Annotated in this window: 223 protein-coding genes, 1 tRNA gene, 1 other RNA gene, 3 pseudogenes, 2 riboswitches and 3 other annotated features (1 of these 233 cut by a window edge); of the genes and pseudogenes, 190 read left to right on the forward strand and 38 right to left on the reverse strand. The window is 34.9% G+C overall.

Going from position 1 to position 230,408, the window contains the following annotated elements:
* Positions 1 to 974 carry the final stretch of a RelA/SpoT family protein gene (locus ACWNMZ_RS12435; RefSeq protein WP_449598646.1) on the forward strand. Its footprint begins 1,222 nt before the window's first position, so 974 of the gene's 2,196 nt are visible here — the last part of the coding sequence; the start codon falls outside the window, past its left edge; the stop codon is at positions 972 to 974.
* An 11-nt stretch (positions 975 to 985) separates the two neighbouring features.
* Entirely contained in the window at positions 986 to 1,426 is a 441-nt protein-coding gene (gene dtd, locus ACWNMZ_RS12440; RefSeq protein ID WP_031540609.1) for a D-aminoacyl-tRNA deacylase, read from the forward strand.
* Between the two features lie 97 nt (positions 1,427 to 1,523).
* Here the strand turns inward: dtd and ACWNMZ_RS12445 are convergent, their stop codons facing one another.
* The gene (locus ACWNMZ_RS12445) at positions 1,524 to 3,050 is read right to left on the reverse strand and encodes an N-acetylmuramoyl-L-alanine amidase (RefSeq protein ID WP_349204618.1); all 1,527 of its coding nucleotides are present in this window, start codon (positions 3,048 to 3,050) and stop codon (positions 1,524 to 1,526) included.
* A gap of 213 nt (positions 3,051 to 3,263) precedes the next feature.
* On the opposite strand from ACWNMZ_RS12445, the gene ACWNMZ_RS12450 reads away from it, so the two are divergent.
* The 32 genes from ACWNMZ_RS12450 (at position 3,264) to ACWNMZ_RS12605 (ending at position 38,206) form a co-directional block, all read left to right on the forward strand.
* On the forward strand, positions 3,264 to 3,443 hold the full coding sequence (locus ACWNMZ_RS12450) for a hypothetical protein (RefSeq protein WP_031540607.1): 180 nt from the start codon (positions 3,264 to 3,266) through the stop codon (positions 3,441 to 3,443).
* Positions 3,444 to 3,525: 82 nt separating this feature from the next.
* Positions 3,526 to 3,762 (forward strand) — a binding site (T-box leader).
* 96 nt (positions 3,763 to 3,858) lie between these two features.
* Positions 3,859 to 5,133, forward strand: coding sequence for a histidine--tRNA ligase (gene hisS / locus ACWNMZ_RS12455; RefSeq protein ID WP_031540606.1), 1,275 nt, complete (start codon positions 3,859 to 3,861; stop codon positions 5,131 to 5,133).
* A gap of 113 nt (positions 5,134 to 5,246) precedes the next feature.
* Positions 5,247 to 7,016, forward strand: coding sequence for an aspartate--tRNA ligase (gene aspS / locus ACWNMZ_RS12460; RefSeq protein ID WP_449598647.1), 1,770 nt, complete (start codon positions 5,247 to 5,249; stop codon positions 7,014 to 7,016).
* Between the two features lie 416 nt (positions 7,017 to 7,432).
* Positions 7,433 to 8,548 carry an IS4 family transposase gene (locus tag ACWNMZ_RS12465; RefSeq protein ID WP_235252778.1) on the forward strand — a complete coding sequence of 372 codons (1,116 nt, stop codon included), beginning with the start codon at positions 7,433 to 7,435 and terminating at the stop codon, positions 8,546 to 8,548.
* 252 nt (positions 8,549 to 8,800) lie between these two features.
* Positions 8,801 to 9,568 (forward strand): ThiF family adenylyltransferase, encoded by a 768-nt coding sequence (locus tag ACWNMZ_RS12470; protein WP_441130432.1) that lies wholly within the window; start codon positions 8,801 to 8,803, stop codon positions 9,566 to 9,568.
* A 252-nt stretch (positions 9,569 to 9,820) separates the two neighbouring features.
* Complete coding sequence (locus ACWNMZ_RS12475) at positions 9,821 to 10,735, forward strand: ABC transporter ATP-binding protein (protein WP_284561198.1); 915 nt, start codon at positions 9,821 to 9,823, stop codon at positions 10,733 to 10,735.
* Positions 10,736 to 10,737: 2 nt separating this feature from the next.
* On the forward strand, positions 10,738 to 11,691 hold the full coding sequence (locus tag ACWNMZ_RS12480) for an ABC transporter permease (protein ID WP_235247723.1): 954 nt from the start codon (positions 10,738 to 10,740) through the stop codon (positions 11,689 to 11,691).
* Between the two features lie 97 nt (positions 11,692 to 11,788).
* Entirely contained in the window at positions 11,789 to 13,072 is a 1,284-nt protein-coding gene (locus ACWNMZ_RS12485) for a replication-associated recombination protein A (RefSeq protein WP_031540601.1), read from the forward strand.
* Positions 13,073 to 13,216: 144 nt separating this feature from the next.
* Positions 13,217 to 14,338 (forward strand): o-succinylbenzoate synthase, encoded by a 1,122-nt coding sequence (gene menC, locus ACWNMZ_RS12490; RefSeq protein WP_031540600.1) that lies wholly within the window; start codon positions 13,217 to 13,219, stop codon positions 14,336 to 14,338.
* Positions 14,339 to 14,360: 22 nt separating this feature from the next.
* Positions 14,361 to 15,149, forward strand: a complete 789-nt coding sequence (locus tag ACWNMZ_RS12495; protein ID WP_035416896.1) for a GNAT family N-acetyltransferase — start codon at positions 14,361 to 14,363, stop codon at positions 15,147 to 15,149.
* 66 nt (positions 15,150 to 15,215) lie between these two features.
* Entirely contained in the window at positions 15,216 to 16,358 is a 1,143-nt protein-coding gene (locus ACWNMZ_RS12500) for a M20 peptidase aminoacylase family protein (protein WP_035416894.1), read from the forward strand.
* Between the two features lie 299 nt (positions 16,359 to 16,657).
* Positions 16,658 to 17,341, forward strand: a complete 684-nt coding sequence (locus tag ACWNMZ_RS12505) for a YczE/YyaS/YitT family protein (protein ID WP_031540597.1) — start codon at positions 16,658 to 16,660, stop codon at positions 17,339 to 17,341.
* Positions 17,341 to 17,760 (forward strand): cysteine metabolism transcriptional regulator CymR, encoded by a 420-nt coding sequence (gene cymR / locus ACWNMZ_RS12510; protein ID WP_031540596.1) that lies wholly within the window; start codon positions 17,341 to 17,343, stop codon positions 17,758 to 17,760. Before ACWNMZ_RS12505 ends, cymR begins: the two co-directional genes overlap by 1 nt.
* 138 nt (positions 17,761 to 17,898) lie before the next feature.
* Positions 17,899 to 19,041: a cysteine desulfurase family protein gene (locus ACWNMZ_RS12515; protein ID WP_235247722.1), complete on the forward strand. Its 1,143-nt coding sequence runs from the start codon at positions 17,899 to 17,901 to the stop codon at positions 19,039 to 19,041.
* A 46-nt stretch (positions 19,042 to 19,087) separates the two neighbouring features.
* Complete coding sequence (gene mnmA, locus ACWNMZ_RS12520; protein WP_031540594.1) at positions 19,088 to 20,203, forward strand: tRNA 2-thiouridine(34) synthase MnmA; 1,116 nt, start codon at positions 19,088 to 19,090, stop codon at positions 20,201 to 20,203.
* 168 nt (positions 20,204 to 20,371) lie between these two features.
* Positions 20,372 to 21,022: a tetratricopeptide repeat protein gene (locus tag ACWNMZ_RS12525; protein ID WP_449598648.1), complete on the forward strand. Its 651-nt coding sequence runs from the start codon at positions 20,372 to 20,374 to the stop codon at positions 21,020 to 21,022.
* 33 nt (positions 21,023 to 21,055) lie between these two features.
* Positions 21,056 to 23,473, forward strand: a complete 2,418-nt coding sequence (recD2, locus tag ACWNMZ_RS12530; protein ID WP_251627480.1) for an SF1B family DNA helicase RecD2 — start codon at positions 21,056 to 21,058, stop codon at positions 23,471 to 23,473.
* 259 nt (positions 23,474 to 23,732) lie between these two features.
* Positions 23,733 to 23,921, forward strand: a complete 189-nt coding sequence (locus ACWNMZ_RS12535; RefSeq protein WP_016202904.1) for a hypothetical protein — start codon at positions 23,733 to 23,735, stop codon at positions 23,919 to 23,921.
* A 56-nt stretch (positions 23,922 to 23,977) separates the two neighbouring features.
* The gene (locus ACWNMZ_RS12540; RefSeq protein WP_449598649.1) at positions 23,978 to 24,109 is read left to right on the forward strand and encodes a YrzQ family protein; all 132 of its coding nucleotides are present in this window, start codon (positions 23,978 to 23,980) and stop codon (positions 24,107 to 24,109) included.
* 129 nt (positions 24,110 to 24,238) lie between these two features.
* Complete coding sequence (locus ACWNMZ_RS12545; RefSeq protein ID WP_031538870.1) at positions 24,239 to 25,318, forward strand: AI-2E family transporter; 1,080 nt, start codon at positions 24,239 to 24,241, stop codon at positions 25,316 to 25,318.
* Between the two features lie 59 nt (positions 25,319 to 25,377).
* Positions 25,378 to 25,611 (forward strand) — a binding site (T-box leader).
* A gap of 86 nt (positions 25,612 to 25,697) precedes the next feature.
* Complete coding sequence (alaS, locus tag ACWNMZ_RS12550) at positions 25,698 to 28,325, forward strand: alanine--tRNA ligase (protein ID WP_449598650.1); 2,628 nt, start codon at positions 25,698 to 25,700, stop codon at positions 28,323 to 28,325.
* A 75-nt stretch (positions 28,326 to 28,400) separates the two neighbouring features.
* Entirely contained in the window at positions 28,401 to 28,667 is a 267-nt protein-coding gene (locus tag ACWNMZ_RS12555; RefSeq protein ID WP_031538876.1) for an IreB family regulatory phosphoprotein, read from the forward strand.
* A 4-nt stretch (positions 28,668 to 28,671) separates the two neighbouring features.
* Positions 28,672 to 29,088: a Holliday junction resolvase RuvX gene (ruvX, locus tag ACWNMZ_RS12560; protein ID WP_031538877.1), complete on the forward strand. Its 417-nt coding sequence runs from the start codon at positions 28,672 to 28,674 to the stop codon at positions 29,086 to 29,088.
* A 13-nt stretch (positions 29,089 to 29,101) separates the two neighbouring features.
* Positions 29,102 to 29,389 carry a DUF1292 domain-containing protein gene (locus ACWNMZ_RS12565; protein WP_031538878.1) on the forward strand — a complete coding sequence of 96 codons (288 nt, stop codon included), beginning with the start codon at positions 29,102 to 29,104 and terminating at the stop codon, positions 29,387 to 29,389.
* A 293-nt stretch (positions 29,390 to 29,682) separates the two neighbouring features.
* On the forward strand, positions 29,683 to 30,834 hold the full coding sequence (gene mltG / locus ACWNMZ_RS12570) for an endolytic transglycosylase MltG (protein WP_031538879.1): 1,152 nt from the start codon (positions 29,683 to 29,685) through the stop codon (positions 30,832 to 30,834).
* 307 nt (positions 30,835 to 31,141) lie between these two features.
* Positions 31,142 to 31,783, forward strand: a complete 642-nt coding sequence (locus ACWNMZ_RS12575; protein WP_031538880.1) for an O-methyltransferase — start codon at positions 31,142 to 31,144, stop codon at positions 31,781 to 31,783.
* A 2-nt stretch (positions 31,784 to 31,785) separates the two neighbouring features.
* Positions 31,786 to 32,715, forward strand: a complete 930-nt coding sequence (locus ACWNMZ_RS12580) for a peptidase U32 family protein (RefSeq protein WP_031538881.1) — start codon at positions 31,786 to 31,788, stop codon at positions 32,713 to 32,715.
* Positions 32,716 to 32,734: 19 nt separating this feature from the next.
* Complete coding sequence (locus ACWNMZ_RS12585) at positions 32,735 to 34,003, forward strand: peptidase U32 family protein (RefSeq protein WP_031538882.1); 1,269 nt, start codon at positions 32,735 to 32,737, stop codon at positions 34,001 to 34,003.
* 5 nt (positions 34,004 to 34,008) lie between these two features.
* Positions 34,009 to 34,644: a uridine kinase gene (gene udk, locus ACWNMZ_RS12590; protein WP_031538884.1), complete on the forward strand. Its 636-nt coding sequence runs from the start codon at positions 34,009 to 34,011 to the stop codon at positions 34,642 to 34,644.
* A gap of 453 nt (positions 34,645 to 35,097) precedes the next feature.
* On the forward strand, positions 35,098 to 35,574 hold the full coding sequence (gene greA / locus ACWNMZ_RS12595) for a transcription elongation factor GreA (protein WP_031538886.1): 477 nt from the start codon (positions 35,098 to 35,100) through the stop codon (positions 35,572 to 35,574).
* 94 nt (positions 35,575 to 35,668) lie between these two features.
* Positions 35,669 to 37,417 (forward strand): peptidoglycan D,D-transpeptidase FtsI family protein, encoded by a 1,749-nt coding sequence (locus tag ACWNMZ_RS12600; RefSeq protein ID WP_449598651.1) that lies wholly within the window; start codon positions 35,669 to 35,671, stop codon positions 37,415 to 37,417.
* Between the two features lie 147 nt (positions 37,418 to 37,564).
* Entirely contained in the window at positions 37,565 to 38,206 is a 642-nt protein-coding gene (locus tag ACWNMZ_RS12605) for a DUF1510 family protein (protein WP_235247898.1), read from the forward strand.
* 46 nt (positions 38,207 to 38,252) lie between these two features.
* Here ACWNMZ_RS12605 and ACWNMZ_RS12610 read toward each other — a convergent pair whose 3' ends face one another.
* Positions 38,253 to 38,465, reverse strand: a complete 213-nt coding sequence (locus ACWNMZ_RS12610) for a YrzA family protein (protein ID WP_031538889.1) — start codon at positions 38,463 to 38,465, stop codon at positions 38,253 to 38,255.
* 231 nt (positions 38,466 to 38,696) lie between these two features.
* Between ACWNMZ_RS12610 and ACWNMZ_RS12615 the strand changes: the two genes are divergently transcribed.
* The 7 genes from ACWNMZ_RS12615 to ACWNMZ_RS12645 all read left to right on the forward strand — a co-directional run bounded on the left by ACWNMZ_RS12615 (position 38,697) and on the right by ACWNMZ_RS12645 (position 43,206).
* Entirely contained in the window at positions 38,697 to 39,347 is a 651-nt protein-coding gene (locus tag ACWNMZ_RS12615; protein ID WP_031538890.1) for a class I SAM-dependent methyltransferase, read from the forward strand.
* A 1-nt stretch (position 39,348) separates the two neighbouring features.
* On the forward strand, positions 39,349 to 40,041 hold the full coding sequence (gene mtnN / locus ACWNMZ_RS12620; protein ID WP_031538892.1) for a 5'-methylthioadenosine/S-adenosylhomocysteine nucleosidase: 693 nt from the start codon (positions 39,349 to 39,351) through the stop codon (positions 40,039 to 40,041).
* 142 nt (positions 40,042 to 40,183) lie between these two features.
* Positions 40,184 to 41,107 carry a cysteine synthase A gene (gene cysK, locus ACWNMZ_RS12625; protein WP_449598652.1) on the forward strand — a complete coding sequence of 308 codons (924 nt, stop codon included), beginning with the start codon at positions 40,184 to 40,186 and terminating at the stop codon, positions 41,105 to 41,107.
* Positions 41,108 to 42,241, forward strand: coding sequence for a bifunctional cystathionine gamma-lyase/homocysteine desulfhydrase (locus tag ACWNMZ_RS12630; protein WP_031538895.1), 1,134 nt, complete (start codon positions 41,108 to 41,110; stop codon positions 42,239 to 42,241). It begins immediately after the preceding gene.
* Between the two features lie 472 nt (positions 42,242 to 42,713).
* Positions 42,714 to 42,863 carry a YrzI family small protein gene (locus ACWNMZ_RS12635; RefSeq protein WP_251627491.1) on the forward strand — a complete coding sequence of 50 codons (150 nt, stop codon included), beginning with the start codon at positions 42,714 to 42,716 and terminating at the stop codon, positions 42,861 to 42,863.
* A 26-nt stretch (positions 42,864 to 42,889) separates the two neighbouring features.
* Positions 42,890 to 43,042, forward strand: a complete 153-nt coding sequence (locus ACWNMZ_RS12640; RefSeq protein WP_449598653.1) for a YrzI family small protein — start codon at positions 42,890 to 42,892, stop codon at positions 43,040 to 43,042.
* A gap of 23 nt (positions 43,043 to 43,065) precedes the next feature.
* Positions 43,066 to 43,206 carry a YrzI family small protein gene (locus ACWNMZ_RS12645; protein ID WP_449598654.1) on the forward strand — a complete coding sequence of 47 codons (141 nt, stop codon included), beginning with the start codon at positions 43,066 to 43,068 and terminating at the stop codon, positions 43,204 to 43,206.
* Between the two features lie 201 nt (positions 43,207 to 43,407).
* On the opposite strand, the gene ACWNMZ_RS12650 is transcribed toward ACWNMZ_RS12645, so the two are convergent.
* Entirely contained in the window at positions 43,408 to 45,345 is a 1,938-nt protein-coding gene (locus ACWNMZ_RS12650) for a fructose-bisphosphatase class III (protein ID WP_031538897.1), read from the reverse strand.
* Between the two features lie 307 nt (positions 45,346 to 45,652).
* On the opposite strand from ACWNMZ_RS12650, the gene sigK reads away from it, so the two are divergent.
* On the forward strand, positions 45,653 to 46,372 hold the full coding sequence (gene sigK, locus ACWNMZ_RS12655) for an RNA polymerase sporulation sigma factor SigK (RefSeq protein WP_031538899.1): 720 nt from the start codon (positions 45,653 to 45,655) through the stop codon (positions 46,370 to 46,372).
* Between the two features lie 159 nt (positions 46,373 to 46,531).
* On the opposite strand, the gene ACWNMZ_RS12660 is transcribed toward sigK, so the two are convergent.
* Positions 46,532 to 46,846 carry a hypothetical protein gene (locus ACWNMZ_RS12660; protein WP_031538901.1) on the reverse strand — a complete coding sequence of 105 codons (315 nt, stop codon included), beginning with the start codon at positions 46,844 to 46,846 and terminating at the stop codon, positions 46,532 to 46,534.
* Positions 46,847 to 47,141: 295 nt separating this feature from the next.
* On the opposite strand from ACWNMZ_RS12660, the gene ACWNMZ_RS12665 reads away from it, so the two are divergent.
* The 4 genes from ACWNMZ_RS12665 (at position 47,142) to ACWNMZ_RS12680 (ending at position 50,805) form a co-directional block, all read left to right on the forward strand.
* Positions 47,142 to 47,594: a hypothetical protein gene (locus tag ACWNMZ_RS12665; RefSeq protein ID WP_197030898.1), complete on the forward strand. Its 453-nt coding sequence runs from the start codon at positions 47,142 to 47,144 to the stop codon at positions 47,592 to 47,594.
* A 122-nt stretch (positions 47,595 to 47,716) separates the two neighbouring features.
* Positions 47,717 to 48,478: an N-acetylmuramoyl-L-alanine amidase gene (locus ACWNMZ_RS12670; RefSeq protein WP_235247933.1), complete on the forward strand. Its 762-nt coding sequence runs from the start codon at positions 47,717 to 47,719 to the stop codon at positions 48,476 to 48,478.
* A gap of 126 nt (positions 48,479 to 48,604) precedes the next feature.
* On the forward strand, positions 48,605 to 48,820 hold the full coding sequence (locus ACWNMZ_RS12675) for a hypothetical protein (protein ID WP_031538904.1): 216 nt from the start codon (positions 48,605 to 48,607) through the stop codon (positions 48,818 to 48,820).
* Positions 48,821 to 49,020: 200 nt separating this feature from the next.
* Entirely contained in the window at positions 49,021 to 50,805 is a 1,785-nt protein-coding gene (locus tag ACWNMZ_RS12680) for a M3 family oligoendopeptidase (RefSeq protein WP_031536565.1), read from the forward strand.
* 125 nt (positions 50,806 to 50,930) lie between these two features.
* Here the strand turns inward: ACWNMZ_RS12680 and pssA are convergent, their stop codons facing one another.
* The gene (pssA, locus tag ACWNMZ_RS12685; protein ID WP_235247943.1) at positions 50,931 to 51,470 is read right to left on the reverse strand and encodes a CDP-diacylglycerol--serine O-phosphatidyltransferase; all 540 of its coding nucleotides are present in this window, start codon (positions 51,468 to 51,470) and stop codon (positions 50,931 to 50,933) included.
* Between the two features lie 122 nt (positions 51,471 to 51,592).
* Here pssA and ACWNMZ_RS12690 point away from each other — a divergent pair, with 122 nt between their 5' ends.
* Positions 51,593 to 52,384: a phosphatidylserine decarboxylase gene (locus tag ACWNMZ_RS12690; RefSeq protein WP_031536567.1), complete on the forward strand. Its 792-nt coding sequence runs from the start codon at positions 51,593 to 51,595 to the stop codon at positions 52,382 to 52,384.
* Positions 52,385 to 52,581: 197 nt separating this feature from the next.
* On the opposite strand, the gene ACWNMZ_RS12695 is transcribed toward ACWNMZ_RS12690, so the two are convergent.
* On the reverse strand, positions 52,582 to 52,722 hold the full coding sequence (locus tag ACWNMZ_RS12695; protein WP_048719030.1) for a sporulation histidine kinase inhibitor Sda: 141 nt from the start codon (positions 52,720 to 52,722) through the stop codon (positions 52,582 to 52,584).
* A gap of 601 nt (positions 52,723 to 53,323) precedes the next feature.
* On the opposite strand from ACWNMZ_RS12695, the gene ACWNMZ_RS12700 reads away from it, so the two are divergent.
* From ACWNMZ_RS12700 to ACWNMZ_RS12735, 8 genes are read left to right on the forward strand one after another with little or no spacing between them, the layout of a single operon-like run.
* Positions 53,324 to 53,839, forward strand: a complete 516-nt coding sequence (locus tag ACWNMZ_RS12700; RefSeq protein ID WP_235247945.1) for a YqeG family HAD IIIA-type phosphatase — start codon at positions 53,324 to 53,326, stop codon at positions 53,837 to 53,839.
* A gap of 3 nt (positions 53,840 to 53,842) precedes the next feature.
* Positions 53,843 to 54,946, forward strand: a complete 1,104-nt coding sequence (yqeH, locus tag ACWNMZ_RS12705; RefSeq protein ID WP_235247946.1) for a ribosome biogenesis GTPase YqeH — start codon at positions 53,843 to 53,845, stop codon at positions 54,944 to 54,946.
* Between the two features lie 36 nt (positions 54,947 to 54,982).
* Entirely contained in the window at positions 54,983 to 55,822 is an 840-nt protein-coding gene (gene aroE, locus ACWNMZ_RS12710; protein ID WP_031536570.1) for a shikimate dehydrogenase, read from the forward strand.
* Positions 55,816 to 56,109 carry a ribosome assembly RNA-binding protein YhbY gene (gene yhbY, locus ACWNMZ_RS12715; protein WP_016202941.1) on the forward strand — a complete coding sequence of 98 codons (294 nt, stop codon included), beginning with the start codon at positions 55,816 to 55,818 and terminating at the stop codon, positions 56,107 to 56,109. Before aroE ends, yhbY begins: the two co-directional genes overlap by 7 nt.
* Before the next feature lie 22 nt (positions 56,110 to 56,131).
* Positions 56,132 to 56,701 (forward strand): nicotinate-nucleotide adenylyltransferase, encoded by a 570-nt coding sequence (locus tag ACWNMZ_RS12720; RefSeq protein WP_284561201.1) that lies wholly within the window; start codon positions 56,132 to 56,134, stop codon positions 56,699 to 56,701.
* On the forward strand, positions 56,691 to 57,257 hold the full coding sequence (gene yqeK / locus ACWNMZ_RS12725; RefSeq protein ID WP_449598655.1) for a bis(5'-nucleosyl)-tetraphosphatase (symmetrical) YqeK: 567 nt from the start codon (positions 56,691 to 56,693) through the stop codon (positions 57,255 to 57,257). The genes ACWNMZ_RS12720 and yqeK overlap by 11 nt, the downstream gene beginning before the upstream one ends.
* Positions 57,258 to 57,261: 4 nt before the next feature.
* Complete coding sequence (gene rsfS / locus ACWNMZ_RS12730; protein ID WP_031536573.1) at positions 57,262 to 57,618, forward strand: ribosome silencing factor; 357 nt, start codon at positions 57,262 to 57,264, stop codon at positions 57,616 to 57,618.
* Positions 57,615 to 58,361, forward strand: a complete 747-nt coding sequence (locus ACWNMZ_RS12735) for a class I SAM-dependent methyltransferase (protein WP_031536574.1) — start codon at positions 57,615 to 57,617, stop codon at positions 58,359 to 58,361. Before rsfS ends, ACWNMZ_RS12735 begins: the two co-directional genes overlap by 4 nt.
* Positions 58,362 to 58,520: 159 nt before the next feature.
* Here ACWNMZ_RS12735 and comER read toward each other — a convergent pair whose 3' ends face one another.
* Positions 58,521 to 59,354 carry a late competence protein ComER gene (gene comER / locus ACWNMZ_RS12740; RefSeq protein ID WP_031536575.1) on the reverse strand — a complete coding sequence of 278 codons (834 nt, stop codon included), beginning with the start codon at positions 59,352 to 59,354 and terminating at the stop codon, positions 58,521 to 58,523.
* 178 nt (positions 59,355 to 59,532) lie between these two features.
* Here comER and ACWNMZ_RS12745 point away from each other — a divergent pair, with 178 nt between their 5' ends.
* Together ACWNMZ_RS12745 and ACWNMZ_RS12750 are read left to right on the forward strand one after the other, a co-directional pair.
* Positions 59,533 to 60,081 carry a helix-hairpin-helix domain-containing protein gene (locus tag ACWNMZ_RS12745; RefSeq protein ID WP_449598656.1) on the forward strand — a complete coding sequence of 183 codons (549 nt, stop codon included), beginning with the start codon at positions 59,533 to 59,535 and terminating at the stop codon, positions 60,079 to 60,081.
* Between the two features lie 152 nt (positions 60,082 to 60,233).
* On the forward strand, positions 60,234 to 60,812 hold the full coding sequence (locus ACWNMZ_RS12750) for a ComE operon protein 2 (RefSeq protein WP_031536578.1): 579 nt from the start codon (positions 60,234 to 60,236) through the stop codon (positions 60,810 to 60,812).
* Between the two features lie 284 nt (positions 60,813 to 61,096).
* On the opposite strand, the gene ACWNMZ_RS12755 is transcribed toward ACWNMZ_RS12750, so the two are convergent.
* Positions 61,097 to 62,212 carry an IS4 family transposase gene (locus ACWNMZ_RS12755; protein ID WP_016201461.1) on the reverse strand — a complete coding sequence of 372 codons (1,116 nt, stop codon included), beginning with the start codon at positions 62,210 to 62,212 and terminating at the stop codon, positions 61,097 to 61,099.
* 160 nt (positions 62,213 to 62,372) lie between these two features.
* Here ACWNMZ_RS12755 and ACWNMZ_RS12760 point away from each other — a divergent pair, with 160 nt between their 5' ends.
* A complete protein-coding gene (locus tag ACWNMZ_RS12760; protein WP_449598661.1) occupies positions 62,373 to 64,601 on the forward strand; it encodes a DNA internalization-related competence protein ComEC/Rec2 in 2,229 nt (742 codons plus the stop codon).
* Positions 64,602 to 65,233: 632 nt separating this feature from the next.
* Positions 65,234 to 66,256 (forward strand): DNA polymerase III subunit delta, encoded by a 1,023-nt coding sequence (gene holA, locus ACWNMZ_RS12765; RefSeq protein ID WP_031536580.1) that lies wholly within the window; start codon positions 65,234 to 65,236, stop codon positions 66,254 to 66,256.
* 149 nt (positions 66,257 to 66,405) lie between these two features.
* Here the strand turns inward: holA and rpsT are convergent, their stop codons facing one another.
* Positions 66,406 to 66,672 (reverse strand): 30S ribosomal protein S20, encoded by a 267-nt coding sequence (gene rpsT / locus ACWNMZ_RS12770; RefSeq protein WP_031536581.1) that lies wholly within the window; start codon positions 66,670 to 66,672, stop codon positions 66,406 to 66,408.
* Between the two features lie 207 nt (positions 66,673 to 66,879).
* On the opposite strand from rpsT, the gene gpr reads away from it, so the two are divergent.
* The 12 genes from gpr (at position 66,880) to deoC (ending at position 80,907) form a co-directional block, all read left to right on the forward strand.
* Complete coding sequence (gene gpr / locus ACWNMZ_RS12775) at positions 66,880 to 68,001, forward strand: GPR endopeptidase (protein ID WP_031536582.1); 1,122 nt, start codon at positions 66,880 to 66,882, stop codon at positions 67,999 to 68,001.
* 174 nt (positions 68,002 to 68,175) lie between these two features.
* Positions 68,176 to 68,523 (forward strand): YqxA family protein, encoded by a 348-nt coding sequence (locus tag ACWNMZ_RS12780; protein ID WP_031536583.1) that lies wholly within the window; start codon positions 68,176 to 68,178, stop codon positions 68,521 to 68,523.
* A 102-nt stretch (positions 68,524 to 68,625) separates the two neighbouring features.
* A complete protein-coding gene (gene lepA, locus ACWNMZ_RS12785) occupies positions 68,626 to 70,461 on the forward strand; it encodes a translation elongation factor 4 (protein ID WP_235247966.1) in 1,836 nt (611 codons plus the stop codon).
* A 196-nt stretch (positions 70,462 to 70,657) separates the two neighbouring features.
* The gene (hemW, locus tag ACWNMZ_RS12790; RefSeq protein ID WP_031536585.1) at positions 70,658 to 71,797 is read left to right on the forward strand and encodes a radical SAM family heme chaperone HemW; all 1,140 of its coding nucleotides are present in this window, start codon (positions 70,658 to 70,660) and stop codon (positions 71,795 to 71,797) included.
* 203 nt (positions 71,798 to 72,000) lie between these two features.
* Entirely contained in the window at positions 72,001 to 73,029 is a 1,029-nt protein-coding gene (hrcA, locus tag ACWNMZ_RS12795) for a heat-inducible transcriptional repressor HrcA (protein ID WP_031536586.1), read from the forward strand.
* 120 nt (positions 73,030 to 73,149) lie between these two features.
* On the forward strand, positions 73,150 to 73,746 hold the full coding sequence (gene grpE, locus ACWNMZ_RS12800; protein WP_031536587.1) for a nucleotide exchange factor GrpE: 597 nt from the start codon (positions 73,150 to 73,152) through the stop codon (positions 73,744 to 73,746).
* 35 nt (positions 73,747 to 73,781) lie between these two features.
* Entirely contained in the window at positions 73,782 to 75,611 is a 1,830-nt protein-coding gene (gene dnaK / locus ACWNMZ_RS12805) for a molecular chaperone DnaK (protein ID WP_031536588.1), read from the forward strand.
* Between the two features lie 180 nt (positions 75,612 to 75,791).
* Positions 75,792 to 76,919 carry a molecular chaperone DnaJ gene (dnaJ, locus tag ACWNMZ_RS12810; protein WP_031536589.1) on the forward strand — a complete coding sequence of 376 codons (1,128 nt, stop codon included), beginning with the start codon at positions 75,792 to 75,794 and terminating at the stop codon, positions 76,917 to 76,919.
* A gap of 20 nt (positions 76,920 to 76,939) precedes the next feature.
* Positions 76,940 to 77,887 (forward strand): 50S ribosomal protein L11 methyltransferase, encoded by a 948-nt coding sequence (gene prmA, locus ACWNMZ_RS12815; RefSeq protein ID WP_031536590.1) that lies wholly within the window; start codon positions 76,940 to 76,942, stop codon positions 77,885 to 77,887.
* 124 nt (positions 77,888 to 78,011) lie between these two features.
* A complete protein-coding gene (locus tag ACWNMZ_RS12820; protein ID WP_284561204.1) occupies positions 78,012 to 78,755 on the forward strand; it encodes a 16S rRNA (uracil(1498)-N(3))-methyltransferase in 744 nt (247 codons plus the stop codon).
* Positions 78,756 to 78,760: 5 nt separating this feature from the next.
* The gene (gene mtaB, locus ACWNMZ_RS12825) at positions 78,761 to 80,113 is read left to right on the forward strand and encodes a tRNA (N(6)-L-threonylcarbamoyladenosine(37)-C(2))-methylthiotransferase MtaB (RefSeq protein ID WP_251627500.1); all 1,353 of its coding nucleotides are present in this window, start codon (positions 78,761 to 78,763) and stop codon (positions 80,111 to 80,113) included.
* Positions 80,114 to 80,241: 128 nt separating this feature from the next.
* Positions 80,242 to 80,907, forward strand: coding sequence for a deoxyribose-phosphate aldolase (deoC, locus tag ACWNMZ_RS12830; RefSeq protein ID WP_031536593.1), 666 nt, complete (start codon positions 80,242 to 80,244; stop codon positions 80,905 to 80,907).
* Between the two features lie 80 nt (positions 80,908 to 80,987).
* On the opposite strand, the gene ACWNMZ_RS12835 is transcribed toward deoC, so the two are convergent.
* On the reverse strand, positions 80,988 to 81,773 hold the full coding sequence (locus ACWNMZ_RS12835) for an AraC family transcriptional regulator (RefSeq protein WP_031536594.1): 786 nt from the start codon (positions 81,771 to 81,773) through the stop codon (positions 80,988 to 80,990).
* Positions 81,774 to 82,220: 447 nt separating this feature from the next.
* On the opposite strand from ACWNMZ_RS12835, the gene ACWNMZ_RS12840 reads away from it, so the two are divergent.
* Both ACWNMZ_RS12840 and ACWNMZ_RS12845 read left to right on the forward strand, forming a co-directional pair.
* Positions 82,221 to 83,981, forward strand: coding sequence for an ABC transporter transmembrane domain-containing protein (locus ACWNMZ_RS12840; RefSeq protein WP_441130462.1), 1,761 nt, complete (start codon positions 82,221 to 82,223; stop codon positions 83,979 to 83,981).
* Positions 83,971 to 85,752 carry an ABC transporter ATP-binding protein gene (locus tag ACWNMZ_RS12845; protein ID WP_031536596.1) on the forward strand — a complete coding sequence of 594 codons (1,782 nt, stop codon included), beginning with the start codon at positions 83,971 to 83,973 and terminating at the stop codon, positions 85,750 to 85,752. The genes ACWNMZ_RS12840 and ACWNMZ_RS12845 overlap by 11 nt, the downstream gene beginning before the upstream one ends.
* A gap of 395 nt (positions 85,753 to 86,147) precedes the next feature.
* On the opposite strand, the gene ACWNMZ_RS12850 is transcribed toward ACWNMZ_RS12845, so the two are convergent.
* Positions 86,148 to 87,065, reverse strand: coding sequence for a Na/Pi symporter (locus ACWNMZ_RS12850; RefSeq protein WP_284561206.1), 918 nt, complete (start codon positions 87,063 to 87,065; stop codon positions 86,148 to 86,150).
* A gap of 343 nt (positions 87,066 to 87,408) precedes the next feature.
* On the opposite strand from ACWNMZ_RS12850, the gene rpsU reads away from it, so the two are divergent.
* The 25 genes from rpsU (at position 87,409) to ACWNMZ_RS12975 (ending at position 111,708) form a co-directional block, all read left to right on the forward strand.
* Positions 87,409 to 87,582: a 30S ribosomal protein S21 gene (rpsU, locus tag ACWNMZ_RS12855; protein WP_003152957.1), complete on the forward strand. Its 174-nt coding sequence runs from the start codon at positions 87,409 to 87,411 to the stop codon at positions 87,580 to 87,582.
* 17 nt (positions 87,583 to 87,599) lie between these two features.
* The gene (locus tag ACWNMZ_RS12860) at positions 87,600 to 88,043 is read left to right on the forward strand and encodes a GatB/YqeY domain-containing protein (RefSeq protein WP_235247986.1); all 444 of its coding nucleotides are present in this window, start codon (positions 87,600 to 87,602) and stop codon (positions 88,041 to 88,043) included.
* Positions 88,044 to 88,423: 380 nt separating this feature from the next.
* Positions 88,424 to 89,764, forward strand: a complete 1,341-nt coding sequence (locus ACWNMZ_RS12865) for an NfeD family protein (protein WP_446715447.1) — start codon at positions 88,424 to 88,426, stop codon at positions 89,762 to 89,764.
* Positions 89,764 to 90,765, forward strand: a complete 1,002-nt coding sequence (gene floA, locus ACWNMZ_RS12870) for a flotillin-like protein FloA (RefSeq protein ID WP_031536601.1) — start codon at positions 89,764 to 89,766, stop codon at positions 90,763 to 90,765. The genes ACWNMZ_RS12865 and floA overlap by 1 nt, the downstream gene beginning before the upstream one ends.
* A 24-nt stretch (positions 90,766 to 90,789) precedes the next feature.
* Positions 90,790 to 91,242 carry a hypothetical protein gene (locus ACWNMZ_RS12875; protein WP_031536602.1) on the forward strand — a complete coding sequence of 151 codons (453 nt, stop codon included), beginning with the start codon at positions 90,790 to 90,792 and terminating at the stop codon, positions 91,240 to 91,242.
* 225 nt (positions 91,243 to 91,467) lie between these two features.
* The gene (gene yqfC / locus ACWNMZ_RS12880) at positions 91,468 to 91,752 is read left to right on the forward strand and encodes a sporulation protein YqfC (RefSeq protein ID WP_016202973.1); all 285 of its coding nucleotides are present in this window, start codon (positions 91,468 to 91,470) and stop codon (positions 91,750 to 91,752) included.
* Between the two features lie 14 nt (positions 91,753 to 91,766).
* Complete coding sequence (yqfD, locus tag ACWNMZ_RS12885; RefSeq protein WP_284561208.1) at positions 91,767 to 92,960, forward strand: sporulation protein YqfD; 1,194 nt, start codon at positions 91,767 to 91,769, stop codon at positions 92,958 to 92,960.
* Positions 92,957 to 93,922 (forward strand): PhoH family protein, encoded by a 966-nt coding sequence (locus ACWNMZ_RS12890; RefSeq protein ID WP_031536604.1) that lies wholly within the window; start codon positions 92,957 to 92,959, stop codon positions 93,920 to 93,922. The genes yqfD and ACWNMZ_RS12890 overlap by 4 nt, the downstream gene beginning before the upstream one ends.
* A 302-nt stretch (positions 93,923 to 94,224) precedes the next feature.
* Positions 94,225 to 96,396: an HD family phosphohydrolase gene (locus tag ACWNMZ_RS12895; RefSeq protein ID WP_235247998.1), complete on the forward strand. Its 2,172-nt coding sequence runs from the start codon at positions 94,225 to 94,227 to the stop codon at positions 96,394 to 96,396.
* 12 nt (positions 96,397 to 96,408) lie between these two features.
* Positions 96,409 to 96,879 carry an rRNA maturation RNase YbeY gene (gene ybeY, locus ACWNMZ_RS12900; RefSeq protein WP_031536606.1) on the forward strand — a complete coding sequence of 157 codons (471 nt, stop codon included), beginning with the start codon at positions 96,409 to 96,411 and terminating at the stop codon, positions 96,877 to 96,879.
* Positions 96,857 to 97,255: a diacylglycerol kinase family protein gene (locus ACWNMZ_RS12905; RefSeq protein WP_031536607.1), complete on the forward strand. Its 399-nt coding sequence runs from the start codon at positions 96,857 to 96,859 to the stop codon at positions 97,253 to 97,255. The genes ybeY and ACWNMZ_RS12905 overlap by 23 nt, the downstream gene beginning before the upstream one ends.
* Positions 97,256 to 97,761: 506 nt before the next feature.
* Positions 97,762 to 98,163 carry a cytidine deaminase gene (gene cdd / locus ACWNMZ_RS12910; protein ID WP_031536608.1) on the forward strand — a complete coding sequence of 134 codons (402 nt, stop codon included), beginning with the start codon at positions 97,762 to 97,764 and terminating at the stop codon, positions 98,161 to 98,163.
* The gene (gene era / locus ACWNMZ_RS12915) at positions 98,153 to 99,067 is read left to right on the forward strand and encodes a GTPase Era (protein ID WP_031536609.1); all 915 of its coding nucleotides are present in this window, start codon (positions 98,153 to 98,155) and stop codon (positions 99,065 to 99,067) included. Before cdd ends, era begins: the two co-directional genes overlap by 11 nt.
* 191 nt (positions 99,068 to 99,258) lie before the next feature.
* Positions 99,259 to 99,402: a YqzL family protein gene (locus ACWNMZ_RS12920; protein WP_065429142.1), complete on the forward strand. Its 144-nt coding sequence runs from the start codon at positions 99,259 to 99,261 to the stop codon at positions 99,400 to 99,402.
* Between the two features lie 33 nt (positions 99,403 to 99,435).
* Positions 99,436 to 100,191 carry a DNA repair protein RecO gene (gene recO, locus ACWNMZ_RS12925; RefSeq protein WP_235248001.1) on the forward strand — a complete coding sequence of 252 codons (756 nt, stop codon included), beginning with the start codon at positions 99,436 to 99,438 and terminating at the stop codon, positions 100,189 to 100,191.
* 74 nt (positions 100,192 to 100,265) lie between these two features.
* Positions 100,266 to 100,440, forward strand: a binding site (T-box leader).
* Positions 100,441 to 100,553: 113 nt separating this feature from the next.
* Positions 100,554 to 101,444 carry a glycine--tRNA ligase subunit alpha gene (gene glyQ, locus ACWNMZ_RS12930; protein WP_031536611.1) on the forward strand — a complete coding sequence of 297 codons (891 nt, stop codon included), beginning with the start codon at positions 100,554 to 100,556 and terminating at the stop codon, positions 101,442 to 101,444.
* Positions 101,437 to 103,503, forward strand: coding sequence for a glycine--tRNA ligase subunit beta (gene glyS / locus ACWNMZ_RS12935; RefSeq protein ID WP_235248003.1), 2,067 nt, complete (start codon positions 101,437 to 101,439; stop codon positions 103,501 to 103,503). The genes glyQ and glyS overlap by 8 nt, the downstream gene beginning before the upstream one ends.
* Before the next feature lie 213 nt (positions 103,504 to 103,716).
* Positions 103,717 to 104,367: a helix-turn-helix transcriptional regulator gene (locus ACWNMZ_RS12940; RefSeq protein WP_035416268.1), complete on the forward strand. Its 651-nt coding sequence runs from the start codon at positions 103,717 to 103,719 to the stop codon at positions 104,365 to 104,367.
* The gene (locus ACWNMZ_RS12945; protein ID WP_235248010.1) at positions 104,360 to 105,190 is read left to right on the forward strand and encodes a pyruvate, water dikinase regulatory protein; all 831 of its coding nucleotides are present in this window, start codon (positions 104,360 to 104,362) and stop codon (positions 105,188 to 105,190) included. The genes ACWNMZ_RS12940 and ACWNMZ_RS12945 overlap by 8 nt, the downstream gene beginning before the upstream one ends.
* A 493-nt stretch (positions 105,191 to 105,683) precedes the next feature.
* Positions 105,684 to 106,145, forward strand: a complete 462-nt coding sequence (locus ACWNMZ_RS12950; RefSeq protein ID WP_235248012.1) for a YaiI/YqxD family protein — start codon at positions 105,684 to 105,686, stop codon at positions 106,143 to 106,145.
* A 39-nt stretch (positions 106,146 to 106,184) separates the two neighbouring features.
* Positions 106,185 to 107,999 (forward strand): DNA primase, encoded by a 1,815-nt coding sequence (gene dnaG, locus ACWNMZ_RS12955; RefSeq protein WP_235248013.1) that lies wholly within the window; start codon positions 106,185 to 106,187, stop codon positions 107,997 to 107,999.
* Positions 108,000 to 108,037: 38 nt separating this feature from the next.
* Positions 108,038 to 109,162: an RNA polymerase sigma factor RpoD gene (gene rpoD / locus ACWNMZ_RS12960; protein WP_016202990.1), complete on the forward strand. Its 1,125-nt coding sequence runs from the start codon at positions 108,038 to 108,040 to the stop codon at positions 109,160 to 109,162.
* A gap of 170 nt (positions 109,163 to 109,332) precedes the next feature.
* A complete protein-coding gene (locus ACWNMZ_RS12965; protein WP_284561209.1) occupies positions 109,333 to 109,857 on the forward strand; it encodes a hypothetical protein in 525 nt (174 codons plus the stop codon).
* Between the two features lie 26 nt (positions 109,858 to 109,883).
* Positions 109,884 to 110,606 carry a tRNA (adenine(22)-N(1))-methyltransferase gene (locus tag ACWNMZ_RS12970; protein WP_235248017.1) on the forward strand — a complete coding sequence of 241 codons (723 nt, stop codon included), beginning with the start codon at positions 109,884 to 109,886 and terminating at the stop codon, positions 110,604 to 110,606.
* Positions 110,593 to 111,708, forward strand: coding sequence for a Nif3-like dinuclear metal center hexameric protein (locus ACWNMZ_RS12975; RefSeq protein ID WP_235248019.1), 1,116 nt, complete (start codon positions 110,593 to 110,595; stop codon positions 111,706 to 111,708). The genes ACWNMZ_RS12970 and ACWNMZ_RS12975 overlap by 14 nt, the downstream gene beginning before the upstream one ends.
* Positions 111,709 to 112,040: 332 nt before the next feature.
* On the opposite strand, the gene ACWNMZ_RS12980 is transcribed toward ACWNMZ_RS12975, so the two are convergent.
* Together ACWNMZ_RS12980 and ACWNMZ_RS12985 are read right to left on the reverse strand one after the other, a co-directional pair.
* Positions 112,041 to 112,982 (reverse strand): 4-hydroxy-3-methylbut-2-enyl diphosphate reductase, encoded by a 942-nt coding sequence (locus ACWNMZ_RS12980; protein ID WP_235248021.1) that lies wholly within the window; start codon positions 112,980 to 112,982, stop codon positions 112,041 to 112,043.
* Between the two features lie 230 nt (positions 112,983 to 113,212).
* Complete coding sequence (locus tag ACWNMZ_RS12985; RefSeq protein ID WP_235248023.1) at positions 113,213 to 113,770, reverse strand: YqfQ family protein; 558 nt, start codon at positions 113,768 to 113,770, stop codon at positions 113,213 to 113,215.
* 282 nt (positions 113,771 to 114,052) lie between these two features.
* Here ACWNMZ_RS12985 and ACWNMZ_RS12990 point away from each other — a divergent pair, with 282 nt between their 5' ends.
* Positions 114,053 to 115,363: a DEAD/DEAH box helicase gene (locus ACWNMZ_RS12990; protein ID WP_235248030.1), complete on the forward strand. Its 1,311-nt coding sequence runs from the start codon at positions 114,053 to 114,055 to the stop codon at positions 115,361 to 115,363.
* 21 nt (positions 115,364 to 115,384) lie between these two features.
* Entirely contained in the window at positions 115,385 to 116,278 is an 894-nt protein-coding gene (locus ACWNMZ_RS12995) for a deoxyribonuclease IV (RefSeq protein WP_235248032.1), read from the forward strand.
* 56 nt (positions 116,279 to 116,334) lie between these two features.
* Here ACWNMZ_RS12995 and ACWNMZ_RS13000 read toward each other — a convergent pair whose 3' ends face one another.
* Positions 116,335 to 116,607: a DUF2624 family protein gene (locus tag ACWNMZ_RS13000; protein ID WP_311296502.1), complete on the reverse strand. Its 273-nt coding sequence runs from the start codon at positions 116,605 to 116,607 to the stop codon at positions 116,335 to 116,337.
* A gap of 204 nt (positions 116,608 to 116,811) precedes the next feature.
* Between ACWNMZ_RS13000 and ACWNMZ_RS13005 the strand changes: the two genes are divergently transcribed.
* Complete coding sequence (locus ACWNMZ_RS13005; RefSeq protein WP_031535403.1) at positions 116,812 to 117,225, forward strand: Fur family transcriptional regulator; 414 nt, start codon at positions 116,812 to 116,814, stop codon at positions 117,223 to 117,225.
* A gap of 144 nt (positions 117,226 to 117,369) precedes the next feature.
* On the opposite strand, the gene ACWNMZ_RS13010 is transcribed toward ACWNMZ_RS13005, so the two are convergent.
* Positions 117,370 to 117,951 carry a 5' nucleotidase, NT5C type gene (locus ACWNMZ_RS13010; RefSeq protein WP_235248034.1) on the reverse strand — a complete coding sequence of 194 codons (582 nt, stop codon included), beginning with the start codon at positions 117,949 to 117,951 and terminating at the stop codon, positions 117,370 to 117,372.
* A gap of 161 nt (positions 117,952 to 118,112) precedes the next feature.
* Between ACWNMZ_RS13010 and ACWNMZ_RS13015 the strand changes: the two genes are divergently transcribed.
* Positions 118,113 to 118,481 (forward strand): DUF4190 domain-containing protein, encoded by a 369-nt coding sequence (locus ACWNMZ_RS13015; RefSeq protein ID WP_031535399.1) that lies wholly within the window; start codon positions 118,113 to 118,115, stop codon positions 118,479 to 118,481.
* A 61-nt stretch (positions 118,482 to 118,542) separates the two neighbouring features.
* Here the strand turns inward: ACWNMZ_RS13015 and ispG are convergent, their stop codons facing one another.
* Entirely contained in the window at positions 118,543 to 119,661 is a 1,119-nt protein-coding gene (gene ispG / locus ACWNMZ_RS13020) for a flavodoxin-dependent (E)-4-hydroxy-3-methylbut-2-enyl-diphosphate synthase (RefSeq protein WP_192840925.1), read from the reverse strand.
* 237 nt (positions 119,662 to 119,898) lie between these two features.
* Complete coding sequence (locus tag ACWNMZ_RS13025; RefSeq protein ID WP_235248036.1) at positions 119,899 to 120,219, reverse strand: LysM peptidoglycan-binding domain-containing protein; 321 nt, start codon at positions 120,217 to 120,219, stop codon at positions 119,899 to 119,901.
* A 179-nt stretch (positions 120,220 to 120,398) separates the two neighbouring features.
* On the opposite strand from ACWNMZ_RS13025, the gene ACWNMZ_RS13030 reads away from it, so the two are divergent.
* Complete coding sequence (locus ACWNMZ_RS13030; RefSeq protein ID WP_235248039.1) at positions 120,399 to 122,087, forward strand: methyl-accepting chemotaxis protein; 1,689 nt, start codon at positions 120,399 to 120,401, stop codon at positions 122,085 to 122,087.
* A 59-nt stretch (positions 122,088 to 122,146) separates the two neighbouring features.
* Here the strand turns inward: ACWNMZ_RS13030 and ACWNMZ_RS13035 are convergent, their stop codons facing one another.
* Entirely contained in the window at positions 122,147 to 122,926 is a 780-nt protein-coding gene (locus ACWNMZ_RS13035) for a DUF1189 domain-containing protein (RefSeq protein WP_031535390.1), read from the reverse strand.
* A 145-nt stretch (positions 122,927 to 123,071) separates the two neighbouring features.
* Here ACWNMZ_RS13035 and ACWNMZ_RS13040 point away from each other — a divergent pair, with 145 nt between their 5' ends.
* On the forward strand, positions 123,072 to 123,551 hold the full coding sequence (locus ACWNMZ_RS13040) for a DUF456 domain-containing protein (protein ID WP_031535389.1): 480 nt from the start codon (positions 123,072 to 123,074) through the stop codon (positions 123,549 to 123,551).
* A 48-nt stretch (positions 123,552 to 123,599) separates the two neighbouring features.
* Here the strand turns inward: ACWNMZ_RS13040 and ACWNMZ_RS13045 are convergent, their stop codons facing one another.
* Positions 123,600 to 124,295: a Crp/Fnr family transcriptional regulator gene (locus ACWNMZ_RS13045; protein ID WP_031535386.1), complete on the reverse strand. Its 696-nt coding sequence runs from the start codon at positions 124,293 to 124,295 to the stop codon at positions 123,600 to 123,602.
* A 572-nt stretch (positions 124,296 to 124,867) separates the two neighbouring features.
* Between ACWNMZ_RS13045 and ACWNMZ_RS13050 the strand changes: the two genes are divergently transcribed.
* The 9 genes from ACWNMZ_RS13050 to phoU all read left to right on the forward strand — a co-directional run bounded on the left by ACWNMZ_RS13050 (position 124,868) and on the right by phoU (position 136,439).
* Positions 124,868 to 125,476, forward strand: coding sequence for a superoxide dismutase (locus ACWNMZ_RS13050; protein ID WP_031535384.1), 609 nt, complete (start codon positions 124,868 to 124,870; stop codon positions 125,474 to 125,476).
* Between the two features lie 163 nt (positions 125,477 to 125,639).
* Positions 125,640 to 126,857 (forward strand): MFS transporter, encoded by a 1,218-nt coding sequence (locus tag ACWNMZ_RS13055; RefSeq protein WP_031535383.1) that lies wholly within the window; start codon positions 125,640 to 125,642, stop codon positions 126,855 to 126,857.
* Positions 126,858 to 127,091: 234 nt separating this feature from the next.
* Entirely contained in the window at positions 127,092 to 129,134 is a 2,043-nt protein-coding gene (locus tag ACWNMZ_RS13060; RefSeq protein WP_048717107.1) for a peptidoglycan D,D-transpeptidase FtsI family protein, read from the forward strand.
* A gap of 573 nt (positions 129,135 to 129,707) precedes the next feature.
* A complete protein-coding gene (locus tag ACWNMZ_RS13065) occupies positions 129,708 to 131,813 on the forward strand; it encodes a peptidoglycan D,D-transpeptidase FtsI family protein (protein WP_031535378.1) in 2,106 nt (701 codons plus the stop codon).
* A 236-nt stretch (positions 131,814 to 132,049) separates the two neighbouring features.
* Positions 132,050 to 133,003 (forward strand): PstS family phosphate ABC transporter substrate-binding protein, encoded by a 954-nt coding sequence (locus tag ACWNMZ_RS13070; RefSeq protein WP_031535376.1) that lies wholly within the window; start codon positions 132,050 to 132,052, stop codon positions 133,001 to 133,003.
* 71 nt (positions 133,004 to 133,074) lie between these two features.
* The gene (gene pstC, locus ACWNMZ_RS13075; protein WP_031535374.1) at positions 133,075 to 134,025 is read left to right on the forward strand and encodes a phosphate ABC transporter permease subunit PstC; all 951 of its coding nucleotides are present in this window, start codon (positions 133,075 to 133,077) and stop codon (positions 134,023 to 134,025) included.
* A 1-nt stretch (position 134,026) separates the two neighbouring features.
* The gene (pstA, locus tag ACWNMZ_RS13080; protein ID WP_031535372.1) at positions 134,027 to 134,905 is read left to right on the forward strand and encodes a phosphate ABC transporter permease PstA; all 879 of its coding nucleotides are present in this window, start codon (positions 134,027 to 134,029) and stop codon (positions 134,903 to 134,905) included.
* 20 nt (positions 134,906 to 134,925) lie between these two features.
* Positions 134,926 to 135,747 (forward strand): phosphate ABC transporter ATP-binding protein PstB, encoded by an 822-nt coding sequence (pstB, locus tag ACWNMZ_RS13085; RefSeq protein WP_031535370.1) that lies wholly within the window; start codon positions 134,926 to 134,928, stop codon positions 135,745 to 135,747.
* Between the two features lie 38 nt (positions 135,748 to 135,785).
* Positions 135,786 to 136,439: a phosphate signaling complex protein PhoU gene (phoU, locus tag ACWNMZ_RS13090; RefSeq protein WP_031535368.1), complete on the forward strand. Its 654-nt coding sequence runs from the start codon at positions 135,786 to 135,788 to the stop codon at positions 136,437 to 136,439.
* A gap of 156 nt (positions 136,440 to 136,595) precedes the next feature.
* On the opposite strand, the gene ACWNMZ_RS13095 is transcribed toward phoU, so the two are convergent.
* From ACWNMZ_RS13095 to ACWNMZ_RS13105, 3 genes are all read right to left on the reverse strand, one after another.
* Positions 136,596 to 137,084: an endolytic transglycosylase MltG gene (locus ACWNMZ_RS13095; protein WP_031535366.1), complete on the reverse strand. Its 489-nt coding sequence runs from the start codon at positions 137,082 to 137,084 to the stop codon at positions 136,596 to 136,598.
* A 4-nt stretch (positions 137,085 to 137,088) separates the two neighbouring features.
* Positions 137,089 to 137,478: a hypothetical protein gene (locus tag ACWNMZ_RS13100; protein ID WP_031535364.1), complete on the reverse strand. Its 390-nt coding sequence runs from the start codon at positions 137,476 to 137,478 to the stop codon at positions 137,089 to 137,091.
* 271 nt (positions 137,479 to 137,749) lie between these two features.
* Positions 137,750 to 137,899 carry a hypothetical protein gene (locus ACWNMZ_RS13105; protein WP_155986733.1) on the reverse strand — a complete coding sequence of 50 codons (150 nt, stop codon included), beginning with the start codon at positions 137,897 to 137,899 and terminating at the stop codon, positions 137,750 to 137,752.
* Between the two features lie 147 nt (positions 137,900 to 138,046).
* Between ACWNMZ_RS13105 and ACWNMZ_RS13110 the strand changes: the two genes are divergently transcribed.
* The 8 genes from ACWNMZ_RS13110 to ACWNMZ_RS13145 all read left to right on the forward strand — a co-directional run bounded on the left by ACWNMZ_RS13110 (position 138,047) and on the right by ACWNMZ_RS13145 (position 145,651).
* Positions 138,047 to 138,745 carry a DUF4912 domain-containing protein gene (locus tag ACWNMZ_RS13110; RefSeq protein ID WP_031535362.1) on the forward strand — a complete coding sequence of 233 codons (699 nt, stop codon included), beginning with the start codon at positions 138,047 to 138,049 and terminating at the stop codon, positions 138,743 to 138,745.
* A complete protein-coding gene (locus tag ACWNMZ_RS13115) occupies positions 138,742 to 141,195 on the forward strand; it encodes a glycosyltransferase (RefSeq protein ID WP_048717682.1) in 2,454 nt (817 codons plus the stop codon). Before ACWNMZ_RS13110 ends, ACWNMZ_RS13115 begins: the two co-directional genes overlap by 4 nt.
* Positions 141,196 to 141,220: 25 nt before the next feature.
* Positions 141,221 to 141,847 (forward strand): hypothetical protein, encoded by a 627-nt coding sequence (locus ACWNMZ_RS13120; protein ID WP_048717683.1) that lies wholly within the window; start codon positions 141,221 to 141,223, stop codon positions 141,845 to 141,847.
* 67 nt (positions 141,848 to 141,914) lie between these two features.
* Entirely contained in the window at positions 141,915 to 142,064 is a 150-nt protein-coding gene (rpmG, locus tag ACWNMZ_RS13125) for a 50S ribosomal protein L33 (RefSeq protein WP_016204868.1), read from the forward strand.
* Positions 142,065 to 142,133: 69 nt separating this feature from the next.
* The gene (locus ACWNMZ_RS13130; RefSeq protein ID WP_031535356.1) at positions 142,134 to 142,703 is read left to right on the forward strand and encodes a 5-formyltetrahydrofolate cyclo-ligase; all 570 of its coding nucleotides are present in this window, start codon (positions 142,134 to 142,136) and stop codon (positions 142,701 to 142,703) included.
* Positions 142,696 to 143,472 (forward strand): DUF92 domain-containing protein, encoded by a 777-nt coding sequence (locus ACWNMZ_RS13135; RefSeq protein ID WP_284561212.1) that lies wholly within the window; start codon positions 142,696 to 142,698, stop codon positions 143,470 to 143,472. Before ACWNMZ_RS13130 ends, ACWNMZ_RS13135 begins: the two co-directional genes overlap by 8 nt.
* 109 nt (positions 143,473 to 143,581) lie before the next feature.
* Positions 143,582 to 143,782 carry a hypothetical protein gene (locus tag ACWNMZ_RS13140; protein ID WP_031535352.1) on the forward strand — a complete coding sequence of 67 codons (201 nt, stop codon included), beginning with the start codon at positions 143,582 to 143,584 and terminating at the stop codon, positions 143,780 to 143,782.
* 351 nt (positions 143,783 to 144,133) lie between these two features.
* Entirely contained in the window at positions 144,134 to 145,651 is a 1,518-nt protein-coding gene (locus tag ACWNMZ_RS13145) for a rhomboid family protein (protein ID WP_031535350.1), read from the forward strand.
* Here the strand turns inward: ACWNMZ_RS13145 and ACWNMZ_RS13150 are convergent.
* Entirely contained in the window at positions 145,641 to 146,513 is an 873-nt protein-coding gene (locus ACWNMZ_RS13150) for a hypothetical protein (protein WP_031535348.1), read from the reverse strand. The genes ACWNMZ_RS13145 and ACWNMZ_RS13150 overlap by 11 nt on opposite strands.
* A 301-nt stretch (positions 146,514 to 146,814) precedes the next feature.
* Between ACWNMZ_RS13150 and ACWNMZ_RS13155 the strand changes: the two genes are divergently transcribed.
* From ACWNMZ_RS13155 to ACWNMZ_RS13185, 7 genes are all read left to right on the forward strand, one after another.
* Positions 146,815 to 147,027, forward strand: coding sequence for a YqgQ family protein (locus tag ACWNMZ_RS13155; protein WP_031535346.1), 213 nt, complete (start codon positions 146,815 to 146,817; stop codon positions 147,025 to 147,027).
* A gap of 2 nt (positions 147,028 to 147,029) precedes the next feature.
* Entirely contained in the window at positions 147,030 to 147,992 is a 963-nt protein-coding gene (locus ACWNMZ_RS13160) for an ROK family glucokinase (RefSeq protein ID WP_031535344.1), read from the forward strand.
* 312 nt (positions 147,993 to 148,304) lie between these two features.
* Positions 148,305 to 150,194: an LTA synthase family protein gene (locus tag ACWNMZ_RS13165; RefSeq protein WP_048717685.1), complete on the forward strand. Its 1,890-nt coding sequence runs from the start codon at positions 148,305 to 148,307 to the stop codon at positions 150,192 to 150,194.
* A 222-nt stretch (positions 150,195 to 150,416) separates the two neighbouring features.
* Complete coding sequence (locus ACWNMZ_RS13170; protein ID WP_031535341.1) at positions 150,417 to 151,604, forward strand: M14 family metallopeptidase; 1,188 nt, start codon at positions 150,417 to 150,419, stop codon at positions 151,602 to 151,604.
* 236 nt (positions 151,605 to 151,840) lie between these two features.
* Entirely contained in the window at positions 151,841 to 152,968 is a 1,128-nt protein-coding gene (locus ACWNMZ_RS13175) for a YqgU-like beta propeller domain-containing protein (protein ID WP_031535339.1), read from the forward strand.
* 102 nt (positions 152,969 to 153,070) lie between these two features.
* A complete protein-coding gene (locus ACWNMZ_RS13180; RefSeq protein ID WP_031535336.1) occupies positions 153,071 to 153,388 on the forward strand; it encodes an MTH1187 family thiamine-binding protein in 318 nt (105 codons plus the stop codon).
* Between the two features lie 11 nt (positions 153,389 to 153,399).
* The gene (locus tag ACWNMZ_RS13185; RefSeq protein ID WP_031535334.1) at positions 153,400 to 154,035 is read left to right on the forward strand and encodes an MBL fold metallo-hydrolase; all 636 of its coding nucleotides are present in this window, start codon (positions 153,400 to 153,402) and stop codon (positions 154,033 to 154,035) included.
* Positions 154,036 to 154,366: 331 nt separating this feature from the next.
* Here ACWNMZ_RS13185 and ACWNMZ_RS13190 read toward each other — a convergent pair whose 3' ends face one another.
* On the reverse strand, positions 154,367 to 154,927 hold the full coding sequence (locus ACWNMZ_RS13190; RefSeq protein ID WP_449598657.1) for an ArsR/SmtB family transcription factor: 561 nt from the start codon (positions 154,925 to 154,927) through the stop codon (positions 154,367 to 154,369).
* Between the two features lie 161 nt (positions 154,928 to 155,088).
* Complete coding sequence (locus ACWNMZ_RS13195; RefSeq protein WP_449598658.1) at positions 155,089 to 155,442, reverse strand: hypothetical protein; 354 nt, start codon at positions 155,440 to 155,442, stop codon at positions 155,089 to 155,091.
* Between the two features lie 205 nt (positions 155,443 to 155,647).
* Between ACWNMZ_RS13195 and ACWNMZ_RS13200 the strand changes: the two genes are divergently transcribed.
* Positions 155,648 to 157,138 carry a S8 family serine peptidase gene (locus tag ACWNMZ_RS13200; protein WP_235248043.1) on the forward strand — a complete coding sequence of 497 codons (1,491 nt, stop codon included), beginning with the start codon at positions 155,648 to 155,650 and terminating at the stop codon, positions 157,136 to 157,138.
* On the forward strand, positions 157,086 to 160,997 hold the full coding sequence (locus tag ACWNMZ_RS13205; protein ID WP_235248056.1) for a leucine-rich repeat protein: 3,912 nt from the start codon (positions 157,086 to 157,088) through the stop codon (positions 160,995 to 160,997). Before ACWNMZ_RS13200 ends, ACWNMZ_RS13205 begins: the two co-directional genes overlap by 53 nt.
* 265 nt (positions 160,998 to 161,262) lie before the next feature.
* Here the strand turns inward: ACWNMZ_RS13205 and ACWNMZ_RS13210 are convergent, their stop codons facing one another.
* Positions 161,263 to 161,961: a helix-turn-helix transcriptional regulator gene (locus ACWNMZ_RS13210; protein WP_031535326.1), complete on the reverse strand. Its 699-nt coding sequence runs from the start codon at positions 161,959 to 161,961 to the stop codon at positions 161,263 to 161,265.
* A 390-nt stretch (positions 161,962 to 162,351) separates the two neighbouring features.
* Here ACWNMZ_RS13210 and ACWNMZ_RS13215 point away from each other — a divergent pair, with 390 nt between their 5' ends.
* Positions 162,352 to 162,546: a hypothetical protein gene (locus ACWNMZ_RS13215; protein ID WP_152910811.1), complete on the forward strand. Its 195-nt coding sequence runs from the start codon at positions 162,352 to 162,354 to the stop codon at positions 162,544 to 162,546.
* 31 nt (positions 162,547 to 162,577) lie between these two features.
* Complete coding sequence (locus ACWNMZ_RS13220; RefSeq protein WP_031535323.1) at positions 162,578 to 163,519, forward strand: cation diffusion facilitator family transporter; 942 nt, start codon at positions 162,578 to 162,580, stop codon at positions 163,517 to 163,519.
* A 261-nt stretch (positions 163,520 to 163,780) separates the two neighbouring features.
* On the opposite strand, the gene ACWNMZ_RS13225 is transcribed toward ACWNMZ_RS13220, so the two are convergent.
* Positions 163,781 to 163,852, reverse strand: a tRNA-Gln gene (locus tag ACWNMZ_RS13225).
* Positions 163,853 to 164,082: 230 nt separating this feature from the next.
* On the opposite strand from ACWNMZ_RS13225, the gene comGA reads away from it, so the two are divergent.
* From comGA to ACWNMZ_RS13270, 9 genes and pseudogenes are all read left to right on the forward strand, one after another.
* The gene (gene comGA / locus ACWNMZ_RS13230; RefSeq protein WP_031535321.1) at positions 164,083 to 165,150 is read left to right on the forward strand and encodes a competence type IV pilus ATPase ComGA; all 1,068 of its coding nucleotides are present in this window, start codon (positions 164,083 to 164,085) and stop codon (positions 165,148 to 165,150) included.
* On the forward strand, positions 165,119 to 166,171 hold the full coding sequence (comGB, locus tag ACWNMZ_RS13235) for a competence type IV pilus assembly protein ComGB (RefSeq protein ID WP_235248058.1): 1,053 nt from the start codon (positions 165,119 to 165,121) through the stop codon (positions 166,169 to 166,171). Before comGA ends, comGB begins: the two co-directional genes overlap by 32 nt.
* Before the next feature lie 12 nt (positions 166,172 to 166,183).
* A complete protein-coding gene (gene comGC / locus ACWNMZ_RS13240) occupies positions 166,184 to 166,498 on the forward strand; it encodes a competence type IV pilus major pilin ComGC (RefSeq protein ID WP_031535316.1) in 315 nt (104 codons plus the stop codon).
* Positions 166,495 to 166,932 carry a competence type IV pilus minor pilin ComGD gene (comGD, locus tag ACWNMZ_RS13245; protein ID WP_031535315.1) on the forward strand — a complete coding sequence of 146 codons (438 nt, stop codon included), beginning with the start codon at positions 166,495 to 166,497 and terminating at the stop codon, positions 166,930 to 166,932. The genes comGC and comGD overlap by 4 nt, the downstream gene beginning before the upstream one ends.
* A 25-nt stretch (positions 166,933 to 166,957) precedes the next feature.
* Positions 166,958 to 167,239, forward strand: coding sequence for a hypothetical protein (locus tag ACWNMZ_RS13250; protein WP_449598659.1), 282 nt, complete (start codon positions 166,958 to 166,960; stop codon positions 167,237 to 167,239).
* A 143-nt stretch (positions 167,240 to 167,382) separates the two neighbouring features.
* A protein-coding gene (locus tag ACWNMZ_RS13255) for an IS3 family transposase (RefSeq protein WP_109769520.1) occupies positions 167,383 to 168,548 on the forward strand; the annotation gives its coding sequence in 2 pieces (ribosomal slippage) (positions 167,383 to 167,698 and positions 167,698 to 168,548; 1,167 coding nt in all).
* A gap of 273 nt (positions 168,549 to 168,821) precedes the next feature.
* Positions 168,822 to 169,223 (forward strand): annotated as a pseudogene (gene comGF / locus ACWNMZ_RS13260) (competence type IV pilus minor pilin ComGF); the annotation flags it as partial.
* Positions 169,220 to 169,594 carry a competence type IV pilus minor pilin ComGG gene (comGG, locus tag ACWNMZ_RS13265; RefSeq protein WP_031535309.1) on the forward strand — a complete coding sequence of 125 codons (375 nt, stop codon included), beginning with the start codon at positions 169,220 to 169,222 and terminating at the stop codon, positions 169,592 to 169,594. The pseudogene comGF and the gene comGG, both read left to right, overlap by 4 nt.
* A gap of 54 nt (positions 169,595 to 169,648) precedes the next feature.
* Positions 169,649 to 169,837 (forward strand): YqzE family protein, encoded by a 189-nt coding sequence (locus tag ACWNMZ_RS13270; RefSeq protein ID WP_031535307.1) that lies wholly within the window; start codon positions 169,649 to 169,651, stop codon positions 169,835 to 169,837.
* A gap of 65 nt (positions 169,838 to 169,902) precedes the next feature.
* Here ACWNMZ_RS13270 and ACWNMZ_RS13275 read toward each other — a convergent pair whose 3' ends face one another.
* Together ACWNMZ_RS13275 and ACWNMZ_RS13280 are read right to left on the reverse strand one after the other, a co-directional pair.
* On the reverse strand, positions 169,903 to 170,709 hold the full coding sequence (locus ACWNMZ_RS13275) for a YqhG family protein (RefSeq protein ID WP_031535306.1): 807 nt from the start codon (positions 170,707 to 170,709) through the stop codon (positions 169,903 to 169,905).
* Positions 170,678 to 172,390, reverse strand: coding sequence for a DEAD/DEAH box helicase (locus ACWNMZ_RS13280; protein ID WP_031535303.1), 1,713 nt, complete (start codon positions 172,388 to 172,390; stop codon positions 170,678 to 170,680). Before ACWNMZ_RS13280 ends, ACWNMZ_RS13275 begins: the two co-directional genes overlap by 32 nt.
* A 434-nt stretch (positions 172,391 to 172,824) precedes the next feature.
* Positions 172,825 to 172,916: riboswitch (glycine riboswitch) on the forward strand.
* Positions 172,917 to 172,919: 3 nt separating this feature from the next.
* A riboswitch (glycine riboswitch) is annotated at positions 172,920 to 173,000 on the forward strand.
* A 103-nt stretch (positions 173,001 to 173,103) separates the two neighbouring features.
* On the opposite strand from ACWNMZ_RS13280, the gene gcvT reads away from it, so the two are divergent.
* Genes gcvT through gcvPB form a run of 3 tightly spaced genes read left to right on the forward strand, consistent with a single transcriptional unit; the run spans position 173,104 to position 177,072 of the window.
* Positions 173,104 to 174,204, forward strand: a complete 1,101-nt coding sequence (gene gcvT, locus ACWNMZ_RS13285; RefSeq protein ID WP_031535301.1) for a glycine cleavage system aminomethyltransferase GcvT — start codon at positions 173,104 to 173,106, stop codon at positions 174,202 to 174,204.
* A 53-nt stretch (positions 174,205 to 174,257) separates the two neighbouring features.
* On the forward strand, positions 174,258 to 175,604 hold the full coding sequence (gene gcvPA, locus ACWNMZ_RS13290) for an aminomethyl-transferring glycine dehydrogenase subunit GcvPA (protein WP_031535299.1): 1,347 nt from the start codon (positions 174,258 to 174,260) through the stop codon (positions 175,602 to 175,604).
* A complete protein-coding gene (gene gcvPB / locus ACWNMZ_RS13295) occupies positions 175,597 to 177,072 on the forward strand; it encodes an aminomethyl-transferring glycine dehydrogenase subunit GcvPB (RefSeq protein ID WP_031535296.1) in 1,476 nt (491 codons plus the stop codon). The genes gcvPA and gcvPB overlap by 8 nt, the downstream gene beginning before the upstream one ends.
* A 74-nt stretch (positions 177,073 to 177,146) precedes the next feature.
* Here gcvPB and ACWNMZ_RS13300 read toward each other — a convergent pair whose 3' ends face one another.
* Positions 177,147 to 177,524 carry a rhodanese-like domain-containing protein gene (locus ACWNMZ_RS13300; RefSeq protein WP_031535294.1) on the reverse strand — a complete coding sequence of 126 codons (378 nt, stop codon included), beginning with the start codon at positions 177,522 to 177,524 and terminating at the stop codon, positions 177,147 to 177,149.
* Between the two features lie 207 nt (positions 177,525 to 177,731).
* Between ACWNMZ_RS13300 and ACWNMZ_RS13305 the strand changes: the two genes are divergently transcribed.
* The 5 genes and pseudogenes from ACWNMZ_RS13305 to ACWNMZ_RS13325 all read left to right on the forward strand — a co-directional run.
* Complete coding sequence (locus tag ACWNMZ_RS13305) at positions 177,732 to 178,568, forward strand: lipoate--protein ligase family protein (RefSeq protein ID WP_031535292.1); 837 nt, start codon at positions 177,732 to 177,734, stop codon at positions 178,566 to 178,568.
* Between the two features lie 492 nt (positions 178,569 to 179,060).
* A pseudogene (locus ACWNMZ_RS13310) lies at positions 179,061 to 180,434 on the forward strand (vitamin B12-dependent ribonucleotide reductase); the annotation flags it as partial.
* Between the two features lie 759 nt (positions 180,435 to 181,193).
* Entirely contained in the window at positions 181,194 to 182,981 is a 1,788-nt protein-coding gene (ltrA, locus tag ACWNMZ_RS13315; protein ID WP_251629795.1) for a group II intron reverse transcriptase/maturase, read from the forward strand.
* A gap of 55 nt (positions 182,982 to 183,036) precedes the next feature.
* Positions 183,037 to 183,162: a hypothetical protein gene (locus ACWNMZ_RS13320; RefSeq protein WP_449598662.1), complete on the forward strand. Its 126-nt coding sequence runs from the start codon at positions 183,037 to 183,039 to the stop codon at positions 183,160 to 183,162.
* Positions 183,153 to 184,328: pseudogene (locus tag ACWNMZ_RS13325) on the forward strand (hypothetical protein); the annotation flags it as partial. The gene ACWNMZ_RS13320 and the pseudogene ACWNMZ_RS13325, both read left to right, overlap by 10 nt.
* Positions 184,329 to 184,512: 184 nt before the next feature.
* Here the strand turns inward: ACWNMZ_RS13325 and ACWNMZ_RS13330 are convergent.
* Complete coding sequence (locus ACWNMZ_RS13330) at positions 184,513 to 184,767, reverse strand: spore coat protein (protein WP_235248066.1); 255 nt, start codon at positions 184,765 to 184,767, stop codon at positions 184,513 to 184,515.
* Positions 184,768 to 185,094: 327 nt separating this feature from the next.
* On the opposite strand from ACWNMZ_RS13330, the gene ACWNMZ_RS13335 reads away from it, so the two are divergent.
* Entirely contained in the window at positions 185,095 to 185,979 is an 885-nt protein-coding gene (locus ACWNMZ_RS13335) for a patatin-like phospholipase family protein (protein ID WP_235248068.1), read from the forward strand.
* A 59-nt stretch (positions 185,980 to 186,038) separates the two neighbouring features.
* Here the strand turns inward: ACWNMZ_RS13335 and ACWNMZ_RS13340 are convergent, their stop codons facing one another.
* Positions 186,039 to 186,422 carry an SA1362 family protein gene (locus tag ACWNMZ_RS13340; protein ID WP_031535279.1) on the reverse strand — a complete coding sequence of 128 codons (384 nt, stop codon included), beginning with the start codon at positions 186,420 to 186,422 and terminating at the stop codon, positions 186,039 to 186,041.
* A gap of 165 nt (positions 186,423 to 186,587) precedes the next feature.
* Positions 186,588 to 187,532, reverse strand: coding sequence for a DUF1385 domain-containing protein (locus tag ACWNMZ_RS13345; RefSeq protein WP_031535278.1), 945 nt, complete (start codon positions 187,530 to 187,532; stop codon positions 186,588 to 186,590).
* Between the two features lie 224 nt (positions 187,533 to 187,756).
* On the opposite strand from ACWNMZ_RS13345, the gene ACWNMZ_RS13350 reads away from it, so the two are divergent.
* From ACWNMZ_RS13350 to ssrS, 4 genes are all read left to right on the forward strand, one after another.
* The gene (locus ACWNMZ_RS13350; RefSeq protein WP_235248070.1) at positions 187,757 to 188,287 is read left to right on the forward strand and encodes a YqhR family membrane protein; all 531 of its coding nucleotides are present in this window, start codon (positions 187,757 to 187,759) and stop codon (positions 188,285 to 188,287) included.
* 246 nt (positions 188,288 to 188,533) lie between these two features.
* On the forward strand, positions 188,534 to 189,595 hold the full coding sequence (locus ACWNMZ_RS13355) for a M24 family metallopeptidase (RefSeq protein WP_235248072.1): 1,062 nt from the start codon (positions 188,534 to 188,536) through the stop codon (positions 189,593 to 189,595).
* A 12-nt stretch (positions 189,596 to 189,607) separates the two neighbouring features.
* On the forward strand, positions 189,608 to 190,165 hold the full coding sequence (efp, locus tag ACWNMZ_RS13360; RefSeq protein WP_031535275.1) for an elongation factor P: 558 nt from the start codon (positions 189,608 to 189,610) through the stop codon (positions 190,163 to 190,165).
* A 66-nt stretch (positions 190,166 to 190,231) separates the two neighbouring features.
* A non-coding RNA gene (gene ssrS, locus ACWNMZ_RS13365) (6S RNA) lies at positions 190,232 to 190,423 on the forward strand.
* Between the two features lie 286 nt (positions 190,424 to 190,709).
* On the opposite strand, the gene ACWNMZ_RS13370 is transcribed toward ssrS, so the two are convergent.
* Entirely contained in the window at positions 190,710 to 191,021 is a 312-nt protein-coding gene (locus ACWNMZ_RS13370) for a LysM peptidoglycan-binding domain-containing protein (protein ID WP_284561214.1), read from the reverse strand.
* Between the two features lie 373 nt (positions 191,022 to 191,394).
* Here ACWNMZ_RS13370 and ACWNMZ_RS13375 point away from each other — a divergent pair, with 373 nt between their 5' ends.
* Positions 191,395 to 192,624, forward strand: coding sequence for an IS110 family RNA-guided transposase (locus ACWNMZ_RS13375; RefSeq protein ID WP_031540352.1), 1,230 nt, complete (start codon positions 191,395 to 191,397; stop codon positions 192,622 to 192,624).
* 135 nt (positions 192,625 to 192,759) lie between these two features.
* Here the strand turns inward: ACWNMZ_RS13375 and ACWNMZ_RS13380 are convergent, their stop codons facing one another.
* Both ACWNMZ_RS13380 and ACWNMZ_RS13385 read right to left on the reverse strand, forming a co-directional pair.
* Positions 192,760 to 193,218 carry a M23 family metallopeptidase gene (locus ACWNMZ_RS13380; protein WP_284561215.1) on the reverse strand — a complete coding sequence of 153 codons (459 nt, stop codon included), beginning with the start codon at positions 193,216 to 193,218 and terminating at the stop codon, positions 192,760 to 192,762.
* Between the two features lie 61 nt (positions 193,219 to 193,279).
* Positions 193,280 to 194,671 (reverse strand): alkaline phosphatase, encoded by a 1,392-nt coding sequence (locus tag ACWNMZ_RS13385; protein ID WP_235248081.1) that lies wholly within the window; start codon positions 194,669 to 194,671, stop codon positions 193,280 to 193,282.
* A gap of 323 nt (positions 194,672 to 194,994) precedes the next feature.
* Here ACWNMZ_RS13385 and spoIIIAA point away from each other — a divergent pair, with 323 nt between their 5' ends.
* The 21 genes from spoIIIAA to spoIVB all read left to right on the forward strand — a co-directional run bounded on the left by spoIIIAA (position 194,995) and on the right by spoIVB (position 214,145).
* The gene (spoIIIAA, locus tag ACWNMZ_RS13390; RefSeq protein ID WP_235248082.1) at positions 194,995 to 195,921 is read left to right on the forward strand and encodes a stage III sporulation protein AA; all 927 of its coding nucleotides are present in this window, start codon (positions 194,995 to 194,997) and stop codon (positions 195,919 to 195,921) included.
* The gene (gene spoIIIAB / locus ACWNMZ_RS13395; RefSeq protein ID WP_031535267.1) at positions 195,922 to 196,437 is read left to right on the forward strand and encodes a stage III sporulation protein SpoIIIAB; all 516 of its coding nucleotides are present in this window, start codon (positions 195,922 to 195,924) and stop codon (positions 196,435 to 196,437) included.
* Positions 196,438 to 196,456: 19 nt separating this feature from the next.
* Positions 196,457 to 196,663, forward strand: coding sequence for a stage III sporulation protein AC (gene spoIIIAC, locus ACWNMZ_RS13400; protein WP_016204918.1), 207 nt, complete (start codon positions 196,457 to 196,459; stop codon positions 196,661 to 196,663).
* 8 nt (positions 196,664 to 196,671) lie between these two features.
* On the forward strand, positions 196,672 to 197,067 hold the full coding sequence (gene spoIIIAD, locus ACWNMZ_RS13405; protein WP_031535265.1) for a stage III sporulation protein AD: 396 nt from the start codon (positions 196,672 to 196,674) through the stop codon (positions 197,065 to 197,067).
* Positions 197,068 to 197,098: 31 nt separating this feature from the next.
* Positions 197,099 to 198,331 carry a stage III sporulation protein AE gene (spoIIIAE, locus tag ACWNMZ_RS13410; protein ID WP_235248084.1) on the forward strand — a complete coding sequence of 411 codons (1,233 nt, stop codon included), beginning with the start codon at positions 197,099 to 197,101 and terminating at the stop codon, positions 198,329 to 198,331.
* Between the two features lie 15 nt (positions 198,332 to 198,346).
* Entirely contained in the window at positions 198,347 to 198,979 is a 633-nt protein-coding gene (spoIIIAF, locus tag ACWNMZ_RS13415) for a stage III sporulation protein AF (protein ID WP_031535260.1), read from the forward strand.
* Complete coding sequence (spoIIIAG, locus tag ACWNMZ_RS13420; protein WP_031535258.1) at positions 198,972 to 199,625, forward strand: stage III sporulation protein AG; 654 nt, start codon at positions 198,972 to 198,974, stop codon at positions 199,623 to 199,625. Before spoIIIAF ends, spoIIIAG begins: the two co-directional genes overlap by 8 nt.
* A gap of 13 nt (positions 199,626 to 199,638) precedes the next feature.
* The gene (locus ACWNMZ_RS13425; protein ID WP_235248086.1) at positions 199,639 to 200,199 is read left to right on the forward strand and encodes a SpoIIIAH-like family protein; all 561 of its coding nucleotides are present in this window, start codon (positions 199,639 to 199,641) and stop codon (positions 200,197 to 200,199) included.
* A 484-nt stretch (positions 200,200 to 200,683) separates the two neighbouring features.
* Positions 200,684 to 201,154, forward strand: a complete 471-nt coding sequence (accB, locus tag ACWNMZ_RS13430) for an acetyl-CoA carboxylase biotin carboxyl carrier protein (protein ID WP_235252678.1) — start codon at positions 200,684 to 200,686, stop codon at positions 201,152 to 201,154.
* A gap of 18 nt (positions 201,155 to 201,172) precedes the next feature.
* Positions 201,173 to 202,531, forward strand: coding sequence for an acetyl-CoA carboxylase biotin carboxylase subunit (gene accC / locus ACWNMZ_RS13435; RefSeq protein WP_031535252.1), 1,359 nt, complete (start codon positions 201,173 to 201,175; stop codon positions 202,529 to 202,531).
* Positions 202,532 to 202,546: 15 nt separating this feature from the next.
* Positions 202,547 to 202,954, forward strand: coding sequence for an Asp23/Gls24 family envelope stress response protein (locus ACWNMZ_RS13440; RefSeq protein ID WP_031535250.1), 408 nt, complete (start codon positions 202,547 to 202,549; stop codon positions 202,952 to 202,954).
* Positions 202,955 to 203,227: 273 nt separating this feature from the next.
* Positions 203,228 to 203,623, forward strand: coding sequence for a transcription antitermination factor NusB (gene nusB, locus ACWNMZ_RS13445; RefSeq protein ID WP_031535248.1), 396 nt, complete (start codon positions 203,228 to 203,230; stop codon positions 203,621 to 203,623).
* A gap of 187 nt (positions 203,624 to 203,810) precedes the next feature.
* The gene (gene xseA, locus ACWNMZ_RS13450; RefSeq protein ID WP_031535246.1) at positions 203,811 to 205,157 is read left to right on the forward strand and encodes an exodeoxyribonuclease VII large subunit; all 1,347 of its coding nucleotides are present in this window, start codon (positions 203,811 to 203,813) and stop codon (positions 205,155 to 205,157) included.
* 3 nt (positions 205,158 to 205,160) lie between these two features.
* A complete protein-coding gene (gene xseB, locus ACWNMZ_RS13455) occupies positions 205,161 to 205,400 on the forward strand; it encodes an exodeoxyribonuclease VII small subunit (RefSeq protein WP_031535244.1) in 240 nt (79 codons plus the stop codon).
* 3 nt (positions 205,401 to 205,403) lie between these two features.
* On the forward strand, positions 205,404 to 206,297 hold the full coding sequence (locus tag ACWNMZ_RS13460) for a polyprenyl synthetase family protein (protein WP_031535242.1): 894 nt from the start codon (positions 205,404 to 205,406) through the stop codon (positions 206,295 to 206,297).
* A gap of 422 nt (positions 206,298 to 206,719) precedes the next feature.
* Positions 206,720 to 208,612, forward strand: coding sequence for a 1-deoxy-D-xylulose-5-phosphate synthase (gene dxs / locus ACWNMZ_RS13465; RefSeq protein ID WP_031535240.1), 1,893 nt, complete (start codon positions 206,720 to 206,722; stop codon positions 208,610 to 208,612).
* Between the two features lie 7 nt (positions 208,613 to 208,619).
* A complete protein-coding gene (locus ACWNMZ_RS13470) occupies positions 208,620 to 209,450 on the forward strand; it encodes a TlyA family RNA methyltransferase (RefSeq protein WP_031535238.1) in 831 nt (276 codons plus the stop codon).
* Between the two features lie 284 nt (positions 209,451 to 209,734).
* Positions 209,735 to 210,184: a transcriptional regulator AhrC/ArgR gene (gene ahrC, locus ACWNMZ_RS13475; protein ID WP_031535236.1), complete on the forward strand. Its 450-nt coding sequence runs from the start codon at positions 209,735 to 209,737 to the stop codon at positions 210,182 to 210,184.
* 16 nt (positions 210,185 to 210,200) lie between these two features.
* Positions 210,201 to 211,889: a DNA repair protein RecN gene (gene recN, locus ACWNMZ_RS13480; RefSeq protein ID WP_031535234.1), complete on the forward strand. Its 1,689-nt coding sequence runs from the start codon at positions 210,201 to 210,203 to the stop codon at positions 211,887 to 211,889.
* Positions 211,890 to 212,062: 173 nt separating this feature from the next.
* Positions 212,063 to 212,548 (forward strand): IS200/IS605 family transposase, encoded by a 486-nt coding sequence (tnpA, locus tag ACWNMZ_RS13485; RefSeq protein ID WP_235252072.1) that lies wholly within the window; start codon positions 212,063 to 212,065, stop codon positions 212,546 to 212,548.
* Positions 212,549 to 212,852: 304 nt separating this feature from the next.
* Positions 212,853 to 214,145 carry a SpoIVB peptidase gene (spoIVB, locus tag ACWNMZ_RS13490; protein ID WP_031535232.1) on the forward strand — a complete coding sequence of 431 codons (1,293 nt, stop codon included), beginning with the start codon at positions 212,853 to 212,855 and terminating at the stop codon, positions 214,143 to 214,145.
* 77 nt (positions 214,146 to 214,222) lie between these two features.
* Here the strand turns inward: spoIVB and ACWNMZ_RS13495 are convergent, their stop codons facing one another.
* Positions 214,223 to 215,140 carry a 1,4-dihydroxy-2-naphthoate polyprenyltransferase gene (locus tag ACWNMZ_RS13495; RefSeq protein WP_031535230.1) on the reverse strand — a complete coding sequence of 306 codons (918 nt, stop codon included), beginning with the start codon at positions 215,138 to 215,140 and terminating at the stop codon, positions 214,223 to 214,225.
* Between the two features lie 474 nt (positions 215,141 to 215,614).
* On the opposite strand from ACWNMZ_RS13495, the gene spo0A reads away from it, so the two are divergent.
* From spo0A to ACWNMZ_RS13565, 14 genes are all read left to right on the forward strand, one after another.
* On the forward strand, positions 215,615 to 216,400 hold the full coding sequence (gene spo0A, locus ACWNMZ_RS13500) for a sporulation transcription factor Spo0A (protein ID WP_031535228.1): 786 nt from the start codon (positions 215,615 to 215,617) through the stop codon (positions 216,398 to 216,400).
* 601 nt (positions 216,401 to 217,001) lie between these two features.
* Complete coding sequence (locus tag ACWNMZ_RS13505) at positions 217,002 to 217,202, forward strand: cold-shock protein (RefSeq protein WP_016203255.1); 201 nt, start codon at positions 217,002 to 217,004, stop codon at positions 217,200 to 217,202.
* 100 nt (positions 217,203 to 217,302) lie between these two features.
* Positions 217,303 to 218,025, forward strand: a complete 723-nt coding sequence (locus ACWNMZ_RS13510) for a glycerophosphodiester phosphodiesterase (RefSeq protein ID WP_235252243.1) — start codon at positions 217,303 to 217,305, stop codon at positions 218,023 to 218,025.
* Positions 218,026 to 218,299: 274 nt separating this feature from the next.
* Positions 218,300 to 219,910, forward strand: coding sequence for a sigma 54-interacting transcriptional regulator (locus ACWNMZ_RS13515; protein ID WP_235252242.1), 1,611 nt, complete (start codon positions 218,300 to 218,302; stop codon positions 219,908 to 219,910).
* A 22-nt stretch (positions 219,911 to 219,932) separates the two neighbouring features.
* Positions 219,933 to 221,024 carry a butyrate kinase gene (gene buk, locus ACWNMZ_RS13520; RefSeq protein WP_235252241.1) on the forward strand — a complete coding sequence of 364 codons (1,092 nt, stop codon included), beginning with the start codon at positions 219,933 to 219,935 and terminating at the stop codon, positions 221,022 to 221,024.
* A gap of 4 nt (positions 221,025 to 221,028) precedes the next feature.
* Positions 221,029 to 222,453: a dihydrolipoyl dehydrogenase gene (gene lpdA / locus ACWNMZ_RS13525; RefSeq protein ID WP_235252240.1), complete on the forward strand. Its 1,425-nt coding sequence runs from the start codon at positions 221,029 to 221,031 to the stop codon at positions 222,451 to 222,453.
* A 78-nt stretch (positions 222,454 to 222,531) separates the two neighbouring features.
* Entirely contained in the window at positions 222,532 to 223,524 is a 993-nt protein-coding gene (locus ACWNMZ_RS13530) for a thiamine pyrophosphate-dependent dehydrogenase E1 component subunit alpha (protein ID WP_235252244.1), read from the forward strand.
* A gap of 13 nt (positions 223,525 to 223,537) precedes the next feature.
* A complete protein-coding gene (locus ACWNMZ_RS13535; RefSeq protein WP_235252239.1) occupies positions 223,538 to 224,521 on the forward strand; it encodes an alpha-ketoacid dehydrogenase subunit beta in 984 nt (327 codons plus the stop codon).
* A gap of 25 nt (positions 224,522 to 224,546) precedes the next feature.
* Entirely contained in the window at positions 224,547 to 225,797 is a 1,251-nt protein-coding gene (locus ACWNMZ_RS13540; protein WP_235252238.1) for a dihydrolipoamide acetyltransferase family protein, read from the forward strand.
* 123 nt (positions 225,798 to 225,920) lie between these two features.
* The gene (locus ACWNMZ_RS13545) at positions 225,921 to 226,361 is read left to right on the forward strand and encodes a BrxA/BrxB family bacilliredoxin (protein ID WP_031535210.1); all 441 of its coding nucleotides are present in this window, start codon (positions 225,921 to 225,923) and stop codon (positions 226,359 to 226,361) included.
* Between the two features lie 365 nt (positions 226,362 to 226,726).
* A complete protein-coding gene (locus tag ACWNMZ_RS13550) occupies positions 226,727 to 227,512 on the forward strand; it encodes a transporter substrate-binding domain-containing protein (RefSeq protein ID WP_031535207.1) in 786 nt (261 codons plus the stop codon).
* Positions 227,513 to 227,625: 113 nt separating this feature from the next.
* Positions 227,626 to 228,285: an amino acid ABC transporter permease gene (locus tag ACWNMZ_RS13555; protein ID WP_235252237.1), complete on the forward strand. Its 660-nt coding sequence runs from the start codon at positions 227,626 to 227,628 to the stop codon at positions 228,283 to 228,285.
* The gene (locus tag ACWNMZ_RS13560; RefSeq protein ID WP_031535204.1) at positions 228,278 to 229,000 is read left to right on the forward strand and encodes an amino acid ABC transporter ATP-binding protein; all 723 of its coding nucleotides are present in this window, start codon (positions 228,278 to 228,280) and stop codon (positions 228,998 to 229,000) included. The genes ACWNMZ_RS13555 and ACWNMZ_RS13560 overlap by 8 nt, the downstream gene beginning before the upstream one ends.
* A 150-nt stretch (positions 229,001 to 229,150) precedes the next feature.
* Positions 229,151 to 229,660, forward strand: a complete 510-nt coding sequence (locus tag ACWNMZ_RS13565; RefSeq protein ID WP_031535202.1) for a L,D-transpeptidase — start codon at positions 229,151 to 229,153, stop codon at positions 229,658 to 229,660.
* A 236-nt stretch (positions 229,661 to 229,896) separates the two neighbouring features.
* Here the strand turns inward: ACWNMZ_RS13565 and prli42 are convergent, their stop codons facing one another.
* A complete protein-coding gene (gene prli42, locus ACWNMZ_RS13570; RefSeq protein WP_152910842.1) occupies positions 229,897 to 229,998 on the reverse strand; it encodes a stressosome-associated protein Prli42 in 102 nt (33 codons plus the stop codon).
* Positions 229,999 to 230,408: the final 410 nt, after the last annotated feature.

Genomic DNA, 230,408 nt, shown 5'->3' on the forward strand with positions numbered 1-230,408 from the left:
CTGGTTCTGTACCTATTGACTTTGCATACCGAATCCATTCAGAGATAGGGAATAAAACCATTGGTGCTAAAGTGAACGGAAAGATGGTAACCCTCGATTATAAGTTGAAAACAGGCGATATAATTGAAATTCATACAAGTAAACATTCTTATGGACCAAGTCAGGATTGGTTAAAAATAGCCCAGACTTCCCAAGCAAAGAATAAAATTAGACAATTTTTCAAAAAACAACGGCGCGAAGAGAATATTGAAAAAGGCAAGGAACAAGTTGAAAAAGAAATCCGTAATATGGGGTTTGATATTAAGGAAATTCTTACACCAGAAAATGTAAAGATTGTTATTGAGAAATTTAATTTTATGACGGAAGATGATATGTATGCAGCTGTTGGCTATAATGGAATAACTGCACTCCAAGTAGCAAATAGATTAACAGAAAAATGGCGTAAAAAGAGAGATGCAGAACAAATATCTACCATTACAAATGCTGTTGCGGAATTGAAGTCATTCCCTAATAATAAAAAAAGCGCTTCAGGTGTTCGAGTTACTGGAATTGATAATTTATTAATCCGTCTATCTCGCTGCTGTAACCCAGTTCCTGGTGATGAAATAGTTGGATTCATTACAAAAGGACGAGGAGTTTCAGTCCATCGAGCGGATTGTACGAATATTGATACAGAGGATGCAAAAGCTCGATTAATCCCAGTTGAATGGGAAACGAATTTAAATAATCGAAAAGAATATAATGTCGAAATTGAAATAAGCGGCTATGATCGAAGAGGTTTATTAAACGAAGTTCTACAGGCAGTAAATGAATCAAAAACTAATATATCGGCAGTATCTGGCAAATCTGACCGTAACAAAGTCGCTACGATTAATATGAGCATAATGATTTTAAATGTTAATCATCTTCATAAAGTAGTGGATCGTATCAAACAAATTCCAGATGTCTATTCTGTTCGAAGAATAATGAACTAAGGAGTAATGATATGCGTGTCGTATTGCAAAGGTCAAAAGAAGCAATGGTAGAAGTAGATGGAAAAGTAGTTGGATCTATAGAGAAAGGCTTTGTTCTTCTAGTTGGCATAACACATAGCGATGTGCTAGAGGATGCGAAATATCTTGCAGATAAAATTGCCCATCTTCGCGTATTTGAGGATGAAAACGAGAAGATGAATGAAAGTATTTTGGATAGACAAGGCTCGATTCTTTCGATTTCTCAGTTTACCCTTTATGGAGATACTCGTAAAGGGAGAAGGCCCAATTTTATGAATGCAGCAAAACCAGATCAGGCAAAAGAGCTATATGACCAATTTAATATGCTTTTACGTAATCACGGCCTAACCGTCGAAACAGGCATATTTGGTGCCATGATGGATGTACATCTAGTCAATGACGGACCTGTAACACTGATATTGGATAGTAAATAATCCTACTACTAAAAAAGAAAATAAAAAAGAACTTTCAAAGAATTTGATCCTTTGAAAGTTCTTTTTTGCTTATGTTAAGTTTTTTCCTTTTCATAACTTAATAACTAAAATAATTCTCCAAACCATGATAAATAGCCGTAGAAATGGTTTCTTGATATTTGCTAGAAAGCATAGTTTGTTCCTCAGCAGGATTACTTAAATAGCCTAATTCTAATAGAGATGCTGCTTGTCTATTTTGCTTTAGAACAACATACTCATTTTTTCTAACTCCTCTGTCCTTTCGATTTGTTGCATCAATAATACTTTTATGTAAGCTAGTAGCAAGTTTTTTCTGATTAGATGTATAGTAATAGCTAGTGACACCATTAACAGAGCTATCATTAATACTATCATAATGAAGGCTGATAAAAGCATCGGCATGATAGAAATGACTAATATCGACCCTGCTTTGCAGTGATATAAATATATCATCTTTTCTGGTAAGGATTACGTTTGCGCCAGAAGCTTCTAGTTTATTGGCAAGCAATTTAGCTGTACGAAGATTTAAATCCTTTTCTAATGTACCTATTACCCCAATTGTGCCGCTATCTTTTCCTCCATGACCAGGGTCTAAAACAATGGTCTTTCCTTTTAAATCAGTAGAATTTCCTTCATTAGCATCTTCGCTTTCTGTTGCGATGTCTTCTACAATCCATTCTGCAATATATCCGAATTCACCGTTTGAAAGCTTAATTTTATACCAATCATCCAGTACTTCTACGGTTTGAAAGGTTGCACCGCTATCTGCAATAAGTAAAACCTTTGAATTTACGGTTGCATCACTTCTAATATTTGTTCTGTCATAAAGAAGCTTAATCGTTTTATCTGTTTTTTGTCCTTTTCTGCTTTCGATATCACCACTTTCTAACAGGTCTTTATGTACCCAGCCAATATTACCAGAGTATTGAATTTTTGCCCATTCCGTTTCTTCTTCTATAATGGTAATTACAGTGTCTATACTGATTTTGCCAATGATATCAGCGTTTGTAGATGGATTACTGCGAAGATTAACTTGATCCTCTATAACAGTCGCTGATTGCAGATTAGAATCTTCCGTCTCCTCAATTGTACTTGATTGGCTTTCGGACTTTCCAAATTGAAGATAATCATTATGTACCCAGCCAGATCCTAAACTTGTTTTGATTTGATACCAATCTCCACTAGTGGAAAGAACAGTAACCTCAATCCCTTTTCCTAAAGTTGTAATGACTTGGTAATTCGTACCAGGTCCTTTTCGTAAGCGGAGACCATTTTCTGTGATGGTCGCTTTCGTTGAAATAGAAGTGGACTGTTCCGTTTCTATTGTTCCATTATCAGTGTTCTGACCATTTTTTGTTACTAAATAAGCAGCAACCCATCCAGTAGAACTAGAAGTATATTGAATTTCTATCCAATCCTTTTCTTCTTTTAATAAGGGATACGCTTTTCCTATCTCCATTTTTCCAATTACGGTTTGATCAAGCCCGGGATTTTCTCTAACATTTACCACCGTATTCGCTTGAACGGTTAATTGATTTTCTGCTGATACAAGTTGATGTGTAGGAATGAAGAAGATGCTGACTAAAAGGAATAGCATCCATTTCATATTCTTCAAACAAGCTGCACTCCTTCCATAAATCGTCTAATGATGACTAGAATAAATTTGCACTTAAATAGGATTCTTCATTTAGAATATAGATTCCTTTAAGATATTCTTCTTTTTTCTAATCAAATTTAGACAAGAAACTTATTTTTGATGATATTTTTTAGCTACTCATGGTAATACTATAAAAAAATAACAGAAAAAAGGGTGAAATGCATGAGATTTGGCGAAAAAAGTTTATCAGTTAGTGAAATTGATTCCAAATTACTAGGTGTAGATTTTCACGATTTCATAAAAAGAGAAGGAAATTCTTCTAATGCAGTTGAACTTGCATCTGAATTTGGTCTTTCATTAGGTGAAGTAAAAAAACTAAAGAAACAATTAGGGAAATTATAAACTGTAGGAAAATCATGTTTGTACCCTATTGACAATATAATCGTTCCTATTTATTATTAATGAGATAATAATAAATAATCTAGTAAAGCCATTGATCGAGAAAAGTATCTATGAAACACATGAACAGAGAGGAAATGTCCATTAGGCTGCAAGCATTTCTACATGATGCCATAGAGAAAGAACACTCTGGGAGGCTTTCTTCTGAAAATATTTTGCTTCATAAAGTAGGTAGAAACGTGAGCAGGCGTTAACTGCAAAGTGGAAGATTTAAGAAAATCTTCAATTAGGGTGGTACCACGGGAAAAATCTCGTCCCTTGTATTCAGATGGATGCAAGGGACGAGATTTTTTTATTTGAAATTATACGAATACAGCGCAGACATAGGCGCTTTTTAATAGCAGGGAGGATACATAAAATGCATATTAATATTCCAAGAGGAACCCAAGATATTTTGCCAGGTACTGTAGAAAAGTGGCAATATGTTGAAGAAAAAATTAAACAGCTTTGTGATCGATATCAATACAGTGAAATCCGTACTCCTATATTTGAACATACAGAGTTATTTTTACGAAGCGTTGGGGACACAACAGATATTGTTACAAAGGAAATGTATACGTTTGAGGATCGAGGAAAAAGAAGCCTAACATTAAGACCTGAAGGAACAGCAGCGGTTGTTCGTTCATTTGTTGAGAATAAAATGCATGGATATGCTTCCCAGCCAATTAAGCTTTTTTATTTAGGACAAATGTTCCGTTATGAAAGACCACAAGCTGGACGCTTTCGTCAATTTGTTCAATTTGGTGTGGAGGCAATTGGAAGTAAAGATCCTGCAATTGACGCAGAAGTTATAGCACTTGCTTTTTCCGTTTATCAAACAATGGGGTTATCGAAGCTAAAAGTTGTTGTTAACAGCTTAGGTGATAAAGAAAGCAGACAAGCTCATCGTGAAGCATTAATGGCCCACTTTAAACCGAGCATTGAGGAATTCTGTCATGATTGTCAAACAAGATTAGAAAAAAACCCAATGAGAATCTTAGATTGCAAAAAAGATCATACCCATCCGTTAATGCAATCTGCTCCTTCGATATTAGATTATTTAAATGAAGAATCAAAGGCATATTTTGAAAAAGTGCAAAAATATTTAGCAGCTTTAAATATTCCTTTTGTAGTAGATTCAAACCTTGTAAGAGGTCTAGACTATTACAACCATACTGCTTTTGAAATAATGAGTGAAGCAGAAGGATTCGGGGCGATTACTACGTTATGTGGTGGCGGCAGATACAATGGCTTAACACAAGAGCTAGGCGGTCCAGAAGCTCCTGGTATTGGCTTTGCAATGAGCTTAGAAAGACTACTTGCAGCTCTTGAAGCTGAAAAAATTAAATTACCTATTGAAAAGAAAGTGGATTGCTATTTAGTTTCATTAGGTGAAGAAGCAATGGATTATACGGTAGGATTAGTAAATGAGCTTAGACAAGCTGGCTTCTCTGCTGAAAGAGATTATCTTGACAGGAAAGTAAAAGCTCAATTTAAAGCTGCTGATCGTCTCCATGCTAAATATGTAGCTGTTTTAGGAGAAAATGAACTACAAAACAACAAAATTAACCTAAAGCAGTTAGAAACAGGAAAACAAAAGGAAATAGATTTAACGGAGCTTGTAAATGCATTAAAGGATTTTGAAGCATTTTAAGCATATCTTAGGGCTGTTTTGAATGGAAAACAGTTAAAAATAAAACATATGAATGACTCAGTAGGAATATAAAAAAGGGAATATACAAATGTTGACAATAGGGAGGATGCTTCATGTTTGGAAGAACATATTTTTGTGGAGAAGTAACAGAAAAATCGATTGGTGAAAGTATTGTTTTAAAGGGTTGGGTACAAAAAAGACGAGACCTTGGCGGACTAATATTTATTGATTTACGTGATCGTACTGGTATTGTACAGGTAGTGTTTAATCCAGAAATTAATAAAGCTGCAATCGAAATCGCTGATAAGGTAAGAAATGAATTTGTTCTTGATATAAAAGGTAAAGTAGTTGCACGTCAAGAAGGTACAGTTAATGAAAACATTCAAACAGGAAAAATCGAAATAATTGCAGATGAAATTAAAATCATAAATGAAGCGAAAACTCCTCCTTTTGTTATTTCTGATCAAACAGATGTTGCAGAAGATGTACGCTTAAAATATCGTTATTTAGATGTTAGAAGACCTGTTATGTTTGAAACATTAAAAATGCGTCATCAAGTAACAAAAGTGATGAGAGACTATCTTGATAGTGAAGGATTCCTAGATATCGAAACACCAATTTTAACGAAAAGCACGCCTGAAGGGGCAAGGGATTATTTGGTACCAAGCCGTGTGCATCCAGGTGAATTTTACGCACTACCTCAGTCACCGCAAATTTTCAAGCAATTATTAATGGTTGGTGGCGTAGAGAGATACTATCAAATCGCTCGTTGTTTCCGCGATGAAGACCTTCGTGCAGATCGACAACCGGAATTTACACAGCTTGATATCGAAACAAGCTTTATGAGTCAAGAGGACATCACGAGCATGATGGAAAAAATGATGGCAAAAATCATGAAAGAAGTAAAAGGAATAGACGTTCCTTTACCAATGCCAAGAATGCCATATGATGAAGCAATGAGTAGATATGGATCAGACAAACCAGATACTCGTTTCGAAATGGAATTAGTAGATCTTTCTGAAATTGTAAAAGACTCAAGCTTTAAGGTTTTTGCTTCAGCAGTTGAAACAGGTGGCCAAGTAAAGGCAATTAATGTAAAAAATGCTGGCAGTAAGTATTCTCGTAAAGATATTGATGCATTAACAGAGTTTGTAAAAGTATATGGAGCAAAAGGTCTTGCTTGGTTAAAAGTAGAAGAAGATGGCTTAAAAGGACCTATCTCTAAGTTTATTTCCGAAACAGAGCAAAAAGGATTAGAGCAAGCTTTATCAATAGAAGCTGGTGACCTATTATTATTCGTTGCTGATAAAAAGAACGTTGTTGCCGATGCATTAGGAGCGTTACGTTTAAAATTAGCGAAAGAGCTAGATTTAATTGATCAGAGCAAGTTTAACTTCCTTTGGGTTACAGATTGGCCATTATTTGAATATGACGAAGAAGAAGGCCGTTTTTATGCAGCACATCATCCATTTACAATGCCCCAAAGAACTGATTTAGAATTGCTGGAGACGAATCCTAAAGCGGTGAAAGCACAAGCATATGATATTGTGCTGAATGGCTATGAGCTTGGGGGAGGCTCCTTGCGTATATTTGAAAAAGACATTCAAGAGAAAATGTTTAGCTTATTAGGATTTACGAAGGAAGAGGCGTATACACAATTCGGTTTCTTGTTAGAAGCTTTTGAATATGGCACACCACCACATGGCGGAATTGCAATCGGATTAGATCGCTTAATTATGTTGTTATCTGGTCGCACCAATCTTCGTGATACAATTGCATTCCCTAAAACAGCGAGTGCGAGCTGTCTTATGACAAATGCTCCAAGTGAAGTAAGTGAAAATCAATTAACTGATTTACATTTACAGTTAAAACTAGATAAATAATCGGAAGAAAGATACTGAGACAAAAGTATTCCAAATATAAACCCAAACAATTATGCGAAGATAATACTTCATATAATTGTTTGGGATTTTTTATGAATGTTGAAAAAGACGGTTGTGGTAATTAACCGCAGACTGAATGATATATTTTGTTCCATTCCTGTTTTAAGAAAACGCTCATTATTAACAGCTATCATAAAAGGAGAGTAATAAAATTTAATTCTTATCGGGAAACAAGGAAAGGGTAGTGGTAGCTGATAAAAATTTATGATATATTTCCACTAGTGTTGCATTAATTTAAATTCACTATTAAAAATACTCAAAATGTTCAATATTATTATTTTGTGCAAAGAAAAAGTCCTTTATAATGGATTAGTCAGGTGGTAACCCGTCCAAATCCACTAAAAAAGGACCAACACATGGACAAGATTACACGAAAAACTTCATTTGGACAATGGTTTTCACCTATAAATCTTCAATTATTTGAAGAAAACGTGAAAACGATGAAATTAGATTACTATACGAAAAAATTAACGACAGAGTCATTTCTAAAATTACTACTTTTTGCGCAGCTACAAGAAATTGAAAGTCTGCATGCGCTGGGTGATTGTCTTTTCGATAACCAGCTTCAAAAAGGGATAGACCTTGATTCTATTAGTATTTCTCAGTTGTCACGGCGGTTAAACGGCATAAACCCTGACCTATTTCAAAGGCTTTTCCTTGATTTAGTGTCACAAATTCATGCCAAAACGCATTACACGAAACTCGTGATGCCGTTAAAAATCATTGATTCAAGCACATTGCCACTTAATTTGACCAATCATAAATGGGCTAAATTCCGCAAAACAAAAGCAGGTGTAAAGTTACATTTGCGCCTTGTGTTTATGGAAAAGGGTATATCCTATCCTGAAAAGGTCGTTATGACAACGGCAAAAGAACATGACCGTGGTCAGCTTGAAATCATGGTGGATGACAAGGAATGCATGTATGTGTTTGACCGTGGTTATCTAGACTACGAGCGCTTTGATCGCATGACTGATGATGGCTACTTCTTTCTTTCACGGCTACGCAAAAATGCAGTCATACGGAACGTTTACGATTTTAAGCTACCCAAGGATACAGCTGTTTTATCAGACCAAATGGTGTTGATAGGTACGACTCAAAACCGTGCTGAAAATTACTTTCGGCTTCTAAAAGTAATTGACTCAAAAGGAAATGAACTTCATTTAATTACAAATCGTTTTGATTTAAGCGCCGAAGAAATTTCAGAAATGTATAAATCACGGTGGGCAATTGAGCTGTTTTTTAAATGGATCAAACAACATCTCAGCATCAAAAAGTTCTACGGTCAAAGCGAATGGGCGATTCAAAATCAAGTATTTATCGCACTAATTGTTTTTTGCCTACATGTTCTCGTACAAATCGAGACCAGAAGCAAGCGAAAAACCTTACAGATTAGCCGTTATCTAAGGGCTGCATTGTGGAAACCAGCGAATGTTTGGCTTCGAAAGATTGAAGGAAAAGCCATCCCTTAAATATGCAAATTGTCGTCGTTGCAAAAGTCTAATTGTAAATAAATTTCCAAATGGATGGGGCCACCTTTGATTGGGTATTTACTTTTTTGCCTCTAAACAGGGAAGGTGAGTAAACTGAAAATTATGACACTATTTATGCAACACTAGTGATATATTTCATAAGTAATAATTTATTCTTTCTGAATGAAAGTTCCTGATAAGGGAATATGTAAACATAATTGCTTAGGAAAAATTAAATGGAGTTGAAAACGAATGTTACACCAATTTTCGAGAAATGAGTTAGCAATTGGGAAAGAAGGGCTAGAGACGATGAAAAACAGCACTGTGGCTGTTCTAGGAATCGGGGGCGTAGGTTCATTTGCTGCAGAAGCGTTAGCTCGTTCAGGCGTAGGAAGATTAATCTTAATCGATAAAGATGATGTAGATATTACGAATGTCAACAGACAGGTAATTGCATTATTATCCACTGTTGGTCGTCCTAAAGTAGATATTATGAAAGAACGTATCGCAGATATTAACCCAGACTGTGAAGTAATTGCGTTGAAAATGTTCTATACAGAAGAAACGTATGAAGAAATTTTTGCATATGGCTTGGATTTTGTAATGGATGCTTCCGATACAATCTCTTATAAAATACATTTAATGAAAGAATGTTTACAAAGAAATATCCCAATTATTTCAAGTATGGGAGCTGCAAATAAAATGGATCCAACTCGTTTCCAAATTGCAGATATCAGTAAAACACATACAGATCCAATTGCAAAGGTAATTCGAACAAGACTTCGTAAAGAAGGAATTAGAAAAGGGATTAATGTCGTATTCTCTGATGAAAGTCCAATAGTCATTCGCGAAGATGTTCGTAAAGTGGTCGGAAAAGATAATGCGCCAATTCGAAAGGCGAAAATGCCGCCTTCTTCTAATGCTTTTGTTCCTTCTGTAGCTGGTTTAATAATGGCGAGTCATGTTGTTAAAGAGCTATTAACGGATATAAAAATTACACGTGTTAAGGATGAAAAATAAGCTTTTATTTTGGCCATTCTTTAAATAATAGTTAAAATTAAAAAAGGATGATCTCATAAACAATAGAGGTCATCCTTTTGTTTTAATAGAGAAACTGTCCATTAGCAATGAACATAGCCTATTGTATCAGTGTAATCCAAATAGTAAACTAATACAATGAGTTAGATTCCAAGTTTTCTTTAATAAGGCTAATAAAAAATAGATAGTTGAGTGATGAAGAAAATATAAAATAACGAAAGGTAGGTAGTGATATTGTCTTCCGTTGTAGAACTAAAAAATGTTTCTAAAGTAATAAAGGGTAGAAAAATAATTGATTCTTTAAGTTTCCAGGTAGAAGCGGGAGAAGTATTTGGCTTTCTTGGTCCAAATGGTGCAGGTAAAACGACAACAATACGTATGATTGTTGGATTAATAAATATGAGTGATGGAGATATTTATATTTGTAACGAGAGTGTCCGCGATCAATTTGAGAAAGCAATAAAGCATGTAGGAGCAATTGTAGAGAATCCAGAGATGTATAAATTTTTAAGTGGGTATGAGAATCTCATACATTATGCAAGAATGATGAAGGGGATATCTAAAGAGAAAATAATGGAAACTGTTGAATTAGTTGGATTAACAGACCGAATCCATGACAAAGTGCGTACATATTCACTCGGAATGAGACAACGATTAGGTCTTGCTCAAAGCCTCTTGCATGATCCGAAGGTATTGATTTTAGATGAACCAACAAATGGTTTAGACCCAGCCGGGATTCGAGAAATTAGGGATCATTTAAGAATGCTAGCAAGAGAAAGAAATATGGCAGTAATTGTTTCAAGCCACTTATTATCTGAAATGGAAATGATGTGTGACCGAATTGGCATAATTCAAGATGGGAGACTAGTTGATGTACAATTAGTCAAGGACTTTGTTGCCGTTGAGCAAGTGTTTGAAATAGAGCTAAATCCTATTGATGAAGCGATAAATCACTTACAAGAAATTTCACCTGATGTGCTATGTATTAAAAGGGGACAAGGACTTTTAATAACTGTAACGAAGGAAAAAATACCAGAAATAATTAAAACCCTTGTTATACACAATATTGATATTTTTGGAATAAGAGAAGTTTCAAAAACATTAGAGGATCGATTCTTGGAATTGACTAATCAAAAGGAGGGAGAATAATTTTGATTCAGTTAATAAGGAATGAATGGATGAAAATTTGGAAACGTCCAGCAACACTAGTGATGATTGGTATCTTATTACTTGCTGTTCTACTATTTGGAGCATTTAATAAATATCAATCTAGCGGATTTTCTGTTCCAGATAATGAAAACTGGAAGCATGGTCTTGAATTGGAAAATAAACGCTACCAAGAAATGCTTGAGGATGAACATCTTCCAACCGAAATGAGAGAATATTATACAAAGGAAATGACGATAAATGAGTATCGAATAAAGCATGATTATAGTACAAATGTAGAGTATTCTGCATGGGATTTTGTTTCTGATTGTATCCAGTTAATTAGTATCGCCGGTTTATTTATGATTATTATAGCTGCTGGAATAGTCGCAAATGAGTTTAATTGGGGGACAGTAAAGCTTCTGCTTATCCGACCTTTGAAGAGAACGAAGATATTACTATCCAAATATTTAACGGTATTGCTATTCGGTTTGTTATCCATACTTGTCGTGTTTGCCTTTTCGTTTATTCTAGGAGCTATTTTATTTGGTCTTCCAGATGATGCATATCCGTATTTACATTACTCTAATGGGATAGTGAAGGAACAAAGCATGCTCCTTCATTTAATTAGTTTTTATGGGCTAAATTCAATTAGTCTCCTTATGCTTACTACGATGGCGTTTATGATATCGTCAGTTTTCCGGAACAGTTCTCTTGCAATCGGTATTTCCATTTTCTTAATGTTTATGGGGAGTACAGTAACCGTATTGTTAGCCAATTGGTTTGATTGGGCTAAATTTTTATTGTTTGCTAATACAGATTTGACACAGTATTTTGAAGGAACACCATTGATAAGCGGTATGACGTTGACTTTCTCCATTATTATGCTATCCGTTTACTTTATTGTGTTCATTGGTTTAGCCTTTTGGGTATTTAAGAAGAGAGATGTGGCAGCATAATTTTTTGAATGAAGGTTCTTTTGGCTTTCATTCTTTTTTCTTCTATTCTTCTTTTACGATATAATAAATGAAAGAAGTTAAACAAGAAGGTGTATAAATGAACGGGGAACCACTTGCATATCGAATGCGCCCTACTAATCTTGATGAAGTAGTTGGTCAAAAAGAAATTATTGGTAAAACAACAAGTGTATATAAAATGATTAAAAATGGACATGTTCCATCTATGCTTCTATATGGTGAACCTGGAATTGGCAAAACCTCGATTGCTTTTGCCATTGCTGGTACAACAAAGCTTCCCTTTATTGCACTAAATGCGACTACATCAGGAAAAAAAGATGTAGAAGCTGTAGTGGATGAAGCAAGATTGACAGGTAAAGTCATTCTTTTTTTAGATGAAATTCATCGTTTTAATAAAGCCCAGCAGGATTATTTATTACCTCATGTAGAAAGAGGGGATATTGTTCTAATAGGTGCAACAACAGAAAATCCCTATCATGATGTGAACCCTGCGATCAGAAGCAGATGTGGACAAATTAAACAGTTAAAAAGATTAACAGATAGCGATATAGAAGAATTATTGCATCGAGCTTTAAAAGAAGAAAGAGGGCTAGGAAATCTTTCCATTCAAATTAGTGAGGAGCAAATTAAGCGAATATCAAAAGGTACAAATGGGGATGCAAGAAAATCATTAACTCTTCTAGAGTCTATTGTCTATTCATCAGATAAAGAGGACGGCATTTTTACTATCAAGGATGAAACAATTGACCAAATGATAGAAAAGGTTGGCGTTTTTGGCGATAAAAAAGGTTCGCATTTCTATAACCTTTTATCTAGTCTTCAAAAAAGCATCCGTGGTAGTGATGTCGACGCAGCCCTTTACTATCTGGCCCATTTACTTGAAACAGGAGATTTGGTGGCAGTAAATAGAAGATTACTCGTAATTGCCTATGAAGATATTGGCCTTGCGAAAACATCTGTCGGGAATAATGTATTAGCGGCTGTAACAGCGAGTGAAAGATTAGGGCTTCCAGAAGCGCGAATTCCTCTATCTGTAGCAGTGGTTGAGATGTGTTTATCTTCTAAATCCAATGCTGCCTATAAAGCATTAGATGCAGCAATAGCAGATGTCCGCAGTGGCAGAGTTGGAGATATTCCCATGCATTTAAGAGATGGACATTATGAAGGAAGCAAAAAGCTAGGACATGTTGGCTATATTTACCCACATGACCATCCCATTGGAACATTTGGTGGTTGGGTCGATCAAGAATATTTACCAGAGAAGCTCAAAGGAACACAGTATTATCATCCAACAGAAGCAGGAGAAGAGAAGAAACTTGGCGCAATTTATGAAAAATTAGCTGGTTTTAAAAAGGATAGATAAGATTTTCTATCCTTTTTTGACTTGTCTGAAATGTTAACGTCCTTTTTACTAGAAAAAATTTCGAAAATCGAATGAAAAGTGTACACAAAATTCAAATAACTATTAAAATAGAAGAAAGAGAATAGAAGAGAAGGTCGTGAAAAGGTGAAAATCGATAAAATAGAAGTTCAACATGTAAAAATGCCATTGGTGAGTCCCTTTGAGACAAGCTTTGGGAAACTCTTAGAGAAGGACTTTCTCATTATAAAAATATTTAGTGGCGAGCACATTGGGTATGGGGAGTCTGTTGCTTTGCCAGATCCAACCTATAGTGAAGAAACAACAGGAACTGTTTCCTATATGCTAGATGCATTTCTAATTCCACTATTGTTAAAAGAGGAAATTAATCATCCAGATGATGTTACTAAAAGATTTGCGCCTATTAGACGAAATAATATGGCAAAAGCAGCATTAGAAGGAGCTGTGTGGGATTTATATAGTAAGAAAAAGGGGATTTCTCTTTCAAAAGCACTGGGTGGAGTAAGCTCATCCATTGCTGTAGGAGTAAGTATAGGTATCGAAGAGACGACAGACAAGCTCCTATCAAAAGTGGATCGATTCCTATCGGAAGGCTATAAAAAGATCAAAGTAAAAATTAAGCCAGGATATGACTTAGAGCCATTGACTAAAATTCGGGAAACATTTGGCTACGATATTCCTTTAATGGCTGATGCTAACTCTGCATATACGCTAGCAGATATTGAGCGACTGAAAGAAATGGATCCACTTAAATTAATGATGATTGAACAGCCGTTAGCCTATGATGATATTATTGATCATTCGATATTACAGAGTGAGCTTGCAACCCCTATATGTTTAGATGAAAGTATTCATTCGGTAGAAGATGCACGCAAAGCGATTGAACTAGGAAGCTGTAGAATTATTAACATTAAAATTGGTCGTGTTGGGGGACTGACAGAAGCCAAAAAAATACATGATTTATGTGAAAAACATAGCATTCCAGTTTGGTGTGGAGGGATGCTGGAAGGTGGAATTGGAAGAGCCCACAATATTGCCATTACAACCCTACCTTCTTTCACAATCGCTGGAGACACATCTGCATCTAATCGATATTGGAAAGAAGATATTATTTTTCCAGAGGTTACTTTGTCTAGGCCAGGAGAGATTGATGTTCCGACTGGTGATGGTATTGGTTTTAAGTTGAATAAGGAAGTCATTAATAAATACTTGTTAACTACGAAAGTTTATGAAAGTAAAACCGTATGAGAGATTGGGAGGGAAATGATGGATGCATCCCTATATAATAAGAGAGGTCACCGATAAAAAAGACATACAAAAGGTCGTAGAATTTCAAGATGACATTTGGAACAAAAAGAATACAACGCCTTATCCATTTTTAGTCGCTTCTCTTCATAACGGCGGAATCATCATTGGAGTGTTTTTGAAGGAAGAATTAGTTGGCTTTTGTTATGGGTTTCCTGGATTTTATCAAAATGAAGCCTATCTAGTGTCACATATGATGGCTGTTAAGCAACAAATTCGAGATGGTGGATTAGGCTATAAGATGAAAGTAAAGCAAAAAGAACTAGCATTAAGACAGGGATACAAAAAAATCATATGGACTTTTGATCCATTAGAATCAAGGAATGCCTATCTTAATATTGCAAAACTTGGCGGGATAGTAAAAACCTATTATCCTAATCATTACGGAATAATGAATGATGAATTAAATGGTGGCTTACCTTCTGACAGATTTGTATTAGAATGGGATCTTAAAAAAAGTTCTGTTGATTATGTTCCACTAGAAGAGCAAATTCAATCTTGTGTTTCATGGAAGATGGTTGAAGATATACCTAGCCCCTCCTCGTTAGAAACAATTTCTGAACAAGTTGATTATTATAAGATTCCTGTTCCAAACAATATACATATGATAAAAGAAAGAAACTTTATGATAGCAGAAAAGTGGCGTTTCATACTAAGAGATGCATTTATGCTTCTGTTTAAAAAGGGGTATAAGGTGAAATCATTTCAAACAACAAATAAGTTAGTGAACTATTATATTGTTAGCTCTGTTTAACAAAAAACTTTCATAATTAAGGAATCAATAATAATTGTGTAGTGGAATAACAATAGGAGGGTGAAAATGCGGGAAGAAATAGACCATTGGGTAGACCAACAAAGAGAGAATATATTGGGAATGTATCACTATCTTCATGAAAATGCTGAAATAAGTTGGGAAGAAATAGAAACCACAAAATTTATAAAGGGTGAATTAGAGAAGCTATCGATTCCTTATGAAATATTTGATGATCAGACAGGAATAGTAGGTTCTTTTGGGGATGGAAACGGACCTGTCATAGGTCTTCGCGCAGATATGGATGCTTTATGGCAGCAAGTGAACGGAGAATGGAAAGCAAATCATTCCTGTGGTCATGATGCACACACGACTATTTTAATTTTTACATTAAAATGTTTAAAGGCATTAGGCGTAGAACCAACAGCTAGCATTAAATGCTTTTTTCAGCCAGCAGAAGAGACTGGTGGTGGCGCGATTTCTTTTATCAATAAAGGACTTTTAGAAGATGTGGATTATTTATTAGGGCTACATGTACGACCAATTCAGGAAATGAGATTTGGCGAATGCTCTCCAGCTATTTATCATGGAGCAGCAGCAAGCATTAAAGGGAAAATTTATGGAATGCAGGCACATGCAGCAAGACCTCATTTAGGAATAAATGTGATTGATAGCCTAACAGCAATTAATTTAGCTATTCGTTCCATCCCGTTAAATCCGGTTATTCCGGCATCGGCAAAATTAACATTTGCTCAAGCGGGAGGAAAGAATTTTAATATTATTCCAGATTATGCGGAGTTTGGACTAGATGTTCGAGCACAAACGAATGAGGCAATGGAGGAACTTATTGCTAAACTAGAAAGCGAAATAAGATTAGCTGGAGAAGTAAATGGTGCAAAAGTAGAATTAGAATTATTATCAGAAATGCCTGCAGCAAATCCTAATAAATGGATGGAAGGGATAGTAGCTAAGAGCATTAAAGAGATCCTTGGCGAGAAAGGGTTAGTTAAACCACCGGTGACACCTGGTGGGGAAGATTTTCATTATTATTCGAAAGCAAATAGCCATCTTCAAACAACAATGATTGGCTTAGGAACTGATTTAGAGCCAGGTCTCCATCATCCAGACATGCATTTTCAGTTAAATAGCTTGCTTCATGGAATAAAAATTATGGTTTTATCAGCAATTAGGATAATGGAAGAAAAACAATAACCATTAAGAATTTCTTCTTTTTCAGAGAAGAAATTCTTTCTTTTTCCATGGATGAGGAGATGCCATAACTAAAAATAATAGTAAAGCAGGTTAAATAGAAATACAATAATCCGCTGATTAGATAGAAACGGAAAAAATATGATACCCTATTGAATAGATAGGAAATAAAATAATTATACTGGATATTGAACGGAGACTAGGTTTTCTTCTCAACAATTCATTAGTAAATATGCTATAATGCTTAATGGTAATTAGACAGATAGAAACACATAATATAGGAAAAGTAAAAGGGGCAGCAAATGAAATCTTTAATAAGACAGGATAAACCAGTTGAAAGACTAATCATTTTTATTTTAGGGCTTTTGATTATGTCATTAGGTATTGTTTTAGTTATTACAGCAAATTTAGGATCAGCCCCTTGGGACATTTTAAATATTGGATTGCATATTCAATTTGGCTTAACTATTGGTAGCTGGGCAATTATAGTCGGATTTTTTATATTATTAATTGCAGCCATTCTTTCTAAAAAGTTCCCGCCATTTGGAGCACTATTAAATATGGTGCTAGTAGGAATATTTATTGATTTCTTTTTGCTTCTTCCTATTATGATTACTCCATCGGCACTATTTAACAGATGGATCATGTTTTTAATAGGATTAATCATAATGGGATATGGAATGGGAATCTATATCTCTGCAAAACTTGGGGCAGGCCCAAGAGATAGTTTAATGATTGTCTTGTCTGAAAAATTTGGTGGAAGCATTGCGAAGACTAGATTATTTATGGAAGCCATGGTTTTAATAATAGGATGGATCTTAGGTGGACCGGTTTCATGGGGAACCATTATTTATGCTATCTTAATAGGGAGAATTGCCGGGTGGAGTATTCCACAGTGTACAAAATGGACGGCCTATATATTGAATCGAAACGTGAGAACAGGGAAAAACATTCAACAACCGAAAATGGAGCGGGAGGCAAAATAATGAAGATATCGACTAAAGGAAGATATGGATTAACGATTATGATGGAATTAGCAAAGAAACATGGAGAAGGACCGATTTCTTTAAAGTCCATTGCACAAGCAAATAATCTTTCGGAACATTATTTGGAGCAATTAGTTGCACCATTGCGTAACGCAGGATATGTACGCAGTATTCGCGGAGCTTATGGCGGCTATGTTTTAGGAGATGATCCAAATAAAATAACAGCTGGAGATATTATCCGCATATTAGAAGGACCTATTAGCCCAGTAGAAGGAATTGAAGATGAGGAACCAGCCAAAAAAGCATTATGGATGAAAATCAGAGATGCGGTAAAGGATGTGCTGGATTCAACAACAATTGAAGACCTCGCTAATCACAAAGAAGATGGCAGTACGGATGGTTATATGTTTTATATATAAAAATTTTTTGAAATTATTTTATTTCGATAGTATTTGAAACGTATGGCACGGACTGGTTTTTACATGAACCTGTAAAAACAACAAAATATGTGTAAATAGTGATTACAAAAGATAACTAACTAAATGAAGGTGAATAACTTGGAACATATTTATGTGGATCATGCGGCGACTTCGCCCATGCATCCAAAAGTAATTGACAGAATGTATGAAATCATGAAAGACCAATTTGGAAATCCCTCTAGTATTCACTCTTATGGAAGACAGGCGCGAAATATTTTAGATAATGCAAGAGCAGTAATTGCTTCTAGCATTGGTGCACATGAAAATGAAATTATTTTCACAAGTGGTGGCACAGAGGCTGATAATTACGCAATCTTTGGAATTGCAGAGAGCAAAGAAGCTACAGGAAAACATATTATTACGACAGAAATCGAGCATCACGCTGTATTGCATGCCTGCCAGGAATTAGAGAAAAAAGGCTATGAAATTACTTATCTTCCTGTAAACGAAAATGGAGTAATTGATTTAAATGAATTTCAAAAGGTATTAAGAGAAGATACCATTCTTGTTACTATTATGTATGGCAATAATGAAGTAGGCTCCATTCAGCCAATTAAGGAAATTGGTTTAATGTTAAAAGATCATCCAGCTGTATTTCATACAGATGCTGTACAAGCCTATAGTTTAGAAGAAATTGATGTGAAAGAACAGCATATCGATCTTTTATCTGTATCTTCTCATAAGATTAACGGACCTAAAGGAATAGGGTTTTTATATGTAAGAAACGGTATAAAGCTTAATCCCCAACTATTTGGTGGAGAGCAAGAGAAAAAAAGAAGAGCTGGGACAGAAAATGTACCTTCTGTAGCTGGCTTTCAGCTTGCGGTAGAAATTGCTGAACAGGATAGAGTACAGAAGAGAGAGCAATATAAAAAATATAAGGAAATGCTGATTGAAATCTTAAAGGAAAATAATATTTCGTTTGAGCAAAACGGATTAGTTGATAATACCCTACCACATGTTTTAAACTTAAGCTTTCCTGGTACAAATGTTGAAGCGATGTTAGTTAATCTAGACTTAGCTGGTGTTGCTGCCTCTAGTGGTTCAGCATGTACGGCTGGATCAATTGAACCATCCCATGTTTTAGTGAGTATGTTTGGAAAAGAATCGGAAAGAACAAAAAATTCGATTCGATTTAGCTTTGGTTTAAATAATACAGAACAACAAATAAAAAAGGTCGGTCATGAGTTAGTTAAAATCATTAACCGTCTGACAAAATAATAACCTTCCCTTCCATGAAAAGGGAAGGGCTGAAGGGGAAATAGAAATGGAAAAAGCACCAAAAGATACACGTGTTGTAGTAGGGATGTCCGGTGGAGTTGACTCGTCTGTTGCAGCACTTCTTTTAAAAGAACAAGGATATGATGTAATCGGAATTTTCATGAAAAACTGGGATGATACAGATGAATTTGGTGTCTGTACAGCTACAGAAGATTACGAAGATGTTATCCGCGTCTGCAATCAACTAGGAATTCCTTATTATGCAGTAAACTTTGAAAAACAATACTGGGATAAAGTATTTACTTATTTCCTAGAAGAGTATAAAGCAGGTAGAACGCCTAACCCTGATGTTATGTGTAATAAAGAAATTAAGTTTAAAGCTTTCTTAGAGCATGCGATGAGTCTTGGGGCAGATTATTTAGCAACAGGACATTACGCACAAGTTGTTAGAGAAGATGGACAAGTGCGCATGCTTAGAGGGAAAGATGATAATAAAGACCAAACGTACTTTTTAAATCAATTAACAGAAGAACAATTAAGCAAAGTAATGTTTCCTATTGGTGGAATGGAAAAATCAAAGGTTCGCGAACTTGCTGCTAAAGCAAATCTTGCAACTGCTACGAAAAAAGACAGTACAGGTATTTGCTTTATCGGAGAACGTAATTTTAAAGAATTCTTAAGTGGATATCTTCCTGCTCAAAAAGGGAATATGGAAACAATGGATGGAGAAATAGTTGGCCGCCATGATGGACTTATGTATTATACAATTGGGCAAAGACATGGTTTAGGCATTGGTGGAAGTGGAGATCCTTGGTTTGTAATCGGCAAGGATTTACAACGAAATGTCCTATATGTTGGACAAGGATTCCATCATGAATTACTTTATTCTGACAGCATTATTGCAACGAATGTTAGCTGGGTATCGAACGATAGAATTGGTACATCTTTTGAATGTACAGCTAAATTCCGTTACCGTCAGCCAGACAATAAAGTGACGGTTGAGGTTATCGATGAAAAAACGGTGAAAGTTATTTTCCATGAACCAATTCGTGCTGTAACTCCAGGACAAGCAGTCGTATTCTATCAAGGAGAAGAATGCTTAGGTGGCGGAACGATTGATAAAGTGTTCCGAGATAGTGAAAGATTAACATATGTTGGGTAATAATAGGTGTCGGCTAATAATAGTTAGTCGGCAGTTATTTTAGAAAAGTCAAAGGAAGCTAGCAATATCCACTGCTTTAAGGATATTTGCTAGTTTCTTTTGGCTGTTGTTTAACCGAATTTTATTTAAAAATATGCTATACTACCAATAAGAAATGGAGTGTTTAAGATGGATAATAGTCAATTAGGAATACAATATATGCAAGAGGGAAAATGGGAGGAAGCAGCAAAGTTTTTTATGGACGAAATAGAGAAAAATCCCCAAAATGCTGTTTCTTATGTGAATTTTGGAAATGTCTTATCAGCTTTAGGAGATGACACAATAGCATTGTCCTTTTATCAAAAGGCGATTGAAATAGATGATACTACTGCTGCAGCTTATTATAGTGCAGGCGCAGTTTACTATGAGAAAGAAGATTTGGAATCTGCTAAAACAATGTTTGAACAAGCACTAGCAAAGGGATTAGAAACAAGTGATAATTTCTTTATGCTAGGATTAACATATGTTGGTTTAGAAAAGGGGAAGCTTGCTATTCCTTATTTTCAACGTGCAGTTGAATTAAATAATCAAGATGCTGAGGCTTATTTCCAATTAGGTCTTTGCCTAGCACAAAGTGAATATATCGATGAGGCAATCACGCAATTTCAAGCATGTATTTCATTAGATGCTACTCACGCTGATGCATACTATAATTTAGGGGTTGCATATGGTTTTAAAGAAGAGTCAGAGAAAGCAAAAGAAATGTTTGATAAGGCTCTAGAAATTCAGCCAGATCATCTTCTTGCTGGCTATGGGAAGCAAATAATAGAAGGAAAATAATTTTCAAAGTAAAAAGTGAAAGGGGGATGACAGTTGAACGAGCAAAATTCTTTGGATCTTTTTGAAAAAGAAAAAAAGTACATAAAGGGACGTCACCTTGTTACTATTTTTCATAATGAACAAAATCTCTATTCTGTTATAAGAATAAGAGTAGACGAAACCAATCATGATTACGATGATAAAGAAGCAGTTATTACAGGCTATTTGCCAAAGATGAATGAGGAAGAAACTTATACATTCTATGGTGATTTTAAAGAGCATCCAAGATTTGGGCTACAGCTGCAAGCAACTTCCTTTCGAAAAGAGATGCCACAGACAAAGCAAGGAATCATCGCATATTTATCCAGCAATCTGTTTAAGGGGATTGGGGAAAAAACTGCTGAAAATATTGTAGAAACATTGGGAGAAGAAGCAATTTCTAAAATTATGAATCAGCCGTCCATTTTGGATACGGTGCCTAAACTTGCTCCAGATAAGGCAAAGGTATTATATGATACGCTAATGAAAAACCAGGGCTTAGAACAAGCAATGGTTTCGCTCAATCAATTTGGATTTGGTCCACAATTATCAATGAAAATTTATCAAGTATATAAAGAAAATACAATAGAAACTGTGCAGACCAATCCTTATAAATTGGTGGAAGATATAGAAGGGATAGGATTTGGTAAAGCGGATGATTTAGGGGCACAAATAGGGATTATAGGAAATCACCCTGACCGATTAAAAGCAGGGTGTTTATATATTTTAGAGTTAAGCAGTAATCAAGAGGGACATGTTTACCTTCATGCTGAACATTTGCTAGAAAAAGTGAAAACACTACTGGAAGAAAATCAAAAAGAGGAGATTGAATTTTCGCAAATAGCAGATCAAATTATCCAGTTGGAAGAAGAAGGGAAAATTATAGTCGAAAATAAGAAAATATATTTGCCTTCCTTATTTTTCTCAGAAAAAGGACTTGTAAGAAATATTAAGCGAGTAATGGAACAGTCGGAGTACAAAGACCAATTTCCAGAGTCGGAATTTCTTCTAGCATTAGGAAATTTGGAGGATCGTATTGGTGTCCAGTATGCCCCATCCCAACGAGAAGCAATTCAAACGGCGTTGATGTCTCCGATGCTTATATTAACAGGGGGTCCTGGTACAGGAAAAACGACAGTAATAAAAGGAATTGTTGAATTGTATGGAGAATTGCATGGCTGTTCTTTGGATCCGAAAGATTATAAAAATGATGAGCCTTATCCTTTTATTCTTGCTGCACCTACCGGTAGAGCAGCAAAGCGGATGGCAGAGTCTACAGGTTTACCGGCAGTTACCATTCATCGCTTATTAGGGTGGAATGGTACAGGTACATTTGAGCGAGATGAGGATCATCCTCTTGAGGGAAAGATTCTCATTGTGGATGAAACGTCGATGGTTGATATATGGTTAGCTCATCAATTATTTAAAGCTTTACCAGAACATATTCAAGTGATAATAGTAGGGGATGAAGACCAGCTTCCATCCGTAGGGCCTGGACAAGTACTAAAGGATTTACTTGATTCAGCTTGCATCCCAACTGTTAAATTGAAAGATATCTATCGCCAAGCAGAAGGCTCTTCGATTATCGAACTGGCTCATGAAATGAAAAAAGGACAGCTGCCAGCCAATTTACTTACACCACAGGGAGATCGCTCCTTTATAAAATGCTCTTCCAATCAGATTCCGCAAGCGATTGAAAAAATTGTTCTAAATGCCAAAAATAAAGGGTTTGCCCCTATGGATATACAAGTATTGGCTCCGATGTATAGAGGACCAGCGGGGATCGATCGATTGAATGCCATATTACAGGAGATATTAAATCCTAATCCTGATGGCACCAGGAAAGAGCTGAAATTTGGAGAGGTTACATACCGAATTGGTGATAAAGTACTTCAGCTTGTCAATCAACCAGAAAGCAATGTTTTTAATGGTGATATGGGGGAAATTGTATCGATTTTTTATGCGAAGGAAAATACAGAAAAACAAGATATGGTTATTGTCTCTTTTGATGGCATAGAAGCGACGTATACGAGACAGGATTTGAATCAAATAACGCTTGCTTACTGTTGTTCTGTCCATAAATCACAAGGAAGCGAGTTTCCAATCGTCATTATGCCAATAGTTAAAAGCTATTATCGGATGTTAAGACGAAATCTCATTTATACGGGCATCACAAGAAGTAAACAATTCTTAATTCTTTGCGGTGAAATAGAAGCGATGGAACTAGGCGTCAGCAGAAATGACGAATTAAATCGTCAAACGACCTTAAAAGAAAAAATCAAAGAAATGTTTGCAGATGTCTACAAACCAGATGAAAAGGCAGAGCTGTCCACAGAGAATTCTTTTGATTTATTGTACGAAGGCAAAATCAATGAGATTGACCCAATGATCGGCATGGATAATATAACTCCATATGACTTTATGGAAGTATAATGCGGTAAAATGAAATTCCCTCTTTAGGGGATTTTTTTTTGCCAAAGTTTGCCCTACATGTTTTTAACTCGTAAGCGAAAAATAGTAATGTTATTCTTCTTCGAATATTCCAGAACGATTCTAAATTTCCATGAAATAATCGCCAACTCCTAAGAAATTCTGGTATAAATGGATGCTGTTTTGAGCATAATGGGAATGCTTACCTGGAAATTCCTGTGTTTCGGAATTTCATGAAACGAATATAATGAGGTGTTTTCCTATGCTCAAATGTCCAAATTGCCAGAGCAAAGATATTGGAAAAATTGGAATCAATCAATACTACTGCTGGAATTGCTTTATTGAATTATCGCTAACAAAAGGGATTATTCATACACATCAAGTTGAAGAAGATGGTAGTTTAAGTTCTTTAGACGATCTATTTGAAGAAGAAGAGCGTCGATTAAGCTAGGTTCTTCTCAAATTTAGGATTGGCGCTCTCTTCTATTAAAAGGGGTGCATAGTAAAATGGGTAAAGCGATAAACACAGCTCTAGCTATTGGCGCTGGAGTAGCAGCGATAAGCTATATGCAAAAAAAAAATATGCTAAGTCAGAAGCAAGTAAAAAGAATGCAAAAAAAAGTAATGAAAATGTTCTAATGTATAGGAGGAAGACTGTAGAGTTGTTCGAAAATCTACAGTCTTTTTTATTGAACGGAAGGATATGGATTAGAAAGTGTATAAAAATTCCTTCTATCTCTCACAATAGTTTAGGAGGGAGGCAAGGAAATGGACATAAGAATAAAATGGTATTACCGATTAGGATTTACATTATTGCTTTTTATTGTGTTATTTGTGTTCATAAAATTATCACCATTATGGTTACCCATTTTAAGTCTTATCACAAAAGTAATTACTCCTTTTATCATTGGAGCATTTATTACCTATTTATTGCATCCTATTGTAGAGATACTTCATAAAAAAGGTTTACATAGAGGATTATCTGTTGCACTTATCTATATGCTTTTTTTCGGTGGAATTGGATATGCCTTGTATAAAGGAATCCCCATTCTTATACAGCAGCTGGAAGAACTGACAGAAAGTGCTCCCAAGCTTGCAGAACAATATAAAGATCTCATTGACTCGATTCAAGATAAAATGGAATCTTGGCCATTTAATATTCAGGAAAGAGTTGACCGAGGAATCAGCATATTTGAAACAAAGATGGAATCCCTTGTGAATAAGGTAATTAATGGGGCGATGGCAATGATCAATTATTCGATTGTCATTATGCTTATTCCATTTATCTCTTTTTACATGCTTAAAGATATTGATGCGGTAAGAAAAGCTTTTAATGGATTAATCCCCAAAAAATGGCGCAATAGTGCTCATGTCTTTTTGGAGGATGTCAACGAATCATTAGGTAGCTATATAAGAGGACAATTATTAGTTTGTACAATTATTGGTGTCATTTCCATGGTACTATTTTGGTTTTTTCATATGAAGTTTGCACTAGTACTAGGAATCATTGTAGGAGTGACAAATGTTATTCCGTATTTTGGACCTATTATTGGTGCGATACCTGCTTTAATTGTAGCAAGTACTGTTTCGGTTAAAATGCTGATTATTGTGGTCATCATCATTATTATTCTGCAGTTTCTTGAAGGAAATATTTTATCCCCTTACATTGTGGGAAAAAGCACCCATATGCATCCACTATTTATTATGTTTGCTCTTCTTTTAGGGGAGGAAATAGGAGGATTGATTGGCATGATTGTTGCTGTTCCGCTATTATCTATAGCTAAAGTAGCAATTATCCATATGAGAAAACACTTTGGGAAAAAAGAGGCGGAAATAAAACGTATATAAATAGACCGATATTGACAATACTGCCTAATAATCAGTATAATTCGAATGAAGCATATATGGATAAAATGATGAAAGAAAAAAGTAGATTATAGACCACTTGTAAAGAGAGGAATTCCCTTTGGCTGAAAGGAGTTCTCAGTGAAGGATAATTGAAAGCTAGTTCTTGAATGCAGCTAATCCCTGCCGTGTTCCGCGTTAAGGACAATTGAGAGATGGATAATATATTTATAGTATCTTCGTATACTTTTATCCATAATCAGGGTGGTACCGCGAGCAATACTTTCGTCCCTGTCCAGGGATGGAAGTTTTTTTTATGCCGAAAAAAGGTTAAACTCTATATTTGCAAAAAAATACATACAGAGAAATAGGAGGAAATGTGATGAAGAATTTAACTGGTGCAGAAATCAGAAGTAAATTTTTGGAATTTTTCCAAAGCAAAGGACATGCAATTGAACCAAGCGCGTCTTTAGTTCCCCATGAAGATCCATCTTTATTATGGATTAATAGTGGAGTTGCTACATTGAAAAAATATTTTGATGGTCGGGTAATTCCAGAAAATCCAAGAATAACAAATGCACAAAAGTCTATCCGAACAAATGATATTGAAAACGTAGGGAAAACAGCTCGTCATCATACATTCTTTGAAATGCTAGGTAATTTTTCGATTGGTGATTATTTTAAAGAAGAAGCAATTGAATGGGCTTGGGAGTTTTTGACTGATGAGAAGTGGATTGGCTTTGACAAAGAAAAATTATCTGTAACCATTCATCCCGAAGATGAAGAAGCATATCTCTTATGGAGAGATAAGATTGGTGTACCAGAAAACCGAATTATTCGTTTAGAAGGGAATTTCTGGGATATTGGAGAAGGTCCAAGTGGCCCTAATACAGAAATTTTCTATGATCGTGGTCCTGAATATGGCGACGATATTAATGATCCAGAATTATACCCAGGTGGAGAGAATGACCGTTATCTAGAGGTTTGGAATCTTGTGTTCTCTGAATTTAACCATAATCCAGATGGCACTTATACTCCACTTCCAAAGAAGAATATAGATACTGGAATGGGCTTGGAGCGTATGGCATCTGTTGTTCAAAACGTTCCTACAAACTTCGATACAGATTTATTTATGCCAATTATACAAGCTACAGAACAATTGGCAAACGCTAAGTATGGAGAGAATGCTTCAAGTGATGAAGCATTTAAAGTAATCGCAGACCATATACGTACGGTTGCTTTTGCGATTGGAGACGGAGCACTTCCATCAAATGAAGGAAGAGGCTATGTTTTAAGAAGATTATTGCGTAGAGCAGTACGTTATGCAAAGAAAATTAACATTAATCGTCCATTTATGTTTGAATTAGTTCCAGTGGTTGCAGAAATCATGGTTGATTATTATCCAACTGTAAAGGAAAAAACACCGTTCATTCAAAAAGTAATGAAAAGTGAAGAAGAACGTTTCCATGAAACATTAAATGAAGGCCTTGCAATCCTTTCTGAAGTAATGGAGAAAGCAAAGGAAAAGGGCGTAATAGCAGGAGAAGATATTTTCCGCTTATATGATACCTATGGTTTCCCAGTTGAACTAACAGAGGAATATGCGGAAGAACAAGGTCTTGGCATTGATCATGAAGGTTTTGAAAGGGAAATGGAAAGTCAGCGTAATCGCGCAAGAAAAGCTCGTCAAGAAGTAGACAGTATGCAAGTTCAAAGTGGTGTTTTAGGGAATATCAAGGTAGAAAGTCAATTTGTTGGCTACGAACAGTGGGAAACAGAAGCAAAAATAGTTGCCTTATTAAAGGATGGAGAAGAAGTGGAGTCAGCAGAAGCTGGTGACGAAATTCAATTTATTTTAGATAAGACTCCATTCTATGCTGAGAGCGGCGGTCAAATTGCTGACAAGGGAATTGTGAAATCAACACTTGTAACCATACGGGTAGAAGATGTTCAAAAAGCACCTAATGGTCAAAACTTGCATAGAGGAACGATTGAATCAGGAGCCATTATGGTTAAAGATGAATTAAAGGCTACGGTAGATCGCCAAAATCGTTCCAAAATTGTTAAAAACCATACAGCTACTCATTTATTGCATCAGGCACTAAAGGATGTTTTAGGAACACATGTCAATCAAGCAGGTTCCCTTGTACAACCAGATCGTTTACGTTTTGATTTCTCTCATTTTGGACAAATTACAGCTGAGGAATTAGATGAAATAGAAAAAATCGTTAACGAAAAAATTTGGGAAAGCATCGCGGTACAAATTGATTATAAAAATATTGATGAAGCAAAAGCGATGGGTGCGATGGCTCTATTTGGTGAAAAATATGGTAAAATCGTCCGTGTTGTTCAAGTGGGCTCATATAGCTTAGAACTATGTGGTGGCTGTCATGTAGACAATACTTCAGCAATCGGTTTATTTAAAATTGTATCAGAAGCAGGAATCGGTGCAGGAACTAGACGTATAGAAGCAGTAACTGGACAAGCTGCATATCAACAATTAACAGATCAAATTCATTTATTAAAAGATGCTGCAAATAAATTAAAAACAAGTCCAAAGGATGTTGCTACACGAATTGAAAGTCTTCTTACTGAAGTAAAGCAGTTACAACGTGAAAATGAATCGCTTGCTGCAAAACTAAGTAATATAGAAGCAGGAAATCTTGTAGAAAAAGTAAAAATGGTAAATGGGGTGCCGGTGTTAGCAGCATCAATACCAAATGTTGATATGAATAATTTACGTACAATGGCAGATGAATTAAAACAAAAAATTGGCTCTGTTGTATTAGTTCTTGGAAGTGCTAATGAAGGAAAAGTAAATATCATCGCTGGTGTTACGAAAGATTTAATGGATAAAGGCTATCATGCAGGGAAGATTGTTAAAGAAGTGGCTTCTATTTGCGGCGGCGGCGGTGGCGGTCGTCCAGATATGGCTCAAGCAGGCGGGAAGGATCCATCTAAATTAAAGGATGCCCTAGATTTTGTAGAAGATTATGTGAAATCCGTTTGATATTAGGGACAAGTAGTGTAAAATGTAGATAACTCTTAACAGAAATTGTTCGAAAAGGAAATGGGGTGTTTCAAAATGAGCTCATTCGATAAAACAATGAGATTCAATTTTCCAGAAGAACCATATGAACATGATGTAAAAGAAGTACTTTATCAAGTATATGAAGCACTTCAAGAAAAAGGGTATAATCCGATTAATCAAATAGTTGGTTATCTGCTTTCCGGGGATCCTGCTTATATTCCCCGCCATATGGATGCGCGGAATATCATCAGAAAATTAGAGCGTGATGAAATCATTGAGGAACTTGTGAAGTTTTATTTAAAACAGCAACGAGAGGAATAAACATATGCGAGTAATGGGCTTGGATGTTGGCTCAAAAACAGTTGGAGTAGCTGTTAGTGATGCTTTAGGATGGACAGCACAAGGAATTGAAACGATTCAAATCGATGAAGAAAAAGAACGATTTGGTCTAGAACGCATTGGATCCTTGATTGTTGAGTATGATGTAGGTAAAATAGTGGTTGGACTTCCCAAAAATATGAATGGTAGTATAGGCTTTCGTGGTGAAGCTAGCCAATTGTACGGTAAGCTTTTAGAAGAGCGATTTGAATTGCCAGTTATTTTTTGGGATGAACGACTAACAACAATGGCTGCTGAGAGAATCCTTTTAGAAGCAGATGTTAGTAGGAAAAAACGCAAAAAAGTTATTGATAAAATGGCTGCATCCTTGATCTTGCAAGGGTATTTAGACAGCCAAAAATAATGAGGTGGAAATAATGGAACACGGTGAAACTAATACAATTACAGTTGTAGACGAGCAAGGTAATGAACAATTATGTGAGATTCTGTTTACATTTGAATCGGATGAATTCGGAAAATCATATGTATTATACTATCCTATGGGCGAAGGAGATGACGATGAAGAAATCGATATCCACGCATCTTCTTTCATTCCGAACGAGGAAACAGGAGACGGTGAGCTTTCTCCAATTGAAACTGAAGAAGAATGGGATCTTGTTGAAGAAATGCTTAACACATTCCTTGCAGAACAAGAAGAAGAATAATTTACGGTTAAAAAGAGTCCATTTAGGGCTCTTTTTTTGCTTTGTTCTAAATAAATTGTTACATTTTTGACTATCAGTCTATGTAAATAAATAGAGCGATCCTTCGATTTCAAATCAGCATAATAAACGCCATAGTATCGGAAAATATCTGATGTTAAGTTACTATCCAGCTATGTTAGCCTCCCATCGACAGGTAAATTTTGATAAAAGCTACAAATTTCTTTGCAAAATATAGTATAATAGGTCGAGATATGTAAAAAAGTTTGATTGGTGTGTGTCAAGGAGGGAAAAGGTTGACTAAAAATAAAGACGAAAAGAATGCTTCAAAGAGTAAGAAAGAGTTATTTTTAGCTAATTTAAATCAGAGACAACAAGAAGCGAAATTAGTAAGAAGAATAGTGGCGATCGTTGCCCTTATATTGATTATAATTGTAGCAGTTGTAGGGACTTCTGGTTATTTCTATATAAAATCAGCACTTCAGCCTGTTAGTTCTGACAGTGATAAAGAAATTATTATTGATATTCCAATTGGTTCTGGTGTAAGCACTATTTCTCAATTGCTGGAAGATAATGGACTCGTAAAAAATGCGAAGGTGTTTAAATATTATGTAAAATTTAAGAATGAGTCGAATTTTATGGCAGGGGAGTATCACATGAATCCTTCCATGACGATTCAGGAAATCATTGAAAGCTTAAAAACAGGCAAGATTATGCAGGAGCCAATTTTTACTATGACAATACCTGAAGGCAAACAGCTCAAGGAAATAGCTGCTATTATTGCAGAAAAAACAAATCAAAAAGAAGAAGAAATTTGGAAGCAATTAAATGATGAGACATTTATCAAGGGGTTAATGGCACAGTATCCTGATATTCTGACAACAGAAATTTGGGCGAAAAATATTAAGTATCCACTTGAGGGATATTTATTCCCCGCCACATATTCTTATTATGAAGAAAAACCAACACTAGAATCAATCATCTCTGTCATGCTTGATAAAACAGAAAGTGTCGTAAATGCATATGAAACGGAGATTGCAAGAGATGATTTAACTGTTCATCAATTCTTGACAATGTCCTCTTTAATAGAAGAAGAGGCTACAAAAAATGTGGATCGAAAAAAAATTGCAAGTGTCTTCTATAACCGGATTGAAGAAGGCATGCCTCTGCAAACAGATCCTACTGTCCTCTATGCATTAGGTGAACATAAGGATAGAGTGCTTTATGAAGACCTAGAGGTAGATTCTCCATATAATACCTATCAAAATGTAGGCTTACCGCCTGGCCCAATTGCGAATGCTGGAACGATTTCCATGGAAGCTGCATTACATCCGGAAGAAACCGATTATTTATATTTTCTAGCTTCGAAAGATGGGAAAGTATACTTCTCTAAATCGCTTAATGAGCATAATGAATTGAAAGCTAAATATATTACAGAGAATAATTAAAAAAGAGACTGCAGGCAAAAAAATTGCTGCAGTCTTTTTGTCTAGTTTAATCTATTTTGATTTCCATCCTAGATTGTTCGAAAATTCGTCAAAATTATACGGTGTTTACATTTGATAACCGAAGATTTATTAGCATTCAACAATATTTTATGATAAAATAGTACAAGTGTTTTTGAGTATATATTAGTCAATTACCCGAATTTCATACACATTTAATGAGTTGTTAGGTTCTTATTCAGAAGCTAACTATTTTTAGGTAGAAGACAAAAAAGGATAGGGCTTTAAGGAAAATAGGAGGGACTCATCCTTGCAAAATAAACAAATCCTGGATTACATTGAACAATTAATTCCAGAAAGAAATGAGCAATTGCGAGAAATAGAAGAGTATGCTCGACAAAATGAAGTTCCAATCATGGAGTTAGTAGGAATAGAAGCATTATTACAATTATTGCGTATTCAACAGCCTAAAAAAATCTTGGAGGTTGGTACAGCAATTGGCTATTCCGCATTAAGAATGGCAGAGGTACTCCCGTTTTCTCAAATATTAACGATTGAAAGAGACGAACACCGGTATTTAGTAGCGAAAGAAAATGTAAAAAAGCTTAAAAAGGAATCACAAATAATCTTATTGCAAGGTGATGCCCTTGAACTCGATTCCGCTGTAGAACATTATGGACCGTTTGATGCCATTTTCATTGATGCAGCAAAAGGACAGTATCAAAAGTTTTTTAATCTATATAGCCAATTTTTATCAGCTGACGGAATCGTATATACAGATAATATACTATTTCATGGCTTAGTTGCAGAAAGGGAGATAGAGAGTAGAAACCTTCGCCAATTAGTACGTAAAATAAGAAATTACAATCAATGGCTAATGGAAAATCAGGAATACCACACAGCGATTTTGCCTGTCGGAGACGGTATTGCAATTAGTAAAAAGAGGGGATAATCATGAAAAAACCGGAATTACTAGTAACGCCAACCAGCATAAATGATATTGAGCCACTTATTGATAATGGAGCAGATGCATTTGTGATTGGTGAGCAAAAATTTGGTTTGAGATTAGCTGGTGAATTTGATCGTGAGGCAACAAAAAAGACGATTGAAATAGCTCACCAAAGAGGAAAAAAGGTTTATGTAGCTGTAAATGCTATTTTTCATAATGATAAAATAGAGGATGTAACAGAATATCTTCGTTTTTTAAATGATGTGAAAGCAGATGCTGTTATCTATGGAGATCCAGCTGTTTTAATGATTGCTAGAGAAGTAGCTCCAAGCTTGAAATTACACTGGAGTACAGAAACGACAGGAACGAACTGGTATACGTGTAATTACTGGGGGCGAAAAGGAGCGAAAAGAGCAGTTCTGGCGAGAGAAATTAGCATGGATGCTATTATTGAAACAAAAGAGAACGCAGAAGTAGAAATAGAAATTCAGGTTCATGGAATGGCAACAATGTTTCAATCAAAACGTACTTTGCTAGAACACTATTTCCAATATCAAGGGAAAGAAGTGGAATTGGAAGCGAGCAAAACGGATAAGAATTTATTTCTTCATGATAAAGAAAGAGCAAATAAATACCCTATTTTTCAGGACGAAAATGGTACGCATATTATGAGTCCAAATGATATTTGTATTATTGATGAGCTTCAAGACCTTATAGAAGCTGGCGTTGACTCTTTTAAAATTGATGGTCTTCTAAAAGATTCAGCATATATTATTGCAGTTACTGGTTTTTATCATAAAGCAATATCCATGTACTTAAATAATCCAGGTCAATATGACGAAGAAAAAGATAATTTACTTGCTGAAATAGAAAAAATTCAACCACCTAATAGACCATTAGATACAGGATTTTTCTTTAAAGAAACGGTTTACTAAAAAATGGAGGAGAAGGGAAATGACAATAGTTAAAGATCCTATTTCTGAAATAAGAGATGGAAAAAGAGTAATTATAAAGAAACCGGAACTATTAGCACCAGCTGGTAATCTAGAAAAATTAAAGATCGCTGTTGCTTACGGGGCAGATGCTGTATTTATTGGTGGGCAAGAGTATGGACTTCGTTCGAATGCTGGAAACTTCACTTTTGAAGAAATGAAAGAAGGAGTGGAGTTTGCGAAGAAATATCAGGCGAAAGTATATGTAACAACTAATATTTTTGCACATAACGAAAATATCGATGGATTGGAAGATTACTTATTAGGTTTACAGGCAGCAGGTGTTCACGGAATAATAGTTGCCGATCCTCTAATCATTGAAACTTGTCGACGAGTAGCACCGGAAATTGAGGTCCATTTAAGTACACAGCAATCTCTTTCAAATTGGAAGGCTGTTCAATATTGGAAGGAAGAAGGATTAGAACGTGTTGTGCTTGCTCGTGAAACAAGTGCTGATGAAATAAAAGAAATGAAAGAAAAAGTAGATATTGAAATTGAAACCTTTATCCATGGTGCGATGTGCATCGCTTATTCAGGCCGTTGTACATTAAGTAATCATATGACTGCTAGAGATTCAAATCGTGGTGGTTGCTGTCAATCCTGTCGTTGGGACTATGATTTATACAAGCTAGAGGGAGAAGAAGAACAGGCTTTATTTACGGATGGGGATGCCCCTTTTGCAATGAGCCCGAAAGACTTAAAACTAGTTGAATCGATTCCTCGTATGATTGAACTAGGTATTGATAGTTTGAAAATTGAAGGTAGAATGAAATCTATTCATTATATAGCAACAGTTGTTAGTGTATATCGTAAAGTTATTGATGCTTATTGTGCTGATCCAGACAACTTTATCATTCAAGAGGAGTGGCTAAAAGAACTGGATAAATGTGCAAATCGAGAGACAGCACCTGCTTTCTTTGAGGGACAGCCAGGGTATAAAGAGCAAATGTTTGGAAATCATAGCAAAAAGACTACATTTGACTTTGCTGGTTTAGTGCTGGATTATCAAGAAGATACAAAAATGGTAACATTACAACAAAGAAACTTCTTTAAACAGGGGCAGGAAGTCGAATTTTTCGGTCCAGAAATCGATAATTTTACAATGGTTGTTGAAAAAATTTGGGATGCAGATGGCAACGAAATCGATGCAGCAAGACATCCGTTACAGATTGTTAAATTCAAGGTGGATCACCCTGTTTATCCAAATAATATGATGCGAAAGGAGCTTTAATTAGCATGCAGCCGAAACCAGTAGTAATAGGTGTCGCAGGTGGCTCCGGTTCTGGAAAAACAAGTGTGACAAAAGCTATATTTGACCATTTTAAAGGACATTCCATTTTGATGCTCGAACAAGATTATTATTATAAAGATCAATCTCATTTACCTTTTGAGGAGAGATTGAAAACAAATTATGATCATCCTCTCGCATTTGATACGGAGTTATTAATAAGCCACATTCAAAAATTATTAAATTATGAGTCAGTGGAAAAGCCTGTATATAATTATGCCATGCATACCCGTTCAGAGGAAACGATACTAGTTGAGCCAAAGGATGTAATTATTGTTGAAGGTATTTTAATTTTAGAAGATGAAGGTCTAAGAAATTTAATGGATATGAAGCTGTTTGTGGATACAGACGCTGATTTGCGTATTATCAGAAGATTGATGAGAGATATCAAAGAAAGAGGAAGATCCATTGACTCCGTGATTGAACAATATGTAAATGTAGTTCGCCCGATGCATAATCAATTTATAGAACCAACGAAAAGATATGCAGATGTTATCATTCCAGAAGGCGGCCATAATCATGTAGCAATTGACTTGATGGTTACAAAAATTCAAACAATTCTTGAACAAAAATCGCTTTTATGAAACAATAGATAGTATTCATTAAAAAGTACTTAGATAAATTTAGGCTGGGACAAAAACATTTAGAGAGTCCGACTTTATAGATTTACTATTTAGTTTGATCCCAGCTTCATTTTTCCCAATAATGATTATGTAAGTACCAATAAGTTAAGATAACAGGAAGAAGAGGAATAGAGTGTTAGAAGGCAATGGAGGAAACAAAGTGAACTTCATTAAAGGGAATCAATTTTCAACAAAAACCACTAATCAGTAAAAAAATGTTTAAACAGAACGGTTAATCTGGTAGAAAATGCTTTCTTTTTTCCTCAATCCGTATTAAACTCATTCTATTAGAAAAAAAGCGCGTCTATCCAAAGTTGTCGTGCTAGTATCTTTAATACATAATTTATTAGGGGCTTTTAGAAGAGCATATATGTTATTTTTTCTATTAATCCCATACTTGAAGGAGTGAAGATTTTGGCAATTGAAAAAGAATTTCCAATGACATTAGCAGGTAAAGAAAAATTAGAACAGGAATTAGAGCAATTAAAAACGGTAAAACGTAAAGAAGTAGTAGAACGTATTAAAATTGCACGTAGTTTCGGAGATTTATCTGAGAACTCAGAGTATGATTCAGCGAAAGAAGAGCAAGCATTTGTCGAAGGTCGTATTACGACAATTGAAAATATGATTCGTAATGCAAAAATAATCTCTGAAGACGAACTTGATCGTGACACAGTTTCTCTTGGAAGCTCTGTAACCTTTATCGAGCTTCCAGATGGAGAGGAAGAAACATATACCATCGTTGGTAGTGCGGAGGCAGATCCGTTTGAAGGGAAAATTTCTAACGATTCTCCAATTGCCAAAAGCTTATTCGGCAAAAAAGTTGGAGATAAGGTAATTGTACAAACTCCAGGTGGAGAAATGAATGTACAAATCGTTACAATTAAATAAGTATGATTTAAATAAGTTGGTAATTATATAAAAAGTTATCATGACTTGTTTATAAAGGAGACACCTAGTCAACACTCTTGATGAGGTGTTTTTTATGTGGAGAAAAAGAATAGTTGGCATTGGCATTGTTTTTTTATTTGCCCTTTGTGTTTTGCTTGGTCGGTTAATACAAGTTCAGTTAGTAGAGACAAACCATTTTACTAAGCATAATATTAATTTGGTGGAAGCAAGTGTAAAGCAAAGATCTCAGGAAATGGAATTAGACAATGGTCGGGGAACCTTTCTTGATAAAAATGGGGATGCTCTAACACATCAGACAAAAGCGGTTTTAATATTATTTCCATTTTTAAATAAAATGGATTGGGATAGCAAAAAAGTAGTGGATATTATTGGGACAAGTGAATACAATGTAAAGAAAAGTATAGAAGATGCCGAAGATCCAGTAGTATTTGGAGGTAAGGAACCTTTAGAATTAACAAGCAGTCAAATGTCTGCTATCAATAAGCTAAAAATACCAGGTGTATTTGCTGCGGAGAAAAAATTTCATATCAATAACAATATGGCTGAACAATTGCTTGGTATTACTGGACAAAACTACGAAGAACTTCAAAAGCGTTATCCAGATAGAGAACTATCAAGTAATACATTAATTGGCTTAACCGGATTGGAAAGAAGTTTTGATGAATTTCTGTTGCCAGATGGGGAATCAAAGCTTGTTTACCATGTAGATGCAAAAGGAGGACCGCTATTTGGCTTAAATGTTAAATATGTAGAACCAGCGAATCCTTTTTACCCTGTCAATGTTCGAACTACGATAGATACGGAATTACAAGAGATGGCTGAAAGATTAGTGGATGAACAAGGCATAAAGAAGGGTGGACTTGTTCTGTTGGATCTCGAGGATAATTCTGTTGCAGCCATGGTGTCAAGACCAAAGATAAATAAAACAAATCCATATCAGACAGACGGAGTAAATAACTATATGCTGAAACAGCAAATTGTTGGATCTGTTTTTAAAACCGTCATCGCAGCTGCCGCAATTGATAACAAATTGGATGACCCTAATAGGCAATTTAATTGTAGTAAAAAGATTAACGGTGACCCAGACCCAAATTATCAGCATGGGATGCTAAATTTTACAGAAAGTTTTGCTGTTAGCTGTAACAATACATTTGGAACATTAGCAAAAGAATTAAAAGACATAGATGAGAACTTAATCGAAGAATATGCCGAGAAATTATCCTTAACTAGTTTAGTTGGCTGGGAAGGAAGTGTTTTTCATTCAGCAGATTTTCAGCAGTTTAGTGGAGAAGAAAAGGGGAGAGTGTTTCTTAATGCGGAAGCAAAACAGGACAAAAACTTTGTTGCATTAACAGGTATCGGCCAACATGAAGTTCGAGTTACACCACTAGCTGTTGCCAATATGATGGCTACCATTGCTAAAGGAGGGACGAAGGAAAGTGTACAAATCGTATCAGATATTCAATACAAAAATGGAACGACCTTTTACTCTTTTGATAAACAAGAGCTAGACGGGGAAAGTTTATCTCCTTATACTGCATCAAGACTGCAACAGCTATTAAGAGAAGTTGTTAGAAAAGAGAAAGGGACCGGGAGATGGTTTCAGGATCTTCCTTACACGGTTGCGGGTAAATCAGGAACGGCGGAAACAGGCGTATTTCAGGATGGTAAGCAGCTTCATAATAAATGGTTTGCAGGTTACTTTCCATTTGATAAACCTAAGTATGCTTTAGTAGCGGTAAATTTAGATGTCTTTTCAGATGAAGGGGGAGTAAATCAACTTTTTGCCGATGTAGTAAAGGGGATATATGAAAAGCAGTAAGCTCAGGGACCGATAAAGGAAAATACATAGGGTTCCTACTTTTCTAAAAGCGTACTAACATGTTAAAATATGAACAGTGAAAAAAATGGAATGGGAAGCCGTGCTTATATAGATAGAATGGAAGAAGTCAATAGGAGGAGAAACACCTTGAGTAAAGAAATAAATAATGAAAATAGCACAAGATATCAACAGAGATCCAAGAGAAAGAAAACGAATCTTATTTTGAATGGGTTAATTATCGCCGTAATTTTATTAATCGGATTCGTATCTTATTCTATTTTTCATACGAACGATGAAAATAATGCAGATAAAAAACAATCGAGCGGTACGAATACAGGTCAGGAAGCAACAAATGACGAAACAGCTAAAACAACTGAATCTGACGAAGCAACGAATGAGGAAGATACACAAGTAGATGAAGAAGCAGCGGAATCGGAAAATGGAGAAATGGTAACAGAAGGGGGAAGTGATTCCAATGTAGTCAAGACAATAGAGAATTCTTCCTGGGAGCCAGTAGGAACAACACAAACTGGTGAGCATGTTGCATCATATTCAGAAGGTGTGGATTGGAAGGAGCAAGTAAAAGCCTTGTCCTATGCGACTGGATTAGATAGTAATAATATGACGGTGTGGTTCCTTGGCAATAACAACAAAGATCCACAGAAATCAATAGGGACCGTTTCTTCGAAAGACCAATCTGAAAAATATAGAGTGTATATTGAATGGGTTGACGGAAGCGGTTGGAAACCGACAAAAGTAGAGGAAATAAAAGATTTAAATATTCGTTAAGAGTGAAACTGGAGGAAAGACTCTCCAGTTCTTTTTTTGGTTTGTATTAAAAATTCTTTTTCAGTTTGAAATGCACAACAGCTGTATAATAAGGCCGCCCATTATCTAGTAAAGTAACCTGATGAGAAACTGAGTGCACTGAGAGTAGAATGGATTTATTTACTTCAATCTGTTCATTTATTTTTTTCTCGATTGTTTTCAAACTCTCGCCTTCAAAAAATTCTACTTTATCTTCGATTAATTCTAATTGAATATTCATGTATAACTCCCTTTCTACTACTAGTAAAAATATCATAACATAAGCAAACGATGGAAGAATAATAAAATAATGAAACACGCAAAAGAGAGTTATTAAAAAATAGGGAAATAACTTACTATTATAAGTTTGTTGATAACAGGAAGAAAGATATGATAAATTAAGAACAAGAAATATTTTAAACCATAGTATACTTATAGGAATTTAATATTATAACAACAGGGGTGCAGAGCTATGGGAAAAGAGTTCCTAGAAATCTTTGAACAATGGGCTGAATCTTATGATGATAGCCTCACTAATGATATTGAATATGAAGAAGTATTTTGTCATTATGACCATATATTAAACAATGTTGCTAAGCGTTCCACTGGCCATGTTGTAGAATTTGGACCGGGAACTGGGAATCTAACACTTCAATTGATTAAAAAAGGATTTAAGGTTACAGCGATTGAACCATCAGCTGCTATGCGAAAAATTGCAAAGGAGAAAATTGGTGCAAGAGCACAGCTAATAGAAGGAGATTTTCTCGAATTCAAGTTAGATTTTATACCAAATACATTTGTAAGTACTTATGCATTTCATCACTTAACCGATCAAGAAAAAGAGGAAGCGATTAAACAGTATAGTAATTTCCTGCCTATAGGTGGTAAAATAGTGTTTGCTGATACAATGTTTGTCACGAAAGAAGCATACGATGAAGCAATAAAGGTAGCGACCGAAAAGGGACAGCAGCATTTAGCAGAAGACTTACAAAGAGAATACTATACAACAATCCCTTTTCTAACGGAAATCTTAGAGAAAAATGGCTTTTCTGCTCATTTCGAGAAGATGAATGATTTTGTTTGGATTATGGAAGGGGAAAAAATAGACGAAAGAGGTAAATGAATTGAAAATCGCAATTATCGGGGCAATGGAAGAAGAAGTAATTTTATTACGTGAACGAATAACAAACAAGAAAGAACACACAATCGTTGGATTTCAATTTGTTGAAGGGCAATTATACGGTAAAGAGGTTATCCTACTTCGATCAGGTATAGGAAAAGTAAATGCGGCAATGAGCACAACAATCCTCCTTCAGACATTTAAACCAGATTATCTTATTAATACTGGATCAGCAGGGGGACTAAATCCTGAATTAGAAGTAGGAGATGTGGTTATTTCTAACGACGTGCGCCATCATGATGTTGATGCCACAATTTTTGGTTATGAATATGGGCAAGTTCCACAAATGCCTGCAAGTTTTAAGGCAAATGAAAGGTTAATTGATATAGCTGAACAGAGTGCCAAGGAAATTGGAAATCATGCTGTAGTAACAGGTTTGATTACAACAGGTGATTCGTTTATTAATCAACCTGAAAAAGCAGCATTTATTAAATCAAAATTTAATCAACTACAAGCAGTTGAAATGGAAGCAGCGGCTATTGCTCAAGTAGCATATCAATATAACATTCCATTTGTTATTATTCGTTCCTTATCTGATATTGCTGGTAAAGAATCCCACTTATCCTTTGACCAGTATTTAGAAAAGGCAGCTGTACATTCAGCAAATCTAGTTATGGGAATCGTTAGCAGAATCTAAAAGTGGCGGAGGGTTAAAAACCCTTCACCTTTCTTTTTCTATAAAGTCGAGTAATCCAATAAGAATAATAAGAAGTAATTATATTATGGATACCACGAAATTTTCAACAAAAAGGGTAAGAATAAAATAGGGGGTGTAGAGTTTGAATGTTTATCAAAATGTACATCAATTAATTGGCCATACACCTATTGTGGAGCTGACAAATTTTCCATTACCTAAAAGTGTTCGGTTATTTGCGAAGTTAGAATATTATAATCCTGGTGGAAGTATTAAAGATCGATTAGGCTATGAATTAATTCAAGAAGCATTACAAAGTGGAAAGCTAACTAAAGGTGGAACGATTATTGAACCTACTGCAGGGAATACAGGAATTGGGCTGGCACTAGCATCCTTAAATACAGGAGTAAAAGTAATGGTTTGCGTACCAGAAAAATTTAGTATGGAAAAACAAGCAATTATGAAGGCATTGGGAGCAGAAATTATTCATACACCAACCTCATTAGGAATGAGTGGTGCAATAGAAAAGGCAAAGGAATTGCATCAAGAAATTCCTAATTCTTATATCCCAGGACAATTCGAAAATGAAGTGAATCCAAATACGTATTATAAAACGCTAGGGCCAGAAATTTGGGAGCAATTAAATCATCAAGTCGATATATTTGTCGCCGGAGCCGGAACGGGTGGTACCTTTATGGGAACGGCTCGATATTTAAAAGACCAAAATCCAGCTGTTAAGTCAGTAATAGTAGAACCAGAAGGCTCTATTTTAAATGGTGGACAAAGTGGCCCCCATAAAACAGAAGGAATTGGAATGGAATTTCTGCCAGATTTTATCGATCGAAAATTTTTTGACCAAATCTATACGGTTTCAGATTCAGATGCTTTTCATTATGTAAAGCTTGCTGCCGAAAAGGAAGGTTTACTTGTCGGTAGTTCTTCAGGCGCAGCTCTTTATGCAGCTGTTCAAGTAGCGAAGAAAGCAAGAAGTGGTAGCAATATCGTGGTGATTTTTCCAGATTCTAGTGATCGTTATATAAGCAAAAAAATATTTGAGGGAGGAATTTAAATGAAAAGAAAAACAAAATTAATACATGGTGGAGTTCCAAGTGATCCACATACTGGCGCAGTAAATGTTCCTATCTATCAAGTGAGTACTTATAAACAGGACGGTATTGGAAACCATAAAGGATTTGAATATTCCAGAACTGGTAATCCAACTCGTCATGCATTAGAAGAACTCATTAAGGATTTAGAAGAAGGAACAAGAGGTTTTGCTTTTAGTTCCGGTATGGCAGCTATTACTGCGGTCATGATGCTATTTAAAAAGGGTGACCATATATTATTTACAGACGATGTTTATGGTGGAACTTTCCGAGTAATGACAAAGGTATTAAATAAGTTTGGTATCGAGGCAAGTTTTGTCGATACCAGTGATATTAGCAATATAAAAGAAGCAATAAAAGAAAATACAGTTGCTTTGTATATCGAAACCCCAACCAATCCGTTATTAAAAATAACAGACATCGAGGCAGCTTCTCATGTTGCGAAAGAAAATGGCTTATTTACGATTGTAGATAATACATTCTCTACGCCATATTGGCAAACACCATTAACACTAGGGGCGGATATCGTGCTTCATAGTGCAACAAAGTATTTAGGTGGGCACAGTGATGTCGTCTCTGGATTGGTAGTCGTTAAAGATGAAAAATTAGGAGAAGATCTTCATTTTGTTCAAAATTCAACAGGCGGTGTATTAGGACCAAATGATTCTTGGCTTCTTATCAGAGGGATGAAAACACTTGGAATACGTATGGAGGAACATGAAAGCAATACAAAGCAAATTGTCTCATTTTTAGAAGAACATCCTGCCATTTCAAAGGTATATTATCCAGGTTTAAGCACACATCCAAATCATGAAATAAGCAAGAAGCAAGCACTAGGTTTTGGAGGCATGGTTAGCTTTGATGTTGGAAGTGCAGAAAACGCTGATAAGCTTTTAAAGAAAGTCAAGTTCTTCACCCTAGCAGAAAGCTTAGGGGCTGTAGAAAGTTTAATCTCTGTTCCGGCAAGGATGACACATGCTTCAATCCCAGCAGAAAGAAGAGCAGAGCTTGGGATAACTGATGGTCTTGTAAGAATTTCTGTTGGACTAGAGGATGTAGAAGATTTAATCGAGGATTTAAAGCAAGCACTACAATAATTTAAAAATAAACAGGGATATCAAATAGTATGGCTATTTGATATCCCTTTTTATCTTGACTCCTTGTCTGTTTGAAAAGATTAAACAAAAATAGGAGAAATCACTAAATAACTGTGGGTAGCCGTCTAAATTTTAAAAAAAGGTTTACAAAGCTGGCATTGGAGGATATAATTACCAATGTGAGATAAAAAAATTCTAAGGAGGTTGAATAAAATGGAAAGATTTTTACCAGAATTAAACAGTGTACTAGTAATTGAATATGCAATATACACGAATTCAACCACTTCGGAATGGGAAATTTTATCTTAGTTTAGTCTAACTAGAAAATATCCAACCGCAGGGTAGTCGTGTCCTGCGGTTTTATTATGTCTATTTTTAAACCGCAGATAGGTCTATTTGCGGTTTTTTTGTGCGCTCACGAGAAAAAAATTACATTTATGGTAATAATTGATTAAAGAGAGGTGTAAAGGAAATGACATTAAATCTAATTTTTCTAACGGTTACGATTAAGAAAAAGCAGTATACAGATGCTGATTGGATGCAAGAAATGGAAATGAAAAAAAGAATCGAGGAAAATCGTAGAAAACTCGACGAAGTAGGCTATTTAAGAAATGGGTTATAAAAAGTGCTCTCTTAGGAGGTGAAGAAATGAACTTAAGTATATTCTTTATAACAATAACGATTCACTTTAAAAAGATGACAAACGAAGAACATGCTCATTTACAGGAAATTGAGCAAATGTATGAAGAAACAAAAACAAAACAGATTCGTTCTGGGTACTTTTCCCATAACAATTACTAAAAATGTATAAGGAGTGAAAGGAAATGACGTTAAATATGCTATTTTTTACAATTACTGTTCATCAAAAACAGATGACAGAAGAAGAAATACGACATCAACAAATTATTGAGGAAATAATGGAAGAGAATAGAAGAAAGCAATTGTCTGCAGTACGCTTTTTATAAAAATTAAGATAAGAACGAGAGGTGGAAGAAAAATGTTTTTAATTATCCTGCAGTGTCGACAATCAATCTTATGGGCAGATAAAGATACTGACTAACGAGGGAACTTATAGAGAAAACATAGTAGGCCAAACTGTGCAACAATTTCTGTTAAAACAACAAACAATCAGTGAATAAGGAAATCCACTGATTGTTTGTGTCTTTTTATTTTTTTATATAGCGATATTCCAATAACTGATTTAAATCGTTCATTTGCTCCAATAACTTTTCTCCAACATTGGTTTCTAATACCTTTTTCCGTTGAAGCTCCCTATCAACAACTCTTTTTACAGATAATACATCTGTACCATTTTCGAGTACATCCTCTTTGGAAGTAAACCGTTTATGTGCAACTAATTGCATTCCGTAAGAATTGTATAATAAGGTATACCCCGCAATTCCTGTTTTTGATTGATATGCTTTGGAGAACCCGCCATCAATAACAATCATTTTTCCATTTGCCTTAATTGGATTTTCCCCATTTATTTCAGCAACAGGAGTATGTCCGTTTATGATATGCCCCTGGTCAGGATTTAATCCGAACTCCTGCAATATATTGCGGCAAATATCTTCTTGTTCTCGCAAAAAATAATAGGCATTCTTTTTTTCTTTATGTGTCTCTTTCTCATTTATAAAATATCGCTCAAACGTAGTCATATCTTTTTTGCCAAATAAGGAGGAATTCTCGCCAGTCCATAAATACCAAACTAAATCTGTAGCAAAGTCATCAGTTATTTCTGGATGATTGAAGCTATAGCGTAAATAGGATTCAAATAAATCAAACAATTCTTTTCCTCTATACTCTTTCCCATCTATTTGCATCGTTTTCATTGAACCGTCCTCATTTAAAGGAATACATCCATGGATTAATAAATTACTATTGTATTTTAAATAAAGACTTCCTTTGTTCATTAAAAAGTGTATATGTCTCGCGAGCTTTTCTGAATGCTGTATCGAAAAAAGCAGTTTATTTATGACTTGTTCTTCTTCTTTTAAAAGAAGAGAGGGATCTTCTGGATTGATTGTATTAAAGCAAGTATTTTCTAATGAGAAAATTTTTTCATTAAAATTAATTGTGTTCGTTTCATAATCAATTTTTTCTAGAAGAAGACGATGATGCATTTGAAAATCAGGGCGTCTTTTAATAATAGGCATTTCCAATTTAAATTGAATGATAGATATAGCTTGATGAATTTTGGTAATTTGTAATATATTTTCTTCTGTATTCTCTTCTTTTTTTGCATTCATTTTTGGGCGGAAAGCTTTATTATCTTTATAATATTTATTTGCTAAGTTTAAGAGAGGGCGCAAATTGATTCCATATGCATCCTCGATAATATCTAAATTATCGTATCTCGCACATATTCGAATAATATTAGCAAGACATACTTTTGATCCAGCAAATGCACCGATCCATAATACGTCATGATTTCCCCATTGAATATCAACTGAATGGTAGTCCATTAATGTTTCCATTATTTTGTCAGGATAGGGACCCCGGTCATATATATCGCCTACTACATGTAAATGATCGACAACGAGTCTTTGTATGGTATAAGCTAGTCCAATAATTAATTTATTTGCTTGTCCTAATGAAATGATTCTGTTAATGATGCTTGAATAATAATCCGTTTTATTATTCAATTCATTTTTTTCATACAATAATTCTTCAATAATATAAACAAATTGTGGTGGTAATGCTTTTCGAACTTTTGAATTTGTATATTTGGAAGATGCATATGATACTAATCGAATCATTCTTTCGATTGTATCTGCATACCAGGCATCCAGTTCATATGTATGTATAAATGAATTAACTACTCTTTTTAGTTTTTCTTCTGGATAATAAACCAATGTGGCAAATTCATCGATTTCGGCTTTGGAAAGCTCTTCTTTAAATAAATCACGAATTTTTTCTTTCACATTTCCTGAACCATTTCTTAAAACATGTTGAAAGGCATGATACTCACCATGCAGGTCACTGACAAAATGCTCTGTCCCTTTCGGAAGGTTTAGTATGGCGTCAAGGTTTATTATTTCAGTTACCACTTTCTCTTCTGAATCATACTTTTCTGTAAGTAAATCTAAATATTTCGTATCCATCTTGGCTCACCCCCATGTAATAGAAAAAGCTATCAATATATATATTATACAAGGAATAAGCGAGAATTTAGTAATTAATTTAAAATATTTGGAAAATAATTCTAATGTCCCTTTTGTTTTGGAAATAAAGATTTAGGTATTTGTCTTCTTTGATGAGATGCTCCAGATAATACCCATAATAGCTTAGAAATAAACTAAAATAAAATAGATTTTCCTAAGTTTATTGTCACTTGGACATGCAAGACCTACTCCCTATTTACATAGTAATGAAGTATAGGCAAATGTCCTTGAATGTGGAGGTGGAAAGATGTCCGGAATCTTATTGTCGCTTGGAGCTTTATTAAAAGAATTAGTATTCCTTGTTTCCTATGTAAAAAATAACGCATTTCCCCAACCATTATCAGCGAGTGATGAAAAAAAATATTTAAGGTTGATGGCTGAAGGAGATTCCCATGCAAGAAATATGTTAATAGAGCATAACTTGCGCTTAGTTGCCCATATTGTGAAAAAATTTGAAAATACAGGTGAAGATTCAGAGGATCTAATTTCGATTGGAACCATCGGTCTTATAAAAGGGATAGAAAGCTTTTCAGAGGGAAAAGGGACGAAATTGGCTACTTATGCGGCTCGGTGTATAGAAAATGAAATCCTAATGCATTTAAGAGCACTGAAAAAAACAAAAAAGGATGTATCCCTGCATGACCCCATTGGTCAGGATAAAGAAGGAAACGAGATTAGCCTCATTGATGTTTTGAAATCAGAATCAGAAGATGTTGTAAATACTATTCAGTTGAATATGGAGCTTGAAAAAGTGAAAGAATATATTGATGTGTTAGATGAAAGAGAGAAAGAAGTAATCATTGGAAGATTTGGACTCGATTTAAAGAAGGAAAAAACACAACGAGAAATTGCGAAAGAACTAGGAATTTCAAGAAGCTATGTTTCTCGGATTGAAAAAAGAGCTTTGATGAAAATGTTTCATGAGTTTTACCGAGCAGAAAAGGAAAAAAAGCGCAAAAATGATTAGCGTTTATACATAAGGATGTTATAAAAAGGTGCATTCTTATGAGGGTAAAATTTTTTCATTAGCTTGAAATTGTAAAAAGAAAGTAATAGGAAAATAGAAGGCTAGAAGAAGCATCTAAAGTCATTGGATAAATCTATGACTAGGTGCTTTTTCTAATCCTTAATATTTCACATAGTGGATAAACTCTGTATTATCTGTAGCTACGGTTTTTACTATATCGCCCTGCCGATTTTTATAAATCTCATATTCACGATAAACCTCTACAATAAAGCCATCCTCTTCTTTCGTCTCTTCTAATTTGTATTCCAGTTCGGGTGCACCGAATATTTCATCTGTATTACTTGAAACCTCTTGATCTTCATTTGTTGGACTATAAAAGAGAACCTGATTTTTATTGATGCTGGCCGTTGGGGTTTCTATGTATGCAATAAAAGCAAGAAGTACAATAACCAATATAAAAGAGATTTTTTTCACAATTAATCTCCTCCTTCCATTTCATTGTATGCATGTCCTTTAGAAGTATGCGAACAAGAAACGAAGGAGTTTTTTAGAACTGGAAAATTTAATCATTTTTATCTATAAAATATCATATCGTAAAAAGTACATGCCTTACTATTATTGAAAGACTGGAGGCTAAGCATCTAGCGTGAAAAGAAGAATAAACAAATAATCTTCAAATCGTGTAAATATTTTATAATAATTGTAATATAAATGAAATATAAATGTTTCTTTCAAAAGGGTTAGAGCTAACGGAAGGGGTTGAAGATTGGTGTTTAGGAGGCTGCTGCTAGTTATCTCACTATTGCTATCTATCCTTACTAATGGACCGAATCATGAAAAAAATGAACTTATAGCAAGTAATCAGCAAGATCAAACGATTGTAACTATTTCTGAGATAAAAGATATGGTTAGAAATATGCAAACAAAAGCAGACGTCAACTCCATTCTAGGTAGGAACTATCAAGAAATAAGAGGAGAATTGTACAATAATACTGTATGGAGATTTGATTTGTATCCCGTCTCAAACTATCAATATATGTCAAAATTTGACACGGTAGATTCTGAAGGTTTACAGGAAGGATTAGTGAAATATATTATTTTTATCAGTTTTGGTGAAGAGGATAATATTATCAGTAAATCTATTTATTATTGCGATATAAAAGGAAATATTTATGAAGTAAAATATATTGAGAATACAGAAAAAGAAGTTATACTATTTTAATCATACATTCGATGAAGTCATCTTGATTATGTTACTAACTATCTACTTTTTCATAATACTTAGGCTTTCAAACAAGCGATTTTTCACCACCTTTCTATACTATTAGAAAGGTGGTGAAAAGTATGGTAAAAATTTTTATCGATCCAGGTCATGGTGGCTCTGATTCTGGTGCAGTAGGAAATGGATTACTAGAAAAAAATATCACATTAATGGTTGCACAAGAAATCAATCTTATACTTCAAAACGAATATGAAGATATTGCTATTCGAATGAGTCGTACGGGAGATGCTACAGTGAGCTTGTCAGAAAGAACAGAGGCGGCTAATAACTGGAATGCTGATTTTTATCTTTCTATTCATATAAATGCTGGTGGTGGAACAGGCTTTGAAAGCTATATATATCCAGGGATTGGTGAACCTACAACAACTTATCAAGAATTAATTCATGAGCAAGTAGTTGCTGATACAGGCTTTATTGATAGAGGAAGGAAGCGTGCAAATTTCTATGTGTTAAGAGAAACACGTATGCCTGCATTATTAACAGAAAATGGTTTTATCGATACAACGTCAGATGCTAACCGCCTAAAAGAAAGCAATTTTATTGTGAAAATTGCTAGAGGTCATGTCCTTGGTTTAGAAAAAGCATTTTCATTAACAAAAAAGCAATCTAAGCCAATATACCGTGTGCAAATTGGTGCATTTTCAGAAAAAGTAAATGCGGATAACCTAGCAGCACAAGCAAGTGAAAAAGGATTTGAAACAGCCGTTCTATTTCGAAATAACCTCTATATTGTACAAATTGGAGCCTTTAGCAGTAGAAATAATGCCGAGCAATTGGCTGCAAAGGCAGAAGATGCAGGTTTTTCGACTTATCTTTCTAATTAGTATAGGAGAATTAGTGAATATATAAAGCAATTTTTGTGATAGAGGAAAATCATTAGAAAATAGGACAATTGCCTAAAACATTGGGTACAAATAAAGAATATTTTATAGAAGAGAGGAGGAATATTAATGGTTGGTTATGGATACCCGAATCAAATACCACCAGCTGTTCCACTTGGAGGAGTAGGACCAACTCCAGTTGGATATGGATTTGGAGCACCTTATGCTGCATACGGAGGCGTATATGGAGGTTCCAGTGGTGTCTGGTATGCATTCTTAATTATTCTGTTTATTGTTATAATTCTTTTTTGGGGTGTTTGGGTATTTGGTGGCTACTTTCGTTAATTAGCATGAAGGATAAGAGAAAATGGAAAGAGCCCCGAAAATCTTCGGAAACAGTCATCGTATTAACCATCAATGGGGAAGAAAGAAATTCCCATTGATGGAAATTTTACTTTATTTACGATTCTTAAGAAAGAATGGAAATATTCCGATATTCGAACTATAATAGCATAGTAGTTACTAAGAAAGGAGCTAATAGAATAATGAGTAGAATAGCCTATCAAGAAACATGGGATTTAGATGGATTATTTCCTGGAGGAAGCCATTCTCCCAAGTTTAGAGAGCACTTAGCGATATCAATGGATGAAATAGCTAAATTATCATCATATGTACATAAATTTGAGCCATTGAAAGAAGCGATGGACGGCGATGCTTTGCAACAAATTGTGGAACAATTTGAAATTGTTGTAAAAAAAGTAAGACAGGCAGGTGCCTTCGTAAGTTGTTTAGAGGCACAAAATATGGAGGATAAAGAGGCGAGCGCATTAAGAGGGAGAGTAACCGAATTAAGTGCAACCTTTCAAAATGTATTAACTATTCTGGACGGGAAATTATCCTTATATAGTGACATGGAATGGGATTCCTTATTCAAAGGAAATGAATTAGAACAACTTTATTTTGTCCTGTCAGAAAGAAGAACTGCAGCTAATGAGAAATTATCTGAAGCAGAAGAAACGCTTATAAATAAACTAAGTGTTGATGGATATTATGGTTGGGGCCAAATGTATGATACGATTGTTGGAAAAATCCAGATTCCTTTTCAAGAGGAAAAACTATCTATTGGACAAGCTGCAAATAAATTTTCTAGTCCAGATCGTTCGGTTCGTAAAAGGGTGTTTTCAGAATGGGAAAAGGCATGGGATGCTCATGGAGAAGTTCTCGCTAAAACATTAAACCATTTAGCTGGATTTCGATTAAATGTTTATGGAATGAGAGGGTGGAATAACTTTCTAAAAGAACCGTTAGACATGAATCGCATGCAAGAAAAAACACTGCAAGCAATGTGGAGTGCCATTTCTAAAAAGAAACAGCCTTTTGTGCAGTTCTTGGAAAGAAAAGCAAAACTGTTAGGGTTAGAAAAGCTGAGTTGGTATGATCTGGATGCACCGCTAGGTAAGGTAGAAACAAAAATGTCTTATCAGGAGGGTGCTGACTTTATTATTAAGCACTTTGAACAATTCGGAACAGAGATGGCTATTTTTGCAAAAAAGGCATTTGAAGATAGATGGATTGAAGCAGAAGATCGAAAAGGAAAACGACCTGGAGGATTCCATACTTATTTTCCAGAAAGTGCCCAATCACGCATCTTTATGACATATTCTGGTACTCCATCAAATGTCTCAACCTTAGCCCATGAGCTAGGTCATGGTTTTCATACTTTTGCGATGAGAGATATGCATACATTAAATAGGAATTATGCAATGAATGTTGCAGAAACAGCCTCTACATTTGCAGAGATGATTGTTTCAGATGCGGCTGTGAAAGCTGCGTCCACGGAAGAAGAAAAGCTAGTATTACTTGAAGATAAAATACAGCGTTCTATTGCATTATTAATGAATATTCATGCTCGTTTTCTATTCGAAACAAAATATTATGAAGAAAGACAAAACGGACAAGTTTCTAAGGAGCAACTAAACACACTAATGTTGGCTGCGCAAAAAGAAGCATATGGAGATGCTCTATCCGAATATCATCCTTCTTTCTGGGCTTCAAAATTACACTTCTTTATAACAGGGGTACCTTTTTATAATTTTCCTTATACATTTGGTTTTCTATTTTCTCTTGGGATCTATGCAAAAGCATTAGAGGAAGGAAAAGGTTATGAGGATAAGTATATTTCACTATTAAGGGATACAGCAAGTATGACAGTAGAAGAACTGGCTTATAAACATTTACAAGTTGATTTAACAAAAGAAGATTTTTGGAACAGTGCTATTCAGCTTTGTATAAATGATGTAGAAGAATTTTTGGAGCTAACAAATGAATGAATTTGATCTAAGCAAATCAGAATAAGCATTTTCAAAATAAAGAGACCTCATAAATCTAGCTTGGTTATAGCTACTTTATGAGGTCCTAGTTTTTTTTAAAATAAAATAATGCGTTGTAAGTGTAGTTAAATTTTTCTCCATCTAAAATTTCCAATCATTAATACAGAAAGGATTAGCATGAGGAATAAATAAATATGAAGTGGCAGATATGCGAGCCATAGACAGCTAAAGGTCAGGATACAACCAGCAGCTGTTATTGGTAAGCCTGTAAAATAACCATGACTTTCTGTTATATTAAATCTAGCTAAGCGAAAAGCTCCACACACAATATAAAGGACTGTAAAAAATGATCCTGGTGCTCCAAATTCAAATAGAACTCCTTGATATACTAATAGTGCTGGCGCTACTCCAAATGAAATAATATCACTCATCGAATCAAGCTGTTTGCCTAGTTCTGATTCAATATTAAATTTTCTTGCTGTCATTCCATCCAGGCGATCTGCTAATGCTGCAATAAAAATTAATAATAGACTTAATTGTAGATGTCCCTTTAAACTATAAATAATTGCCAAAGCACCTAAAGAAATATTTGTTAAAGTTAATACATTAGCTAATTGTGTTTTAATCTTCTTCATCGTTTGTTCTAAGACTTCATGTAAAAACATTTATATTCACTCCCAGTATGAAATGAATTTCATACAACTATTTTTAATATAATCATATATAATTTTAATGTAGTATATGAATATTCGTAAAGAAAAATTTTATTTATTGGAGGATTGCTTCGTTGAAAGAAAGAGTATATCGCCATTGTATCGAACTAACGAATGGAAGATGGAGTTCCGCTTTAATTAAGAAATTTGCCTATTCTAAATGGAGCCGTTATATGATTCCTTCCTTTGCAAAGGTATATCAAATAAATATAGGTGAAATGGAAAAACAGTTAAATGAATACCGTTCATTACATGAATTCTTTATTAGAAAATTAAAAGCTAATAGTCGAAAAATAGATGCCGTTGCAGGAGAGATCATTAGTCCTGTTGATGCAGTGATTGAAGATATTGGAAAAGTAAAGAGCGATCAATCCATTATCGTGAAAGGAAAAACGTATTCTATTTATGATATGCTTGGAGACGAAAAAATAGTTAAAAAATATGTTGGAGGAACTTATCTTATTTTTTATTTAAGTCCAAGTCATTATCATCGAATTCATTGTCCTGCAACAGGTATAGTGATAAAACGTTGGACTCTTGGAAATAAATCGTATCCTGTTAATAAATATGGCTTAAAGTGGGGGAAATCAACTCTATCTCGGAATTATCGGTCTATAACTGAAATTAAGACCGAAGAAGGAACTGGCATTTGTATGGTAAAAGTTGGAGCGATGTTTATTAACTCGATTATACTAAGTCATCATAAAGAGCACTTAGTACAAGGAGAGGAAATGGCTTATTTTTCTTTCGGTTCTACAGTTGTTTTACTATTTGAAAAAAATACTTTTATACAGAAAGACTTTCCTTCTATGCCATATCCGGTTAAAATAGGAGAGGTTATTGGCGAAATGAGAAAAAAAGTATAGACTAATCTTTCAAAATTAATGGCTAAGTATGAGTCACTTTGCTTTTTCTTTGTTACCAAAGCAAGGTGTTTTCTGCTGCCATTTTGTATTTTATATAGATATAGTAACTTTTATGTAGCAAAAATAAAAAAACAGCCTAATTGCAAGGGCTGCTTTAAAGTGTATATATAGTTTTATCATTATTCTTTGTCACATAATCAAGAGGAAACTTTTATCTTGTTGTTTAAAGAACGTCGGTGAATTTCAGTTTCGATGAGACGAATAAATTCAGGGCTTAAATTAAGTTCCCTAGCTTTATGGTAAGACTCGATCAATAATTCATCTGACAATTTACGCATGCCAGAAACACCTCCATTCAAATCAAAAATAAGTACTTCTTTCTAGTAACATATAAATATGTATTACCTGTGATGCCGAAAAAAATTTTTTTGTTATTCTATTAAGATGAAAGTAGTGCTTTGAAAATGGGCACCATACATACTGTGCGTATAAATTTGACATAGTTTTTTTGATAGTAATAATTGCTTGTCCAACAATAGTCATTTAAGATACATTTTGTCATTTCCGGGAAGTTAGCCTTGGAAGTTTACTGGATATTATTCTGTATCCTTACTTTAACAAAAATAAACATAGAGAACAACTGTTCGGTTATCCACAATCATAAGTGGATAACCTGTGATTAATTTGTTGAGAAGTATGTAGACGGCGTGTAAATCAATGGGTATTATGTGCATAATGTTATCCACATATGTTGAAAAATGCGATTTTTGTCGAAAATTATTTTGTTTTTAACAAAAAAAGAATAGATATTGTATCTTCTTTAAGAAGAAAAACGGTATAATATTACTTTCTTCTACCGTAAAAAATGGTTACCATAAAAAGAGAAGCATATATATTGGTAAAAACATAGATATAAAAGAGACAAGAGGTGTATTTTAAGTGTTTAATCAATTTTTACCTGATCAGTTTGTAAAAAATATATTTGAGATTTCACCAGAAAGCTTAAAAGAAAAAGGAATTAAAGGGATTATCACTGATTTAGATAATACGTTAGTAGAATGGGATCGTCCGCTTGCAACACCGCAAATTATTGAATGGTTTGCAGAAATGAAAAGAAATAATATTAAAGTAACAATTGTTTCTAATAATAAGGAGACGAGGGTTAAGTCATTTTCAGATCCATTGCATATTCCTTTTATTTTTGCTGCGCGCAAACCACTTGGTCGAGCATTTAAAAGAGCAGTAATGCAAATGAATGTAAAAAAAGAAGAGACAGTAGTAATCGGAGACCAATTATTAACAGATGTTCTTGGTGGAAATAGAAGTGGGTTTCATACTATTTTAGTAGTTCCTGTTGCACAAACAGATGGTTTTATGACAAGAATCAATCGGAAAATTGAAAGAAGAATTTTAAATTGGTTTCGTAGAAACGGAAAATTGACTTGGGAGGATTAATAAGTGACAGAAAGAATACATTGTATTGGCTGTGGAGTTGCCATTCAAACGGATAATAAAAATGAATTAGGATATGCCCCTTCTTCTTCACTGGAGAAAGAAGAGGTAATTTGCCAAAGATGTTTCCGTTTAAAACATTATAATGAAGTACAGGATGTTTCATTAACAGATGATGACTTTTTAAAGATATTAAATGAGATTGGCAAAAGCGATAGCCTGATTGTTAAATTAGTAGATATATTTGATTTTAATGGAAGCTGGCTACCTGGTCTGCATCGTTTTACCGGGAAAAATAAGGTTTTATTAATTGGAAATAAAGTCGATCTTCTACCTAAATCAGTGAAACAGCAGAAAGTCGTTAATTGGATGAAAAAAGAAGCGAAAGATTTAGGATTAAGACCTGAAGATGTGTATCTTGTTAGTGCTGAAAGAGGGAAGAATGTAAAGGAAGTCTTAGAAGCAATTGATTATCACCGTAATGGAAAAAATGTTTACGTAGTTGGCTGTACAAACGTAGGGAAATCAACATTTATTAATCGAATTCTTAAAGAGGTTTCAGGAGAAGAAAATGTAATCACTACTTCCCATTTTCCAGGTACAACACTAGATATCATTGAGATACCTTTATCAGATGGGAAATTTTTAGTGGATACTCCGGGAATCATCAATCATCATCAAATGGCCCATTTTGTTGACAAAAAGGATTTAAAAGTTATAACTCCAAAGAAGGAAATCAAAGCGAGAATATTTCAATTAAACGACAGACAAACACTTTACTTTGGTGGACTAGCTCGATTTGATTTTGTTAAAGGGGATCGTAATAGCTTTGTTTGTTATTTTTCTAACGAGATAATGATTCATCGAACAAAATTGGAGAATGCAGATGAATTATATAAAAAGCATGCTGGTGAGTTATTAACTCCTCCAAACAGAGAACAGATGGATGAATTTCCCGAATTAGTAAGACACGATTTCTCCATAAAAGAGCCAAAGACGGATATTGTATTTTCGGGCTTAGGCTGGATTACAGTTAATGAACCAAATATTCAAGTATCTGTTTACGTTCCAAAAGGGGTTCATGCCATGCTTCGTAAATCATTGATATAAGGATTAGAAATGTCATAAGGGAAAAGGGAGAGCGGTATGAGGAAGAATTTTGCAGTAATTGGCGATCCAATCGAACATTCCATGTCACCTATTATGCACAATGATCTTTTTCAGTTTTATGGATTAGATGCTGAGATGAAAAAGATACATATAAAAAAGGATTTCCTGCAAAGTGGTTTAAGTGAATTAAGGGACATGAACATGGCAGGCTTTAATGTTACCGTACCACATAAACAAGCTATTATTCCCTTTTTGGATGAACTGGATCCGTTGAGTAAAGCTATTGGTGCTGTAAATACTGTAGTTTGTGAAAATGGTCGATGGATTGGGTATAATACAGATGGAGAAGGATATCTAAAAGGTCTTTTAAAGCAGCTTCCTGATATAAAACAGCGAAGAACCTTAATTATTGGAAGTGGTGGGGCTGCAAGGGGTATTTATTTTACTCTTGCTCATTATGGAGTAGAACAAGTCGATATTTGCAATCGTACCATTTCAAAGGCAAAAGCCTTAAAAGAGGCATGTCCTTATCCAGTAAAAACAAATATAATGGAAATTGCGCTAGCGGAAAAAACGCTTGGAGAATATGGTCTTATTATACAAACAACTTCTATCGGAATGTCACCAAAAATAGATGCTTCTCCCATTCAAATGAGCAATGTGATGGAGGGTGCGTTTGTAAGTGATATAATCTATAATCCATTGGAAACAAAAATATTAAAGGATGCCAAAGCCAAAGGCGCAATAACTCAAAACGGGATTGATATGTTTGTATATCAAGGAGCCCTAGCTTTTGAAAAATGGCAAGGGGTATTTCCAGATACAACTAGAATGAGGCAAAATGTTTTGACACAATTAGGAGGATTAACATGTTAAGAGGTAAGCAGAAAAGATTTTTACGAGCAAAGGCACACCATTTAAGCCCTATATTCCAAGTAGGAAAAGGTGGCGTAAATGATAATATGATTAAGCAAATAAGTGAAGCATTAGAAGTAAGAGAATTATTGAAAATAAGCATTTTACAAAATTGCGATGAAGATAAAGATACCGTTGCAAGTGAATTAGTGAATGGCACGAAAAGTGAGCTAGTTCAAATTATTGGCAATACAATCGTGTTATATAAAGAGTCTAAAGAAAATAAAACGATTAATTTACCATCTTAATTCCGCAGAAGAGGCGATATTTTTGAAAAAAGTAGGGATATTAGGAGGAACGTTTGATCCCCCTCATATTGGTCATCTAATCATTGCGAATGAAGTGCTACATGCAAAAAAATTAGATGAAATATGGTTTATGCCAAACCAAGAACCTCCACATAAAATGAAATCAGGGGACGTAACGAATGCTCATCGAGTGGACATGGTACAGTTATCGATAGAGGCACACACTTCTTTTCGAATCCAAACAATTGAAATGGATAGAGAAGGAAAATCATATACCTTCGATACAATGAAGCTATTAGAAGAAGCTTATCCAGATATTGATTTCTATTTTATAATTGGAGCAGATATGGTAGAATATCTGCCTAAATGGTATAAAGTTCAAGAGCTTATGAAAATGGTACAATTCATTAGTGTAAACCGTCCTAAATATGAACTTGGAACAGATTATCCTGTTCAGTATGTAAAGGTTCCTGATATTAATATTTCCTCTAGCTTAATTCGTGAAAGGGTTAAAGCTGGAGAAACCATTTCATTTTTAGTAAGAGATGAAGTAAAGAGATATATTGAGGAGAATCGATTATATGAAGCGTGAGGAAGCATTACAAATAGTGAAAGAGCAGATAACGGAAAAACGTTATATTCACACAATTGGTGTAATGGAAACAGCTATTAAGTTAGCGACTAAATATGGCGGAAATGTCGAAAAGGCAGAAATGGCAGCGATTTTTCACGATTACGCTAAATTCCGACCGAAGGATGAAATGAAACAGATTATCCTAGAGCAAAATATGAATCCTAATCTTTTATTGTTTCATTCTGAACTTTGGCATGCTCCAGTTGGCGCTTTTCTAATAGAGAAAGAAGTAGGAATTAACGATAGGGAAATACTAGATGCTATTAGATACCATACTTCGGGGAGACCAGAAATGAGTATGCTAGAAAAAATAGTATACTTGGCTGATTATATGGAACCAGGTAGAGCTTTTCCTGGTGTTGATGAAGTAAGAGAATTAGCAGAACTGGATTTTGAACGTGCATTTTTACAAGCAGTAAAAAACACGATCATGTTTCTCATCCGGAATAATAGAGCAGTATTTCCTTTGAGTTTTGAAACATATAATAGTTATTGTATAAAACATGGAGGTTGATTGAATGGATGAACGTACGTTATTATGGACGGCAGTAAAAGCAGCAGATGCGAAAAGAGCAGAAAATATTGTTGCACTAAATATGAAAGGTATTTCTCTAGTCGCAGATTATTTTGTTATTTGTCATGGTAATTCAGACAAGCAAGTACAAGCAATTGCAAATGAAATTAAAGATAAAGCTAGCGAGCTTGGCATCACGGTTAAACGATTTGAAGGGTATAATGAAGCAAAGTGGATTTTAGTTGACTTAGGTGATATTATCGTTCATGTTTTCCACCGGGATGAAAGAACTTATTATAATTTAGAACGCCTTTGGGGAGACGCGCCAGTTGAAAACATTGAAAGCGTGATTAGTCAATGAGTTATGAGCAGTTTGCCTATCTTTATGATCGACTGATGAATGATGTTCCATACGATAAGTGGATTGAGCTTATAAAAAAAGCAGCAAGCGATTATAAAGTTGATGGAGCAAACCTTCTAGATTTAGCATGTGGAACAGGCGAATTAGCGATTAGATTATCACAGGCTGGTTTTCAAGTAACTGGTGTTGATTTATCAGAGGATATGCTGAGTGTTGCCCAGGCAAAAACGATGGAAGCAGGAGAATCGATTTTTTATCTTGAACAAGATATGTCTCAGTTAGAAGGTTTACCTGTTTTTGATCTTGTTTGTATATGCTGTGATTCCATCAATTATTTACAAACAGAAGAAGAAGTGGTTAATACATTTAACAGTGTTTATGAACATTTGGATGAAAGAGGTCTATTTATATTCGATGTTCATTCTTTGTATAAAATGAATCATTTATTTATTAATCAAACCTATGCTGTCAACGATGAGGACGTAAGCCTTATTTGGCAGTGCTACGAAGGTGACTATCCAAATAGTGTTGAGCATGATTTAAGCTTTTTTCAACTTGACGAAAAAACAGATATGTATTTTCGCTACGATGAACTCCATCTTCAACGAACCTATTCGGTTGAACAGTATAGAGAATGGCTTGAGCAAACTGGTTTTGCTATTCTAAAAGTAGAAGCAGATTTTTCTGATGGTCCAATAGAGGATCATGCAGAAAGAATTTTCTTTTATTGTAAGAAAAAGTGAGAGAGTATCTAAGTTGAAATAATTATTAGAAAATGGAAATGTTCCATAGAGGGATCATTTCCATTTTCTTATGTCCGATTGGAAAATCTTAAAGGCGGATAAAAAAATTTAAATGGAAAGAAGGAATTTACGTTAGTCTTATAGAATGTTTTATTAGCATTAACTATTTTTATGCCCTGAAACAAGATTTTTAAGGGATAGCTGATCATCCTCATATTTTGCATGTGTTGCCTGAAATAACTGGTTAAAAGTATCTCCTAGTTGACGTTCTAATACGTTTATTCCTTCGCCAGTGATACCACCCTTTACACTTACTTTTTCCTGTAAGGTAGGTAAAGTATAATAACCTTTCTTTAATAATTCTCCCAACCCAATAAGCATTTCACTAGCTAATTTAGTTGCTGTTTCTAAATCAATTTCCGTTTCATCCACCGCACCTTCGATAAACTTCCTAGTAAGATAACAAAAAAATGCTGGTCCGCAACTTACTATATCAGAGGCTACCCTCGTAATATTATCTTCAATTTCTAACGGAGTCGAAAACTTTTTATAGAAATTCTCCAGCTGATTTTTCCAAGCTTCTGTACAATTCCTTCCAAAAGAGAACAAAGATACGCCTGCTAATGCTCTATTTGTTATGCTTGGAATTATCCGCGCAACAGAGCAATTAAAGAAAGTTTCAAGCTGGTCAGGGCTAATTGGACTTGTAATGGAAACGACACATTTATCCTTTGTTAAAACAGGAGAAATGTTTTTAGAGACACCATACATATCATGAGGCTTTACACATAAAAAAATAAGATCTGCTTCTTTTGCTATTTCAATAGCATTAGAGCATATATTTATGTTTGGATAATTTTCCTTAATTTCTAATGCTTTGGAAAGTGTTCGATTAAAAATAAATACGTCTTCGGGGGAAATAGCATTTCCATCAATCATCGCTTCTATTAATATTTTCCCCATATTACCTGTACCAATCATTCCAATTTTCATTTTTCCTTCCCCCCCTATAATGAGCGGTTTCTCATATAACGATATGAAGCAAAGATAAAAAATATACCTGAAAGGATGATTAGTTATCATGGACTGGCTTCGAAAAAATAGAAAATTCATTTTTATTGTTTTAGGTTGTTTACTCTTTCTTGTGCTTTATCATTATTCTCCTATCCTTATGCAACCTAATGAGGAAGAAGACTATATTCAGCAAGATGATTTATTTGCAGGTAGCAGTGTGGAGGAAACAGCGATAGATGGTAATAGTGTGGAAGAGGGATTACAAGATAAATTGCTGATTGTAGATGTAAAAGGCGCAGTTAAAAACCCGGGAGTTTATGAAGCAACGGAAGGAGACCGAGTGAATGATATCATAAAAAAAGCAGGAGGGATGTTGGATAAAGGAGAAAAAAATGGGGTGAATTTAGCGATGAAGGTGACAGATGAGATGATTATCTATGTTCCATATATAGGGGAAGAAGATTCTATTATTAGCGAATCTGGAAACCAGACGAGCTTATCCTCAGATGAGGAATTAATAAATATAAATAAGGCTAGTGAAACAGAATTAACTGAATTGCCAGGGGTGGGACCTTCCAAAGCAGCTGCAATCATTGAATATCGTGAACAAAATGGAGGTTTCTCTACAAAAGAGGATATCAAAAACATAAGTGGAATTGGCGAGAAAACATATGAGAAATTAGAAGCATTCATTACCATAAAGTGAAAGACAAATGTTTTACAGAAAATTTAGGTGAGTTATGTCCATGGCTTAGCTTCCTTTTCATAATTGACTCACAACATACTTCTCGATAAACTAAATGAAGAATTAGATTATTGCATTGCATAACTTTGATAATTAATGGGAGTGAATGGGAATTGGATAGAATTTCATGGGATGAGTATTTTATGGCACAAAGTGAATTATTAGCATTAAGAAGCACATGTACAAGATTAGCAGTTGGAGCGACTATCGTACGAGATAAGCGTATTATTGCTGGTGGATATAATGGTAGCATAGCTGGTGGAGTTCATTGTATAGACGAAGGTTGCTATGTCATTGATAATCATTGTGTACGAACCATTCATGCAGAGATGAATGCGATTTTACAATGTGCAAAATTTGGTGTTCCTACAGATGGGGCAGATATATATGTCACTCATTTTCCTTGTCTCCAATGCTGCAAGGCGATTGTACAAGCAGGGATTAAGACAGTGTATTATGCAATAGATTATAAAAATCATCCGTATGCACTTGAGCTGTTTGAACAGGCTAATATTGCAACAGTACAAGTGGAGAGAAATGATTTTGATAAAAAAGAAGAGAAAAAGGCTTTAGTGGAAGCACTTGTTAAGCAATTAAAGGAAAATAATACGGATACTGTTAATGTGGAAACGTTGGAAAAAAGAGCAGAAGAATTATTTTCTATTATCCCTACAGCAAAGACGTCTATTTGATAATTCTTTTCCTTTTCCGATCTACAGCAGTAGATAGGAGCGATTTATGTTTCAAACTAGATTTCTATTCTTCGCCATTTCGGCATTTTTTGGTATTTTATGCTCTTTTTCTCAAACATTATTTTTTTATCTATTATCACTAGTGTTGCATAAATATTGTCGCAATTTTCAGTCTGATTATCCTCCTTGTTTAGAGCCAAAAAGGTAAATACCTATTCAAAGGTGGCTCCATCCATTTGGTTTTTTTTTACAATTAGACTTGTGCGACAACAACAATTTGCTTATTAAGGGATGGCTTTCCCTTCAATCTTTCGAAGCCAGATATGAGCTGGTTTCCACAATGCAGCCCTTAAATAACGGCTAATTTGTAAGGTTTTTCGCTTACTTCTTGTTTCAAGTTGTACGAGAACATGTAGGCAAAAAACAATCAGTGCGATAAACACTTGGTTTTGAATCGCCCATTCACTTTGACCGTAGAACTTTTTGATGCTGAGATGCTGTTTGATCCATTTAAAGAACAACTCAATTGCCCACCGTGATTTGTACATCTCTGAAATTTCTTCGGCACTCAAATCAAAACGATTGGTAATTAAATGCAGTTCATTTCCTTTTGAATCCATCACTTTTAGAAGACGAAAGTAATTTTCAGCACGGTTTTGAGTCGTACCAATCAACACCATTTGATCTGACAAAACAGCTGAATTCTCGGGTAGTTTAAAATTATAAACTTCCCGTATGACTGCGTTTTTCCGTAGCCTTGAAAGAAAAAAGTAACCATCATCTGTCATTCGGTCAAAGCGCTCGTAATCTAGGTAGCCACGGTCAAACACATACATGCATTCTTTATCATCAACCATGATTTCAAGCTGACCACGATCATGTTCTTTTGCCGTTGTTAAAACAGCCTTTTCAGGATAGGAACTCCCTTTTTCCATAAACACAAGTCTCAAATGCAACTTGACACCCGCTTTTGTTTTGCGGAACTTTGCCCATTTATGATTGGTCAAATTAAGTGGCAATGTGCTTGAATCAATGATTTTTAACGGCATAATAAGCTTTGTATAATGTGTTTTTGCATGAATTTGTGCGACTAAATCAAGGAAAAGCCTTTGAAATAAATCTGGATTTATACCGTTTAATCGGCGTGAGAGCTGAGAAATACTGATTGAATCAAGATCAATGCCTTTTTGTAGTTGGTCGTCGAAAAGACAATCGCTTAGCTCATGCAAACTTTCGACTTCTTGTAGCTGTGCAAAAAGGAGTAATTTTAGAAATGAGTCTGTTTTTAGTTTTTTCGTATAGTAATCTAATTTCAACGTTTTCACGGTTTCTTCAAAAAGTTGAAGATTTATTGGTGAAAACCATTGTCCAAATGAAGTTTTTCGTGTAATCTTGTCCATGAGTTGGTCCTTTTTTAGTGGATTTGGACGGGTTACCACCTGACTTATCCATTATAAAGGACTTTTTCTTTGCACAAAATAATAAAATTGAACATTTTGAGTATTTTTAATAGTGAAAATAAATTAATGCAACACTAGTGATCTATTATATATTCTTTTTATCCTATGGCTTTATTTGGCTAAAAAAATCACATTAGGATTAAGTGGTTTTCTCATTTGTTTCTTTCTCCTTTTTCTTGTGAGGGGTAGTTATGACAATATAGGAAACCACTCGGAGATAAGCGAAGATGATTCTTCTTTTATCATTACTTTCCTAGAGTCAGCTGATATAGACGGGGATAGGTGGAGGACCGTTGGGCGTGATAAACAAACGAAAGAAAAATTAATCGTTTCCTACAAAATGAATACAGAAAAAGAAAAAAATTTTTTAGAAAGTGAGCGAGTGATTGGGAAAACTTGTATGCTACAGGGGTCATTATCGCTTCCCGCTTCGCAAAGAAACGAGAATGGGTTTGATTATAGACAGTTTCTTAAAAATGATTCAATTTATTGGTTACTTGCAACACAGGATTTAAATTTAACAAACTGTAAGGAAGAAAGTAATCTCCTCTTTTCATTAAAGCAGCTGAGAGAAAAAGGGACTATCTGGATTGCTGAACATTTTTCAGAAACAACCGTACCTATTGCAGAAGCGCTTATTTTTGGCGAACGAGGAATGATGGACGAAAACCTCCAAATTGCGTATCAGCGTTTAGGAATTATCCATCTACTAGCTATTTCTGGCTCCCATGTTGTCGTATTAATAGGGATACTTTATTTTGTGATGATCCGAGCTGGAATTACGAAAGAAAGGGCTAGCACAATTCTTTTACTACTCTTGCCCGTTTATGCTGTATTGACAGGAATAAGTCCATCGGTAGTTAGAGCTGTTTTGACCTCCATGGTACTATTGGCCAAAAATAAATTTCGAATTTTTTCTGGCTTGCCGATGATTGATATAATCAGTGTAGTCTTTTGTTTATGCTTAATTATCGACCCACGGAATCTTTTTAATATTGGTTTTTTGTTATCCTTTATTGTTTGTTTTTTCCTCATCCTTTCTTCCACTCTAATTAGGTCTTATCATACCTCAACCGTCAAAATGTATTTCTTTACTACTTTTATTTCCGAATATGCAGTAATTCCTGTTATATTGTATTATTTTTATGAAATTCCTACTCTATCTTTAGTAGCGAATCTTATTTATATCCCCTTTTATACAATTATTGTTTTGCCGTATTTAATTAGCCTTTATATTCTCTCTTTTCTATTTCCACAAATATTATCCTTTTTTTCTTTTCCTTTGGATCTTATGTTAATGTTTTCAGATAAACTGGTATTAAAGCTTGCTAGCTATCCTTTTAGTACGCTTGTTCTCGGAAGACCATCTTCTGTTTTGCTTGGCGCTTATATTGTCAGTTTACCGATTTTCTTTTTTTTGTATGAAATTATGCCAAAGAAATCGAGGAATTGGCTCTATATTATCCCTATATTGATTATTAGTTTTCAATACATTGACAATGTTTATTCAGCAAAAGGCGAAATTACTTTTATTGATGTAGGCCAAGGTGACAGTATTCTCATTCAATTGCCATATAATAAGGGGACTTATTTAATTGATACTGGTGGGACGGTAACTTTTCCTATGGAGGAATGGCAAAAACGAAAAGATCCTTTTGAAGTAGGTGCAAAAACAGTAGTTCCTTTTTTGAAAAGTAAAGGGATATCTACGATTGATAAACTAATATTGACACACGGTGATTTAGACCATATTGGAGGAAGTACAGCTGTAATAGAGCAATTAAATGTAAAAGAAATAATGTATCCAAATGTAACGGAAGAATCTTCGATAGAAAAAGAAAGACTATTATCGTTAGCAAAGCAGAAAAAAATTCCGATTCACTTTATTCAAGCAGGGAAAAAATGGACTACTGGGAAGGATGCTTTTTTAGTTTTAGCTCCTTTTGAGACAGAGGATTTAACGAAGAATAATGGTTCGATTGTAATTTATGCAAAGGTTGCCAATAGAACATGGTTATTTACAGGTGATCTAGAAAAGGAAGGAGAAGAAGCGTTAATGCTTAACTATCCGCTTTTAAAGGATATAGATATTTTAAAGGTGGGCCATCATGGAAGCAAAACTTCTTCTACTAGTGAATTTATTGAGCAGCTTAAACCGAAAATTGCTATTATATCAGTTGGGGAAAATAATAGTTATAACCATCCAAGTCAAGAAGTGCTTTCTACTTTAAAAGAAAGTAAAGTCAAAGTATTTAGAACAGATGAAAATGGGGGAATTTCTTTTTATTTTTCCGAAAAAGGTGGAACGTTTCAATTGCAAATTCCATAGAATATAGCAAATGAGAATGGCTAAATCAATAAACAATGTCACTCTAATACCTATCCCACTGTAAGATATGCTTAAGCTCTTTGCACATCGCCAAAACACCTAAGCGCTGCGACTAGATTAAGGAAACACAAAGTGCGATAGCTTTTTTGTGTCTGCTTACGCAAAAGGAGACCTGAAATTTGTTAGCCAGCATATGCTAGATAGCAAATGGACTTTAGAACGTTTCTACTTTCTTACCTGTGAACAAAAAATACTTATAAAAAATGACTTGTTTTGCATTTCCTAAGCTGTCAAGACTTGACACAAATAGATTAAAGCCATTCGAGCACACTAGTAATAATACAAGTGCACCGTTACATATGAAGTATCCTAGGCCTTGATATGTAACGTTCATTATAGATTGAAGGAAGGTTTCTCTGATTCCCTTTTTTTGCTACTAGTACTCTTTGGAAAAGCAAGCAAGCTTTTTTGAAGAAATTTCTTAAGCAAGAGAGGAGTTTTCTCGAGGACCTTCTTTCTGTTAATAAATGAGCTAATTTTTGAAAAAGAGGACAACAAATAGGAGTTTCGTATATAATAATGGTTTAGTAATGGTTTATGCTAAAGAGTTATTTAGGGAATGGGGAGAAGAAATGATCGAAGAATTATGGAAAAAAATTAAACGCAAAGATTTTTCTTTTGTCTATTTATTATACGGACTAGAGTCTTTTCTAATAAACGAAACGAAATATTTATTGTTGCAATCTTTATTAAATGAGGAAGATGAGGATTTTAATTTATCTACATATGATTTGGAGGAAACTCCGGTAGAATTAGCGATAGAGGATGCAGAAACAATTCCTTTTTTTGGCGATAGAAAAGTGATTGTTTTAAATAATCCATTCTTCCTTACGGCTGAAAAAACAAAGTCAAAGGTAGAGCATAATGTAAAGAAATTGGAGGAATATTTGAAACAGCCTTCACCGTTTACTACAATGATATTTATCGCTAGTTACGAAAAGTTAGATGAACGGAAAAAAATAACAAAACAGTTAAAAACAGCAGCGTCTATTTTGGAAGCCAAAAAATTAAATGAGCAAGAATTGAAGAAATGGCTCAAGCAGCGTGCAGCATATAATCAGGTTGAAATAAATGAAGATGGATTGGATATGATCCTAAGTCTTGCGGGAACAAATTTATCCCTTTTAACATCTGAGATTGATAAAATGGCTTTATATGTACAAGATTCAAAATTAATAACGAAGGAAATTGTCGAGGAATTAGTGGCGAAATCATTGGAGCAAAATATCTTTAGCCTTGTCGATAAAGTAATCTCTAAAAAAATGGATGAAGCCTTACGGATTTATTATGATTTATTAAAGCAAAATGAAGAGCCATTAAAAATACTTTCGATTATAGCAAATCAATTTCGCTTAATCTATCAAGTAAAAGCACTAGCTCAAAAAGGATATGGGCAACAGCAAATTGCCTCTGTTTTAAAAGTCCATCCATTCCGAGTGAAACTAGCCGCAGGACAAGCTCAGCGTTTTACAGAAGAGGAATTAACAAAATGCATCCAACTATTTGCAGAAGGCGATTATCAGTTAAAAACAGGATCCATGCCAAAAAATATGGTGATAGAAATGATTTTATTTCAATTAGGACATGGAATGTAGGAGAGCGGAATTTATAGTGACAAAAACAGTAGGATGAAAAACCCCTCTTACTGTTTTTGTTTATATTTTGATTTACGGGGTTAATATTATAGCTGAATAAATAAAAAGACATAAAAAAGACTATCTAATTGATAGTCTTTTTTTACTCATTATGCGTTTGAAGCATTTTTTCTTTTCGCTAAACGAGATTTTTTACGAGCAGCAGCATTTTTATGAATAAGACCTTTAGCAGCAGCTTTGTCTAATTTACTAGCAGCTTCTACAAAACTTTCATTTGCAGCAGTTGTATCATTAAGAGCAATAGCAGCTTCAGTCTTTTTAACAGCAGTACGCATTGCAGATTTAACTGTAGTGTTTTGAGCATTACGAGCTTCACTAGTTTTTACACGTTTAATAGCAGATTTAATATTTGGCATTTACGTTCACCTCCTAAAAAGAAGCATCAAGTTCATTATTTAAACTCGATATATACATTCCTAAAAAACTTAAAGAACAAGTGATATTTTATCAAACGAGGACTAATAATGCAAGACTTCCTTCTAATTTGGACAATATGAATTTTTTTGGGGAGAAAGGCAATGCTAATAATATTCTTATATTAATTTAATTGGAAGGGGATAACGATGGAGGAAAAACTAGATTTAAGCATGTATTCTATACGGACTGATTTAGCTATTGAGGCAAAGGATTTAGCTTTACATAAACAAGGGCTTGTTCAAAATGAACAGGATCAATCACAGCTTGAAGGGGTTATCATCAAGGAAAAAGAGGAAAATGGCATTAAAATGTCCTATGTGGAAGTAACAGAAAAGGGCGAAGAAATAATAGGGAAAAAACAAGGTAAATATTTAACAATAGAAGTATTAGGAATAAGACAGCAGGATACGAAATTGCAAGAGAAAGTAGAGAAAGTTTTTGCAAGTGAGTTTTCGCAATTTTTAAAGCAGAGCAATATTAAAGAAAATGCATCCTGCTTAGTAGTTGGGCTAGGGAACTGGAATGTTACCCCAGATGCGTTAGGACCTCAGGTTTGTGAAAATATACTTGTAACGAGGCATTTATACGAATTGCAGCCAGAAAGCGTGGAAGAGGGATATCGGCCAGTATCAAGTTTAGCCCCAGGAGTAATGGGTCTTACTGGAATTGAAACGAGCGATATCATTAAAGGAGTAGTAGAGAAAACGAATCCTGATTTTGTTATCGTAATTGATGCACTCGCATCACGTTCAATAGACCGTGTAAATTCTACTATCCAAGTTTCAGATACAGGGATCCATCCAGGGTCTGGCGTAGGAAATAAACGGAAGGAACTGAGTGAAGAAACACTAGGAAGACCAGTGATTGCAATAGGAGTACCGACGGTGGTGGATGCTGTATCTATTACGAGCGATACGATAGATTACATCTTGAAGCATTTTGGAAAAGAACTAAAAGAAGGGAATAGGCCATCAAGAGCGTTAGCACCGGCAGGATTAAGCTTTGGAGAAAAAAGAAAATTAACGGAGGAGGATTTGCCAGAAGAACAGCATCGGAAGACTTTTCTCGGTATTATTGGTACATTGCCTGAAGAGGAAAAGAGAAAGTTAATTTATGAAGTGCTATCGCCAATAGGTCATAATTTAATGGTTACGCCAAAAGAAGTGGATGTCTTTATTGAGGATATGGCTAACTTACTTGCAAATGGATTAAATGCTGCCCTTCATTCAGCCATTAATCAAGAAAATGTTGGTTATAATACTCACTAGTTGACAATAATAGTTCTATCTTTCCTAGTATTTTCATACATTTTAATAGAGTTGCTAGGAAATGATTGCTATTTTTCCATGGAACGAAAGGATGTATCTCTAGGGATGCTCCCTTTCTTTTTAATATATGGAGAATTGCAGACTTGATAATTAGATTAAAGGAGATTGATCAAGTTGAAACTATATACATTAGGTGCTGTCGGAATCGTTTTGTTAATGTTTATATGTGTCTTATTCGGAATGCAGCAAGCAAATAGCGGGATTCACAAAATGAGAGGCTATGATGATCAAGGGCTTCAAAGTGCAGTCTCCGTAAAAAATGAGGATGGAAATGTAGAGGCTTCCGTCCTAGGACAAAACGTTACAAGTCATGATTTAGAACAAAAGAAACAGCAATTAGAAGAAATGAGGGCTTTTAATTTATTGTCAAGTATCGGTAAAGGAGTAGCTGATACCATTTCTTCATTGGCAGAAAAAGGCGTAAGTCTGGTTGGAGATATAATTGAAGAAAAAGAAAACTAGAAAACTGTTTAGTAATTCATTTTACTTTTCGTTGAATCTTATTCTTCACACTGCTATAATCAAAAATAGTGTACATGCGCGATTATTGTAGGAGTGAACTAAATGAACAGAGAAGAGATGCTAAAAAAACAATCAAAAATTAGAAATTTTTCTATTATTGCACATATAGATCATGGGAAATCCACCCTAGCTGATAGAATATTAGAAAAAACAAACGCACTCACTGCACGTGAGATGAAAGATCAGCTATTAGATTCAATGGATTTAGAAAGAGAACGTGGAATCACGATTAAATTAAACTCAGTCCAGCTTAAATATAAGGCAAATGATGGAGAAATCTATACACTTCATTTAATTGATACACCAGGTCACGTGGATTTTACATATGAAGTATCACGTAGTTTGGCTGCATGTGAAGGAGCAGTACTAGTAGTTGATGCTGCACAAGGAATTGAAGCACAAACATTAGCAAATGTTTATTTAGCAATTGATAATGATTTGGAAATTGTTCCGGTTATTAATAAAATTGACCTTCCAAGTGCTGATCCTGAAAGGGTTAGAAATGAAATTGAAGAGGTAATTGGATTAGATGCTTCTGAGGCTGTACTAGCTTCTGCCAAAGCTGGAATAGGGATAGAGGAAATACTAGAACAAGTTGTTGAGAAAGTTCCTGCTCCTGAAGGGGATCCAGAAGCGCCATTAAAAGCACTTATTTTTGACAGCCTATATGATGCATATCGTGGGGTTGTGACGTATATCCGTGTTGTTGATGGTACGGTAAAACCTGGTGACAAAATTAAAATGATGGCAACAGGCAAAGAATTTGAAGTTATTGAGGTGGGAGTATTTACACCGAAAGCTACTCCTACAGATCACTTATCTGTTGGGGATGTAGGTTTCTTAACAGCGGCAATTAAAAATGTTGGGGATACTCGAGTAGGGGATACCATAACTAATGCAAAGAATGGCGCAACAGAAGCATTACCAGGATACCGTAAGTTAAATCCAATGGTTTATTGTGGGTTGTATCCAATAGACAGTGCGAAATTTAATGATTTACGGGAAGCATTAGAAAAATTGGAACTAAATGATTCTGCGTTGCAATTTGAGCCAGAGACATCTCAAGCATTAGGATTTGGTTTCCGTTGTGGTTTCCTTGGCCTTCTTCATATGGAGATTATCCAAGAACGGATTGAGCGAGAATTTAAAATTGACTTGATTACAACAGCACCAAGTGTTATCTACGATGTTATTTTGACAGATGGAACTGAAATCAAGGTAGACAATCCGTCGGCAATGCCAGATCCTCAAAAAATCGAACGCATTGAAGAACCTTTTGTTAAAGCAACAATGATGGCTCCTAATGAATATGTCGGTGCGATCATGGAATTATGTCAACTAAAACGTGGTGTATTCATTGATATGCAATATATGGATGAAACTCGTGTCAAAATTACGTATGAAATCCCATTGTCGGAAATTGTGTATGATTTCTTTGACCAATTGAAATCAAACACAAGAGGTTATGCATCCTTTGATTATGAGTTGATTGGATACAAAACTTCTACACTTGTGAAGATGGATATTTTATTAAATGCAGAACAAGTGGATGCCCTCAGTTTTATTGTTCATAAAGATTTTGCCTATGAAAGAGGGAAAGTAATTGTAGAGAAATTAAAGGAACTTATTCCACGCCAGCAGTTTGAGGTTCCGATCCAAGCGGCAATTGGTCAAAAGATAGTTGCCCGTTCTACCATTAAAGCGATGCGGAAAAACGTATTGGCTAAATGTTACGGTGGCGATATTTCTCGTAAACGTAAATTGCTAGAGAAGCAAAAGGAAGGGAAAAAACGAATGAAGCAAGTTGGTTCCGTTGAAGTACCTCAAGAAGCATTTATGGCCGTATTACGGATGGATGATAATAATACAAAAAAATAAAATACAGTTGATGAGCCGAAAGTAGCATGGATGACAGCTAGTGCAGGAAACTTGCTATTAAGTGCATTGACTGCTATAAGTAAAGGGGGTAGGTGCTAAAGATAGCATCAACCTCTTTTCTTATTTTACCAATGAAACAGGGATTGTGGTTTCCCTGTTTAGTAATAGAGTTGATTAAATTAAAGGTTGTGAAAAATTGATACAAGCAGCATATATTCATATTCCATTTTGTGAGCATATTTGTCACTACTGTGATTTTAATAAAGTATTTTTAAAAGGACAGCCGGTAGATGAATACTTAGATTCATTGGAGAAAGAAATAAAGTTAACCATTGATAAGTATGGGGAACAAACGCTTTCTACCATTTTTGTTGGGGGAGGTACACCGACAAGCTTATCTGCCTCGCAGCTAGAAAGACTTTGTGGAATCATTAATACAGAACTACAGCAGCATCAGGGGATCGAATATACTTTTGAAGCGAATCCTGGTGATTTAACAGAAGATAAATTAAAAGCTCTTTATGAAGGGGGTGTCAATCGTCTAAGCTTTGGTGTTCAGTCTTTTAATAATGAGCTACTACAAAGGATTGGCAGAACACATAAGGCGGAAGACGTTTTTTCATCCATTGAGGCTGCCAAAAAGATTGGATTTAACAATATTAGTGTGGATTTAATTTATAGTTTGCCAGGACAAACACTGGAGGATTTCAAAGATACATTAAAGACTGCATTTTCATTGGATATCCAGCATTATTCAGGCTACTCTCTTATTATAGAGCCAAAAACCGTTTTTTATAACCTGATGAGAAAGGGTAAACTACCAACACCTGGTGAAGATGTGGAAGCAAGCATGTATGGGGTGTTAATGGAAGAGATGACAAGTCATGGTTTTCAGCAATATGAAATTAGTAATTTTGCCAAGCCTGGGTTTAAAAGTAGACATAATCTAACCTACTGGAATAATGAGCAATACTTTGGGTTTGGAGCTGGCTCACATGGGTATATTGCTGGAAACCGCTACTCTAATTATGGTCCTTTGAAAAAATATATGCAGCCATTAGAACAAGGGGAATTTCCTATTATGCATGAACAGAAGGTATCCCTTGTTGAACAAATGGAGGAAGAATTATTTCTCGGATTAAGAAAAAACCAAGGGGTAAGTTTAACATCCTTTGAAAAAAAATATAATAATACTGTCTTACAACTTTTTGAGAAAGAAATAAAGGGGCTATTGGATCGAGGACTAATCAAAATTCAGGGCGAATATTTGAAATTGACCGATAAAGGAAGATTCTTAGGTAATGAAGTGTTTCAATCGTTTATTGGAGTTCTCTAATAACAGGAGAAGTATTCGCTTCTTTTAAACATTTTAAAGGCTAAGAAAGAAAACTTTTCTTCTGTTGTGATTAGTTGGAAGGGAAAAGGGAAAAATTTCTTGTAGAAATCAGAAGCAAATTATTGACACAGCCCCTTTGTTTTTGCTACTTTATATATAGATTTAGCACTCGCTAACAAAGAGTGCTAACAGAGGTGATTAATGTGTTAACTGATCGTCAATTATTAATATTACAGGTGATTATTGATGATTTTATTTCAACAGCACAACCTGTGGGTTCACGGAGTTTATCAAAGAAAGAAAATATTACGTTTAGCTCCGCTACCATTCGTAATGAAATGGCAGATTTAGAAGAATCCGGGTTTATCGAAAAAACGCACTCTTCTTCTGGTCGAGTACCTTCAGAAAAGGGATATCGTTTTTATGTTGATCATCTTTTATCGCCACAGAAATTAAAGCGTTCAGAAATTTTGAGAATTAACTCACTTTTTGCAGAAAAAATATACGAATTAGAAAATATTGTACAAAAATCCGCAAAAATATTGTCTGATTTAACAAATTATACTACTATTGTCCTTGGGCCTGCCGTTAAGGAAAACAAATTGAAGAAAATTCAAATTGTTCCTTTAAATACGAATACGGCCATTGCCATTATTGTGACAGACTCAGGACATGTAGAAAACAGAATGTTTCATTTACCTGAATCTATCCATGCTGGTGAAATTGAGAAGCTGGTAAATATCTTGAATGAACGTTTAACGGGCGTATCTATTGATAAGCTTCATAACAAGATTTATAAAGAAGTTGCTTCCTTGTTGAAACAGCATATTAGCAATTATGAGTATTTAATCAACTCACTTTCAGAAACGGTAAAAATTGAAACACATGAAAAATTGTTTTTTGGCGGAAAAACCAATATTTTAAGTCAACCAGAATTTCATGATATTGCTAAGATAAGAAATTTGTTGAATATGATTGAAAAAGAGGATGGAATCCCAGAGCTTATTCGCAATAATTCCTCTGATATAAGCATTAAAATTGGTAGAGAAAATAATAATATCGCTATGGAAAACTGCAGTATTATCTCTGCTTCTTACAGTATAGGGAATGAGCAAATTGGATCAATCGCCATTCTTGGTCCTACAAGAATGGAATATTCAAGAGTTGTTAGCTTATTAAATATTTTATCGAATGACCTGACAAAAGTACTTACTAATTTGTATCAAAAATAACTACTGTGGAATATTTAAAGTGTAGAAATTAGGATTAACTAACCTATTAACTTATTGGCAACTCTGCCAATCTGTACGGGTTTCATTTGAATAATTATTCCTTTAAGGGAGGTGAACAAGTTGGCAGATGAAAAAACAACAAATAGTGCAGAGATGGAACAACAAGAAAATGTCCAAGTAGAAGAAACTGTTGAAGAAGTATTTGAAGAGGCTGAAGCAACTCCTTCCAATGAGGAAAATGCAGTTGAGGAAGAACTAAAGGCAGCAAATGAAAAAATTGCTGTGCTAGAAGCTAAGTTAGAAGAAGAAACTAATCGCTATCTTCGCCTGCAGGCTGATTTTGATAATTCACGTCGCAGATCAAGGCTTGACATGGAAGCGGCTCAAACATATAGAGCACAAAGTCTAGTAATGGACTTATTACCAAGCATCGATAATTTGGAAAGAGCATTGAAAATTGAAGCCGTTGATGAACAAACACAGAGTTTATATACTGGTGTGGAGATGGTTTATCGTGGAATTATTGAGGCTCTTAAAAAAGAAGGTGTAGAAGCTATTGAAGCGGTTGGAACAGAATTTGATCCCCACCTTCATCAAGCAGTTATGCAAGAGGAAGTAGAGGGAACGGAATCTAATATCGTGGTAGAAGAGTTTCAAAAAGGGTATAAGTTAAAAGACAGAGTGATTCGTCCTGCAATGGTTAAAGTAAGTCAATAAGCATTACATATTAAAATAATAGGAGGGAAATTTCCATGAGTAAAATTATTGGAATTGATTTAGGTACAACAAACTCTTGTGTTGCTGTACTTGAAGGTGGAGAACCAAAAGTTATCCCAAATCCAGAAGGTAATAGAACATCTCCTTCTGTAGTAGCATTCAAAAATGGAGAACGTCAAGTAGGGGAAGTTGCAAAACGTCAATCTATCACAAACCCAAACACGATTATGTCAATTAAACGTCATATGGGTACAGATTATAAAGTGGAAGTTGAAGGCAAGAACTACTCTCCTCAAGAAGTTTCTGCTATTATTCTTCAATACTTAAAAGGTTATGCAGAAGAGTATCTTGGAGAGAAAGTAACAAAGGCTGTTATTACAGTACCTGCTTACTTCAATGATGCAGAACGTCAAGCAACAAAAGATGCTGGTAAAATTGCTGGATTAGAAGTTGAGCGTATTATCAACGAACCAACTGCTGCTGCTTTAGCTTATGGTCTTGATAAAACAGAGGAAGACCAAACTATTTTAGTTTATGACCTTGGGGGAGGTACTTTTGACGTATCTATCCTTGAGCTTGGCGATGGCGTATTTGAAGTTAAGTCAACTGCTGGTGACAATCGTCTTGGTGGAGATGACTTTGACCAAGTTATTATCGATTATTTAGTAGAACAATTCAAAAAAGAAAATGGCATTGATCTAAGCAAAGATAAAATGGCTTTACAACGTTTGAAAGACGCAGCAGAGAAAGCGAAAAAAGATCTTTCTGGTGTAGCTTCTACACAAATTTCTTTACCATTTATCACAGCTGGAGAAGCTGGGCCACTTCACTTAGAAGTAACTTTATCTCGTGCTAAATTCGAAGAAATTTCTGCTTCATTAGTAGAACGTACAATGGGACCAACTCGTCAAGCACTTAAAGATGCTAATCTTAACGCTTCTGAAATTGATAAAGTTATCCTTGTAGGTGGTTCAACACGTATCCCTGCAGTTCAAGAAGCAATCAAAAAAGAAATCGGCAAAGAGCCACATAAAGGGGTAAACCCTGATGAAGTAGTTGCAATGGGTGCAGCTATCCAAGGTGGAGTAATTACTGGTGATGTTAAAGATGTTGTTCTTTTAGATGTCACACCACTTTCATTAGGTATCGAAACTATGGGTGGAGTATTTACGAAGCTAATCGATCGTAATACAACAATCCCAACGTCTAAGTCCCAAGTATTCTCAACTGCTGCAGATAACCAAACAGCTGTTGATATCCACGTGCTTCAAGGGGAGCGCCCAATGGCTGCAGATAATAAAACATTAGGCCGTTTCCAATTAGCTGATATTCCACCAGCACCACGTGGAATTCCGCAAATTGAAGTATCATTTGATATCGATAAAAACGGTATTGTAAATGTTCGTGCGAAAGATCTTGGCACAAACAAAGAACAAACTATTACAATTAAATCTTCTACAGGCTTGTCAGATGAAGAAATCGACAAAATGGTAAGAGAAGCAGAAGAAAATGCTGAAGCAGATAAAAAGCGTAAAGAAGAAGTGGAACTACGTAATGAAGCAGATCAATTAGTATTCACTACTGAAAAAACATTGAAAGATTTAGAAGGAAAAGTGGACGAAAGCGAAGTTGCCAAAGCGAATGAGGCAAAAGACGCTTTAAAAGCTGCTATTGAGAAAAACGAATTAGAAGATATTCGTGCGAAAAAAGAAGCTCTTCAAGAAATCGTTCAAGCTCTTTCTATGAAATTATATGAAGAGGCTGCTCAAGCTGCACAAGCTGCACAAGGAGCAGAGGGCGGAGCATCTGATAAAGATGACAACGTAGTCGATGCAGAATTTGAAGAAGTAAAAGACGATAAATAAACGAATGAAAACAATATATAATTAGAAAAAAAGTCAAAGTCAGGTTATCTTGACTTTGGCTTTTCTTTTAGATGTTTTTTGGCGATATTTAAGAAAGTTAGGAAGAAACTATTGTACTTTGGAAATGCAAAATGATACAATAGCATCTATGTGAAAAGAATCGGGGAGTGGTAATCAATTATGGACAAACGAGATTACTATGAAGTCCTTGGAGTTAGCAAAGGAGCTTCTAAGGATGAAATAAAAAAGGCTTATCGAAAGCTTTCAAAAAAGTATCATCCGGATATTAATAAAGAACAAGATGCAGATGAAAAGTTTAAAGAAGTGAAAGAGGCCTATGAAGTACTAAGTGATGACCAAAAACGAGCTCATTATGATCAATTTGGACATACAGATCCTAACCAAGGCTTTGGTGGCGGCTCAGATTTCGGTGGCTTTGGCGGTTTTGAAGATATTTTCAGCACTTTCTTTGGTGGTGGTGGAGGATCCAGAAGAAGAGATCCAAATGCACCGCGTCAAGGAGCTGATTTACAGTATACGATGACCCTTTCGTTTGAAGAAGCGGCATTTGGTAAAGAAACTGAAATTGAAATACCAAGAGAAGAAAATTGTGAAACATGTAATGGAACAGGAGCAAAGCCAGGCACTAAGCCAGTTACATGTAAGCATTGTAGCGGTACAGGTCAACTGAATGTGGAGCAAAACACACCATTCGGTCGTATTGTGAATAGAAGAACATGTAATTACTGTAATGGAACTGGTAAAGAGATTAAACATAAATGTTCTACTTGTGGCGGAACAGGTAAAGTGAAAAAACGCCGCAAAATCAGTGTTAAAATTCCAGCCGGTATTGATGATGGTCAGCAATTAAGAGTCACAGGCCAAGGAGAACCTGGCACAAACGGGGGACCAGCAGGAGATTTATATGTCGTATTCCACATAAGAAGACATGAGTTCTTCGAACGTGATGGAGAAGATGTATATTGTGAAATGCCAATCACGTTTGTTCAGGCTGCGCTTGGAGATGAAGTGGAAGTACCAACCATCCATGGAAAAGTGAAGCTAAAAGTGCCTGCAGGGACACAAACTGGAACGAAATTCCGACTTAAAGGCAAAGGTATTCCGAATGTACGTGGATATGGCCAAGGTGACCAGCATGTTATCATTCGTTTAGTCACACCTACAAAGTTATCAGATAAGCAAAAGCAACTATTACAAGAATTTGCTGATGTATCTGGAGTTTCCCCTCAAGGAGAAGAAGAGGACAGCTTTTTCTCTAAAGTAAAAAAAGCGTTTAAAGGTGAATAATCAAAAAGGAGTTGGTAGAGATGAAATGGTCAGAAATCACAATTCATACGACAAATGAAGCGATTGAACCTATTTCAAATATTTTGCATGAAGCAGGTGCTAGTGGGGTAGTGATTGAAGATCCCTTTGAATTAATTAAAGAAAGAGAAGACCAATTCGGCGAAATCTACCAACTAAATCCTGATGATTATCCTGAAGAAGGCGTCCTAGTTAAAGCATATTTACCAATCAATAGTTTTCTTGGAGAAACAGTAGAGGCAATTAAAGAAAACATCAATAATTTAGTACTATTTAATATTGATATTGGTTTAAACAAAGTTTCCATCATGGAAGTTAATGAAGAAGAATGGGCTACTGCTTGGAAAAAATATTATCATCCTGTAAAAATATCAGAGAAATTTACCATTGTACCAACATGGGAGAATTATACACCTGTTCATACGGATGAATTAATAATTGAATTAGATCCAGGCATGGCTTTCGGTACAGGTACCCACCCAACAACTGTATTATGTATCCAAGCTTTGGAAAGAATAGTTAAAAAAGAGGATATAGTTATTGATGTTGGGACTGGTTCTGGTGTATTAAGCATTGCTGCGGCAATGTTAGGAGCTAAATCTGTGCTTGCCCTAGATTTGGATGAAGTTGCGGTGCGTTCTGCAAAACTAAATATTAAATTAAACAAGGTTCATGAAACGACAACGGTCTGTCAAAATAATTTATTGAGTGGAATAAATGAACAGGCAGATGTGATTGTTGCAAATATATTGGCAGAGGTTATTGTGCGTTTTACAGATGATGTGTACCGTTTACTTCATAAAGACGGCTACTTTATTGCTTCTGGTATAATTCTTCAGAAAAAAGAAGAAGTAAAGGATGCTATTATTGCATCTGGACTAGAAATAATAGAAACGGTTCAAATGGAAGATTGGGTTAGTATTACTGCTCAAAAAAGAATGAGTGAGTAACTATAAACTTATATCTTTTTACGGTTAAAGCTAAAAAAGGGTAAGCGTATAGACTAAAGGAAAAAGGAAGTTTCGTTTTACGATTCTTCCTTATCTATTGGGTAAAGGAAAGTAGGTATTTCGATTGCAGCGTTATTTTGCTAAAAATGAAGAAGATACATTTATTATCCAAGAAGATGATTATCATCATATCGTTCGTGTTATGCGAATGAATATGGAAGATGAAATATACTGTGTAAATGATAAACAACAGGTAGCACGTTGTAAGATAGCAAATATTTCCGAAAACGAAGTGACGGCAAAGGTGGTACAATGGTTAGAAGGAGAAATAGAGCTTCCTGTTTCTGTTTCCATTGTGAGCGGAATGCCAAAAGGGGATAAGCTAGAATGGATTATTCAAAAAGGGACAGAATTAGGTGCTTTTAAGTTTATCCCTTTTATAGCAGCTCGCTCTGTCGTTAAGTGGGATGAGAAAAAAGGTGGGAAAAAGCTTGTTCGCTGGAATAAGATTGCGAAAGAAGCAGCAGAACAATCTCATCGGACGATGATTCCTAAAGTAAATACCCCAATTGATATAAAAGAATTGATTAAACTTTCAGAAGGCTTTCATGTAAAGTTAGTAGCATACGAAGAAAAGGCAAGACAAGGCGAATCGTCTATTTTAACGAAGAAACTTAAGTCAATGGCAAAGGGACAATCAATACTTGCTGTATTTGGACCAGAAGGTGGTCTAACAGAAGCAGAAGTTACGTTATTAAAAGATCATGGTTTTGAATTATGTGGACTTGGTCCAAGAATATTAAGAACAGAGACAGCTCCATTGTATCTGTTGTCTGCTGTATCTTATCATTTTGAATTGATGGAGTGATAAAAATGCCAACAGTTGCTTTTCACACATTAGGATGTAAAGTAAACCATTATGAAACAGAAGCGATCTGGCAGTTGTTTAAACAACAGGGCTATGAACGTGTAGAATATGAAAATATGTCTGATGTATATGTTATTAACACATGTACAGTTACAAATACAGGCGATAAGAAGAGCCGACAAGTTATTCGTCGTGCAGTGCGGAAAAATCCTGACGCAGTTATTTGTGTTACAGGTTGTTATGCACAAACGTCACCAGCAGAAATTATGGCTATTCCTGGTGTTGATATTGTAGTGGGTACACAGGATCGCGTAAAAATGCTAGAGTATATTGCACAGTACAAAGAAGAAAGACAACCAATTAATGCGGTTGGAAACATTATGAAAAACCGCGTATATGAGGAAATGGATGTACCTGCATTTACAGATAGAACAAGAGCTTCATTAAAAATTCAAGAAGGCTGTAATAATTTTTGTACATTTTGTATTATTCCATGGGCAAGAGGTTTAATGCGTTCTCGGGATCCACAAGATGTCATTAAACAAGCACAACAATTAGTGGATGCTGGCTATAAAGAGATTGTCTTAACAGGGATTCATACAGGTGGATATGGTTCAGATATGAAGGATTATAATCTTGCAAACTTACTTCGAGACTTAGAAGCAGAAGTAAAGGGCTTGAAAAGACTACGTATTTCTTCCATTGAAGCTAGTCAAATAACAGATGAAGTTATTGAAGTATTGGATAAATCCAAAATTGTCGTAAACCATCTTCATATTCCTATTCAATCAGGTTCTGACACTGTTTTAAAAAGAATGAGAAGAAAATATACGATGGAATTTTTTGCAGAAAGAATTACAAAATTAAAAGAAGCTCTACCAGGACTTGCTATCACATCTGATGTTATCGTTGGCTTCCCAGGCGAAACAGAAGAAGAGTTCATGGAAACATATAATTTTATAAAAGACCATAAATTTTCTGAATTACATGTGTTCCCATATTCTAAGAGAACTGGAACTCCTGCCGCACGTATGGACAACCAAATTGACGAAGAAGTAAAAAATGAACGTGTTCATCGATTGATTTCTCTTTCTGATCAACTTGCAAAAGAATATGCGTCTAACTATGAAGGGGAAGTAGTAGAAGTCATTCCGGAAGAAGTATACAAAGAGGATGGCAATGGAAAACTCTTTGTTGGCTATACAGATAACTATTTAAAAGTTGTGTTCCCTGCTACAGAAGAAATGATAGGGAAAATTGTTAAAGTAAAAATAACAAAAGCTGGTTATCCTGTAAATGAAGGGCAATTTGTCCGCATATTAGAGGAAATGGAAGATCAGGCTGCGATAGTATCTTAACCATAGCATTTCTTATTTTGTTGATTTACATTTAATATATAATAAGTTACTCAAGCTCTTTTGAATTAGTATTCTAAAGAGCTTGAATATATATTTTTCAAGAGTACATATATCAAAGGAGAATCATAATGAACATTGCTAAAATGATTGATCACACTTTATTGAAAGCTGAAGCAACGAAAGAACAAATTGTTACTCTTTGTGAAGAAGCAAAGCAATATACATTTGCTTCCGTTTGTGTTAATCCAACATGGGTGAAAGTTGCTAGTGAATTACTTGATGGAACAGAAGTAAAAGTATGTACAGTGATCGGTTTCCCTTTAGGTGCAACCACTTCTGCAACGAAAGCATTTGAAACAGAGGATGCCATTAAAAACGGTGCTACAGAAGTAGACATGGTTATTAATATTGGTGCATTAAAGGATAAAAATTATGATTTAGTAAAAGAAGATATAAAAGCAGTAGTGAATGCTGCAAAAGGCAAGGCGTTATCAAAAGTTATTATTGAAACAAGCTTATTAACTAATGAGGAAAAAGAGATTGCTTGTAAACTAGCAGTAGAAGCTGGCGCTGATTTTGTTAAAACATCTACTGGTTTCTCCACAGGTGGAGCAACAGTTGAGGACATTGCATTAATGAGAAAAACTGTCGGACCGAGTGTAGGTGTAAAGGCATCTGGAGGGGTACGCAGTAGCGAAGATACAGCGAAAATGATTGAAGCTGGAGCAACTAGAATTGGAGCAAGCTCTGGTGTTGCAATCGTTAATGGTTTAACGAGCACCAGTGATTATTAATATTCCTTTTTTTTAAAAACCTTAGAGAAAACGTAGAATTGTTTTCTCTAAGGTTTTTTTCATTCAAACGGCATGTAATACTAATAATTTTCCAAATAAATTTTTCGATAATTACTCGGAGTTGTATTCATAAGTTTTTCGAAATTACGATTAAAGCTACGAATATTTCGATATCCGACTATATCGGCAATTTCTGTAATTTTGCTATCCGTAGTTTTTAATAATTGAGATGCCAATGTGACACGATGTCCATTAAGAAAATCAACGAACGGAACTTTCAGTATCTTTGTGAAAAATCTAGATAGGTAGGAATAGTCATAGCCAAATTTTTGTGATAAATCTTTTAATGAAAGCTCCTCGGTAAAATGATTTTGGATATAATTCAGTAAATCATGTAATAAATATTCATCTCTTCTTGCTTCCTCTTTAAAGGTTGTTTGATTTAACAATTCAGCACAAATCAAATAAAGGACACCTTTTTTGGCTATCATCGAGCTTTTATTAGTCATTAATATCTCCTTAATCATCTCACTAATACCGGGCTGTAAGCGGAATATAGGTTCGATTAAATCTTTATTTTTGCTTAATTGAAAAAATTGATTAACAAACTCTGGAGAAAAGACATAAATCCAGGCATGGTTTTTATTTTTACTTTGCATACTATGTATTTGATTCGAAAGAACGAAAGCGCTTTCTCCTTTGTGAAGGGTATAGGTTTTATTTTGGATTGTAAGATTCAGTGTCCCTTCATCGACCATTACAAGCTCCATACTTCGATGAAAATGTGGAAGGATATTGGGATTGGTTGCCGAAATACGATCAAAATCTCCATTTTGTCCAAAATAATTAGATTGATAATATAACATTCAATATGCTCCTTTCAAGTCAAATTTTGTCCATAATTATACAATTTAAGTACTAGTTACGTCAATCAGTGATGACTAAAATTAATCTGTAATAAGAAAGGAATCTTTATTTCTTATTGCCCTATAAGTAGTCTTACTATACTAATAATGAGACTGCACATTTTTTATTCAAATGGCGTATGAGGATTTGTTAGCTAACAAAATGGCAAAAAGGATATGAAAGATAAATAGCCTATGCATAACAATGGACTCAGCAATGCTATAAAAAGATGGGAGAGATGAGAAAGACATGAAAACGAATTCAAGTTTTGTATACCCCCTTATATTTGTTTTGAGAGATATTATTGATTTTACGTAGTGAATTTCGTTTTATACGAATATTAAGATGTCTTTGCAAATATCATTTTTGAAGTAAACAAATTAAAAAAGAAAGAGTGTAGATTCCTATTGAATAATTATCAATGGATTTGGAGTTATGTAAAGAAGAATAAGAAAAAAGTAATTACCGCAACATTGATTTTATTGGCAAATTCCTTTTTTGTAGTGATTATTCCTATATTAAGTGGAAGGCTAATTGATGAAGTCATTGAGAATAATCAAGTACAACTTTTAGTTCCAATTCTGTTAGCGATGGTAGGAGCAACACTTATTAGAACCGTTACCCGTTACATATACCAATTATTATATGAAAAAGTTGGTCAGGATGCACAGTTTGATATCAGGCAAGACATGTATAAGAAGCTTCAAGAGCTTGATTTTGATTTCTTTAATCATAATAGAGTGGGAGATATTATGGCGAGAATGACGGGGGATATGGACGCCATACGTCATTTCGTTTCATGGGTATGCTATAACATAGCCGAATGTGTCGTTTGGTTTGTTGTAGCTATTATCGTAATGATGAATATTGATTGGAAATTAACTTTAGGATTAGTTGCAGTCACGCCAATTATTTTTATTTTTACACAAAAAATGTCCAGGGCAGCACACCCAGTATTTTTAGAAATTAGAGAAAGTTTTTCAAGGCTGAATTCAATGGTAGAAGAAAATATTAGTGGGAACAGAGTAGTCAAAGCATTTTCGCGGGAAGAATACGAAATTGAAAAGTTCAATCATTTCAATAATGATTATCAAAAGCGTAATCTGGATTCTGCCAATGTGTCAAAAAAATACTTACCATGGTTAGATGGCTTTGCAGGTATGCTCGCTGTTATCACATTATTGCTAGGCGGATTATTTGTTATTCAAGGAAGCATGACAATTGGGGATTTAGTTGCTTTTAATGGATTCATGTGGTTATTAAATATGCCAATGCGAATGAGCGGATGGTTAATAAATGATGTACAGCGTTTTAATGCATCTTGTGTAAAAATAAGAAATTTATTAAAAACAGAACCACAGATTAGAGTGGAAGAAAGAAAGCAAACGAAGAAAATTTCCGGCTACGTAACGTTTAAAAATGTCTCCTTTGCGTTTTCTGATGATCCAGAAACGCAAATATTAAAAAATGTGTCCTTTGCAGTCCGACCAGGACAAACGGTTGGAATATTAGGGGAAACAGGGTCAGGTAAATCTACACTAGTTAACTTGATTGCCAGATTCTATGATCCGACTGAAGGGGAAGTATTAATTGATCACGTAAATGCAAAAGAATGGCCTGTACGAAAGCTCCGTGATCAGATTTCCATGGTTATGCAAGATATCTTCTTATTCTCAAATACAATTGAAGAAAACATTTCTTTTGGAAAGCCATTTTTGAATATAGAACAGATACAGCGAGTTGCTGCTATAGCAGATGCTCATAATTTTATCGTCAGAATGCCCGAGGGCTACAATACCATTGTGGGAGAGCGTGGAGTTGGTCTATCAGGCGGACAAAAGCAAAGGATTTCCTTAGCAAGAGCATTAGCAAAAGATCCATCCATCTTAATCTTGGACGATACAACCTCTGCGGTAGATATGGAAACAGAAAGTAAAATCCAAAAGGAATTAAATCAGCTAACCGAAGATAAAACAACCTTCATTATTGCACACCGAATTTCTTCTGTAAGAGATGCGGATTTTATTTTAGTTCTCGACAAAGGGGAAGTGAAAGAGCAGGGTACGCATATGGAGCTTGTAGCGAAAAAAGGGCTGTATTACGATGTTTATAAAAGGCAGCTAGGACTAGTTGAGCAGGAAGAAGGGGGAGCAACCATTGGCCCGTAATAAATTTAATGTTGATGAAGAATTAGAAACCGAATTTAACTGGAGTCACTATAAACGTATCGGTGCATATATTAAACCTTATAAAAAGGCATTGTTTATTACATTGCTGATCATATTAACTGCCAATGTTGCAGGGATGCTCGGTCCATTTTTTACGAAAATAGCAATCGATGAAATTATCCCAGATAAAAATATTCCGCTATTAATTGGACTTAGTATACTATTTTTGTTATCCCTTATCGTTATTGGAATATGTATGCGTTATAGAATTCAATGGATTACACGTATCGGTCAAAATATTTTAAAGGATATGCGTTTGGATATTTTTCAGCATTTGCAAAAGTTACCTTTTTCTTATTTTGATAATCGTCCACATGGAAAAATATTAATAAGAGTAGTTAACTATATTAATACACTTAGTGATTTATTAAGCAACGGATTAATTAATCTAATCTCAGATATTATCAGTGTTATTATTACTTTGATTTTTATGTTTGCGATTGATGCTAAATTAACATTATACAGTTTAGCTCTGCTCCCTATTTTAGGAATATTGGTATGGGTTATTAAAAATATGCAAAGAAAAGCATATCAAGTGTTAAGTAACAAACAATCCAACATGAATGCATATATTCATGAAAGTATTGCAGGGATTAAGATTACACAATCATTTGCAAGAGAAGATGAGAATTATGAAATATTTGATGAAGTGAGCAATGAAACCCGAACCTCTTGGATGAAGGCTGTTTCCATTCAGTTTCTACTCTGGCCAGGTGTACAAAACATCTCTGTGTTGACAACAAGTTTAATTTACTTTGTAGGAATCCGTCAGATTGGGGTGGATGTTAGTACAGGTACACTTGTTGCTTTTATTGGCTATGTAAATAACTTTTGGAATCCAGTAATTAATATGGGGAACTTTTATAATGCGCTTATTACAGCGTCTGCTTATTTAGAACGAATTTTTGAAACGCTAGATGTAGAGCCAGATATTAAAGATAATCCTAAAGCCATTCAAATGCCGACTATTAAAGGAAACGTAACATTTGATCATGTATCTTTCCGTTATGAAGAAGGGAAAAACATTCTAAACGATGTCAGTTTCCATATTAATGCGGGAGAAAGCATTGCTTTAGTAGGACCAACTGGTGCAGGAAAGTCAACCATTATAAATTTACTTAGCAGGTTCTATGATGTTAATGAAGGAAGCGTAAAAATTGATGATATCGATGTACGAGATGTCACATTGAAATCACTGCGTTCTCAAATGGGGGTAATGCTTCAAGACACTTTTGTATTTTCAGGAACAATCCTTGATAATATTCGTTATGGAAAATTGGATGCAACAGAAGATGAAATAATCACAGCGGCTAAAATTGTCAGGGCAGATGACTTCATTAAAGATCTAAAGGATGGATATCATACGGTTGTTGAAGAACGAGGCAGTACTTTATCAGCAGGACAAAGACAATTAATATCCTTTGCAAGGGCACTTTTAGCAAATCCCAAAATATTGATCTTAGATGAAGCGACTAGTAGTATTGATACCAAAACAGAGGAGCTTCTACAAGAAGGGATAACGGAATTACTAAAGGGAAGAACTTCTTTTATTATCGCTCATCGCTTATCGACCATTAAAAATAGCAGTCAAATATTCTATATAGATGGAGGAAGAATTGCGGAAAAAGGTACCCATGACGAGCTAATGGCTTTAAAAGGATTATATTATCATTTATATCAATCACAATATGATTTACTTAAAGTTATGTGAAAAAGAGACTGGGACATAAGTATTTCGGTCATAAATAAACCCGCCCCCCAACCATACAAGCGTTTCGTATGGTTGGGGGGCGGGTTTTTAATCAGTTTATAAAAGGCTGTTTCAGTAAAGTTGGGATAGTAATATCAACAGCCTAAAATACACTTCGCTTTCCAAAGGAGTGCTATCTCCTCGGAAAACATATGAAAATACCCAATTTAAAAGTGGGCTACCAATAATTATGGTTAAATTGCTGTTTCAGTATTCTCCATTAGTTAAGTCAAAATGCCTCGTTCATCGCGCGACGTATCGCAATGGAATGAATTGGTTTCGCCGATTGATTATTTACAGATAGACAATTTAGTTTTGTCTAAGCCTCCTCTATTATCAAGAAAATAAGCAAAATTTCAGCTATGTATACGCATTATTAATTTGCCAAAACGCTCGGCAAAGGGTAGAACAAGTAGGGAAGATAGGACATTAAATAAAAGGCTTGCATGGGCAAGTTGAACATCGATGTCAGCAGTCATATTTTTAACGGTAGCTGCTAATATGTCAATGAAAGGATAGAATAGAATAACTCCTCCTATATTTAGCCAAATATGAGCATATGCACATAGCTTTGAGCTTTTTTCTGTTCCTATTGATGCTAAATAAGAAGTAATACATGTGCCGATATTAGAGCCAAGCATAATGGCTATAGCAATTTCTATTGGAAGCATGCCGGCCACTAAAAAACCCATCATAATCCCAATTGTTGCCGTGCTCGATTGAATCAAGGCAGTAACGCCAATGCCAACTAAAAGAGCAATAATAGGTTGATCAGCTAATTGTAGAAAAAAAGTGTTTAAAAGGGGATGGTCTTCAATCATCCCTGCAAAATATTTAAATCCACGCATCGTTGTAAATACAGTAGCAATTCCGAATAATATGAATCCAATACTTCTTAATTGGGATTTGTTAATTATCATAAATAGGACACCGATGATAGCAAGCGGAAGTAAATAATCATTGATGTTGAAAGTGATGAATTCAGTTGTTAATGTGGTCCCAATATTGGTTCCTAAAATAATGCCAATGGATTGAGGAAAGGATAAAACTCTGGCGGAAATCAGCCCAATCGTAAGCACCATTACGGCAGCACTGCTTTGGAGTAATGCTGTAATTAAAATCGAGATAATTAACCCTTTCCAAGGTTTATCTGTTAATTTTTCGAGCAAGCCTTTAAGAGATTTGGAAGATAAATTAAATAAACCTGTCCGTAAAAGGGTCATCCCAAAAATAAATAATAGGATAAGAACGATAAAAAGTATAAGATAAATCATTATATATTTCCTCCTCTATGAAAACTATATGAAGAAAAGGCTGTGGACATGTCATCTGCGGCTAAATAAATGATGGAGAAGGTAGCATAAGTTACTTATATAAGTTCTTGTCATGACATATGTTTATAATGACCTATAGAGGGAAAAATAAAGGACGAGAAAGGAATGGAGGGAGAAAAGGGCTGATTATTGTATAAAACACCCTTTTTTTACGTTTTTTTTAAAACAATTTGTCTAACTAGGTCAAATACGGTTGACCTTGTCACTTTGATATATTATAATGTCAAGGTACATGGAAACCATGTTGATGTTAGTGTGTTGTGTTCGGAGGGAGGGAAAGAGAATGTCTAAAACCGTCGTTCGTAAAAACGAATCGCTTGAAGATGCTCTTCGTCGCTTCAAACGTTCAGTATCAAAAACTGGTACTTTGCAGGAAGCTAGAAAGCGCGAATTCTACGAGAAACCAAGTGTGAAACGTAAGAAAAAATCAGAAGCAGCAAGAAAACGTAAGTTCTAAGAGAGGGTGTAGCAAAATTGAGTCTTCTCGAACGTTTAAACAATGATATGAAGCAAGCGATGAAAAACAAAGAAAAAGATAAACTAGTTGTGATTCGAATGATTAAGGCTGCCATTCAGAATGAAAGCATTAAGCTTGGTAGAGATCTTTCTGAAGAAGACGAGTTATCTGTCCTTTCTCGCGAAGTAAAACAACGCAAAGACTCCCTCCATGAGTTTGAGAAAGCAGGTCGTGAAGATCTTGTTGACAAAATACGTGCGGAGTTAAAACATGTTGAAATATATATGCCTGAACAACTTTCAGAAGAGGAACTATCTGAAATTGTGAAACAAGCAATTGATGAAACAGGTGCTTCTTCAAAGAAAGAAATGGGAAAAGTGATGGCTGCTTTAATGCCTAAGGTAAAAGGAAAAGCAGACGGTTCACTAGTAAATAAACTTGTACAACAACACCTTTCATAAATAAGTTTATGTTTTAAAGGCTGCAGACTATGTCTGCAGCCTTTTTACATCTACTTTCCCTGCTCTCAGTAGAATAAGAATCAATTGTAATCTGATGAACATTCTCGGAAGATGGGTGTGTCAAAAGCCCTTAAGGCAAAGTAGTTCATCTAACTCAGTGGAGGACAAAGAAAAAACCCCCTTTTATTTATTTGAACGAAGTGCTTTCTTTTAATGTTGAAGTAATTTTAGAAGATTACTGTTTTATCTTAAACTAAAAAACATATAATGAAGATAGTCTTTAAAAAAATATAAATTAAAATGAAACTTTTTTTAAAATGAAACGTATACATAGCCATAGTGTTTTAAATACTAAAACGTTTGGGGAAGGAGGGAGAATTCTGAGAAGACATAAGAAACGATTATTGCTTTCTCTTCTTTTTATCTTTTTACTATCAATAATACCTAGTGTAATCAGTGCGAATAACGAAGAAGTCGTGTATGTTGTGCCGATTAAAAACACTGTTGAAAAAGGTTTAAGTGAGTTTATAAATCGAGCCATAACGGAAGCTGAAGAAAATCAAGCTAGTGCGATTATTTTTGATATGAATACACCTGGCGGAGATGTTTCGGCTGCTATTGAAATAGGAAAAAGAATTTCTGAAACGGATGTTAAAACCATAACCTATATTAATCAAGATGCTATTTCAGCAGGTTCCTATATTGCATTAAATACCGATAAAATCTATATGGTGGAGGGAAGCAGGATAGGATCGTCTGGCGTTATTGACGGACAAGGAAATGCAGCAGATGAAAAAGCGCAATCTTACTGGATATCCGCAATGAAGGGAGCAGCAGAGAAGAAAGGAAGAGATCCAATTTATGCAATGGCGATGGCTGATAAATCTATAGCCATTCCTGGAATGAAAGAAGAAGGGACCTTTTTAACCTTAACTTCAACAGAAGCAGAAGAGGTAAACTATTCGGATGGTACAGTCGATAATTTAGATAAACTACTTGAAGAACTTGGTTTACAGAATGCGAAGGTAGAAAGAGTAGATGAAAGCTTTGCAGATAAAATTGCAAGATTTGTAACAAATCCAATTATTATTCCTATTTTATTGTCAATTGGGAGTCTAGGGTTAATAATTGAGTTATATTCACCTGGTTTTGGCTTACCCGGAATTGCGGGGCTTTCTGCATTGTTATTATTTTTCTATGGGCATCTAGTTGCAGGCCTTGCTGGATATGAAAGTCTTATTCTCTTTGTTATAGGTATACTCTTGATAATACTGGAATTCTTTGTTGTTGGAGGAATAGCAGGAGCGATAGGGATTATTGCTGTAATTGCAAGTATGTTTCTTGCGAGTGGAGATATTGCAGTAATCGGGATAAGTCTTTTAATCGCAATAGGAGTTTCCATTATTGCGTCTATCTTATTAGTAAAGGTGTTTGGTAGAAAAATGAAATTCTTTAGAAAAATTATATTAACCGACTCAACCAACACGGAAAGTGGGTATGTTTCCAATCAAAATCGCAAGGAATTGATTGGAAAAATAGGTACGACCCTAACTGCATTACGTCCTGCTGGAGTGGTCCTTGTTGACGATGAAAGAATCGATGTAGTAAGTGAGGGAAGTTTTATTGATAAAGAGAAGAAAGTAAAAATTGTAAAAGCAGAAGGTTCAAGAATTGTAGTTAGAGAAATACTACCGATAGATATACTTAAGGAGGATGAGTAATGTTAGTAGGCGGATTTGAAATTTTTTGGATTATTGTAGTAGTATTAGCAATTATTTTGTTAGGGGTGCTATTAACATTTGTGCCTGTAATGCTATGGATTTCTGCTTTAGCAGCAGGAGTGAGAATTAGCATTTTCACGTTAATAGGGATGCGTTTAAGAAGGGTTATTCCTAGTCGAGTTGTTAATCCGTTGATTAAAGCACATAAAGCTGGCTTAAATGTAACGATTAATCAATTAGAAAGCCACTATCTTGCTGGCGGGAATGTAGATAGAGTTGTAAATGCATTAATCGCTGCACATCGAGCGAACATTGAACTATCATTTGAACGATGTGCTGCTATTGATTTGGCAGGACGTGATGTATTAGAAGCTGTTCAAATGAGTGTTAATCCAAAAGTAATTGAAACACCATTTATTGCTGGTGTAGCGATGGATGGTATTGAGGTAAAAGCAAAAGCAAGAATTACAGTTCGTGCTAATATTGAAAGACTAGTAGGGGGAGCTGGTGAAGAAACAATTGTAGCCAGAGTTGGCGAAGGTATTGTTTCTACGATCGGTTCTTCAAGTAATCATAAAAAAGTTCTGGAAAATCCAGATATGATTTCTCAAACTGTTTTATCAAAAGGCCTAGATGCCGGGACTGCCTTTGAAATTCTGTCGATTGATATTGCGGATGTGGATATCGGCAAAAACATCGGAGCTGAATTACAAACAGAGCAAGCAGAAGCAGATAAGAAAATCGCGCAAGCAAAAGCGGAAGAGCGCAGAGCGATGGCTGTTGCCCAAGAACAAGAGATGAAAGCAAAAGTACAAGAAATGCGTGCGAAGGTTGTGGAGGCAGAAGCAGAAGTACCAATGGCTATGTCTGATGCATTGCGTTCAGGAAATATCGGCGTAATGGATTATATGAATTTACAAAATATTACTGCTGATACGGAAATGAGAGGCTCCATTGGCAAATTGTCAGATGATCAAAAAAATAAAGATGATAATGAGTAACTTTAAAAAAGGGAGGGAGAAAATTTGGAATTTATCGGAATAATCATAGCGATTGCAGCTTTTCTCTTCTCTTCTTTATTTGATAATAGTAAAAAACAGGCTCCTAAGCCAAAAAGACCACAGATACCTAAGCCTGTAAAGACGGAAAGGAACAGAGAATCAACCGTTCTGAGGGTCCCTGAAAAGGCGAAAAAAGCAGTGGAGAAAGCAGTGGAGAAAGAGAATCCCCTTTCTGAGTTAGAAAGGCTACATCGAGAAAATGCAAGCTTACAGAAGAAGATTAAGATGATGGAAAAGCAAAGGAGTAGAGGGGTTCAATCACCTCTCCCAAAAAAGGAAGACAGTGCTGATGCTGAAGGGCTGTTTACGAAGGATAATGTTATTCAAGCGGTAGTGTTTTCTGAAGTTCTAAGTGCTCCTAGAGCAAGAAACCCGCATAGAGCATCCATGCACCGTAAAGGAAAGAATAGGGTCTAAAAAAATGAAGAGTTATTACCATGCAGTCTTTTTTCTGCGTGGTAATAACTCTTTTTTAGTTTAATAAATAGATGAGATGAAAATATCCTCTAAAAAAGCGTAGAGGTATCTCTGTTTTTCTTAGCATAATGTAAATCTCCCTGAATATGATGATAGTAAGTGTAAGAAAGTGTACCGTCTACCTAGAGAATCTCATAAAAGAGAGGAAAGGGGGGTTCTTTTTTTATGGCTAAAAAGTGGGGACACAACTTGCGGAACTGGATGATTAAAAATTTAGAACTTCCTCAAGATGTCATGATGGACTTACCTAGAATCACAATGATTGGACAAATACATATTTATGTAGAGAACCACCGTGGATTAATAACCTTTTCAGATAAAGAATTGCGTCTGCTTCTAAAACAAGGTCAACTCCTTATTAAAGGAAAAGGATTTGTTATTAAAACAATATTACCAGAAGAAATATTATTAGAAGGAAAAATTGATCAAGTTTTATACATAAATGAATGATTTGGGAGGAAAATATGAAAAATCATTGGCTAGAATATATATCAGGGATAATTACAGTGAAAGCTACAGGCAAAGGATTGGAACGCTTTTTAAATAGGCTATTAAAAAATGATATTTCTGTCTGGAACGTAAAGAAACATGGACCGCATGCTGTAACTTTTCAAATTAGTTTGAAAAAAGTTCACCGACTTCGTCATTTAGTGAGAGGCAGCGGAATAAAAATAGAGTTTCAGCGCAGAGCTGGAGCTCCATTTCTATATAAAAGATTGTGGAAGAACAGTGGGTTTGTTATTGGGATTTTCCTCTTTCTTGGATTAGTTATTGCCTTATCAAATATGGTTTGGGGAATCGAAATTAAAGGAGCGAATCCAGCAACAGAATATCAGATACGTAAGCAGCTTGATAAGATGGATATTAAAATTGGGAAGTCTCAATTTTTTGCAAAAGAATTAGATGAAATCCAAGCGGAATTAACGAATAATATTGATGCAATTACATGGATTGGTGTGGAGCTAAAAGGGACAACTTATCATTTTCAAGTTGTGGAAAAAAATGAACCCGAGAAAAAAGAAGAAGTGGGACCACAAAACTTAGTGGCAACGAAAAAAGCGACAATCGTAACAGATTTTGTGGAATCTGGTACGAAACAATATACACTTAATGAAGTGGTAAGAAAAGGACAATTATTAGTTGCTGGCACAATAGGAAAGGAAGATCATACCAAAAATGTTTCTGCTAAAGGGAAAGTATGGGGCGAAGTATGGTATACGACAGAAGTAACAGTTCCTTTAGAAACAACGTTCCAAGTATTTAATGGAGAAGAAAAGCAAAAATTTTATATAAAGCTTGGTAAGTGGAATATCCCAATATGGGGTTTTGGGAAAATGGAGTATAAGGAGTATGAAAAAGAGGAGAATGAAACGAACGTTAAGTTTTTTAAATGGGAGTTACCAATTAAGGTTGTCGATAAAACGTATCGAGAAAAGGAAATCGTAAAAAGAGGATATAGTGAGAAAGAAGCTGTAAAGAAAGGAAAGGAAGATGCGAGGAAGGATATATTGAAACGAATTGGTGAAGATGGGAAAATTAAGGAAGAAAAAATTTTACAACGCGATATAAAGAATGGTAAAGTAAAACTAAATATAGCTTTTACAACAATAGAAAACATTGCGAAAGCACAACCTCTAACTCAAGGAGATACAGAATGACAGAAGATTTAAAAACGATGAATGTTAAATTGAAAGATCCAAACGAAGCTATTGCTTTACTTGGTAATGGAGATAGCAATCTGCAAGTACTTGAAAAAGAATTAGATTGTAACATCGTAACAAGAGGAGAAACGCTGCTTGTTTCTTCTGAAAGTCCTGATTCGATAGAGCTTGTTGGAGAAATTGTTGAGAAACTTTTACAAGTCATCCGAAAGGGTGTGTCAATTAGTCAACGAGACGTGATATATGCGATTTCTTTGGCAAAGAAAGGGACACTCGAATACTTCGGGTCATTATACGATGAAGAAATAGCCAAAACGGTTAAAGGAAAATCCATTAGAGTAAAAACGATTGGTCAAAGTGAGTATATCCGATCTATTAGACGAAATGATTTAGTGTTTGGTATTGGTCCTGCAGGTACTGGGAAGACGTATTTAGCCGTTGTAATGGCAGTAAATGCTTTAAAGAGCGGTAAAGTGAATAGAATCATATTAACCAGACCTGCTGTTGAGGCTGGCGAAAGCTTAGGGTTCTTGCCGGGAGATCTTAAAGAAAAAGTGGATCCGTATTTACGTCCGTTATATGATGCACTGCACGATGTCCTTGGTATGGAGCATACAACACGTTTAATTGAACGAAACACGATTGAAGTAGCCCCACTCGCATATATGCGTGGTAGAACATTGGATGATGCATTTGTTATATTGGATGAAGCCCAGAATACAACCAATGCACAAATGAAAATGTTTCTAACAAGACTTGGATTTGGTTCCAAGATGGTGATTACTGGTGATAAAACACAAATAGATTTGCCAAAAGGTGTCAAATCAGGTTTAGTGGTTGCAGAACAAATTTTGCAAAAAGTGAACGGAATAGGTTTAGTACAATTAGAAGAGAGCGATGTTGTAAGACATCCGCTAGTTGGAAAAATTATCAATGCATATGGAAAGCAGGAAAATTAACATTCAAAGGGGCAATCTCATTACTTAGGGGATTGTTCTTTTTTTATTTGTTTAAGTTTTAAGAAACATGAATTATTTCGAAAAAGGGTGAAAACAATCGAAAAAACTGTTATCATTTTACATATCATAAGTTTTTTTCTAATGCGATAGCGGCTTTACTTATCTATATAGAAAGTGCAGGTTAAGCCTCAAACCAACTGCATAGTAAGAAGTTACAACTAGATAGGTTAAGGATGAAGAAATAGGTTCAAGATGAGAATATGAAAGCAAATCAACCTATTTTTTAACGATAGGAGGTAAATATGAACATTTGGCAGAGAATAAGTAATAATTTAATCAAACTAATGAATATCACTTTTTTTAAAATAACTCTTTTTGTTCTTATTGGTGTCATTTTATTCTTTACCCTCTATGGAAACGTAAAGCCAGAAAAATTAAATGTGCAGCTTTTTTCTGTAGCAGATCAAACGATTCGTTCACCAATAACGGTAGAAGATAAGGAAAGTACGGAGAAAAAGAAAGAAGAAGCGAAAAACCAGGTACAGGATGTATATGTTGTAAATAAGGAAATTGCACAAAATCGTGTCGATTTAATATCTTCCATATTTGATTCTGTTACAGAAGTAAATAATGAAGTAGAGAAAGAATTAGAAGAAAAACGAAAAAAAGCGGAAGAAGACGATAAAGATAAGGAGTCAATAAAAGAACCAACTGTTGATGAAAAGCTCGAGTTGCTAAAAGGAAAGCTAACAAATGAAGTAACGAACGAAATTATGGATCGATCTTTAAAATCCCTTATTCCTTATTCAGAAGATCAATTAGAAATAGCAAAAGATATTACAGTTACAGCAATACATACAGTGATGAACGGAAAGATTCCGTCAGATGAAGTAGAAAATGCTAAAAAAAGAGTAGAGGATATTTTAAAAGTCAATGATGGTTTGACATCTGATTTGAAGAGCGCAAGTATTGATCTAGGTAGGTTTGCAATCATTCAAAATGAGTTCTATGATCCGACAGCAACAGAGGAAATGCGTCAACAAGCAGTGGATAATGTAGAGTCGATAAGGGTCCTTCAAGGGCAGGTTTTGGTGGAAGAGGGACAATTGATCAGCAGAGAAATTCAAAGACAGCTTGAACTTGTTGGTTTGTTAGATAGTGATAATTCGATTCAACCATTTATCGGTCTATGTATCATTATTTTAGCAATACTTTCGTTGTTATATTTTTATATATTTAAAAGAACAACAAAGGAAACGGAGAAAAATATTCTATTCTATTTAATGTTCTTTATCATATTAAGTGTAACCATCGTACTGATGAAAACAATAAGTGTATTTCAGCAGTTTGAATATACGGAAATCGGGTATATTTTTCCGGCGGCGATGGCGGTTATGCTAATAAAAATATTAATGGAAGAAAAATCAGCCATTTTGGTAACGATTATCCTTGCGATATGTGGAATGATTATGTTTAATGAAGGGGTCGCTGGAACTTTTAATGTAGGCATGGGTATTTACATTATCGCAAGTGGTTTAGCAGGAATACTCTTTCTAAACAAAAGAAATCAACGTACCAATATTCTTTATGCAGGATTCTTTATTTCTTTCATCAATATTGTTACCATATTAGCGATATTGTATTTGCAAAATGGTCATTATGGTGCAAAGGAATATGGTGTTTTTATATTGCTGGCAATAATTTCAGGGATAAGTTCCGCTGTTTTAACAATTGGATTTCTTCCTTTCCTTGAAACAGGATTCGGTGTTCTTTCTACAATCAAGTTAATTGAGCTATCAAATCCAAATCATCCGCTTTTACGTAAAATTTTAACAGAAGCGCCTGGCACCTATCATCACAGTGTTATGGTTGCCAATTTAGCGGAATCTGCCTGTGAAGCAATTGGAGCTAATGGTTTACTAGCAAGGGTGGGCTGTTATTATCATGATATAGGTAAAACAAAAAGACCACACTTCTTTATTGAAAATCAAATGAATATGGGAAATCCCCATGATCGTATTCCACCACAGGCAAGTAAAAATATTATTATTGCCCATGCCACAGATGGCGCTGAATTGTTAAGAAAATACAAGCTTCCGAAGGAAATAGTCGATATTGCGGAACAGCATCATGGAACTTCGTTATTAAAATATTTTTATTTTAAAGCAAAAGAAAAGGGTGGAGAGGTAAATGAAAGTGATTACCGTTACCCTGGCCCAAAGGCACAGACAAGAGAAGTAGCCATTATTGGGATTGCAGATAGTGTGGAAGCCGCAGTTAGAAGCATGAATGCTCCTACAACAGACCAAATTGATTCTTTAATTAAAAACATTATCTCTGACCGTTTGCAAGATGGACAATTAGACGAATGTGATTTAACATTGAAGGAATTAGATATTGTTCGAAATACATTGAGCGAAACACTAAAAGGGATTTTTCATTCACGAATCGAATATCCTGAAATGAAAAAGTAAAGGAAGTAGAATATGAATTTAGAGATTGATTTTATTGATGAAACGGAAAAAATAAAGGAAAGTGAAATAACCAAAATTCATGAACTTCTTCAATTTGCAGCGAAAAAACAAAATCTGCAGGGAGAGATTGAGTTGTCAATCACTTTTGTCCATAATGATCAAATTCAAGAAATAAATAAGGAATATAGAGAAAAAGACCAACCAACAGATGTTATTTCTTTTGCACTTGAGGAATTAGGAGAAGGGGAGACACCATTAGTTGGCGAAGGACTTCCTAGAATGTTAGGAGATATTGTCATTTCCATTGATAAAGCGGAGGAGCAGGCAAAAGAATATGGTCATTCTTATATGCGAGAACTTGGATTTTTATCTGTTCATGGATTTTTGCATTTATTGGGATATGACCATATGACAAAGGAAGAAGAAGAAGTAATGTTTACTCTTCAAAAGGATATTTTAGATGAATTCGGATTACAAAGATAAAAGAATTCGCAAAAACAGTCAATTATCCTCCTTTCGCTTAGCTATATCAGGAATATTAACCGCTATTAAACAAGAAAGAAATGTAAAGATTCATTTGGTTATTTCGATTTTTGTCATTGTATTAGGGATTATAAATGATCTCTCAAAACAAGAGTGGCTGTTTATTGCTTTTTGTATTGGCTTAGTAATAAGTTTAGAACTAATAAATACAGCCATTGAACGCGTGGTAGATCTTGTTACCGATAAATACCATCCATTGGCAAAAGAGGCTAAGGATATAGCTGCAGGTGCTGTATTTGTAGCAGCGATTCTTTCTGTTATAGTCGGTGGAATCATTTTTATTCCAAAAATAGTGGAAGCTATTACGGGCGGCTAAAAAAATAAAAACAGAGTGGTTATCTAGTAAAACTAGACGAAAAATAGCTAAAGAATGCATTTGGCTTTTGGTCTAGTTTTTTTGATAGCCTTTTTGTTTTAGGCTTTTAATAAAGATATTGCTATAGACAAATACAGGCAGTAAAATTCTAATACTTGGCCATCTAGCCAAAACAAACAATAAGCGACAAACTCCTTACTTCTGCCCCTTTATTGTAAATACAAATTAGTATATAATTTTAAGACAGTACATAGTAAATAGGGTCAATTGATACGAAAGTTTGTAAACGTTGATACTTTTCTTTAAAATAATTTGAAGGCTAATATATTCCTTCTTACAAAGGGATAACTAAATGTAAGATATTATTTTAAGATAAAGCTTTACTAAAAAAATGGTAAGTGAGTCGAGACAATTGACAACTCGCCGCCATTTAAGCGTCTATTTATACACCCAAATGTTAACTGCAAAATGGAAATAAAAAACTGCAAAGGAAAAGAGGGGTTTACATGAAAAAAGAACTTCTAATAGAAGAAGCTAAGCTTGCTCGTGAGAAAGCATACGTTCCCTACTCGAAATTCAAGGTAGGTGCGGCGCTTCTTTCCGAAAATGGAACCGTTTATCATGGTTGTAATATTGAAAATGCAGCCTATAGTATGACAAACTGTGCGGAAAGAACAGCCTTGTTTAAAGCGGTATCAGAAGGTGATACTAGCTTTAAGAAGCTTGTCGTTATTGCTGATACAGAGGGACCTGTTTCTCCTTGTGGGGCTTGCAGACAAGTAATTTCTGAGCTGTGTCCTAAAGACATGGAAGTAGTATTGACAAATTTAAAAGGCGACATACAAACATTAACTGTGGCAGAATTATTGCCAGGAGCATTTTCACCGGAGGATTTACATGAACATTAATAACCAATCAGAGCATAAATCAGGATTTATATCCATTATCGGAAGACCAAATGTAGGAAAATCTACGTTTTTAAATCGCGTAATTGGCCAAAAGATTGCCATAATGAGCGACAAGCCACAAACGACGAGAAATAAAGTTCAAGGTGTATTAACAACAGATGATTCCCAGCTCATATTTATTGATACACCTGGAATTCATAAGCCAAAGCATCGACTTGGTGATTTTATGATGAAGGTAGCCCAAAATACGTTGAAAGAAGTGGATCTAATCCTCTTCATGGTTAATGCGGAAGAAGGATTTGGAAAAGGCGAAGAATTTATTCTTGAAAAATTCCAGACAGTTAAGACGCCGATATTTTTAGTGATTAATAAAATTGATACAATTCATCCAGATCAATTATTTTCGATTATTGAATCATATAAAGAAAAATATCCATTTAAAGAGATTATTCCTATCTCTGCTTTAGAGGGAAATAATGTGGAAACATTATTAACGCAAATAAAAAAATATTTGCCAGAAGGACCACAGTTTTATCCGGCTGATCAAGTAACCGATCATCCAGAACGCTTTATTGTTTCAGAATTAATAAGAGAAAAAGCACTTCATTTAACAAGAGAGGAAATTCCTCACTCCCTTGCAGTCGTCATTGAGAAAATGGAGAGAAAACCAAACGATGTTATTAATGTAATGGCAACAATCATCGTTGAGCGTGATTCTCAAAAAGGGATTATTATTGGTAAACAAGGAAGCATGCTGAAAGAGATTGGAAAAAGAGCGAGAACAGATATCGAAAATCTTCTCGGAAATAAGGTTTACTTAGAGTTATGGGTAAAGGTGCAAAAAGATTGGCGTAATAAAATGACACAGCTCCGTGACTTCGGCTTTAGAGAAGACGAATATTAATTAGTTGTTTTTTTAGCGAATAGATATATTTTACTCGACCTGCAAAAACCGTCATGGTTTGAATTCATAGGTATTAAAAAATTATACATGCGATCAATTAACAATATTTTCGTCTCATGATTTTATAAAGACAGGCTATGATAAGATTAAAGTTATAAACAGCTAGTTAAAATCGAAAGGTGGGGTTTTACATGTTAGACTTTACCTGGAAAGTTTTTTCCAAAACAGGTAACATTGATACTTATCTACTCTTTAAAGAATTAGAAAAGACTAATCATGAAATACCAGGAATGCAAGAAGAGGAACTAGCAGAACTTGATTATCCCATCTCATAGCGCTGTCCTTATAGTAAGGGATGGTGAATGGTGATGCTGGAAAAGTGTGAAGGAATTGTTATTAGATCAATTGACTACGGTGAATCAAATAAAATTGTTACTCTCTTTACAAGAGAATGGGGAAAGGTTGGGGTTATGGCAAGAGGTGCAAAAAAGCCAAACAGCAGACTTTCTGCTGTAACCCAACCTTTTGTCTATGGCTATTTTCTCGTTCAGCGTAGTAGTGGATTAGGTCTTTTGCAGCAGGGCGATATTATTTCTAGCATGCGTGGATTAAAAGAGGATATTTTTCTTACCGCATATGCAAGCTACATAGTAGAGCTTACTGACAAATGTACAGATGAAAAAAAGCCAAATCCTTTTCATTTCGAATTATTATTTCAAACTTTGAATTATATGAATGAAGAATTTGACCCGGAAATTCTAGTGAACATTTATGAATTAAAAATGTTAAACGGTTTGGGATTATATCCAACATTAGATCGTTGTGTTTTTTGTGGAGCAACAGAAGGCCATTTTTCTTTTTCCATACGAGAAGGAGGATTGGTCTGTCATCAATGCTTGGAAAAAGATCCATATCATTATAAAATTTCTCAGGCTACTGTGAAGCTTCTCCGGATTTTTTATTTTATGGATATATCACGACTAGGAAGTATTTCAGTAAAAGATACGACAAAGAAAGAACTTAGTATGATTATTGATGCTTATTATGAAGAATATTCAGGGTTATATTTGAAATCTAAAAAATTTATCCAATCCATGAAAAAATTGGGAGATGCTTTTACATAAGAACTAAATTTTGATTCCAATTGGTTGCAAGGTTGACAATCAAAAAAAATTTCGCTATTATTCATGTAAATAAGAGTGTTGCGTTGAAAAGAAAGTAGTACTTATTTCTCCTCATGAAAAGCGAGCTTGGGATAGTGAAAGCCAAGTGCATGAGTATTAAGGAAGGCGTTCTTGGAGCAACTGCGTATGAAAGTGGCTGTATGTATACAGCAAATAGGGTGGAACCGCGGGTTAACTCTCGTCCCTATGTCAAAAATTTGGCATAGAGACGAGAGTTTTTTTGTGTTTCTAAATTTAAAAGGTCTCGGCTAAAGTTTCTATGCTAAATAATGATTTATCAATTTCGGAGGTGTATTTAAGCAATGAATATTCAAAACATGATTTTAACATTGCAGAAACATTGGTCAGATTATGGTTGTATTTTGATGCAGGCATATGATGTGGAAAAAGGTGCAGGAACAATGAGTCCTTACACTTTTTTAAGAGCGATAGGTCCTGAGCCTTGGAATGTGGCTTATGTAGAGCCATCGAGAAGACCTGCTGATGGAAGATATGGTGAAAATCCCAATCGCCTATATCAGCATCATCAATTTCAAGTTATCATGAAGCCATCGCCAGATAATATTCAAGAACTATACTTAGATTCTTTAAAGGCACTAGGCATTAATCCACTTGAGCATGATATCCGTTTTGTAGAGGATAACTGGGAGAATCCTTCTCTAGGCTGTGCTGGTCTCGGATGGGAAGTATGGCTTGATGGCATGGAAATCACACAATTTACTTATTTTCAACAAGTTGGCGGTATTGAATGTAAGCCAGTATCTGTTGAGATAACATACGGGATTGAACGATTGGCATCATACATTCAGGATAAAGAGAATGTTTTTGATTTAGAGTGGACAGATGGGTTTACAATCAAAGATATTTTTTATCAACCAGAATTTGAACATAGTAAATACACATTTGAAACATCTGATACAGAAATGCTATTTAATTTATTTTCCATTTATGAAAAAGAAGCACATAGACAAATGGACGAGGGTCTAGTACATCCTGCTTATGATTATGTATTAAAATGCTCTCATGTTTTCAATCTATTGGATGCTAAAGGGGCTATTTCTGTTACGGAAAGAACGGGATATATTGGAAGATGTAGAAATTTAGCACGTAAGATTGCCAAAACATTCTACGAAGAAAGAGAAAAATTAGGATTCCCAATTTTAAAAAGCAAGGAGGGAGAAAGTCATGAATAAAAGAGACTTGTTATTGGAAATTGGTTTAGAAGAAATGCCCGCTCGCTTCATCCCTGCTAGCATAGAGGCATTGAAGGGAAAAATGGAGTCATGGCTTAGTGAAAAGCAATTAGGCTATACTTCTGTTTATGCATTTTCTTCTCCTCGTAGATTGGCACTAGTTGTTGCTGGTTTAGATGAATCACAGCAAGATAGGGAAGAAGAAGCAAAAGGTCCTGCCAAACGAATTGCGCAAAGTGATAACGGAGAATGGTCTAAGGCAGCTGCTGGTTTTACTAGAGGACAAGGTTTAACAGTAGAAGATATATATTTTAAAGAAATAAATGGTGTAGAGTACGCTCACGTTAAAAAGTTCATAAAAGGACAACAAACGAGTATGTTATTGCCTGAATTAAAAGAATTGATTTTAAGCTTAACTTTTCCAAAAAATATGCGTTGGGCAAATAATGACTTACGTTACATACGCCCAATAAAATGGCTAATCGCATTATTCGGCGAGGAAGTAATACCTTTTTCTATCGCCAATGTAGAAACTTCCAATAAATCTCTCGGTCATCGCTTCCTTGGTGGAGAAATTGTTTTCAACAATCCATCTGATTATGAGAAAAAAATGTTAGCTCAGTATGTAATGGTTAATGCTGACGAACGTAAAGAGGCTATTGTTTCTCAAATTAAAAAATTAGAGGAAGAAAATAATTGGGTGATTCCAATCGATGCAGATTTATTAGATGAAGTAACCAATTTAGTTGAATATCCAACTACATTATTTGGTACTTTTGAAGAGTCGTTTTTAGAATTGCCTACAGAGGTATTAATCACTAGTATGAAGGAACACCAACGCTATTTCCCAGTGAAATCAAAGGAAGGAAAGCTGTTGCCATACTTTGTCACTGTTCGTAACGGTGATCATCAACATTTAGAAAAAGTTGCAAAAGGAAATGAGAAAGTTCTTAGAGCAAGACTTGCTGATGCAGCATTCTTCTATAAAGAAGATCAAAAACTAGTAATTGATGATCTTCTTAAAAAGTTGGAAACGATTGTTTATCACGAGGAAATCGGCACTTTAGCAGAAAAAGTTGCTCGAGTGCGAGCAATTGCCGCTTCCTTATCTGAAAAGCTAAATTTAACAAAAGAAGAACAACAGGATGTTGATAGAGCAGCACAAATTGCAAAGTTTGACCTTGTTACCAATATGGTTTATGAATTCCCAGAACTGCAAGGATTAATGGGAGAACGGTATGCTTTGCAAAAGGGAGAGAAAAAAGTAGTAGCTGCTGCTATAAACGAACATTATATGCCGCGCCATGCGGAGGATGAAACAGCTAAGAGTAATGTAGGGGCAGTCCTGGCACTTGCTGAAAAACTAGATACGATTGTCTCATTCTTTAGTATTGGCATGGTTCCGACAGGATCACAAGACCCTTACGCTTTAAGAAGACAGGCAACAGGAATTGTGCAGACGCTCATTGATAAAAACTGGAGTATATCCATTGAGAGCTTAGTCGATCTCACCATAAATGCAATGTCACATTCTTTAAAAGTAGCTGGTGAAGAACTAGTTGATTCCGTTCTTTCATTCTTTAAATTGCGTGTGAAGCATATTTTACAAGAAAAAGGCATTCGTTATGATATGATTGATGCCATATTAGCAGAAAAAATTGGTGGAGCAGCAAGTGTGTTAAGAAAAGCAAGCGTTCTTGAGCTTCGCAAGGGAGCTGCCGATTTTAAAGAAGGAATTGAAGCCCTAAGCAGAATCATCAATATTTCTAATAAGGTAACAACAATTTCCCCGGTTGATCCAAGTTTATTTGAAAACGAATATGAACATGAACTTTATAATCGTTTTCAAGATGTAATGGAAAAAATAAATTCAGAGGTAAATGAAGAAGAATATTTTAATTTATTATTCTCCTTAAAAGATGCTATTTCAGCATACTTTGATCATACTATGGTTATGGCTGATGAAGAAAAAGTGAAAGAAAATCGATTAAATCTGATGGTGGAAATAGCTTCCTATATTAAAGGATTTGCAAGTGTAAACGAAATAATTGTAAAGTAAGAATTAAATTGTTTTAAAAAGAGCTAGGCAGGGCCACCCCTACCTAGTTTCGTTTTGTAAGAATTTAATGGCGTGATAAGGAAAAGAACGAGCAAATGTTTTAAATATTATAGATAAAATAGATAACTTTGGATTCTTTTTCTTTTGATTCCGCCTATTTCGTATATAATAGTTAGTAGATATCGTTACCTAAATGAAGGTGGTGAATAGGAGATCGAACTGAACAAACGGCAAGAAAGAATAATTGAAATAGTAAAAGAGAGTGGCCCAATTACAGGTGAGCATATTGCAGATAAATTAAACTTGACAAGGGCAACCCTTCGACCTGATTTAGCGATATTGACAATGGCGGGCTTTTTAGATGCCAGACCTCGAGTAGGATACTTCTATACGGGAAAAAACTCGGAAAGACAAGTAATCGATAATATACGCAATATATTAGTGAAGGATTATTATTCACATCCAGTTGTGGTTCATGAAAATTCCTCTGTATATGATGCAATCGTAATTATGTTTACAGAAGATGTTGGAACCATTTTTGTCGTTGATGAGAACTCCACATTAACAGGAGTTGTTTCTCGTAAAGATCTATTGCGAGCAAGTATTGGTAAACAAGAGTTAAATTCGTTGCCAGTTGCGATTATTATGACAAGGATGCCGAATGTCACGTATTGTTTTGAAGAGGAAATATTAGTAGATGTTGGCTGTAAATTAATGAATCGAGAAATTGATGCACTCCCAGTTGTAGAAAAAACGGAGAATGGTCTTCTTGTAATAGGAAGAGTTTCGAAAACTAATATTACTAGAGCGTTTGTAGACTTGTCTAATAATCGTGATGGAATTGTGGAGGAACAAAATGACTGAAAGACAAATTATATATGTTGTATCTGATTCGGTTGGTGAAACAGCTGAACTTGTAACAAAAGCAGCAATCAGCCAATTTTCCGGCCACAATGTTAATGTGCTTATAAAAAGATTTCCTTTTGTAGAGGATAAATCAAACATTCATGAAGTAGTAATGCAAGCAAAAGAAGAGCATGGAATGATTGCCTATACACTTGTTAAACCAGAAATCCGTAATTATATGAGTGAGCTAGCTCGGCAAGAAGGAGTATATGCATGCGATATAATTGGACCAATTATTGATCAGTTTCAAGTGTTATGGGGAAAGACTCCACTTTATGAACCAGGACTTGTTCGGAAATTAGATGAAGACTATTTTAAAAAAGTGGAGGCAATAGAATTTGCTGTGAAATATGATGATGGCAGGGATCCGAGAGGTTTAGAGAAGGCTGATATCATATTAATTGGTGTTTCGAGGACTTCTAAAACACCACTTTCCCAATTTTTAGCCCATAAAAGAGTCAAAGTAGCAAATGTACCGATTGTGCCAGAGGTAGACCCGCCAAAAGAGTTATTTGAAGTACCGGCGAGTAAATGTTTTGGTTTAAAAATAAGTCCGACAAAATTAAACAATATTAGAAAAGAGCGCCTTATTTCTCTTGGATTAAGTGACAAAGCGAGTTATGCGCAAATTGAAAGAATAAAAGAAGAGCTAACTTATTTTGAGGACATTGTGAATCGACTTGGCTGTCCAGTTATTGATGTTACAAATAAAGCAGTGGAAGAAACAGCAAATATTATTCACAGTTTGTATTATAGATCTAAGTATAGCGCAGACAGATAACTGCTTGATATTAGTGAGATTAATTGGTAAAAGCTTGATTCTCATAGTGGAGAATCAAGTTTTTAATTATGAAAAACTTGTGTTTCAATAATTTTCAAGTGAACTATTTCTCGTCCTATTTAAATGGCCGTTTCTAAAAATGGTTGTGTTCATAAAATAAATTAGCAAAGATAATTTCTATTTAATAAAATTAATTTAATGACCTATCTTAATTTATTTTTTGTATGTATTTTGGTTCTAGTATGGCATAAAAGGAATAATTATAGATAAAAAAAGATGGAATTTCAAGTGAATTTATACTATAATAAAAAATTGTGATAAAAAAGTATCATGTTTTAGGTTTAGACTTGGCTTTTTACGAATAAACTATTTATTGTGAGAAGTCAAGGAAAGGGATAAAAAAATTTTCGACATTACTTCTTTCGTGAAAAAATTATTTAGGAAGAAGGAATATGTGGAGTGATGTAGAATTAATAGTACATTAGGGAAACATATGGTATATGTTGATGCTGATTCCTGTCCTGTAAAAGAAGATATTGTCGAAATAGCTTCTTATTATCATTATGAATTGCTATTCGTTGCATCCTATGCACATATGATGAAAGAAAATGACGAACAAAAGTGGAAGTATGTGGATAGCGATAAAGAAGCTGTAGATTTATTTATTATGAATGCTACCAAAAAACAGGATATTGTCGTCACTCAAGATATTGGCCTTGCCTCTACGTTATTGTTAAAGCAAGTTACTGTCCTCTCCCCTAGGGGCGTAATATTTGAGGAGAAAACTATAAATACTGCACTTGATATGCGATATTTATCTGCTAAGGCAAGACGAAAAGGGGTATATGGGAAAGGGCCCAAACCTTATACAGAAGAGGATTGCCAAAAATTCAGAAGAAATTTTATAAGGATTTTGTCGAAAGTTGAAGGAGAATCGATTGGTTACGTCGAATAATTCTTTAAAGTAGGCAATAAGTAGGGAGATGTGTAGATAATGGTGGCGCGCATTCCTGAAGATAAACTCAATGAAATCAAACAGGCTACTGACATTGTTGAAATCATTGGAGAACATGTATCCCTTACAAGACAAGGGCGCAATTTTATCGGTCTTTGTCCTTTTCACGGCGAAAAAACACCTTCTTTTACTGTATCGCCAGATAAACAGATATTCCATTGCTTCGGCTGTCATGCAGGTGGAAATGTATTTACTTTCCTTATGGACTTAGAAGGCTCTTCTTTTGTAGAAGTTGCATCAAGTTTAGCTGACCGTGCGAATATTGAATTAGGTATCGAAGTGTCTGAGCTGGAAAGAAAACCAGCCATTCCAGAAAATTTACAGCAAATGATTGATGCACATGATTTATTATCTAAATTCTACCATCATTTGCTCGTAAACACAAAGGATGGTCAGCATGCATTAGAATATTTGTCTAATAGGGGCTTTACTTTACCTATCATTGAAAAGTTCCAAATAGGCTATACACTTAATTCCTGGGATTTAGCTGTGAAGTTTTTAGGGAAACGTAAATTTGATGTTTCGCTATTAGAAAAAGCTGGTTTGATTGTAAAAAGTGAAAGGGATGAGAAATATTTTGATCGTTTTCGCGATCGAATAATATTCCCTATCTATGATCGAAATGGTAACACAATTGCGTTTTCTGGACGTGCTTTAGGGGATAATAATCCCAAATACCTTAACAGTCCAGAAACTCCAATTTTTAATAAAAGCAATACACTTTACAATTTTCATAAAGCAAGGCCTATAATACGAAAGCTTCAACATACCGTTCTTTTCGAAGGATTTGCAGATGTTATAGCTGCAACAAGAGCGGGAGTTGAAAACAGTGTTGCGACAATGGGGACCTCCTTAACGGAGGAGCATATCACAATTCTAAAAAGAAACGCACGAAATGTAACGATTTGTTATGATTCTGATTCAGCTGGGATAGAAGCAGCCTTTCGTGCAGGACAGCTTCTTACAAAGGCTAATTGTGTTGTAAAAGTAGTGATGTTACCAGATGGAATGGACCCAGATGATTATGTGAACAAATTTGGGGAAGATAAATTGCAACAGGAAATACTTCATGGAAGCATACCTTTCATGGGATTTAAAATGCTTTACTATCGAAGAGGGAAAAATCTTCAAAATGAAGGAGATAAACTCGCTTATATAGAAGAAGTAATAGGAGAAATTGCTAAACTGGAGAAGGCGGTAGAAAAAGACCTTTATTTACGACAGGTAGCAGATGAGTTTTCTCTCTCTTTAGAGGCATTAAAGCAGCAAGAGATGCAGATGGAACAATCAGTTCCAAATGAAAATGCTGTTGAAAAAAGTGTAGTTCCTGTCAAACAATACACGGTTAAAAAACGGGCAACTGGATTATTACCAGCATATCATACTGCGGAAAAAAGACTGCTTGCACATATGTTTAAAAGTGAGGATATTGCCTACAAAGTGCAAGACTCTTTACAGGGAAAAGCATTTAATATTGATGAACACCAAGCGATCTTTACTTATCTTCTTGCTTATTATGAAAAGGGTTTTGGTAACGATACAAGTTCATTTATGAATTTTATTGACGATCCAGACTTACAACGGATCGTAGCTGAAATCGAAATGATGGAAGTGAATGAAGAGGTAAGTGAAGTAGAAATTAGTGATTATATGAAACAAATCATTAATTATGAGAAATTGCTTGAAATAAAGGAAAAGAAGCAAATGCTGAAAGATGCAGAACGTCAAAATGACTATATAAAAGCTGCTCAAATTGGCATGGAAGTCCTTTTATTAGAAAAAACGTTAAAATAGTATATTATTGTCTTGATTTTTTGGAAGGAGGGGGACATATGGCTGAGAAGTCTGCCCGTTCAAAAGAGATTGAAACGGAATTAACCCTTGATCAGGTAAAGGAACAATTAACAGAAGTAGGTAAAAAAACGGGTGTGCTCGCATATGATGATATTGCTGAGAAGTTATCCAGTTTTGAATTAGATTCTCACCAAATGGATGAGTTTTATGAATTTTTAGGTGATCAGGGAGTCGAATTAATCGGTGATGGTGAAGAAGAAGCACCGAATGTCCAAGAGCTTGCAAAAGGGGAGGAAGAATTCGATTTAAATGACCTAAGTGTTCCCCCAGGTGTAAAAATTAATGATCCAGTTCGTATGTATTTAAAAGAAATTGGAAGAGTAGATTTACTTTCAGCAGAAGAAGAAATTAATTTAGCAAAACGTATATTACAAGGCGATGAAGAAGCGAAACGCCGTCTTGCAGAAGCTAACTTGCGCTTAGTTGTAAGTATTGCTAAACGTTATGTTGGACGTGGAATGCAGTTCCTTGATTTAATCCAAGAAGGAAATATGGGTTTAATTAAAGCTGTTGAAAAGTTTGATTATGAAAAGGGATTTAAATTTAGTACGTACGCAACATGGTGGATTCGTCAAGCAATAACTCGTGCAATTGCGGACCAAGCGAGAACAATTCGTATACCTGTTCATATGGTTGAAACCATAAATAAATTAATTCGTGTGCAACGTCAATTACTACAGGATCTTGGCCGCGAACCAACTCCTGAAGAAATTGGAGAAGACATGGATTTATCACCAGACAAAGTAAGAGAAATTTTAAAAATAGCGCAAGAGCCTGTTTCTTTAGAAACACCGATTGGTGAAGAAGATGATTCTCACTTAGGCGATTTTATTGAGGACCAAGATGCTACTTCTCCTTCAGAGCATGCTGCCTATGAATTACTTAAAGAGCAATTAGAAGACGTATTAGATACATTAACAGATAGAGAAGAAAATGTTTTAAGATTGCGCTTTGGGCTTGACGATGGCCGTACACGTACACTTGAAGAAGTAGGAAAAGTATTTGGTGTAACACGTGAAAGAATTCGTCAAATTGAAGCAAAAGCTTTAAGAAAGTTAAGACATCCAAGCAGAAGCAAACGATTGAAAGATTTCTTAGAGTAAGTAGCTTACGGCTTAGTAATCTTCAATATGATTCCATAAAGAAATAGTTTACTTCCTGTATGAAGTGGCTATTTCTTTTTTTTCAGTTTTAGAAATGTTAATGCGCTTTTTTCACTTAGTTATTACTTAAATAAAAGGAAGTGATGCTAAAGATGCAAGACCAGAGAAAAATGATTATTGTAAAGGAAATAGCTTATTGGAAAGAAAATAAAATGCTTCCAGAACATTATTGTGATTATTTACTCACATTGTATACAGAAGGAAATGGTGTGGAAGAAAGTCAGGTAAAGAAAGAAGGCAAAAGCATCTTATTCATTTTTTCCCTTTTATACTTTTCTTTCATTCCAATAACTATATTTTTATTATATTTTACTGAATTGTCTTTCATTTTGCAAATGGCTATTTCACTAATTTTTCTGATTTTTTGTTTTGTCGGTATTTTTTTGTATAATAAAAATGAGTGGAATGTAGATATACCAGCCACTGTTGCAGCAATTATCATTCTTTTGTGTAGTGTAGTTTTTGGTTTGAAATTTTTTACTAATGAAATAATATTTTTATATATCATTTTATTCCTTAATTGCTTATTTTGGTATTTATGTGGAAAGAAATATAAATTATTATATTTTACGATTTCCGCATTTATTGGGACCTTTCTCCTGGTGATACTTCTTGTATCAAAGTATTTGCTTTAACTAGAATTTGAAATGTGGTGTTAGTAATGAATACAGATAAATTATCCAAACGATTAGAAACCGTTGCAAAATACATACCTAAAAATGCAAAATTTGCAGATATTGGATCTGATCATGCGTATTTGCCATGCTATATGGTGAAAAGAAATAATGTTCGTTTTGTCATTGCAGGAGAAGTGGTTGATGGTCCTTACCAATCTGCTGTTAAACAAGTAAAACAGGAAGGATTGTCTTCAAATATTTCTGTAAGAAAAGGAAATGGCTTAGAAGTAATCGAACCAAATGAAGTGGATTGTGTAACGATTGCTGGCATGGGTGGAACATTAATCGCAACAATTTTAGAGAACGGCAAGAATAAACTAAAAGATTCTGTTCAAAGACTGATCTTACAGCCTAATGTTAGTGCATCTTCCATTCGAGAGTGGCTATTGAAAAATGATTGGATTTTAATAGATGAAGAAATTTTGGAGGAAGATGGAAAAATATACGAGGTTTTGGTAGCTGAAAAAGGGGATTCCCGCCCATTGTATGAATTAAATAAAGAGAAAGCATTATTATTTGGACCATTTTTAATGAAAGAAAAAAATGCTGCCTTCGTTAAAAAATGGACACATGAGAAAAAAAATTGGCAGAGAATACTTACAAATTTGAAGTCTGCACCTGAATCAGAAGAAAATACGCAAAAAAGTAAAGAGCTAGAGAGGAAGATTAAATTAGTGGATGAGGTGATAACGAATGAAGACAATTAATGGTTATGAAATAATTTCATTGTTTGAACAATTCTCCCCTAAAGCATATGCAATGGAAGGCGATAAAATAGGGTTACAAGTAGGAGATCTAAGCAGACCTGTTAAGCGTGTTATGGTAGCATTGGATGTTCTTGATGAGGTAGTGGAGGAAGCAATTTCAAAAGGAGTGGATTTAATAATTGCTCATCATCCACCCATTTTTCGTTCTTTATCTAAAATAACGATGGATAATCCATCTGGAAGATTAATGCATAAATTAATTAGACATGATATTACAGTCTATGCTGCTCATACAAATCTTGATGTCGCAAAAGGTGGGGTAAATGACCTTTTAAGTGAGGCTTTAGGATTACAAGATGCTGAAGTATTAGTTCCAACCTATGAGGATAAATTAAAGAAATTAGCTGTTTATGTACCTAAAAATTATGCTGAACAGGTGAAAAAAGCTATAGGTGATGCAGGTGCTGGTACACTCGGAAATTATAGTCATTGTATTTTTTCGACGGACGGTATTGGTGAATTTCAACCGTTAGAAGGAGCAGACCCATACATTGGCAAGGTAAATAAATTAGAGCATGTAGAAGAAGCAAAAATAGAATCAGTTTACTTAGCTTCCAAAGAAAAGAATATAGTAAAAGCGATGATTAAAGCCCATCCCTATGAAGAGGTTGCTTATGATATCTATGATTTACAAATAGAAGGGGAGCAATTAGGCTTAGGTAGAATAGGTAAAGTGAATGAGATGACATTATTAGAATTTGCTAATCATGTCAAAGAAGTTCTTGAAGTTGACCGGGTACGCGTAGTCGGAAATTTAGATGCGAAGGTCAAAAAAGTGGCAGTCCTAGGCGGAGACGGTAATAAATATTATTCCCATGCTTTAAGGAAAGGCGCCGATGTTTATATTACAGGAGATATGTATTATCATATTGCTCATGATGCTGACGCTTTAGGATTAAATATTATTGATCCAGGACACAATGTAGAAAAAGTGATGAAGGCAGGAGTGGCAAAGGTTTTAACGGAAATGTGTAAAGACAAAGGCTATGAGGTGGAGATTTTTCCTTCCGTTATTCATACAGATCCGTTTACTTTTATATAAGGAAGATTTTAGAGATATAAAAGCAGGCAAACTTTAATGGAGTTTGTCTGCTTTCTTTGTTCAATTGGAAAATGAATGATTATGAATTTAAAATTTAATAACCGAAAAAGCTCACACACTTAGTCAAAGAAATATGTTGTGGGAAGAGTTGTGTTTATCTAGTAAATGAAAACCAAAAGCAGAAGCTTGGATGAGAAAAGTGGACATCATCAAGGGAATGAAAACCAAAAGCAGTAATTAAGAAGAGAAAAATGGCGTTCATCAACCAAAGGAATAATAGCAAAAATTAGAAAAACAAGCGTCCCACTTTATAGTGAACGCTTGTTTCAATATTATTTCACCTTTACTTTTGGCAAGATTTTATTTAAAGGAACTTTCTTTTCCAATTGCCATGTGCTTTCATCTGCAGGATCATATTGATCTAGAAAATTAATAACCTCTTTCGTAATCGGGGTTGGTGTCGATGCTCCTGCTGTAACGGCAACACTGTTTGCATCTTTTAGCCACTCAAGCTTTAGTTCCGAAATGTCTGATATACGATATGACTTTGTATCGGCAATTTCTTCAGAAACTTGGGCTAAACGATTGGAGTTATTGCTTTTGGGATCTCCTACAACAATTAATACGTCTGCTTCTCCAGCTTGTTTAGCAACTGCTTCTTGTCTTACTTGTGTAGCTAGGCAGATTTCTTTATGAAATTCAGCATGTGGAAATTTATCTTTAATGCTTTCCATTAAATCAGCTACATCCCATTGACTCATCGTTGTCTGGTTTGTAACAAGAATTTTCTCCCTATTAATCTCTAATCTGCTAATATCATCCTGCGTTTCTACTAATGAGACAGCATGTGGAGCCACACCAACGGCTCCCTCTGGCTCAGGATGACCTTTTTTTCCTATATAAATAATATAGTAACCTTCTTTTTCCTTTTCTCTAATTAAATCATGGGTTTTAGTTACATCTGGACAAGTTGCATCCAATGTAACTAATCCCTTATCTTCCGCTATTTTACGTACCTCTGGTGATACACCATGTGCAGTAAAAATTACTGTACCCGAGTTTACTTTTTCCAATATTTCTTTTCGATTTTTTCCATCTAATGTGATAATGCCTTCTTCTTCAAATGCATCTGTAACATGTTTATTGTGAACAATCATTCCAAGAATATAGATGGGACGAGGCAGTGTTTTATCTAAAGCAGCATTTCTGGCAATTACCATTGCATCAACAACACCGTAGCAATAACCTCGAGGTGCGATTTTTATGACTTTCATTCTCCGATTCCTCCTGCAAGATACTTCTACTAACAATATATTAAGTAATAGGTACGATTATTTCCACCAATAATATAACATGTTTATTATATAAAACATAAGAGCTGTTTACAAAGTATAACTGTCTGGAAAAAGGAAGATTCATAAAAGACGATAAAAAAAGACCAAATAAAGCAATAGCCAATTTGGAATGAACCGTTTTGTGGGTATTGCCTGTTAGGTCTGGGGATTTATATATATAATTTTGGTTTTGGAGCACCTGTAGGTTTTTCGGATACTGATTCCATTTCAAAATCATCGATAACATCATCGACTTTTTTAGTTTGTCGTTTTTTAACTGTTTTCTTTGTATCTTCGCTTTTTCCTTTCTCTGTTGCTTGATCTGCAACGTTTACTTCCTCTGGTTCTTTGCTGGAGCTCGTTAATCCTCTGTACATTTTCCAAATAGCTGGGATATTTTTAACCATTGGTCCATATTGGTTTACCATAGGCCCAATTTGGCTTGCTGTATTAAGGAATTTTTGAGAATTTGCTAAAAATCCATTAATAGAAGAAGGATTAGTCAATGTTTTTAGCAACCCGCCTCCTCCAGATGCAGCACTTCTAGCTCCTGCAGCATTATTACCGCCTCCAAGAAGTTTGGATAATAAACCGCCGCCACTTCCTCTGCTAGGTACTCCACCTCGGCCCATTGCTCCTCCAGGGAAGCTAGTTGGTCCTCTCATTCCTGGCATTCTTCCGCCCATTGGTGGTCCTTGGAATGGGCCACGTGGTCTTGGTGGCATCATATAAAACGCCTCCTTTCACTTATACTACTTTATAGAATATGCAAAGACTTACAAGATGTTTAGGTTTTACGAAGAAATAATGGATAGTGTCATATGTAATGTAAAATGCTAGGATTAGGGATAAAAAATATATTTGATTTATGGTATTGGAAAAAATAAAAAGGGCACACATTATAGCCTTTTAGGTAAATTTTTATTATAATAAAATGATGGACAAAAGAGCTATAGATAAATGCCAAATCTGCGCACGCTCATTTATCTGGCTATTAAGGAGTTTTTTATATGAGTAATAATCAATTTAAACAATACGAGTTTAAACCATTTATTATAGATGCAATTGACGAATTAGGTTTTTACGAACCGACAGAAATTCAACAGAAAGTAATTCCTCTTGTTTTAAAAGGGGAAAGTGCAATTGGGCAATCGCAAACTGGAACAGGTAAAACGCATTCATACGTTTTACCGATTATTCAAAGAATAGTTGCTGAAAAACAAGCAGTACAAGCTGTTATTACAGCACCTACTAGAGAATTAGCGAATCAAATTAATCAAGAAATTTTGAAAATAATTAAGCATTCCGAACAACCAATAACAACTCGCCTATTTATTGGAGGTACGGATAAACAACGTTCGATTGAAAAGCTTAAAACACAGCCACAAATTGTTGTAGGTACGCCTGGAAGAATTAATGATCTTGTTAAAGAACAAGCATTATTTGTGCATACTGCAAAAATTCTAATCGTTGATGAAGCAGATCTTATGCTAGATATGGGCTTTATTGAAGATGTTGATCAAATTGCGTCAAAAATGCCAAAGGATTTAAGCATGTTTGTATTCTCTGCGACAATCCCTGAGAAATTAAAGCCATTTTTAAAGAAGTATTTAGAAAATCCAACATATGTTCATATCGAACCAAAGCAATTAACAGCCGCAAAAATAGAACATGTGCTAATTCCTTCCAGACATCGTGATAAAATTACAACAGTATATGAAGCGTTAGTAAGCTTTAATCCTTATCTTGCGATTGTATTTACAAATACAAAGCAAATGTGTGATGAAGTTGCAAATGGCTTATCAAACAAAGGTCTTAAAGTTGCAAGAATACATGGTGGTTTGACACCTCGTGAGCGTAAAAAAGTAATGAAACAAATCCTAGATCTAGAATTCCAATACATTATAGCTACTGATTTAGCAGCAAGAGGAATTGATATTAAAGGGATCAGTCATGTTATTAATTATGAGTTACCAACAGATTTAGATTTTTATGTGCATCGTGTTGGAAGAACTGCAAGAGCAGGTTATTCCGGTATTGCCTTAACAATATATGAGACATCAGACGAAGATAAGTTAAATCAATTGGAAAAACTAGGCGTAGAATTTAAGCATATGGATCTTAAAAAAGGCGAATGGGTAGAATTAGATGATCGTAATCGCCGCAAAAACCGCAAGAAGCAAGTGGATGAAATTGATGTAAAGGCTAAGTCTCTTGTTAAAAAGCCTAAAAAGGTGAAACCTGGCTATAAGAAAAAAATGCAACAACAAGTAGAAACAATTAAAAAGAGAGAAAAGAGAATTAAGAGTAGAAAAAAATAGGGGAATAGAGGAGTGTTTGAATTGTTGAAAATTGGTTCACATGTATCAATGAGCGGGAAAAAGATGTTACTTGGAGCTAGTGAAGAAGCAGTCTCCTATGGTGCTAATACTTTTATGATTTATACTGGTGCACCCCAAAATACAAGAAGAAAGAAAATAGAAGACTTAAATATTGCAGCTGGCCAGCTTCATATGGAGCAAAATGGCATAGAAGATATTATCGTGCATGCACCATATATTATTAATATTGCCAATACTACGAACCCAGCTACTTTTGAATTGGGCGTTAACTTCTTACGTAGTGAAATAGAAAGAACAGAAGCACTAGGAGCCAAACAAATTGTTTTACATCCAGGCGCACATGTAGGAGCAGGTGCTGAAGTTGGTATAAAAAAGATTATCGAGGGCTTAAATGAAGTGCTTACTGGGAACGAAAACTTGCAAATAGCGCTAGAAACAATGGCTGGAAAAGGATCTGAATGTGGTCGTACCTTTGAAGAATTAGCAATGATTATGGAAGGTGTTACCTATAATGATAAATTATCGGTATGCTTTGATACATGTCATACACATGATGCTGGATACAATATTGTAGAAGATTTTGATGGAGTATTAGAAGAATTCGATCGTATCGTGGGAATTGATAAATTAAAGGTATTGCATATAAATGATAGTAAAAATATTCTTGGAGCTCGAAAAGATAGACATGAAAATATCGGTTATGGGCAAATCGGTTTTGATGCATTGGTGAAAATAGTTCATCATCCCGAGCTAGAAAATGTTCCGAAAATATTGGAAACACCATATGTTGGGATAGATAAAACGAATAAGAAAGCACCTTATAAGCATGAAATCGAAATGATTAAAAATAAGGCATTTAATGCAAATCTATTGGAAGAAATTTTACAAAGTTAAAAAAAACGCTCTTCCGGAGCGTTTTTTATTTCTTTGTGAAGCTTAAGTATGGTAGATTACTGCTCTGCAAATAAGTTAAATAACTCGTTTAGTTCCTTTGCTGTAGCAGGACTTGTTAATTTAGCGACCTCTCTGATTAATTGTGCACGTTCATTAGGCTTGAAAATATTGATTTTTCGGCCATTAAGATGATTAGCAAGCTTTACGGCTTCTTCGTTTGTGATTTTAATTTTGAACTGTTTACTGTATTTCATTAGTTCAGTAGAGGTTATGTTGTTAATTTTATGATTGATTATGTTTTCAAAAATTTTCATGTCATCACTCCCCATTCTAACATATGAGGGGAAAGACAAAAATGTGCTAATTTTTTTTGATTTCTCTCATTTAGTATACAGAAAGTGATATCTTTACAACAATCATTCGTTCTTGTATACTGATTTTGATACTATTAAATGTTATATAAATCGTAATGATTACTATAGAATTTTCGTTTTATTTGATAAAAATGGATAGGGAGAAATGAGGTGGAGAAAATGAATGTGCAAACTGCACTTGATATCCTAAAGGAAAAAGGATATAAACATACAGACAAGAGAGAAGATATCTTAGCATTATTTTCTAATGAAAATAAATATTTAACCGCTAAAGATGTATTAGAGTCATTAAAGGATGATTATCCAGGTTTGAGTTTTGACACGATATACCGAAACTTATCATTATTTGCAGAATTGGATATTTTTGAAATGACAGAATTAAATGGAGAAAAACATTTTCGCTTTACTTGTTCTCACCATCACCACCACCATCATTTCATTTGCTTGGATTGTGGGAAAACGAAAGAAATTATTACATGTCCAATGGAAGAACTTACTGAAAGTTTAAAAGGCTACGATGTTTCTGGTCATAAGTTTGAAATTTATGGAAAATGTCCTGAATGTCAAAATTAAAAAACGAAGCATATCTATTCTGATATCGCTTCGTTTTTTCTTAATAGGTTGTTTTTGTAAAAGGAAGCAGGACATATTAACTTTAATTTTTTTAACAATAATTCATAAAAAGTCTTTATAAATGTTATGTAGGGGTAAAGGAGTTTATTGATTCACTTGAGTTTTAACCCATTCTTCCACCCACTCATACGCTTCATTCCACGTAGTTACCCGTTTAACCCCTTTAGGAATTGGTTTCCTATTATATGGTGTATCAAAGAGTATAACTGGGATTCCTAATTCTTCATGAAGCATTACGGCATTATCATGCTTATCTTCAAAGAAAATATCCACCATGTTTCTTTTGGCAGCCGCAATTTTATGATGAGAACCAATTAATTCAATATGATCAAAGCTAATCCCATTACTTTCAAACCATTGTTTTGTTAGTTCAAGCATGCCTTCGCCTCTTGCGCTAATAAATATGAGTTCATGTTGCTTTGCCCATTTTTGTAATACAACACTTGCGCCTTCAGCTAGGGGAGAGGACGAGTAAATTCTTGCCTCATTTTCCAAAAACCACTTGTCAAACTCTTCGTTAGTAACATTGACTAAAGGATAAAATTCATATTGAACAACATCCTCTAATGTAATATTCAATTGAAAGCTTTCATTTAAAAAGGGAACAAACGTAGCAGGGCTAGTTACTGTCCCATCAATATCGATTCCAAAACGCATTTTTTTCATTTTATGCTCCTTTATTCAAAGTTGTTCTTATCTAGCTTAACAAATAAACTCGACAAGGAAAAGGGAAGAACTAAAAAGTTATGTAAATCATTTACAGACATAGGGACACAGAATTTGGTGATGATAATAAATGCTCCTATTAAAGAAAGCGAGGGATCATCATGGCAGATCAAAACAGCAATGAAGGATACAGTCACGATTTTCAAGATAGAGAGCGAACTGGATCACCTGTTGATTATTTGGAAGAAACATCAGCAGAGATAACACCTCCAATGACTTTTAATGATACACGTCCAGTGACCTCCGATGTTGAGCGAGACAGGAATATAGTAGGTGGAAAAGGAATTGGTATTACAGCTTTAGTCATATCAATCCTGTCCTTATTTGTAATGCCTATTATATTAGGGGTTGTTGGGATAGTATTAGGATTCATCGCAAGAAAAAAGGGAGCATCAGCACTTGGAACTTGGGCTATCTCTCTTGGTGCCATCTCCATTATCATTGGAATTTTTATTGCCCCGTTCTTTTAACTTAAAAATGGGGAATTAAAAAAATCTAACCTCTATCACGAGGTTAGATTTTCCTTACTTTTTATTGAATATTAATTGTATCTTTATTTTCAGCTTCTTCAGCTGCTTTTTTCGCAAAATACTCTTCAGCTATTGCATCGATTTCTTTCTTAAGTTCCTCTACCATTATGTCCTCTGGTACCTTGCGGACAATTTTTCCTTTACGGAATAGTAGGCCTTCGCCACGGGCACCAGCAATACCAATGTCCGCTTCTCTTGCTTCTCCTGGTCCATTAACTGCACAGCCTAGAACTGCAACCTTAATTGGTGCTTTAATCGTAGAGATGTAGTCTTCCACTTCGTTGGCAATACTAATCAAGTCGATTTCAATTCTGCCACAAGTGGGACAGGAAATTAATGTTGCAGCATTGGAAGAAAGACCAAATGACTTCAACAATTCTCGAGCAACTTTTATCTCCTCAACGGGATCTGCACTTAAGGATATACGTAAAGTATTTCCGATGCCTTTACTTAAAATAGCACCTAGACCAGCAGCGCTTTTTACTGTTCCCGCAAATAATGTACCGGATTCAGTGATGCCTAGATGTAAAGGATAGTCAAATGCTTTTGCTGCTTTTTCATATGCTTCAATTGCTAAGTTAACATCAGAAGCTTTCATGGATACAATGATATCATGAAAATCAAGGTCTTCTAATATTTTGATATGGTGCAAGGCACTCTCGACCATTCCATCTGCAGTTGGATAACCGTATTTCTCTAGAATCTTTTTCTCTAAAGAACCAGCGTTAACACCAATACGTATCGGAATCCCTTTTGCTTTTGCAGCTTTTACAACCGCTTCAACTTTTTCTCTTTTCCCAATATTCCCTGGGTTGATTCGGATTTTATCTGCTCCACCTTCAATTGCTTTTAATGCTAAACGGTAATCGAAATGGATATCTACTACTAATGGTATGTTTATTTGTTTTTTAATCTCGCTAATGGCATTTGCAGCACGTTCATCTGGACATGCAACACGAACAACCTGACAGCCAGCTTCTTCTAAGCGTTTAATTTGGGCAACTGTTGCTTCAACATCATGGGTTTTGGTAGTGGTCATGCTTTGAATAAATAATTCATTACTTCCCCCAATGGTTAAGTTACCGACTTTAATTGGTCGGGTTTTTGTACGATGAATAATTTCACTCAATGGTGATTCGCTCCTTTTATATTGGACAAGCCAAAATAATTTAGCTTTTTATATTTCTTTGTAACCTTACCTATTGTATCAATGAAACATTCATATTGACAAGAATCTTGCTAAAAATCACTTTGCATTTTTACTGGGAATCCCTAATTTGACGGGGAAAAAGTTTCATTAGGTGAGAAAAACAATAAAAACTTCCACCATTATCATTTCTGCGGAAGCTAAAGTTTATTATTTATATATCGGAAAAGAATATGATTTTCCGATTTGAATATCTTCAGGTTTTAAACCACCATTTAGTTTTTGAAAGTCATTTACAACAGTCTCCAAGCTAACCGATAAGGCGCCAGTAGAATATTCTTCTACAATAGAAAGAACGGTATCACCAGATTGGACTTGTTGTTCAAAAAATAATGGCGCTTCTTCTGGGGATGCCTGGACTTCTATTGAGGGTTCTTGTTTTTGAGTAGAGGAAAGCGTACCTTCATTTAAATCGATATAAATAACATATATTGTCACTAAAATTACAAAGGTAATAAAAAACCTTTTCATCCTACATCCCCCTAAACTAATTTATAGACAAACTATATGCTTGTCCACTATGAATTAGAACGAAAAAAGTATTCAGGCAAAGGGGGATAGGGAAAAAGTCGTGAATTTAAAAATTAAATTACTTTATCTTTACATGCCCTTAATAAATTTCTGTGAAAATAGTCATAGGGGGCGAGCAAATGACAAAAGTCATAAAGAAGCAAAGGATAAAGGAAAGGCTTTCTATACAAAATCGGTTATTTCTGTTTGTTTTGCCATTATTTATTATTACGATTTTGATGTTAGCGTTTATTTCCATTAATAGCTCTACAAAAATGACAGTTAAAATGATGAAGGAGAGACTAGAGAAAGAAACAAGCACTATTTACGTTATGGCTCAAAATACAATGCTAATGTACGTAGGTCAGGAAGAGAAGTTTCAAACGAAAATGGAACAAATAATAAGAGATCAAGATGCTAGCTTTGCCAAAGAAGGGTTAAACGCTTCTTTCTTTTTGCTATCGGAAAAGGAAGTAAAACCATTTAAAGTGAGTCAAAACTCCCGATTTAAGTTGGATGATTCTTTTATTCAGAAACTAGAGGAATTAGAATCAGGCGTATTGGATACAAAATGGAATGGAGAAACGTATACCGTTGCCTTTCAACAAATTCAAGAACTAAGAGGGATTTATTTGTTAGTAATTCCCCAATCTGAATATTTACATAATGTCAATCAATTAAAAAATAGTTTGTTGCTTTTTTCGGTATTAAGTATACTGATTATTGCTGTCGTTATTCGATATTTTGTCAAAACAATGGTAAGCCCATTACTAACGTTACGAGAAATTATGCGAATAGCAAGGAATGGTCATTTAGAAGAGGTTTCTACCATTAAAACTGGGATTCCTGAAATCAACTCGTTAATTAACAGCTATAATTTATTAATACAAAGATTAAAGCTTGTACTATCGGAAATGCATGCAACTAGTGATCATTTATCCAAAACAAATGATATTTTACAAACAGAGGCATTGCAAATGATAGAAAGTGGAGAGGCGCTTTCGGAAATGATTGTTACGGTGAAAAATGGCGCTGAGCAAACGGCAATTAGTTCAGAGCATAATATAACCGTTTTCCAAGAATTGAAAGGCTTAAGCGATCAAATCGACCAAAGTAGTCAAAAAATTAAGGAACATACAGACGAAATGAATGATTCTGCCATACTAGGCGAAGAGAATATAAATAATTTATTTGCAAGTCAACATATGCTACAAGATAAAGTAACCGTCATTTATCGTAATAATGATTTACTTAATAACCATGCTTTATCAATAAAAAAGGTTGTCGAAGATATTAAAGAACTTGCAGAACAAACCAAGCTATTAGCTTTAAATGCTACACTTGAAGCAGCTCGAGCTGGTATCCAGGGAAAGGGATTTGCTGTGGTAGCAAATGAGGTGAAGAAATTAGCTGTTTTGTCTTCTAAATCAGCAGAGGATATAAGAAAGTTTACACTTGATATGGATCAAATCATTCAAAAGTCATCAAGTGATTTAAAAGATATACAAAACAATTTTACGAAAAGTGATGACTTAGTGCAAAAAGCGACTGTCTCTTTTAATCAACTATTGAAGGGAATTTCTTTAGTAAGTGAAGGGCTAAAAGATAATCACCATTTATTAAATGAGCTACAGGCGTTTTTTCCTAAGATGGAGTATAGCACGCTACATGTTACTTCCATTAGTCAACAAACACTCGCAAGTTCAGATGAGATGAAAAAAATAGGTGAAATACAGCAGGATAGTATCAAGGTTAATGCTGAGATAAGTTCTAGACTATCGATGTTAGTGGCAAAACTAGAGGAAAATATAAGGATGGAAGAAAAGTAAATCTCTTAAGAAATAAAAAAGCAAAAACCAATGTGTAAGGTTTTTGCTTTTTTACTGTGTTATGGTTGTAGTGGTTTTTCCGGCTTGACCTCTTTAATTGCTAAACAAACAAGGAATAAACTAATGAACCAATTTAATAGATAGCCACTTGGAACAATGGTTTGTAAACAGTCCATAATAGTAAAGAAAATAACGGGAATGGTTGTACTATATACGGTGATTTTCCAGCATTGTGCATATGTTAATGCTCTGCCGAAAATTTTCGAGAAAAAGTTTCCAAACATAGCAAGTACGATTGTTTGAAGAACTTTATAAATTAGCATAAATAAGATATAGGTTACAACTAAAATGATGATAAAAACATATGCTAAAGAATCCATTGTTTGGATAAAATCAATTAGCTCTTCCTTTGTAAGGGTGATATTTCCAAATGAGGAATATTCAAAACTCTGCGCCTGTCCTGCTGTTACGATTACAAATTCATTTTTTAAGAGCGCTACAGTATTTCCATAAGTACTAATTTTTGTATGGTCATAGGTTCCAGAAGCATCTAGAATGATTGTTAAATCAGGCTTTTCAATGATAGTTGGTTCATCTTGATTTTTGGCATTTAATGTATTGTCGCTTATTGTAAAAGAAGGTACTTCTTCTTCCATTGTTATACTAAAAGTATGTATTGCTTCATTTATTCCCTTACTTAAATAATACAAATTAGGTATAGCTGCAATAATAGTCAAAAGCAACAAATAAATAATGGTTTTTCCTATGCCTTGAAAACGGAAGCTTGCTATATCTTTTGGAGAATAGAGGCTTCGATAAAACTGCTTAAAAATATTCATTCTGACACATCCTTCAAAAGTTTCATTCCTATTGTATCTTTTTCATGCTAATAGATACAAGTCTCAGCATTTGATTTGCATAAAAAAGTATGGTAAAAGTTTTAAAAGGATACACCTATACTAATTAGAAGGAAAGGGAGATGTAATGGATATTATTTATTGGATTATTATCAGTATTTTATTTATTATTGCTTTTGCTGGCCTGATTTATCCTATCATCCCAAGTGTACTATTTATTTTAGCAGGGTATCTATTATATGGTGTCTTCTTTTCGTTTGAAGAACTTAGTGTCTTTTTTTGGATTATCCAAGGGATGTTTGTTGCCTTATTATTCTTTGCTGATTCTGTATCTAACTGGATCGGTGTAAAGAAGTTTGGCGGTACAAAGGCTGGGATTTGGGGAAGTACAATAGGATTGCTTGTTGGACCTTTTGTCATTCCTGTAATTGGCATCCTACTAGGTCCATTTCTAGGAGCCGTACTAGCAGAGCTTATCGTTAGTAGGACCGATTGGAAAAATGCGCTTAAAATAGGAGTAGGCTCACTAATAGGCTTTCTCAGCAGTATAGTTACGAAAGCTATTATTCAGGGGATAATGATTGTGTATTTCTTTTTGAAAATATAAATTAATGGAAGAAAAGGTAAGGGTAAGCTTTTACCTTTTCTTCTATTATTAATTAAGTCCGCAAATATCCACAGGACAGTTTTGACAATCGACTGCTCTTTTTAAATAGGCAAGATTTTTTACAGTAATTTTTTGGTTGCTGTATTCAATGACTTCTCTTTCTCTTAAATCTTTTAATATGCGTTGAATAACTTCTCTTGTCCCGAAGGTTAAGTTCGCTAATTCTTGATGTGTGATGGGAATATCAATCAAGATCCCTTCTTTATTTTTTATTCCAAATGAATGACATAGCCTGATTAATATGCTGTATAGGCCGCCCTTTTTTCCATTCATTATAAGATCTTGGCATTTCATATGTGCTTTTAGATATCCCGTGCTTAACCAACTAGTAACAGAAATAAGGAGCATTGGATCTTTTAAAGCTAAATCTTCAAATTCACTGCGGTTAATCGCAAGAACATCACAATCTGTAAGACTTTTGGCAAAAAAATAATACTTTGGGGAATGTTTAAATAATTGGTATTCTAACAGCAATTCCTCATCATGGAGTATCTTAATGACGAATTCTTTTCCTTTCTCATGGACTCTCCCAAGAGAAATAGTTCCATTTAATAAAATATAAATTTTTTGAACAGGGTCTTTTTCTTGAAATAATAAAGTTCCCTTTTTTATATGTTCTATTTTGTCAGTCTCAAAGAAATGTTGTATCAATAAACTATATAATGATAGTTGTACTTCATTCATAAGAAAGCACTCCTTAAAAAGTTCCTCTTTTCTTGATTAAAAAACATTGTGAAATATTTGTCAATCTTGATTTGGAATAAAATGGTTATCGTGTGAATGGTGTGAATTCTATTCTACTCTAAAACGTTGATTCGTAAGGAAGAAACACAAAAATGACAATTTATCGAACTTATTTCAAGTTGAGTTCTAATAGAAGCGGTAATAAACAAATTAGTATAAATACTGGAGTGATGTTAATCACTAGAGGATGGTGGAAATTAAAAACTTTATTTTTAAGTAGAAATATAAAGTGATGATTGTTATTTTCTAACTAATAAAGTGAAAGTGGTTTCATCAAATTTAAGAATAAGGAGACAAGAACAATCCGTCCTATAAACAACTAGGCATTTGCCTGTTTAAAAGTAATTTTAGATGGGTATTTTAAAGAGGGAATCTTTTCAAGCAAATAGATTGAAAGTAAGTTCTTTATTTGATAATGTATTGTTAAAGAGCTTCTCTTATATAAATTGTCGAAATAGGACAAAACAATATAAGGAAGAAAATAATACATATAATATTAGGAGGAATTAGACATGGCTTATTCATTACCACAATTACCTTACGCTTATGATGCATTAGAACCTCACATTGATAAAGAAACGATGAACATTCATCATACGAAACATCATAATACTTATGTAACAAATTTAAACAACGCACTAGAAGGAAATGGCGAATTACTTTCTAAAACAGTGGAAGAACTTGTATCTAATCTTGATGCAGTGCCAGAAGCTGCTCGTACTGCAGTTCGTAACAATGGTGGCGGTCACGCAAACCATTCCTTATTCTGGGAAGTAATTTCTCCAAACGGTGGCGGTCAACCAACTGGTGATTTAGCTGCTGCTATTGACAGCAAATTTGGTAGCTTTGAAAACTTCAAAGAAGAATTCTCAAAAGCTGCTACAACTCGTTTTGGTTCAGGTTGGGCTTGGCTAGTTGTGAACAACGGTGAGTTAGAGGTAACAAGCACACCAAACCAAGACAATCCTTTAATGGAAGGTAAGACACCTGTTTTAGGATTAGACGTTTGGGAGCATGCATACTACTTAAATTACCAAAACCGTCGTCCTGAATACATTAGTGCATTCTTTAATGTAATTAACTGGGATGAAGTAGCTAAACGTTATTCAGCTGCTAAATAATAATAGGTTAGCAAAACCTGTGGGCATTATGCTCACAGGTTTTTTTGTCTTATTATGGAAAAGATAGTAATTATAGCTTATTTTCATAATTGTTAGTTTTTATATATAATGCATAACGATATTCATTTTGTTAGAAACTACTCTAGAACAAAGGGGAGTTTCTATGATGAAAATAGGAAAAATTTTAGGTGATGTAGAGCTTACAAAAGATTTAAAAATATTGTTGCTCACCGGTGGATTGTACGCATTAAGTGTAGCACTTTCTAATACTTTCGTTAACGTATTCTTATGGAAGCAGTCAGGAGAATTTAGAGATTTAGGATTGTATAACCTTGCTATTATCTTGCTGCAATTACTTACCTTTACACTTGCTGGCAGATGGGCAAAGAAAATTGATCGTGTCATTGTATTTCGAATTGGTGTTGCCTTCCTTACCATTTTCTATTTGACAGTACTATTAATTGGAGACAAAGCATCTACATTTCTCCTAGTGTTAGGGGCAATACTTGGTATTGGCAACGGATTCTATTGGCTAGCGTACAATGTTTTGACATTTGAAGTTACCGAACCGGAAACTAGAGATTTCTTTAATGGCTTCTTAGGACTATTAAATTCTGTTGCTGGGATGATTGGACCGATGATTGCGGGATATATTATCTCACAGCTAACAAAGTCAACAGGTTATATGATTGTTTTTGGAATGTCTCTTGCACTCTTTCTTCTAGCGGTTATTTCTAGTTTTTTTCTCAAAAGAAGGCCGGCAGAAGGCAAATATTATTTTAAAAGAATTTTGGAAGAGCGAAAAAATAATTATAACTGGAAACTTATAACGAATGCTCATTTTTTTCAAGGCTTACGAGAAGGCGTCTTTGCGTTTATGATAACTGTCTATGTTTATATAGCGACAGACAGTGAGTTGGCTTTGGGTAAATTTGGGTTAATCAATTCGGGAATTTCATTTGTTGCCTATTATATTGTTTCGAGGACAATCAAAAATGAGAATCGGAATAAGTCCATTTTAGTTGGAGGGATTATGCTATTCCTTTCGATGTTTATTATCGTTTTTGATTTTTCTTACACGAAATTATTGATTTATGCGAGTACTATAGCTATCGCTTATCCATTAATCCTTGTTCCTTATACTAGTTTAACTTTTGACGTAATCGGAAAAGGATGGAAGGCAGGAGAAATGAGAATTGAATATATAGTCGTAAGAGAATTGTTTCTCAATCTAGGAAGGCTTTTATCCGTTCTCATTTTTATAATTGGTGTAAGCATGTTCAATCCAAATAAAGTAATCCCTGTCTTGTTGTTTATCCTAGGAAGTGGACACTCGGTGATTTATTTTTTTGCTAGAAGAATCAGATGGAAGACAGCTTAACTATGTAAAAGAAGATCTGTTATAGAGTTAACAGATCTTCTTCTTCTTGTGAAAAGGTGAATGAGAAAGAGAGAATTCCTTTAAAAATCCTTTAATCATATAGAAATTTCTGTAATCTTCCTTTAAAATAGAAAATAGGAGAGTTTTGGAGGAAATGGTGGGGTTTTAAAAGTGGGAGAAAAAAAGAAAAAAAAGAGAAATCCAATACCTTTAAGAGTTAACCTTATATTCTTTATGGTATTTTTATTGTTTTCAGCACTTATTTTAAGATTAGGATTTGTACAGATTGTGTATGGAGACGATTATAAAAATGAAGTAGAAAAGAAAGAGGATGTCGTAATTAGCACTTCTGTTCCAAGGGGAGAAATGTATGACAGAACAGGTAAAAGTATTGTAAGCAATGTAGGCAAGAATGCCATTACATATACTAATTGGAAGAAGTATACAGCAGAAGAAATGCGGGATACGGCTGAAGAATTAGCAAAAATTATTAAAATGGACAGCGATAAAGATCTTAAAAAGATTTCAGAAAGAGACAAGAAAGATTATTGGATTTTAATCAATCCAGATGAAGCAAAGACAAAGATATCAGAAGAAGATCAGAAACAGCTTGCGTCAAAGTATAAAGACGACAAAAAGGAATATCAAAAAGCGTATGATGAGCTATTGCGTAATAGCATATCTGAAACAGATTTAAACAAACTAACCGATTTAGATATGGAAACATTAGCGATATATCGAGAGTTTCAAAGCGGTTATTTTTATACTCCCCATATTGTAAAAAATGAAGGGGTTACCGATAAAGAAATTGCCATTATTAGTGAAAACTTAGAAAGATTACCTGGAGTAGACACCCTTCGAGATTGGGATAGAGAGTATGAATTTGGCTCCACTTTAAAAACTGTCTTGGGAAATGTGAGCACCTCTCAAAGAGGAGTCCCAGCTGAAGAAAAAGACAGCTATTTAGCTAAAGGATACAGCATGAACGATCGAGTTGGACTAAGCTATCTAGAAAAGCAATATGAAGATGTTTTAAAAGGGCAAAAGAAAAAGGTTAAATATATTAAAGATAAAACAGATGACATTGTAGGCTCGGAAATTTTATCGAATGGATCTGCAGGAAATGATTTAGTATTAACCATCGATATGGATTTGCAGCTGGAAGTGGAGAAAATCATTGAGGAAGAATTAAAAAAAACGAAATACGGTTATGCTGGTACCAAGTATTTAGATCGAGCATTTGTTGTATTAATGGACCCTCATACAGGGGAAATATTAACAATGGCTGGTAAACAATTAGGAACAGATGATGATTCAGGAAAACAAATTGTTAATGATTTTGCGTTAGGGAATATTACAACTTCCTATAACGTGGGTTCAGTCGTAAAAGGTGCTATGGTAATCACAGGCTATAAAGAAGGGGTTCTAAGTCCTGGTACGACATATATTAATGATTCAACGATGCAAATTAAGGGTTCTAACCCTTTTAAGTCCTGGAAGACAATGGGGAATATTAATGACTTAATTGCTTTAAAGCAATCATCCAATGTTTTTATGGCTAAAACGGCTATTATGATAGGAAAGGGAAAATATGCTTATATGCAGCCATTAAACATTGATTTGGATGCATACCCAAAGATAAGAAATTCTTTTTCTGAATTTGGATTAGGTGTGCGAACAGGAATTGATTTGCCAAATGAAATGGCTGGTTTTAAAGGAGCAATTGATCCAAATCAGCCAGCAAATTTAATGTTCTTATCCATTGGACAATATGATACCTATACAAATATGCAATTAGCACAATACATTTCAACAATCGCAAATGGTGGTTATCGCATTCAGCCACACTTAGTGAAAGAAATAAGAGAGACATCCAGCGAAGAGGGGCAATTAGGACCGATTGTTCAGGAAATTCAACCCAAGGTATTAAATAAGTTAGATTTGGAACCTGGTTGGATGGAGCAAATTCAAAAAGGTTTTCGAATGGTAATGCAGCCAGGAGGGACAGGAAGTGTCTTTGCAGGTGCTTCCTATAGTCCGGCTGGAAAAACTGGGACCGCAGAAGCTTTTTATTATGATCCATTAAATAAGCAAGAAGAACCACCACAAGTTATGAATGTAAGTTTAATAACATATGCCCCGTCCGATAATCCAGAAGTAGCAATGGCAGTAATGGTTCCGTGGGTTTATACAACAAATAATGGTCCTTCCCCGAACTTAACAATCGGAAAACGTGTAATGGATAAATACTTTGAATTAAAGAAAGAAAAAGACTAGATTAATAGACTTACGATAAAAGAGGCTGGGACATAAGCATTTCAACCAATAATAAACGCGAATATTTATGCGGTTAATCCGCATAAATATTCGCGTTTATTATTTTGGAAAAAGGTTTAAAAAACGAAGTGTAATGGAGCGGAGGACGCTCGACTCCTGCGGGAAATAGAGGAAAGGCTGAGACCCCGCAGCGCATGCGAGGAGGCTCAGCTTCCTCCCCGCGGAAAGCGAGCGTCCGTAGCGCAATGGAACGACTTAGTTTTTACACTTGACTAGTTTTAAAAACTTAGATCCATGAGAAAGTAGCTTTATTTAAGAGCTAAATTAGAGATTGTTCGTCTTTAAAAGTTAGTTATTTAGTTTTGTCCCAGCCCCTTTTGGTGTTTTTTGGATGAAAGAAACGTGGATACATAGGCGTTTTTTCTCTCATATTAATAAATAATATAGTAGGAAAAATGCAAATAGCACAACTTAGTCGATTCTAGCATATTATTCCAATTAGTTATTAATAGAATAATCTCCTGTTTTCTATTACAATAGAAAAAGAATATTCAAGGAAAGTGTGATTATACGGTGGGAAAAAAGAAAAAGAAAAAAACGATACCTGTACGTCTTAATATTATTTTCTTTTTAGTGTTTTTATTATTCTCCGCCTTAATTCTGCGACTAGGTTTTGTGCAGATTGTTTACGGAGAGGATTATAAAAGAGAGCTAGAGAAAACAGAAGATGTTACAGTAAATACCTCTGTGCCCCGTGGGAAAATGTATGATACTACTGGAAAAGTAATTGTGGATAATGTTGCACAAAAAGCGATTACATATACGAATTCAGGTGCAAAGCAAGAAAAGATGCTCGAAACAGCTGAGTTGCTTTCCCAGTATATTATTAAAGATACAAAAAAGGTAACAGAACGTGAAAAAAAGGATTACTGGATCATAAAAAATGAAGAGAAGGCAAGTAAGAAGGTGTCTGATACAGAAAAAAAAGCTTTAGCAGAGAAGTATCCAGATCAAGACGAATATAATACAGAAGTATATCAATTGCAGCTGGATCGAATTACGGAGGAGGATTTAAAAACACTTTCTAATCATGATTTAGAGGTTTTAGCAATCTATCGCGAATTTATTAGTGGCTACAAACTAACACCGCAAATGGTGAAAAATAAAGACGTCAGTGACAAAGAGTTTGCAGTAGTAAGCGAGAATTTAGAATCCTTACCTGGTGTAGATACAACAACTGACTGGGAAAGATCGTATGCATTCGGTGATACGTTAAAATCTGTTTTAGGGAGTGTTAGTTCCGCAGAGAAAGGATTACCGGCAGAGAAATTAGATTATTATCTTTCACGAGGATACAGCCGAAATGATCGAGTAGGAACAAGTTACTTAGAACTCCAATACGAAGATGTTCTTAAAGGACAAAAAGAGAAAATTCGCAATAAAACAGATAAAAATGGCAATATCGTAAGTACCGAGGTCATATCAGAAGGAAAACGAGGAAATGATCTAGTTCTCTCCATTGATATGGAACTTCAATTAGAAGTAGAAAAAATAATCGAGGAAGAATTAAAAACAGCCAAGACATTTTCTGGAACAAAATTGCTTGATAGGGCTTATGTGGTTTTAATGGATCCAAATACAGGAGATGTTCTGTCCATGGCCGGAAAACGACTAGAAAAAAATGAAAAAACAGGAAAATTGGAAGTTCAAGATGATGCACTTGGTAATATTACAACCACGTACAACGTAGGATCTGTTGTAAAAGGTGCAACTGTATTAACTGGGTATAAAACGGGAGCAATTTCTCCTGGAACAGTGTGGAATGATACACCTGTAAAAATCGGAAACACAATTAAGAAATCTTGGACAACAATGGGACCAATTAATGACCTGACTGCATTGCAACGCTCTTCTAACGTTTATATGTTCCGTACAGTAATGAAGATGGCTGGTGCAAATTATGTATATGGTCAACCGTTATCTGTACAGCTGAGCGACTTTTCATTAGTTAGAAACGAATTTGCGCAGTACGGATTAGGAATTCGCACCGGAATTGATTTGCCAAACGAACAAGTTGGGTTTAAAGGACAAGATACATTGCCAGGTTTCCTACTAGATTTATCGATTGGGCAATATGATACGTATTCAAATATGCAGCTCGCGCAATATGTTTCCACAATCGCGAATGGCGGGAAAAGGATGGAACCACATATTGTAAAAGAAATTCGTGAACCTGTAGCAGATGATAGCACACTAGGACCAGTTGTAGAAACCGTAAAACCAAAGGTATTAAATACAGTAGATGTTAAACCAGAATGGATTGAACGAGTTCAGCAAGGATTTGAGATGGTAGCTCAAACTCCAAAGGGTACCGCTTATTCTAACTTAGGTGGAAAAGATTATTCTCCTGCAGCAAAAACAGGTACTGCGGAGGCGTTTTATGATGGACCATCAAGAAGTGATTATGGGGAAATACCTCCTCAAGTCATGAATTTAAGCTTAATTAGCTATGCTCCTTCTGATAATCCAGAAGTTGCGATGGCAGTAATGGTTCCATGGGCATACCAAGGAAGTGTTGATAATGGGGCAAATAAAAAAATCGGTGAACGTGTATTGGATGCATATTTCGATTTGAAAAAAGAAAGACAAAAAGACGAGGAAAAAGAAGAAAAAGAATAATAGAAAAAGGGCAAACTATTTTCCATTAGTTTTGCCCTTTTTTGCATTTTGTTAAAGAAAAAGCCTTTTAATAATGGTAGACCCAATTGTTAAGCAATTTCAAAAAAATGTAAGGCAACCCCCTAAATTTACATAGCGTTTACATTGATTTACAAACAGTTAAAACCAAATTAATACTAAAGACTTATAGTTAACTTGTAAGACAAAACAACCATCCTTAGGGGGTAAAGAGAAAAATGAAGAGCCTTAAAACAGTAGGATTAACAGCAATGATTGGAACAATGTTAGCATTAGCAGCATGTGGCGGAAATAATGATGCTAATTCATCAAATGATAATGATGCTGGTGAACAATTAACAGGACAAATTAAATTAGACGGTTCATCAACTGTTTATCCAATTATGGAAGCAATCGTTGAAGAATATCAAGCAGAGCAACCAAATGTAAAAGTTTCTGTTGCATCATCTGGTACAGGTGGAGGCTTTAAAGCGTTTATCGCAGGTGAGACTGATTTTAGTAATGCATCTCGCCCAATTAAAGAGGAAGAGAAAACAGAATTAGAAGCAAAAGGAATTGATTATACTGAATTACGATTAGCATATGATGGACTCTCCGTTGTAGTGAATAAAGACAATACGTGGGTAGACCATTTAACAGTAGATGAATTAAAGAAAATTTGGCTAGAAGATGGCACAACGAAAAAATGGTCTGATATACGTGAAGGATGGCCAGAGGAAGAAATCAAATTCTATTCACCAGGAACAGATTCTGGAACATTCGATTACTTTGATGAAGTAATTCTAGAAGAACAACCAATAGTTAAAGCAGCGACATTATCAGAAGACGATAATATTTTAGTACAAGGTGTAACAGGGGATAAAAACGCAATTGGATACTTTGGATATGCTTATTATGCAGAAAACAAAGATAACTTAAAAGTAGTACCGATTGACGGTGGTAACGGTCCAGTTGAACCAACAAATGAAACAGTTGAAAGCGGAGAATACTCTCCATTATCAAGACCATTATTCACTTATGTGAAAAATGAATCTGTAGAAAAAGAAGAAGTAGCTGATTTCGTTGAATTTATGATTGAAAATGCAGCAGTGCTTTCAGAAGATGTAGGCTATGTAAAATTACCAGATGAAGAATATGAAAAAGATTTAGAGTTAATTAAAGGACTGAAGTAATAAGTTTTGATGGAAAGCTTTGTACTTGGCTTTCCATCTTGGTGTTTGGATTTAAGGGGGGCTTGAAAAACATGATGAAACAAGAAGTAAACAGAAATACACCATCTATTCAGGAATTAATTGCAGAAAAAAAACAAAAAAATAATTTAAGTAAAATGCTAGAGAAAATAATGCCTAAAGTATTATTAATTACTGCTATATTATCGATTTTAACAACGCTTGGTATTTTATTTACATTACTCATTGAAACATTCACTTTTTTTGAAAGAGTGAATATGAAAGAATTTTTAACAAGTAAATCATGGTATCCATTTTCCGAACCAGGAACATTTGGAATTATGCCACTTGTCTCTGGGACATTAAAAGTAACCATTATTGCAGGTATTGTTGCTGTGCCTATAGGGCTGGCATCGGCCATTTTTTTAAGTGAGTACGCGAGTGATAGAACAAGAAGAATAATTAAGCCAATCTTAGAAGTGCTAGCAGGTATTCCTACGATTGTTTATGGGTTTTTCGCTTTAACCTTTATAACACCATTGCTTAGATCAATTATTCCTTCTTTAGAAATGTTCAATGCATTAAGTCCAGGAATTGTGATCGGCATTATGATTACACCTATGATTGCTTCTTTATCAGAAGATGCCATGAGTGCAGTTCCACGATCAATGCGTGAAGGGGCTTTAGCGATGGGTTCTACAAAATTTGAAGTAGCAATTAAGGTTGTCTTGCCAGCTGCCGTTTCTGGTATCGTTTCTTCTATTGTTTTAGCGTTATCAAGAGCAATTGGAGAAACAATGATTGTAGCAGTTGCTGGTGGAAGTACACCTAATCTTAGCTTCAATGTAACAGAATCAATTCAAACTATGACAGCCTATATTGTTCAAGTTAGCCAAGGAGATGCAGGATATGGGACAACAATCTATTACAGTATTTATGCAGTTGGATTTACACTATTTCTGTTTACCTTCTTAATGAACCTGCTTGCCCAATACATTTCTCGTCGTTTTAGGGAGGAATATTAAGATGAAGTTGATAAATCATTCAAATGTTATAAAAAAAATGAAACCGAGATTAATGAAAAATGTCATAATGAGAGGATTATTTTTTAGCGCGACTTTATTTGGTTTAGTTATTCTCGCTATCCTTTTTTATCGAGTATTGACTCAAGGAATTGGCTATTTGGATTTTCAATTTTTAACAAGCTTGCCATCCCGTAAACCTGAAAATGCAGGGGTTTATACTGCTTTAATAGGAACTGTGTGGCTTATGGCAGTAGTTGCACCTGTCTCCCTTTTGATTGGAGTGGGGACTGCAATATATTTAGAAGAATATGCGAATAAAAATAAGTTTACGAATTTTATCCAAATCAATATATCAAACCTTGCTGGTGTACCATCAATTGTCTTTGGTTTATTAGGACTAACCTTATTTGTTCGTGCCATGTCACTTGGAACAAGTGTGCTTGCTGCAGGTTTAACAATGAGCTTATTGGTTCTGCCAATTATTATTGTAGCTGCTCAAGAGGCAATCCGATCTGTACCTAGTGAATTAAGAGAAGCATCTCTCGGTATGGGTGCAACAAAATGGCAGACAATCGTTAGAGTGGTAATGCCGGCAGCTATCCCTGGCATTTTAACAGGTGGGATATTGGCACTTTCACGTGCAATAGGAGAAACAGCACCATTAGTTGTATTGGGTCTTCCTTTATTCCTTGCATTCTTGCCGAGAACAGTTTTTGATATGTTTACAGTATTACCAATGCAAATTTATAACTGGACGGGAAGACCACAAGAAGAATTTCAGAGTCTTGCAGCAGCAGGAATAATTGTTCTTTTAGTGCTATTAATCTTAATGAACTCTATTGCAGTATTGATTAGAAATAAATTTCAAAAGCGTTATTAAACGTATAGGGGGAACTTCAAATGAGTACAGTCTTTGTAGATAAAGTGAAGAAAGCAGTAGAAAGTAATGATTTAGATGGTAAGGTAAAAAATTCTGTTTATAAAACAAATCAGCTTAATTTATGGTACGGGGATAACCATGCGCTGAAAAATATAGATTTAGATATTATTGAAAATGAAGTAACTTCTATTATTGGGCCATCTGGATGTGGGAAATCGACATATATAAAAACATTAAATCGTATGATTGAATTAGTGCCAGGTGTAAAAACATCTGGTGAAATTAATTACCGTGGTAGAAATATTTTTGACAAAGACTATGGAGTGGAAGAATTAAGAACAAAAGTAGGAATGGTCTTTCAAAAACCGAATCCATTTCCAAAGTCAATTTATGAAAATGTGGCATACGGTCCTAAAATTCATGGCATTCGTGATAAGAAAATATTAAATGAAATTGTGGAAAAAAGTCTAAGAGGTGCAGCAATTTGGGATGAAGTAAAAGATAGATTAAATCAGAATGCATATGGACTATCTGGCGGACAGCAGCAGCGTCTATGTATTGCTAGATGTCTAGCTATAGAACCAGATGTTATTCTTATGGATGAGCCAACCTCTGCACTTGATCCAATTTCGACATTAAAAGTAGAAGAGCTAGTTCAAGAACTAAAGGTAAATTATAGCATCATTATTGTTACACATAATATGCAGCAAGCTGCTCGTATCTCTGATAAAACAGCTTTCTTCTTAAATGGAGAAGTTGTTGAGTTTGATGTAACAGATAAAATATTCTCAAATCCAAAGGATAAAAGAACCGAAGATTATATTACAGGAAGATTTGGATAATAAATTCAGTTCAACACCCGAAAAAGGAGACTCTTATCATGCCAGTTAGAGAGAAGTTTGAAGCAGGGCTTAAGGAACTACAAGGAAAATTGACAGAGCTTGGAGAATTTTCTATTCAAGCTCTCCAAAGATCACTAGCTGCACTTGAGACACAAAACATCGAGATGGCTCTAGAAATAATTGATGATGATGCAAAGGCAGATAGGTTGTATGAAGAAATAAATGATTTTGCAATTCTTCTTATTGCAAAACAGGCACCTGTTGCTATTGATTTAAGAAGAATTATTGTTGGAATAAAGATTGCGACAGATATCGAAAGAATTGCAGATTTTGCAGTGAATATAGCAAAGGCTACTATTAGAATAGGTAATCAGGATTTAGTAAAACCGATGGTACATGTCAAAAAAATGCTGGAAATCACGAATGAAATGTTACGGTTATCTTTAAATGCATATAATGAAGAGGACACAAGGTTAGCTCGGAAAATTGCTGAGATGGATGATGAGGTAGATAGTTTAAACAAACAAGCGTTTATGGAGCTGTTTGAAATCAGTAAAAATAAACCTGAATATTTACATCAAATTTCTCAACTAACATTTGTTTGTCGCTATTTAGAAAGAGCAGCCGACCACACTACTAATATAGCTGAAAATATTTTTTATTTAGTTAAAGGCAGACAATACGATTGGTAAAAAAATAAGGCAACAGGCATAAACAACAAATTTTTACTATAAACGTCATTTAAAAAACTAATATAAAAAACCAAACAATCTTAGAAACTATTGTCTGATTGTTTGGTTTTTTCGTCCTGACAAGAATGCTTTTATACCATCCTAAAGAAGCGCTATTTACTTAGTAAGAGTCACAGCGATTTTCTTATGACTCATCTCACTCGTTAAACGAAAGCTGCCAACTTGAATTTTTGTGTGGTAATCGTTATCGATTAAGTATGTTTCGAATTCTTCTTGATCTTTAACGATCTTATTTTTATATAATAATTCAGCAATTGTGGAAATACTCATACCGCTTTTAACTTTTAGCGTATAGGAATATGTCTCTTGTGCTTCTTTTTCAGCTTCCTCTTGTTTATTATTTGCCTCTGTATCAGACTTTGCTTGTTCTTGTTTATTTTCCTCTATGCTTTTGTTCAGTTCCTCATATTCTACATTACTTAAAACGATAAAACCCTGTTTTTTAAGGTATGTAGTCGCATCATTTGTGTTTAGGAAGTTTTCATCTTGGTGAGTGTTTTTTTCCATATAGAAATAATAACTACCGATCACACTAGCTGAAAGGAGCATTCCTATAGCGAATGAACGTAAACTTTGTTTCTTCATTTCATTATTGTCCTTCCCGTTCGTTAATAATATGTTGAACTTGAGAAATGGATAGGGATGATTGATTGGCAATCTGATCAATTGGAACTCCACTTGCTGCAAGTGTCCAAACTTGGTTTTTAATGATGGCATGAATAGATGGAGTATTTTCATTTTGGATTGGCTTTATTTCTTTTACAGAAGAAGGAGATTTAAAAGAAAAATCTTCCTCACCAATCATTAATTCCTCTTCTAACACTTTTAATTTCTTTTTCATTTTATATAGTTCCTGTACTTGCTGAATCGATAGCTGATCTATTTCCTCGCGTAAGTCTTTTATAGGATCACGAAGAAAAAAAGATAGTAGAAGAAGCAATAAAGAAATCCCTAATAATACTAGCGTTACAATTAACATAATTCACCTCATGTCACAAATTAATAGTATTAGACTATTTAAAAAAAGCTGTTTTCTAAAAGATTGTTGTTCAATAGGAAAAAAGAAATCATCTTTATCTTTGCAGTAAAACAGTCCAGTCTAAGATATTTTATCATTATCAATCAATAATTCCTATTTAATCAAAGTAACTTATGGAAGGAATGAATGAAAATTGCTATAAGATAACAAAAAATATTCATCAGCCATTTTTCTCAACCGGGAGACAATACTCGATTTTTTTGCGAAACATTTAGGAATATGTCGTAATACTACTTGCATTTAAGCAGGCATATGTCGAATTTCGGTTACTAGAGGAAGCAGATACAAGGTAGAAAAATTTTTTTGCACCTTCAAGATGAACGTACATAAGTTTAAGCGCAATCCGACAAAATCTGTTCATTGTGGCATCCCCCATTCAGTGGTAACATAATAGTATAAATAGGAACTAAAAAGTATCTTGTAGACATATACTAGTAATTTGCGATACATACACCCAAGATTGTCAGAAAGAGGGAAATCAAAAATCTAGAAAGAGGTGCTATTTCTATTGATTGAACAAATTGTAAGTTTAAGACGTAAAGGGCTTTCTTTCCGTAAAATTGCCATGGAACTAAATTCAACTGTAGGTAAAGTTCAATACCAATGGAAAAAGTACGTGAAAGAAAAAGAGAAGAATGAACAAGAAGAAGAGAAACAAATAACCACAAAAACAGAGCCAAAGATTCCCTTTGTCTCAGAACATTTTTGGACAAGCGTTGATTTATTAACCAAGAAAAATGGCATGGAAGCTTGGTTAACAAGTGAAAATACTGCATTAGTATTTTGGCGAATACCTGAAGGGAAATGGCAGCTAATCTCTACTTATTATGATATTGACCCAGAAACCTGCTCTTTGGCAGTGAAGATTAATGATATAACAAGTATTATTTATAATGGAAGAAATGCACATAGCTATCGCCTTCTTCCGGTCGAGAATGGACAGGAATCGATAATATTACAAGACTTGTCTCCAAACAGAAGCCTTTGTTTTGAAATAGGAGTCTTGGATGTTTACCAATCCTTTTTACCGATATTACAGTCTAATCCATTACATACTCCGAGAATCTCACAAGATCAAGTTGGTACTATGGAAAAAGAGATACAAAATTGGGAAAAAGGGGACAATCCTATACCGAATTGGATTGAGCATGTAAGTACCTATAGCTATTATGAATTAGAAGAGCAAGAGGATGTGAAAAAGAAATGAATGGTTCGTATTTTCAATTGATTGTTATAAATAACATTCCTTTTATGAATTATTTTTCGGAAGATAAGAATAAAAAAAGGGAATTTTATGAACACACAATTCAATATATTAACTTTCTTTTCCTTACTGAAAAAAATAATTCTCCATATATCATTCAGCTTGTTGTACCACCAATATATATGGAAATATTAGATTTGCAGTCATTTCGGGAAGAAATGACAGAATTTTTAGAAAAAGAGAACTGCAACGTTGAATTACTAACATATTGGCAACAAAAAGATAAAAATTTATTAAAGATAATGAAATCACTCATTCAAGATAATAGAATAGAACTCCTTGCAAGCCCTGCTTCCTTTTCACAAGTTTCGAATGCTTCAACTAGTACAGGTGTTCAATTGCAAATGGAAATGGGTTTATCGATTATTGATGACTATATAGAGTACCGTCCAAAAGGCTTTTGGTTTCCTGAAGGATATTTCTCGCCTGGATTAGATTTATATTTGCAAAAAGAGAAATTGACATATAGTTATCTAAACAGTGCAACTATAAATCATAGTGATCCATTGCCAAGCGATGTAGGATTAGCTGTTGAATCTCCCCATCATGTTGTTTTTTTTCCTGTTGAAGAAAGTTTATATCAGATTTTTCAAGAAAAAAATCCCCAAAAGCAAATGTGGGATAAAGCGATTATGGAGGTACTTGAATCGTATAATCATTACACGAATGAGTCAATATTATCACTACCTATTGATTTAGAGAGCTATGTAAAAATAGGAGAGGAATTAAATAAAAGTATTCGTTATTTATGTGATGAAGGCTATATGGTTCATATTACTCCTGAAACATATTTGAATCAATTTAGTCAAGGGATGGATCATGTACATCTTTGTTCTTCTTTTTTGGATCAACATAGAGAAAGCCAAATCAAGAATCAAAGTGATATATATGCTTCTTTGGCTTTTGTAGAAAAAGAACTACATCAATGGAGACAAGTTCTGTTATCAAATGAAGCGAAAAGTGTTCAGAAACAGTTGGAAAAAGAATGGCTATTGTTAAGCGCTTTGCTCTACCAAGATAATTGGACGGCTGAAGAAGCTTCATCCTATCTGGAAGCAGCAAATCAATTAAGTATATTTATGAAAGGACCGATTGATAAGGAATGGATGTCTTTGAGAGAAAAGGTGCATCCAATATTAAATACTACCATACAAATGAATAACCCGAAAATAAATGAAATAATTCCATCAAATAAGAAGAAGGCACTTATTTTATCATGGGAATATCCCCCGAATATAGTCGGCGGTCTTGGTACTCATGTGGTTGGTTTAACGAACAGTTTAATAAAAAATGGATATGAAGTACATCTTATTACAGCCCAAGATATGCAGAAAAAGGCAGAAGATGTAGAAGAAAAAAATGGTTTATTCGTTTATCGTGTTAAACCAATTTATAGTATAGAGCAAAATTTTATCCATTGGATCGGCGGACTAAATCTTGCCATGTGGGATAAAGCGATAGAGTTAGGAAAGAAAACGACATTTGATCTAATTCAGGCACATGATTGGCTTGTAGGGGCTGCTGCAATTTCGTTAAAGGACCAATTAAATATTCCATTAATAGCAACCATTCATGCGACAGAACATGGAAGAAATGGTGGCATTTATACGGAAATGCAAAAATTTATTCATGGGAAAGAAAGACAACTAATTCATGCAGCGGATTCTTTAATTGTTTGCAGTGAATATATGCAGGATGAGGTAATGTCCATTTTTGAAGTAGAGCAATCAAAAATTAACATTATTCCAAATGGAATAGAATCTATGCAAATTGAAAATGCTTCCTTTCCATCTGTCGAATCCCTTCATTTAGACAAAAATAAAAAAATTATTTTTGCGATGGGCAGAATGGTAAAAGAAAAGGGTTTTGGTACTTTATTGGAAGCAGCGAGAAAATTGCATAAAAAGCGATCAGATTTATATTTTGTTATTGCTGGAGTAGGGCCAATGTACGAAGAATATCAAAGATTTATCGAGAGAAATGGATTATCGGAATGTGTTCAATTAATAGGATATTTGCACGGAGAACAAAAAAATGCATTTTATGCTCACGCTAATATCGTTGTGATTCCGAGTTCGTATGAACCATTTGGAATTGTAGCATTAGAGTCCCTTATATTTGCAGTTCCCACGATTGTTTCCCATACTGGTGGCTTAAAAGGTATTATAAAGAATGGAGAAACAGGTTTATTTATGGAACCAAATAATGCAGATAACTTAGTTGAAAATATCGAGTATTTATTGGAAAATCCAACAGAAGGCAAAACGATTGGCAAAAATGGTCAAAAATTAGTAAGCCAACTATTCAGCTGGAATCGAATTGGGGAAGAAACAAAAAGAGTTTTCGATGAACTACTAGTAAATACAAAGGTAAACGAATCCATATCTAATTAAAAATAGTAGAGTAGGTGAAAGTAGAGTGAAGATTGAGGCTAATTTACAAAAAGATTATCAAAGTGCTCAAAGAAAGCTACTTATGAAAAAAATAACTACTACCCCTGGAATTTGGATTGAAGGAAAAACTTACTGGATTCAAAATGGCTATGAGAAATTGATACCAGAACATTCGATATCTGTACATGTAAAGCAAATACACAAGCATTCTAAAATTCAATATAACGAGATTTATGTGAGAAATCATTCTCAACAAGCGAAGACATTAAAGATTTTAGTGTTAAATTATTTTCCAAAAGCATACCAAGAGCATCTTTCTTTCGTTTCTCCGACGGAAAATGTCATCTATCATTCTATTGATGACCAGCTCTATTTGGTAAACGGAGAATATAATACAAACCGTATTGAACAGAGAACGGTACAACCTATTTGGAATGTACACACTGAGCATATTTGGACGAATAATCAAAAGGGGATACTTAAATATCAGCCATTGGCAAAAGGATCAAGTGTAAGCATTTTTTCCTTAAGCATGGAGATTATGCCTCAATCAACTGGAATCAGCCGAGCTTGGTCTATTACTGGTACTGAAAAAAAAGAGGTTTTAGAGCTGAATCACATTCTAATGAAAACAAGTACTAGCATTTCCTAACAAAAGATGTTATCATATAAAAGTCGTATGCACGAACTAGCAACCTATAGTTTGGAGGGAAATAAACATGCGTGTAAACATTACGTTAGCTTGCACTGAATGTGGTGATCGTAACTACATTTCTAAAAAAAATAAACGAAATAATCCAGATCGTCTTGAGCTAAAAAAATATTGCTCAAGAGAAAAACGTACTACCGTTCACCGTGAAACAAAATAAGCAGAAGGGATATCTCCCTTCTGTTTTTTCATATTAAAAAACAAATGGTAAGGATGGTGTATACATAATATGCTGGAAAAGAAACAGTTCCGAACAAATATGATCAAACAACTACAAGCAATCAGTAAACCCCATTATGAGCATATGTCTTATCAGATAGCTCTTCAACTATATAACAATACTTCCTTTTCTTCTGCTTCTCATATAGGAATTACCATTTCCAAATTTCCAGAGGTTGATACATATCAAATCATTCGTATGTGTTGGCAATTAGGAAAGGAGGTAAGTGTGCCGAAGTGTATTCCTGAAACTAGACAAATGCTTTTTCGTAAATTAGAGAGTTTCAATCAGCTTGAATCGGTTTACAGCAATTTATTTGAACCTATAATGGAAAAAACAGAACGAACAAATCCAGAAGAAATCGATTTACTCCTTGTTCCAGGATTAGCCTTTTCGAGGAATGGATACAGAATAGGTTTTGGAGGAGGATATTACGACCGATTTTTAGAAAGCTATAAAGGTGAAACCATTTCGTTAGCATTTTCTATGCAGGTAAAAGAAAGAATACCACTTCAGAAACATGATTTAGCTGTACAGAAAATAATCACGAATGAAGGGATATTATGTACAAATGAGTAGTATAATGTATTCTTTAGTAATTTTATTTGTCTCCTATTACGCATACAAACGGAGGTCTTTAACAAAAAGCGGTGCAATTGCAGCTTTTTTTGTCGGCAGTGGAATTGCTTTAGGTTTTGGCTATAAGGGACTAATTATTTTAGGAGCTTTTTTTGTGTCTTCTAGCATGCTTTCTACGTACAAAAGTAAAACAAAAAAATCAATGGAGAAAAAAACACAAAAAGGTTCTAGGAGAGATTGGCTACAAGTAATGGCAAATGGAGGATTTGCTGCTATTGTAGGTATTATTTATTTTATTACAGAAGAGTCTGTTTGGATTACGGTTTTCGCTATTTTGCTTGCAGCTGCTAATTCAGACACTTGGGCTTCCGAAATTGGATCATTAAGTAAAAGAAGACCATTATCTATTCGAACCTTTAAGGAGACGGAAACAGGAACATCAGGAGCTGTTAGCATATTAGGGACATTGGCAGGATTAGCAGGTTCATTTTTAATTGCTATTATAGCTACATTATTATTTCCTCTTCAGCTGTGGGGATTTTTTCTCGTTTTTCTTTTTGGTTTTCTAGGGAATGTATTGGATACCCTTTTAGGGGCATTTATACAGGTTGAGTATCAATGTCCAATTTGTGGTCAAATGGTGGAAACAAGAATGGTATGTCATCAGACTGTAGTAAAGAAGAAAGGCTTCACCCTTTTTAACAATGATATGGTGAATGTTCTATCAGGTTTTCTTGCGGCATTGAGCTATCTTTTTTTTCATTTATAATCATTGATCATTTTATTTTACAAGCGATAAAAAACGAGAATATTTTCACTACTCTATGCGGATAAAAAATAATATATTCACCAAACTAATCATTAGGAGGGATGGAAAAATGTCACGAGTATTCTCCATTTTACTAATTGCTTTAGGTGGATATTATTTATTTCAGAAACGGTATCGTGTCATAAATACTATTTTGAGAAATCCATTTATTCGGAAGTATGCAGTAAGGATATTGATGAATATTCCTAGTGTAAAAAGAACGATGATGAATTCCGTTTTTGGTCGTTCTAAAGATACAATCTATCAATAATCTCTCTAAATACCTTGTGAAAACATAATTCACAGGGTATTTAGTTCATCTGTTTCCTTTTATTCTTGATTGGGTATAATTTTTAGAATGGCTCCCCTTAGCAACCAATCTTATATGAAAAAGATATGGTGAAGCATTTGCTTCTATTAAAGTTATTTACATATTTCTACATAATGAAAGAATTAATATTTTTGTGACGTTCAAGCGATAAAAAAAGGAAAAAAACAACCATTTATAGTATTGTAAAGGGAAAGGTGATTTCCTAAAAAGAGAAAATGTCTTATTTAATGAATGGACAAATGAAATAGAGAAGATATAGCTTTCAGCGTTTGGAGAGTAGGGAGAAAACAGATGGTGATTGAACCGTACAAGTATTGGAGAATAGTCTATTTTTTAATAGTGGAATGCCGTTATAAAGTAATCTATCTAGCAGAAAATCAACAAGAAATTTGGCTGGAGAGCAAAAAGAACAGAGGAAACACACCGATTATTCGGTTGTTCCAAATGGATCTTGATTGGAGTAATTGGTTAAGTAGGGATATGGAAAGAACAGCATTAAATGCAGAGAGGATAAGACGCACATTGCGTAAACGCTCACTTAAGGTAGAGAGCGTGTATATAACTGCCTTTCCTCCTGTAGATGCTTATGACCATTTAGTAAATCACTTGTTTAATAGTCCTGATAAAAAAGTGCAAATTAATACTATTCTTCTTGATCGGTCAGTAGACGAGTGGGAAATAGCAGGCGGAAAAATAACAAACTTAAATGACATACCAGGTACATCAGAAGAACGCGACGATCAAATGGAGCGCTATAAAGAAAATATCCTTGAGCTAATAAAACAAAATGAAAAAGAAGAAAGGCAGTTACTTAACTTTGGCAAACCGTTTATTTCCTATTTATTTATTGTCGTTCAAGTAATAATATTTCTTCTAATGGAAGGGGGCGGAGGAAGTAACAATAGCGAAACATTGGTTCAATGGGGAGCGAAAGTAAATTATTTAATCGCTATGGGGGAATGGTGGCGTTTAATAACACCTATTTTTTTACATATTGGTTTTTTGCACTTAGCCATGAATTCATTTGCTCTCTATTATGTTGGTCCATTAATAGAAAGAATTTTTGGGAATGGTAGATTTTTCATCATTTATCTTTTTGCTGGATTTAGTGGGGTGTTTGCAAGTTATTTAATAAGTCCATCTTTATCAGCTGGCGCAAGTGGCGCGATTTTTGGATGCTTCGGTGCACTTCTTTATTTTGCCTGGCAATTTCCAAAGCTGTTTTTTCGAGTGATGGGTTGGAATGTCATTATTATTATCATTATTAATCTTATATTTGGCTTTACTATACAAGGAATCGATAATGCGGGACATATTGGTGGATTAGTAGGTGGTTTTCTAGCAACAGCTATCGTCCATTTTCCAAAGAAAAAAAGCTGGAAAGTCCAGCTTGGGGCGCTACTTATTACTCTATTGCTAATAGGTATTGGCATTGCCTATTCATCGAGTTCAGGGGTTTCACAAAATCGGGACAAATCTGCATTTATTATGGTCAACAATTATGTAAATGATGAAAAATATGATGATGCAGAAGATGTTTTAGTAACAATTGAAACTAAAAATAATGAGAACTATTATTTTTTACTTTCTTATATCCAGCTTAAGAAAAAGGAATTTGCAGCAGCTGAAAAAAATCTGCAAAAAACAATCCATTTAAATCCACAGTTTCATGAAGCGTATTATAATTTAGCAGTTGTCAGTCTTTATGATAAGAATCTAGAAGAAGCAAGAGAATATTTACAAAAAGCTTTAGAATTGGATGAAAACAATCCAAAATATCTTTTATTATGGGATAAAATTAAAGAGTAGAAATTTGCTGTCTTAAAACAATCGCTTCACCGTCCTTTGTTGTAAATAAGATAAGAAGATGATTGTCATTAATTAATATCACCGGGATAGAACTGCCGATGGGATCAGCAATGGTTCCGTCTTCTTTCATAATTCCCAGGAAATAGTTTTTATAAAGACCTTCAGTCAATTGTCCAAGAATTTTTGCACTTTGTTCCTTTGAAAAATCTGGGAGTGGTGTATCGTTAAATTTACTTAATTCTGTGAGTAAAAGTTTTGTATCATATTGTTCAGCTGAAATATGAAATTTCTTTAATACTTGGCGATAAGAGTATTCAATATAATCTAATGCTTGTTTATCTAATGTTCTTGCCCAATCTTTTTCGACTAAGTTATTTGGAGAATGAAAAGATAGTGGTGCACTCTCAAACTTCGAATTAATGATATATAAATTGTCTGCTGAAATTTTTTGAGAACTGAAAATTCTTTCATTGGCATCATGTATTTCAGCATAATGAAAAGTAATTGCTTGTAAATAGTTGCTTTCTCTTTCCACAACGGTCTTTTCTTCTGAAAGTTCTAATGTATTTTGTCGCCATTCTCCCATCGTGCTTATCAGCTTCCCATTTCCATAAAGTAAGCTCATATCTTGACGTAAATACGCTCGCTTGTTAATAGAAGAATTGCTTTTCCAGAGAATGCTATACTCATCGAATCTTTTTTTATGAAATGTAAGGGTAGTATTTGCTTTTGGGAAAGTAACAGTAGGATCAATTGGAAAATAAGTTATACTTTCCTTTGCAATTTGCTTTTGCTGAAAAATATAAAAAATAGCAACAAGGATAATAAGAGAGAGACTTAATCGAATAAAATCTTTTTTCATTTTTTTCACCGCTCCATCTAATGGGAAATCATTTTACTTTAAAAGCCTGTCTTAGAGGTACTTTTTTTAATATATGAGAAAAGAAGAGAAATATGATAAATGGAGTAGTTTAGGCTTTAATTTGGTATGAAAATATTTCGCGTAAAAGTCATTATCTTGCTTATTACTATTCTAATGGGAGAAATGAATCTGCTGTTGAGGAAACGATTCATTTCCGATATACTTAATTTGAAAACGATTAATTTATCACTTTATGCAAACCTTTGCAGTGAGTCGAATATGTATGAAATCGAGGGGTACCATGGAAACCATTTATGATGTGCAACAGTTTTTAAAAAAATATGGAACGATTATTTATGTTGGCGATCGTGTAGGCGATTTACAATTAATGAAATCTGAAATAAAAGAATTGTATCAATCTCAATTAATTAAAGAGCAAGATTTTGACTCTGCTATGCGATTACTTAATCAAGAAATACAGCTATTATCGGAACAGAAAAATAGGGGGAATTAATGATGCAGGAAAAATGGGTAGCAGGAATTGACTTAGGTGGAACAACGGTAAAAATCGCTTTTTTATCATTAAAGGGAGATTTAATCGATCATTGGGAAATCCCAACAGATAATTCGGAAGATGGAAAAAATATTACATCCGACATTGCTAAATCTATCGATGCTAAATTGCAAGAATTAGGACACTCGAAGGAAGATGTTTTAGGTGCTGGGATGGGCGCACCTGGACCATTTGATTATAAAACAGGTGTTATTTTCAATACAGTGAACTTAGGTTGGCCAGATAACTTCCCATTAAAAGCGCGCCTTGAAGCAGATTTAGGTTTGCCGGTAACAATTGACAATGATGCCAATTGTGCAGCACTAGGTGAGATGTGGAAAGGTGCTGGAGAAGGATCCAAAGATTTAGTTTGTGTTACTCTTGGCACAGGTGTTGGTGGCGGAGTTATTATAAACGGTGATATTGTGCAAGGAGTGAAGGGGGCTGCTGGTGAAATAGGTCATTTGACGGCTATTGTAGAAAACGGAGCTCCTTGTAATTGTGGAAAAACAGGCTGTTTAGAAACGATTGCTTCTGCAACTGGAATAGTTCGATTGACAAAAGAAAGATTGGCTGAAAGACATACGTTGAGTGTACTTCATTCTGTGTTAGATCAAGACGGCGCTATTACGGCAAAGGATGTATTTGATGCAGCGAAAAAAGGGGACGAATTAGCTAATGAAATTGTCCAATTCGTAGCTTTCCATTTAGGATTGGTACTAGCTAATATTGCTAATACTTTAAATCCAGAGAAAATTGTCATCGGTGGTGGCGTTTCAAAAGCTGGTGATGTGCTATTAAATCCAGTAAAAGAAAACTTCTTGAAGTTCTCTTTTAAAAGTGTAGCAGAATCAACTGTAATTGATGTTGCGACATTGGGGAATACAGCGGGAGTAATTGGTGCTGCGTGGCTTGCAAAAAATTAATCAAATGATGAGAGTATCAGACATATTTTAAATCAAATATTTCACAAAATCTTCTTCTGAATCGGGAGAAGATTTTTTACTAGATTAATAGATGGAATATTCATAAAAAGGACACTTTAAAAAAAGCAAAAGTTTTTGAAACTTTTCTTTTAGTTGCACGTCTAAAAAAGTGTAATATACTATATTAATACGCAAAGATGAAAATTAGATTAAAATTTCATAAAGATTGTCTTTATATAATAAAATTATTGTAAAATGTGTAAAGTGATTATGTCGAGATTTTGTTTGATCAATAGTAAGGAGGATACATCATTGTTTAAGAATAAATTTGAATGGTCAAAGCTATCACTTATAGCGGTTGCAACAGTTTTATTGTGGATTAAAACGAATATTGCATATATGACTAGCTTTGATATCAAAATTGAAAATTCGATTCAACAATTTATATTAATTATTAATCCATTAAGCTCCCTGTTATTTATTTTGGGTATTTCCATGTTTCTTTCGGAGAAAAATCAAAAAAGATATGTGCTCATCTCCAGTTTGACACTTTCGATTGTTTTATATGCAAATGTTGTCTTTTACCGTGTATATACCGATTTTTTAACCCTGCCACTCTTATTTCAGACGAGTAATATGAGTGATTTAGGAAGTAGTGTTAGAGAGCTGGTTCATCTCACAGATATTCTTTTCTTTGTAGATATTATTCTACTTGCGCTTATTATGAAAAAGAAGCCAGCATTCTTAAAAATTCCTAAATATACTAGGATGCAGCAAAGTATTTTCTATTTATTTACGATAAGCTTAGCTTTTTTCAATTTAAGCTTAGCTGAAACTCAGAGAACGCAATTACTAACTAGGACATTTGACAGAGAGCTATTAGTGAAAAATATTGGGACGTATAATTACCAACTTTATGATGTTTTTCTTCAAACAAAGACTACTGCGCAAAGAGCTTTTGCGGATGGTAGTGAGTTAACAGATATGGTTAATTACAATCAGGCGAATTATACAGAACCAAATAAGGATATGTTTGGAATAGCTAAGGGGAAAAATGTAATAATGGTAAGCTTAGAATCCACACAGGCTTTTACTGTAAACCGGGAAGTGGATGGGGAAGAAATCACCCCATTTTTAAATGATTTTATTAAAGAAAGCTTTTATTTTGATAATTTTTATCACCAAACTGGACAAGGTAAAACATCAGATTCTGAGTTTATTGTCGAAAATTCCTTGTATCCATTAAGCAGAGGGGCCGTTTTCTTTACCCATTCTGGAAATGAATTTCAAGCATCACCAGAAATTTTGAAAGAAAATGGTTATTTTACAGCTTCCCTTCATGCAAATAATAAAAGTTTCTGGAATCGGGATATTATGTACCAAAGCTTGGGATATGACCGATTTTATGAAATTAATGATTACGAGGTAAACGAGGACAATTCTGTTGGTTGGGGATTGAAGGATATTGACTTTTTTGAACAATCGATTGCTCATTTAAAAGAAATGCCAGAGCCGTTCTACAGTAAATTTATCACGTTGACAAATCATTTTCCTTTTGAACTGGAAGAAGAGGATAAATTAATTGAACCTTTAACAACTGGAAGTAGAACGTTAAATAACTTTATACCGACTGTTCGATATCAGGATGAAGCGTTGAAAATTTTTATCGAGAGATTAAAAGAGGAAGGTCTCTATGAAAATAGTATTATCATCTTGTATGGAGATCATAATGGAATTTCTGAAAATCATAATAAAGCAATGGCTGAATTATTAGGGGAAGAAGTTACTCCTTTTGTCAGTACGCAATTACAAAGAGTTCCTTTTGTTATCCATATTCCAGGGATGAAGGGGAAAACACTCTCAACTGTTTCGGGGCAAATGGATATCAAGCCTACTCTTCTACATTTGCTTGGTATTGAAACGAAAAATGATATCCAATTTGGTTCAGATCTATTCTCAGAAAAAAACAATCAATTTGTTGTTTTAAGAGATGGTAGCTTTATTACAGAAGAGTATGTATATACTAAAGAGGTTTGTTATGAGCGCGCGACAGGAGAAGTAGCTGACGGTAATGCATGTGAACCCTATATAGAACAGGCTAATTTAGAATTACAGTATTCTGATAGCATTATTTATGGAGACCTACTACGTTTTTATGATAAAGAAAACGGAATGCTTGATGTAAGGGAAGATACTAATTGATGTTTAGTTAATAGATTAGCAATAAACTGCTTTGTGACTATATTAGTCATGAAGCTTTTTTATATATTTTAAATGATTAAATCCGTTAGTGCTGCTTATAGGTCAAATTATGTAAGAAAACAGCACCTTCATAAAAAAATTATAATATGCAATTGCTATATCGCTGCTAAGCATGTTTTTTATCAGGGATTCATATATATAAATAGAGAGAGGAGTGATCATATGGAGATTAAATTGAGACCAGGAGATACACTTTGGTACTATAGTCAACTATTTATGGTTCCCCTAAATCTTATTTTAGATAGTAATCCTAGCGTAAATCCAAATAAATTAGCAGTTTCTGAAACTATCCAAATTCCTGGATTTGAATCACAAGTCCATCAAATAAAGCAAGGGGATACTCTGTGGAAAATTGCAGGAGCAAGAAATATTTCGGTTGATAGCATATTATTATTAAATCAACAATTAAATCCTAATAAACTTAAAGTCGGAGAGGAGATTTTAATCCCAAACCGTATTGTGGGACGATTTGTGCAGGGAAAGAAAAAGTATGACTATACATCCCTACAGTCAGATATGAATCGTTTAATAAAGGCCTTCCCATTCATTAAAAAGGAAACAATAGGAAAAAGTGTATTAGGAAAAAATCTCGATGAAATCAGAATAGGAAAGGGAAAGAAAAAGGTTCATATAAATGCTTCCTTCCATGCAAATGAATGGATTACGACAGGAATTTTAATGACGTTTTTAAATGACTTTTTATTATCATTAACAAACGGAACTACTATGCGCAATGTTCGAACAATGCCACTGTATCAGGGTACTGATTTATCACTTGTACCAATGGTTAATCCTGACGGAGTTGATTTGGTTTTAAACGGTCCTTTAGAGAAAGAAAAAGAAAAAATCATTTCCATAAATGCAGGTAGCAGCGATTTTACTGGCTGGAAAGCAAATATCCGTGGTGTAGATTTAAATAATCAATTTCCATCTAATTGGGAAATAGAAAAGGAACGAAAAGAACCGAAAGCGCCTGCTCCAAGAGACTATCCTGGAGATAGCCCTTTGTCAGAACCAGAGTCTCAGGTGATGGCAAATTTAGTTGAAAAAGAAAAATTTGATCGATTAGTAGCTTTACATACACAGGGAAAAGAATTGTATTGGGGATATGAAGGAATGGAACCAGAAGAATCGAGAGCAATTGCAGAAGAATTTTCGAGAGTGAGTGGATATAAAGCGATCCAAAATGTAGATAGTCATGCAGGATATAAAGATTGGTTTATTCAAGAATTAAGAAAGCCGGGATTCACAATTGAGTTAGGAAAAGGGATAAATCCACTCCCTCTCTCTCAATTTAATGAAATTTATCATGAAACAACTGGACTTTTCTTGGCTTCCTTATATATGTAGGGCTACACATCATTCTATAGAAAAGTTTAGGCAAATTGAAAAAAGAGAAGTATTCCATTTTTAAGAGATATTAAATAACTATATAGTTGTAACAAATGACCTATATTTGATTGGAAATATTACTTTTAATAAAAAATCTACAAGTGGATTTGAAAAAAGCCGAAAAAAGTCGGCTTTTTTGTGTTACTATTCTATAGAGTGAACAAAACTTGAATAGTATTATAGGGGTGTGAAAAATGTTTTCATTAGGTAAGAGAAACACGCTAGGAATAGTTCTTCTCTTCACTTTTTTCACACTAATTCTGTCTAGCTGTGCTCCTAGACATGATGATTCAGCCAGTGAAAATGAAGCGAAGGACAATGATGTTGATAACAACGCGATGCTTCCTCCTATAAGTCCAATTGAAGGAGAATTTGAGCAAGTATATGGCTGGATAAAGAAAGATACGATTTGTTATTCTTCTATCTATGAAGGGGTATATGAAATTTATGCTTATAATATTTATACAGGAAAGCATATCCCTCTATATAAGTCGGAAGAAGAATTATCTAATGTTCTTTTAAATGAAAATCAACTGTTAATTTATACGGCTCTTTCTGAGGAAGAAGGAGAAATTCATATAATTGATTATAAAGGAAATGAAATACTTTCTAGAAAGCTACAAAGCTATGAAACAGACTTTTCATGGAATTCTCATAATGAAAATGAATTGCTCATTACAACTTTAACCAAGGAATGGGAAAGTAAAGTATTCACATTGGATATTCAGGAAAATGTATTAAGTGATTTTCCTGTCTCTACTCCTTTTCCACAATGGTTAACGAAGGAAAAGGTAATGTATCTTGACTGGGATCAAAGCAATCCGTCATTATATGCCCCGCTGAAAATATTTAATTTGGAAACGGAAGAAGAAAACGAAATAGATTTGGCTAATATTTACTTTGTTGACCAGAAAAATGAATTTCTACTTACTATATCAAGTAAGGGGGAAGAAGAAGAAGAGGCAGTTTATACTTTTTATGATGCAAATATTAAGAAGCAAGGGAGTATTTCTGTTCCTCGATTATCAAAATTTGCAAATTGGTTAGTTCCGAACTATACCATTTATAAAAATAGCTTTCTTACCTTTACTCCCGAAAGAAATGGCAATGCAGAAACGTATCAGGAGGGTTTTGAACTTATTGAAGTAGATATGGAAACAGGTCTGAGTAAAAAGTTATTTGCCGATAAAGATTTAGAAGATCAGCCAATTCAAATTTCAAGCGATGGAAAGTACTGTCTTTATGGCTATTATCTTGAAAATATGCTGAATATGGAGACTGGAGATATTACACCATTGTTTACGTCCAATATTGCTCAATAGTTGAAGTTGGTATAAAAATATGCCATCATAGGAATGAACTCAAATCGAATAATAATAGATGAAATCCATTGGCTGATAGAAGAGAAAGGAGAATAATAAATTATGGCAATCGTTGATGTAACAGTTATACCAGTTGGCACACAAACTCCAAGTGTAAGTGCGTATGTAGCAGACATTCAAAAAGTTTTAATGAACTATGAGGAAAAAGGCCAAATTCGCTTCCAATTAACACCAATGAACACGATTATTGAAGGAGAACTTCCAACATTATTTGAAGTGATTCAGGCAATGCATGAAGTTCCATTTGAAAAAGGTCTTGTGCGTGTTTGCACAAACATCAGAATTGATGACAGAAGAGACATCACTAGAAAAATGGAAGAGAAAGTGGAACGGGTAGTAAGTCAATTAGAGAATAAATAGGAGGGGATTTTGTGGAGTATAAGCAAATTCCTTTAGGGCCAATCCAGACCAATTGTTATTTAGTATGGAATGAAAAGAAGGATTGTTTAGTAATAGATCCAGGTGCAAATGGAGTAAAATTGAATAAGATGATTCAGGAGTTAGAATTATCCCCTATTGCAATTCTTTTAACCCATGCACATTTTGATCATATTGGTGCAGTGGAGGAAGTTAGAACAGATTATAGCATTCCCGTTTATGTACATAGCAAAGAAGAAGAGTGGTTGATTGATCCGAAATTAAATGGGAGTGAGGCATTTAGACTTCCCAATCCTGTAGTTACCAGACCAGCAGAGCACTTCTTGGATGAGAATCCTAAGATGACAATTGGAGATTTTACCTTTCAAGTGATGGAGACACCAGGGCATTCTCCAGGAAGTGTCACATTTTATTTTAAAAAAGAGAATTGGGCATTTGTTGGCGATGCTCTTTTCTATGAAAGTATTGGACGAACTGATTTAATTGGTGGTAACCAACGTACATTAATAAATAGCATTCACGAGAAGCTTTTAAATTTACCTGAAGAGACGATTGTACTGTCTGGTCATGGGAGAAAAACAACAATCGAACATGAAATGGATCATAATCCGTATATTAACGGCTTTTAAGTTAGTATGTAAGTGATACCGAAGAAAAGAGAGAGGAAAGAAGTCTTAATGGGTTAATATAGGGATTTAGAGCAAATAATCCTCTCATTAATCTATTGGTGCTTTCTTAAAGTAATTCCAGCTGCCATTTGGTGGCTTTTTTTTGCGAAAAATAATTCTGAAACAGCAAGTATTGGTAGGATGGGCTTTTTGTTATTGGATTCACCTTACAAATATAGAAGAACTTAAAAGTGTTACAATTAGGAGGGAAAACCTCCTATGAATTTAAAGTATTTAATAGTATCAATCTTAATAAAAAAGCCTAATAATTTTGATTAGAACCAAATTAAACTTATAGCAGAACATTATTTAGGCTTTTCATGAAGAGATTCATTTCATTTGGTACATAGTAATAGTCAATTCGCACACCGGTTTTTTGCACCCGAACAAATCCCTCATTTACTAAGAAATTCATATGATGAGAAACAGTTGCAGGCGTAAGTGAGAGTAATTGAGAAATATCTTGTCCGCACAAGGGACCGTTTTTTAGTGCTTTCAAGATTTCTAGTCTTCTTTTATCACTTAAAAGCTTAAGGCGATTTAATAGGGTTTCTTCATTGTGATTGTATTTTTGAATAAGTGAGCCAATTTTATGGTACATAATTCCAGCATATAAATATTCCGGACCATCTGTATCCATATGGTTCCATTTTAATGTATTAAACCCCATTGCACTCGGAATGATAATTAATTCTCTTGAGTTTAACTGTAAATTATATTGTTTCATTATGTTAGATTCAGGATTCTTCAAGAAATATTCCTTCAGAAAGATAGCAGAGGCGTCAATATAAGATTGCAGAATGTTCGCTTTTTGATTAAATAGATCAGAAACTTCTTCCAATATTTCAAGCAATTCCTTCTGAAATTTACCAGCATTATAGAATACTTGAGTATATAACCATTTGTCCTCTATTGTACACTGATAATCTCTTAAGAAATCATTTAAATCTTTTTCTGTTTTAATTTCTTTTCCTTCAAGATTATAATTAAGAACTAGTCCAATAAGTTGTATTCTTAAATCAAATTCATGGGGATTCTCATAATCATTATCATTAAAAATAATTTGTTTACGTATTGTATAATATAATGCCCATGCAAGTGAATAGTCCGATTGTGATTCAATGCCAAAATAGAAAAGTAGTTTTTTTCTTCGATTTCTAGATTGTCCATAATAAAATTTTCTACTTCTGCTAAAATATAAATTTCATCCGAAAATTCTTCAAAAGGGATATTGTACTTTTCACATATCTTTTGTATAACATCATAGATTGTTTTAGGAAACTCATCCCCTTCTGGTAAATTTCTCCTCTCCAATAAGAAAATACATTCTGTAAAAACATCATATTTAGATGTTATTGATATATCCATTAGGTAGCTCCTTTACTATTTATGCAATTTTTTATAAGGGTACTTACAACTACGCTTACTTTAATGTAATAGTATCACAGCGATATAATAAAAGACAAACTAAATTAGATTGTTATCTAAAATATAGTTTGAAACATATCTAACTACATGATATTATATTAAAGTAATTGAATTTTCTAAATAAATAGTTTAGGGGGAAGGGGAAATGAGTATATTAAAGAGTGGCAAAAAAGTTACTACTCTACTAACTCTATTGGTTGTATTATTTAGTACAATCACACCATTTAGTAATAACTATGTAAGTGCAAAAGAGAATACTAGTTATATAACTATGGAAAAAGCCGAGGGTGAATTAAATATTTCTCAAAAAGAAAATATTAGTGAGGAATTTGGTTATGATCCACAAGAAAAGGTTCGTGTAATAGTAGAATTAGAGGAAGGACCAGTATTAGACTATTACAGTACAAAAAGTAAACAAGAACCATCTGAGTTTATTAATTCTAATAAGGGAAAGGAAATTGCAAATAATATTATGGGGGAACAAGACTCCGTAATGAAAAAGATCTCTGAAAAGGTAGATGCTAGTTTTAAAGATAACTATCGATACACAGTAGTTATGAATGGTTTTTCGTTAGAGACAAAACGGGAAAACATTGAAAAAATAGAGAAAATATCTGGTGTAAAAAGAATTTTTGAGGCTGTGAAATATGAACTTCCAGCTGAAGCAAATAATGATATACAAATGAAAAATAGTAGTGTAATGATTGGGGCAGATCAAGCGCAAGCGCTTGGATATGAAGGAGAGAAAACGATTGTAGCTATTCTTGATACGGGACTAGATACAAATCATGAAGCATTTCAAAAAGACCCACAAAATTCAAAATATTCAAAAAGTGATATTTCGTCACTTATATCTTCCGTTAGTTTAAATGCTGGAGATTTATCGTCAGATGATGTGTTTGCAAGTCAAAAGGTTCCTTTTGGATATGATTATGCAGATAAAGACCCGAATGTCATTGGTGATATAGACCATGGAACGCATGTAGCAGGAACTATTGCAGCAAATAGTGATAAAATTAAAGGTATTGCTCCAGAAGCTCAATTAATGATTATGAAGGTGTTTTCAGATGGGACTGGATCAGCCTATGATGATGATATTTTGGCTGCATTAGATGACTCTGTTTCATTAGGTGCAGATTCCATTAATATGAGCTTAGGATCAGGTGCTGGCTTCACAAAAATAGGGGAAGAAGCAGTAAAAGAAGCGTATACAAGGGTATCGGAATCAGGCGTTAATTTATTGATGGCTGCTGGTAATGATGATAATGCTGTAGTTAATAATACATATGGAACTAACATGCCATTAGCGTCAAATCCAGATAATGCGGTTGTGTCTTCACCATCAACTTTTGCAGCAGGTTTATCTGTAGCAAGTGTGGAAAATACTGTTTATAATTCTCCATATTTTAAAGTAGGGGATGAAAATATTCCTTATAAAAATGCTTCTAACACAGATGGAGACACCTATGATGTATTGGAGACACTTGATAACAAGGAATATGCTTATGTAATGGTACCAGGAATTGGGGAAGAAAAGGATTATAGTGAGTTAGATGTTAAAGATAAGATTGCGGTAGTTCAACGTGGGACGATCACTTTTACAGAAAAAGCGCGAAGGTTACACAAGCTTATATGATGAAAAAGGCGATCATGCAACACTTTCTCTTCCATTCTTAGGATACTATGGTAATTGGACAGATCCTTCCATTTTTGATAACACAGTATATGATAAAATCCAGCCTACTACACAAACATCAACGATAATGATTAATTCGAACGCTGCAGGAAGCGGATATTATTTAGGAAGAAATGCTATCACAGGTAAATATGATAAAGAAAAAATTGCTTTTTCTCCTTCATTAAATGGGGATAACTCAAGAATATTTACTTCTATAACAAGCTTATTAAGAAATGCAGAAAATTTATCCTTTAAAATCAAAGATGCAAATGATAAGGATGTTTGGTCCTATGTATATGGTGATGCCCGTAAAACCTTCTTTAGTTCCACTCAAGGTGCATATATACCGATTCTGAATATGCAAGGTTGGAATGGAAAGGATGAAAAAGGACAGCAAGTACCAAGTGGTACGGAGTTGATTTATGAAGTAAGTGGTAAAATTGCAGGAACTGATACAGAAAAAACGCTCGATCTTCCTTTTACTGTAGATACAGAAGCACCAACAGTAGAAAATGTCGACATTGTTAAAGAGGATAGCAAAGTATACCTAACATTTGATGTAAAAGACGATAACTATATTCAACAGATACTTGTTGGGGACGTCGCTGGACATGTACTTTTATTTGAACTTGGAATAGACTATGTGGAGAAAAAAGGAGAAACGAGCACAGTTCGTGCAGATATAACAAATCTTGGAGAAGAACTTGCGAACCAGTCATTAAATCCAGGTAGATTAAGTATCTTTGGGTTCGATTATGCTTATAACATTAGTACAAATTATGTGGATATCGGCCCACAAGCAATTGTATTAGACAAGTACTTAGATTTGACAATAGGCGAATCGAAAAAAGTGAATGCAACAGTTAAACCAGAAAATTTAGCTGATAAATCGTTAACTTGGACAAGCTCTGATGACAAAATAGCAACTGTTGATGCTGATGGTGTTGTAACTGGGATAGCTAAAGGTGAAGTAACCATTACTGCAACTGCCGTTACAGGACTAACTTCCTCTATCAAGGTTTACGTTGATACGGACGTGCCAGGGGAAGGTGAAACAGAGGATCCTGATGAAGAAAATCCTGAACAACCAGACGAAGATGATGCAATAGGATATAGTGATATGTCAATAGATGCAGACCATTCTATTATCAGTAAAGATTTAAATGACACTTTCCAATATGAAAACTTTTATTATAAAGTGACTAGTAATGACGAAGTACAATTAATAGGTGAGCCAGATAAACTATTCTCTAGCTATGATACTATCAAAGGAAATGTCTATATACCATCCGAAGTAGAAAATAACGGAAAAAAATATAAAGTAACCTCTATTGGAGCTAAAGCATTTTATTTTAATAATTCCATAACTTCGATAGAATTTTCCGAAGGATTAAAAGTTATTGGGCAAAGTGCATTTTTCTATGCATCTGCACTATCTAATGTAAAAATGCCAGACAGTGTGGAGAGAATTGATGACAATGCCTTTAATGGAGCAAGTATTACAAAAATTAATATACCTAAGAACATCAAATCAATAGGTTCTTTTGCATTTCTCTTTATAGATGCATTTGAAGAATTGACTTTACCAGAAGGGTTAGAAAGTATTGGAGAACAAAGTTTTGGTTTTGTTAGTTCAATGAAAAAACTTATCTTACCTGACACACTAAAGTATATCGGAGAAGCTGCATTTACGGATAGTGCAAGTTTAGAAACAGTCAAATTACCAGAGAAGATGAAAGCAGTTCCTAAGTTTATGTTTTTTAAAGCATCTTCACTTAAAGAAATTGAATTTCCTACATCAGTTACATCAATTGGGTACGGATCTTTTCAATCAAGTGGATTAACTACTATAGATATCCCTGAAAATGTAACTAAAGTGGAGAAATTTGCATTTGCTGACATATCTAGTCTTGAAAAAATTATTATTCCAAACTCTGTGAAGGAAATTGGAACATACGCTTTTGCACAAAGTACGAAAGCGAATGAAGTGAAAATTGGTAAAAACGTCAAGACAATTGGAAAGGATGCCTTTAAAGGAATTTCAAGAGAAGCTACAGTAAATGTTGCGAATGATCAAGTTGCTTTCGAATTAAGACGAAGTGGATTCACCAATCCATTAAAGTCTGGTGGGGTAAGCTTTACTGACTATGTCAGTGGACAATTTATGGTAGGTTCATTGATTTATAGACCAACTAGTGCAACAACAGTTGAAGTAACTCAATTTGAAAATAATAAGAAACTACAAGAACTTGTTATTCCTGAAACAGTTACAAATGAAGGAGATAATATTACTTATACAGTGACAAGTGTTTATGATTATGTTTTCCAAGGAAATCAGGATCTTAAGAAAATTACGTTGCCTGATACAATTACAAAAATTGGTGAAAGAGCGTTTGATCAAATTAACGGACTAGACACAATGAATATTCCTGAAAACTTACAATTAGTTGAAGAATATGGATTAAACTATTTAGGATGGGATCCGTTGTTAGCAAGTGAATGGACAGAAAAAGAGCTTACTATACCAGATGGGTTAACTCATTTAAAGGCAGTTTCTTTTTCTGGAAATAAATATGAATCAATTAATATAGCAAACGGAACAAAGAAAATACCTGCATACACATTTTATGGAAATAAGAAAGCGGAGAAGCTAGAAATACCTAATTCCGTAGAAATGATAGAATCTAATGCATTTGCAGATTTAGAATCATTAAAAGAACTAAATCTCCCAGATAATTTAAAATATATTGGGGGCAATGCATTTTCTGGTTTAAATAGCATAGATAAAGTGGCTCTCCCAAATAGTGTAGAATATATTGGGGATTATGCGTTTAATTCAATGGTTGGATCAAGCATAAAGGATGTTAGTCTAGGTAATGGTGTAAATGCTTATGGTTGGAATTCCTTTAATGAAGAAGCGAACGTAACTGTTTCGTTAAATTCTCAAAGAGAGGATATAGTGAAGTTTAATAATCTGAAGCAAACACCAGAACTTATTTGGGACGGAGAAGTGGATATTTCAACAACAGATGCTTCTGTTATCCCAGAAGGTAAAAAAGTATCAGTAATTGGTGATCGTACAATTGACGGTAATTTAACCATTAATGGAACTTTAGAGATTGCTAAAGATGCTTCCTTAACTATTAATGGTACATTAAAAATAAACGGCAAAATAACTGGTAAAGGTACTTTGATTATTAGTGAAGAAGCCCAAATTGGAGATATTGACCCAGAGGTATTTATTCCGGTAACGAGCATTAAAATAACAAAATCTATCGCAATTACAGAAGATAAAGGAACAGCACAAATTGAGGCAGAAGTATATCCTACCTTTGCAACCAATAAGAATTTAAATTATGACTTAATAAGTGGTGACGAATTTGCATCTGTAAACGAAAAGGGAGTCATAACTGCAAAAGGAAACGGTCAAATAGTTGTAAGAGTTTCGGCGGCAGATCAATTTGGAACGTATGTAGATCTGAATGTTACTATCTCCGGACAAAGTGAAGTAATTGATGATGAACAAGACCCAGAAAATCCAGATGACGGAACAGAGGATGAACAAGACTCAGAAAATCCTGGAAAAGGAATAGATAATGATAATACCAACACGGTAAATCAAGAAAATAACAAAAATAGTCAGAATGTATCTAATATAGGAAATGGAAGTGGAAAAGAAAGTAACGGAACCCACCAACGCCCTGAAACAGGCACACATTCTTATAATTATCTGTTAATCGGATTTATATTGATTTTTGCTAGCATATTGTTCCTTTATATTGCTAGAAGAAAAAAACAAGTAAACCAAGTTAAATAGAAACAATAAAAAAACTCCTTAATTGCTTGAAATTTGAGCAATAAGGAGTTTTTTTAGCTACACTTTACGTGGCAAATAGATTGACATTTGTGTATTCCACATGCTGTCATATATTAAATATGGAATCCTAATGCAAGATAAAATAAATAGTTCATTTTTAAATAAGTAGACTCGTTAAAAGGATAAGTAACAATTATATAGAAATGGATAACCTGAATAAAAGTTGTATTTCTGCAGATAATTACAGGAAACTCTCTTTTCTTTCCTATTGAACTTGTGTTTTATAGGCACATTGATCGCAGCCTGAAATAATATTCTGTTTTTCGATTAACTGAACATCCTTAAATAATGCTTCAAACATACCAGTAAAGAAAGATTGATGCATTGTACATACTTTATCTTTATGCTCCATTGCAACTTCTTTAAATGGACAATTATATATTTCAAAATATAAGGAAGTTTCATCATCATTCCATTCTAATGCTGGCAGTTGCCCTGTCATTAAACTGGCATTTTGTAATAGCCGTAGTTTATCTCCATTGGATAATGATGCGGTATTATTTGTATAACGGGCAATTTCTTGTTCCATCATCTCTTTGCCAAATGTTTTTCCTGTTTCATATAGTGCTTTACTTCCTTCTGCACCGAGGCTTTCAAGGGATCTTAATAAAATACTGCTTAATAATTGATAATTTCTAAATGGAAAGCTAAATTGTATGACCTCATCTGATAAACGATATAGTCTACTTGGACGGCCACCCTTTCCTGTTTTTTTTGTTTCAGAATAGAGCATTCTTACATCTTCTAATTTAGATAAATGTAAGCGGGCTACGTTTGGATGGATAGAAAATTCGTCTGCTATTTCTTGAACGGTTACATCTTGATGACGTTTAGTAATGTATTGATAAATATAGAAACGAGTTGGGTCAGACAATACATTTGTAACTTTTAGTGTATTTTCCATAACAATTGTTTCCTCCTGGGAACTAATTTTCTTTATTATAATATAGCAATCTACCATAAACATGGTTAAAACGATAAGTTTATAAAATGTTCACAACTTCACAAGATTTTGTTCATAAATTGTACATATTCACCATTTGAAGCTTGGCCATCTTTATAATGTTTTTTTTATGTTTTTTCCGTTCACATATTGTTATTATTCAAATGTAAAATTGACATTTATTAATAGGAGATATAAAATTAATATATGAGCATATATTCATATAAAAGAAGATAATTTGGAGATAATAGCTGTTTCCATTATTGATGGAGGGGCAAGCTGCTCTAATTACAACAGAAGCTAATCAACATCATCTATTCTTCATTTTACACTGCTTTATCTTCTTGTGTAATGCAGCCTTCTCTTCATCTAGAATATTCAAGAGCTGTTGTAGTAGTGGTGGCTGGAATTTTTGGATATAACTTCAGCTGGCGTTTTAATAGACGAGAGGTTCCTTTATCAGTTGGTCATAAAATTAGTTTTTTACCACAAAATATAGGGAAAAGAGTATTTTCTGTTGGTTTGATAAATCCGCAAGGTAAGTAATTTTATTTAAAAAATAGAAGGAGGAAAAAATATGGGGAATTTTCATGAGCATAATCATAGTCAGTATGGACATCACCATCATCACCATGGCTTCGAATCAACAAGAGAGGGTAATAAAAAAGGGTTAATTTTCGCTTTACTAATTACCTGTGGAATTATGCTATTGGAGTTTTTTGGAGGACTTCTTACAAATAGTCTTGCTTTATTATCAGATGCAGGTCATATGTTAAGTGATGCTGGTTCTCTTTTCTTAAGTTTTCTTGCAATCCGGTTTGCGTCCCGTAAAACATCGCCTAGTAAAACGTATGGATACTATCGTTTTGAAATTTTAGCGGCCCTATTTAATGGCGCCACATTGTTTGTTATCGCTTTTTTTATCATTTGGGAAGCTATAAAACGGTTCGCCGAGCCTCCGACGGTTGCTAGTGGAACAATGATGACCATTGCAGCAATTGGATTGTTAGCAAATATCGTTAGCGCGGTGGGATTAATGCAGAAAGGGGATGTGCATAACAATGTAAATTTACGAAGTGCTTACTTACATATACTGGGTGATGCATTAGGTTCCGTTGGTGCAATTATTGCTGGAGTACTCATGTTATTCTTTGATTGGTATGTTGCAGATCCTATAATATCTGTAGTAGTTGCTTTATTAATTTTAAAAAGCGGTTGGGGAGTAATAAAAAATTCTACTCATATATTAATGGAAGGAACTCCGGAAACAATAAACCAAGAAGATGTGAAAATGGTGTTAGAAGAAATCGAAGGAGTAATCGATGTTCATGATCTGCATATATGGACCATAACTTCCGGGCTTGATACATTAAGCTGCCATATGTTAATTGATGATAAAAAAGACAGTCAAGCTATTCTTCAGCAAGCGATTGTTCGAATAAAAGATAAGTTTAAAATAGACCATGCAACTATTCAAATCGAAAAGTCACAGATTCAACATGATGATATGAATGTGTAAAAGAAATCAAGACAGACTGGGGTAGTTTTTATTGACTCTTGTTTAACTAAATGTATATACGTCTGTGTTTAAAATAAACGGCAAGATTTCATATAAATGAACAATTTTTTAAAAAGGAGTTAATATCTCAACTTATATCTGCTATTTAAGCTTAGAAGGGAATTTTTTTCTATGATGTCTCTCATTTTCGGAAAAAAATTAACAAAGAATAATAGCGAATTCATATGTATAAAAAAAAGACCCATGTAAATTGGGTCTTTACTGGGCTAGCTGGATTCGAACCAACGAGTGACGGAGTCAAAGTCCGTTGCCTTACCACTTGGCTATAGCCCAATATAATTGATATATATAGTATGGCTTGTTCGGTGTTTTTTATTCAAAATCAGAAGTTTTTTTAAAAGAACAATGGAAATTAATCGGAAATATTAGTCTAGAAATAATCTGCATTATATTTAAAAATAACTAATTGAATAAAAGTAAAAAAATAATGAAAATTGAAGGAATTTCTTTTTTTATGTCGAAATATTAATACGAATAAATAAAAAGGTGGTGTTTTATGAAAAGTGTTATCTATTGAAGCTTTAGCCAATCGTATTATTCGTGATGCAGTGGAGCAAAATGCTACTGATATTCACATAACCCCGAGACAAAAGGAATCGGTCCTTCAATTGCGGATTGCTAATCATTTGCTTACTAGATTAGTAATAACTGCGGAGGAATGTGACAAGTTAATCTCTCATTTTAAGTTTACGGCATCCATGGATATTGGAGAACGAAGAAAACCGCAAAATGGCTCTATTTCTACAAACATCAATGGTCAACATATTGGCTTACGTTTATCAACCTTGCCTTCTTCCCCTCACGAAAGTTTAGTTATTCGCCTTCTTTACGACAAAAATATGCTTCCAATCTACCATATCTCCTTATTTCCAAATGTTTCTCGAAAATTAATCTCTTTATTAAAGCACGCTCATGGGTTAATTATCCTCACAGGTCCGACTGGATCTGGCAAAACGACAACACTCTATTCCCTCTTAAATGAAAATGCTCACCTCTACCAAAGAAATGTTATTAGCTTAGAAGATCCGATTGAAAAGCCCCAAGAAAATGTACTGCAGATTCAGGTTAATGAGAAGGCTGGTATTACGTATTCAACAGGACTAAAAGCGATTCTTCGCCATGATCCCGATATTATCATGGTTGGAGAAATCCGAGACAGGGAAACTGCTCATATTGCAATAAGAGCGAGTTTAACAGGGCATTTGGTATTAACTACCATGCATACTAGGGATGCGAAAGGTGCGATTCATCGATTGCTCGAATTTGGCATAAAGGAGACAGAAATTGAACAAACCTTAATTGCTGTTACCGCACAAAGACTAGTAGAAATGGTATGTCCATTTTGTGATGATGGCTGTTCACCTTTCTGTTACCGTTTAGATGATCGATTAAAAAGATCTACTGTATTTGAAATGATAACTGGAAGGATGATTGCTAACATTCTTAATAACAGGACAGATGATTGGAGTTATAAGTATAAAACATTAGGGGACATCATTTGTAAAGGGATAGCATTAGGATATATAAAGGAGGGGGAATATGAACGATGGATTTATGATGAAAAAAAATAAGGCGTGGACTAATTTAGAGCAAGCTAGATTTTTAAAATGTATTGGGGAGTTGCTTGATAGGGGCTATTCCATGGCAGAAGCGGTTCAATCTTCGCGTTATTACATGCCGGAATGTCGATTGGAAGATATAAATGCTTGTTATGGTTCGTTAAAAGGAGGAGATACGTTTTTTGAAAACCTTGTAAGGTTAAATTTTGATCGCCAAGTTATTAGTTTTGTGTATTTTGCTGAAAAGCATGGAGGATTTGCAACTGCGTTTCAGGATGCAAGTAAAATGATTCAGAATAAACAAGATACAATCAAAAAATTAAGGAAGATTCTATCTTATCCTCTTTTTCTTCTATTATTTACTTTTATTCTGTTTTTCTTTGTTCAAAGTATCCTCATTCCTAAGTTTAATTCCATTTTTCTAACGATGAATATAAATAAGAATTTCTTTCTGCTCTTTGTCCAAATAATCGGTAAGGTTATTCCCTCTCTCTTCGCTTTTCTATTACTTCTTCTTATTGCTTGTTACGTCTCTTATTATGTATATTTCCGCAAACTGGATATTATAGTTCAAATGAATTTACTAGCGCGAATCCCATTCATAGGAAAAATTGTCAGGCATTATTTTTCCTACCTTTTATCTTTGCAATTAAGTTATCTATTATCTAGTGGCTTTTCGATTTATGAATGTTTGCAATTTTTTGAAGAAAACAAAGAGCAAAAGCTGTATTCTCGAATAGGTATACTTGCTATTTCGCAGTTGAAAAAAGGCGATCGTCTTGATCAAGCCTTTATGTTATTTACTTTTTTAGATAAGGAACTGTTTCAAATTATTCAGCATGGTCAAGAAAATGGAAAGCTGGATCAAGAATTCTATTACTATGGCAATCATTGCCTTATGCAAATAGAAGAGAATATACAAAAAACAATGAAGGTCTTTCAACCTACACTGTATTCCGTTGTGGGAATTTTAATTGTTTCCATTTACTTATCTGTATTAATGCCAATGTTTCAGCTTTTAGATGGATTTTGAAAGGAGAACAAAATGAATAATGAAAAGGGTTTTACACTAATAGAAATGATGATAGTTTTGGTGGTTATTTCCATATTATTAATTGTGACAATTCCCAATATTACAAAGCATAATTCAAAGATAAATGACACAGGTTGTGAAGCATTAACAAAGATGGTACAAGCAGAGGTTCAGTCCTATTATATGGAGCATAAAGAATATCCTGCGAGTATCTCTGCGCTGAAAGAGGATAATTATATCACAGAAGAGCAAGAGCAATGTACGAATGGCAAGGAATTAATTATTACAGATGGCGTAGTTACTACTGCTAGTACGGAAAATCCATGATAGAAAATCAAAGAGGATTTACACTAATAGAAATGGTTTTTGCAATGTCATTATTGGTGATTCTCTCCTCCTTATCTGTGTTCATAGTCACCTCCCAGCAAACTACACTTAATGAGAACCAGTTTATTACTCAATTAGAGGCAGATCTTTATTATGCCCAGGCATTTGCTATCGCAAATCAATCGCTTCTTCAAGTAAAAATATATCCGAATTTAAATCGTTACAGCATCCGTGGAGATGAATATGTGGGTAGTATTGTGGATCGTTATTACAATGAAGATATTGTTTTTGTAAATGAAAACACGATCTCTTTTACCATCAATACGAGAGGGAACGTTTCTAAATTTGGGACATATGAATTCCGAATTGGAGAGCAGCCATATAAATTAACGATTTTAATTGGCAAAGGGCGATTTTATGCAACTAAATTGTAAAGGTTTTATGTTACCGGAATATTTATTGGCTTATACAATATGGCTTCTTATTGCTTTGACTTGGATGCCGATTTATGTGCATGTGTTAAAGCAATTGGAAGATTCGGAAGAAGGGAAGATGGTAAATGACCTATTTTATCACTATTTAATGGAAGTTAAATTAGGAGAAGGAGAAAAAGGAAATACATCTATTGAAAAAGAGGGGAATGTCTACACAATCCTTTGGAAAATAGATAATACAGTTTGTATCCAATATAATAATATATTTCAGAAGAAGAAAGAAATATGCGATGTGTTCATCGAATGAAAAAAGGGTTGATATTGAATAATAAAGGTTATATTTTATTGGAAATGCTTTGGACTAACCTAAAATAGTGAGACAATATAAAACACCTCCAAAATGGCAATACTTGAGATAAGTATTGTGACATTATTCGGAGGTGTTTTTGCGTGGGCAAAAAAACTGTATATACAAAAGAGATTAAATGGGCGGTAGTAAGAGATAAGCTTGAAGGAAAATTAACAACACGGGAAATTATGAACAAATACAAAATCAAAAATAAAACTCAAATTGAAACTTGGATGAGATGGTACAAAAATGGAGAAATGTATCGGTTTGATCAGCCAATTGGTAAACAATATACATTTGGGCATGGGCCCGATTCTTTAAGTAAGGACGAGCGAATAAGTAATCAACTAACTCACCTAAAAATGGAGAATGAAATTCTAAAAAAGTATATGGCGATGAGAAAGGAGTCGATAAAGGGCTAGTAGTACAATTGGTTGAACAATTTCGTGAAAAATATACCGTTACTTCCATTTTAAAAGTTTTAGGGATTCCACGTGCTAGCTATTATCGTTGGACTAAAGGGTTTGGTGAATATCGGAATGAACATGAAGATTTAATTATTGAAATCTGTAAGGCTACTAAATATAGAAATGGTCATAGGAAAATTAGAGCTATTCTAAAGCGAGAACATCATATTCATCTTAATAGGAACACAGTTCAAAACATTATGCAGAAGCATCATTTGCAGTGTAAGGTGAAACCAAAACGCAAGTGGAAATCGCAGGGAGAAAGTGAAGTCATTGTACCTAATATTCTTAATCGTGATTTTAGTGCAAGTAAACCAAATGAGAAGTGGGTAACGGACATTACGTATATCCAGTATGGCAGCGAAACATTATATCTGTCTACGATTATGGATTTGTATAATAATGAAATCGTAGCTTATAAGATTTATAATCATCAACAAACGACATTAGTAATTGATACACTGCAGGATGCTTTGGATAAACGCAATCAGCCAGAAGGAGTTATTATACACTCCGATCAGGGGAGTGTGTATACATCGTATACTTTTCAAAATTATTTGAAGGAACATCATTTAGTAGGTAGTATGTCCAGACGAGGGAACTGTTGGGACAATGCGGTGATTGAATCATTTCATTCAAATTTAAAGACAGAGGAATTCCAATATTGTAAGTTTAATACCCTAGCTAATTTAGAAGTTATTTCTAGAATAGATGGGTACATTCATCATTACAACGAGGGTAGGATTCAAGCAAAATTAGGCTACTTAACTCCAATAGAATTTGGATTAAAGGCAGCTTAAAGGATTTCGGGGTTATCCACTTTGCATGTAGAAAAGACATGCACTTTATTTGGAGATGCGGGCATGATAGCCTATTATGGCTAAGCCAGATTCTCTTTGAGATATCTGGCTTCCTGGCTAAAGAATCTATGCCCGCAGAGGCTCCAAGTAAAGTGACAAAGTGCCTGAACTATTTCCAGTAAAGAACCAATATCAAATTAATGAAAAAGTGTTAAATTTAATATGGATAGGTGTTTTATATATGTCTCATTTGGCTAGGTCAGTTCACTTCTTTGCTTTTTTATTTTTTCTATTATTCTTTCTTTACTAAGCATTCCTTTGAAACATATCGTTAACCGTCAAATTTCCGAGATAGAGTTACAGGATATGGAATGGGAAGTGTTCATCCTAGAATTAAAAAAAGAAGTGAAGATTGCACAGAATATGGATGTTTCCAACAACAAATTACTGCTTTATGTGGATAGCAGAGTGGTTATTTATGAAAAATATGAAAGCAGTATAAGAAGGCGGGTAGATTCGACAGGGCATGAGGTCGCATTACAAGGTGTTAAAGATGTAGAGTTTAAAAGGAATAAGAATGGTTTTAGAATAGAGGTAATTAACCGATTTGATAAGAAAAAAGATGCAAGTATAATATCTTATCTCCGCATGGAAAGTGATGTGAATGGAAAATGAATAACAAAGGGTTTATTTATCCATTATCGCTCTGTGTGTATATTCTTTTTATTTCCTTCTTATTTATTTTATATGGTCTTTATGAAAAGAAAAAAGGGATAGAAATAAGTGTGAGAAATAGCAATATGCAAGAATATTATTTCCTGTCTTCCCTAAAAGAAATTGAATATGAACTTTCTACAGAAGAACATCCTGAACTTGCTGGTACAAAAACTTTTTTACATGGTAATGTTTTTTATACAATCGAAAAAAATTCGAGTACTACTTTTAAAATCGATTATCAATTAAATATGCAAGCGGGGATAAAGCCGATTTATGCCGTAAGCTACTTTGATATGGAGCAAAATAAAATGACGAAATGGATAGAATGAATAAAAACCAAACGATAGGGCTATCCTAGTACAAATGCTATAGTAGGTGATTAAATGAATACCAACGATTATGTGAAGTATTTAACCCAAACATTTGTCCAGTACATGGATCAGCCTAAAGAAGAAAGGCAAAAGTTAAGAGCGGAAAGAAAAGGGCTGAAAGAACCATTTATGCTGAGGTGGTTTGGAGTTTTACCTTATTTAATTATGTTTAGCTTTAAGCGTAGAAATGTAAGAAGATAGGTTATGAAAAGGAGTGGACTTAGCTTATTAAAGCATAAATCTACTCCTTTTTTCATGATTATGGTTTAGGAGACAGCTTCTGAAGCTAAATAGAATAGCCCGCCATTAATAATCGAAATATTAATCTTTGGTTCGTACTGTTCCTGTAGAGCTAATTTTTCCGTTTCCAAGGTTTCTTGTTCTTCCTCCATGTCTTCCATATCTTCATAAAAATGCTCTAGCAATTCTAAATCCTTTTTCCACCTTTCCTTCGCTTCTTCTGCCCATGTATGATCTTCTAATAATAAAGATTGTTTTATCATGTTTTCAATTCTTGTTATCCCGCTTTTCGGCATGATTAAGGGAGAAAGAGTAAACGCATAATCAGGAATTTTGGCAGAAAGGTTCATTTTCTCTACTTTTGCCTGGAAATCTGTTGCTATTTGGCCATTGATTAGCTGCAGACCAATCGATTGAAACACATCCCGTTTTCTGTCACATTGATAGGAGATTTTTACATTAAGAGCAAGCCATGGCTTTAATGCTGTTTGTTGCTGGCCTTGTGCTATTTTATATTCATATAAACGAATATACTTTGATAAATTTTTTGCAGAAGCAAAAAGTTGATGAAGACGTGGAGACCCAAAGTGTATCTGTTCGCCCTTCAAATCCTCTGGTGCAAGCTTTGGATCAGTAATGAGGGTTAGACTGGCGGGGTTTGGGACGCCACCAGTCTTTTCAAGATAATGCCAATAAAAAGGTCGATTCATTAACTCTTTGTCCATTTCAATTGTTAATTGGACAGTTAGGTAACCAGGTTTATTCTCTACTATCTCACAATCATTTGCGACAAAAAATCGTTCAAGAAATTGATGAATTTCCTGCTGCTTCATATGGCTCACCTTCCTTCATACTTTGTGCGAATTCAATCATGCTTGTTAAATTATCCATTTTGATTTTCATTTCTCCTTCTGATTTTGAGTGGGAGAAAATATCAACCATATAATCATCCATATTGCCAAAGTCCAATTTCGTCAAAATATCATCTAGCTCCCCAATTACTTTTTCGAAAAGATGGATTTTTTCATATAATAATTTTAAAATATGATCTTCCACAGTATCTTTAACGGCAAAGTTATAAATCTTTACATCTTCTTTTTGACCAAGTCGATGAATTCGTCCTATTCTTTGCTCTAGTCTCATTGGATTCCATGGTAAATCAAAGTTAATAATATGGTGGCAAAATTGAAGGTTAATCCCTTCTCCGCCAGCCTCTGTTGCTATTAATACTTGCGCATGATTTTGGAAGAGATCTCGCATCCAATCCTTTTTGCCTCGTTTAAATCCACCGCGAAATGGAACGGATGTAATACCGTGCTGTTTCAAAAACCATTGTAAATAAAGTTGCGTAGCTCTATATTCAGTAAAAATGATTACTTTATCATTAATCTTCTTAATAAGCTCAAGTGCTTTGTTTGCCTTTGAATTTTGCTGAATCGCTTCTACTTTTTTTACCAGTTCTTGTATTCTTTGTTGGAATTGTGGTGTTGGATTTTCCACTTTCTTCGCCATGTTTTGCAGAGTATAATACACTGCTTCCCTGCTGGAACACGCCTCTCTTTGTAATGTAATCATCGAAAAAGGACTGCGGGAATTTTCACTATTGCTAGAAAGATTGGGTTCTGTTTTTAAATCTACTAGTCCTTCATACAATGCTCTTTCTTCTCTTGTAAATTCAATTGGGACAGCTTCAACAATTCTTTTTGTCCATTCAATCCCTGTATCATGGCGTCTGTTTCTGATCATTACTTTATTGACCAAAGCTTTTAGATTCTCATCATCATCAATGGAGCGGGCATCTTTTTTATATTTTTCATAGAAGGATGATTCGCTACCAAGATGTCCGGGCTTTAATAAAGATACTAAATTAAAGATTTCACTAATTCTATTTTGAATAGGAGTAGCTGTTAATAGTAAACAAAATTTCTTTTTTAAATTTTGAACAAACTCATAGTTTTTTGTTTTATTATTTTTCAGCTTATGGGCCTCGTCAATTATCACCAAATCATAGTCCAGATTGTTTATGATATCACGATGTGGCTGTCTTTTTGCTGTATCAATAGAAGATACGACAATGTCACATTGCTCCCAAACATAGCTTTTGCGCTGAACCATAGCGGGAATGTAGAATTTACTATTTAATTCATAAGCCCACTGTGTGACAAGAGAGGCAGGAACTAAAATCAGCACTTTTTTTACTAATCCGCGAATCATATATTCTTTTAGTATCAATCCTGCTTCAATCGTTTTTCCAAGACCAACTTCATCTGCCAAAATAGCTTTTCCATTCATATCTTCGATTACCTTTTTTGCAACTTCAAGTTGGTGGGGCAAAGGAGAAAGCTCTGATAAGTACTTAGGGGCTTTTAGACCCTCGAAGTCTGGTATGATATTATGTTGTTCTACTTCTACTGCTAGTTTATATAATTCCCAATTGGCCCATGGACCATCATCTGAAATTCGCTTTAGTAGCTGATCATTCCATGAATCATCAAAATGGATTTGAACGGTCATATATTATTCGTCCTTTCTTACTTTATTTAGTAAAGCTAAAAAGTTATGTATGTATAAAAAGGATTGAAAAAAGAATGCTAGTAAAACAAAAAATATATTGCCACCTTTTCGTTCGGATGTTAGGATAAAAGGGTAAAAAAGTTTTTAATTTTGTCACAATTTATTTATATTTGGACAGAACATGAACATTAAATTCAAAATGACCAATAAATAATCGGTTTTTACTTTTTAAAATTAGAGAAACTTTCATCAGTGGCGTTTTCCTTCAACACTCCTGATGGTTAGTTGAACCAATCGCACTATACGGAAAGTACCTCCCACCTATCTTTCACGAATTTTCATAAGGCTTTAAGTGGAAGGCAACTGTCAGGTGGGAAAACATTTTTTCAGGTAGTATTTAGTATGACCAATTAAGAAAATTTTATGAATCGCGGATGAGAAATAGGGGAGAGACTACATTCGTAGCGCCGAAGGAGCAAGCAAAGTATTTTGTGAATCTCTCAGGCAAAAGAACTCTATTTGGACGCAGCTCTGGAGAGTGCTTACATATAGGTAAGCCACCAAAGGGGACAGCCGATTAATCGGTAAACTTTCAGGTGCAAGGACAGAGACCTTACTTTTTTATAAAAGGGGGTTATCTGTCTTTTTTTGTTGCCGTTTTTTAATGGGATAAATGAGAAAGTCTAATACATAGGGGATAGGAGTGCTGTTCGTTGGCTTTATTAAAGCAAACACCATTATATGAGGTGTACAAAGAGTATGGAGGAAAGACAATCGATTTTGGAGGATGGGCTTTACCTGTACAATTTTCCGGTATAAAGCTGGAGCATGAGGCTGTTCGTACAAAAGCAGGGTTATTTGATGTTTCCCATATGGGCGAAATCGAAGTGAAGGGAAGCGGTAGCTTAGCTTTTCTTCAAAAAATGCTAACAAATGACATCGGAAAAATCACAATAGGTGCTGCACAATATTCGGCAATGTGCTACGAAAATGGTGGAACGGTAGATGATTTATTAACATATAAACTTGCAGACAATCACTATTTGTTAGTGGTGAATGCATCCAATATCGAGAAAGATTTCGAATGGCTCCAAAAACATACTACTGGAGATGTTATCTTAACTAATTTATCAGAAGATTTTGCTCAATTAGCACTTCAAGGTCCGTTAGCAGAAGAGATATTAAAAAAAATAAATCCCTCTGTTGATTATGCTGGAATTAAGTATTTTCACTTTCAGAACAAGGTGAATTTAGCAGGCAAAGAGGTTCTGTTATCCCGCACTGGATATACTGGCGAGGATGGTTTTGAAATTTATTGTCAAAGGGAAGATGCTAAAGACTTATGGCGTGAAATATTATCGTTAGGTGAGGAATTAGGGGTACTTCCTTGCGGCTTAGGTGCAAGGGATACTTTGCGATTTGAAGCAACACTTGCATTATATGGGCAAGAATTAACGGCAAATATTTCACCATTAGAAGCTGGAATTGGATTTGCCGTTAAATTAAATAAAGAAGCTTACTTTTTCGGAAAGGAAGCTTTAAAGAAACAAAAGGAAGAAGGATTATCAAGAAAGTTAATTGGAATTGAAATGTTAGACAGAGGTATTCCAAGACATGGCTATAAAGTATTTGCAAATGACAAGTGTATTGGGGAAGTTACTACTGGTACTCAGTCGCCGACCTTAAAGAAAAACATTGGGCTTGCGTTAATTCAAGTTGATTATGCTTTATTGGGTACAGAGGTGGAAGTAGAAATAAGAGGAAAGCATTTGAAGGCAAAAGTTATCAAGACGCCTTTTTATAAAAGAAAATAACTTTTATGGCTATGTTTAAAATCAAGATGGGCTAATGACTGGGGGAAAAACGAATGAAGCATCGCTATTTACCGATGACAGAACAAGATCAAAAGGAAATGCTTGAAAAAATTGGTGTAAATTCAGTAGATGAATTATTTTCAGATATACCAGAAAAAGTACGTTTTAAAGGAAGCTATCAAATCAAGCCTGCAAAAAGTGAATCTGCATTATTGAAAGAATTAACAAAGCTATCCCAAAAAAATGCTGACGCGAAAGCGAATGTATCTTTTCTTGGAGCTGGAGTTTATGATCACTATTCGCCTGTTATAGTAGACCATGTTCTATCACGCTCCGAATTTTATACAGCCTACACCCCGTATCAACCGGAAATTTCACAAGGGGAATTACAAGCTATTTTTGAGTTTCAGACCATGATTTGTGAACTAACAGGAATGGACGTAGCTAACTCTTCTATGTACGACGGAGCAACTGCATTAGCAGAGGCAGGGATGTTAAGTGCAGGGACGACGAAACGAAAAAAGATTCTTTTATCAAGCGCCATTCATCCAGAAGCAAAAGAAGTTGTTAAAACCTATGCAAAGGGTCAGTATATCGAAGTTGTAGAGGTTCCACATAAGGAAGGCATAACAGATTTAGATGCTTTAGAGACGATGATCGATAATACAGTTGCAGCAGTGATGATTCAATACCCAAACTTTTTTGGAAGAGTGGAGCCATTAAAAGATTTAGAAGCAATTATTCATGAGCATAAATCATTATTCGTCGTATCAAGCAACCCACTCGCTTTAGGAGCATTAACACCACCAGGGAAATTCCAAGCTGATATAGTAGTAGGAGATGCACAACCATTTGGTATTCCGATGGGCTTTGGAGGACCGCACTGTGGCTATTTTGCTGTAACTTCTAAGTTAATGAGAAAGGTTCCTGGGCGCTTAGTCGGCCAGACTATAGATGATAATGGCCAAAGAGGATTTGTATTAACCCTGCAGGCAAGGGAGCAGCATATTCGCCGTGATAAAGCCACTTCTAATATTTGCTCAAACCAAGCCCTAAATGCATTAGCTGCATCTGTTGCGATGACAGCACTTGGAAAGCATGGTGTGAAAGAAATGGCCATTGCCAATATGCAAAAAGCACATTACGCTAAAATAAAACTAAAGGAAGCAGGCTTTGATATTGTTTATGAAGGGCCATCCTTTAATGAATTTCTTATTAAATGTAATACTTCCATATCTTCTATTAACCGTGCGTTATTAGAAAAAGGAATGATTGGTGGCTATGATTTAGGAAGAGAGTTTGAACAACTAGAAAACCATATGCTAATTGCCGTAACGGAATTGCGTACCAAAGCTGAAATTGATGAATTTGTTGCAGAAATGGAGGAGTATCATGTCTAATCAAAATCAACCTCTTATCTTTGAAAGCAGTACACCAGGAAGAATAGGGTATAGTTTACCAGAAATGGATATCCCAACAGTTAATCTGTCGGAGCTTTTGCCGAATGATTATATAAGAGAAGAAACTCCAGAACTTCCGGAAGTATCCGAATTAGATATAATGCGTCATTATACTGCTTTATCAAAACGAAATCATGGCTTAGATTCCGGCTTTTATCCATTAGGGTCATGTACGATGAAATATAATCCGAAAATAAATGAAAATGTTGCCAGATTCAATGGCTTTGCTCATATCCATCCATTACAAGAGGAATCATCTATCCAGGGTGCATTAGAGCTTATGTATGACTTGCAACAGCATCTTGTTGAAATCACCGGCATGGATGAAGTTACTTTACAGCCGGCTGCAGGGGCACATGGTGAGTGGACTGGGTTAATGCTGATTAGAGCTTTTCATGAAGCAAATGGGGATACAGAGCGAACAAAAGTCATTGTTCCTGATTCTGCACACGGAACAAATCCTGCATCTGCAACAGTTGCAGGGTTAGAAACGGTGACAGTAAAATCAAATGAAAATGGATTAGTAGATTTAGAAGATTTAAAAAGAGTAGTTGGTACAGATACAGCGGCATTAATGTTGACAAACCCCAATACACTAGGCCTTTTTGAAGAAAATATTTTAGAAATGGCTGAAATTGTTCATAGTGCTGGCGGGAAATTATATTATGATGGTGCCAATCTAAATGCGGTACTTTCAAAGGCAAGACCTGGAGACATGGGCTTTGATGTTGTCCATTTGAATCTGCATAAAACATTTACAGGACCGCATGGTGGTGGTGGGCCAGGTTCTGGACCTGTGGGAGTGAAAGCTGATTTAATTCCTTTTCTACCAAAGCCAGTTTTGACAAAGGTAGGAGATGAATTTGTCTTAGATTATAATCGACCACAAGCAATTGGTAGAGTGAAACCATACTATGGAAACTTTGGTATTAACGTACGTGCCTATACGTATATTCGTTCAATGGGACCAGATGGATTAAAGGCTGTAACAGAAAATGCCGTCTTAAATGCAAATTATATGATGAGACGTCTTGCTGAATTTTATGATTTGCCATTTGATCGTCATTGTAAACATGAGTTTGTCTTAAGTGGTAGAAGACAAAAGAAATTAGGGGTGCGAACATTAGATATAGCCAAAAGATTGCTTGATTTTGGCTATCATCCACCAACAATCTATTTCCCTTTAAATGTCGAAGAATGCATAATGATTGAGCCAACTGAAACGGAATCAAAGGAGACATTGGATAGTTTTATTGATGCAATGATTCAAATTGCAAAAGAAGCAGAAGAAACACCAGAAGTTGTTCAGGAAGCACCTCATACGACAGTAATCGGTCGTTTAGATGAGACTTTAGCTGCAAGAAAACCAGTCCTTCGTTATACGAAGAAGATAGCAAATTTGAAATAAGAAGTAAATGAAAAAAGCTGATGTCTAAGTATGCATCAGCTTTTTTTATATAATAATTCCTAGTTAGAATATTATTATTTTTTTGCTTTAATTCTTCCTGTCCACTTTTTGAATCCGCCTTCTAATTGGGTTAAGTCCTTATATCCTTTACGATAAAGAAACTGAGCAGCTCTTCCGCTTCTCATCCCATTTTGGCAGTATAAATATACTGGCTTATCAGGACGAATTTCACTTTTTCTCATCTTTAGCTGTGATAGTGGAATATTTCTTGCACCGAGTACATGACCAGCCTCATATTCATTTGGTTCACGTACATCAATCAACTGTGCCTTTCTGTATCCTTGGCGGAATTCATCCTGGCTTACAGTTTTTACAATGCGACGTTGATAAAGCCACATAACCACTGAATATACAAGGAATGCGACTAAAACGATGAGAAGAGTATAAATCATTGTCAATTCTCATTTCTCCTTTCAATTACTTACACTATCTCTATTATATCTATCAACCCTTCTAGTAGTAAAGTAAATACTTATAATATATCCATAACATTTCTTTAATTAAATTTATTTCCATGCAAGTTACTTTTAAATAGGCTTTCTTTTTGATATCCTTAGTAGGGATTTAATGTAATTATACATAGAAAAAGAGGGTTCGTTATGGTAAAAGAAACATGGAGATTTATTGATTCAGGCAATCATTCTCCTTCTTTTAATATGGCATTAGACGAAGCGTTATTAGAATGGCATTCTAAAGGAGTTTTTCCGCCGGTGATTCGTTTTTATGGCTGGAATCCTGCTACTTTATCTATTGGATATTTTCAGAAGGTAGAGAAAGAAATTGACTTACAAGCGGTTAAAGAATTAGGTCTTGGATTTGTAAGAAGACCAACTGGTGGAAGAGGCGTTCTGCATGAGCATGAATTGACATACAGTGTGATTGTTACAGAAGAACATCCTAATATGCCGAAAACAGTAACAGAAGCTTATCGGGTCATTTCGGAAGGTATATTAAAAGGGTTTCACTTTTTAGAATTAGATGCCTATTTTTCTGTGCCGAAAACAGAAGAACAAAAAAATAATTTGAAAAGTCCAAGATCCGCAGTATGCTTTGATGCGCCTAGTTGGTATGAATTAGTAGTTGAGGGAAGAAAGGTCGCTGGGAGTGCACAAACGAGACAACAGGGTGTTATTTTGCAGCATGGTTCTATTTTATTAGACTTAGACGAGGATAAATTATTCCGTCTATTTAAGTATCCAAATGACCGCGTCAAGGAAAGAATGCAAAAGGCTTTTAAGAGTAAAGCGGTAGCTATTAACGATTTAACATCGAGAAACATTTCCATTGAGATGGCGAAAGAAGCTTTTAGAAAAGGCTTTGAAGAAGGGTTGGATATTCAGTTAGATAATTATCAGTTAACTGATGAAGAATTAGAATATGTAGAAAAAATCGCGAAAGAAAAATATGAAAGCGATGAATGGAATTTTAGACGATAAATAGATCTAAATTTTTGAGCACGAAATTCTTTTATTAGAATTTCGTGTTTTAATTGCTTTTAAAAATGGTTGCTTAAACGAAAAAATACAATGCTTTCGTATCATTTTTACATGTCGAAAAATTTTTTTGGAGAGAAAAGATTAAGATAAACAGGCTAATATCAATGGATTATCCTATATTCCAATAAGCAAGTGCGAAAAAGGACGAAATTTCTTTTTTTATGTCTAATTATCTATGTATCTCTTTCTTTTTCTTTAAAATCTACTTTTTTTCGGTGTTTGACAAATCGGTAATTTTTTAAATATACACAATATATGGGTATTGATTTTTATGGTGAATACTATATGTTGATTTTATGTGTTTGATGTGATAGTTTAAGGGTATTAATAAAAAAATGCTAGATATCTAATTATAGATTTATATACAAAGATTATTTTTCAACAACTATTAGTATCTGCTCTACTTTTTATATGAATGAAGGGGTTGTGTGTATGTCAGTAATGTTAAGTCAAGGTGTGAAGGTAGATATAGAAAAGCTGAATAAGGATATTGCTTTATTTCCGGAGGTTCATCCAATTACCCCAGATATGAAACTAACTCATAAAGGCGTTTCTCGACTTGTCATGCTTGACCGTTATACGTATAAAGATACAGAGAAAATTACGTTATCAGCTGGCGATTTTGTTGTATTAACGATTAAAGAAGATCCAAAGTTTCCAGCAAGAGGATTAGGGTTCATTCAAGAAATTGACCATATTCTTAATACAGCGAAGGTATTAGTGGAAGAAGATTACCGTGGCGTTCTTGAAGGAGAAGAAGGAGAAACGGGTGTCATTGTTCGTTCCTTAGATGTAATTGAAAAACCGTTGGAAATTTATTATGAGCAAATTGCAAAACGAAACGCTACTGGTCTTGCATCTGTAGAAAAGACAGAAGAGAAAAGAAAAGAATGGTTCGAAAAGTTTTACAGTGAGCTTGTTCATTTGAACTTTATCCCTGCAGGTCGTGTATTATATGGAGCTGGAGCAGGAACAGATGTTACGTATTTCAACTGTTATGTAATGCCTTTTGTTCAGGATTCAAGAGAAGGTATTTCCGAGCATCGTAAGCAGGTTATGGAAATCATGAGTCGTGGAGGCGGTGTTGGAACAAATGGATCTACGCTAAGACCTCGTAATACACTAGCAAAAGGAGTTAATGGTAAATCATCTGGTTCTGTTTCTTGGTTAGATGATATTGCGAAATTAACACATTTAGTTGAACAGGGCGGTTCTCGTCGTGGTGCTCAAATGATTATGCTAGCTGATTGGCATCCAGATATTATTGAATTCATTATTTCGAAAATGCAAAATCCACGTATTTTACGTTTCTTGATTGAAAATACGCAAGATGAAACAATTAAAAAATATGCACAAGATAAATTGAAATTTACTCCTTTAACAGAACAAGAACGTTCTATGTATCAAGGAATTCTAAATTATAAAAATATCCCTGGGCAAGGTGGTTTTAACGAGAGTATTTTCCGTGATGCAGAAGAAAAGCTATCAAGCGGCGGTACTTATGCTGTTCATCAATCAGAATTTTTAACAGGTGCAAACATTTCTGTCTGCTTAACAAATGAATTTATGGATGCAGTGGAGAAGGATGAAGAATATGCACTTCGTTTCCCTGATGTTGAAAGCTACGATAAGGAGCAAATGCAACATTATAATGAAGAATGGCATAAAGTTGGCGATGTAAGAGAATGGGAAGCAGAAGGAAATAAAGTTCGTGTTTATCGTAAAATAAAAGCGAAGGAATTATGGAACTTAATTAATATCTGTGCAACTTATTCTGCAGAGCCAGGTATCTTCTTCATTGATAATGGTGCGACACGTTCTCTTATAAGTGCGGCTTAAACGTATGAAATAGAGGGTTTAACAAACAAAAGTTATGTTAAATACAACTGATAATTCCGATAGTGGGAATGAAAGCCGTCACGTTGAGCTGAAACCACTATGATGAGACTCCTACATGCATGGAATCATGATAGTGATGAAGTGTATGAAGCTAGGTAAAGTCGTCTGAATTTGACCTAAAACTCACTTAGAGTCATGGTCGAAGATAAGGCGGTCAGCCGAAAAAGGTGAATATGGTGAGAATGTCAGATTAGCAACCTGACTGACGAACTTGCGAATGAAAGGGTCTAGAATGAAATCCGCTTGAAAAGGTGGAAGGTTAACCAGTTTAACCGAGATTGTCGTGGAGTAAGTCCGTTGTCATGAAACACGATATAGTGAACAAGGACACTATATAATCTCAGGCTCAGAGCAAGCACCTAAGTTCAATCATATGGCTAGGAATTATTGGAACGTGGTAAGCAAGGAACACTCATTCAAGGACTATCATCCGAGTGGTTGATATAAGGATTTCTAATCTGAAATTCATTTATCCTTGTGAAAGTAGGGTCACAGTACCGAAGAAGCTTATGAAAATAAGTGGAGGGATAGACCCAAGTCTAATTCAATATATTAAACCAAACAAAGCAAGTGAAATTCGTTGATCGGGTAAGAATGCAGGGAATCACTGAGAAAGTCAGGTGATCTGCAACGAATATGAGCCTAAGACACAACGAGTATTATGGTATGCAAGAGTTTTTTGATGAATTATTTGCCAAGAGTAAGGAAGGACATCTTTTCAAAAATCTATTTAACCTAATCATAGATGAAAGAAACATCCTACTAGCTTACAGAAACATAAAAGCCAATAAAGGTTCTAAAACTGCTGGAACAGATAAGTATGTGATTGACAACTATAAAGTGATGAATAAGCAAGAATTCATAAATCTCATTCGAACTTCGCTCAAAGATTACAAACCTAAAGCAGTACGCAGAGTAATGATTCCAAAGGGAATGGATAATACCAAGTTTAGACCTTTAGGAATACCAACAATGTTGGATAGGCTAATTCAACAGATGTTTAAACAAATTCTTGAACCTATCTGTGAAGCTAAGTTTTATAATCACAGTTATGGTTTCAGACCATTACGAAGCACAAAACATGCTTTATCTAGGGTGAATTTCTTAGTTAATATCTCACAATTACATTATGTAGTAGATATCGACATAAAGGGATTCTTCGACAATGTAAATCATAGGGTTCTCATGAAGCAAATGTGGAATTTGGGCATTCATGATAGAAGGGTTTTAGCAATCATAAGCAAAATGCTCAAAGCACCGATAAAAGGTATTGGAATTCCAAACAAAGGTACTCCACAAGGAGGAATACTCTCACCTTTACTCTCTAACATTGTTCTTCATGATTTAGATATGTGGGTAAGTAATCAATGGGAAACTTTTGAAACGAAGCATGAGTATTCTCAGAATGTAAAGAAGTACTTAATGTTGAAACGAAATTCGAATATGAAGATTGGCTTTATAGTTCGATACGCAGATGACTTCAAAATTATGACCAATAATCATGAGAATGCAGTCAAATGGTTTCATGCAGTGGCAGGATACTTGAAGGGTAGATTGAAATTAGATATCTCACCTGAGAAATCTAAAATTACAAATCTCAAAAAGAAGTCCTCGGATTTCTTGGGATTTAAAATTAAGGCTGTTAGGAAGAAACAAAAACATCTTGTTAGGGTAAATATGATTGATAAGAAGAAAGCTGATGTCATTAGGAAAATGAAGGAACTAATTCTTAGAATTAGGAAGGAAACGACCGTTAATAACATAAGGCTCTTTAATGCTTATGTAATGGGGATACAAAATTACTTTAAATACGGGAGTATGGTTCCATCAGATTTCAAAGACATAGCACACAAGGTTCATCCTTATGCTAGGAGTAAACTACATCAAGTTGGAGGGAAATATGCACACCCAACGGATGCAAGTAAAGTCTATAATCAATACTACTCAAGTAACCTCAAAACATGGAAGGTACTAGGAGTTCATCTCTTTCCTATACATGGGATTACAAGTTTTACTGAATCTAGACAATTTAATCCTAAGCTTTCGGTCTACACTGATGAAGGTAGAAAATTAATTCACAATAAACTTCAACCAGCTGTCGAATATAACATAAGAATACTAATGCAATCCAAGATACAAGACCAATCAATCGAATATCAAGACAATAGACTTTCCCGTTACTCAATGAGGAATGGATGTTGTGAAATACTTGGTATCTTTCTTGAAGCACATGAAGTTCACTGTCATCATGTAAAGCCTAGAAGTTTAGGTGGAACGGATAAGTATGATAACCTCAAAATTATCCATGAAGACATGCATAGACTACTTCATGCTACTGAAAAAGAAACGATTGATAAATACCTTGTTAAATGGAAACTCAATCAGAATTCGAAACTGATTGAGAAGATAAATGCATTGCGTAAGAAATGTAAGAATGAATCAATCTTGATTTAGAGGCATTCAAAAACTTGCACAATACTCGATAAATAATTATTAAGCTTGTAACTTGTTGAAATTTGGTTTAGTAGGATTAGATAGAACGCCGTATGAGGTGAAAATCTCACGTACGGTGTGGAGTGGGGGAAAAGGTGGAGAATTGCTTCAAAGCCTTACCTATCACTATCAAATGAAATGACAAACGCTACTAGCTATGGTCAAAAAGTTGTGGCGACAAACCCTTGTGGAGAGCAGCCATTAGCTCCATTTAGTGTATGTAATCTAGCTGCTGTTAACCTTGCAGAAATGGCAGATAAAGAAAACAAAACAGTTAATTTTGAAAAGCTTAAGAAAACAGTAGAAATAGGCGTAAGAATGCAGGATAACGTAATCGATGCAACTCCTTACTTCTTGGAAGAAAATAAAAAGCAAGCGCTTGGAGAACGTCGTGTCGGTCTTGGTGTTATGGGTCTTCATGATCTACTGATTTACTGTGAAACAGAATATGGCAGTGCAGAGGGAAATGTCTTAGTAGATAAAGTATTTGAAACCATCGCAACAACTGCATACAGAGCATCTATTGAGTTAGCGAAAGAAAAAGGCAGCTTCCCATTCTTACAAGCGGAATCAGAGGAAGAGGTTGCAAAACTACGCGATGCCTTTATTCATACTGGCTTCATGAAAAAAATGCCTGAGGATATTAGAGAAGACATTCTTCAATATGGTATTCGTAACTCTCATTTATTAACAGTAGCACCTACAGGCAGTACAGGTACAATGGTTGGGGTATCAACTGGTCTTGAGCCATACTTCTCCTTCTCTTATTTCCGAAGCGGAAGACTTGGAAAATTCATTGAAGTGAAAGCAGATATTGTTCAAGAATATTTAGATGCGCATCCAGAAGCAGATCCAAATAATCTTCCAAATTGGTTCGTTGCTGCAATGGATTTGGCTCCAGAGGCACATGCTGATGTTCAATGTATCATTCAAAGATGGATTGATAGCTCTATTAGTAAAACGGTAAATGCACCAAAAGGATATAGTGTAGAGCAAGTTCAAAAAGTGTATGAAAGATTATATCGTGGTGGTGCAAAAGGTGGAACCGTTTATGTGGATGGCTCTCGCGATAGTCAAGTACTAACATTAAAAGCGGAAGAAAACACATTTGAAGAAACACAACCACAAAAGCATCAAGAACCACATGTAGTTCTTGTCGATACGATAAATGAGTTAAAATCAACAAATGTAACGATTGGTTCAGAAATCGGCGATACTTGTCCTGTATGCCGAAAAGGTGTAGTAGAAGAAATCGGTGGATGTAATACTTGTACGAATTGCAACACACAATTAAAATGTGGCCTTTAATACGCAGATATTGGTCATAATGAATAGATCTTCAGTTTGAAATTATTACTTTTATGAATAAAGCTACAGAAAGAGGCTGAGCAATTGTCAGCCTCTTTATATATATAAAAGCAGGATTAATCTAGATTAAGGAAAGCGATATTAAGGTGTTTTCGGCTCATCGCTCATTATTTTTTACAATATTTTAATAAAATCCATATGGTGGGATGCCATATCCGTAACCATATGGTGGATAACCATATCCTCCATATAATGCTGGACCAAGTAATGCCCCTGTTGCAAATCCTCCTAACAAGCCTAAGCCAAGTCCTAAGCCAGCTCCTCCAAAGCCGAACCCAGGTCTACCGAATCCAGGTCTACCAAACCCAGGTCTGCCAAATCCACCAAAACCAGGTCGTATTCTTCTAATATCTTGTGGATAAATGAATTGATTTTGCATAAATATCCTCCTCTTTTTTCATTATTTAGCTAATGCGCATATCCTTCGTTACTTTTTATCTTCAAAACAAGATACTGCACTAATCTACTTCGAATTAGTTTATGTGTCTATACACTATATTGATTGATACAAATGCCTAAACCCAATATGAATTTACTGCATCCTATTTAAAGTGAATACGGTGACTATAAATAAAAGAATGACATATAACTTGTCTTCTGTACTATTTTCTAATTACGAATACTAAATTGGAGTATAAAGGTCTAGGGTCCATAAAAATGAAATACCTTTCGAAGTCCCATTTGCTTGTTAAAAGGAGTGAATTTTATGTATATAGACGGGGTCTTTTCTGGAGGAGGAATTAAAGGGCTAGCTTTAGTGGGAGCATATGAAGTTGTAGAACAACGAGGATTTCAATTTGCTCGGTTGGCAGGAACTAGTGCAGGTTCAATCGTTGCTGCCTTAATTGCCGCAGGGTATACGAGTAGAGAAATAGCGGAATTATTGGAGGATTTGGATTTAAGTACCTTTTTAGATGAACGACAATTGCTCATTCCTTTTCCACTTGCAAAATGGTTTTTTCTATATTGGAAGTTAGGGTTATATAAAGGAGAAGAACTGGAAAAATGGATAGAAAGTAAATTGGCCGTAAAAGGTTTAAAAACATTTGCAGATATACCCCCACATACTTTACGCTTTATTGCTTCAGATATTACAAATGGTGTATTAATGATTCTACCAGACGACTTGCCGAAATACGGAATCAATCCCCAAACTTTTTCGATTGCAAAAGCGATTAGGATGAGTTGTAGTCTGCCTTATTTTTTTGAGCCAGTAACTCTTGGAAATAAGTCAAATAAAAATGTGATTGTTGATGGGGGAGTGCTCAGTAATTTCCCAATTTGGTTATTTGATCAAGAGAATGTACTGAAAACAAGACCTGTTTTAGGAGTTAAATTAAGTCATAGTATAAGGGAGCATCCAAAGCATAGAATCAAAAATGCTATTGATTTATTTGCAGCAATGTTTGAAACGATGAAAGATGCACATGATTCCCGCTATATTTCCAGGAAGCATGAGAAAAATATTATCTTTGTTCCAACAGAGGGGGTACTCGCAACAGAATTTGCACTTACAAAAGAAGATCAAGTAAAACTAATACAGTTAGGAAGAGATTGTGCTACGAAATTTTTTGAAAAATGGGCTTATTAAAACATGATGGGGCTATATCCTAAAGGCTCTATCTATATAGCAAAAAAGAATCGAGCCCTCTATAAAGAAGCCCGATTCTTTTTTTTGCTCTTCTTCCCTTCAATAACAGTTAAATGTGCAGTGCTTTTACTACGTTTATGCTTGTTGGCTTTTAAGGAAGAGGATTTAGTTGAATGTTGCTGCTGTCCTGCTGGTACCTTTTCTCTTGTTTGTAGCCGTTTTTTTGATTTCTTTGCAGCTTTTAGAAAAGCTCTTTGCTCTCTTTTTTGCGGACTAGTTGTATTGAAATGGCGGAAAATGAACCAAATAATAGCACCTACAGCAACAATGACAGCAATGTTTAGAAAAAATCCAGCAGGATTTTTTATTAAACTAGTAGTTAAGCCAATGAAAGCAAGGAGAAAAATACTCCCAAATAAGATAATTGAAAATCGGTTCTTCAAAAAGCCACCTCCCTAAAAGCATGATGAGCATTTTTTCTAACTTTTAAACTATTATTAAGAAAAGTTTATTCAAAAAAAGCCAAATTGTTCACAAGAAAAAGTTTTCAGAAAAAAGATTTTTAAACGGTAATAAAACTATATAAATAGGGAAGATTCTTTTATAAATTATTTAACAACTGTCTTTGAAACCTGTGCTTCCGTTTCTTCCTCGCGTTTCTTTAATTCGGAGAAGGAAAGTATAGCAACTTCCACTTGATCATCACTTGGTTCTTTTGTTGTTAATAATTGTAGCCATAGACCAGGCAATCCAAGATATTTTAAAACTGGGACATTTCTTAATTTATTGGTAAACTGTAATACCTCAAAGGAAATTCCAAGCACGACTGGAATCAAAGCAATACGAATAAGTACTCTGTCTAAAAGGTTGTCTGGATAGAAAAATAAATAGAGAAATAACCCAACAATTACCGTGAACAGAATAAAACTTGATCCACAGCGATAATGTAACCTTGAAGCCGATTGTACATTTTCTATTGTTAATTCTTTCCCACTTTCATATGCATTAATAACTTTATGTTCAGCACCATGATACTGAAAGACTCTTTTAATAATAGGAGTCAGTGAGACAAAATAAATATATCCAAGTAAAAGAATTAGCTTAAAAAAGCTTTCTAATAGTATTTGCGCAACATGTCCAGAAATAATCGGCATAAACATAGCTGCTAGGAAAGTCGGAATAAGCGTAAAAATGAATTTTCCAAATAAAAAGGAAAGTACACCAAGAACTGCTACTCCTAAAATCATGGATACTTTAGAAGGCTCTTGTTCTTCCAATTTATAATCTTCAGAAGGATCAACATCATAGCGATCCGTTGAAAAATTTAAATGCTTTGTTCCATTTCCGCTTGATTCAATAATGGCAATAATACCTCGTAAAAATGGTATTTTTTTTAATTTTGCTAGCTTGGTATTATACGTTCTAGGAAGATGAAAATAATCAACAGTCTGATCTTTGCGTCTTATGGCTGTGACATAATGATGTTTTCCACCAAACATCACACCTTCTACAACTGCCTGACCTCCGTATAATGGTTTTTGTTCACTTGACATGTATAACAGCACCAACCTCAGGATAATTTAGGTGAAAACAACTTAATTTTTTCATCTGTAAGATTTTTATGGTTGTATATCCCCTAATACCATATTACTAAAAAATTCAAAAAACCACTAGCAAGACATCCCATCCTTTGTGAATAAACCTTTTAATCAAACGCTAAGATAAACATGCAAGGAAAGAAAAGGATTGGGACATACTAGGGTTGGAGGTGGACATTATGGATAATCAACAACAATCACATGAAAAAGGAAGACCGATGTCTTTTATCGCCTTAGTAATTTGGACAGGCATGTTTGGAGGGATATTCTGGTCGCTTATTGGGTACATAGGATATGTTTTTCATTTTACAGAAATACGCCCTAATATCCTCTTAGAGCCTTGGGCGATTGGCAGTTGGAAATATGGCTGGCTTGGAACGGTAATCAGTATCGTCTTCATAGGTTTTTTTTCAACTGGAGCAGCATTTGCTTACTATTTGATGCTAAGGAAATTTAAAACCATCTATATAGGAATTGGATATGGGATTGCATTGTTTATTTGTGTTTTTGTCATTTTAAACCCTATATTTCCAAGCATGGCCCCATTTCTAGAGCTGAAAAGGGATACAATCATTTTTTCCGCATGTTTATATGCCCTTTATGGTGTATTTGTGGGTTATACAATCTCTTATGAAGAAAGTGAAATTCAACTAAAAGAATGGAAGGAAAAAAAGCCGTCAACTAATTTAACAGGTAATGAAGGGCAATAAAATCATTTTCTTAATTTCTTGAAAAGTGGTTATGCCCTCTTACTCAAGGCTTTTATTTAGCTAGTTAGGGTGTCTAAAATCTTTATTTGCTAGCTATTTTGCCTGTATTATAAAAGTATTTATGTTAAAATAATTTCATGAGTGTACTTTTTTCATCATTCAGATTTTTACCTTATCTAGAAGTTGTTAAGGCTATAGAAAGCATGTGCCTCTAGGCAAGTGTATAAAATAAGGGAGAGGGTTATAATGGAGAAACTTAAAAGAGTAAGAGAAGCACTAGCAGAAGTTGGAGCAGATGGTATTTTAATAACAAGTACATATAACAGACGTTATGTTAGTAATTTTACAGGATCTTCAGGAGCTGTATTAATCGGCGGAGAGAAAGCTTTATTTATCACAGACTTCCGTTATGTGGAACAGGCAGGAAATCAATGCAGTGGATTCGAAGTTATTCAGCATAAAGGGGCAATTCTTCAAGAGGTTGCAAGTCAAGCAGAGAAATTGGGAATAAAGAAACTAGCTTTTGAACAAGATTATACAACCTTTACTCAATATAAGGAGCTAGAATCTGTTGTAAAAGGAGAATTAGTGCCAATTTCAGGTATAATTGAAAAGTTACGCTTGATTAAGACTAATGAAGAGATTAAGATATTAAAGGAAGCTGCTAAGATTGCTGATGCTGCTTTCACCCATATCCTTGATTTTATTAAGGTAGGGAAAACAGAATTGGAAGTTTCGAATGAATTAGAGTTTTTTATGAGAAAATTAGGCGCCACTTCATCCTCCTTTGATACAATTGTTGCATCAGGGACAAGATCTGCATTGCCACATGGTGTTGCAACCGACAAAGTAATTGAAGCTGGTGATTTTATTACATTAGATTACGGTGCTTATTATAATGGCTATGTATCAGATATTACGAGAACCATTGCTATCGGTAACCCAGATGAGAAATTAAAAGAGATTTATGATATCGTATTAAAAGCTCAACTAAAGGGAATGGAAGGCATTAAACCAGGAATAACAGGTGTCCAAGCAGATGCACTGACTCGTGATTACATAACTGAAAAAGGCTATGGGGAATATTTTGGACATACTACAGGTCACGGAATTGGGCTAGAAGTTCATGAAGGACCTAATTTATCCTTCCGAAATAATGCTCCTCTAGAACCAGGTATGGTCGTAACAGTGGAACCAGGTATTTATATCGCAGGACTTGGTGGAGTGCGTATTGAAGATGATACAATAATAACAAATAATCATAATGAAGCTTTAACCCATTCAACTAAGGAACTGATTATTTTATAGGAGGATTACTGCATGATTTCAGTAAACGATTTTAAGACAGGTTTAACAATTGAGGTAGACGGTGGAATTTGGCGCGTACTTGATTTCCAACACGTTAAGCCTGGTAAGGGAGCAGCGTTTGTTCGCTCTAAATTAAAGAATTTACGTACTGGAGCTGTTCAAGAAAAAACATTTAGAGCTGGCGAAAAAGTTGCAAAAGCGCAAATTGACAATCGCAAAATGCAATATCTATATGCTAATGGTGACCAGCACGTATTTATGGATGTAGAATCTTATGACCAAATTGAGCTTTCTGCTTCTGTAATCGAATACGAACTAAAATTCTTAAAAGAAAATATGGAAGTCCATATTATGATGTATCAATCCGAAACTCTAGGTGTAGAGCTTCCAAATACGGTTGTATTAGAAGTTACTGAAACAGAACCTGGAATTAAGGGAGATACGGCATCTGGTGGTACAAAACCTGCAGTGATGGAAACAGGATTAACTGTTCAAGTTCCTTTCTTTGTTAATCAAGGGGATCGTTTGATTATTAACACAGCTGAAGCAAGCTACGTTTCTCGTGCTTAATACTTAAAAGTGACATCCTAATTTTACCATTTGCTTTCCGAAAGAAATTCATGTATGATAAAACCATAGAAGCTGCGTTGTACGTTATCGTATGAAGTTTCAACCTTTATCGATAATTAGGGAGTTCTATATTAAAGAAGGATCAGCAGGCCTAATGCCATTTGTCATTAGGACATATGATGAGAGCTTTTGCGAACACCCACCTGGTGGAGCAGGTTTTGAAACTCCATACATCTAAGCGGCAAATGCGGCTGAAAAAGGAGGTAATCAATTGATTACCTCCTTTTTCTATGGATTTTGACAAAAAGAAATAGCTAATCATTAAAGACAAACATTCTCTAATTTAGCTTTTAAGTGATACGACTCTTTTTTTATTTAATTGAGTTTTCGAATATATGTCTTTGTGCAGGAGAAGAAAGCTGATCATATAGATAACTTTTTTCACATTCATAAATAAGGTAAATATGTATAAAGATTTACCTTGCCTTTGTGTACACACTACTCTTTTTATTACAGGAGAAAGTAGAGTAAGATAGCTAAAAGCTTATCCTACTCTTAGTTTTTGTCCTGGGTATATTTTATTAACATCCTTCAATTGATTCCATTTCTCTATTTTACTAACACTTGTATGAAAAGTCTTCGCAATTTGGCTGACGGTATCTCCTTTTTTTACGACATAATAAACAGCTTGTGTGGAAGGTATTTTGATTTTCTGTCCTACTTTAATTAGGTTCGGGTTTGCAATTTGATTGTAAGTTGTAAGAACTTTAATCGTTGTTTTATATTTTCTACTAATTTCATATAATGTATCTCCTCGTATAGTAAGTTTATAGTCCTCTTTCGAGGTAATTTCCAATTAAAATATTGTTCTTTGATAATTCTATAGATGTTAGTTCAGATAGTGGGGGGCTAGCCCCCCACTATCTGAAAAAGTTTTCCAAAGGGTGGACTTTTCGTGATGTCCCTAGATAATGGTCTTAGGATCATTTGGGGGATTTCTATCATCTCCTGTAGCTTTGACTACTACAAAAGTCTGTCTCCCCAGTCCTTGTTCGAACTTCTAACCCGCAGGCTGTTCCCTTTGGCAGCCCATGCTGGAAGTTGCAGCTTCCAGGCAGCTCATGGACCAAAGTGAGTTCTAATACGCGAGGGTGATTGACCGACAAGTACACTGGGGATATCCCGAAGAGTCCTTCCCTTGATCCTAGATTGAAAGGAGGTTAGCCACCATGAAATTATTTGTTGGAATAGACGTTAGCTCTCAAGATATGAAAGCTTGTGTCATGAATTTTGAAGGAGAAGCATTAACTGCTCTCACTGTTGACAACAATTTGACTGGGGCATCTTATCTGAAAGATCAGATTGTCAAGATAGCCCAAAGTAACTCAATTTCCGAGATTCAAATCGGGATGGAGGCCACTTCAGTCTATAGTTGGCATCCTGCTATGTTTTTTCACGAGGATGAATCTCTTAAAGAATTTAAAACAACAGTCTTTACTATTAATCCAAAACTAATTAAAAAATTTAAAGAGTCATATGTTGACCTGGATAAAACAGACCAAGTCGATGCTTGGATTATTGCAGATCGCTTACGGTTTGGACGTCTTCCACTAACGGCGGTGATGCAGGAACAATTTATTGCTCTTCAAAGGTTGACAAGAATGAGATATCATCTCGTTCACAACCTAACGCGAGAAAAGCAATATTTTCTGCAACACTTATTTTATAAGTGTAGTTCCTTTACGACTGAAGTGGATAGTTCGGTTTTTGGAAATGCCATGTTAGAGCTATTTCTTGAACAATATAGCTTAGATGAAATTAGCTCAATGGATCTTCAAGAACTTGCGAATTATCTTCAAGATAAGGGCAAAAATCGCTTTACTGACGCCGAGTGTGTGGCGAAATCCATTCAAAAGGCTGCGAGATCTTCCTACCGATTATCAAAGTGTGTGGAAGATTCTATCGACCTATTATTAGGGACTTCAATAGAGTCCATCCGTAGTATAACTAAACAGATTAAAGAACTTGACAAAGCCATCCAAAAGCTTCTAGAAGGTATCCCTAATACCTTACAGACGATTCCAGGAATAGGCCCAGTCTATACCGCTGGTATTTTAGCCGAAATTGGACAAATTGATCGCTTTGATAACCAAGCTTCCATTGCCAAATATAGTGGACTTACATGGTCCAAGAATCAATCAGGAAAGTTCCAAGCTGAGGAAACCAAAATGATACGTTCAGGAAATAGATTTCTTCGTTATTACCTTGTTGAAGCTGCCAACTCGGTTCAACGAAATGAACCTGAATTTCGGGCATACTACCTGAAAAAATATCGTGAGGTTCCTAAGCATCAACACAAAAGAGCACTCGTCTTAACGGCAAGAAAACTTGTGCGGTTGGTCGATGCGCTGCTACGCAACGATCAAGTCTACACGCCAAGAAGGAAGGTGAATAACTAAAGGATAAAACATCCTAAATCCTTCAATATTTTCCAGTAAATGGTTTAATATCTTACTGGGTTTCTTAAGTATTGTCTTTTTTAGGTATTGGTTGGCTTACAATTTCCAATTCCTTAGATTTTGGTACTTGACATATTACCGCAGGACTTTTTTAACAATATATTCATTGTTACTAGAAGGAATGGCTTCAGTATCTGATTCAAAATAAGGAAGTGGGTTAACTGCATTCGTTTTATTATTATTCCAACGGCCAATGTGTAATTCAAAATGTAAATGCTGACCGGTTGAATCTCCTGTATTACCCATAATGCCAATAACTTGTCCTTTTTTTACATATTCTCCGACCTTTACTTTCCGAGAACCACTTTTTAAGTGGGCGTATACCGTTTCATATTCTTGGCCAGAAATGTTATGAAGAATCATGATACATTCTCCGTAACTTGTTGAAAAATAGGATTTGGTCACCTTGCCGTCAGCACATGCTCTAATCGCATTAATTCCATTTTGTGCAAAGTCAATTCCAAAATGCTTGTCCTTACCTGTCGAATGGAATCCATTTGATATATATGTTACAGAAGTTGGTCTTAAAAACATAAATAATCACCTCATGATAGAATATGTTGAAGTGATTATTTACGTTTGGATGTTTACCATATTAATTAGCAAAAGGATAGCCCATAATGGAGGCAATTTTCTTGGGAATATCGGTATTATCTAACACCCCATGAAATTCTTCTGCCCCCATTCCAAATGCGAAAACAACAATCATATTACTTGTATGCCCCCCTGTAGTGCTAAGCTGTTGTACTTCTGGTTGGAGGATACCGCCGTGGTAATGGTTCGCAATAATACTTCCAATTTGCCAGTCGATTTGTTGCTCGCGATAGACTTGTTCTTTCTTCGGTAATTTGTTTGTTTGAAATTTGGCAAGCTCTTCATTAGTTATATCCATTGCTGCATAGTCTTTAAAGACCTTTCGTATACTTTTTTCCGTATAGTGATTACTTGTTTTTTTCTTCGTTAGTTGCTGAGCCATGTAATGAGGAGATGCAGTAATGTTTTTAAGTGCATTTATATCCATTGCTTCAGTGGCAGAAACCCCCATCGTTTCGTGGTCAGCGGCAACAACAACTAATGTATCTTGTTGTTTATTAGCCCATTCCACACAGTATTTAACCACTTCATCGAAGGCAATTGTTTCTTTCCATATTCCTGTAATATCGGATGCATGGGAGGCGTGGTCAATACGACCTCCTTCAATCATGGCAAAAAAACCTTTCTCGTCTTTTGATAGAATATCGAGTGTTTTTTTAGTCATTTCCTGTAAGGTTGGTTCTGTTGTTTTGAGTAGTTCACGATCTAATTGAAAATTTAAGTGAGCATCTCCAAAAAGCCCAAGAATTTTATTCGAATTTGTTTTTTTTAATTGATCTGCAGTTGAAATATAACGATACCCTGAGTTTTTGTATGCATCAATCAGGTCAATCCCTCTTTTATCTTTTCGAGTAAAGTATTTTTTACCTCCTCCCATAATGATATCTACTTTATTGCTTAATTGTTGCTTGGCAATTTCCTCTTGGTCTGCCCATCTATTATTGACACTTGCAGTAAAGCTTGCTGGTGTTGCATCTGTTACCGAATTAGTAGTAATTATTGCTGTTCTTTTTCCCTCCTTTTTAAATATATCTAAAATGCTGTCTTCGTTTTTTCCATTTGGTGTAATGCCAATCATCCCATTATTCGTTTTCTGTCCAATCGCAAGAGCAGTTCCCCCGGCTGCAGAGTCAGTAACCCGATTATTGCTGGAGGATGTATGGACAATCGCTGTGTAGGGGAGTGTTTCCATAAAAAGTTTTCCTTTTACTCCATGCTCCAATAAGCGAGCAATCTCCATTTGCCCGATACCCATACCATCTCCTATGAGCAATATAACATTTTTAGGTGTATCCTTTTGTTCTTTGCTTAAAGCGGGCTTATCTACAACTGGTTGAACAGAAAGGAAGAACCCTAAACTAATGGAAAGGAAAACGAAAAGTAGCTTTTTCAAATCTTTATCCTCCTAGGCGTTTGACGTTTAATCTTGTATAGCTTTTGAAAAAAAGCATTTTTTAATCCCTATTTACCTATCTTTGCGAGGTTCTTAAATAAATTACATGTATAAAAATAAAGGAATCAAACAGGAAATGACATAAAAAAGGTAGACGAGCATACATTTTAATAAGTCATCCTATGTATGTTATGTGGAGGGAAGTTTTCTTCTGTATATGAATAATGAATAGCAGCCAGAATTAACTTTGCAAATTTACAACCAATAAAATCAATGAAAAGCTGAAAAAAAGCAGAAATCTTATAGCAAAGGAGGAATTTTTTGTGAATACTATCTATTCTTTTTTGCCTAAATCTATTGAAAATCAAATACTCACAATCCCTCCATCTGAAAGATTAGATATGGAAGAGATTCGAGTTCGGATAGGCAGACCTTTAGAAGTATTTATAAATGGACATTCTATCTTTTTTCCATTTATTGTTTCGAAAGAGGATGGGAACCAATTACTAAATAAAATAAGTCGATACTCGGTTTATACAATGGAAGAAGAATTGAAAAGAGGTTATATCACTGTTCAAGGTGGGCATCGTGTTGGACTTGCGGGCAGAGTTATTTTGCAAGATAGCAAAGTAAAGGCAATACGGGATGTAGCTTCTTTCAATATTCGTATTGCAAAGGAGAAGATCGGAATAGCTAATCCATACATTCCCTATTTATATGATAAAGGAAAATGGCGGCATACGATGATTATTGGACCCCCGCAGACCGGGAAAACGACCTTATTAAGAGATATAGCTAGATTAATTTCATCTGAAGAGGAGCATTCATTACGTAAGCCAGCGAAAGTAGGGATTGTGGATGAACGATCCGAAATTGCAGGGTGTATGGATGGAATACCTCAAATGACGTTTGGCCAACGCATAGATGTTCTGGATGCTTGTCCAAAAGCGGAAGGAATGATGATGATGATTCGTTCCATGAGCCCAGATGTTCTGATTGTAGATGAGGTAGGTCGAAAAGAAGATGAAGAAGCAATCCTAGAAGCTGTTAATGCTGGTATTCAATTAGTAATGACAACACATGGATCAAGCTTGGAAGAAGTAAAAAAACGACCGATGCTTTCTAGGATGATAAAAATGGGCATATTTGAACGCTATATTGAATTAAATAGAAAGAAGGGTCCTGGCACAGTAACAGCAATAAGAAATGGACAAGGCCATTTATTAATGGATGAAATGAAGGTGAAATAAATGGTGAAAATAATTGGCGCTATCTTGATTCTTGCTTCAACAAGTTGGGGTGGAATGGAATTTTCAAAACTATTAAGCCAAAGACCAAAGCAAATAAGGGCACTAAAATCAGCACTTCAATCATTAGAGGCGGAGATTATGTATGGACATACCCCCTTACATGAAGCTTCCAGAAGATTAGCAGAACAATTAAGTGATCCACTAAGTTCTTTTTTTGGAAGTTTTGCGGAGCGCTTAATCAAAGAAGATACAACTGTCAAAGAAGCGTGGAGTTTATCTTTACATGATATTTGGAAAAAAACGGCGATGAAAGATACTGAATTAGAAATCATGAAGCAATTCGGTGAAACATTAGGCAGGCACGACCGTTTTTCACAACAAAAGCAAATAATGCTTACGCTGACTCATTTAGAAAGAGAAGAAGAAGAGGCAAGAGAAATACAAGGGAAATATGAAAAAATGGTAAGAAGCTTAGGATTTCTGTCCGGTCTGCTGATTGTCATTTTATTGATGTAGTTTTTAGGAGGAGACTTTTATGGGCTTAGAGGTCGATATTATATTCAAAATCGCAGGAGTAGGAATCGTCGTAGCTTTTTTACACACAATCCTCGACCAAGTTGGCAAGAAGGAGTATGCACAATGGGTTACCTTATTTGGATTTATTTACATTCTATTTATGGTAGCGAATATTGTAAATGATTTGTTTCAAAAGATAAAAGCCGTATTTTTATTCCAAGGGTAAAGGAGGATATCATCATTGAAATTCTTCAAATAGTTGGAATTGCATTAATTTCTACTTTTTTAGCATTGGTGGTAAAAGAACAAAAGCCCAATATTGCCTTTTTATTAGTTGTGTTTGTTGGCTGTGCAATTTTCCTTTTTCTTGTTGACCAAATAGCGGCAATTATCCAAATGGTAGAAAGAATTGCTTTAAATGCAAGGGTAAACACTGTTTACGTAGAAACAATTCTGAAAATTATTGGCATCGCCTATATAGCAGAATTTGCAGTGCAAATTACTAAAGATGCAGGACAAGGTTCTATCGCATCAAAGATTGAACTAGCAGGAAAAATCTTGATTTTAGCAATGGCGGTACCAATATTGACTGTATTAGTAGAAACAATTTTAAATATGATTCCAAGTTAAGTAGGAAACCGTTTATTTCGAGGTGGAAAAATTGAAAACAAAGTTGAAAGTCGTACTACTAATAATGGCAGCTATCTTTTTTCTCTATCAACCGATTGTACAAGCCTCACCTCATGAGTCACAAGAAGTACCACAGTCAGAAGCATTAGAAGAAACAAATGACGAAGGAGTTGATCCAACAAGACTTGTTGAATCACAATTGGAGTCATTAGATCTAAATGAATTAACGGAATTTTGGGATTCGGTTAAAACAGAATATGGTGGATTTTTGCCAGAAAGCCAAAAGGGAAGCCTATATGATTTTATGATAGGAAATAAAACTTTTGACTTACAAGGCTTTTTTCACGGCATGCTACAATTTGCATTTCATGAAATTATAGTAAATGGAAAATTATTAGGATCGTTAATCTTGCTTACTATATTTAGTGTTTTACTGCAAATGCTCCAAAATTCGTTTGAGAAAAGCTCTATTAGTACTGTCGCCTATGCGATCGTGTTTATGGTTATCATTATTCTCGCATTGAATAGCTTTCATGTAGCAATTACTTATGCTAGTGACGCAATATCGAATATGACAAATTTTATATTAGCACTAGTTCCTTTATTGCTAGGGCTTATGGCAGCTTCAGGCGGAGCCATATCTGCAGCTTTCTTTCATCCCGTTATTCTTTTTTTAATGAATACAAGTGGGATGTTAATTGAATATACTGTGCTTCCTCTATTGTTTTTATCAACTTTACTTCACGTCGTAAGCAGTCTATCAGAACAATACAAAGTTACACAATTAGCTAATTTATTACGTAATATCAGTATAGGGATCTTAGGAACTTTCTTGACTATATTTTTAGGTGTTATTTCCGTCCAAGGTGCATCGTCAGCAATAACGGATGGAATTACGATTAAGACAGCTAAATTTGTAACGGGAAATTTCATTCCGGTTATAGGCCGAATGTTTACAGATGCAACAGATACAGTTATAAATGCTTCCTTATTGTTAAAAAACACGGTTGGAATAGCAGGAGTGGTAATTCTCCTTCTACTTGTTGCCTTTCCTGCGATTAAGATTTTAATGATTTCTTTTATTTATAAATTTGCCGCAGCACTTTTACAGCCAATTGGCGGAGGACCTGTTATTAAATGCTTAGATGTTATAAGTAAGAGTGTTATCTATGTCTTTGCAGCATTAGCAATCGTTTCCCTTATGTTTTTCCTAAGTATAACAGTAATCATTGTTGCAAGTAATATAACAATGATGGTGAGGTAGAAAGGAGGGGCAAGGATGAATTTTATTACAGAGTGGGTTACAAATATAATTCTGTTTATTTTGCTAGCAACTGTTGTGGACATGCTATTGCCAAACTCTACCTTTCAGAAATATGCCAAGATGGTCGCTGGATTATTACTAATAACTGTTATATTGACACCTGTATTTAAGCTGATTTCGAGTGACTTTGAAGCTGTGTTCACTGCCAGTGCGATCGGCGAGCCAGAACAAAAAAATATGAATAATTCGATCGAATTGAAAAAAAGAGAAATACAAGCCTCACTTGATGAATATACATTAAATAAAATGGCTGTCCAATTAAAAGAGGATGCAAATGAGGAGTTGATAGCAAATTACGGAATGGAGATCAATTCGATTCAATTATCAATCGACAAAGAGAAGGATGTTGGGTTTCCTGAAAACTTAGCAGAAATGGTTATTCATATGAAAGAAAGCAAGGATCCACAAAACGTTGTGGAAGCTGTAAGCCCTGTTCGAATTGACACACAGCAACCTCTTCTTGACAAAAATGAATCGAAACAAATGGATACAGAAAGTATTGTTTCTTTTCTTTCCGAAAAATGGGAAGTACGAGATGATGCAATTGTAATTATGTACGAAGGAGGGGAGGAGGAGAAAAATGGATAACAAGGACAAAGGGCCATTAAGCTGGTTAAAAAATGTACTGTCAAATGACGGGGATGAAAAGAAAAAAGGAAAAGCCACCTATCTTGTCATCGTTGTATTGTTTGGCGTAGCCATTATGCTTTTAAGCAACATGTTTTTTAAGGACAATAATAACGCCCAAGAAGTTTCCGCATTAAGTAATGATGCTTCCTCTGAAAATGCTCAAGAAACATTTGGACAAAAAGCCGATAGCAGCAATTTAACTATTGCTGATTATGAAGAACAATACAAGGAACAAATTAAGGAAGCGATAAATGCAATAGCAGGTGTCAAAGATGCGATTGTTTATGTGAATTTAGAAGGATCTGAAAAAAAAATATATGAAAAAAATAATTCACAAACGATTCAAAAAACAGAAGAAGAAGATACACAAGGAGGAAATAGAAGCGTAGAAGAAACATCGAATGAGGAAACAGTGGTATTGGTGCCCAATGGGGATAAACAAGTTCCAATTGTAGTGGAAACGATGAAGCCTAAAATTGCTGGTGTACTCGTTGTTGCAAAAGGAGCTGAAAATATAAAAGTTAAAACAATGATTGTGGAGGCAGTTACTCGGGCGTTAGATGTTTCAAGCCATAGAGTTTCTGTACAGCCTAAACAAAACTAAGGGGGAATAATAGATGTTATTAAAAAAGCAAACAGTATGGTTATTAACGATGTTAAGTTTGGTTGTGGTATTGTCAGTCTACTATATCACATCCCCAGAATCTCGATTAAATGAACTTGCAACTAGCGAAGATGAGAATACAGAAAATGCAACAACGAAGGATGCAGAGGAAGCAGCTACTGATAGTAACGGGGAAAGCACTGTTACAACAACTGACTCTGAAGCAGTATTTGAACAGATGAGACTTGATTTAATGGAACAGCGTGACAAGATGAAGGAAGAATTAGTAACCATTCAAGGTTCAAAGGATAAAACAGCAGAAGAAAAAAATGAAGCTACAGAAAAGATTAAAGAGCTTCAGGAAATTACAGATAATGAAAAGATTATGGAAAGCCTAATTAAAGCAGAAAATTATGAAGATGTGCTTGTACAGACCTCAGATGATGGTACAGTGAAGGTAACCGTAAAAGCAGAAGAATTATCCGCAGAAGCAGCGAATGAAATTGTTCAGCTTGTTCGCAAAAATATGGATGCACCAAACGCTAATGTTGCAGTAAAAATTGATCCACAATAATAATATTTGTGAAAATGAGAGATAATGAATAGTTAGCGAAACTGTAGATACTTTTTGGGAAGTGTCTACAGTTTTTTTGTAAGGCGATTGTCCAAACAATCAGGAAAATAGACAATGGAATATAAGGTGTGTAACTGGTCAGCAAATTAAGTAGAGGTGTTCAAAAAGAGAATGAAATAGAATAAATTAGGAAGAAAATAGAGCTTCTAACAGTAATTAATTTTTGCTCTTTTTACCTCTATAATAATAGTAAGCGTTTTCTTTTAATTGTACACCTTGGATTAGTTATTTTAAAAAGATAGTGGTATGATAAGTATGTAGAAAGAGAGGAGATCCCCTTTCGACTCACATAATAAAAGGAAAAAAATGAAAGTAATAGTAGCAAAAAAGTCATATTTTAAAGATGGTTGTTGAATTATCATAAGGTCTTATCGTATGATATTAGTATCTAGTCCTAAAAGAATGATTTAAGGGGTGCAATTATATGTTAAATATTTCAGAAGTAAAAGAATTAATTAAATTAATAGATGATTCTACTATTAGTAATTTTTTATATGAACAAGATGGTGTGAAAGTCGAAATCAAGAAGAGTGTTGGCGAAACAGTAGTTTCAGCGCCAGTTATTACAAAATCAACTCAACAACAAGAAGCAACAACGAAAGAAGTTGCAGTTGAAAGTGTAGTTGCAGAAACACCTGCAAAATCAATCGATGAAAACTTACATAAAATTACTTCTCCAATGGTAGGAACTTTTTATCAATCAGCTTCTCCAGACGCAGATGCGTTTGTAAAAGTAGGAGACAAAGTGACGAAAGACTCTGTTGTATGTATCGTAGAAGCGATGAAGCTATTTAATGAGATTACAGCAGAAGTAGATGGGGAGATTGTAGAAATCCTCGTTAAAGATGGAGAACTTGTAGAGTACGGAGAACCATTATTCCTAGTAAAGGCGTAACAAAGAGGGGTTTAGTCAATGATAAAAAAACTGTTAATCGCAAATAGAGGCGAAATAGCTGTCCGCATAATAAGAGCATGTCGAGAATTAGATATTCAAACTGTAGCCATTTATTCAGAAGCAGATAGTGAGGCTTTGCATGTACAAATCGCAGATGAAGCATACTGTGTTGGTCCAAAAGCTTCCAAGGATAGCTATTTGAATTTTACAAATATAATCAGCGTAGCAACATTGACTGGATGTGATGCTATTCATCCAGGATACGGATTTTTAGCAGAAAATGCTGATTTCGCTGAACTTTGCAGAGATTGCAAAATCACGTTTGTTGGCCCTAGTCCAGAGGCTATTAATAAAATGGGGACAAAAGATATTGCTAGAGAAACAATGCGTCAGGCTGGTGTTCCAATCGTACCTGGATCCCAAGGTATTATTAAAGATTTAGAAGAAGGAATTACTTTAGCGAAAGAAATAGGTTATCCAGTAATTATTAAAGCTACGGCAGGTGGCGGTGGTAAGGGTATCCGTGTTGCTAAAACAGAAGAAGAACTAGTTAAAGGAATAAATATTACCCAACAAGAAGCTTTAACAGCCTTTGGTAATGCAGGCGTGTATTTAGAAAAATACATTGAGGATTTCCGCCATGTAGAATTGCAAGTACTTGCAGATAATTACGGAAATGTTATTCATTTAGGAGAAAGAGATTGTTCTATTCAGCGTCGATTGCAAAAACTTCTTGAAGAAACACCGTCTCCAGTTTTAACAGAAGAAATGAGAGAGAAAATGGGAGATGCTGCAGTTAAAGCTGCAGCAGCAGTTAACTACACAGGTGCAGGAACAGTAGAATTTATCTTTGACTATCAAAATCAAGCATTCTATTTCATGGAAATGAATACGCGTATCCAAGTAGAGCATCCAGTAACAGAGATGGTAACAGGTATTGATTTAATCAAAGAACAAATACTAGTTGCATCAGGCAAACCACTAGAATACAAACAAAAGGATGTTACATTTACTGGTTGGGCAATAGAATGTCGGATTAATGCAGAAAATCCTGCGAAGAATTTCATGCCTTCACCAGGGAAGATTAACATGTATTTACCACCAGGCGGATTAGGAGTACGTGTTGATTCAGCTGCTTATCCTGGTTATACGATCCCACCATACTATGATAGTATGATTGCTAAGGTAATTGCATATGGGTCAACTAGAAAGGAAGCTATTTCCCGCATGAAACGGGCGCTGAGTGAGTTTGTGATCGAAGGTGTAGATACCACGATTCCCTTTCACTTGAATCTCCTTAATCATGAAAAGTTTGTGGAAGGCAACTTCAACACAAAGTTTTTAGAAATGTATGATTTAATGAAATCAGAAGATTAAAAGGAGGAAAAGGTAATGAGCGAAACAACAAGTTTAGAAATGAACCAAGAGTATAATGGGTTAGGTAAAGTAGAAATTGCTCCTGAAGTAATTGAGGTTATTGCAAGTATTGCTGCTTCTGAAGTGGAAGGTGTAGCACAAATGAGAAGCAATTTTGCAACTGGAGTAGTGGAAAAGTTTGGTAAAAAATTACACAACAAAGGTATAAAGGTTGACCTCAGTGAAGAAGGAATAAAAGTGGAAGTATATTGCGTGATGAATTTTGGTATATCTATTCCACAAGTAGCTCAGCAAATTCAAGATAATATTCGTCAGACATTAATTAATATGACTGGACTTGTTACAGAAGAGGTTAATATTCACATTGTTGGAGTTCAGTTTGAAACAGCAAAACAAGAAGCTGAATTACAGCAAGAGATGTAAAGACACAGGCAAAGGAACGATAGCATAGCGTTTAAATAGCAAAGGCTGAACAGGTAAGAGCAAAATATCTATTAATAAGGGACTTCCTCTTTGATAGTTATTACTGATAACCTGGACAGCCTTTGTTTTTGTGAAAATTACCTGTTAATAAGAACAGAATGCTAGGTTTTTTTCATGTAAGATAGAGTTTTGTTTTTATTTATGCTATTATTCATGTAGCATAGATAAATAGGTTGAAAAACCTATGGAAGGATTTTAAAGGAGCCATAAATAATGAAAAGAAGAACTGCCAGAGAAAAGGCCTTACAGGCACTATTTCAAATTGATATTAGTGATATAGATAAGGAAACAGCAATAGAACATGTTTTAGAAGGAGAAAAATCAGATTTATACCTTACCAAATTAGTGGATGGTGTATTAAGCCATCAAGTATCTATTGATGAAACGATAAAGCAATACCTAGAAAATTGGTCTCTAGAAAGAATCGCAAATGTAGACCGTAATGTTCTTCGTCTTGCTACGTATGAAATTATGTATAGTCAAGCAGATGATGTACCTGTAAATGTAGCAATTGATGAGGCTGTAGAGATTGCTAAACTTTATGGTGATGATCAATCTGGTAGATTTGTCAACGGTGTATTATCTAAGATTAAAGCTAATCAAGAGTAGTAAGAGAAACGATGGTTTGATTAATAGTATGAATATGTGACAATTCAAATTTTGTTTCCTTCTAGAACAAAAAATTTGATATCATCCTGAATTGTTTCCTTCTATAACCTATAAACATGAACGAAAAGGGATGTGGTGTATGGATACTACACCCCTTTTTCCATCCTGTAAAAGGAGTTTTTTATAAATGGAATCACGTTATTTAACGGTACATGCATTGACTAAATACATAAAAAGGAAATTTGATGCAGATCCTCATTTGCATGAGATTATGGTAAAAGGAGAAATCTCAAATTTTAAGCAGCATTCAAGTGGTCATATGTATTTTACCTTAAAAGATGAAAAGGCGAGGATTTTGGCAGTTATGTTTGCTCGAAATAATCAGCAAATGAAATTTAAGCCGGAAAATGGGATGAAAGTACTTATTAAAGCAAGTATCACAGTTTATGAATCAAGCGGGCAATATCAAATGTATGTTTCAGAAATGCAGCCAGACGGAATAGGTCAACTTTATTTGGCTTATGAACAGTTAAGAGCAAAATTGGAACAAGAAGGCATGTTTCGCCAAGATCATAAGAAAGCCATTCCTAAATATCCCAGAACAATTGGTGTAATTACCTCTCCAACTGGTGCTGCAATAAGAGATATTATTACGACAATTAAAAGACGATATCCCATTGCAAAAATAATGATCTATCCAGCACTAGTGCAAGGAGAAACAGCGGCTCCTTCTATTGTAAAGGCTGTTCAACAAGCTAATGAACAGGATTCTCCATTGATTGATGTCCTCATAGTAGGTAGAGGTGGCGGTTCCATAGAGGAATTATGGGCTTTTAATGAAGAAATCGTTGCCAGAGCCATTTACACTTCGAATATTCCAGTAATTTCCGCTGTCGGTCATGAAACAGACTTTACTATTTGTGATTTTGTTGCTGATATGCGTGCGCCGACTCCAACTGGAGCAGCTGAGCTTGCTGTACCCCATATAGATGAACTTGTAGAGCGTATTTTGACAAGGCAAAGTCGGTTGATTAGAGGGATAAAAGAGAAAGTTGAGTTACAGAAGCTTCGTCTAAATAGAATTCAGCGTTCCTATGCATTTCGTTATCCAAAGGTATTGTATGACCAAAAAATGGAGCAGCTAGATAAACAGACAGAATTATTAACGCGTAATGTGCAAAGAGTTCTTGAACAGAAACATATGCAACAGGAATTAATACAAAAGCAGCTTGTTAGAAATCACCCTAATCATTATATCAAGAAGGCCAATCAAGATTTAGCTAGCTTACAAAAAAATCTAGTTCGTAATACGGAGCTTATTCTGCAAGCAAAAAGACAAGCTTTTCTTTCGAAAATTGGGAAGATGGATGCATTAAGTCCGCTGAAAATAATGGAAAGAGGCTATAATGTAGCATACGATCATCACGGGAAGTTAATAGCAAGTATTAAACAAGTCAAGCCTAAGGATCAGATTGAGTTAAACCTGGCTGATGGAATGGTAGAAGCAGAAATTATTGCGGTAAAGGAGAGATAGATTTTGGCAACCAATTCAGAAAAAAATCCATCTTTTGAAGAAGCGATGGAAGAATTAGAGAGAATCGTTGAAAAACTAGAAGAGGGAGACGTTCCGTTAGAAGAGGCAATTAACACGTATAAAAAAGGAATGGAGCTTTCTAAATATTGTCATGAAAAATTGAAAAATGTGGAAGAACAATTAGCGGAAGTCGTTTTAGAGAATGGAAAAAAACAACCGTTTTCGATTGCTGAGGAGGAATAAAGCTTGAATAATATCTCTTTGTCAGCATTTACAAGCAACTATAAGGATATATTGGAAAAGGAATTAAAGAAAAATGTAGAAAAGCTAGCAGCACCAGCTAACTTAAAAGATTCGATGCTCTATTCCTTAAACGCGGGTGGAAAAAGAATTCGACCATTACTTTTGTTTGCAACTATACAGGCGTATGGAAAAGATCCACTTATCGGGTTATTACCAGCAATAGCAATTGAGATGATACATACCTACTCCTTGATTCACGATGATTTGCCAAGTATGGATGATGACGATTTACGAAGAGGTCTACCAACAAATCATAAAGTATACGGGGAGGCAATTGCAATTTTGGCAGGAGATGCCCTACTTACCTACAGCTTTCAAATAATGGCGAATATGAAGCAACAAAATATTCCTGCAGAAACGATACTCGCGACAATCGGTCTTTTAGCAGAAGCAGCTGGTGCAGAAGGCATGGTGGGTGGACAAGTTGCGGATATTGAAGGGGAAAATAAAACCTTAAATCAACAAGAGCTTGAGCAAATCCACCTACATAAAACAGGAAAGCTACTAGAGGTTAGCATTATAATTGGTGCAAAATTAGCAGGTGCTAATAACACTGAAATAAAGCAGCTAAAGCAATTTGCTTATCATTTAGGTTTAGCCTTCCAAATTCGAGACGATATATTAGATTTAGAGGGTGATGAAGAGCTTATTGGAAAGCCAATTGGAAGTGATATGGGTAATCACAAGAGTACCTATCCAAAAATACTCACAATGGATGGAGCGAAAAGTGAATTAGATTTGCATATCAGACAAGCAAAAGGTCTTCTTGAAAGCTTGCCTATAGATAGTGCAATCTTAGAAAAGATTACAGATTTAATTGCCTATAGAAATAATTAATTATATCTTCCTTAAAACATTTAAAGGCTTTCTCGGAACTATATAGGAAAATAAGAATAGAGAATCAGATGACCAGGGTGTCTCCAGCATATTTGACAACACTTATGCATTTTATAGAAGTATAAACCTCTATATTTGTGCAAGAGGAGTGTTCCATTTGGAGGCATCCTTCTTTTTAGCGCTTCATTTCATTCATTTAACTATGTAGAATTACTACTATTATGGGGGAATGAATGGTATAATACATACTTAATAATAAGAATAAATTAGGTTTTTTTTATAAAATAAGGTATTCTAATATAAAATACAATCTTTGGCGAAAAAGAAATGAAAATGGTTAAATGGAAGGAAGATATACCAATATAGTCATTTAAGAAATATTGACTATTGGTTATAACTGAACGAAAGTGAGTTGTTACCTAATGGATTTAATGTCAATTGAAAATCCAGCATTTTTAAAAGGATTATCCAATGAGGAGCTCAAGAGCCTTAGCGAAGATATCCGTCACTTTTTAATTAATCAACTTTCTCTAACTGGTGGCCATATTGGTCCAAATTTAGGAGTAGTCGAATTAACACTTGCACTTCATAAATGCTTTGATAGTCCAAAGGATAAAATGCTATGGGATGTAGGGCATCAATCCTATGTACACAAAATTTTAACTGGTCGAGCAAAAGATTTTGATACCCTTAGACAATACAAGGGGATGAGCGGTTTTCCAAAAATGAATGAAAGTGAGCATGATGTATGGGAAACAGGCCATAGCTCCACATCTTTATCGGCAGCAATGGGAATGGCAGTAGCTCGCGATTTGAAAAAGGAAGACTCTTATATTATTCCGATTATTGGGGATGGAGCCTTAACAGGTGGAATGGCCCTTGAAGCACTTAATCATATCGGTGATGAAAAGAAAAATATGATTGTGATTCTTAATGATAACGAAATGTCGATTGCCCCAAATGTCGGTGCCCTTCATCAAGTATTGGGAAGATTAAGAACTGCTGGCAAGTATCAATGGGTTAAAGATGAATTAGAAATGCTTTTAAAGAAAATTCCTGCAGTCGGTGGTAAGATGGCAGCCACTGCTGAAAGAATTAAAGATAGTTTAAAGTATTTATTAGTGTCTGGTGTGTTTTTTGAAGAGTTAGGCTTTACTTATTTAGGGCCAGTTGATGGACATGATTTCGAAGACTTATTTGAACAATTAAATTATGCAAAGAAAACTTCTGGACCAGTATTATTACATGTAATTACGAAAAAAGGGAAAGGATTCTCTCCTGCTGAAAAAGATAAAATTGGCACATGGCACGGAACAGGTCCATATAAGATTGAGACAGGAGATTTTGTAAAGCCGACTATTACGGCACCTGCCTGGAGTAAACTAGTAAGTGATACTGTTTTGAAATTGGCGCGAACAGATGAACGAATCGTTGCTGTTACACCTGCGATGCCAGTTGGTTCAAAATTAGAATCATTTGCAAAAGAATTCCCAAATCGAATGCTTGATGTTGGAATAGCAGAACAGCATGCTGTTACATTAGCAGCTGGACTGGCAACACAAAAAATGAAGCCATTTTTAGCGATTTATTCTACATTTTTACAACGTGCATACGATCAAATGCTTCATGATGTGTGCCGTCAAAATTTAAATGTGTTTATCGGAATTGACCGTGCAGGCTTAGTCGGTGCAGACGGAGAAACGCATCAAGGGATTTATGATATTGCATTTTTACGTCATATGCCAAACTTAGTTTTAATGATGCCGAAAGACGAAAATGAAGGGCAGCATATGGTAAATACGGCAATCAAGTATAATGATGGACCAATTGCAATGCGTTTCCCTCGCGGAAATGGAATTGGGGTAGAGCTAGATTCTGCATTAAAAACGATTCCAATCGGTACATGGGAAGTGTTAAGAGAGGGATCTGACGCCGCAATCCTTACTTTTGGAACAACCATTGAAATGGCAATGGAGGCAGCAAATCAGCTGGAAGCCCAAGGCATACACGTGAAAGTCGTCAATGCGCGATTTATCAAACCATTAGATGAAGCAATGTTAACGGATTTATTAAAAAAACAAATTCCAATATTGACATTAGAAGAAGCAATTCTGCAAGGTGGATTTGGAAGTTATTGTTTAGAATATGCACACGATCATGGCTATGGCGCAAATGTAATCGATCGTATGGGAATTCCTGACCAATTTATTGAACATGGTGATGTCCATTCTTTATTAGAAGAAATTAATTTAACAAAAGAAGAAGTAGTAAATAGACTTTTAGCGATTGCAAGAAATAAACAAAAGAGGGCTTAGAGCATTCATGAAGAAAGAAAGAATAGATGTATTATTAGTGGAACAAGGTTTATTTGAAACAAGGGAAAAGGCAAAACGTGCTGTGATGGCAGGGATTGTTTATTGTGAGGAAAATAGACTGGATAAACCAGGTGAAAAAATAAATGCCGATGCTAAGCTGACAGTAAAAGGAAAGACGCTGCAGTATGTTTCAAGAGGCGGCTTAAAGTTGGAAAAGGCACTCAAAGTATTTGATGTCAACATGAAAGATAAAGTATTGCTTGATATCGGCTCTTCTACCGGAGGATTTACTGATTGTGCTTTGCAAAACGGAGCAAAGCAATCGTATGCCTTAGATGTAGGCTATAACCAATTAGCGTGGAAGCTAAGACAGGATGAGCGTGTAATTGTTATGGAAAGAACGAATTTCCGTTACGTAACTCCTGCTGATTTAGTAGGAGAAATGCCGAATATTGCTTCTATTGATGTTTCATTTATTTCTTTAAAGCTAATATTGCCTGTGTTAAAAACATTATTAGTTTCAGGCAGTGATGTCATTGCTTTAGTGAAGCCGCAATTTGAAGCGGGAAGAGAACAAGTTGGGAAAAAAGGAATTGTCAGAGATCGAAAAGTCCATGAGTCTGTTTTAGAAAAAATAATCGATTTTTCGAAAAAAGAAGGATATATCATAAAAAATCTGTCCTTTTCTCCTATAACTGGCGGTGATGGCAACATTGAATTTTTGCTTCATCTTCATTGGGATGAACGCGAGGAGAAACATGAGCATTTTTATCAAATAAAAGAGACTGTGGAAGCGGCACACGCTGAATTGAAGGCAAATAAAGAAACCGATAAATAAGCAAATGGTAGAAGGGTTTGACTACATGAAGAGAACTAGTACAATAATGCTAGTAGAAGATCTCTTATGTTGGCTAACCCTTTTTGCTGTACAATAGAAGATACAAAAGTAATGTTGTTTTATTCTTTGTTCTTGTAAAAAGGCGAACAAACACGGTAAAATAAGATAGAAGGAAAATGTCTAAAAAAATCGAATGAACGAATAAAAGGAAACAAATACTTTTATATAAAGAGCAATAAACATTATACATAATGAAATGATAACCACTATAAAGGATGGAAAATATGAATAAGGGTCAAAGGCATATAAAAATAAGAGAAATTATTACAAATAATGATATAGAAACGCAAGATGAATTAGTAGATGAATTGAAAAGTGCCGGCTATAATGTAACACAAGCTACTGTTTCAAGGGATATTAAAGAATTACATTTAGTTAAAGTGCCCCTTCAAGATGGTAGATATAAATATAGCCTTCCTGCTGACCAACGATTTAATCCATTGCAGAAATTAAAAAGAATGCTGATGGACTCCTTTGTTAAAATCGATTCAGCAGAAAATTTGCTCGTTCTAAAATCTTTGCCTGGGAATGCACAGGCCATTGGTGCATTAATTGATAATTTAGATTGGGATGAAATACTAGGTACAATATGTGGAGATGATACATGTCTAATCATTTGCCGCTCTGCTGAAGAAGGCAAGAGAATTAGCGATCGTTTTCTTGATATGCTTTAATTTGGGGGGACATTAATTGCTAAGTGAATTATCGATTAAAAATTTTGCAATCATAGATAGTCTATCCATTTCCTATAATAAAGGACTTACTGTACTAACTGGTGAGACAGGTGCAGGGAAATCCATTATCATTGATGCAATTAATTTGTTAGTTGGTGGCCGTGGTTCTGCCGAATTTGTTCGACATGGAGAAGAGAAGGCAGAAATTGAAGGATTATTTTATATAGAAGATGGTCATCCATGTTTTCGAAAAATGAATGAATTTGGAATAGATATAGATGAAGGTACAATTGTATTAAGAAGAGATATTGCGCTATCTGGTAAAAGTGTTTGTCGAATAAATGGAAAACTAATTACGATTTCTGTTTTACGAGAAATAGGGTCCACACTGATTGATATACATGGACAGCATGAACATCAGGAATTAATGGACGAAACGAAACATTTACAATTATTGGATACTTTTGCAATGGGAGAATTGGCTCCTGTTTTGGAAGAATATGAAGAAATTTATCGTTCTTATACACAAACGCAAAAAAAATTAATGAACTTAACAGAAAATGAGCAGCAAATGGCACAAAGGCTTGATTTACTGCAATTTCAGTTTAATGAAATTGAAAGTGCTCATTTGAAATTAAATGAAGATGAAGAATTGTTGGAAGAAAAAAAGAAGTTAAGTAATTTTGAAAAAATATATGATAGCATTCAAACAGGCTATACAGCTCTTAGAGGGGAACAAAAGGGCTTGGATTGGCTTGGGGAAGTAATGGGAAATATGGAGGAAGCTGCAAGCTTAGATACTGAATATAAAGATATGGCTGAATCTGTTTCCAATAGTTATTATATTTTAGAAGATATTGCAAGACAGATGCGGGGTGCTTTAGATTATTTAGAATATGACCCAGAAAGATTAAATGAAATTGAAGCAAGGTTAAATGAAATTAATACATTAAAGCGGAAATATGGCAAAACGGTATCGGAGATTTTAGAATATGCTGCTAAAATTGAAGAAGAACTAGAAACCATACAAAATAAAGAGACACATATTGATTTATTAGAGCGCGAATTAGCTTCCCTAAAAAAAGATTTATTAGTAGAAGCAAAGGAACTGCATGTTTTAAGAAGAAAAGCGGCAGAGCGTCTAACAAATAGTATTCATCAAGAACTAAAAGAGCTATACATGGAAAAAACAGTTTTTGAAGTAAGAATAAATGCTAATGAAAATAATGTCACGAAAAAAGGAATAGATGAGGTAGAATTTTATATTTCCACAAATCCTGGTGAACCTCTTAAGCCATTATCGAAAATCGTTTCTGGTGGAGAGCTATCGAGAATGATGCTTGCACTAAAGAGCATTTTCTCTAAGCATCAAGGCGTCACTTCTATAATATTTGATGAAGTAGATACTGGTGTAAGTGGAAGAGTAGCTCAAGCGATTGCCGAAAAAATTCATCATGTTTCAGTCGATTCGCAAGTATTATGCATTTCCCACTTGCCTCAAGTAGCTGCAATGGCAGATACTCATTTATTTATTGCGAAAAAAATAGAAGACGGTAGAACCTCTACATCTGTTACCCCATTGGTTCAGCAAGATAAGATAAAAGAGATAGGACGAATGATTTCTGGAGCAGAAATTACCGAATTAACAAAAAAACATGCAAAAGAACTGTTAAAATTAGCGCAAAAAGCTAAGAATAAAGTATAGACACGTAAAACCTCTGTATATGTGCAGAGGTTTTATTTTATTATAGAAAAGAAAACCCTGGGCTATGCCTAGGGTTCCAAAAAGCTTACAGCGTGGTATTAAAAAAACTTCCTCAAGGTGCTAAAATATTTTTGGTTCGCCAACCGAAAATAAATAGCCAGGAGGAAGTCCTTATGTCAAAAGACAATAATAGTTTAGCACACACAACTTGGAATTGTAAGTATCACATAGTATTTGCACCAAAATATAGAAGACAAATAATTTACGGGAAAATAAAGAAAGATATTGGACAAATCTTACGTACCTTGTGTGAGAGGAAAGGCGTGGAGATAATAGAAGCAACAGCGTGTAAGGATCACGTACATATGTTAGTGAGTATTCCGCCAAAATTAAGTGTATCAGCATTTGTAGGATATCTAAAAGGAAAAAGTAGCTTGATGATATTTGATCGACATGCACAACTGAAATATAAATATGGAAATCGAAAATTTTGGTGTACAGGATATTATGTAGATACGGTAGGAAGAAACAAAAAGGTAATAGAAGAATATATACGTAATCAAATACAAGATGATATAGTCGCAGAACAATTAACGATAATGGAATATATTGATCCATTTACAGGGGAAGAAGTGAAGAAAAAGAAACGAAATAATTAGGAGAGAAGGCCTTTGAGGTCTGGCCAGTAGAAGTAGTACAAATGGCGAACCTTTCAGTAGCCCTTTAGGGTTTGGTCAGTAACAAAGGCTTTCAGCCGCAGAGAAAACCACCCGTTCTCACGGGTGGTCCTTATTCTTTTTAAGAAATTGTGAAATACAGTTAATGTTGAAAAAATTGACAAAGCTATCCAATATGGGTAGGTATTTAAAATTTTTAACAGTTATAAATGAGGCTCATACAGGCAAAGTTATAAATGTAGCCGGGAGAAGTCGTGGTGAAAAGAAGCGAGGAGAGTGAAGAGAATTGAAAAGTGATATCCTTAGAAAAATAATTGGTGGGATTCTCCTTGTTTCATTAATATCTTTAGTATGTAATCAATCATTTCAAGAATATCTTCATATTCCCAAAAGCATTACATTGTTTGAGGGGCAATCGATGGAAATCAACAATAGTGAGGCGATTCCTGTGACAGCAAATGTAGCAGACGAAGATTCGGTTGTTGCATTAAGCCAGGAAAAAGGCAAACTTTCTTTGCAAGGAAAAGTAAGTGGGAAAGAAGAGATGATGCTTGAGCTAGCGGGTTTTCCGATAAAAAAAGTGGATGTGAATGTTCTAAAAGACTTTAAAGTCATTCCTGGTGGTCAATCCATCGGGGTAAAATTAAATACAGTTGGCGTACTGGTGGTTGGGCATCACCAAGTTAATACAGAAGAAGCAAAACAATCGCCTGGCGAAAAAGCTGGGATCAAAGTTGGCGATATGATTGTTGAAATAAATGGACAGAAAATCGAAAAAATGGCAGATGTTGCACCATTTGTTCAAAAAGCAGGCGAAGAAAATAAACCATTAGATTTAACAGTTAAAAGAGAGAAGAAAGAATTTAAAACCAAGTTAATGCCGCTTAAAGAAAAAGGGGACAACACATTTAAATTAGGGCTTTATATAAGAGATTCAGCAGCAGGGATAGGAACAATGACTTTTTATCACCCTGATTCCATGAAATATGGGGCTTTAGGTCATGTGATATCAGATATGGATACAAAAAAACCAATAGTTGTGGATGATGGAGAAGTACTGCGTTCTACTGTAACAAGTATTGAAAAAGGCAGTAATGGCAATCCAGGTGAAAAATTAGCAAGATTTTCAGAAGATAAAGAAGTTATCGGGGACATTAAAACAAATAGTCCTTTTGGAATATTTGGGGAACTAAATAAAAACATTAAAAATGGAATCATGGACGAGCCAATGCCGATTACATTATCAGACCAAGTAAAAGAAGGACCAGCACAAATACTAACGGTCGTAGATAATGATCAGGTGAAGCTTTTTGATATCGAAGTAGTAAGCTCTGTACCACAAAAATATCCTGCTACAAAAGGATTAGTTATTAAAGTAACAGATAAAGAATTATTAAGTAAAACAGGTGGGATTGTCCAAGGTATGAGTGGTAGTCCAATTATCCAAGATGGAAAAGTAATTGGAGCAGTTACCCACGTCTTTGTAAATGATCCAACTAGTGGCTATGGAGTTCACATTGAATGGATGTTAAATGAAGCAGGAATTGATATATACGAAAAAGGTCAAAAAGCGTCATAGAAAAAACGGGCAACAACAAAAACAAAAAGTATCATGAAAAGGAGTTTTATTCATCCTTTCCATGATACTTTTTGAATTTACATATTTTGCATAATGAAATCAAATAAATAACCAACAGTAATAAACAATCCAAACATTGTATTCGTCAATCCTGTGTTTTTCATAGCAATCGGTGTTTGGCTTTTATCACCTCTAAAGCCTTTAATTGCTTCAAGCGGCTTCTTAAAGCTTAGTAATACTATTAATAGCCAAGGACTAAAAATGCCGAAAGCAACAAAGATAACAACCCATAAATAGGATAGAATAAATAATGCCGCAAGCAGATTGACTGCCTTATTAAAACCGATTAGGATAGCAATTGTTTTTCTTCCACCTAAAGTATCCTCTTCGATATCTCTAATATTATTTGATAAATTAATTGCACCAATGAGAATTGCGATTGGTACAGAAATCATTATACTTTCTTGATTGATTTCACCAGCCTGGATATAAAATGAAATAAGGATAAAGATACATCCCATACAAATACCAGAAAAGACCTCGCCAAATGGGGTATAAGCAATTGGGAGTGGCCCTCCAGTGTACAAATAACCAATTGCCATGCCAAGTAAGCCGACTAAAGCAATCCACCAACTAGTTTGGGAACAAATATAAATACCCAAAAGTAATGCAATAACATATAGGCTAATTGCCATATTTAAAACTAATTTTGGTTTCATTCCATGATGTACAATGGCTCCACCAATTCCTACTGACTCAGCAGTATCAATGCCTCTTACATAATCATAGTACTCATTGAATAAATTGGTTGCTATTTGAATAATCAAACAAGCGAACATCATGGCAAAAAATAAACCCCATTTTGTTGAGGCGTGTGGGAAAGATAAAACCGTACCAATGGAAACAGGTACAAAGGAAGCAGTTAACGTATGCGGTCTTGTTAGCTTCCATAGTATTTTAAAAGTAGGTTTTACTTCATTCGTTGCATTCTCCATATAAAAATCCTTTCTATCATTGAGCAAATTAAAAAGCACAAGTACTTTTACCATTGTGCTAAGCTTTTATCTGAAAATAACAGATAAGTTGGCCCAAAAAAATTAATGCTTTTTGTCCAACTTTAATAATACCGTTAAAGTAACAACTCAACAAGAATATATTCATAAAAAAGTCATAATTTTTTCTTCCAGAAAAAGAAGTGTTTAGGTAAAAAGAAGTTAATTTAGATGTATTCTTTTTCTATGCAAAGAAGTGGGGTATAATATTGATATAAAGATTTTTCGACAAAATGATGAAATGTATCGAATTCGGTCGAAAACATGAGAAAATGAGAGAAATAATGAGTTTTTCCCTATTTTTTAAGTTTTTTTTATAAAATCAAAGGATTATGGGTTGCTTTGTCGAAAATGTCCTTTAGAATAAAAAATATAGATAAAATTAGAGACATTTGGACCTAAGGGAGGAAACAACTGTTGAAAAAAATAAAAGTTTGTATTGTTGATGATAATCGTGAACTAGTAGGTTTATTGGAAGAGTATATAGATACTCAAGATGACATGGAAGTAATCGGTGTTGCGCATAATGGTCAAGAGTGTCTGGAATTGATCGAACAACTAGAACCAGATGTGATGGTTCTCGATATCATTATGCCTCATCTCGATGGCTTAGCTGTATTAGAAAGAATGCGCCAAATGAATAAAAAAATGCCTAATGTCATTATGCTAACAGCTTTTGGACAAGAGGATGTCACGAAAAAGGCTGTTGAATTAGGAGCATCTTACTTTATTTTAAAACCGTTTGATATGGATTATTTGGCAGGTCATATTCGCCAAGTTAGCGGTAAAACAACTGGGTTTGTGCGAAAATCTTCTTCTTCCTTTAAAACGCAACAGGAACCAAAAACAAAGAATTTAGATGCTAGCATTACAAGTATTATTCACGAGATTGGTGTCCCAGCCCATATTAAAGGCTATCTTTATTTAAGGGAAGCCATTTCGATGGTCTATAATGACATAGAACTATTAGGATCGATTACAAAAGTACTCTATCCAGATATCGCTAAAAAATTTAATACAACTGCAAGCCGTGTGGAGCGTGCAATTCGTCATGCGATTGAAGTCGCTTGGAGCAGAGGCAATATCGATTCCATCTCATCCTTATTCGGCTACACTGTCAGCATGTCTAAAGCAAAACCAACGAACTCAGAATTTATCGCGATTGTGGCAGATAAGTTAAGGCTGGAACATAAGGCTTCTTGAGAGGGTTAGAATAAAGGGTTTTTGGTTATTGCTAATCCAACCAATTCTTTGAAAAACAACTTTTTTTGCGGATTTAAGCCAATAAATTTTTACCTTCTCACCCAATAAATCATTTTGATTTGTTGGGTTTTGTTTTTGTTGGAGATGAAGATGTACAGAGTGAAGTTAACAGAACTACAATTTCATGCAGATGATTTATTTTTTCCTGTCAAAGCAAGACTGTAGCATCTTATAAGCAGAGTCAAAAGCTAATCTTAGTCCTATTTAAAAGTGGAACAGGAGATATTGACAATCTCAAAAAGACTGCACACAAAACCTCTCATTAATATTAACTGTCTGCTCATCTAATTGCTAACTGAATAAATTATAAAGGTGAAATTGATAAAATTGTTAGGAATTAAAAACCATAAAAAGGAATTTGTTTTAAAAAATTGAAAAATTATCATCGGAAGATTTGCTTTCTGTTGATTAACCTGTTACTATAAAGAAGACTTATTTTTGTTCTCTAGAAAATAGTTGAGATTTACATATTTCTTTATTTTTTACTACGAGCAAGGATAGTAATACATTTGTGCATAAAGCACATAGGAGGAAACAAGAAATGGCTACAGGTAAAGTAAAATGGTTTAACGCAGAAAAAGGATTTGGTTTCATCGAAACAGCTGAAGGACAAGATGTATTCGTACATTTCAGCGCTATTCAAACAGAAGGTTTCAAAACATTAGATGAAGGTCAAGAAGTTTCTTTTGACATAGAAGAAGGTCAACGCGGACCTCAAGCTGCTAACGTAGTAAAAAACTAATTTAACAAAAACCGATACAGGCTCTGACTTATGTTAGAGCCTGTTTTTTTCATCATTTATAAAGCAGTAGCGAAAGAGTTCTATATAAGGAAGTGATTTCATGACGAAAATATTTGCACACCGAGGCTATTCTTCCCAATATCCAGAGAATACCATGAAAGCTTTTGAAGAAGCTGAAAAAGCAAAGGCTGATGGAATCGAAATTGATATTCAAATGACAAAAGATGGGGAAGTTGTTATTATTCATGACGAAAAAGTTGATCGAACAACAAATGGATTAGGATATGTGCAAGAATTAAGTTATAAAGGTTTACGATCATTAAATGCAGGACATCGATTCAAGAATATTGGGAAAGAAGCTATTCCCACATTAATTGAGTTATTCGATTGGATGCAAGACAATACGATAACTTGTAATATTGAAATGAAAAATAATAAGATTCCATATAAAGGGATGGAAGAAAAAACAATTGAGCTTATTCGCAAATATGGTTTTGAAAAACGGATTATCTTTTCCTCGTTTAATCATTATAGCCTCGTACATAGTTATCGAATTGCACCTGAAATTGAAACAGCCCCTTTGTTGTCAGATGGAATATATCAGCCTTGGATATATGCAAATGCTATAGGTGCCAAAGGGTTTCATCCTAATTACAAACGCATTAACCAAGAGATAATACAATCCTCAATAGAAAAAAATATCAAAGTTAGAGCATATACAGTGAATAGTCCTAAAGCGATGAGAGCACTAATAAATGAAGGAATCTCAGCAATAATAACAGATGAGCCGATTCTTGCACGTGAATTATTAACGTTGCCTTAAAGAATGATGGTTTTCCAACCTATCTTCAATTTGTTAGAGAGAGGGAGGAGAGCCTTTTTTTTTAGATAATAGCCTAAATAATCCCTAAATAACGACTATTAGGTTATCTCCTTCACCAACTCATTTCTCCACAAATTTGCAACCAATAGTATATTCAAAAAATCTTTTTTTCAGAAATAAAAGAAAATGGGAAAAAAATTGCATAATAACAGAGAGATAGGTATAGTATAGATATGAAATAAATTGCACGGATGAACAGATAGGAAGTGTACTAATGATTGATCGAACTATACAGACAACCTCTTATGCCCTATTTGATGAAATGAAGGAAGGGATTATTCTAGTGGATAATCGCGGAGTCATCTGTTATTTCAACAAAAGTGCAGAAAGAATGATAAAGGGACACTATCATCTTCAAATAGATCAACATATTTTATCGATTATTCCTACTAGTGGGATGATGAGAGTATTACATACTAAAAGAAAAGAAGAACAGAAAATATTTGCTATATCTGATAAGGATAATCTTTTAATTTCTCGTTATCCGCTAAAAAACGAGGGAAATCAAGTTATAGGTGCATTGGCGGTATTACAAGAAGCCAATCAAAAAAGAGAATGGTTTGATGATAACAGCATCCGAGTATTGCTTACATTGATTTTGCAAAAAAATGCAGAAGCATTTGCAGTAGTCGATGATCTTGGTCATATCATCATGCAAAATTCGTCATATGAAGAGTTACTTTCAGTACTTAATCAGAAAAAAGCACACAACTTAATTATCAAGAATAGAGAAGAAGTCTTCCGAACAAGACGGGATGCGGAAATTTCGATAAATACGGACTCTTACAGTCTTATCATAAAAAGTACACCAATTATCGTAGATGGAATCTTAAAAGGCTGTCTGCAAAGCATCAACAGTTATACGGAAATAGTTCAGTTAAAAAGGGAACTTCAACAAACTAAAACGATTATACGCAGGCTAGAGCAAAGTTACCAATTTGAGGACTTTATTTATCAATCATCTTCTATGAAATTTGCACTTGAGCAGGCCAAGCTAATAGGAGCAAGCAAACGTGTGCTATTTATTAGAGGGGAAGAAGGCACTGGAAAGTTTATGCTTGCTAATACTATTCACAATTGGAGTGAAAATAAGTTTCATTTGTTTAAATGTATACATCCAAAGAGAAACAGAGAACAATTAATAGAACTTTTAAGTAAAAATAACGGGAACGCTAAAGGGACGGTTTACTTAGAAAATGTTACTTGTTTGTCGATGGAGGAGCAAACTTCGCTTCTAGAAATGATGAAAAAGGATGGGAAGGAAGAGAAACAATCGTCCCTTCGCCTTATTGTTTCATCTCCTATCAAACTAGAAAAAGCATTAATGGCAGGAATGTTTTTAGAAGAACTCTATGACGAGCTAATGAAATCGCATATATACTTACCTCCTTTAAGCGAGCGTAAGGAGGATATTTATCCATTAGCAAAGCATTTTCTTTTAGAACTAAATAAAGAAAGCGGAAGGTGGATAAAAGAGATTGAATTAGATGCCCAAAAAGCATTAGAAGCTTATTCTTACTCTACTAATGTCCACGAATTAAAGGCAATCTTACAACTAGCTGTAATAAGAGCAAAAGAAGAAGATACTGTGCTTAAAGCGGAGCATCTTATTCTTTCGCAAACGAGTGCAGAATCAAAAATAGATAGCCATGAGGAAATCGATGAAGATAATCAAACACTATCTGAGCTAGTCGAAAAATACGAGACGGTTATTATAGAAAAAACCTTGAAGAAATTAGACGGGAATAAAACGTTGACGGCAAAAACATTAGGGTTATCTGTCCGCAATTTGTATTATAAGTTGGATAAGTATCATTTAAATTAATTTTTAATAAGAGGTTTTTAAAATGAGTAAATTTCGCATATTGGTAATAAACCCGAGGTCATTAGTAACAGAAATTGCCCTCTATGAAAACGAGGTTCCGCTAATAATAGACGATTTATCTCATGATTCTGATAAGTTAGCGGAATTTCCTTCTGTTGCTTCTCAATATAAATTTAGAGCAGATGAAATTTTGTCTTATCTAGTAATTAAAGGAATCAATCTTTCGAAATTAGCTGCTGTTTGTGGAAGAGGCGGTTTACTTAAGCCCATCGATGGCGGAACCTATTTGGTAAATGCTGCTATGCGTAAAGAATTGCTTGAACAAACAAGAGGAGAACATCCTTCTAATCTGGGAGCACTTATCGCTTATGAAATTGGCGAGCATTTCGAGATTCCCTCCTATATAGTAGATCCAGTTGTTGTGGATGAAATGGCCGATATCGCTAAGATTTCTGGTTACCCGAAAATTACAAGAAAAAGTATATTCCATGCCCTTAATCATAAAGCAACAGGAAGACGTGCGGCGATGGAGCTTGGCAAAAAGTATGAGGATGTTCAATTAATCATTGCACATCTTGGCGATGGGATTACAATTGGAGCACATTCGAACGGAAGAGTAATCGATGTTAATAATGGATTGAATGGGGAAGGGCCTTTTAGTATCGAACGTTCTGGAACACTACCACATGGTGATTTAGTTGATTTATGTTATTCAGGAAAATTCAGCTACGAAGAAATGAAGCAAGAATTACTATACCATTCAGGGATAATGGCTTATATCGATAAACCAAGTAGAGGATCACTAGATATAGAAGAAGAACTAAAAAAGGGTGATAATCCAAGTTATCACATTATTGAAGCGCTAGCATACCAAGTCGCTAAGGAAATCGGCAGTGTAAGTACAGTGCTATTAGGGGAAGTAGACGCCATTATCTTAACAGGTGAGCTTGCATACAGTAATTTATTTGTAAAATTAATTATGGAACGTGTTAATTGGATTGCAGATATAATGGTATATCCAGGCGAAAATGAGCGACAGTCATTGGCACAGGGAGTACTCCGAGTATTACGCAAGGAAGAATTAGTAAAAGAGTATGAAAGTAAAGGGGTGTGAAAAAATGGCAAAAGAGTATGATCTTGTCATTCTAGGTGGTGGAACAGGCGGCTATGTAGCAGCAATTCGTGCCTCCCAATTAGGTTTAAAAACAGCAGTGGTAGAAAAAGGTAAATTAGGTGGAACATGTTTACATAATGGTTGCATTCCAAGTAAAGCACTATTAAGAAGTGCGGAAGTTTATGCGACAACGAAAAAAAGTGATGAATTTGGGATTATTACATCAGATATCCGATTGGACTTTAATCGAGTGCAAGAAAGAAAATCAACCATCATAAGCCAGTTGCATAGTGGTGTGCAATATTTAATGAAAAAAGGGAAAATTGATGTTTATGAAGGAAACGGCAGAATAATGGGACCATCTATTTTTTCACCGATGCCGGGAACGATCTCAGTTGAAATGAATAATGGAGAAGAAAATGAAATGTTGCTTCCGAAAAATGTAATCATTGCAACAGGATCTAGACCGAAAACCTTACCGGGATTAGAGATTGATGGTTCGACTGTCATTAGTTCGGAGGAAGCATTACAAATGGAAGATCTTCCTAAATCCATTATTATTGTGGGCGGAGGAGTAATAGGAGTTGAATGGGCTTCTATGCTTTCAGATTTTGATGTGAAAGTAACTATTTTAGAATATAGTGATCGATTGGTGCCAACAGAAGATAAGGAAATAAGTAAAGAATTACAGAGAATCCTAAAGAAAAAAGGGATCAAGATAGTTACAGGTGCCAAGGTTTTAGCAGACACCGTCCAGAAGAATCCATCTAATGTAACTATCCAAGCAGAAAAAAATGGCGATATACAGACGTTTGAAGGAGAAAAACTGCTTGTATCTGTTGGACGTATTGGAAATGTAGAAGGAATTGGTCTGGAAAATACAGAAATTGCAGTTTCTAATAACGTAATTGAAACAAATAAATACTATCAAACAAAGGAATCGCATATTTACGCAATTGGCGATTGTATTGGAGGATTGCAACTGGCACATGTAGCCTCACATGAAGGAATAATTGCCGTTGAACATATTGCCGGGCAAAAGCCACATCCTCTAGACTATAAAACAGTTTCTAAATGCATCTATACTAGTCCAGAAATAGCTAGTGTAGGTTATACAGAAGAAGAGGCAATTGCGCTTGGATATTCGATTAAAAAAGGCAAATTCTCCTTTAAAGCAATTGGAAAAGCACTTATCTACGGGGAGCAAGATGGATTTGTAAAAATAATCTCAGATAAAAATTCAGAAGATTTATTAGGAGTTCACATTATCGGTACACATGCTACTGACTTGATCGCAGAAGGAGCTCTTGCAAAAGTGCTCGATGCAACAGCTTGGGAAATTGGAAATACGATTCATCCACATCCGACACTGTCAGAAGCAATTGGAGAGGCAGCGCTTGCAGTAGAAGGCAAAGCAATTCATGGCTAAATAAAAAAGCTAAACAAGTAAAGGGAAAGAAAATAATAAAGGCAAAAATTGATTCCATTAGGAGGTAATAATATGACTATGGTCCATAATCGCCATTTAGAAGCTGGTTTAACAGACGACCAAGTATTGGCTATGTATGAGCAGATGCTTTTAGCTAGAAGAATTGATGAAAGAATGTGGTTATTAAATCGAGCAGGAAAAATTCCATTTGTTATTTCTTGTCAAGGCCAAGAAGCGGCACAAGTAGGAGCAGCTTTTGCTTTTGACCGTGATAAAGATTATATGCTGCCATATTATCGTGATTTAGGGGTTGTGCTAACTTTTGGGATGACAACGAAGGATATTATGCTATCAGGCTTTGCAAAAGCAGAAGATCCAAACTCAGGAGGAAGACAAATGCCAGGACACTTCGGTCAAAAGAAAAATCGTATTGTCACAGGTTCTTCCCCGGTCACTACGCAAGTACCACATGCAGTTGGCATTGCATTAGCGGGTAAAATAGAGAAGAAAGATATTGTTACCTTTGTCAGCTTTGGGGAAGGATCTTCGAATCAAGGAGACTTCCATGAAGGAGCAAACTTTGCTGGTGTGCATAAACTACCTGTTATTTTTCTATGCGAAAATAATAAATATGCTATTTCTGTCCCAATCGAAAAGCAATTGGGGTGTGCAAATGTTTCCGATCGAGCAATTGGCTATGGAATGCCAGGATACACAGTGGATGGAAATGATCCTATTGAAGTATATCGTGTCACAAAAGAGGCGGTGGATCGCGCAAGAAGAGGAGAAGGGCCAACTCTTATTGAAACTGTCTCGTACCGTTTAACCCCACATTCTTCTGATGATGATGATAGTAGCTATCGTGCAAAAGAAGAAGTAACAGAAGCAAAAGGAAAAGATCCACTATTTACATTTAGAGCTTATTTAATGTCGACTGGAATATTAACAGAAGAATTAGATCAAAGCTTAAATAAAAAGATCGCGGAAGAAATAAATGAAGCAACGGATTATGCTGAAAAGGCGCCATATGCACAACCAGAAGATACACTTAAATTTGTGTATGGTGAATAAGGGGGAAATGTAGATGCCAGTAATATCCTATATAGATGCAGTAACTCAAGCCATTCGAGAAGAAATGGAGAAAGATGACAAAGTATTTATCCTTGGCGAAGATGTAGGGGTAAAAGGGGGAGTTTTTAAAGCTACAACAGGTCTTTACGAACAATTTGGCGCAGAAAGAGTAATTGATGCTCCTTTAGCTGAATCAGCTATCGCAGGGGTAGGGATTGGAGCAGCAATGTACGGCTTAAAGCCTATCGCAGAAATGCAATTCGCTGATTTTATTATGCCTGCTGTCAACCAAATTGTCTCAGAAGCAGCAAAAGTTAGATATCGTTCCAATAATGACTGGACTTGTCCTATTGTCATTCGTGCTCCTTATGGAGGTGGCATTCATGGAGCACTTTATCATTCTCAATCGGTAGAAGCGATGTTTGCTAATACTCCTGGTTTGAAAATCGTCATGCCATCTACTCCATATGATGTTAAAGGTTTATTAAAGGCGGCCATACAAGATCCAGATCCTGTTTTATTCTTTGAACACAAACGTGCTTACAGACTAATAAAAGGGTTTGTTCCCGATGAAGATTATGTGCTGCCTATTGGTAAGGCAGATATAAAACGAGAAGGGGAAGATATAACTGTAATCACGTATGGCTTATGTGTTCATTTTGCCCTACAGGCTGCTGAAAAATTGGCAGAGGACGGGATTTCTGCCCATGTTTTAGATTTACGAACCGTTTATCCACTAGATAAGGAAGCAATTATGGAAGCTGCCTCGAAAACAGGAAAAGTCCTTTTAATAACAGAAGACAACAAAGAGGGCAGTGTGATTAGTGAAGTTGCAGCTATTATTGCCGAAAACTGTTTGTTTGATTTAGATGCACCAATTATGCGATTAGCGGGAGAAGATGTTCCAGCGATGCCATATGCCCCAACGATGGAAAAATTCTTTTTAATTACGCCAGAAAAAGTAGAAACAGAAATGAGAAAGCTAGCAGAATTTTAAGTCGCATAAGAAGGAGTGAAAACAGATGCCAATCGAGAAAATTACCATGCCTAAACTAGGAGAAAGTGTTACAGAAGGTACGATAAGCAATTGGCTTATAGCTGTGGGGGATGTCGTTAACAAATATGATCCTCTTGCTGAAGTTATGACAGATAAAGTAAATGCAGAAATTCCTTCTTCTTTTTCTGGAAAGATTAAAGAATTAATTGCTGAAGAAGGGCAAACCCTTGATGTAGGCGAAGTAATATGTACCATTGAAGTAGAAGGGGATAAATCACAGGAAGAACAGTCTCAGGAAGAGAAGACAGTAAAAAAAGAAGCGGATATATCTATTCAAGCTGACACGAGTCAAAAAACTAGATATTCACCAGCTGTATTACGTTTATCTCAGGAAGCTGGAATTGATTTAGCGCTATTAAAGGGAACAGGCACAGGTGGAAGAATTACAAGAAAAGATGTTCAAAAAGCGATAAGCGACGGCGTTCCACAGGTAAAAGAAGAAGAAAAAGCACCTGTAAATGTTGCAGTAACTCCCCCTAAAGAAACGGTTGTACATAGTAGTATTCAAACAAAAGCGGGAGACAAGGAGTTGCCGATTACTGGAGTTAGGAAAGCAATTGCAAGTAATATGGTAAAAAGTAAGCATGAAATTCCTCATGCTTGGACAATGATAGAAGTCGATGTAACAAAGCTTGTCCAATATAGAAATAAAGTAAAAGATTCCTTTAAGAAAGAAGAAGGCTATAACTTAACATTCTTTGCCTTTTTTGTGAAAGCAGTTGCCCGTGCATTAAAAGAATTCCCAGAAATTAATTCTACTTGGGCTGGAGACAAAATCATTCAGAAAAAAGATATTAATATCTCCATAGCTGTAGCAACAGAAGGTGCGTTATTTGTTCCTGTTATAAAAAACGCTGACGAAAAATCAATTAAAGGAATTGCAAGAGAGATTACAGAACTTGCCAACAAAGCGAGAACGGGTAAGCTTACTATTGATGAAATGCAAGATGGCACATTTACTGTCAATAACACGGGGTCATTTGGATCTATTCAGTCAATGGGAATTATCAATCATCCACAAGCCGCAATCCTTCAAGTGGAATCCATTGTGAAAAGACCTGTAATTAAAGAGAATATGATCGCTATCTCAGATATGGTGAATTTATGCATGTCATTAGACCATCGAGTATTAGATGGACTTGTTTGTGGAAGGTTTTTACAAAGAATTAAAGAAATACTAGAAACAACATCAGAGGAAACAACACCCATCTATTAAGAAATGGGAAAAATCAGTTCCGTAAAATGGTGAATACAGCTAATACAAACATATATATTGAAAATAAGTACTTTTTTTATAATAATGTAGAAAGAAAAATATTTCATAAAAGGGAGCGAAACGATGAATATTGACTTTAACTTATTCATGAATGATGTTGTCCGTCAAGCACGACAAGAAATAGTAGAAGCTGGGTATCAAGAATTAACGACAAAAGAAGCAGTAGATGAAGCATTATCCCAAAAAGGTACGACTCTTGTGATGGTGAACTCTGTATGTGGATGTGCTGGTGGAATTGCTAGACCAGCTGCAAGCTACTCGTTACATTATAAAAAAAGACCAGATCAATTAGTAACTGTATTTGCAGGACAGGATAAAGAAGCAACAGAACAAGCTCGTTCCTATTTTACTGGTTTTCCTCCATCCTCTCCTTCTTTTGCATTAATGAAAGACGGCGAACTTGTGAAGATGGTGGAGCGCCATGAAATCGAAGGTCATGATCCTATGCAAGTAGTAGAAAAACTACAAACTGCATTTGAAGAATACTGTGAAGAAGTTAAATAAGAATTGTATATTTGCTCAAAAAGCTCAGGTATCTGAGCTTTTTTTGATGCAAAAATTCGGGCATGTAAGAGAAAAAACTACATATTAAGTAGCTAATCAACATAAAGAGCGATTATGTCCATGGTTTCGTTTTGTGAGAAAAAAGAATTTTCAAAAAATATAACTATATTTATTTAAAAATTAAATTTTTTCAGAATAGTATTTCATTTATTGAATTTGTATAAATTGTATTGAATATTTATAAGTATGTGTTAAAATTCATATTGTTGCATGAATATAAATGAAAGATTATCTTATAATTTGCAACAAATAAGCAATATTAATAGAGAATAGAAGCATTAGAAAGTATAGGGGGATAATAAATAATGAAAAAATTATTAACATTAATGCTGTTATCAATCGTAGTTGTTTTAAGCGCTTGTGGAACCTCTACTGATGAAAACAGTTCAAATAGTGATAGTGGATCTTCTGATAAAAAGGTACTTGTCATGGGAACTTCAGCTGACTATGCGCCATTTGAATATATTGATACAGCAAAAAGTGATGACATTATCGGTTTTGATATTGATTTAGCTAATGCATTAGGCGAAAAACTTGGGTATGAAATCCAAGTTAAAGATATGGACTTTAGCGGATTAATTTCTGCTTTGCAATCTGGAAAAGTAGATTTAGTACTATCGGGTATGTCTCCAACACCAGAAAGAGCTGAAAACGTTGATTTTAGTGATGTATATTACACATCAAAAGATTTAGTTATAACGACAAAAGATAGCAATATTAAAACAGTGCAAGACCTTGAAGGAAAAAAAGTTGGGGTACAATTAGGTTCCATTCAAGAGGATGCAGCAAATGAAATTGCTGAAACAGTAAAGATTACTGTCGAAAATCGTGACCGAATCCCGCAACTAATTCAAGAGATTAAAGCTGGAAGATTTGATGCTGCAATTATCGAAGATGTTGTTGCTACTGGCTATTTAAATAAAGAGGATACATTAACATCCTTCCCTGCAAAAGAAGCTAATCAGGATGCAGGTTCTGCGATTGCATTTCCAAAGGGCAGTGAATTAACAAGTAAGTTCAATGATGAATTAAAGAAAATGCAAGATAGCGGAGAAATTGATGAGTTAATTGTTAAATGGTTTGATAACTAATTGAGAAGTGAAAGTCGGGGACAGTTTAGGGCAAGTTTGCCCTAAACGTTTTCTTGTTTTTAAGCTAAATAGATAGAAGACACCCTGTTTTTTATGAAAGGATTGAGATATTAATGGGCTTGGATTTCCAACAATTTATTCCATCGCTTCCTTATTTACTGAAGGGAGTAACAGTAACATTGCAAATTGTTATTGTAGCTGGAATTATTGGATTTGTTTTAGGGATTATACTTTCGATATTTAAACTAAGTAAGATTCCAGTATTAAGCTGGATAGCTGCTATTTATACATCTGTATTCAGAGGGACGCCACTTGTTTTGCAATTAATGATTATCTATTTTGGTGTTCCGCAATTAACTGGGATACAAATAGAACCCTCGGTTGCTGCGATTCTTTCCTTTGGCTTAAATTCAGCTGCTTATATTTCTGAGATTATTCGAGCTGGAATTTTAGCAGTTGATCGTGGACAGAAAGAGGCAGCCATGGCATTAGGTGTCGCACCTAGACAAGCAATGTTTGACTTAATCTTGCCACAGGCTTTAAAAAATATTTTTCCGGCATTAATCAATGAAGCTGTTTCTTTAACAAAAGAGTCAGCAGTTGTAACGGTAATTGGTGTAACAGATATTATGCGTAGGGCCTATATTATGGGTGGAGAAAAATATGCATATTTGGAGCCAATGATTCTAGCAGGTCTTATCTACTATGTATTAGTAATGATACTGACTACATTGGCAAAAGCCGTTGAAAGGAGAATGAGAAGAAGTGATTAATGTTGAAAATTTGCATAAATCCTATGGCTCCCTTCAAGTTTTAAAAGGGATTAATACACAGGTCAAAAAAGGAGAAGTAGTGACCATAATCGGTCCTTCTGGTTCAGGGAAATCTACTTTTCTTCGCTGTATAAACTTGCTTGAAGTGCCTACAGAAGGAAAAGTAATCATTGATGGGACGGATATTACGACAAAAAACACAAACATAAAAAAAATGAGAGAAAATGTGGGGATGGTATTTCAACATTTTCATCTTTTCCCACATAAAACGGTTTTGCAAAACGTAACATATGCACCGATTAAAGTGAAGGGATTAAGTAAGGGAGAAGCGGAAAAAATGGGTAAAGAACTTCTTGCTAAAGTTGGCCTTGCTGATAAAGCAGCTGTTTATCCTAGCCGTTTATCTGGGGGACAAAAGCAAAGGGTCGCTATTGCACGTGCTCTTGCAATGAATCCAGAAGTAATCTTATTTGATGAACCAACGTCAGCTTTGGATCCTGAAATGGTAAAAGAAGTGCTTGAGGTAATGAAATCACTTGCAAATACAGGCATTACCATGCTAATTGTGACACATGAAATGGGCTTTGCGAGAGAAGCGGCAAACAGAGTATTATTCCTTGATGGTGGAGTTGTAGTAGAGGATGCACCGCCAGCAGAGTTTTTCACCAATCCAAAAACAGAACGCGCAAAAGAATTTTTGGAAAAAATGCTATAATATTGAATACAATTAGATTTCTTCGTCTCTAGGATGAAGGAATCTTTTTCGTACTCAGTGAAGCTGAATGAATCCTATTAGGATTACGATTCCTTATCGTATAAAGAATAAGCATCCACATACACTAAGAAAAAAAGCGAGTGTGATTGTATGCTGAAACTTATTCTTTCTATTTTCCTAACTGTCTCACCTATATGGCCATTAGGGCAAAACCCTTTACCAGGAGATTCTTTTGTTATTATAAACAAAAAAACCAATCAATTATCCATAATAGATGAAAATAGAGTTCAAACTATTATTAGTGTATCGACAGGAAAAACAGAAGACTTAACACCAGATGGCTTATTTACCATTACAGTTAAAGCAGTAGAACCGTATTATCGCAAAAAAAATATCGCTGGCGGACATGAAGATAATCCTTTGGGAACACGGTGGATTGGTTTTGATGCGAAGAATACAGATGGAAGAATATATGGTATTCATGGAACTAATAATCCAGGCACTATTGGAAATTATGTGTCCAATGGCTGTGTCCGTATGCAAAATGAGGCAGTAGAATCGATTTATGATTTAATACCATTAGGAACCAAAGTTCTAATAACAAGGTCAGATAAAAGCTTTGAGGAATTAGCAAAAGAGTATGGGGCTATTCATGAATAAAAAAGGAGCTGGGACAACATCGTTTCAGGTAGTAATAAACACGAACTGTTTTTGTTTTTGGCAAGAAGCTTTCAAAAAAAGTTTGTTGTATTACCCGCAGTCTGAATACATTTCGCTTACCATGGGGCTGCGCTTTAGCCTTCTCGGCTTTAGGGGTATTCCCTTTCTCGCAGCTCCCATAGGAGTTTACGTGTATTCAGACTGCTTAGTTCTTCCATTAGTAAGATAGTCTTCGGTTAAAATAACATTCCAATTCCGATTAACAGTGTAGATGCTAGCATAATAAAGATCATTAAATATACAACAATCTTTTGTAATCTATTTTTTCGTTTCTTCATAGAATCCTCCATAGTCTAACCATTCTTACTGTCTATTTTACTAAGAATAGAAGAATGGTACAACTATAAACATATGGAATTTTGATTAGGGAATTTTTTTAAGGTAAGAGGCTGGGACATAAACATTTCAGCTAACAATAAATACGAATGATTATGCGGTAAGTTTACACGATCGTTCGTATTTATATTTTAGAAAAAGGTTTAAAAATGAAGTGAAATGGAGCGGATGACGGTCGACTCCTGCGGGAAATAGAGGAAAGGCTGAGACCCCGCAGCGCAGCGAGGAGGGCACTGAAAAAGTATAGTATCTCCAAATTAAATAAGAATTTATTTATTTGAAAGCGAATATTAAGTTGGTTTGGAGAGGTGACCGCTTGACTCCTATGGGAACAGCGAGAAAGTCCGAGACC

The sequence above is a fragment of the Niallia sp. Marseille-Q9988 genome (assembly GCF_976954375.1).

Bases quoted from the DNA above. Each gene is read 5' to 3' on its own strand.
- yqeK (WP_449598655.1), top strand. From the start codon at position 56,691: ATGAAGCGTGAGGAAGCATTACAAATAGTGAAAGAGCAGATAACGGAA.
- ACWNMZ_RS12565 (WP_031538878.1), top strand. From the start codon at position 29,102: ATGGAACACGGTGAAACTAATACAATTACAGTTGTAGACGAGCAAGGT.
- comGG (WP_031535309.1), top strand. From the start codon at position 169,220: ATGAATAACAAAGGGTTTATTTATCCATTATCGCTCTGTGTGTATATT.
- mnmA (WP_031540594.1), top strand. From the start codon at position 19,088: ATGGAAAAAGCACCAAAAGATACACGTGTTGTAGTAGGGATGTCCGGT.
- ACWNMZ_RS13530 (WP_235252244.1), top strand. From the start codon at position 222,532: ATGGTCCATAATCGCCATTTAGAAGCTGGTTTAACAGACGACCAAGTA.
- ACWNMZ_RS13035 (WP_031535390.1), bottom strand. From the start codon at position 122,926: ATGAATATTTTTAAGCAGTTTTATCGAAGCCTCTATTCTCCAAAAGAT.
- ACWNMZ_RS13505 (WP_016203255.1), top strand. From the start codon at position 217,002: ATGGCTACAGGTAAAGTAAAATGGTTTAACGCAGAAAAAGGATTTGGT.
- ACWNMZ_RS13025 (WP_235248036.1), bottom strand. From the start codon at position 120,219: ATGAAAAGGTTTTTTATTACCTTTGTAATTTTAGTGACAATATATGTT.
- spoIIIAC (WP_016204918.1), top strand. From the start codon at position 196,457: ATGGGCTTAGAGGTCGATATTATATTCAAAATCGCAGGAGTAGGAATC.
- accB (WP_235252678.1), top strand. From the start codon at position 200,684: ATGTTAAATATTTCAGAAGTAAAAGAATTAATTAAATTAATAGATGAT.
- ACWNMZ_RS13050 (WP_031535384.1), top strand. From the start codon at position 124,868: ATGGCTTATTCATTACCACAATTACCTTACGCTTATGATGCATTAGAA.
- prmA (WP_031536590.1), top strand. From the start codon at position 76,940: ATGAAATGGTCAGAAATCACAATTCATACGACAAATGAAGCGATTGAA.
- ACWNMZ_RS12645 (WP_449598654.1), top strand. From the start codon at position 43,066: ATGACGTTAAATATGCTATTTTTTACAATTACTGTTCATCAAAAACAG.
- ACWNMZ_RS12540 (WP_449598649.1), top strand. From the start codon at position 23,978: ATGGGTAAAGCGATAAACACAGCTCTAGCTATTGGCGCTGGAGTAGCA.
- ACWNMZ_RS12835 (WP_031536594.1), bottom strand. From the start codon at position 81,773: ATGTTATATTATCAATCTAATTATTTTGGACAAAATGGAGATTTTGAT.
- floA (WP_031536601.1), top strand. From the start codon at position 89,764: ATGTTAGTAGGCGGATTTGAAATTTTTTGGATTATTGTAGTAGTATTA.
- ACWNMZ_RS13555 (WP_235252237.1), top strand. From the start codon at position 227,626: ATGGGCTTGGATTTCCAACAATTTATTCCATCGCTTCCTTATTTACTG.
- ACWNMZ_RS13545 (WP_031535210.1), top strand. From the start codon at position 225,921: ATGAATATTGACTTTAACTTATTCATGAATGATGTTGTCCGTCAAGCA.
- ACWNMZ_RS13305 (WP_031535292.1), top strand. From the start codon at position 177,732: ATGGTAAAAGAAACATGGAGATTTATTGATTCAGGCAATCATTCTCCT.
- ACWNMZ_RS13145 (WP_031535350.1), top strand. From the start codon at position 144,134: ATGGTGATTGAACCGTACAAGTATTGGAGAATAGTCTATTTTTTAATA.
- rpsU (WP_003152957.1), top strand. From the start codon at position 87,409: ATGTCTAAAACCGTCGTTCGTAAAAACGAATCGCTTGAAGATGCTCTT.
- ACWNMZ_RS13215 (WP_152910811.1), top strand. From the start codon at position 162,352: ATGCAGCCTTCTCTTCATCTAGAATATTCAAGAGCTGTTGTAGTAGTG.
- ACWNMZ_RS13195 (WP_449598658.1), bottom strand. From the start codon at position 155,442: ATGGATATATCAATAACATCTAAATATGATGTTTTTACAGAATGTATT.
- ACWNMZ_RS13470 (WP_031535238.1), top strand. From the start codon at position 208,620: ATGAAGAAAGAAAGAATAGATGTATTATTAGTGGAACAAGGTTTATTT.
- ACWNMZ_RS13060 (WP_048717107.1), top strand. From the start codon at position 127,092: ATGGTATTTTTATTGTTTTCAGCACTTATTTTAAGATTAGGATTTGTA.
- ruvX (WP_031538877.1), top strand. From the start codon at position 28,672: ATGCGAGTAATGGGCTTGGATGTTGGCTCAAAAACAGTTGGAGTAGCT.
- ACWNMZ_RS13105 (WP_155986733.1), bottom strand. From the start codon at position 137,899: ATGAACAGATTTTGTCGGATTGCGCTTAAACTTATGTACGTTCATCTT.
- ACWNMZ_RS13000 (WP_311296502.1), bottom strand. From the start codon at position 116,607: ATGGGGAGTGATGACATGAAAATTTTTGAAAACATAATCAATCATAAA.
- ACWNMZ_RS12580 (WP_031538881.1), top strand. From the start codon at position 31,786: ATGAAAAAACCGGAATTACTAGTAACGCCAACCAGCATAAATGATATT.
- ACWNMZ_RS13070 (WP_031535376.1), top strand. From the start codon at position 132,050: ATGAAGAGCCTTAAAACAGTAGGATTAACAGCAATGATTGGAACAATG.
- ACWNMZ_RS13565 (WP_031535202.1), top strand. From the start codon at position 229,151: ATGCTGAAACTTATTCTTTCTATTTTCCTAACTGTCTCACCTATATGG.
- gpr (WP_031536582.1), top strand. From the start codon at position 66,880: ATGGAGGAAAAACTAGATTTAAGCATGTATTCTATACGGACTGATTTA.
- ACWNMZ_RS12650 (WP_031538897.1), bottom strand. From the start codon at position 45,345: ATGGATACGAAATATTTAGATTTACTTACAGAAAAGTATGATTCAGAA.
- rpsT (WP_031536581.1), bottom strand. From the start codon at position 66,672: ATGCCAAATATTAAATCTGCTATTAAACGTGTAAAAACTAGTGAAGCT.
- ACWNMZ_RS12965 (WP_284561209.1), top strand. From the start codon at position 109,333: ATGATTATTGTAAAGGAAATAGCTTATTGGAAAGAAAATAAAATGCTT.
- comGB (WP_235248058.1), top strand. From the start codon at position 165,119: ATGAACGATGGATTTATGATGAAAAAAAATAAGGCGTGGACTAATTTA.
- ACWNMZ_RS13115 (WP_048717682.1), top strand. From the start codon at position 138,742: ATGAATGGTTCGTATTTTCAATTGATTGTTATAAATAACATTCCTTTT.
- ACWNMZ_RS12635 (WP_251627491.1), top strand. From the start codon at position 42,714: ATGACATTAAATCTAATTTTTCTAACGGTTACGATTAAGAAAAAGCAG.
- ACWNMZ_RS12990 (WP_235248030.1), top strand. From the start codon at position 114,053: ATGAGTAATAATCAATTTAAACAATACGAGTTTAAACCATTTATTATA.
- ACWNMZ_RS13380 (WP_284561215.1), bottom strand. From the start codon at position 193,218: ATGTTTTTAAGACCAACTTCTGTAACATATATATCAAATGGATTCCAT.
- ACWNMZ_RS13540 (WP_235252238.1), top strand. From the start codon at position 224,547: ATGCCAATCGAGAAAATTACCATGCCTAAACTAGGAGAAAGTGTTACA.
- ACWNMZ_RS13055 (WP_031535383.1), top strand. From the start codon at position 125,640: ATGATGAAAATAGGAAAAATTTTAGGTGATGTAGAGCTTACAAAAGAT.
- ACWNMZ_RS13355 (WP_235248072.1), top strand. From the start codon at position 188,534: ATGGAGAAACTTAAAAGAGTAAGAGAAGCACTAGCAGAAGTTGGAGCA.
- ACWNMZ_RS12985 (WP_235248023.1), bottom strand. From the start codon at position 113,770: ATGATGCCACCAAGACCACGTGGCCCATTCCAAGGACCACCAATGGGC.
- pssA (WP_235247943.1), bottom strand. From the start codon at position 51,470: ATGTTTTTACATGAAGTCTTAGAACAAACGATGAAGAAGATTAAAACA.
- ACWNMZ_RS13510 (WP_235252243.1), top strand. From the start codon at position 217,303: ATGACGAAAATATTTGCACACCGAGGCTATTCTTCCCAATATCCAGAG.
- ACWNMZ_RS13100 (WP_031535364.1), bottom strand. From the start codon at position 137,478: ATGTTAATTGTAACGCTAGTATTATTAGGGATTTCTTTATTGCTTCTT.
- nusB (WP_031535248.1), top strand. From the start codon at position 203,228: ATGAAAAGAAGAACTGCCAGAGAAAAGGCCTTACAGGCACTATTTCAA.
- phoU (WP_031535368.1), top strand. From the start codon at position 135,786: ATGCCAGTTAGAGAGAAGTTTGAAGCAGGGCTTAAGGAACTACAAGGA.
- ACWNMZ_RS13160 (WP_031535344.1), top strand. From the start codon at position 147,030: ATGCAGGAAAAATGGGTAGCAGGAATTGACTTAGGTGGAACAACGGTA.
- cymR (WP_031540596.1), top strand. From the start codon at position 17,341: ATGAAGATATCGACTAAAGGAAGATATGGATTAACGATTATGATGGAA.
- yqfC (WP_016202973.1), top strand. From the start codon at position 91,468: ATGGCTAAAAAGTGGGGACACAACTTGCGGAACTGGATGATTAAAAAT.
- ACWNMZ_RS12610 (WP_031538889.1), bottom strand. From the start codon at position 38,465: ATGAATATTCAATTAGAATTAATCGAAGATAAAGTAGAATTTTTTGAA.
- ybeY (WP_031536606.1), top strand. From the start codon at position 96,409: ATGAATTTAGAGATTGATTTTATTGATGAAACGGAAAAAATAAAGGAA.
- recO (WP_235248001.1), top strand. From the start codon at position 99,436: ATGCTGGAAAAGTGTGAAGGAATTGTTATTAGATCAATTGACTACGGT.
- ACWNMZ_RS13030 (WP_235248039.1), top strand. From the start codon at position 120,399: ATGACAAAAGTCATAAAGAAGCAAAGGATAAAGGAAAGGCTTTCTATA.
- ACWNMZ_RS13175 (WP_031535339.1), top strand. From the start codon at position 151,841: ATGTTTTCATTAGGTAAGAGAAACACGCTAGGAATAGTTCTTCTCTTC.
- ACWNMZ_RS13280 (WP_031535303.1), bottom strand. From the start codon at position 172,390: ATGACCGTTCAAATCCATTTTGATGATTCATGGAATGATCAGCTACTA.
- aroE (WP_031536570.1), top strand. From the start codon at position 54,983: ATGAGGAAGAATTTTGCAGTAATTGGCGATCCAATCGAACATTCCATG.
- prli42 (WP_152910842.1), bottom strand. From the start codon at position 229,998: ATGAAGAAACGAAAAAATAGATTACAAAAGATTGTTGTATATTTAATG.
- ACWNMZ_RS13155 (WP_031535346.1), top strand. From the start codon at position 146,815: ATGGAAACCATTTATGATGTGCAACAGTTTTTAAAAAAATATGGAACG.
- xseA (WP_031535246.1), top strand. From the start codon at position 203,811: ATGGAATCACGTTATTTAACGGTACATGCATTGACTAAATACATAAAA.
- ACWNMZ_RS12695 (WP_048719030.1), bottom strand. From the start codon at position 52,722: ATGCGTAAATTGTCAGATGAATTATTGATCGAGTCTTACCATAAAGCT.
- ACWNMZ_RS13095 (WP_031535366.1), bottom strand. From the start codon at position 137,084: ATGAAGAAACAAAGTTTACGTTCATTCGCTATAGGAATGCTCCTTTCA.
- accC (WP_031535252.1), top strand. From the start codon at position 201,173: ATGATAAAAAAACTGTTAATCGCAAATAGAGGCGAAATAGCTGTCCGC.
- ltrA (WP_251629795.1), top strand. From the start codon at position 181,194: ATGCAAGAGTTTTTTGATGAATTATTTGCCAAGAGTAAGGAAGGACAT.
- tnpA (WP_235252072.1), top strand. From the start codon at position 212,063: ATGTCAAAAGACAATAATAGTTTAGCACACACAACTTGGAATTGTAAG.
- dnaJ (WP_031536589.1), top strand. From the start codon at position 75,792: ATGGACAAACGAGATTACTATGAAGTCCTTGGAGTTAGCAAAGGAGCT.
- ACWNMZ_RS13345 (WP_031535278.1), bottom strand. From the start codon at position 187,532: ATGTCAAGTGAACAAAAACCATTATACGGAGGTCAGGCAGTTGTAGAA.
- ACWNMZ_RS12535 (WP_016202904.1), top strand. From the start codon at position 23,733: ATGCTCAAATGTCCAAATTGCCAGAGCAAAGATATTGGAAAAATTGGA.
- spoIIIAG (WP_031535258.1), top strand. From the start codon at position 198,972: ATGGATAACAAGGACAAAGGGCCATTAAGCTGGTTAAAAAATGTACTG.
- ACWNMZ_RS13495 (WP_031535230.1), bottom strand. From the start codon at position 215,140: ATGGAGAATGCAACGAATGAAGTAAAACCTACTTTTAAAATACTATGG.
- ACWNMZ_RS13375 (WP_031540352.1), top strand. From the start codon at position 191,395: ATGAAATTATTTGTTGGAATAGACGTTAGCTCTCAAGATATGAAAGCT.
- ACWNMZ_RS13135 (WP_284561212.1), top strand. From the start codon at position 142,696: ATGAGTAGTATAATGTATTCTTTAGTAATTTTATTTGTCTCCTATTAC.
- ACWNMZ_RS13180 (WP_031535336.1), top strand. From the start codon at position 153,071: ATGGCAATCGTTGATGTAACAGTTATACCAGTTGGCACACAAACTCCA.
- ACWNMZ_RS12545 (WP_031538870.1), top strand. From the start codon at position 24,239: ATGGACATAAGAATAAAATGGTATTACCGATTAGGATTTACATTATTG.
- holA (WP_031536580.1), top strand. From the start codon at position 65,234: ATGATCGAAGAATTATGGAAAAAAATTAAACGCAAAGATTTTTCTTTT.
- udk (WP_031538884.1), top strand. From the start codon at position 34,009: ATGCAGCCGAAACCAGTAGTAATAGGTGTCGCAGGTGGCTCCGGTTCT.
- lpdA (WP_235252240.1), top strand. From the start codon at position 221,029: ATGGCAAAAGAGTATGATCTTGTCATTCTAGGTGGTGGAACAGGCGGC.
- ACWNMZ_RS13045 (WP_031535386.1), bottom strand. From the start codon at position 124,295: ATGAATGAAGTACAACTATCATTATATAGTTTATTGATACAACATTTC.
- ACWNMZ_RS12895 (WP_235247998.1), top strand. From the start codon at position 94,225: ATGAACATTTGGCAGAGAATAAGTAATAATTTAATCAAACTAATGAAT.
- ACWNMZ_RS12745 (WP_449598656.1), top strand. From the start codon at position 59,533: ATGCAACCTAATGAGGAAGAAGACTATATTCAGCAAGATGATTTATTT.
- efp (WP_031535275.1), top strand. From the start codon at position 189,608: ATGATTTCAGTAAACGATTTTAAGACAGGTTTAACAATTGAGGTAGAC.
- yhbY (WP_016202941.1), top strand. From the start codon at position 55,816: ATGTTAAGAGGTAAGCAGAAAAGATTTTTACGAGCAAAGGCACACCAT.
- ACWNMZ_RS13550 (WP_031535207.1), top strand. From the start codon at position 226,727: ATGAAAAAATTATTAACATTAATGCTGTTATCAATCGTAGTTGTTTTA.
- ACWNMZ_RS12975 (WP_235248019.1), top strand. From the start codon at position 110,593: ATGAAGACAATTAATGGTTATGAAATAATTTCATTGTTTGAACAATTC.
- ACWNMZ_RS12850 (WP_284561206.1), bottom strand. From the start codon at position 87,065: ATGATTTATCTTATACTTTTTATCGTTCTTATCCTATTATTTATTTTT.
- ACWNMZ_RS12680 (WP_031536565.1), top strand. From the start codon at position 49,021: ATGAGTAGAATAGCCTATCAAGAAACATGGGATTTAGATGGATTATTT.
- spoIIIAB (WP_031535267.1), top strand. From the start codon at position 195,922: ATGGTGAAAATAATTGGCGCTATCTTGATTCTTGCTTCAACAAGTTGG.
- ACWNMZ_RS13140 (WP_031535352.1), top strand. From the start codon at position 143,582: ATGTCACGAGTATTCTCCATTTTACTAATTGCTTTAGGTGGATATTAT.
- ACWNMZ_RS12485 (WP_031540601.1), top strand. From the start codon at position 11,789: ATGAACGGGGAACCACTTGCATATCGAATGCGCCCTACTAATCTTGAT.
- ACWNMZ_RS13220 (WP_031535323.1), top strand. From the start codon at position 162,578: ATGGGGAATTTTCATGAGCATAATCATAGTCAGTATGGACATCACCAT.
- pstC (WP_031535374.1), top strand. From the start codon at position 133,075: ATGATGAAACAAGAAGTAAACAGAAATACACCATCTATTCAGGAATTA.
- ACWNMZ_RS12675 (WP_031538904.1), top strand. From the start codon at position 48,605: ATGGTTGGTTATGGATACCCGAATCAAATACCACCAGCTGTTCCACTT.
- ACWNMZ_RS13440 (WP_031535250.1), top strand. From the start codon at position 202,547: ATGAGCGAAACAACAAGTTTAGAAATGAACCAAGAGTATAATGGGTTA.
- ACWNMZ_RS13150 (WP_031535348.1), bottom strand. From the start codon at position 146,513: ATGAAAAAAGATTTTATTCGATTAAGTCTCTCTCTTATTATCCTTGTT.
- ACWNMZ_RS12920 (WP_065429142.1), top strand. From the start codon at position 99,259: ATGTTAGACTTTACCTGGAAAGTTTTTTCCAAAACAGGTAACATTGAT.
- ACWNMZ_RS12980 (WP_235248021.1), bottom strand. From the start codon at position 112,982: ATGAAAGTCATAAAAATCGCACCTCGAGGTTATTGCTACGGTGTTGTT.
- ACWNMZ_RS12500 (WP_035416894.1), top strand. From the start codon at position 15,216: ATGCGGGAAGAAATAGACCATTGGGTAGACCAACAAAGAGAGAATATA.
- rpoD (WP_016202990.1), top strand. From the start codon at position 108,038: ATGGCTGAGAAGTCTGCCCGTTCAAAAGAGATTGAAACGGAATTAACC.
- pstA (WP_031535372.1), top strand. From the start codon at position 134,027: ATGAAGTTGATAAATCATTCAAATGTTATAAAAAAAATGAAACCGAGA.
- glyQ (WP_031536611.1), top strand. From the start codon at position 100,554: ATGAATATTCAAAACATGATTTTAACATTGCAGAAACATTGGTCAGAT.
- ACWNMZ_RS12505 (WP_031540597.1), top strand. From the start codon at position 16,658: ATGAAATCTTTAATAAGACAGGATAAACCAGTTGAAAGACTAATCATT.
- ACWNMZ_RS13330 (WP_235248066.1), bottom strand. From the start codon at position 184,767: ATGCAAAATCAATTCATTTATCCACAAGATATTAGAAGAATACGACCT.
- gcvPA (WP_031535299.1), top strand. From the start codon at position 174,258: ATGAAGCATCGCTATTTACCGATGACAGAACAAGATCAAAAGGAAATG.
- dtd (WP_031540609.1), top strand. From the start codon at position 986: ATGCGTGTCGTATTGCAAAGGTCAAAAGAAGCAATGGTAGAAGTAGAT.
- ACWNMZ_RS13270 (WP_031535307.1), top strand. From the start codon at position 169,649: ATGAATACCAACGATTATGTGAAGTATTTAACCCAAACATTTGTCCAG.
- ACWNMZ_RS12470 (WP_441130432.1), top strand. From the start codon at position 8,801: ATGTTACACCAATTTTCGAGAAATGAGTTAGCAATTGGGAAAGAAGGG.
- sigK (WP_031538899.1), top strand. From the start codon at position 45,653: ATGTCCGGAATCTTATTGTCGCTTGGAGCTTTATTAAAAGAATTAGTA.
- glyS (WP_235248003.1), top strand. From the start codon at position 101,437: ATGAATAAAAGAGACTTGTTATTGGAAATTGGTTTAGAAGAAATGCCC.
- ACWNMZ_RS13015 (WP_031535399.1), top strand. From the start codon at position 118,113: ATGGCAGATCAAAACAGCAATGAAGGATACAGTCACGATTTTCAAGAT.
- pstB (WP_031535370.1), top strand. From the start codon at position 134,926: ATGAGTACAGTCTTTGTAGATAAAGTGAAGAAAGCAGTAGAAAGTAAT.
- era (WP_031536609.1), top strand. From the start codon at position 98,153: ATGAACATTAATAACCAATCAGAGCATAAATCAGGATTTATATCCATT.
- deoC (WP_031536593.1), top strand. From the start codon at position 80,242: ATGAACATTGCTAAAATGATTGATCACACTTTATTGAAAGCTGAAGCA.
- ACWNMZ_RS12640 (WP_449598653.1), top strand. From the start codon at position 42,890: ATGAACTTAAGTATATTCTTTATAACAATAACGATTCACTTTAAAAAG.
- dnaG (WP_235248013.1), top strand. From the start codon at position 106,185: ATGGTGGCGCGCATTCCTGAAGATAAACTCAATGAAATCAAACAGGCT.
- buk (WP_235252241.1), top strand. From the start codon at position 219,933: ATGAGTAAATTTCGCATATTGGTAATAAACCCGAGGTCATTAGTAACA.
- comER (WP_031536575.1), bottom strand. From the start codon at position 59,354: ATGAAAATTGGAATGATTGGTACAGGTAATATGGGGAAAATATTAATA.
- ACWNMZ_RS12585 (WP_031538882.1), top strand. From the start codon at position 32,735: ATGACAATAGTTAAAGATCCTATTTCTGAAATAAGAGATGGAAAAAGA.
- cdd (WP_031536608.1), top strand. From the start codon at position 97,762: ATGAAAAAAGAACTTCTAATAGAAGAAGCTAAGCTTGCTCGTGAGAAA.
- ACWNMZ_RS13040 (WP_031535389.1), top strand. From the start codon at position 123,072: ATGGATATTATTTATTGGATTATTATCAGTATTTTATTTATTATTGCT.
- ACWNMZ_RS13170 (WP_031535341.1), top strand. From the start codon at position 150,417: ATGGAGATTAAATTGAGACCAGGAGATACACTTTGGTACTATAGTCAA.
- ACWNMZ_RS13005 (WP_031535403.1), top strand. From the start codon at position 116,812: ATGAATGTGCAAACTGCACTTGATATCCTAAAGGAAAAAGGATATAAA.
- dnaK (WP_031536588.1), top strand. From the start codon at position 73,782: ATGAGTAAAATTATTGGAATTGATTTAGGTACAACAAACTCTTGTGTT.
- dxs (WP_031535240.1), top strand. From the start codon at position 206,720: ATGGATTTAATGTCAATTGAAAATCCAGCATTTTTAAAAGGATTATCC.
- ACWNMZ_RS12600 (WP_449598651.1), top strand. From the start codon at position 35,669: ATGTGGAGAAAAAGAATAGTTGGCATTGGCATTGTTTTTTTATTTGCC.
- ACWNMZ_RS12970 (WP_235248017.1), top strand. From the start codon at position 109,884: ATGAATACAGATAAATTATCCAAACGATTAGAAACCGTTGCAAAATAC.
- ACWNMZ_RS12615 (WP_031538890.1), top strand. From the start codon at position 38,697: ATGGGAAAAGAGTTCCTAGAAATCTTTGAACAATGGGCTGAATCTTAT.
- ACWNMZ_RS13130 (WP_031535356.1), top strand. From the start codon at position 142,134: ATGCTGGAAAAGAAACAGTTCCGAACAAATATGATCAAACAACTACAA.
- ACWNMZ_RS13210 (WP_031535326.1), bottom strand. From the start codon at position 161,961: ATGGAAAATACACTAAAAGTTACAAATGTATTGTCTGACCCAACTCGT.
- ACWNMZ_RS12525 (WP_449598648.1), top strand. From the start codon at position 20,372: ATGGATAATAGTCAATTAGGAATACAATATATGCAAGAGGGAAAATGG.
- yqfD (WP_284561208.1), top strand. From the start codon at position 91,767: ATGAAAAATCATTGGCTAGAATATATATCAGGGATAATTACAGTGAAA.
- ACWNMZ_RS12630 (WP_031538895.1), top strand. From the start codon at position 41,108: ATGAAAAGAAAAACAAAATTAATACATGGTGGAGTTCCAAGTGATCCA.
- mtaB (WP_251627500.1), top strand. From the start codon at position 78,761: ATGCCAACAGTTGCTTTTCACACATTAGGATGTAAAGTAAACCATTAT.
- ACWNMZ_RS12905 (WP_031536607.1), top strand. From the start codon at position 96,857: ATGAATTCGGATTACAAAGATAAAAGAATTCGCAAAAACAGTCAATTA.
- aspS (WP_449598647.1), top strand. From the start codon at position 5,247: ATGTTTGGAAGAACATATTTTTGTGGAGAAGTAACAGAAAAATCGATT.
- rpmG (WP_016204868.1), top strand. From the start codon at position 141,915: ATGCGTGTAAACATTACGTTAGCTTGCACTGAATGTGGTGATCGTAAC.
- gcvPB (WP_031535296.1), top strand. From the start codon at position 175,597: ATGTCTAATCAAAATCAACCTCTTATCTTTGAAAGCAGTACACCAGGA.
- ACWNMZ_RS12890 (WP_031536604.1), top strand. From the start codon at position 92,957: ATGACAGAAGATTTAAAAACGATGAATGTTAAATTGAAAGATCCAAAC.
- ACWNMZ_RS12755 (WP_016201461.1), bottom strand. From the start codon at position 62,212: ATGGACAAGATTACACGAAAAACTTCATTTGGACAATGGTTTTCACCA.
- ACWNMZ_RS13300 (WP_031535294.1), bottom strand. From the start codon at position 177,524: ATGATTTATACTCTTCTCATCGTTTTAGTCGCATTCCTTGTATATTCA.
- ACWNMZ_RS13350 (WP_235248070.1), top strand. From the start codon at position 187,757: ATGGATAATCAACAACAATCACATGAAAAAGGAAGACCGATGTCTTTT.
- ACWNMZ_RS13010 (WP_235248034.1), bottom strand. From the start codon at position 117,951: ATGAAAAAAATGCGTTTTGGAATCGATATTGATGGGACAGTAACTAGC.
- ahrC (WP_031535236.1), top strand. From the start codon at position 209,735: ATGAATAAGGGTCAAAGGCATATAAAAATAAGAGAAATTATTACAAAT.
- ACWNMZ_RS12950 (WP_235248012.1), top strand. From the start codon at position 105,684: ATGGTATATGTTGATGCTGATTCCTGTCCTGTAAAAGAAGATATTGTC.
- lepA (WP_235247966.1), top strand. From the start codon at position 68,626: ATGAACAGAGAAGAGATGCTAAAAAAACAATCAAAAATTAGAAATTTT.
- ACWNMZ_RS12735 (WP_031536574.1), top strand. From the start codon at position 57,615: ATGAGTTATGAGCAGTTTGCCTATCTTTATGATCGACTGATGAATGAT.
- ACWNMZ_RS12465 (WP_235252778.1), top strand. From the start codon at position 7,433: ATGGACAAGATTACACGAAAAACTTCATTTGGACAATGGTTTTCACCT.
- ACWNMZ_RS13275 (WP_031535306.1), bottom strand. From the start codon at position 170,709: ATGAAGCAGCAGGAAATTCATCAATTTCTTGAACGATTTTTTGTCGCA.
- ACWNMZ_RS12445 (WP_349204618.1), bottom strand. From the start codon at position 3,050: ATGAAATGGATGCTATTCCTTTTAGTCAGCATCTTCTTCATTCCTACA.
- ACWNMZ_RS13335 (WP_235248068.1), top strand. From the start codon at position 185,095: ATGTATATAGACGGGGTCTTTTCTGGAGGAGGAATTAAAGGGCTAGCT.
- ACWNMZ_RS13425 (WP_235248086.1), top strand. From the start codon at position 199,639: ATGTTATTAAAAAAGCAAACAGTATGGTTATTAACGATGTTAAGTTTG.
- spoIIIAF (WP_031535260.1), top strand. From the start codon at position 198,347: ATGAATTTTATTACAGAGTGGGTTACAAATATAATTCTGTTTATTTTG.
- ACWNMZ_RS12450 (WP_031540607.1), top strand. From the start codon at position 3,264: ATGAGATTTGGCGAAAAAAGTTTATCAGTTAGTGAAATTGATTCCAAA.
- comGC (WP_031535316.1), top strand. From the start codon at position 166,184: ATGAATAATGAAAAGGGTTTTACACTAATAGAAATGATGATAGTTTTG.
- ACWNMZ_RS12555 (WP_031538876.1), top strand. From the start codon at position 28,401: ATGAGCTCATTCGATAAAACAATGAGATTCAATTTTCCAGAAGAACCA.
- ACWNMZ_RS12945 (WP_235248010.1), top strand. From the start codon at position 104,360: ATGACTGAAAGACAAATTATATATGTTGTATCTGATTCGGTTGGTGAA.
- ACWNMZ_RS12495 (WP_035416896.1), top strand. From the start codon at position 14,361: ATGCATCCCTATATAATAAGAGAGGTCACCGATAAAAAAGACATACAA.
- ACWNMZ_RS13535 (WP_235252239.1), top strand. From the start codon at position 223,538: ATGCCAGTAATATCCTATATAGATGCAGTAACTCAAGCCATTCGAGAA.
- hisS (WP_031540606.1), top strand. From the start codon at position 3,859: ATGCATATTAATATTCCAAGAGGAACCCAAGATATTTTGCCAGGTACT.
- ACWNMZ_RS12670 (WP_235247933.1), top strand. From the start codon at position 47,717: ATGGTAAAAATTTTTATCGATCCAGGTCATGGTGGCTCTGATTCTGGT.
- ACWNMZ_RS13200 (WP_235248043.1), top strand. From the start codon at position 155,648: ATGAGTATATTAAAGAGTGGCAAAAAAGTTACTACTCTACTAACTCTA.
- rsfS (WP_031536573.1), top strand. From the start codon at position 57,262: ATGGATGAACGTACGTTATTATGGACGGCAGTAAAAGCAGCAGATGCG.
- alaS (WP_449598650.1), top strand. From the start codon at position 25,698: ATGAAGAATTTAACTGGTGCAGAAATCAGAAGTAAATTTTTGGAATTT.
- ACWNMZ_RS13515 (WP_235252242.1), top strand. From the start codon at position 218,300: ATGATTGATCGAACTATACAGACAACCTCTTATGCCCTATTTGATGAA.
- comGD (WP_031535315.1), top strand. From the start codon at position 166,495: ATGATAGAAAATCAAAGAGGATTTACACTAATAGAAATGGTTTTTGCA.